Here is a 210,341-nt window from a genome sequence, read left to right as displayed (position 1 = left end):
GCGCCTTCTTTGCCTACTTTCTTGGCAAGACAAGAAAGTAGGTCGCCGCCCCGCAGGGGTGGTGAAACTGCAGTTGCCTTTGCCGTTGACTTACTTCAACGACACAACGACACAACGACACAACGACACTTACCGCAACGACATCCCCGAAGCCAAAATCACCGAAGCATACCTAGGCAAATCCCGAGCCAACGTAGCATCCAGCTCCTGCGCCGAAGACCCCACCACAACATACCCCGCATCCTCCAGCTGTCCCCGCGTAGCCGGCACATCAAGCACAGCCGCAACATCGCGGCTAATGCGATCCACCACATCAGCAGGCGTAGCCGCAGGCGCAAGCAGCCCCTGCCAGCTTTCCACCGCGAAACCCGCAGCACCTGCCTCCGCCATGGTCGGCACCTGTGGCAGCGCCTTCGAGCGATAGGGCGTGGTCACCGCCAGCGCAGTCAGCCGGCCGGAGCGCACGTAATCGGTCACCGCCGCGAGCGTGATCAGTGTTGCGTCGATATGCCCGCCAAGCAGGTCCACCGTGGCGGGCGCGCCCCCGGCGTAGGGAATGTAGTTGACCTTGATGCCGGTCTGGCGCGATAGCATTTCATGGGCCACGTGGGCAATGCCGCCATTGCCCGGCAGGCCAAGCGTGACCTCGCCGGGCTTCTTGCGTGCCAGCGCGATGTAGTCCTGCAGGTTGCGCACGCCAAGATCTGGCCTGGCGACCAGGATCTGCGGATTCACCACCGCCTTGCTGACACCGCGAAACGCGCGGCTCGCATCGTACGGCAGCGTCTTGAACAGCGAGGCGTTCAGCGTCACGCCTTCGCCACCCAGCAGCAAGGTGTAGCCGTCTGGCTTGGCCCGCGCCACCTGCGCGGCACCCAGGGTGCCGCTGGCGCCCACCACGTTTTCCACCACCACGGGCTGGTCCCATTTCTCGCTGAGCTTGAGCGCCAGCGTACGCGCGAGCTTGTCGGCGCTGCCGCCGGGCGCCACCGGCACCACGATGCGCACGGGACGCGCGGGGAAGGCCTGCGGGGCCTGCGTGGCATAGCTGTGAAAGGGTACGCCAGCGATGGCCGCCGCCGCAGCGGCGACGGGCAGGCAGAGAAGGGAGCGGAACAGGGTGCGACGTTGCATGACGGTAATGCCTGAGGCGAATCGAGCGCAAAGCTTAGAAAGCGTGGCCCCTGCGGCCAACGAATCTTTCCGCGCATGGATATGCGGCCGCGCTGTGCTGCCACGGGAAACGGAATGCGCATAACGATTGGCTCTTTTATTCGTTCCGTGCCCGGCGGCGCTTGCGTACAGTTTGTCGGCTGCATTGCACTAACCACGACTTAGCCAACAAGAACTCGAACACACCATGACCCGCACTCTTTCGCTGCGCTCCCCGCGTCCTCTCGCCTTCGCTGCCGCCTTGCTGGCCGGCACTTTCTTTGCCGGCGCCGCGCAGGCCGACGCCACGCTCGACAAGATCCGCCAGCGCGGCAAGATCGTGGTCGGCATCATGCTGTCCGGCAGCGCTTTCGGCTCGATCGATCCCGCCACGCAAAAGCCCGTCGGCTTCAATGCGGACCTCGCGCAGGACCTGGCCAGGCAGCTCAATGTGGAGCTGGAAACGGTGCAGGTGCAGCCGTCCAATCGCGTGCAGTTCCTGCAGCAGGGCAAAGTCGACGTGCTGATCGCGGCGATGGAATACAACGCCGAGCGCGGTGAGCAGCTGGGCCACGTGCCTACGCCTTACTACCGTGTGGGCGGTGCGGTGATCGTGCCCAAGCAAAGCGATATCCGCCGCTGGGAAGACTTGAAGGGCAAGACGGTGTGCATCTCGCAGGGCAGCAGCTATACGCGCCCGGTGCAGGTGGAATACGGCGCCATCCCGAAGGGCTTCAAGGGCTCGGCGGAATCGCTGCTGGCGCTGCGCGGTGACAACTGCGCCGGCGCCGTGCACGACAACACGCTGCTGCAGCCTCTGGTGCGGGGCAACCCGGAATGGCAGAACTACCGCATCGTGCTGCCTGAACTTAATCCCGCGCCGACCGTGATCTGGACCCGCAAGGGCGAGCAGGACACCATTTCTGCGGTGGACCGCATCGTGCAGAACTGGCATCGCAGCGGCTGGCTGGTTGCCACCGAAAAGAAGGCCGGCATTCTGCCGCCGTCGCCGGCGCTGACCGAGCTGCATGACAAGTTCAAGGGCGCCCGTTCCTGATGGAAGCAGCGATTGCCTGGTGGATCGATGCGGCGCACCGCATCGGCCTGAACTACGCGTTCCTCGCCGATGCCTATGACCGCGCCTCCTTCGTGCATGGCGCCTGGGTAACCATCCAGCTGGTACTTTGCACCCTTGCCGGCAGCCTGGTCGCCGGAGTGGGAATGGCGGCGGCGCTGACCTCGCGCAACGCGCTGCTGGCCGGTGCCACGCGCGCGTTTGTGGAAATCACCCGCAACACGCCAACCCTGGTACAGCTCTACTGCGCCTTCCTGGTTCTCAACATGCTGATCACCCATGCCTTGCAGGACGCGCAGCGGACCAATCCGCTTACGCCGTTCCTGTGGGTGGTGGTGGTGCTGTCGCTGCACAAGGGCGTGTTTCATGCCGAAGCCTTGCGCGCTGGCATCGAGGCGGTGCCCAAGGTCACGCTGGAGGCGGCGGCGTCGCTCGGCTTTGATCGCCGTACTTTGCTCTGGCGCGTGCAGTTGCCGCTGGCGGTGCGCTTTGCCCTGCCTGCCCTGGTCAACAATTCCGTGGAGCTGGTCAAGGCCACGGCGGTGGCGTCCGCGATTGCGGTGGGCGATATCACCTACGCCTCCATCATGATCTGGACCCAGCGCGACAACGTGCTGGAACTGATGGTGCTGTTGCTGTTGTTCTTCGGCCTGCTGACCTGGGTGGTCAGCCAGGCGGGCAACTGGCTGGAACTTCGACTAAGGATGCCCGGCTATGGCGAGCGCTGATTCCACTTTTCTCTCCGCGCCCGCAACGTCGCGCGCCGGTCGTTATGCGGGGCTGCTGTGGCTCCTGCCGCTGGTGGCGGTGGCGCTCGCGGCGACCCGCCATCCGGACCTGGCCCGCGCGCTGGCCAGCGCCTGGCAATGGTCGCCGGCGCTGGTGCGCGGCTTCCTGGTCAATATCGGCGTGAGCCTGCTGGCGATCCTGCTGGGCACAGCCGGCGGGCTGCTGGTCGGCGCCTTGCGCTTGTCGCCGGTGGCGCTGCTGTCGCGCCCGGCGCATCTATACGTGCAGGTGTTCCGCAATGCGCCCTGGCTGGTGCTGATCTACTTCTCCACCTACGTCTTCCCGTTCGAGGTGAATATCGGCAGCCATATCGTGCCGTTCCCCGACTGGTTCAAGGTGGTGGTGGGGCTGGCGCTGCCGGCCAGCGCCAATGTGGCCGAGGTGCTGCGCGGCGCGGTGCAGTCGATCCCGCTCACGCAGTGGGAGGCGGCCAGCTCAATGGCGTTCTCGCGCTGGCAGATCCTGCGGCTGATCATCGTTGCGCAATGCGTGCGCCGCATGCTGCCGCCGTGGATGAACCTGTACGCCACGCTCACCATGGGCACCGCGCTGGCCTCGCTGGTGGGCGTGCACGATCTGCTCGATACCGCGCAGATCGCCAGCAATACCGTCAACCAGACCGCCTTTACCGTGCTGATCTATTTCACCGTGCTGGCGATGTTCTTTGCCTGGTGCTACCCGATTTCGCGCTTCACCCGTTTCCTGGAACAAAAATATGCTGTTGCCTGAACATAACGGCGGACCCGTGTTGTCCGTGGTCCCCGAGGCTGCCGCGCCGTTGGTTGCGCTCAAGGACGTGCACCTTGCCTTTGGCGGCAACCCGGTGCTCAAGGGCATCGACCTGGAAGTGCGGCGCGGGCAGGCGGTGTCCATCATCGGCCCGTCCGGCTCGGGCAAGTCCACCATCCTGCGGTGCCTTACCGGCCTGCTGGAGCCGCAGCAGGGCACGGTGACGGTCGGCGGCGTTGCAGTGCGCGAGTTGCGCAGCGAGGCCGAGCGCATTGCGCTGCGTAAGCGTGTGGGCTTTGTCTTCCAGCAGTACAACCTGTTTCCGCACCTGACCGTGCTGCAGAACCTCACCATCGCGCCGTTGTGCGTGCTGGGGCGCGGCCGCGCCCAGGCGGAGGCCACGGCCATCGCGTTGCTGCGCAAGGTGCGCCTGGCCGACAAGGCCGGCGCGTATCCGGGCGAACTCTCCGGCGGCCAGCAGCAGCGCGTCGCGATTGCCCGCGCGCTGGCCATGGAGCCCGAGCTGATCCTGTTCGACGAGGTGACCTCCGCGCTGGACCCGGAGACGGTGGGCGAGGTGCTGACCGTGATCGGCGACCTGGTCGAGGAGGGGCTGACCTGCCTGCTGGTGACACATGAGATGCGCTTTGCCGAAGAAATCAGCGACGAGGTCTACTTCACCGAAGGCGGGCGCATTGTCGAGCATGGCCCGGCCAGCCGCATTTTCAGCGCGCCGCGCAGCGAGCGCACGCGCGCCTTTCTCAACCGCTCGCTCGGCGCGGCCCCGCGTGCGCAGGCCGATCCCTTCGTCTTCTCCTTCGACAAGCTGCGCTTCGCTGTCTGAGCGCGGCGCAAGCCACCATCCCAATCCAGGAACCATGAGCCATCATCGCGATACCCAACTGATCCACGCCGGCACGCCGCCCTTTGTCCAGGGCCACGGCCCGGTCAATGTGCCGGTGGTGCGCACCAGCACCGTGCGCTTCGAGAACTCGGACGCCTATGACGATATCCGGGCCCGCCATGCGCGCGGCGAGCGTGTCAGCTCCTATGGCCGGCAGGGCATGGATACGCACCGCGCGCTGGAAGACGCGATTGCCGCGCTCGAAGGCGGCAACCGCACCTTCCTGGCGCCCTCGGGGCTGGCTGCGATCTCGCTGACGTTCCTCGCGCTGCTGTCGCCGGGTGACCATGCGCTGGTGGTGGACAGCGTCTACGCGCCGGTACGCAGGCTGGAGCAAACGCTGCTGCGCCGCCTGGGCATCGAGGTCAGCTACTTCTCTCCCAGCCAGGACGATCTGGACGCGCTGATCCGCCCCAACACGCGGCTGCTCTACCTGGAGTCGCCCAGCTCTCTGCTCTACGAGGTGCTGGACCTGCCGCGCCTTGCGCAGATCGCGCACCGCCATGGCGTGGTGGTGGCCACCGACAATACGTGGGCTTCCGGCCATGTGCTGCAGCCGCTGGCGCTCGGCGTGGATGTATCGATCCTGGCATCGACCAAGTACATCAGCGGCCATTCCGACCTGATGCAGGGCGCGGTGGTGGTCAAGGACGAGGGGCTGGCGCGCCGCATTGCCGATGCCTACGATGGCTTCGGCCTGGCCATCAGCGCGGACGATGCCTACCTGGCGCTGCGCGGCATCCGCACGCTGGCCGTGCGGCTGGCCCAGCACCAGCGCAATGCCTTGGCGGTGGCACAGTTCCTGCAAGCGCATGAGGCGGTAGGGCGGGTGTTCTATCCGGCCTTGCCCTCGGACCCCGGACACGCGCTGTGGCTGCGGGATTTCTCGGGCGCCAACGGGCTGGTCTCGTTCGCGCTGCCCACCGCCGATGTGGCGGCGGCGCGCAAGCTGGTGGATTCGCTGAGCCTGTTCGGGCTGGGGGCTTCGTGGGGCGGCTATGAAAGCCTGGTGCAGGTGGCAGCGCCGGAGCGCCTGGCGGAACACTCGTACTGGCGTGGCGCCGAGCCGGTGATCCGCCTGCATATCGGCCTGGAAGCGCCGGAGGATCTGATCGCCGACCTGGCGCAGGGACTGGCAGCGACGGTGCAGGCATCCGTGCCGCAACGGCGCGCGGCGGCCTGAGTCTGCGCGATTTGCGGCCATTCGCGAGAGGGCGAGGCCGCTAAAAAAAGAAGCGGGACGGGAATTCGCCCGCTTCGCAAAAAAGCCAGTGTCATCGTTGCGCTGGCTTTCAGTACCCGCTTGCGTGGCAACACCGCATGGCCCGTCGGACCGCGCGGTGTCGCCTCTCGATACCGGCCGCTGGCAGTGCCACGGCCGTCAAGGCTCAGATCGCCCAGCCGCCGCCGTAGAAAACGGCCAGCGCCAGCGCGATGCCCACGGTGCCCACATTCAGCTTGCGGTATTCACCGGCCACGATGCGGCCGATCACCAAGGTGCAGAAGCCCAGCATGATGCCCGTGACGATATTGCAGGTCAGCACGATAAAGACCGCGCAGACCAGGCCGGCCATGGCGTCGACCATATCGTCCATATGCAGCTTGCTGACGCTGCTGAGCATCAGCAGGCCCACATACATCAGGGCAGGTGCCGTCGCGTACGAAGGCACCAGCCCGGCCAGCGGCGAGAAGAAGATCACTGCCAGGAAGAGCAGGCCGACTACCACCGCGGCCAGGCCGGTCTTTGCGCCAGCGGCCACGCCAACGCTCGATTCGATGTAGGCCGCAGCGGGCGCGCCACCGAAGAAGGCCGAGAAGATCGAGCTGAGCGAGTCCGTGGTCAGGGCACGGCCGCCGTTGGGGATCTGGCCCTTCGCATCGAGCTGGCCGGCCTGGCCCGCGACGGCGCGGATGGTGCCGGTGGCGTCGAACACGGCCGTCATCACCAGTGCCAGCACGCTAGGCAGCACCGTCAGCGACAGCGCGCCCTTGATGTCCATCGCACCGATCAAGGAGGCATGGCCCGGCGCGCTCAGCGCGGGTAGCGCGAACACGCCAGTGAACTTGACGGCGGGATCAAAGGCCAGGCCCAGCGCGGAGATGGCGACGATCACCAGCAAGATGCCGCCCGGCACGCGGCGCCGTTCCAGCCCGAAGATGGCGGCCAGGCCGAGGATCGACATGACGACCGGGAAGGCGGTGATCTTGCCCAGTGTGACCGGCAGGCCCGCGCCAGGGTTCTTGATCACCAGCCCCACGTCGTTGGATGCGATCAGCAGCAGGAACAAGCCAATGCCGATGCCCGTGCCGTGCGCCACGCCGGCCGGCAGGTTGCGCAGGATCCAGGAGCGCACGCCGGTCACGGAAATGGCGGTGAAGACCACGCCCATCAGGAAGATCGCGCCAAGCGCAACGGCTGGGGAGAGCCCCTGCCCAAGCACCAGCCCGAAGGCGGTGAAAGCGGTCAGCGAGATCGCGCAGCCGATGGCGATGGGCAGCTTGGCCCACACGCCCATCAACAAGGAGCCGAACGCCGCGGTCAGGCAGGTTGCGACGAACACGGCGCTGCCATCGAAGCCGGCCTTGCCGAGCATGCCCGGCACGACGAACACAGAGTAGACCATGGCCATGAAGGTGGTGGCGCCGGCCAATGCCTCGCGGCGCCCGGTGCTGCCGCGCTCGCTGATCTGGAAGTAGCGGTCGAGGAAGCCCTTGGCTTCCATGGATGCGATGGCGTCGATGGCCTTGGCCTCGATCGCGTCGGTGCCGGGGGCGGTGGCACGGCCGGGGAACGGCTGTTCAAGCATGGCGGAGTGTCTCCTTTGTGGTGCGCTGGGGCGGCGGCTACGTCGCTCATACCCAGGCTGTCTCGCTTTTTCGTTGTCGTTGCCGAGGCCGTCATGCGGGCCGCTGCGCACAAGGTCTGTGTCGCATTCGGCACTGCATGCAGCCCGGTACGCCGCTGTCGGCCGCTTGCTCGCCACTCCGTGCTGGCGCTGCCGGTCCGACATGGCGCAAGACTAAGGGAGGGGCAGCATTCGTTCATAACGGCCGGAACATGGCTGACATTGGGAATTGAATATGAGTGGCCGGTTGCGCTGGCGGCTGGCGGGGCGTTCGGAAAAGCGCGGATTGTGGCTGGACGCGGGCAGGAAGGCAACTACCAATGCGGCGATTGTGCGAATGCCGCCCAAATTGTCATGACTGCCGGGACATTGGGTAAGGGGTGGGGTGGCGGGCGCGGCAACTAGACGTACTCGTCTCTTCGCCCCTACACTGCATGGCCGCTCCGGCACATCGAGCGCCTCCACCTAGCCAAGCCATGCACGCCATGCAAGTGACCTTCCGTTGCGATCCGCTGCTGCAGGACAACCTCCCGCGCCCGCAGCCTGCCCAGCAGGCGCTGCCGGACTGGGTGCGGGCGATGCGTCCCAAGGCGTTCTCGCCCCTGCACGGCAGGGACATCCGCACCATCAAGCAATGCCCGCCGTTCATCGATGCCATGACCCATGGCTTTGTGATTCTGCTGCCATGCGACGTGCGCGTGGAGCGGGGCGTGTTCTCGTGGGATTGGGACTTGCCTGAGCCGGGCATCGACGGCCATCCGCGCGCGCCGCTGAGCTTTCACGTGCCGGAGCAACTGGGCGGCACGCCACTGCACTCGGATGCCGTCGCCCTGAAATTCAACAGTTTCTGGACCATCGAGCTGCCGCCCGGGTGGTCGCTGCTGGCGATGCATCCGGCCAACCGCTGGGATCTGCCGTTCCGCACGCTGAGCGGCCTGGTCGATGCGGACCGTTTCCACGACGTGGGCATCAATTTCCCGGCGCTATGGACCGACGCGGAGTTCGACGGCGTCCTGCCCAAAGGCACGCCTGTCGCGCAGTGCTGCCCGGTGCCGCGTGCGGAGCTTGAGCTGTCTTTCGGCACGATCGACGCCGAGGGCGCCGGGCGCTACGAGAAGCTGGCGGCGGAGGTGCTGACCACGCCCGGCGTGTACCGCAAGCGCTTTCGCGCGCCGCGCGCGCGGGGCGGTCAGTCCTGAGGGCAGCCCGGGCTGCCGAGGCTGGCCAGCAAGGCACGCAAGGCGCCGAGGTCGGCCCATAGACGGCCGTGCGGTCCCGCGCACAGCGCCTGCGCGATGCGGCCGAAGGTCTCCGGCGCAACGCGGTAGGCGTGGGCATAGGCGGCCAGGGCCGCATCCGGCTGGCCGTCTGCCTGCAGCACGATGCCAAGGTTGACCGCCGCCGGCGCAGCGTCCGGCTGGCAGGCCAGGGCGCTGCGCAAGGCGGCCTGCGCGCCGCGCAGGTCACGCCGGTCTTGCCGCACCAGCCCAAGCTGGATCCAGCCGTCGTAGTCATGCGGATGCGCGCCGACGAGGGCTTCCAGCGTGGCTTGCGCGGCGCTCAGGTCGCCGAGTTCTTGCTGCGCGATGGCCAGGTTCAGGCGCGCCTCCCGGCTGCGCGGCTCCAGCGCGACGGCACTGGCAAAGGCGCTGGCGGCCTCGGCCTTGCGCCCGAGCGCATGCAGCACTTTGCCCCGCTGGAACTGCGCGCGCGCGATATTGCCGTCCAGCGCCAGGGCGCGGTCCAGCGCCGCCAGCGCGGCTTGCAGCTCGCCGCCTCTGCGCATCGCTTCCGCCAGTTCGATCCACGCCGGCGCAAAACCCGGTGCCCGCTGGATCAGCAGGCCCAGTTCCGCCACGGCGTCCGCCGCTCCGCTCTGCAACCTGGCGACGCAGGCGAGATAGCTCGGCTCCAGGGCATTGCCGCTGAGTGCGCAGGCGCGCAGCAGGGGCGGCAGCGCCTCTGCCGGCGCGCCATCGGCCAGCGCCGCCCGGCCGGCGATCAGCAGCGAGGGCAGGTGATCCGGCCGCAGCGAGAGTCCCTGCGCGATATGGCGCCGCGCCAGCGTGGCATCGCCACGCTGCAGGGCAATCTGCGCGCTCAACTGGCACACGGCGGGATGCGCCGGATAGCGGCCGATGAGCGCGGCCGCATAGCTGGCGGCGGCATCGATGTTGCCCTGGTTCAGATTCGTGATGGCCGCCGTCAGCCCGGCCTCCAGCTCAATGGCCAACTCAACTGCCAGCGCGGCTTCGGGCGCGCTCGGGTCCGTACTCGGCTTGGTCATGGCAAGCGGCGTGGTTGCGGTGGCGCCAGCTTAACCGGTCTGGCCGGCACGCGGCGTGCTTATGCCTGCTTCATTCGCCGCTATCCAGCGCTATCCAACGCCATCCAACGCCATTCAACGTCAGTCAATGTTGGCATGCTGGCCAAACTCCTCCAGCAGGCTTGCGCGATGCTCGTCCAGCCTGGGCGAGCGCCGGAAGCGGCTCGCGCCTGCCTGGCTGCCGATCTTGATCGGGTTGCCGGCCAGGGTGATCGGGCGGTCCTCGCCGATGCTGGCTTGCAGCAGCATGCCGCGCGCTTGCACATGTGGGTCCTGCACGATGTCGGCCACGCTTTGCAGCGGGCCGTGCGGCACGCCGGCGCCTTCCAGCGTGGCCGACCAGGTGGCGCTGTCCGCATCAGCCAGGCGCGCTTCCATGCAAGTCTTGAGTTCGGCGTGGTGCTGGTTGCGCGCCACCACGGTGGCAAAGCGCGGGTCGGCAGCTAGCTCCGGCAGGCCGAGCGCGGCGCAGAGTTTCTGGAACAGGGTGTCGTTGCCCGCTGCAATCACGATGAAGCCGTCAGCGGTCTTGAACATGTCGAACGGGGTGATGGAGGGATGGCGCGTGCCCAGCGGCGCGGGCACGGCGCCGGTGGCGGAGTGGCGCGCGATGGCGTTTTCCAGCAGCGCGACCTGGCAATCGAGCATGCCGATATCGACGCGTTCGCCAAGCCCTGTGCGGCTGCGCTTGAGCAGCGCGGACTGAATGCCAATGGCGGCATACAGTCCCGCGCCAAGGTCGCCGATGGACACGCCGACCCGCACCGGGTCGCCGCCGGTCTGGCCGGTCACACTCATCAGGCCGCCCATTGCCTGCACCACCATGTCGTAGGCGGGCCGGTCGCGGTAGGGGCCGGTCTGGCCGAAGCCCGAGATCGAGGCATAGACCAGGCGAGGGTTGGCGGCGTGCAAGGCTTCCCATGTAAAGCCGAGCTTTTCCATGACGCCGGCGCGGAAGTTTTCCACCAGCACATCGGCGCCGGCGATCATCGCCGCCAGGACTTCACGGTCGCGCGGGGATTTCAGGTCGAGCGCGATGGATTCCTTATTGCGGTTGACCGAGGCGAAGTACGCCGACTCGCCATCCACGAACGGGCCTACATGCCGGGAGTCGTCACCGCCTGCGGGGTTCTCAATCTTGATCACGCGCGCGCCGAGGTCGGCCAGCATCATGGTGCAGTAGGGACCAGCCAGCACACGGGTCAGGTCCACCACGGTAAAGCCCGCGAGCGGGAGGTTTGCGGCATTGCGAATCATGGAAATCCTTTTGGGCCGGGAGGCCCGGGGTGCATCGAACGAGTGCGGGAATGGCGTGCGGCTCAGTCGATCCTGGCGCCGCTGCTCAAAGTCAGGTCTGCCACGGTCTTGCCTTCGCGCTGCGCGAACTGCCGGAACTCCGCGGGCGATGCGGACGGCGAGACTTCCTCGCCGCGGCTGGCCAGCCTGGCCCGCAATTCCGGTTTGGCCAGTGCCTTGGCGGAAGCGGCGAAGAGTTTCTCGATCACGGCGGGCGGTGTTTGCGCCGGGGCAAACAGGCCGTACCAGTTGGTCACGTCGTAGCCTTTGACGCCGGCTTCGGCGATGGTCGGATAGTTCGGCAGCACGGATGAGCGCTTGGCGGAGGTGACGGCTATGCCGACCACCTTGCCGGTATCGATCATGGCCTGCACGGAAGCCGGCGTGGCAAAGGTGAACTGCGCATCGCCGGCGGCCACCGCCTGCGCGGACGGCGCGCCGCCCTTGTAGGGCACGTGGGTAAGCTGGACGTCGGCCAGCTTGGTGAACTGCACGCCGGCCAGGTGCGTGATCACGCCGTTGCCGGAGGACGAGTAATTGAGCGCGCCGGGGTGCTGGCGGGCTTTCGCCAGCAGGTTGGCCACGCTGGTGATGCCGGATTCCTTGTTGGCCGCCAGCAGCAGCGGCGAGACGGTCAGCCGCGTGATGGGCGCAAAGTCCGTGGGCTCGTAGCGGATGTTCTTGTAGAGCACCTTGTCGCCGCCCATCAGGCTGGCCGAGGCGATATACAGGGTGTAGCCATCGGCCGGCGCCTTGGCCACGGTCTCGGCGGCAATGGTGGTGCCCGCGCCAGGCTTGTTGTCGACGATAACCGGCTGCCCGAGTTCCTTGGAGAGCGCGTCGCCGTACAGCCGCGCCACGTTGTCGGCGCCGCCGCCAGCGGGAAAGCCGATCACCACGCGGATCGGCTTGATTGGGAAAGCGTCCGCCGCCAGCGCGGGGCCGGCCAGAGCGGATGTGGACGCTAGCAGGAACAGCAGGGTTGGGTGCCGCTTGATCATCGTTGTCTCCGGGTTTTGTTTTTTGCTTTCTGTGTTCTGTGTTCTGCTTTCCGCGGCGCGCCTACCTGCCGGTGAATACCGCGGCGCGTTTCTCGCGCCAGGCGGCTGCGCCCTCGCACAAATCCGCCGACGCCCCGGCCCGCGCGATCTCGCGTTCCAGCGCGGCCGTGTCCAGCGCGCCGCGCGCGATCTGGTTCAGTGCCTGCTTCATGCCCAGCAGGGCGATGGGCGCCATGCCGGCGAGCGTGGCGCTGAGCGCGTCGACGCGATGCGCCAGGGTGTCGGCCGCGACGATCTCGGTCAGGAAGCCCACCTTGAGCATTTCATCCGCATCGAGCCGGTCAGCCGTCAGGAAGAGGCGCTTGGCGGTGTCCACGCCCAGCCGGCTGACATAGCGCTCCAGCCCGCCCCGGTAGAAATGCAGGCCGAGCCTGGCCGCTGGCATGAACATGTCGCAGTGGGGCACGCCCACGCGGAAGTCGCAGGCCAGGCACAGATCCGTGGCGCCGCCATAGACGCCGCCGTTGACCGCCGCGATGGTGACCGGGCGAGCGGCTTCGATCAGGTCGATCATCTCGCCGAAGGCCGGCGCCCCCGCCTCGTCGGCGTTGGCCAGCGCGCCGATGTCGTAGCCGCTGCAGAAATACTTGCCGGTACCGGTGAAGCGCAGAACCAAAACACTCTCCATCGCATTGATGGAGTTGATATGCTCGCGAAGTACCAGCAAATCACGCGGACTAAGCCGATTCGCCACTTTGGGACGTTCAAAGGTGATGGTTGCAACGCTTCTGTCGATGCTGAGCCGGGGTTCGCCGTGTATTTGCATATAAGATTGATGTTTAGATATATTGAGGTCGATTCTAGATATGCCAAAGGAAGCATCAAATCGAGGTTTACCCGTGCAGTCACTCCAGGACCGGATCCGGGAGGCGATTGAGGAAGAGATTCACGCCGGCAAGCTCAAGCCCGGATCGCAGCTGGACGAGCGCGCGCTGGCCGAGCAATTCGACAGTTCGCGCACGCCGGTGCGGGAGGCATTGCTGATGCTGGCGGCGCAAGGCCTGGTGACGATCGTGCCGCGCGCGGGGATCTTCGTGCACAAGCCAACCGTGGCCGAACTGGTGGCAATGTTCGAGACGCTGGCTGAGATGGAGGGCGTGGTGGCCCGGCTGGCAACGCAGCGCATCAGCGAGGCGGGCAGGGCGGCGCTGTCGTCGGCGTTCGAGCATGGCCGGGCCTTTGTGGAGGCGGCCGATACGCCGGGCTATGTGGATGCCAACCGTGATTTCCACGAAGTGCTCTATCAGGCTACGGCCAACCCTTATCTGGCCGAGCAGATTCGCATGCTGCGGCGGCGGCTGGCGATCTACTGGCGCCATCGCGAACTCATCAACCCCGCTCGCGTGCCGAGTTCCTTCCAGGAGCATGGCGTGATCGTGGCGGCGGTACTGGCGGGCGATGCGGACGCAGCGGCTGACGCGATGCGCGCGCATCTTTCGGCGGGTGGCAAGGCCGTCGCCGATCTGGTGTTGCTGGCGCAGGACGCTTATGACGAGCCGGCCGCCACCGCGGGAGGGCGCTGAGCCAACCGCGCCGCGCCGAACGCGCTGGCGCGGCAACTGGTAGCATCGCAGACGGCTTGTCTGGCACCTGCGGGCGCCCGGCAACATCTGGTCAAGGAGGCGGCGGCGCTGCCTCCGCTTCTCAACGCTGTTTTCCCGAGTCTCCCGCTTCGTGTCCGCCGAACCCTATTTCTACGAGCCCGCCAACGGGCATGGCCTGCCGCATGATCCCTTCAACGCCATCGTCGGGCCGCGCCCGATCGGCTGGATTTCGTCGCGCGGTGGCGATGGGATCATCAACCTCGCGCCCTATAGCTTCTTCAACGCCTTCAACTACACGCCGCCCATCGTGGGTTTTTCCAGCATTGGCTACAAGGACAGCGTGCGCAATATCGAGCAGACCCGCGAGTTCTGCTGGAACCTGGCCACGCGGCCGCTGGCCGACGCCATGAACGCGAGCTGCGCGGCCGTGCCGCCGGAGGTCGACGAGTTCGAGCTGGCAGGGCTCACGCCGGTAGCGTCGCGCCTGGTCGCGGTGCCGCGGGTGGCGCAAAGCCCGGTCTCGTTCGAATGCAAGCTCACCCAGCTGATCCAGCTCGAAGGTTTCGACGGCAATAAGGTGCCGACCTGGCTGGTGTTGGGCGAGGTGGTTGGCGTGCACGTGGACAAGGCGCTGTTGAAGGACGGCATCTATGACACTGCCGCAGCCCGGCCGATCCTGCGCGGCGGCGGCCCGGCCGACTACTTCGAGATCGGGCCCGAGGCGCTGTTCCGCATGCGGCGCCCGCGCTGAGCACTTCCTCGGCGCTGATGGCGGATTCCAGGCCGGCTGATCGCCGGCTTTTTCACGCCTGCAGATTCGCCTTGACAGACAGACCTGTCTACCAAAATAATGTAGACAGGTCTGTATCATTTTGGGTTCGCCGAATAGGCTACAGGCCGCCTTTTTCAATTCACTGCTGTCGCAGCCAGGAGAAGTCGATGTCGTCCAACCCCGAAATCCGTCCGCCCGTGCCCCCGTTCACCCGTGAAACCGCCATCCAGAAAGTTCGCGGCGCCGAAGACGGCTGGAACAGCCGCGACCCTGAGCGTGTGGCCCTCGCCTACACCGTCGACAGCGCGTGGCGCAACCGCGCGGAGTTCGTAAACGGGCGCGAGGCCATCGTCGGCTTCCTGGCGCGAAAGTGGCAGAAGGAACTGGACTACCGCCTGATCAAGGAACTGTGGGCTTTCGACGGCAACCGCATCGCGGTACGGTTTGCGTACGAGTGGCATGACGATTCGGGCAACTGGTATCGCTCCTACGGCAACGAGAACTGGGAGTTCAACGAAGCTGGCCTGATGCAGCGGCGTTTTGCGTGCATCAACGATGCGCCGATCAAGGCGTCCGAGCGCAAATTCTTCTGGCCCCTGGGGCGCCGGCCGGACGACCACGCCAGCCTGAGCGATCTCGGCCTTTAAAGGCCATTTAAAAAAGCCAAAAAGACTCTGGCGTCGTTGCGCGGCCTTGGCCGATCCACTTGTACGGTCTGCGGCCGCGCGCCTGGCCAGAGCCGCTTCGCTTCATGTTGAAACAACCCCTTAGTCCGCATAGGCCGATCAGGGATAATCGCCTCACTTTCGTGCCACTTTTCGCAGCAAGGAACACTTCAGCCATGGCCACGCCTTCCGCCCGCGAGCGCATCCTGGATACCGCCGCCCGCCTGTTCTACCAGGACGGGCTGCGCGCGACCGGCATCGACAAGATCATTGCCGAGTCCGGCGTGGCCAAGATGTCCCTGTACCGGCATTTCGCCTCAAAGAACGAGTTGATCGCGGCCTTCCTCGACCGGCGCCACGAGAGCTGGATGCGCTGGTTCGAGCAGGACGTGGAAGCGCGCTTTGCCGCCAGCCCCGGCCTGGAGGTCATCGCGCACGCGCTGGCCGACTGGTTTTCCGACGAGGATTTTCGCGGTTGCGCGTTTATCAATGCGGTGGCGGAGGCGGGCGCCTCCGGCGAGGGCACTCAGGTGGCGCAATCCGTGGCGCACAAGGCGGAACTGGCGGCCTTTATCGGTTCGCTGGCCAGGCGCCTTGGCCTGCCGGAGCCCGATGCCATTGCCGAAGAGGCGATGCTCTGCGTGGAGGGCATGATCGTGCGGTACCAGATGACGGCCGATCCGGGCGTGGTCGACGCAGGACGGCGGTTGCTGCGCCGGTTGCAGCAAGTGCGTTGAAGGCGGGGCGTAAAGCCCATTTCGGGGCGGCAGTTACAGCGGCGCGGGCTGTGTCTGGGGTGCCTGCGCTGGCTGCGTTGACTGCGCTGGCGCGGCGGGCTTCTTGTCGTTCGTGCCGCTGTAGGCGAAATACTTGGCCTTGGCGCCCTTGGCCCAATACGCCAGGGTGAACTGCTTGCTGTCGCGCGCGTAGAGCATCTCGAGGCTGCCGTTGGCTGCTTCCCACTCGGCGTAGCCGTTCTCGGCACTGGGCTCGGTCTTGCGTTTGGACTCGTAGCGGGCGTCGAGCTTCTTGCTGACGTCATCCAGCGCGGACCGATCGAACGTCAGTGTGACGAGCGCCACCGTGTCGCCCGCGTCGCAGTTCACGATCGCGCGGGTCAGGCCCGGCAGATTGAAACGGTCAAGGTGTTTGAGCTCCACCGTGTCCCCGCCGGCCCACGGCGTGGTGCCTGTCTTGACGCGATTCGGGCCGGGTGTCATCCGCGCGCACTTGGTTTTGCCAAGCTCAAGGCCGAGGGGGGCCGCATCCTTGCCGGGCGGTTGTGCGTGGGCGGCGATCGACGCGAACAGGAGGGCGGCGAGGAGGGGGCGCTTCTTCATCATGGTTTTGGCGAGATTCGAGATCTCGAAACGAACATGAGCGCGATTTTAAGGCCTGCCGCCGCGAGGACATGCACTTTCGCGTTTCGCCCCAGTGTGTTGAGCAAGATTTGACGCCGCCGTTTGTGTTTCGCATGGCGCATAGCGCGTTCCGGGCGCGCGATTCGCGGCCGGAACGCGTAGCGTGCAGCGGCGTTGACGCGTCATGCGCCGTAGTAGAAGGCGCTGCGCACGGCGTCGATCCGCGGTTGCAGGCTGGCCTGAGCCTGCGGTGGCATGCTTGCCGCGTCCCCCTTGGCTGCGGCGGCATCTTGCGCGGCCACCTTGGCTTCGGCCGCTTGAATGTCCTGGGGATAGGTCGCGTCGTCGCCGTGGCCCGGCTGGTAGCCGGCTTGCTCCAGCCGGATCAGGTCGGCGCGGACTTCGGCACGGGTGAGTGGCGCCTGCTCGCTTTGGGCGAAGGACAGAGCCGGCGCTGCCAGGGCGCAGGACAGCAAGACTGTGCGAACGATTGCTTTCATGGTGCGTTACCTCTTTCAGTTGGAAGGGCCCGGTGTGGCTGGGGCCGCTGCGCTTTCATCGAGATGATGAAAGGCTGTGACCAGTATTGGTTTGGCACGGTGACCTCGGCCTTACCATCTCATTACAATCCCGTCATGCACCGCTGATGCTGCCAATGCCGCTATGCCGCTATGCCGCTATGCCGCTATGCCGCTATGCCGCTATGGCGCCACGGCAGTCCGTTGCCAGCCGCCGCCCAGTGCCTTGACCAGCATCACACTCGCGATCAACTGGCGTCGGTGCACCAGCTCGGCAGCCCGTTCGCTGGCAAGCGCGGTGCTCTCCAGCACGCTGACATCCAGGTAGGCCACCGCGCCCTTGCGGTAGCGGTCCAGCCCCAGCGCCAGAGCGCGCTCGGACGCTTCGGTGGCGGCTTGCTGGCTGGTGGCCTCTTCCTGCAGCGCATGCAGCGCGGCAAAGTTGTCTTCTACCTCCTGGAAGCCGCGCAGCACGCTTGCGCGATAGTCGGCGGCACTGGCGTCGAACTGGGCGCGCGCGCTGTCGGCCACCGCCTGGCGGCGGCCACCGTCGAACAGCGTGGCGGCCAGTGCGGGGCCGATCGCCCAGAAGCGGCTCGGCGCGGTCAGCCAGCTGGCCAGGCTGGTGCTCTCCAGCCCGCCACCGACGGCGAGCAGCAGGCTCGGGAAAAACGCGGCGCGGGCTACGCCGATCTGCGCATTGGCGGCTGCCACGCGGCGTTCGGCGGCGGCAATGTCGGGGCGGCGCTCCAGGAGCTGCGAGGGCAAGGCGGCCGGCATGGCCGGCAGGGTGGGCAGCACGGCAGTATCGGCCAGTGGCGGCAGCGAGAAGCGCGCTACGGGCTCGCCCAGGAGCGTGGCGATGGCATGCTCCAGCTGCGTGCGGTTCAGGCGCAGGTCGGCTAGCTGCGCCTTGGTGCTTTCGAGCTGCGCCTTGGCTTGCGCCACATCGCCTTCGGTGGCGATGCCGCCACGGTAGCGGTTGTCGGCCAGTTGCAGGACCGTGCCGTAGGCGTCGACGGTGCGCCTGAGCAGATCGATCTCCCGGTCGGCCGAACGCAGGCCGAAGTAGTCGGCGGCCAGTTCGGCCTGCAGGCCGAGGCGCACCGCCGCCACGTCGTCCGCACTGGCCTGGGCGCGCGCCTCGGCGGCATCCACGCCATTGCCGATGCGTCCCCACAGGTCGGGTTCCCAGGAGGCGGTGAGCCCTAGCAGGTGGTCGGGCTCGGTCTTGCCGGCCAGCGAGCGGCCAACCACATTGGCCGAGGTATGGCTGCTGCTGGTGCTCAGCCCGGCGTTGATGGTGGGAAAGTAAGCCGCATGCGCGGCCCGGGCCTGGGCACGGGCGTCTTCCAGCAGGGCCACGGCCTTGCGCAGCGTCTGGCTGGAAACGTCGATGCGGGCTTCGAGCGCGTTGAGCGGCGCGTCGGCATACACGTGCCACCAGTCCGGCGCGATGCCCGCCGGGCCGCCCGGATGCGCCGCGCTGGCGCCGGCTTCCTTGTACGCGGCGGGCGTGTCGACAGTGGGTGGCTGGTAGGCCGGCGCGGTGGCGCAGCCTGTGAGCAGCGCTGCCAGCGCCAACGAGGCGAGCGACGCCGCCAGGCGGCGTGGCCGGGCTGCAGGCACGCGGGTTTGATGAGAACGCTTGGGAGTTTGCATGGCGGGCCTACTTAGCCTGGCTGGCCGTGGTTGCCGGCTGGATGGCCGGCGTATTGGGCGTATCGGGCGCATCCGCCGCCACCCGGACCCGATCGCCCGCCAGCAGGCCGTCTCCGGGGTTGACCACCACCTGTTCGCCGCCCTGCAAGCCCTCCGTGATCTCCACATGCGAGCCAAAGTCTCGGCCCAGCGTCACCAGCCGGATCGCCAGCATGCCGTTCGCGCCCACCACAGCCACGCAGGTGCCTTGCGGGCGGAACATCAACGTGTTGGCCGGCAGGGTCAGGCCGGCCCTTGCTTGCGGCGCGCTCAGGTGGACCTCGGCATAGGCGCCGGGCAGGATCCGTCCACCCGCGTTGTCCACGTCCAGCTCCACGCGCAGGCTGCGCGTGACGTTGTCGATGGCGCCGGCATTGCGCGCCACGGCAGCGGCAAAGTGCTGGCCGGGGAACTGCGGCAGTGTGAGCCACGCCTGCATCTGCGGGCCGACCATGCCGCTTGCATCCTGCGGCACCTGCACATACACACGCAGCCGCGTGCCGGCGGAGAGATGGAACAATTCCCGGCCGGGTCCGCCGGCGCTGCCGGCATCGATCAGCGCGCCGGTGTCCACGTTGCGCGCGGTCACCACGCCGTCAAAGGGCGCGCGGATCTGCGTGTATGAGGCGAGTTGCGCCAGCCGTGCCGTGTTGGAGCGGGCGGAGGCCAGCGTGGCGGCCTTGGCCTGCATGTCGGCCACCTTCTGGTCGGTGTCCTGCTGCGCCACCGAGCGGGATTTGAGCAGGTCTTGCCAGCGCTCGGCGGTGCTTTTGGCCAGCGCGTAGTTGGCCGCGGCGATGGCTTCGTCGGCGTGCGCTTGCCGCAGCTGGTCGCTGACCTCGGGCGCGTCGATCTCTGCCAGCAACTGGCCTTGCTTGACCGGGGTGCCGATGTCGGCGTACCAACGGCGCAGGTAGCCGTTGACGCGCGCATAGACCGGTGCGTCCTGGAAGGCGCGCACGTCGCCCGGCAAGGTCAGTTCCTGCAGCGCTGGCGCGCTGGCAGGCCGCACCGTCGAGACGGTGGTGGCCAGGGCTTCGGCGGTGCGCGCGGCCAGCGTGGCATGGGCATGCAGCCTGGGGAGGATGCCGGTGGCCAGCGCGCCGCCAAGCACTGCCAATACCAGCAAGCCCAGCAAGCTGGCTCGCAGGCGGCGCGTGCGCGCGGGTGCCATGCCTGGGGCGGCGGCGACGTCGCTGGATGGGGACATGGGGGGAGCAGGGAGAGTCATGCCGGGCCTTTCTGGTCGAGACCGAGAGCGGGATGCAAATCAGGGACAGGGATGGGGGCCGGCGCACGAGCGGCAAGCCACCGGTGCAGCAGCGCGAACAGGGTGGGCACCAGCACCAGCGTGGCGACGGTGCCGCAGGCTAGCCCGCCGATCACGGCGCGGCCGAGCGGGGCGTTCTGCGCGCCGGCATCGCCCGCGCCAAGCGCCATCGGGATCATGCCGATCAGCATGGCCAGCGCGGTCATCACCACCGGACGGAAGCGCCCGATGCCGGCCTGCAGCGCCGCCTCGAGGGGCGCCACGCCCGCCGCGCGCAGTTCGCGCGCCAGGCTGACCACCAGGATGCTGTTGGCGGTGGCGATGCCGATGCACATGATGGCGCCGGTCAGTGCCGGCACGCTGATGGTGGTGCGCGTGACAAACAGCATCCACGCCATGCCCGCCAGCGCGCCTGGCAGGCCGCCGATGATGGCCAGCGGATCAAGCCAGGACTGGAAGTTCACCACCATCAGCAGATACACCAGCACCACCGCAATCGCCAGGCCGCCAAGCAGCCCGGCGAAAGAGGCGTGCATGGTCTGCACCTGCCCACGCACCACCAGCTCGGAGCCGGGCGGCAGCGTCTTGCGCGCGGCATCGACGATGCGGCCGATGTCGCCCGCCACCGCGCCAAGATCGCGCCCGCGCACCGAGCCGAAGATGTCGATCACCGGCTGCACGTTGTAGTGTGACACCACGCCTTGCTGGCTGGACCGCACCACGTTGCCGAGCGACCCGAGCAGGTCGCCGCCGCTGGCGGAGCCTGGCGAGGCGGCGCCAAGTCCCATCGGAATGTTGGACAGCGACTGCAGCGAGCCCATGGCGGACTGCGGCACCGACACCATCAGCGGATAGCTCACGCCGTTGCGCGGATTGAGCCAGAAGTTGGGTGAGGTCTGGCCGCTGCCGGAGAGTGAGATCAGCAGGTTCTGCGCCACCTCGCGTTGCGACAGCCCGGCCTGCAGCGCGCGGGTGCGGTCCACATTCACCGTCAGCGCGGGCTGGTCGTCCGGTTGCTGGATATGCACATCGGCCAGCCCCGGCACCGCGCGCAACTGGCCAACCAGTTTCTGCGCCACCGCGCGATTGGCTGCCAGCTGATTGCCCACCACCTGGATATCGATTGGCGCCGGCAGCCCGAAATTCAGGATCTGGCTGACGATGTCGGCCGGCAGGAAGGAGAAGCTCACGCCCGGGAATGCCTTGGGCAGCAGGGCGCCCAGCTGGTCGACATAGCCCGCCGTGGCGCCATGGCCCGGCTTCAGCGACACCAGGATCTCGGCGTCGGCGGTGCCGATCGGCAGCGCGGAGTCATAGGTCAGGTTGATGCCGCTGACAGGCAGGCCGATGTTGTCGATGATGCCGGCCACCTGGTCCGGGCCGATGGCCGCGCGGATGCGGTTCTCCACCGCATCGGCGATGCGCGCCGTTTCCTCGATGCGGGTCCCCGTGCGCGCGCGCATGTGCAGGCGGATCTCGCCACTGTCCACGCTGGGGAAGAAGTCCTGCCCCAGGAAGGGCACCAGCGCCATCGAGGCGGCACAGCAGGCCAGGAAGGCGGCGGCCAGCCGCCTGGGGTGGCGCAGTGCTGCAGCGAGGGTCGCGGCGTAGCGCGTGCGCACGCCTTCGAACCCGTGTTCAAAGCGCGCCTGCAGCCGCGCGCAGGCGCGACGCAGGCGGCCGGTTCCGTGCGTCTGCGCCGCGTCGTTGTGCTCGTCGTTGCGTTCGCCACGCAGCAGGTAATGCGCCAGCGTGGGAATCAGCGTGCGCGAGAAGAAGTAGGACGCCGCCATGGCGAACACCACGGCCTCGGCCATCGGCACGAACAGGTAGCGCGCCACGCCGGTGAGCAGGAACATCGGCAGGAACACGATGCAGATCGACAGCGTGGATACCAGCGTGGGCACGGCGATCTGCGCCGAGCCTTCCAGGATCGCATGCTCCAGCGGCTTGCCCAGCTCGCGGTGGTGGGTGATGTTCTCGATGGCCACGGTGGCGTCGTCCACCAGCACGCCCACCGCCAGCGCCAGCCCGCCCAGCGTCATGATATTGAGCGTCTCGCCGAGCGCGCTGAGCGCCATCAGCGCGGCCAGCACCGAGAGCGGGATCGAGATCGCGATGATCAGCGTGGCGCGCCAGCTGCCCAGGAACAGCAAGATCATCGCGGCGGTCAGGCAGGCGGCGATCAGCGCTTCGTGCAACACGCCGTGGATGGCGGAGGTAACAAAGACCGACTGGTCCGACACCGGCTGCACCCGCAGCGAAGACGGCAGCCCGGCCATGATGCGCGGCAGCATGGCCTTGACCTGGGCGATGATGGACAGCGTGGAGGTGTTGCCGCTCTTCTCGATCTCCAGCAGCGCGGCGCGCTTGCCGTCGCGGCGCACCACGTTGGTCTGCGGCGCGTAGCCGTCGCGCACCTGGGCCACGTCGCGCACATAGACCGTGCCGCCGGGGCCGCTCTTGACCGGCAGGTTGTTGAGGCCGGCCACAGTGGCGGTGCTGCCGTTCAGGTCGACCCGGTATTCGAGCGCGCCGATCTTGGCGGTGCCACCGGGCAGCACCAGGTTTTGCGCATTGATGGCGTTGACCACGTCCAGTGGCGCCAGGCCGCGTGCCTGCAGCGCGCGCGTATCGAGATCCACCATCACCTGGCGCACCTTGCCGCCGTAAGGCAGCGGCACCGACGCGCCCTGCACGGTAGCTAGCTGCGTGCGGATGAAATTATTGCCCAGGTCGTAAAGCTGCTGCTCCGGCAGTTGGTCGCTGGCCAGCGCCAGCCGTAGGATCGGCACGGTGGAGGCACTGTAGCTCAGGATCAGCGGCGGCGTGGTGCCCGGCGGCATGTTGCGCAGCATCGATTGCGCGCCCGACGAGGTCTCGGCAATCGCGCGGTTGATGTCGGCGCCGGGGTGGAAGAAGATCTTGATCACCGCCACGCCGGCGAGCGATTGCGACTCGATATGCTCGATATCGTCCACGCTGTTGGTCAGCGAGCGCTCGTAGCCGGTGACGATGCGCCGCGCCATATCCTCGGCGGACAGGCCGTTGTAGGTCCACACCACGCTGACCACCGGGATGTCGATGGCCGGAAAAATGTCGGTAGGCGTGCGCAGCAGCACCAGCGGGGCAGCAAGCAGCAAGCACAACGCCAGCACCACAAAGGTGTAGGGGCGGCTCAGCGCGAGCCTGACAATCCACATGGTGTGCACTCCGGGATGAGGGGTGGGGGCCGCGACGACCGCTTTGTTGCGGCGTCAGCGGTGTGCGATGGCCGCATTCTAGGAAGCCAGGGGAGCCGGTAATGCTGTCGAATCGATTACAGATTTGTCATTCAGGAGCGCCACGCCAACGGCTATCATCCGAGCATGCAAGGCGCCCGAAGCGCGCCCTGCCGGTACAGGCCAGGCGAGGACGGACATGAGAATTCTGGTGGTGGAGGATGAGCCCAAGACGGGCGAGTACCTGCGCAAGGGGCTGACCGAATCGTCCTTCGTGGTCGACCTGGCGGTGACCGGCGCCGATGGCCTGCACCAGGCGCTGGAGGTGGTGTACGACCTGGTCATCCTTGATGTGATGCTGCCTGGCATGAACGGCTGGGACGTGCTCAAGCAACTGCGCGAGCACAAGGACACGCCGGTGCTGTTCCTGACCGCGCGCGATGAAGTGGAGGACCGCGTGCGCGGGCTGGAGCTGGGCGGCGACGACTATCTGGCCAAGCCCTTCGCCTTTGTCGAGCTGCTGGCGCGGGTGCGCACCTTGCTGCGGCGCGGCCCGGTGCGCGAGGCCGACCGCATCGAGATCGAAGACCTGGAGATCGACCTGATCCGCCACCGCGTGACGCGCGCCGGCCGGCGCATCGAGCTGACGCCGCGTGAATTCTCCCTGCTGCATTTCCTGGCGCGCCGTCACACCGAGGTGCTGAGCCGTACCCAGATCGCCTCCCATGTCTGGGACATGAACTTCGATAGCGATACCAATGTGGTGGATGTGGCGGTGCGCCGCCTGCGCGCCAAGATGGACGACGATTTCCAGCCCAAGCTGATCCACACCGTGCGTGGCATGGGCTATGTGCTGGAGCGCCGGGAACCCTGATGCGCAGGCTCTCGCTCACTGCCCGCCTGGCGCTAGCCTTTGGCCTGGTGGCCGCGATCGTGTTCGGCGGCGCGGGCGCCTACCTCTACCGCGCGCTGGCCATGCAGGTGATAGAGCGCGACGACGCGGAACTGCTGCGCAAGGTGGCGCGCGCGCGGGCCGAGCTGATGGAGCAGGGCGCCCGGCCCGACAGCGACTGGCGGGAAGTGGCCGGCGTGGTGTCGGGCAACGATGAGTTTGCGCTGGTGGTGCGCGCCGCTGGTGGCGCCGTGTTGCTTGCGGCCAATGCCGGCGAAGGGCCGCCCGCCTTGCAGCCGGTGGCGCCGGATGCGCAGCTCGGGCCCGAAGCGATCCGTGCCTGGACCACGCGGCAGGGCTACCCGGTGCACGGCGTGCAGGCGCAGGTCCCAGTCGGTCCAGGTACTGCTGGCACTGGCGCCGTCACGCAGACGCTGGCCTTCACGCTCTACCAGACCGCCATCTCCCGCACCACGTTGCTGCGCGCATACCGCGCGAAACTGCTGTTGACGGGCCTGCTGGGCACGCTGGCCGTGGCCGGGCTTGGCTACCTGGTGCTGCGCGCCGGCATGGCGCCGCTGCGGCGCATTGCCGCCGGGGCATCGTCGGTCACGGTGCGCCGGCTCGAGCTGCCGATCGACCCGGCGCGGCTGCCGCCCGAACTGGCGGAACTGGCTGCGGCCCTGCAACAGATGATGGACCGGTTGCGGGATGGGTTCGAACGCTTGTCCCAGTTTTCCGCGGACCTGGCGCACGACTTCCGCACACCCATCGGCAACCTGCTCGGGCAGAGCCAGGTCGCGCTGTCTAGCGAGCGCAGCGCCGACGAATACCAGGCGCTGCTGGCGTCCAATATCGAGGAATATGAACGCCTGGCCCGCATGATCGAGAACATGCTGTTCCTTGCGCGGGCCGAGAACGCCCGCGTGGCGGTCAACCCGGTGCGCCTGGACCTGGCGCGCGAACTGGGCGCGCTGTCCGACTATTTCGAGGGGCTGGCGGAGGCGAGCGGCGTGGCGATCGCGGTGGATGGCGGGGGCGCCGTGCTGGCCGATCCGCTACTGCTGCGGCGCGCGGTCAGCAACCTGGTGGCCAATGCCATCCGCTACACACCCGCCGGGCAGACGGTGGTGATGGCGGCGCGCACGGGCCCCGCAGGTAGCCGTATCGAAGTGCGCAATCCTGGGGCCGGCATCGCGCCGGAACACCTGCCAAAGCTGTTCGATCGCTTCTTTCGCGGCGATCCTGCCCGCGCCAACTCGGGAGAGTCGGCGGGCATCGGCCTGGCCATCGTGAAGTCCATCATGGACTTGCACCATGGGCACGTTGAGGTGGAGTCCGAAGTCGGGGGAACCACAGTCTTCAGGTTGCTGTTTCCGCCGAGCTTGGCGGATCCCGCGTCTTAGGGGGCCGCTGCCGGCGTTACTGACGCAGCGACGTGAGCAGCCGGATGCCGAGCAGCGCCATCACCCCGCCGGCCGCGCGATCCAGCCACAGCTTGAAGCGCAGGTAGAAGGCACGCGGCCTGGCGGAGGAGAGCGCGATCGCCACGATCGCGTACCAGCCAGTCTCGATGGCAAAGACCATCAGCGGCAGCGCCAGCAGCAGCGAAGGCGGCACCTGGGCGGGCAACAGCGCGGCAAACACGCTGGCGTAGACCACCGCCGTCTTGGGGTTGCTCAGCTGCGTGGCGAAGCCGCTCAGCAGGACACGGCCGCGCCCCGTGGCGGGCGTTCCACCGCCTTCTGCTTTGCCGGCCGCCATCGCCAGGGGCGCGCTGGCGCCGCGCCAGATGCGCACGCCCAGATACACCAGGTAGATGCCGCCGCCCACCTTCATCGCCATGTACAGCCAGGGCACTGCCGTCAGCAAGAGCTTGAGCCCGAGCAGCGCGGCCGCCGCAAACACCACGCCGCCCAGCCCCATGCCCAGCGCCATGTAGAGCGCATCGGCGCGGGAGCGGGCAATGGCGGCGCGGGCCACCATGACAAAGCTCGGGCCGGGGCTGACCGCGCCGAGCGCCAGCGCGCCGCCAATGGCCAATGTGGATGTGAGTGCGTCCATGGGATTGTCTCGTCAGGAAGGAGGGGATCCGCTGCGGGCCAGCATGAGGCCGTTGCGCGTGGCGAAATGGTAGCAGCAAGACGCACGCGCCGCCGGCTTCGGCAGGCCCCGCTCAGTTCGCCCCGAATCCCGCCCCGCTCAGTGCCGCAATCGTCTGCGCCAGCTCCTCGCGCAGTGTCGCCACGAGTTGCGCTGCCGGCAGGGCGCGCGCCAGCGGCGCGGCTTGCCCGGCCCATTGCGCGGCGTAGTCCGCGTTGCCGCGCGCCTTGGCCGCCGCATGCAGGGCCTTGCCGGCGTCGTAGGTGATGGGGTAATCGGGGATCGCCGGGCGGTCCGCTGCCTCGCCCAGTTCCGTCAGCCGGTTGACGAAGCCGCGCGCGGCCCGGCCGGAAATGGAGCGGGTCAGCGTGGTGCTGGCAGGCCGGTCCGCCAGCAGGGCGGCGCGGTAGGGCGCGTCGGCCACGGTCTCCGGGCAGGCCACGAAGGCGGTGCCGAGCTGCGCGGCCTGCGCGCCCAGCGCCAGGGCCGCCGCAATGCCGGCGCCGTCCATGATGCCGCCGGTGGCGATCACGGGCAGGGCGGTATGGCGGACCAGCAGCCGTACCAGCGCCAGGGTGCCGAGGCCTTCGTCATGCCCTTCGGGCTTGAACGTGCCGCGGTGGCCGCCGGCTTCCACGCCTTGGGCAACGATGGCATCGACGCCGGCAGCGGCGATCTGCCGCGCTTCGTCCAGGCTGGTGGCCGTGGCCATCAGGAAGATGCCGGCGGCGTGCAGCGCGTCGATCCAGGCCTGCGCCGGCAAGCCGAAATGGAAGCTCACTACCGCGGGCCGCTCCTCCAGCAGCATCGCGAACATGGCGTCGTCGGCGACAAAGCTGGTGTAGATCTCGCGCAGGCTGGCGGGCGGCGTGGCGCCGAATTCGGCGAAGCTCGGCGCCAGGTAGGCCAGCCATTGCGCCTCGCGCGCGGGGTTGGCGACGGCGGGCGCATGGCAGAACAGGTTGATGTTGAAGGGCTTTTCCGTCAGCGCACGGGTTTCGCGGATGGTCTTGCGGGCGCCCTCGGCGTCCATGGCGCCGACGCCGAGCGAGCCCAGGCCGCCGGCATTCGACACTGCCGCGGCAAGCGCCGGTGTGCTGACGCCTGCCATTGGTGCCTGGATGATCGGGGTGGCAAGGCCGAGCCGGGAGAGCAGCGTGCGTGGTTGCGTGGCGTGGATGGGGTCGGTCATGACGGGCTCCTCGTTTCTTCGGTAATGGGTGGATCTTGTGGGGGTGGATTCTGTGGGGTGGGTTCCGTGCCGCGCGCCGGGCATGCGCTGGCCTTCACAGGAAGCAGAAGACGGCAGATGCCAGCAGCGCGGCAGCGGCGGCGGCAAGCGGCCCGCTGAAGCTATGGCTGTGCGCCATCAGCGCATCGGATACCAGCGGGCCGGCGATCTGGCCTACGCCATAGGCGGCGGTCATGATGGCAAGCAGGTTGAATGTCACGCGGTGGGCCGCGCGTTTCGCGGCGGGCATGGCGATGGTCACGGTGCCAACGAAGGTGCCGCCCACCAGCAGCGCGCTAGCCAGGTAGGCCACGGCCGAGTGGCTGAGCGCGGGCAGGATCACGCCCACTGCCTGCACCAGCAGGTTGAGCGCGAGCGCACGCCGCGTGCCAAGGCGCTCGTGCAGCGCATGCCAGAGAAAACACGAAGGTGCCGCGCCAAGCCCGAACGCGGCCCAGATATGGATCGGGTCGATGTGGCCGAGCGCGTCGCGCACAAAGAGCGGCAGGTAAGTTGCCGTGACAATGTAGCCGAACCCCGCCAGCCCGTAGCTGGCCACCAGCGGCCACGGACCAGGGCCGTTGGCATTGGCCTCGTCCGTGGCACTGGCACTGGTAGCGGCATGCGGCTGGGGTGCCGGCACGCGGCCCGCAAGATAAGGCCATGCGAGCAAGCTCAGCACGGCGGCGCCACCGCCGATGGCCAGCCACAGCAAAGGACTGTGCCAACCGGCCAGGTTGCCGGCGGCAATGAGCTCGGCGGACAGCAGGATGCCGGCACCGACGCCCGAGAACAACAGCGGCGCGCCATGCGGATGCCCTACCACCTGGAACAGCCACACGGACGCGCAGATCAGCGCGATGGCGCTGAGCACGCCCGCCAGGAAGCGCACGCCGATAAAGAACCAGGGCGCGGCCGGCACGGCCAGCGCCAGCAGGCACAGGGCCGTGCCGAAGAGCGCGATGCGGCAAAAGCGCGGCGCAACGCGCTGCGGCATGCGGCTGACCGCGAGGGCGCCCACGAGATAGCCTGCATAGTTGGCGGATGCGGTCAGCGAGCCGGCACTGACGCTCAGCAGGCCGTCGCGCACCATCAGCGGATACATGCCGGTAAATGCAAAGCGCCCGAAGCCCATGCCCACCGCCAGCACCAGCGCGGCGGCCAGTGAGGGCATCCATGGCGCCATGGTCTTGCCGAAGGATTGCGGCGCGGCTGTGACGGTCCGGATCCTAGCCATGCTGCAGCTCCTGGAGAAACGCCGCGTATGCCGACGTGGCAAAACCCGAACGGCGCACCAGCAAGGTGTGCGCGACTCGCACGGGCACGGTTTGCAGGCTTGCGGCATCGGGGTGCAGCGCCAGCAGCGACCTCGGCAGGATGGCCACGGCCGAGCCCGCCGTCACGCAGGCGAGGATCGCGTGGTAAGACGCCAGTTCCAGCACGTTCAGCGCCAGCCGTGGGCCTTCGCCGCTGGCGAGCCAGTCCTCGGCACACAGGCGGTACGTGCAGCCGCGCGAGAACGTGGCCAGGCTGCGCAGCTTGATGTCCTGCGGCGTGCGCACTGGCGGATGGCTGTGCGGCAGCACCAGCAGCAGTTCTTCAGAGAACAGGAACGTGCCTTCCAGGCCGGGGCCGAGTACGTCCATGTCTAGCGTGTCCGGCGCGCCCTCGGAGGGATGGGCCACCACGGCGCAGTCGATGCGATGCGCCAGCAGTGCGTCGATCAAGGCTTGCGTGGTGCCGGTCTGGATCTCGATCCGCACGTCCGGCCATTTGCCGTGATAGCGCGCCAGCGGGCGGGGCAGCCGGCTGGCGGCCGAGCTTTCCATGCTGCCCACGCGCAGCGTGCCCGAGGGCGCATCGCTGCGCATGGATTGGCGGGCCTCTTCGGCCAGCGCCAGCAGCCGCTCGGTATAGCCCAGGAAGCGCTGTCCTTGCGGCGTCAGGGTCATGCGCTTGCTGTCGCGCAGGAACAGGGCGACGCCGAGCTCCTCTTCGAGCTGCTTGACGCGCGTGGTGACATTCGACTGCACGCGGTCCAGGGTCTTGGCCGCCCGCGTGATGCTTTCTTCAAGCGCAACGGCTCGGAAAATCTCAAGTTCGGCCAGGTCCACGGCAATCCTTTGATTGAAATAGGTTCTTAAAAAGAGAACAAATTTCAATTAACTATCATAGATAGGGAATGATAAGTCAAGAAAGCCATGATGGCAGCGGGGTGAGGCGAAGCGGGAAGCATATTCCGGCGAGCAATGCCCCGGCCCTCCGTGTACCCAAGGCGCGGGACTAATGCGGATCCTGGTATTGCGAGGGTTGGGGTTGCGCGGGTTGCTGCTGCGAATGCCGTTGCGCCGGTGCTGGCCGCGCCAGGAGCGCACGGATCGACGCAAGGTAGCGGTCGCCAACCTCCCGGCTGTCCCGGTTCGACTGGGCGCGCAGGGTGCGGCGGGCCGGTGGCGTGATGTTCAGGCTGCGGCAGATCGTTGACAGGTAGGGCTTGCGGTCTCCCGCCAGCCGCTGTGCCGCGGCTTGTACCGCCGCGTCGCCTACGCGTTCGCGCAACCAGGCCAGGACCTGCCTGTCGTATTCGTTCTGTACCCGGACCAAGTGTTCCATGATCGGCTCCCGTAGATACTGTTCATCCATACAGTTACTGTGAATATATACAGTAATCTGGTTTTTTCAAGGATGAATGCCGAGGACCAGATACGGGCCACCGTCCAGGGGGCTACAGGACCATGCAGGCGGCAGCGCTGGCGCCGGCGCGTTGCGCCAGGCAGGCGGGCCCGGCGGGCGGCATTTCCAGGTGGCAGCGCTGGCTCACAGGCAGGTTATCTTCCGGGGGCTTGCCGGCTGGGGGCGCGTCATGCCGCGGCGGGTGGTTGTCGCGCAGGGCCGGATGGTGCTTTTCCACCCAGCGCGCCGCTCTCCAGAGCGCGAAGATGCAGGCAACCGCATAACTGCAGTAGATGAGGATCAGCATAAGCACCTTGCTTCGCGCCCGCTTGGGGGCGAGTAGTTCAAGAAAGTGCGAGTATGCGCAAGATCACTCTCGATGCGGTATCACTCGATTGGGGGGAGCCCGGTGGTTGCGCGGGCCGTAAGGCCAGGCGGGTGGCCGATCTGGCGGAAATGCCGCAGTGGGAAGAGAGACAATTGTTTGCAGTTCAGGCCTGATCTTCGCCTGGCGTATCGGCGCGGTACTCAAGCAGGTCGCCCGGTTGGCATTTCAGCGCCTCGCAGATTTTCTCCAGCGTATCGAAACGGATGCCCTTGACCTTGCCGGATTTCAGCAAGGAGAGATTGGGCTCGGTGATGCCGATGTACTGGGCGAGCTCGCGCGATTTCATCTTGCGCTCAGCAAGCAGGACGTCAAGCCGGACGAGGATAGTCATAGGGTCAGGGTGCCTCAAACGCAAACGCAAACTCAAACTCAAACAAAGCTCTCATTCTCCAGCGCGACGCGCGCGGCCTCGACCATCGCCCAGGCGATGGCCAGCAGCAAGCCGCCCAGCAAGCCCAGCATCACGTCGCCGAAGGTGATGATCACCACCATGTAGGGGCCGTTGGCAACCGTGCTGGCCAGGGTCATGGCCAGCAGTGTCTTGGTGAGCGGAACCACCAAGCTGAACGCCGTCACCACCAGCGCCACGCGGCGCAGGCGCACGCCCGTCTCCAGGGTAAGGACCGCGCCGCCCGCCAGGGCCGCGAATAGCCTGTGCGCTTGCATCAGTCCACTGACCAGCAAAGCCGTGGCCACGCTCGTGATGGCCAACCCGAGCAGCCGGTACGGCATCGACACCAGCAACTGCCCGCCTGGCGCAGGCCCGGCCAGGAACGCGCGCAGGTTCCGGTCCAGCTCCGCATCGGGGAGCAAGAACCAGAAGGCGAACAGGGCCGCCGTCACCACGACGGCGCAGCACAGTGTCAGCCACTGCATGCGGCGCGCGATGACGCTAACGCGCGTTAGCGCGCCATCAGCGGGCAAGGGAAGGGAAAGGGGGGTCGGCATGCCGGTCTCCTGAAGGGATTGCGCATGGCAAAAAATTACTGTAAAACAGCAATGTGTTATCGTTTTACAGTAATTTATATTCGTCGGAGATTAAATTATATGCGTTTTATAGCCTTCCCTGGCCGCCTCTTTCCCATCGCGCCTGCTGCCATGTTGGTGCTTTTGTCGGTTGTGCCTGCGCATGCCGCAGCCGAGGAACTTGCCGCCAACTATTGGTACGTCGGCGGCGACCTCAATATTGCCCGCGACAAAGTCAGTACGAGCACGCCCGGCTGGGCGGGCGGATCGTCCAACAACGTTGGACTTGGCTTGCGGGGCGGCTATCAGTTTTCGCCCTATGTGTCGGTCGAAGGCTCGCTAGCCAGCCTTGGCCGTGTCGTGGCCAAAAATGGCAACGCCAACGACAAATTCGACGTGAACGCCTTGTCCGTCAACGTAGTGGGCCACCTGCCCCTGACCGAGCGTTTTTCGCTGCTGGGCATTGCCGGGGTCAACTATATGCATGGCCGGCGCTCGGGCGATCTCGAATCGAGCAACAAGTCGCAGGGGCTCATCAGCCTGGGGGTGGGCGCGTCCTATGCGGTCACGCAGAACTGGCGCTTGCGGATGCAGTACATGAATTACGGCAAGCTCAGTTGGAAGGGCAACGATGCTTCGGTCAAGAGCCAGGCCGTATCACTTGGCGTGGACTACCTGTTCCGCTGAGGCAGGCGCACGGGCCCGCGGCGCTACCAATACTTCAACACTTCAATACTTCAATACTTCAATACTTCAATGGCTATGACCATCAGGACAATCGCAGGCGTTGCATGGACCGCCGCAAGCTGCGCGCTGGCCGGCTGTGCGCCAACGCAGCTTTCCAGCCCGGCCGCATCGGCGGTCAGGATCACCCACAACGAGCCTGCCGCGGGATGCACCTATCTTGGCGACGTGACCGGCAGCCAGGGCGATTTTGTGCGGGGCGCCATCACGGCCAATGCGGATCTGGAAACCGGTGCACGCAACGACATCAAGAACAAGGCGGCGGCAATGGGCGGCAATCTGGTGTACCTGCTCACCCAGCGCGCAGGGCAGACCGGCGGCAAGGATCGCCTGGAGCAAACCAATGTGACCCTGTCGGGCAACGTGTATCGCTGCGCGTCCCCAGGCGCGCGCTAGCGCGCCGAACAGGGATCAGGCCAGCTTCTGCTTGAGGATGTCCTGCGCGGATACCGGCTGGCGGCCCCGCTTGCGCCGGTAGTTGCCGTCCGCGTCCATTTCCCAGGTGTCGCGGTTGTCCTTCAGGTAGACCTTCAGCCCCTCATCGATCACGCGATCCTTGAGGGCTTTGTCCAGCACGGGGAAGCACACCTCGATGCGCCGGAAGAAGTCGCGGTCCATCCAGTCGGCGCTCGATAGCCGCACGTCTTCGGCCTTGTCGTTGTAGAAGTAGAAGATCCGCGCATGCTCCAGGAACTGGCCAAGCACGGAGCGCACCCGGATATTCTCGGACAGGCCCGCAATGCCAGGGCGCAATGCGCAGGCCCCGCGCACGATCAGCTCGATCCGCGCGCCATCGCAGGATGCCTGGTACAGGGCCTGGATAAGCTTGGGCTCCAGCAAGGCGTTCATCTTGGCGATGATCAATCCCTTGCGGCCAGCCTTGGCGTGCTTGCCTTCGCGGCGGATGGCATCGAGCAGCGCCGCGTGCATGGTGAACGGCGATTGCCAGAAGTGCGCCAGCGTGCCGGGGTGGCCGAGTCCGGTCAGCTGGGAGAACACGTTGGCCACATCATCGACGAGCGCTTCCTTGCAGGTAAACAGGCCGAAGTCCGTGAAGCTCCTGGCCGTCTGCGAGTGATAGTTGCCGGTGCCGATATGGGCGTAGCGCCTGAGCTTTTTCCCTTCGCGGCGTACCACCAAGGCCATCTTGGCGTGGGCCTTGTAGCCAACCACGCCGTACACCACGTGCGCGCCCGCTTCTTCAAGCTGGGCTGCCCAGTTGATATTGGCCTGCTCATCGAAGCGGGCGAGCAACTCCACCACCACGCTGACTTCCTTGCCTCTGCGCGCGGCGCCGATCAGCGCCTCCAGCAGGGCCGAGTCGTTGCCGGCGCGGTACACCGTCTGCTTGATGGCCATCACATCCGGATCTTCCGCGGCCTGGCGGATGAAATCCACCACGGGCGAAAACGACTGGTACGGATGGTGCAGCAGGATATCGCCGTCGCGGATGGCGCGGAACATGTCGGGCTGGTCCTGCAGCGCCTTGGGCAGGCCGGGGCGGCATGGCGGGTACTTCAGGTCATCGCGGTCCACGCTGTCAGGAACCGGCAGCAAGCGCACCAGGTTGACCGGGCCATTCACCGAAAACACCTCGGCATCTTCCAGGCCGAACTGGTTTTGCAGGAAGCGGGTCATCTCCTCGGAGCAGTTGTCCGCGACCTCGAGCCGCACCGCATCGCCAAAATGCCGCTGCGGCAGCTCGCCCTGCAGCGCATCGCGCAGGTTCTTGATTTCTTCCTCGTCGACGAACAGTTCGCTGTTGCGGGTGACGCGGAACTGATAGCAGCCGCGCACGCGCATGCCGGGAAACAGCTCGCAGACGTGGGCATGCAGGATGGACGACAGGAACACGAAGCCGTGTTCGCAGCCGGAAATCTCCTTGGGCAGCAGGATCACGCGGGGCAGGGCCCGGGGCGCCTGCACGATGGCCGCGTTCGCCTCCCGGCCAAAGGCATCCTTGCCTTCGAGCTCCACGGCGAAGTTCAGGCTCTTGTTGAGCACACGTGGAAACGGGTGCGCCGGGTCCAGGCCGATGGGGGTGAGCACCGGCATCAGCTCGCGGAAGAAATAGCTGCGGATCCACTCGCCTTGTTCCTGCGTCCAGTGCGGACGGCGCAGGAAGCGGATTCCCTCGCGGTCCAGTTCCGGAACCAGCACTTCGTTGAACAGGCGGTACTGTTCCGCGACCAGCTTGTGCGTGCGGGCGCTGACAAGCGCGTAGATCTGCCGCACGTCCAGTCCATCCGGGCCGGTGGTCGCCGGCGCCTGCAGCTTGATCTTCTCCTTCAGGCCGGCAACGCGGATCTCGAAGAACTCGTCCAGGTTGCTGCTGAAGATGCAGAGGAAGCGCAATCGCTCCAACAACGGAATGTCGTGGTTCTCGGCCTGGGCAAGCACGCGCCGGTGGAACTCCAGCTGGCTGGCCTCACGGTTCAGGAAGAGCTGCCGTGCGTTGGCGCCGAGGTTTGTGCTGGCACTGGCGAGGAAGTCCGACGGGGCGCCGTGAACGTCACTCGGTGCCAGGGGGAGGGAAGGGGCGATCTCAAGTGGAGCTGCCGAGCCTTCTTCCATGATTCGCTTCAATCCTTCTCTGGGAATGGATCATCGTGCACCGATGACCTGTTGGAAAGATAGTACCGCGCGCCGCGCCGCTTGAGGAGTGGGCGCGGTGCACGTTTCCCGATCTGAGGCAGGGCCGTGTGGCTGGCGGGCCACGGACAGATGCCGGGGAGGGGCGTCCGGTCGTGGCTGCCTTGCGGGAAAACCCTGCTGTGAGTGAGGCACTGCCCCCGGCCCTGCAGTCAATGGGAATTGCAGCTACCCTGTCGCGCAGTGATGGACTGACACCGAGAAAACACAATGCAAAAGACGCTGAAAATCGATTTTGTCTCCGACGTCGCGTGCCCGTGGTGCGCCGTAGGCCTGAGTTCGCTGCAGCAGGCGCTGGCGCGGCTTGGCGATGCCGTTTCGGCAGACATCACGCTTCGCCCATTTGAACTCAATCCGGACATGGGGCCAGGAGGCGAGTCGATCCAGGATTACATGGCACGCAAGTATGGCCGCACCGAGGAGGAAATCGTGCAGAGCCAGGCCATGATCCGCCAGCGTGGCGCCGACGTCGGATTTGAGTTTGGCTCTCGGACCCGCGTATACAACACGTTCGACGCGCATCGGCTATTGCATTGGGCAAACCTGGAAGGGCGCCAACTGCCGTTGAAGATGGCGCTGTTCCGTGCGTATTTCACGGAGTCCAAGGATTCCAGCAATCATGAGGTCCTCGTCGAGGCCGCGGCTGCAGCCGGCCTGGACGCCGACAAGGCACGCAAGGTGCTATCGGGCGACGCGTATGCGGCGGAAGTCCGTGAGATGGAGAAGCACTATCAGGACATGGGCATCCGTTCCGTGCCTTCGATCATCTTCAATGACCAATACCTGGTGAGCGGCGGGCAGCCGGTGGAGGCGTTCGAGAATGCCATTCGGGAGGTGCTGGCAAAAGGCTGAAGGGGCGCATGACTATCCTGGCGCCTGCGCTAAGCACCGCAGCCATGGACGCCCCGCGCACGGGGTATCGGCGCGTCGCGCGGGCTGAGGAGATCGAGGCTTGCTTCCTGCAAAGCGTTGCCTTTCTGCATACGTACTATCACCTAATGCTGCGTTGCGTCATTTCCTTTGCTATGATTAGGGAAAACCCGATAAGGGTTATCCCTGAAAGGAAGAAAGCCATGGACACGCAAAGCGACATCAAGATGACCGACCAAATGGAACGCGATCTGATCGAGCGCGAACTTGGTCCCCGCAGCCCCAGCCTGGTGGCAGACGTGAAGCGCGCCATCTTCGCCGTCCAGCATATGCTGAGCCGCCTGCAGAACCAGGCGCGCAAGGCAAAGATCGTCTACGCGAACGGCTGATCGTTCAGGTAGCGGCATCGCATCGCGGGAGGTGTCTCCCGCACAGCAAGACCGGCCTATACGCCGCTCCGCCGGAGCGCAGCGTGGGCCGGTTTTTTTTATGGGTGTCTCGCGGGCCGGAACCGCGGCATATTCGCCGCGGGACGTTGCGCCCGCGCATTGCATTTGCGGCGCATCCGATAGCTCCGGTGCTCATCCCCCCGTTGGGCGATTGACGTCTTCCAGCGAGACGATTCCCCTTCCCTCCATCACCCAGCGCGTCGGCGGTTTCCCAAACTGCACCCCAAACCACCGCGTGAACGCGCTCACCTCTGAGAATCCAAGCAGATCCGCCGTACGCGATATCGACTGCTGCTGGCTCTGCAGATAGCGCTCGGCCAGTTCGCGCCGCACCTGATTGACCAGGCCCGAGAATGTTTCCCCGCGCTGCTCCAATTGGCGCTGCAGAGTCCTCGGGCTGACACCTAGGTTCTGCGCAACCTGTTCCACCGCACTGCGGCCGCGCGGCAGTAGCAGGTGAATTGCCCGTCGTACGTCGGCCGCTAGGGAGTGCTCCTTCGAGGGCGATTGAATGTCAAGTAATTCCCTGGCGTATCTGGCCAGGCTGGCATCCGCCAGGGGGTTCACGCGATCCAGATCCTGGCTCGACAAGACCAGGCCATCGAATTCGCAGCCAAATTCGACCTGCTGGCCGAACAGGCGACGATGCACCCGCAGGTCTGCAGGGGCCGCATGCGAAAAGTGCACGCAGCGGGGTTTCCATTGGGCGCCAAGTATGGCGCGGATCAGGCAAAGCACCGCGCCTACGGTCAGCTCCATGGCCTGCCGGCCGGGTTGCTGCCTGCCGGTCAGCAACGTCACTCGCAAGACCGCGATATTCGCATGCTCGGTGAACTGCGTCGCGACAGAGTCGCTGAGCAGGTGGCGATAACGCTCGACCTCTGCCAGTGCATCCCGCAGTGTGGGCTGATGCTGCAGCGTCAGGCTGACCGGGCCGAAGTCGGAGAGCCGCCACGATTCGCCCATGAGCAGTCCGAGCGAATGGCATGCAGTGATCCGCGCGGATGTCTCTAGAACCTCCGCAAGCCGGAATTCGGGGATGCGCAGGTCGGGCGTGTGCAGGCATTCCCGGTCCAGACCGACATGGGAAACCATCTGCACCGGGTCGATACCCGCGGCGCGAGCGATCCCGGAGTACTTCGTGAGGGAGGCGCTGCGAACCAGGACCGTCATAGGAGGCTCTTTCTGAAGAGGGATAGTCAGGTTGATCGAAGGCCTGCGCAATCTACTGATGAAGCCACCGTCGCCTTGCTGCCAGTGTCGGTCATGCACTGCATACGCCGCCGGCGCGGCGTCTGCGTGCAGTGAATCAAGCCGGGAATCGACTGTCATGGATGGTCAACTTCTGGCGTGGCTTGTCAAAGGTCCTGCGCATGCGAGAGCCGACAATCAACCCAGGCTACCGAATGATAGTGGCGGCAGCAATAGACGACAACAGGAGACGGAATTGGCAAAAGCCGCTCGCATGTACGAGGTGGGGGGCCAGAGGTCCTCCGATACCCAATGGCACTGACCCTGTGCCGCAGCCCAACGGCATCGGGATCCATCAGCGCCATGCGCTGCAGGATGCGGTCCAGGCGCATCGGGACCTGGAGCCGCGCAAGACCACCGGCTCGTCAATCTTTGTAGTGTAAAGGGAGCTTTCCATGCACGTAGAACCTATTACCTGCACCATTGGTGCCGAAATCGGCGGCGTCAACCTGGCCGATGCAGCGCGCGATAGCGCGTTGCTTGCCGAGATCAAGGCGCTGCTGCTCAAGCACAAGGTGCTGTTTCTGCGGGACCAGGATATCAGCCGGGCCGATCACGTGGCCTTCGCACGCCGTTTTGGCGACCTGGAGGACCACCCCGTCGCTGGCAGCGACCCGGATCATCCCGGCCTGGTACAGATCTATCGCAGCGACAAGCGCGAGAACTACGAGAACAGCTACCACACCGACGGCAGCTGGCGCGAAACCCCGCCGATGGGCTGTGTCCTGCGTTGCATCGAATGCCCGCCGGTCGGCGGCGACACCATCTGGGTGAACATGGCCGCGGCCTACGAGAACCTGCCCGAGGAAATCAAGGAGCGCATTGCCGGCCTGCGCGCCAAGCATGGCATCGAACATTCATTCGGGGCGGCGATGAGCCCGGAAAATCGCGCCAAGCTTGCCGCGCAGTACCCCATGGTCGAACATCCCGTGGTGCGCACGCATCCGGAGACCGGCGAGAAGGTGCTCTACGTCTGCGGCTTCTCCACGCATTTCGCAAACTTCCATACGCCAGAGAACGTGCGCTACGGACAGGACAAGACCCCGGGCGCGAGCCATCTGCTGAACTACTTGATCAGCCAGGCGGCGATCCCCGAATACCAGGTGCGATTCCGCTGGCAGCCTAATAGCGTGGCCATTTGGGACAACCGCTGCACCCAGCACTACGCGGTACAGGACTACTGGCCGGCCCCACGCAAGATGGAGCGTGCAGCCATCATCGGAGACAAGCCGTTCTGAGGCGCGCCAGCCGCCGCCAAGCCTTGCCCCACCTTTATCAATGGAGACATGCCGTGAACTACCTCGATGGATCCCTGTTCCCCGAAAACCAGCAGCCGTTGATCATCACTGCGGCGCCCTACGCACCGGGGTGGCTGCCGTCCGATTTCCCGGAAGACATCCCCGTGACGATGGAAGACCAGATCCAGAAGGCCGTGGATTGCTACAACGCCGGCGCGACTGTGCTGCACCTGCATGTGCGCGAGCTTGACGGCAAAGGCTCGAAACGTCTGTCCAAGTTCAACGAGCTGATCGCCGGGGTGCGCAACGCTGTGCCGGAGATGATCATCCAGGTGGGCGGGTCGATCAGCTTCGCACCCGAAAACGAGGGGGCCGCCGCCAAGTGGCTGTCCGACGACACCCGCCACATGCTGGCCGAACTTGATCCCGTTCCGGACCAGGTGACCGTCACGGTGAACACGTCTCAGATGAACGTGACGGAGCATGCGGAACTTGCGGATTTCAAGGGTACCTCGCGTGAGAACCCTGCGATCTTCGACGCGTACAAGGAAATGACGGTTCCCGCCCAGCCCGGCTGGGTCGAAGAGCACATCCGCCGCCTTACCGCAGCCGGCATCCAGAGTGCCTTCCAGTGTTACAACATCAATAGCTTCGAGTCCGTGGAGCGGTTGATTCGACGTGGCGTCTACAAGGGCCCGCTGGTCATGAACTGGGTGGCAATCAGCGGCGGTATGGATGCACCCAGCATCTTTAATTTCGCCAATATTGTTCGTGCCGTCCCGGATGGTGCGGTGCTTACCGTTGAAAGCTCTGTGCGCAACGTGCTTCCTGTCAACATGATGGGCGTTGCCTTGGGCTTGCATGTGCGCTGCGGGACCGAGGACTGCCTCTGGAACCAGTCGCGCACGGCCAAGATGAGCACGGTGAAGCAGATTGAGCAGCTGGTGCGCATCGCTGGCGAATTCGGCCGCAAAGTGGCAACGGCCCAGGAAGCGCGCGAAATCCAGAAGATCGGCGTGTTCTATGACACGGTCGAGGAGACGCTGGCTGCCAATGGTTTCGCGCCGAACCGCAATGGCGGCAATCAAGGCTTCCTGCGCAAGGCCGCCTGACTCAGGCCGGTTGGAACTGACCGGCAGGTGAGGGAGTCCGCCGCTTGCGCGGCGCGGTGCCAAGGGGCACGCCTGCATGTCAAGACAGACAATCTCATTGCGGTTATTTTGTTTATGTCGACAATAAAAAACATGACTGCTATGATCGTGCCGAAGATAGCCTGGGCAGGTAGAGATGGCTCGTCGCGCAGCTGGCCTCGGTGAGGCCGACAGCACTTGGCAGGCTGGATAGTAGTCAAAAAAATGGGGGAGACGATGTCATTACTAAAAAAGCTGCTAGCAGCTGCGTTGTGCGCCGAGACAATCATTGCCCTATGCGCGCCAGGCCCGGTCCAGGCACAGGAAGCCTGGCCGGCGCGCCCGATTCAAATGATCGTGCCGTCGTCTGCCGGATCGGGAACCGATGCGCTGGCTCGGGTCATGGCGCAGCGCCTTTCCGAATCGCTGAAGCAGGCCGTGGTCGTGGAGAACCGGCCGGGTGGCAGCGGGGTGATCGGGACCAACGCCGTCCTCAAGGCGGCGCCGGATGGCTACACGATTCTCTACACAACGGCGTCCAACATGGTGGTTGCGCCGGCAGTCATCAAGTCCATTTCCCAGGAGGCACGAAAGAGCCTCATGCCGATCGCACAGACAGCGGTGGGTGGGGTGTTGCTGCTGGTGAGCCCGGATCTGCCGGTCTACGACTTGCCTGGGCTTATCGAGTTCGTGAAGGCGAATCCGGATAAGTACAGCTATGGCAGCTGGGGCACCGGCTCGTCCGCGCACTTGACGATGGAGTGGTTGAAGAAGCAGACCGGCATGAAGACCGAACACGTTGCATATCGGACCTCCAGTCAACTGCTTACCGAGCTTTCCTCGGGTGTGCTAAAGATCGGCTGGACCGATCCCAGCGTGGCGGTTCCGTTCCTGCGTTCGGGGAAGGTGCGCGGCATTGCCATTGTGGGCAACGTGCGGTCTCCCCAGCTTGCCAACGTCAAGACGATGGGTGAACAGGGCTACAAGTTTGGCACGGTGGGATGGTTCGGCATGTTCGCGCCGGCGGGAACTAGTCCGGTGATCGTGAAGCGGCTGGCGGATGAGGTCAACAAGGTACAGGCGTTGCCGGAGATCGCGGCCCTGATGAAGAGGCAGAACTTCGAGCCGCCGCCGGTAAAGTCCTCCGCGCAGTTGGGCGAAATTGTCCGGGACGATCTGCAAGTCTGGACGAAAATCGCCAACGACGCAGGGATCAAGCTTGAAGAATAGGATACGGCTCCCGCCGGGGGGGCTAAGGAACGATTGCGTGAATTGCTCTGAACGCTCGGGTGCGGTCCCTGCCTCTACATCGTCGCAAACTCTGCGCGTTGACTTCTACCTTGACCTGATATGCCCCTGGTGCTGGATCGGGTTGCGTAATCTGCGTTCAGCATGGGCAAGCTTTCGACAGCAGCATCCCGGATTGGCGCTGGAGACGATATGGCATGCCAATGCTCTGCTGCCGCAGATTCCTGCGCAAGGCATTCCGTACCAGGCATTCTATGAGGCACGGCTCGGCGGCCAACGGGCTGTGGCGATGCGCCGCGCACAGATCTGCGCTGTGGCTGAATCGGTCGACTTATCATTGAACTTCGAGAGCATTGAGACCTTTCCGAATTCGGCGCTGGCATGTGCCTTGGTCAATGCGGCCCAGTCCAATTTGGTGCCGGAGGCCATGTACCAGTTGGTAGAGTCCATCTATCGCGCATTCTTCTCTCAAGGGCAAGACATCGGTTCAACGCAGACCCTGCAGGCCCTGGCTCAAGCGTCTGGGTTCAACTGGGATGCCAGGGCATCCTCTGCGCCCCAGTCCTCAATGGGGGCCGAGCATACAGGAGGGGTTCCTCATCTCGTCTTCAATGCACAGTGGCCGGTTACTGGCGCGGTTCCAGCAAGCGAGTTGGTTCGCATCATGAAGCAAGCCGTGGTGGCCAAGCGTTTGAACAGCGAGTGCGAATCCAATGCCTGATCCCGAATGGATTCTGGTCGGGCCTGCGGAGTCACTGGCTCCAGGCGCACGCAAATTGGTCTTCTTGCAAGACGGTCAATCGGCAATCGTGTTCAACCTTGGCGGCCAGTTCTTTGCCATGGAGAACAGTTGCCCGCATGCGGGAGCTTCCATGGCGGGAGGCTCGTGTGTTGAGCAAGTCATCAGTTGCCCTTCACACGGCTTGCGATTTGACATTCGCAACGGCCAGTGCATTTCGTCTTCGAGCTTGCGTATCCGCACCTATGAGGTCGTTGCGACGGACAAGCAACTCTGGCTACGTACGCCAGAACTCAATCAATGAGATTTCCCTAAAGCAGGCGGACATTAACCTGCGTCAAGAGAAGGAATGAAGATGACCAATGGGTTCGATACGGAGTTCTTCGCCGAGCGCTTCGGCCTGCGCGGCCTGACGGCAATCGTCACCGGCGCTGGCTCGGGACTTGGGCGGCAAGCGGCAAGGACGCTGGCAGCAACCGGCGCGCATATCGCCCTGCTGGGCAGGCGCCCGGAGCCTCTGCAGGAAACTGCGAATCTGATCGCACAAGCCGGCGGTACAGCGCGGGCTTTTCCCGTCGATGTCGCCGATCAGGAAGGCGTGCGCCTTGCCTTGGATGACATCCTGCAATGCATGCCGCCGCTATGGGCACTTGTGAACAATGCGGGCGTCGGCGGGCGCGCGGCGCTGCTCGATGTGGACGAGACGATGTTCGACCGGGTATTCGACGTGAACACGAAGGCCGCGTTGCTGATGTCCACCGCCTTCGCACGCCGGCTCATCGACCGGCAACTGCCAGGCCGCATCATCAATATATGCTCTCTCGCCGCGCTGACGCACCCGCGGCACCTCGGCATCTACGGCGCCAGCAAGGCCGCGCTGGAGCATCTGACCCGCACGATGGCGCATGAATGGGCGAGCCACGGTATCAACGTCAACGCCATCAATCCCGGCTACATCGAGACTGACATCAACCGCGCCATGTTCCAGAGCCCCGCAGGCAGGAAGATCGTTGAGGGCCTGCCTCGCCAGCGCCTCGGCACGCCCGAGGCGCTCGATGGCGCGCTGCTGATGCTTGCTTCGCCGGCCGGCTCATTCATGAGTGGCTCGACGCTGGTCGTGGATGATGGGCAGCGCTTCAGCATGGGCTAAGTCCAGCCTCTCCTGCCATTTCGTGGCGCTGCAACCGAAACGGTCGCTGAACCCATCTGGAGAAGGCGCTGAGCGAGGTCTGCGCGGCCGCCGCCTCGTCCGGTGCTCCTGCGTCAGCCTATTGTCATAAAAAGGCAAGTTCAAGGCGTGCAAGGTAAAGCGGGAAGTGGCGCCAGGCCAGATGATTCACTCGTCGCGAAGGACACTCTGACATCACCGGTTAAAGGAGATGCTCGCCTGCGCACCGCCGTGGCGAAGATGGCGCTGTAAATAGGGTTCCAAAGCTCTCTCATCTAGTTCGACATACTCAATATTCACATTTCAACTTGGATATCCATCATCATGAACTTCCTTGACGGCCACCTGTACCCCGAGAACCAGCAGCCCCTGATCATCACGGCCGCTCCCTATGCGCCGGGCTGGATTCCCTCCGACTTCCCGGAAGATATCCCTGTCACGATGGAGGAGCAGATCCAGAAGGCGGTGGATTGTTACGAAGCCGGTGCCACCGTGCTGCACCTGCATGTGCGCGAACCCGATGGCAGGGGCAGCAAGCGCCTTTCCATGTTCAATGAGCTGATCGCCGGGGTGCGCAAGGCCGTGCCCGAGATGGTCATCCAGGTGGGTGGCTCGATCAGCTTTGCGCCCGAGGACGATGGCTCGGCGGCCAAATGGCTCTCCGACGACACGCGGCATATGCTGGCCGAACTCGATCCGAAGCCCGACCAGGTGACGGTGACTGTCAACACCACGCAGATGAATGTGACAGAGCATGCTGGCCTGGATGACTTCAAAGGGGTTTCGCGGGGATTCCCGCACCTCTATTCAACCTACAAGGACATGATCGTGCCCTCGAACCCCAGCTGGGTCGAGGAGCACATCCGACGCCTGACAGCCGCTGGAATCCAAAGTGAGTTTCAGTGCTACAACATCAACAGCTTTGAAACGATTGAACGCATGATTCGCCGCGGCGTCTACAAGGGGCCACTGGTGATGAACTGGGTGGCTATCAGCGGCGGCATGGATCAAGCAAACATCTACAACCTGGCCAATTTCCTGCGTGCAGCGCCCGACGGCGCGGTGATCACTGTGGAGAGTTCGGTGCTCAATGTGCTGCCCGTGAATATGATCGGCATTGCCTTGGGCCTGCATGTGCGGTGCGGCATCGAGGATGTACTCTGGAACCAGACCCGCACGGGAAAGGCCACCTCTGTCGAGCAGATCAAGCAACTGGTGCGTATCGCCGGCGAATTTGGTCGCCCCATCGCGACGGCGAAACAGGCACGAGAGATCATGCAGATCGGGGTCTTCTACGACACGGCGGAAGAGACGCTCCAGGCCAATGGCTTCGCACCCAATCGCAACGGTGGCAACCAGGGATTCCTGCGCAAGCCGGCCTAAGGCCTCTGGGGGAGTTGACATCATATGCTGTATGAGTCGTCCGGCATTTCCTGGGGGGCGGACTAAGGCTGAAGGTGCAGTTTCCCCCATCGATCGGACGGCTTTGATATTCATCTAGCCTATTTGATACAGAACAGGAGACAACATGGCGAAAGTCGTTAAATTCTACGAAACGGGCGGCCCCGAGGTCCTTCGTTTTGAAGACGCTGAGGTTGGCGAACCTGGACCGGGAGAGGTCCGCGTTCGCCACGTGGCCGTGGGCCTGAATTTTGCCGACACCTACTTCCGCGGTGGCACCTACCAGGTTCCGCTGCCCAGCGGCCTCGGCAACGAGGCGGCCGGCGTGGTCGAGGCAGTCGGTGCCGGTGTGACCCAGCTGGCGGTCGGCGACCGTGTGACCTACACGGGCTTTGTCAACACGCTGGGCGCCTACAGCACTGAGCGATTGATTTCTGCCGCACTCCTGATCAAGCTGCCGGATGCCATCAGTTGCGAAGCCGCGGCGGCCATGACCATGCGGGGCTTGTCCGCCTCCTACCTGGTGCGCAGGATCTACCCCTTCGTGGCGGGCGAGGCCGTGCTGCTGCATGCCGCGGCAGGTGGTGTTGGCCTGATCGTTTCGCAATGGGCCAAATTGCTCGGGCTGACGGTGATCGGCACGGTGTCGACCGATGCCAAGGCTGAGGTCGCGCGCGCTCACGGCTGTGATCACACGATCAACTACAGCCATGAGGATGTCGCCAAGCGCGTGCGGGAACTGACGGGCGGAGTGGGGGTGTCCGTGGTCTTCGACAGCGTCGGCAAGGCCACCTTCATGTCCTCGCTGGATTCACTCAAGCGCCGCGGCCTGATGGTCTGCGTTGGTACCGCCTCCGGCACAATTCCGCCATTCGATCCGCAAATCCTGGCCCGCAAGGGCTCGCTCTACCTGACCCGCCCGGGCCTGGCCGACTACATCGCCGATCCGGCCGAAAAGGCGGAGCTGGTCGACGAGCTATTTGGCCACGTGGCAGCAGGGCGCATCCGCATCGAGATCAATCAGCGCTATGCCTTGGAGGACGCCGTGCAGGCACATCGGGACCTGGAGGCTCGAAAGACCACGGGCTCGTCCATTTTCGTGATTTGAGGCTTTCCCCTCCTGGGGAGCTCGAGCCGTCAGGCTGCCTCGGCCTGCAGAACGTAATCTAGTGATCTAGTGATCTGGCAGTCGGGTCAGGGTGTTCAGGACCCGCTGCCGGTAGCGCTCCTCGTTGTACGCGATGTCGGGATCCGCATATTCCACGCCGTAGCGCTGTGCGTCGTACAAGAGCGCCGCCATCTCGCGAACGGTGGCGGCAGCGGTGTTGGTGATTGCCTCGGCGTCGCCCACGATGTGAATCCCGCCACCACCCAGAATGCAGGCACGGTTTCCGCTCATCCGCCTGCGACCTCCCCCCTTCCGATCCGAATGACGCCGCCTGGCTTGAGCCTGCCGGTTTGGGCACGCATGCTTATGCCCGGGCACATGACGCCATGCAGCCATGCAGCAATGCAGCCATGCAGCCATGCATGGTCTGCATTGCTGCATGGCCACGAGGACCATGCGTTTGGCGATGCGGGCTACATGGAAGTGGGGAAACGCGACACAAACCGGTCGGCTTTGTGGCCCTGGACGATGACGGTATTGTTCACGTCTGCGATGGTCTTCGCGCCAAGCATGGCCATGTTTCGATCGACCTCATCGCGCAACAGCGTGATAGCGTGGCGTACGCCCTCGGCTCCCCCAACGGCTGCAGCGTAAATAAAAGGTCGCCCCAGGAAGACAAAGCGGGCTCCTAGCGCCAACGCTTTCAGAACATCACCACCGCGCCGGATACCGCTGTCCATCATGACGGTTGTCTTGTGCGCGACTGCCTCACAAATCTCCGGCAATACAGCAAACGGTTCCACGGCACCGTCCAGTTGGCGCCCACCGTGATTCGAGACAATGATGCCGTCTGCGCCCAAGGCGACAGCGCGTTCGGCGTCGGACGTATGCAAAATGCCCTTTATGATCAGGTTGCCGCGCCATCTTTGCCGGATTCGCTCGATATCCGTCCAACTCAGGTGATCGCGCCCCGTCGTATCGCGAATGGCGGAGGCCGACAAGATCGGTGCGCCGCGAGACGCAAAGGAATTCTCAAAATGAGGCATCCCGCTCGAAATGAGCGTTCTGGCGAACGTCCCGGCCAGCCAATGCGGCCGAGATATCCCATCGAACGCCAAGCGCAGAGATGGTCGCAAAGGCAAGGAGAAGCCAGTACGGACGTTATTCTCCCGGTTGGCCCAAACGGGAATATCAACCGTGAGGACAAGCGTAGCGAACCCGGCCGCTTCAATCCGCTCAATCAGGGCGTCCCTGCGTGCGGCGTCACCCGGCAGGTATGCCTGAAACCAGGTGCCTGGCGCGGCTGCGTGAACGTCTTCCATCGGAATCAGGGACGTGCCGCTCATGATTGCCGGTATCCGCTCTTCCCACGCTGTTTGCGCGAGAACCACATCGCCGCGGTAAGCGGCAATCGCACTGATACCAACGGGCGCCACGCCAAAGGGAGACGCGTAACGTTGCCCAAAGATCTCAGTCGCCTGCGATCTTGCCGACACGTCGACAAGGACTTTGGGACGAAACTTGACCTCGTCGAATGCCGTCCTGTTCGCGGCAAGCGACTTTCCATCCTCCGCGGCGCCGGCAATATAGCCAAAGATCGGGCGCGGAAGCTCCCTCTTTGCCGCGACTTCAAAATCGGCCAGCGAGAGAATCGGTCGCAGTCGTCGATGAATTTGACTATTGGCTCCATATGCCGGCTTGGCGGGCATTCCAGCGCTCGCAACGGCCTGGCTATCTGCAAATTCTGTTTGATGTGTCATGTTGATTTGAAGCGTCTATCAGGCCCAACCGCTGTCACTATCAGCCACGCCGGATCACATTGATGATTAGGCGAACGTGCCTCGCTGGCGCATCAGCTCACGGAACAGCGCCGAATTCTTCTCGAACGGCGCGCGGCCGTGGAGGTAGAAGTAGTTGTTCAGGACAACCAGGTCGCCGACGGGCAGTGAAACTTCCTTTGTTCCCGGCGAAGCTTCCATGGACGTCGACAGGTCGTTGAGAAATGCGGCCTCCTCGCGATTGCGAGGCTGTACAAACTGATCGATGAAGGACATCGACAGCCCAAACGCATTCTGGAAGAAGAGCGGCCGTTCGACCCTATCGCTGACATTCTTGGACCCCGGTGCCTTGTAGAGGAAAGGCTGCGTCCCGAGGCGGTGACTGACAAACCGGTCACGCTCTTGCCAATCGTCCAGATGCAAGAATCGCGACTCGCCGCCACTTGCATTCTGTTCTGCAAACTTCATCATCAACAGCCAGTCCGTCGCTTCGGTAACGAAGGTGCCATCGGTGTGCATCGTGAAGAGTCGATAGGCCTGGCGCAGATAGGAGTCGCTATCGTCCGTGTGCCTGACCACGAAGCGAGCATAGTAGGTGCCCGACATCGCATCGTGGTTGCCGGGGCCCAAGAGGTGCCCAATGGCAGTACCGAAGCGAACGAAATCGTCGGCGTCCGTCGTCAGTCCCTGGAGGCCTACCGTAAAGCCACCGTGCTGCCGGTCCTTCACAATGCTGTTGATGGTTGTCGCGAAGTCTTCGCCGACATGCTTCGCGAGTACATCCGCGAGCCCGTAGCGCATGAAGGGAACATACTCGAGGTTCTGGACATCGACCTTGCGTATGTCATGCAAGAACCCAAGAAGGGCATTGCGCTCAACGGTCACATGCAGGAGGCGATGGTGATCTGGGTGGGCAGAAAACTGGAAGCGGGACTCGTCATTGCTGGCAAGCACGGCAGCAGGAAGCGGGGCATTCATCGATGGTTCTCCGGGGTGTTGTATGGCGCTATTTCATCTGGATTCTTTGATATGATCCAGATAGGGGGCAGTAATCTTTGTTCCGAAATTGAGATTAAAACGATGATTGACGTTCGCCAGTTGCAGAGCTTCCTCGCCGTGGCAGAAGAGCTTCACTTTGCGAAGGCGGCAGATCGCCTGGGTGTCGCACAATCAGGGCTTAGCACCCAGATCCAACGCCTTGAACAAGATTTGGGCGTCACGCTCCTGAACCGCAACAAAAGGAAGCCGGTGTCACTTACCGACGCGGGGCGCCTGTTCCATGCCGAGGCGGTCGCTGCGTTGCGGTACATTGAGCGAGCCGACCAGGTGGGACGCCTGGCTGCCCGAGGGCTGGCTGGCGTCATCCGGCTCGGCTATGTGGCATCTGGCGTAAGCAGCGGCCTTTTGTCCACGATGCTGAGCGAGTTCCGGAAGTCACACGAGATGGTCCGGATTGAAGTCGTGCCAATGGAAACGCCAAGGCAACTCGAAGCGCTCAGCGATGGCCAGATTGATGTGGGAATTGTCAGGCCCAGACGACTCTATCCGGCTGGCGTGATCACGAAAGTCCTGCAGACTGAACGTCTACTGGCTGCAATGACAGGAAGCCATCCACTTGCAAGGCGAGGGACCGTTTCAGCGCGCGCGCTAGCAGATCAATCCTTCATCGTCCCGCAGTTTGCAGACGAGGAAGGATTCGGGGATGCGCTATCCGCCCTGGGCAAAGCCGGAGGGTTCACGCCTCATCTGGAATATCGCGTCCAGGATTTTATCTCCGCAATCTGCCTCGCGTCCGCGGGATACGGAGTGGCCATCGTGCCTGAGTCAATGCAGAATTTCTCCCAGCCAGGCATCTTCTACGCACAGATCGCCGACTTCAAGTTCTCAGTGCACCTCGCGCTGGCGTATAGGCGTCGGGAAATATCCCCGGCGGTACGAGCCTTTGTACAACTTGGAACTGAGGCTCTCAATGGCCGTGCATCGTAGACTCGGCAGCGCGCTCAGCCGCGTCGCGCTTCCGCGACGTAGCACCATCTGCCAATGAGGAACACGGTGAAGGGCAGAATTGCCGCGAACGGTAGCCAGCGCAAGGCAACTTGAAGACCAACCGCATCCGCTACCATGCCGGTGATAAAGGGGCCTGCTGCGAGGCCCAGTATGTTGTTGAACAGCGTCAGAGTGGCAAATGCCGAGCCGTGAATGGCTGGCGGCGTGGCCCCGGCAATGATCGCGCTACATGTGCCGAACGAGCTGGCAAGGAAGAACACCCCGGGCGCAAGGAGCGCGAGTTGCAGATTGCCCTGTGGCAAACGGAACGCGATCGCCAGCAGAACGCCTAACACGAGGCAATAGCCAATGGCCATGTTCCACCTTTTGAGCGACGAACCCCCGCTGATCCGATCGGTCATCACACCGCATATGAGTTGGCCCAGGCCGCTGACAAGGACCAGGCCTGCCGCCAATGTGGCTGCTTCGCTGACAGGCATGCCCCAGTAGCGATTCAGGTAGCTGGGCAGCCACACGAACAGAGTGCCTTGAACGAAGATCTGCAGGGCGCAACCGAGGTAGGCACAAAAGACGGAACGGGACGGAAACAGGCCAGAGAAAAACGCGCGCGGTGTTAGTTTCACATGCCCGAGGACCGGAGTTCCGTTTGCATTGTCCGGTTGCGTACTCGCGAGTTTTTTCTCGGTGACCACGAAGTAATAAATGATCACCAGCACAAAACCAACGATCGCCATCAGACCCATTGACCATCGCCATCCAAAGTGCGTCGCAATGATCCCGGAAAGCGAAACACCGAGCACGGACCCAAAGGCAGCGGCAGACGTGAAGCCGCCGGCAATGGTAGACCGCATATGCCTTGGGAAGACGCTCACGAGCATAGCGAATCCGACACTTCCATAGGCAGCCTCGCCGACGCCAACGAACAAGCGCGCAACGAACATCTCGTGATAGGTGCTGGCAATGGCGCACCCGAGCGTGGCAACACTCCACACCGCCACCATCAGTGCAATGCTTTTGACGCGCCCCCAGCGGTCCGCGATGATGGAGAACGGGAGGGTCAGCACGCCGACCATCAACGGCACCACGCTGCTAATCGAGCCGAGCTGTGTATCGGAAATCTGCCACTGCGCTTTCAATAGTGGAAACAAGGCATTGATCGCCTGCCGCGACATGTAGTCAGACAGTAACAAGCAAAACATCAATGCAAAGACCACCCACGCGTAGGGTCGGGCACCAGTGGTAGCCGCAGCCGGCCCAGCCGGCATCGCGTTACTCGTAGACATGTTCAATTTCTGTCTCCTTATGACTTCTTGCATCGGATCATCTAGCCTGGCGCTACTTCCCGCTTTACCTTGCACGCCTTGAACTTGGCTATTTATGACAGTCATCCGCAGGCGCAGGGGAGCCGTGGCCGGGGCCAGCCTGCACGCTCTGGAGATCTGAGCAGGGTTTTCCCTTTGCTTGCGCGAGTTGGTAATAACTTGTCGTGAATGGTCAAGCCGGTTGGCCCGGTGCGATCCGAGAATAGACGAACAAGCCTTTCTAAACACGCAAAGCACCGCAATCGAAATCAAAAGGGGTAGACATGAAGAAGCAGGCCAATCACTTGGGGTGGCGCGGTTGCGCCTTGGTAATCGGTGTTGGTGTCGCCGGGGGCATGTCCGTGGCCCAGGCCCAGGAGGCTTGGCCCAGCAAGCCGATCCGTCTGGTGGTGGCGGGGCCTGCCGGCGGCAGTGCCGACGCCTTGGCCCGGCTGCTGGCGCAAGGCCTGCAGCAAAAATTGAGCAAGCCCGTCATCGTAGAAAACAAGGCTGGTGCCGCCGGTGCGCTGGCGATCAGCGATTTGCAGTCCAACGGCAAGGATGGCTATACCTTCCTGGTTATCCAGGGCGGTGTCGTGAGCGAGGCGCCGTTGGCCTACAAGGTCCATTACAAGCCTTTTACGGACCTGAAGCCCCTGGCCCAGATCAGTCGCACGGGGCTGGTGCTGGTTGCCAACAAGGATGTGCCCATCTCCAACCTGAAGCAGTTGGTGGACTACGGCAAATCGCAGAAGGACGGTCTCGTTTTCGCGTCCTATGCTACGGGATTGAAGGGCCACACCTCGGGCATCCTGCTCGGGCAGCTCACGCATGTGCCAATGCGGCATGTGGGCTACAAAGGCTCGCCCCCGGCGTTGAACGACCTGATGGGTGGTCATGTGCCCCTGATGTTCGATGGGGTGACTACCTCGTTGCCGCTGATCAAAGCGGGAAAGATCAAGGCGATTGCCTTGAACTATCCGACCCGGATTGCCGAATTGCCGGATGTGCCGACTTTCAAGGAGCTCGGTTACCCGCAACTGGCGCAAGCAGGGTGGTTCGCAGTGTGGTCCCGCCCGGACGTCGCTCCGGCAATCCAGGAGAAAATCCGCGAGATAACACTGGCGTATTTCAAGCAACCCGCGGTGCAGAACCACGTCAAGGACATGGGGATGGAGCAGGGGGGCGCCGCTACGTCGGAAGAGTTGATGGCGGACCTGAAGCAGGCATACCAGCAACAGGCCGCGCTGCTGAAGTCCATTAACTACCAGCCGGATTAATAAGCGATTATTCTGCGCAAACTCGCCATTGCAGTCCGAATGGCCTTCGCGCAGTCGTTGGCCAGTGTATGCGGCATCGTCGATCTGGCTCGTCCGTCAGTTACGGATACGGATCGCGGTCGTCGAGTCTGGCTGATCGTTTATAGCGGGCGCCGCCATCTTCAAATCCCGCGGGCCCGCTCTTTTTTTCCCGGCCGGCGGCATTCCGCCGCCGGTTCGGTCACGAGAGTTCGCGAATGAACGCTTTGGCTTGCGGCCACTCGCCATAGCCTGAAGCGGGATTCAGATGCCCGACCTCGCCGAGTTCGACAAAGCGGCTGCCCCACGCCTTCGCCAGGCCACGGGCGCGATCGAGGCGCGTCAGGGGATCGTTGCTGCTCGCCGCAACGATGCTCGGAAACGGCAATGTGCCGCGAGGGATCGGCAGCCAGCCGTGGTCGCTCAGCGTGCCGAGCGTCGGATAGCCTGCCGGCATGGAAGTTTCGAGGTCCGCTGGCGCCGCGAGCAGTGCGCCAAGGATCTCCCGTGTGGCGCCTCGGGCGGCCCAATGGGCGACCATCATCGCGCCTGCGCTGTGCGCCACGATGATCACCGGCCCCTCGATGGTGGCCAAAGCGCGATCGATCGCGTCGACGCGAGCAGCGCAACTCAGCTTGTCTTGCTCAAGCGGAGCGACGCTGACGACGCGAGGCAGGGTCGCCGCCAGCAGGGTTTGCCAGTGTTCCGGCACATGGTCACGCAGGCCAGGGACGATCAGAACGGTCGGTGCCGTAGAGGTCATGTCGATCTTTCAGTAAGGTGCGTCACCGATGATGGCGGTACGCTCCATCTTTCGGTGGCACGGTGGATAATCCATCACTGCGTAGTGCTGGGTTGAACGGTTGTCCCAGAACGCAACGCTGTTCTTCTTCCAACGAAAACGCACTTGGTATTCGGGGATGTTGGCCTGGCTGACCAGGTAGCTAAGCAAATTGCCGGCACCCGGCGCCTTGTCAAGCCCGAAGCGCGCGTTGGCCGGCACATTGAAATTTGTGAAGTGCGTCGTAAAGCTCCCATTGACGAACAGCACTTTCTCTCCGGTTTCGGGATGGATGCGCACAACCGGGTGTTCGGCGTCCGGGTACTGAGCCTTCAGTGCAAGACGCTTTTCGATCGGCATCGCGGCACCGAAGCTCGCCTCGATGCTGTGGCGCGCGCGCAATGAGGCGATCTTCGTCTTGATATCCTCGGGCAACTGGTTGTAAGCCTCGACCATGTTGACCCACATCGTGTCACCGCCCACTGGCGGGCATTCGACGCAGCGCAGCACGCAGCCCATCGGAGGCTTTTCGCGCCAGGTGGCATCGGTATGCCAGGAATTCTCGTTGCGCTCGGGGGGGCTGTCCGGGGTCTTATAGATCTGAACCAGTCCTGGGTAATCGGGATGGCTGCCTACCACTGGATGGTCCTCCAGCTCACCGAAGCGGCGCGCAAAGGCCACGTGCTGCGCGCGCGTGATGTCCTGGTCGCGGAAGAACACCACGCGATGTTTCAGGAGCAGCGCCCGAATCTCCGCCATCTGTTGGTCGTCCTCGGCAGCCGCGCCCAGGTTGACGTTGCTGAGTTCCGCACCGATCGTGCAGGTGATGGGCTCGACCCGGATCGAGTTGCCTAGAGAGCTTGCGCGGACCACTGCGGGTGCCGCCTTGAGGTGTTGAATCATGAGCGTGTCTCCGATTGTCGGTTAGGCCGATCGATCCTTGCGAGTCTGGATGTCGCGGGTATCTCCCGCTTGACAGTACATGACAGGCATTTATCATTCCATGTCAATGTCCTACTCAGTACTCTAATGTCTTCACTTGTCCGCGCCGCGGCCCTCACCAACTACAACGAGGTCGCTAGAGCCGCTGGACTGGACCCGGTGCGGATGCTCTTTGACGCGGGGTTGAGTCCGAGCGTACTGAGCGAGCCGGACATCATGATTCCCGTCGAACGTGTCGGAAGGCTGCTTCAGGCGTCCGCAACCATGTCAGGCAACGAGAGTTTCGGACTGTGCATGGCTGAGTCGCGCCTATTGTCCAATCTTGGGGCGGTAGGATTGCTGATCCGCGACCAGGCGACCCTGCGTGAGTCGCTTCACATGCTGATGCGCTATCAAGCGTCGCTCAACAGTGCGCTGTCGCTGGCGATCGAGGAGTGCGATGGACTGGTCATTATTCGCGAGGTGGTAGTGGCTGGCAGCGCACATCAACCCACGCGTCAAAGGGTTGAGCTGGCGCTTGGCGTCATGGTGCGGTTGATACGTCAGCTCCACAAGCCCGACTGGGAGCCGCGGCGTGTTTGCTTTGAGCACCCCGCGCCGCGCGATCTGAGTATCCACCGGCGGTTTTTTGGCCCTTGCGTCGAATTCAACTATGACTTCAATTGCATTATCTGCGCAAAGGCCGATCTCGATGCACGCAACCCGTCCGCGGATCCGGCCATGGGGCGCTACGCGCAGCGGCTGATAGACGCGTCTGCCATGTCGCAGCAGGCGACAATGCTTGAGGATGTGCGGCGCATGATCCTGCTGCTGTTGCCCAGCGGGCGCTGCAGCATCGAACAGGTTGCGGAGCATCTGGGCGTGGTGTGCCGCACGGTCCAGCGCCGGCTGGCGGAACAGGGGCAGAGCTTCTCGTCGATCGTTAACGACGTCCGTACGGAACTCGCCATACGCCATGTCACCGAGAGCGATCGTCCGTTGACGGAGGTGGCGACCCTGCTTGGTTTTTCCGCGCCGAGCGGATTCTCGCGCTGGTATCACGTGCAATTTGGCTGCAGCCCCAAGGAGAGCAGGGCGGCACGTGGCACATTGCGCCGGCAGACGGCACCGACCTGAGCATAACCCTGGCAGAGCGTAAGCCGCGTCAGGCCATGTCTTGTATTGACGCTCTCTTTTCCGGATTCCGCAGGGCTTCCGTCTGGCCAGCCGCGCGGCGCGCGGCGCGTGGCGAATAGGCGTTCGAGCAACCTTCAGTGACCCCACAGGCTCTGCGGAACCCTCAGTGGAACCAGTGCGGGCTAGCGCTTATATTGTCGACAAAAATAAAATACCGTATCATGGGGACGGCACGCCTTTCCTGGAGCGCCATCGGAAAGCGCCGCGCATGCTTGGATGCCAGGGTGACAAGCTTCCATGTTCTGCGGGCCGTGCGCGCAGAACATGGGCGAGGGGAGATATCACAATGAAAGACGATCAGCCAGCCGGTAATGGCCCGTACCTCCATCGGATGGGCGGGGCGATCTGCATGGGATTCTGCTGGCTCGCCGAGCGGCTGTCCTATGCCACGGCAGCGATGCTGTTGACCGATCTGATTGCGTGGGAACATGACGGGTACGTCGTGCGCAAATACCTGAACATCGATGCGCTTCCCGGAGCCGACGAGTAGGCGCGGTATCGGAATACGCGAGCGACGGCGGGCGTCAAGCGCCTCCTTGCTGGCTCCGCTTCCCCTGTCTCTGCCCTGGCGTGCGGCCCCCTGTTTCTGCGGCGGCCCGATGTACCGGGGGCCCGTAGCGAGCCTGCAAGGACGTCGTCCTGCGCAGGCCCTTGTCGTTTTGGGAACGCGCGGCTGCCAGGATCAATGGTCCCGTTGGCTCGGGCGGTATCCGCAATCTGCCCGATTCGCCACGTAGGGTAAGATCTCGGGCGCTGCAAGCGGTGCAGTGCCGACCAAGGGCAGCACCCGACCCGTTCCCCAATCATCGGAAGGACTTACCACTCATGGGCAGGCTCAAGACTACCAACACGCCGGAATTGCAGTCGCTGCTTGCACCGCAAACACCGCAGAATCCGGTCACGCTGGCTGTCGAGCAGGCGCTTATGCATGGACGCGACTGGTCGGCATCCGTAGCTGACCAGATTGCGGTACGGCTGGCGGGCCTGATTACGATCGACGTGATCCACGCAGGCCAGCGCTTGCTGGAGAAAGACATCAGCGAGGTCCTGGCGGTCAGCCGCGCTCCTGTGCGCGAGGCCTTGCGCATTCTGGAGCGGGAGCGCTTGATTGAGTTCCGTCCCCGGCGCGGCGCCATCGTCACCGAGCCCAATGCCCAGGACCTGCGGGATATCTACGTCGTGCGGGACGCGCTGTTCGAGATCCTGCTCAGGCAGTTGATGGAAGAGCGTGCGGACGCGCTGGAAGCGTTGTTCGAGCAATTCATTCCGCAGTTCAGCAAGGCAGCCGAGGAATCGGTAGACGCCTATATCAGCGTGACCTTCCTGGCAAACATGGCCATGGCAGATCTGTCCAGCAACCGGCTGGTAGGGGAGGTGCTGAACTCTATCTCGCTGCGGGTCCTGCGCTATGTGCGGCTGGGGCTCGCAGCCCATCCCGGCTCGCTGGAGAATTCCTTCAAGACCTGGCGTGCTCTGCAGCGCGCTGTAATCAAGCGGGACATCGAAGCGGTCTTGCAGACCGCGCACAAGCGCATCGGAAATTCCCGCGAAGCTGCCGTCCGTGCCCTGTCATCCGGCGTCCAGAAAGGCAAGGGCGGCGCTGCCGGCCGCAGCGCTGTGCCGGCGTAGGCCTTCCAAGCGCGCGCGGGCAAGACTGCCCGCCATCGCTCTCCAGTTATCCTCTCTATCAGCAGGCTGCCAGCGAAGATCGCGATATCTGCTCGCAAGTATGGCTCCCGCGAGGCTGCGGCTGTGCCAACGGGAGAAATCAGCGCGGGTTAGCAGAGTCTCAAGCGCCGCTGTGTGTTGAACGGGGCTTTACCCGAATCGAATTCCTCAGAACGGCACGGGCTCCTCGGCGCCGGCAAGACCGGCTGCTTATTCACCTGCTGCGCACGCGGGAGAACGAGCCAAAGCACCTGCCGATGCGCGCCACCTCAGGGCAATCCCCCAATGAATAAGCATAGCAGTGACCGCGGGGTCGCCTCAGAGCCGCGCGAAGGCCAACTGCGCGCGCTTGCGGCGTTCAACGCATTTCATTCAATGTTATTTATGTCGACAAGAAAGATTTCTGGCTGATATCATTGCCTGCACCCGAGGCCGGAATAGGGCATTGATCGGTAAGGAACGCTACTGAAGCGCGCTGGCTGTGATCGAACGTTTCATGATGCGGATCGAACAAGATGACCCGCGCGGAGATTCTCTGGTGGCGATGGCCGGCCTATGGACAGCCGGGCTGGACACGAACGCTTCGTTCGCTGTGATCGCGGCAGCGAATGTGACGTTCGATCTAGTGGATCTAGTACGCGACCCCACTCCCATAGCGTTGCCGTAGTTGCGGTGCCACGGGTCAACGAGGACGCCAGGGGCGCAGAAATAAACCAAAGGAGAAGAGACAATGGGATCATTCAGCAAGCGGAGCAAGTTTCATGGTGCACTCATCGCTGCGGGCGCAATCTGCACCGGCGGCGCATACGCACAGAGCAGCGTGACGCTTTATGGCGTGGCGGATATGAACGTCGAATTTGCTAGCCATGTTGGCGCGGTGCCCAGTGCAGCCAACAAGTTCAATGCGGGCCCGTCAAACAATGTCTACCGAATGGACTCAGGCGGCCTGTCTGGATCGCGTTGGGGCTTGCGTGGCGTGGAAGATCTCGGCAACGGGCTGAATTCCATTTTTGTCTTGGAGAGCGGCTTTAACCTGGATGCCGGCACGTCGCAGCAGGGCGGCCGCCTGTTCGGTCGCCAAGCCTATGTGGGCATGCAAAGCTCGCAGTTTGGCCAACTGACTTTTGGCCGTCAGTACACGTCGATGTTCGAAGGCCTGGCAAACTTTGTACCCGCAGCCTTTGCCACGCAGTATGAACCGATCGTGATGCTGACAGGCGCGAACTTCCGCGAGGACAACACCATCAAGTACACAGGTCGGTTCGGCCCGGTCACCGCACTGGCACACTGGTCCTTCGGTACCGGCCTGGCGTTGCCGACGACGGTGGCCAATGGCCCGCTTCTAGGCGGCAACGGTGAAGTCCCTGGCCAGTTCCGTCGCGATACCGCCTATGGTGCGGCTTTGACCTACATTGCCGGCCCTGTCGGCGTGGCTGTTGCTTACGACCAGTTCAATCCCACCGTTTCGAACCCCTTGAATGCTGCTGTCCTCGGGAGTGGAAGCTTCAAGAAGGCGACGATCGCGGGAAGCTATGCGTTTGGCCAGGCAAAGATCATGGGCGGCTACCGCTGGGGCCAGAACAGGGACCAGAATGGCAGCCTGCTTGAACGCGACGACCTCTACTGGATCGGCGCCAACTACCAGGTGACGCCGGCGCTTGGCCTGACGCTCGAATACAACTATGACCACGTCAAGCGCTTTTTCGCGAACACGTCGACCCCGAACCCATGGCAAGTTGCTTTCATCGCCGACTACGCCCTCTCCAAGCGGACTGATGTCTACTTGACCACGGCATATGCAAAGAACGCGGGCCTGGGTTTGGATTCCGCGATGATCGCCTACGCGAACAGCCTTTCCCTTGGCAATAGCTACACGCTTGCCAGCGGCCAAAGCAATATGCTCGGTGTCGCCGCAGGCATTCGCCACAAGTTCTGAGAGCCTGTTTGAGAATTCGCTGCAGATGTGTTCTGAAGGTGGGATGTCGAAAGAAGAACATCGAGAGCGGCAAGCAAGCACGGTGGGCAAGACGAAACGATGCCCAAGCGATCTGGCAGACGTGCAGCCCCGGCGTCTGCCAGATCAGCCCAGCGGGGTGTGCACACAGAGGAGACCGGAATCTCCCAATAACGTCCGGTCAGGCCAAGTTGAAGGGCAACTGCCGCTGGGGCTTGCCGGTGAGGCGTGCAATGGCGTTGGCAAACGCTGGTGCGAGCGGCGGCAGGCCCGGTTCGCCCATGCCGGTGGGTGGGTCGGCGCTGGGCACGATGTGGACATCGAATGCGGGGGTATCCGTGATGCGCGCCACGGTGAAGTCGCCGAAATTGCTTTGCTCGACGATGCCGTCCTTTAGCGTGATGGCCGAGCCTGCCATGCACATGGACAGAGCCATGACCGCCGCACCTTGCACCTGCGCCTCCACCGTCCGAGGATTCACTACCAGGTTGCAATGCACGCCAGCGGTAACGCGGTGCAGCACCGGACGGCCATCCCGCACCGCAGCCTCCACGACGTAAGCCACCACTGAGTCGAAGGACTCGTGAACAGCGACACCCCAGGCGCGGCCCGAAGGCAATTGCTTCTTGCCGTAGCCGCTCTTGTCCACCGCCAGTTGCAATGCGGCGCGGTGCCGCGGATTCTTGTCACCGAACAGGCCCATGCGGTACGCCACCGGATCCTGTTTGGTGGCGCGCGCAATCTCGTCCAGCAAGGTTTCCATGACGTATGCGGTATGGGTGGAACCCACGCTGCGCCACCACAGAACCGGTACGTTTAGCTTGGGGTGGTGAACAGTCAGGCGCATCGGTAGCGGGTAGGGAGCACGCATACCCTCCGTGGCCGTGGCGTCGATGCCGTTCTTTATCTGGAATTCCCCGAACACAGTCCCGGTCGTGATGGATTGACCAACGATGACGTGGTCCCAGGCCAGCACCTTGCCGCGCTCATCGAAGCCGATGCGCGCGCGGTGCAGGTGCATGGGGCGGTAGTAGCCGCCTTTTATGTCGTCCTCGCGGCTCCAGAGCGTGCGCACCGGCGCGTTCATGCCGGCGGCGCGAGCGGCCTTCGCGACCTCGCAGGCCTCGACCACATAGTCGCTGGTGCCCACGAAACGCCGGCCAAAGCCGCCCCCCGCCATTTGCACATGGATCTTCACCTGCTCGGGCTTGAGATCCAGCGCACGCGCGGCGGCGATACCGTCGAGACCCGGGCACTGGGTGCCGACCCACAGTTCGGCATGCCCGTCAGACAGTTGGACGGTGCAGTTCAGCGGCTCCATCGGTGCGTGGGCCAGGTAGGGGAACACGAACTCGGCTTCGAGCTGGTGCGCAGCGGTGGCCAGGGATGCCATGTCGGCGTCGAACTGGCGCGGCCCGGGACGACGGGCCAGGTCGCGGTACTGGGCCAGCAACCGTTCGCTGTCCACCTTTTCCACCGCGCCCGTATCCCACTGCAACTTCAGTGCGTCGCGCCCCTGCTTGGCAGGCCAGTAGCCGTCGGCCACCACCGCAATGCCTTCGCCGCCGCGGTCCAGCGGCACGCGCAGCACGGCCCTCACCCCTTTGACGGCGCGCGCGGCGCTATCGTCCATCGTGTTCAGCCGGGCGCCGAACACTGGCGGATGCGCCACCACAGCGGTGAGCTGACCAGGGAGATGCACGTCAATGCCGAAGTCCTGACGCCCACTGCTCTTGGCGCGCGCGTCGAGGCGTGTCGTGGGGCGCCCAATAATGCGGAAGTCCTGCGGGTTCTTGAGGGTGACGTTCTCGGGCACGGGCAGGGCCATGGCGGCCTCGGCCAGCTCGCCGTAGGTCAGCTTCCTGCTGCCCGGGCCCAGCACAGCCCCGGCCCGGGTACGCAGCGTCGACACGTCCATGTTCCAGTGTGCTGCCGCGGCAGAAAGCAACATCGCGCGGGCACGCGCACCGAGTTCTCGGTACTGCGTGAAGCTGTTCTTGACCGAATGGGAGCCACCGGTAAGGTGAATGCCGAATAGCGGGTCGACGAAGGCCGCGTCGTTCGAGCCGTGCCGGCTACGCACCAGGTTCCAGTCGGCGTCCAACTCCTCGGCGAGAATCATCGGCAATGCGGTCTGTACGCCTTGGCCGAACTCAAGCCGGTTGATGGTCACCATGACTTCGCCATTTGGGGAAATCTGCACGAAGGCCAAGGGCTGCTGCGTCGGCTTCAGGGCATTCGTAGCGTGGCCGTTTCCGGTAGCTTGTCCTATCGCCAGATGCGGGAAGGCACCGAGCGCCAGGCCGGCAGTGCCCGTCAGTTTCAGGAAGCTACGGCGCGACAGCCTGGCGGCGTTGTCGGCGTGGTCTCGCTCCAGCATATGCAGAAGGGCGCGCGGCATTTCGCTGTAGTCAAAATTGGGCAACATGGCGGCTCCTTCAGGCGACGGACTTGGCGGCATCGGCCACCGCGGCGCGGATGCGGGCGTAGGTGCCACATCGGCAGATATTGCCCGCCATGGCGGCATCGATCTCGGCGGCGGTTGGTTGCTTGCCGCGAGGTAGCGATTTCAGAAAGGCGATAGCGCTCATGATCTGCCCGCTCTGGCAGTAACCGCACTGCGCCACGTCGTGCTTGACCCACGCCGCATGCACAGCGGTTCCGAGCCGGTCGCTGCCATCGGTGGCGGCCTCGATGGTGCCAATCTTCTTGCCCTCAGCGGCTGAGATCGGCGTGATGCACGAGCGGATGGCTTGCCCGTCCAGATGCACGGTGCAAGCGCCGCACAACGCGGCACCGCAGCCGAACTTCGTGCCGGTCATGCCAAGTGTGTCGCGTAGGGCCCATAGAATGGGCGTGCCGGGATCGGCGTCTACCGTGTGCTCACGGCCGTTGACGTTGAGTTTGCTCATGCTGGTTCGATTCTCCGTAGACTTTCATTCGCGCGAGCCTGCCGATCTCAGTTGGCCCAGTTCTGCAACCAGAAGGCGTAGGGTGTGGGCAGCACCGACGCCGCATTCTCGAGCTTGAGATCGCGCGCCGCATGGAAAGGCCAATGCGGATTCGCCAGCAGGGTACGCGCTAAGAAGACGAGGTCCAGTTGCCCCTCACGAACAAAGGTGTCGGCCTCTTGCGCGCTGGTGATCTGCCAGCTCGTTGCAACTGGCAGACTGGTTTGCGCGCGAATCCGTTGTGCGTAGGGCACCAAGAAATTGGGCCCCCATGGCACTTGTTCTTCCGAGGTCGACAGGGCAAGTCCCGCGTCGACGAGATCCAGGCCGGCATCCTTGAGCCACTTCAGGACCTGAACGGAATCCGTGAGCGTTTCGTCTTCGCGGCCGTCAAATTCCACAACACCCAGGCGCGCAGTTAGCGGAAGGTTTTCCGGCCATACCTTCCTCACTGCGGCCACTGTCTCGATCAGAAAGCGGGCGCGATTCTCCAGCGAGCCGCCGTAGTGGTCGTCCCGCGCATTGGAGTGAGTGGACAGGAAGTTCTGCCCGAGAAAGCCATGGGCAAAATGAAGTTCCAGCCACTGGAATCCAGCCTGCAGGGCGCGGCGTGCGACATCTACGAAGTGCTGCTGCGTGTGTTGGATGTCCTCAACGCGCATCTCGCGTGGCGTATGCGCACTGGCGGGCATGTAGGGCAACGCGCTTGGCGCCACCGGTTGCCAGGCTCGCGGGTCCTTCTCGTTCAGCGGTGCACCGCCCTCCCAGGGCGGAGTGCAGCCGGCTTTGCGACCGGCGTGGCCAATCTGGATACCCGCTACGGCGCCGCCGGCCTTGATGGCCTTGGCCGCAGATGCTAGGCCTGCAATGTGAGAATCACCCCACAGGCCCACATCGCCAGGCGTGATCCGTCCCTCCGGCGACACGGCCGTGGCTTCAACGATGACGAGTCCAGCGCCGCCGCGGGCCAGCGTCGCATAGTGACTTTGGTGCCAGTCGTTGAGGTGCCCATCCTCAGCCATGTACTGGCACATGGGGGAGGCGACGATACGATTACGAAGGGTGACGCCCTTCAAGGTGTAGGGCGAGAAAAGGGACGGCATCTGGAAAGCTCCGGGTAAGCATCAACGGGAGCCAGTCTGAGGGATCAGGCGTCGAAACCGTTTGCCAGATTCGCGCCACTTTTTGCACAATCCGACGAATAGCGCGCCATCAGGGTAGGTTGGCTTCAGCCCGGTGCTAGACTCCGAACAGCAAACCGAGGGCCGAAAAGGACGATGAACGCGAGCGACAGCAAGAGTATTCCCGTCAAGGCTGCGGGCATTGATGCCCTCGTGGAGGCAATCAGCCGGGTTGCCCAAAGCGATGGCGACTACTCCACTGCAATTTCAGGCTTGACTCTCCACCGCAGGAGTGCCGCCGCAGAACCCATGCCGTGCATCTACGGGTTCGGCCTGGGTGTTGTCGCTCAGGGCGGCAAGCAGGTCATGCTCGGTGATGACGTATTCAACTATGGTCCCGGGCAATCCATGTTGACCACTATCGACCTGCCGGTCGTGTCAAATGTGACCATAGCTACGCCGGCCGCTCCGTTTCTTGGCCTGATGCTGGCCATGGATCCGCGCGCCATCGTGCAACTGGCGGCCGAGATGGAATTGGCGCAGCCCCCGAAGGAGAGTTCGGACCGGGCAATTTCATTCAGTGACCTTGAGGCGCACGTTCTGGATGCGTTGATCCGCCTCGTTCGATTGCTCGATGAGCCAAAGCTGATACCCCAAGTCTCCTTGTTGATTCAACGGGAGATCGCCGTACGCCTGCTGGCGGGAGGCAATGGCCCGGCACTTCGAAAGCTGGTAGCGACAGGTTCACCGAGTCAACAGATCGCCAGGGCGGTGGCCTGGCTCAAGTTGAATTTCGCTCAGACTCTGCACGTCGACAAGCTTGCGGCGACTGCGCACATGAGCCCATCTACGTTTCGGCAGCACTTTCGCGCCATCACTGGCACGAGCCCGCTCCAGTACCAGAAGCAATTGCGTCTCCAGCAGGCGCGTCAGCTCATGTTCAGCCAAAACCTCGACGCGGGAAGTGCAAGCCTGCAAGTTGGGTATGAAAGTGCATCACAGTTCAGTCGAGAATATGCACGCCTTTTCGGCGCCCCTCCATTGCGTGATATTCAGCGGCTGCGCATTGGGTGAAAAGCAAACGCAGTCGTCTTGGCATGGGGGCCCATTTGGTAGGCCCACGAGCGATTGGAAAATCGCTTTTCATGGCGCGTTGGCGAATGACCGTGCGGTCGTCTCTAAAGCTAGTCTTCGCTGCGGAGCAAATGACCGAGAATGGTTGCGCGGTTCGGTGCTCGCAATGGTTGGATCGGGCAATTGCAGTCGTCGCAGCCAAGAAGCCCCCCTGGGTTCACCAATAATGATTGCTGAAGCCGAAGCGAGAGGAGCTGGCGCGAGAGCCCGCTCTTCTCATCTTTCATTCACCCCTCAGAAGATATGCTTCACGCCAAACATGGCGCCGAGTTGATTGCCGCCCGGCGCCGGATTCGACCCCGTCGCCCCCGAACTGACCGACAAGGCCAGGCTCCCCCGGTTGTCGATGAAGCCAGCCGTTGCGTACACGGAGGTCCGCTTGGAGAACGCGTACGTTCCGCGCGCCGCGTATAGCCAGGCCTTATTGGCGCTGCTGTGGTAGCGCAGGTGGAAAACCTCACCGTCGACACTGAATGCCGGTGTCACGGCGTACGAGATGCCGCCGTACCAGAGATCGCTGAGGGGCGTGGAAGTACTGCCATTGTTGTCGCGCCGGATCCAGCCTCCGCCCAGCTTGGCCACGCCGATATTGGCGTAGCCGTTGACCGACAGGCGATCGTCTTTCAGCCCGCTGCTGGTAAGACCTGCGAACGCCCCTGGCGCGCCACGTAGCGAATCATAGGCCACGCCTGCGCCCCATGCTTTTGCATCGTACTTCAGCAGCGCCGACCACTCTCTGCAAGCGAGGTGATCGGCGGGATTCTCGCCGGCGCAGTTGGTGCCGGCCGGTCCTGGCCCAGCATTGGCGCCGTCTCGCCCGAAACTGTAGGTTGCGCCAAGTGTCACGCCTCCAAACGTGCCCTTGTATGAGACGGCGTTGTCCGCGCGAGCATTCGGCAGGTAGCTGTCCAGAGACGAGGAGCCGAACGTGTTCGGTCCCAGCATGTCGGCGTCGAGCGTCGACCAGAACAGCATGGTGTACTGCCGCCCAAGTGCTACTTGGCCCCACGCTCCGGTAAGGCCCACCCAAGCCTGACGCCCAAACAGCCTGCCGCCCTGGTTCGACACACCTGAGTCTGGCGCAAAGCCTGATTCGAGCGCGAACGCGGCCTTAAGGCCGCTGCCGAGATCTTCGGTACCGCGCATGCCCCATCGCGAGGGCACCGTGCCGGACAGATTGTCCATGCGCGCCACGCTGCTGTTGCCTGCGCCTATGTGATTCACGTACTCGATGCCAGTGTCGACCACGCCGTATAGCGTCACATTTTGCGCTTTGACGGCGCAAGGCACTGCAAAGGCCACGCTGGCCGCCAGAATGCTGAATTTCATGTCTCCTCCATTCTTGTTCTAGTTTATTTAGGCACGCAGTGACCCAGGCCGGCGCGGTGGCCGACCAGTGTGTTACTGCGTCATTGCTTACTCAGTGAAGTGTCAAGCAGCGTGTTCGCGCTTGGCCGCGGCCTGCCGGCGAAGCAGGAGTGCGGCCAGGGCCGCGACTGCTGTTGGCGCGGCCATCCAGGCGACCATGGCCAGATAGCTCCACCCTTGTGACAGGAGGAACCCGCCAATCAAGGGCCCCAGCACCGTTCCGACGCGCCCCACGCCAAGAGCCCATCCCACCGCGGTAACGCGAATGCGCGTCGGATAGAGTTCCGTTACGACCCCGTTCATCAGGAGTTGCGAGCCGACCAGGCCGGCACCTGTCAGGAAGGTTGCGATCATGAGCAACTGGCTGTTGCCACCGCTTGCCGCGACGACGATGATTCCGAACACGGCGGCCGCGTATGACGCAGCGATCAGCGACAAAGGGTGGAAACGACGAACGGACGCACTTAGCAAGGCGCCGCCCACTACCCCGCCCAGGTTCAGGAGCGCAGTGGTAACGATGGAAAGCGACACGCTCATCCCCCGTTGCTTGAGGAGCGTCGGAAGCCAGGCCGTCATCGTGAACACAACCAACAGCGTGCAGAAGTAGGCGAGCCAAACCAGAAGCGTGGTCCGGCGGTGGTCGCTCCGGAACAGCTCGGATACGCTTGGGGGAGTTACTACGCCGGAGGTCGGCTCTTGCGTGATGGTCTTTTGCGACATGGCGCCGAAGCTCGGAGACTCGGGGAGCCGCAGAAGCAGACCCAGGGCCACCAGCAGCGGTAATCCGCCACCAAGGTAGAAAACGACTTGCCAGCCAAACTTCCCGATCAGCGCGGCGCTGACGAAGCCGCCAACCACGGCCCCGAGCGGATAGCCCGAAAACATGATGGTCACCATACGCGCCCTGGCTGTGGGTGACGACACCTCCGAGGTCAGGGCAATCAGATTCGGCATGGCTCCGCCCAGCCCGATGCCGGTCAGGAAGCGCAGCACCAGCACCTGCTCGATGGAGCCGGCGTAGGCCGTCGCCAGGGCGAAGCCGCCAAATACGATAGTCGACCCAATGATCACGGGCCTTCGGCCAATCTTGTCGGCATAGGGTCCGACGAAGAGTGTGCCGACGGTCAGCCCCAGCAAGCCAGCCGCGAACACCAGGCCGAAAGATGCCGCAGGAATGCGCCAGGCCTCTGCGAGCACGGGGGCGACATAGGCGATGGCCTGCGTATCAAATCCATCCAGCAGTGCAACGAGGGCGCACCAGAAGGCAACCTCACCGGGAACTGCGCGCGTGGCCACTCGCGTCCCCGCCAACGAAGTACTTGTACGATCCATGGTTCTATCCAGGTAAAGGGCCGATGGCGGCATCAAGCCGGTTGCAGGCAGGCATAGTTGCCAGCGTGGAAGGCGAGGGGATTCGCATCGCAGTAGGTGTAGCGCTGCACGAGGCCGTAGAAGATCACGTGATCGCCCACGACCTGGTGGGAGATGCGCTTGCATTCGAACGTCGCCAGCGCTCCCTTGAGCGTGGGCAGGCTCCCGATTCCGCTATCGAATGCGTCCTCGATTTCCGTGAACTTGTCCATTTGGGGCCGGCAGAAGTGGCGGGAGATATCGATCTGATCGGCATGCAGCACGTTGATGCAGAAGTGTTCTGCGGTAATAAACGTGGCAAGGCTGCCAGCGCCCCGACGCAAGCTCCACAGGACGATAGGCGGCTCCAGCGAAACGGAGCTGAACGAATTCGCGGTCAGGCCCTCGCGCTTGCCGTCGGATCCCATGGTTGTGATCAGGCATACCCCGGTAGCAAAGCGCCCCAATGCGTTGCGCAGATCGCGCGGATCGAAGTCCGGCGCTGCTAGTTTGCCGTTCGGCAGATCGCCCGGCGAAGTGGCCCATGCACTTTCCCAGCTCATGATAGTCTCCTCAGAGTTTGTTCCCGAAACGGTGGTGCCGCTCAGGCTTACATGCATGTGCATGCTAAAATTCACTTCGCACCGACACTGCGACGCTGTATGGACAGCCACCGACCCGCCAGCATGAAGCCGACCAAAAAAAGTACTCAGTCCGTTGCTCGAGAAGCGAAGCCGAAATCCCGGGGCATCGAGCCTGCTATTGCTGCCGTTCCGGAGGGATTCGACCTAGAGCAATCGGTGCCGTATCTCCTCAATCGTGCTGGTGTAGGCATTGGCGTAGCCTTCTCGAAGTACCTGCGGCAGTTCGACATTACGTTGCCCGGTTACCGCGTACTCGCCTCACTCTCGCACCGCGACGAGCAGGCCATTGTTGAGCTCGCGGAGCACACCAGCATCGACGTCTCCACGCTGTCGCGCCTGATCACTTCGCTCGAGGAGAAGGGCCTGGTTGCCCGCCGCCGCGACACTGCGGATGCGCGTTCGATCAAAATTCAACTGCTTGCCCCGGGTGCCCAGCTCGCTTCCCAGACCATCCCGCTTGGCGCCTTGTTCGAAAGGGTGGTCATCGCTGGCTTCAGCGCGGAGGAAGTTAAGGTGCTCAAGCAGATGCTAGTACGCATGTATTCCAACCTTTCGCCGCTTGCCGGCTAGCATCTATATATTTGCGTTTGCAAGTTAATTAAGAGTATAGATTCTCGCGCCTGCTCTGAGCAGAATTCTTGCCTCGGGGTTTTTCCTAAGGGGGAATCCCCTATGTTGGCGCCAAATTCCAGCTTTCCCTGGTGCTGATGCGGCGCAACGCCGCATTCACTTTCTGGAAAAGCACTCGAACTAGGGTAACTCCTTACGTCAAAATATTTGCGTTTGCAAATAACTGGACGTAGATTTCAGGCAGGCAACGACGCCATGTCCCGAAACGAGTGCAGCGATGAACGATTCCCCCAACCTCACCCAGGCCTCCCGCGTGGATACGGCAGGCGCCCCAGGCAGGCACTCGCCAGTGGCGAGTGCGCCCGAGCTCTCCAGGTTGATGGAGCGCGCCAGGGAGATCTCTGAAGGCTTCCTGAGGCCGCATGCCCAGCGGACTGAAGAGGCACGGCGCGTCTCCGAAGAGGCCACGGCGCTCTTTCGCGACGCAGGCTTCTTCCGGCTCATGCAGCCTGCGCGCTTCGGCGGCTACGAGTACGGTTTCTCGGCATTCGTGGACATCATCAGCGAGCTCGGGCGAGGCTGCCCCTCGTCGGCCTGGGGCTGCTCGTTGGGCAGCGTCCACCAGTGGCTTCTCGGCACTTTTCCGGCTCAGGCTCAGGAGGACGTCTGGGGTACCAATCCGGATGCTATCGTGTGCGGCTCCTATGCCCCGACGGTAAAGGCCGAGCGCGTTCAGGACGGCTACGTCGTCGCGGGCAGATGGCACTGGGCTTCGAATATCGACAATTCCCAGTGGGCGTTGATCGGCGTGCAGTTCGCGCCGGACGACGAGACACCGGTGCCACATGCTGGGTTCCTGCTCGTCCCGCGTGAGCAATGGACAATCCATGACGACTGGTTCACGGCCGGCCAGGCGGGCACCGGCTCCAAGGCTGTCGACATCAAGGTCCCCACGCTGGTGCCGGCTCATCGGAAGCTGACATTCGCTCAAGCCTCATCTAACCTGCCGCCCGGCGCGGTGATGAACACCAATCCGCTTTACCGCATCCCTTTCTTGTCGGCGCTGCCGGTGTGTCTGGTGTCGCCGATACTGGGCGCGGCGCAAGGCGCTATCGATGCCTTCCTTGCCGCCGCGGGCTCGCGCGTCACGCGTGGCGCGGTGGCGGGAGGAGGCAGCCGCCTTGCAGAGTTTTTCCCGGTCCAGTCTCGGGTCGCAGAAGCATCGGCGATGATTGATGCCGCCCGCCTGCTGATCTATCGCGACGTGGCCGAAGTAGAGCGACTTGCCCTGGCTGGCCAGGAAATCGACGTCGATACACGTATCCGCAACCGACTTGACCATGCCTTCGCCGCGCGGCTCGCTCGCGATTCGATCAATGCCATTTTCGACAACACGGGCGGCAACGGCCTGGCGCTGTCGCAGCCGATCCAGCGCCTCTGGCGTGACGGCAATGCCATCGCCAAGCACATCAGCCTGAATTGGGATGCGGTGTCTTCAATGGCCGGCCAGCATTTGCTTGGCCTGGAGGCCAAGGGGCAGTACTGAGCCGCATCGACGACGCCTCCCTCACGTTCACCGGACCTATCCCGGGACCTTAGATTCGACAATAAGGAACACCATGCAAGGAAAGATTGGACTGGAAGAGCATTTCGCCATTCCCGAGACGCTCAACGACTCCGCCGGCTTCGTCCCTGGCGACTATTGGAAGGAATTGAGCCGGCGGCTGCTCGACATCCAGGATGACCGCCTGCGGCAGATGGACGAGAACGGCATGGAGATGATGCTGTTGTCCCTGAATGCGCCAGCGATTCAGGCGATCCCCGATCGCAAGAAGGCGTGCGAGCTGGCAGTCCGTGCCAACGATTTTCTGGCGGAGCAGGTGGCGCGGCGTCCAGACCGGTTCCAGGGGCTGGCGGCACTGCCACTGCAGGATCCGGACTTCGCCACGACGGAGCTCACGCGCTGCATCCGGGATTTGGGCATGCGCGGGGCGCTGGTCAACGGCTTCTCGCAGATCGATTCACCCGAGAACGTCGTCTACTACGACGCGCCGCAATACGCGTCGTTCTGGGCTGCCGTGGAAAAACTGGATGTTCCGTTTTACCTGCATCCGCGCAACCCGATCGCATCATGGGCCCAGATCTACGAAGGTCACCCCTGGCTGCTGGGTCCGACGTGGGCATTCGGGCAGGAGACCGCGGTCCACGCCTTGCGCCTGATGGCTTCCGGTCTGTTCGACCGGCATCCCGCGTTGCAGATCGTCCTCGGCCACCTGGGCGAGGGACTGCCGTACAGCCTGTGGCGCATGGACAACCGCAATGCCTGGGTCGACACCCCCAAGTCTTATCCCGCGCAGGAGAGCTTCCGCCACTATTTCCAACGGAACTTCCATCTGACCACATCCGGCAATTTCCACAACCAGACGCTGATCGATGCCATTCTGGAGGTCGGCGCGGACCGCATCCTGTTCTCGACCGACTGGCCATTCGAGAACGTCGATCATGCCGCGAAGTGGTTTGACCACGCGAGTATCAGCGAGGCGGATCGCGAGAAGATCGGCCGCGGCAATGCCATCAAGCTGTTCAAACTGAAGTAGCCGGTGGGCGTCCGCCGCTGCGGACGCCACGACACCTTCATCGGGATCATGGTGACAATGAAAGACATCGACGAAGTCAGCATCACCCAGGCCGTGCTCGCAGCCAGCCGGTCGGGGAATCCGCGCCTGGTCAAGATTATGGAGAGTCTGGTCAAGCACCTCCACGAATTTGCCCGTGAAGTGGAGTTGACGGAAGCGGAGTGGCATCAAGGGATCCGCTTCCTGACCGAAACTGGCCAGATGTGCGACGACAAGCGCCAGGAGTTCATCCTGCTCTCCGACACACTGGGTCTCTCCACGCTGGTGACTGCATTGAACAACCGCATACCGCCTGGCTGCACCGAGGCCACGGTATTCGGCCCGTTCTACGTGGAAGACTCGCCCGTCGTGGAGAACGGCGGGGATATCGCCAATGGAGCCCGTGGCATCCCGTGCTTCGTTTCCGGGACCGTCAGGGGACTCGGCGGCGAACCGGTCGCCGGTGCGGAAGTGGCAGTCTGGCAATCCGATGACGAAGGCTTCTACGATGTCCAGCGTGCCGGGCTCGATCACCTTCAGGGCAGGGGCAGGGTCCGCACGGATGCCACGGGTGCTTTCCATTTCCGCTCGATCCTGGCCGTGCCTTATCCGATTCCCTATGACGGTCCTGTAGGCCGCATGCTGCAGGCTCTGGAGCGTCATCCGTGGCGGCCGGCGCACCTGCACTTCAAGATCGAAGCCGAAAGCTATGAGCGGCTGATCACACATATCTTCCGCAGCGATGGCCCGTATCTCGACTCAGATGCCGTGTTCGGTGTCCGTTCGACCCTAGTCTCCAACTGGATCTCGCACCCGGCCGGCATCGCCCCCGACGGGTCTGAACTGGATCAACCCTACTACACCTTGCACCATGACTTTGTCCTCAACCGATGCTAATTCCCGTCACAGTGATTCCACCTTTCAGGAGCCGCGCATGATCCGTCATATAGTCATGTGGAAGGTCGCGGCCGGCAGCGACGCCGAACGCCAGGCCGCCTGCGAACTGGTGAGGCGCCAGTTCGAGAGCCTGGCCGGCCGCGTTCCCGGGCTGCTGCAAATCGAGGTTGGCGTGGACATCAGCCGTATCGACTACGCCGCTGATGTCGTGCTGCTGTCCGATTTCGAGTCTGTGTCCGCGTTGCGCGCCTATGCCGATCACCCCGCCCATACCGCAGTGCGCGACGCACTGGAGGGTGTCCGTATTTGGCGACAGCAGGTGGACTACGCCGTTCCCAACTGAAAGGAAGCGAGCCGGCCATCACCGAGATGGTCACCAAGGTACATCAATGGTTCGGCAGAATGGGCACGCTAATCGGCACGTCCCTTGCGTATCGTGACGAATAGCTCCAATGGGGTTACGTCGGAACAGCGCCGATCTGTTGAAGCAAGGAAAGCAGATCGGGTTGCCCGCGCTCTTCGACAAATTGCCCACCAGACAACCGGTAGAAGTTCGTCGCTTGAACTTCAATTTTCTTGCCTGTGGGAGGAATGTTGAAGAAGGTGCCCTGGTGCGTACCACGCATCGTGAATCGAGCTGCCACTTTCTCACCTTCAGCGACCAACTCTTCCAGCGTCCATTGAATATCCGGAAATCCACCGCGCATCATGCCTATGATCTCAAGATAGCCGGCCGGACCCACCACGGGCTCTGGCCGACCCGGAACATGGAATATTGCGTCAGGAGAAATGAGCTCTTTGGCGAGTTGCTCGCTGGCGGTGTTAATGAAGTCCACAAAGCGGGACATGATTAGTTTGTTTGTTTCTACCGTCATAATATGCTCGGCCTCTCAAAAAAAGTATGGGCAACTCATGTGCCGAGTGCCTTCAGAATCGCGCTCCGCACTATGTCTTCCTGTCCGTGAAGCGTGATGGACACACTGTACGGCAGCAAACAAGACGCGATAAATTGGTAAAGCGCTGATTTACTGCAAACGAGATATTTCTAATGGACCGTCTTGCTGCCATGCAGATCTTTGTCAAGACCGTCGAGGCCGGCTCGTTCTCGGCGGCAGCAGACGCTCTGCGGACCTCCCCCCAACTGGTTGGCAAGCATGTCCAGATGCTGGAGCAGCACCTGGGCGTTCGATTGCTTCGCCGCACGACCCGGCGCCATAGCCTGACGGAAATCGGCAGGACGTTTTACGAGCGGGCCAGAATCATTCTTGCCGAGGTGGAAGCCGCCGAATCACTTGTCGCCGAGACCCGCGCCACACCGCGCGGTCGACTCAAAGTCAACGCGCCGGTCACTTTTGGAATCCATGCCTTAACGCCATCACTGACCGACTACCTAGCGGCCCACCCGGACGTCACTGTGGACCTCACGCTCGCGAACCGCACGGTTGACCTGATTGATGAGGGCTACGACGCCGTGTTCCGGGTGGGCGAATTGGCCGATAGCAGCCTGATGGCCCGCACCTTGCGGCCTTATCAACTCGTACTATGTGCGGCGCCGACTTATCTCACTAATTGTCCGGCGCTGAATCACCCGATGGATCTGCAGCAACATCAATGCCTCGGCTTCTCCCATACCTCTCTACGAACACATTGGGATTTTTGTAGTGCCGATGGCCGCGTCACCGTGCCGGTGACCGGACGGCTGATGGCAGACAGCGGTGAAGCCCTGCGCATGGCTGCGGTGGCTGGGCAGGGCATCCTGCTGCAGCCGCTTGAACTGGTGGAGGCTGATCTGGCTGCCCGCCGGCTTGTGCGCCTATTACCGGACTACGAACCGCCAACCCGTCCGCTCCATATCCTCTACGCCCCGGACCGCCGAATGACGCCGAAGCTGCGCAGCTTTCTGGATTTCGCGGTAAAGGTGTTCGGATAGACGGCTGGAGCGAAAGCACGCCAATTCTGCATACGATCAAACTGCGTCGGGTGGGTTGGCCCATGGGTCTGGATTCGTGAACCAGGTTTGGCGAGAGGCGCCATTCAGGGCCGCGGGCAGCGGTTTCGACGGCGCACGATGAACAGTTCGCTTCTCTTAAGAGGCGGCGGCAGGGCAGCATACAGCCATGCCCACTTTGGCGGCCTCATCACGACGAAACTCTCGTCCTGGCTTGTAGCCCACCTGTCTGGTTCAATGTGGCCCTGTAAAGCTGGGCTATCCACGGTTTCCTGCCACGGTTTGCGCTCAACCCTGTCAGATCGGAAGAGCACAGTTCTGTCGTCCAGTGGTGCAGGTCAATCCGCTCAATTGCGGACCAGCACAGCACGCCTGCAATTCGGCGGAGTTAAGCCAAAAGCAGGCGTGCATCCGAATCAGATAACGCGCATTTGACCCGGCGCCACTCAGGGCGGTAACAGCGCGGCGCGAGCGGCGGCGAGAACCTCGCGATTCAAACCTTCGAGCAACCCTGACGCCGCGCGTGCGTGTTGCCAGTGAAGCGGTACATCAAGCTGGGTGTTCGGCACCAACTCGACGAGTGAACCGTCCTCAAGATGAGGGGCGATCAGTGCCTCAGGATGCAAGCCCCAGCCCATGCCAGCCAACGCCGCTGTCACAAAGGCGTGGGACGAAGGCAACGTGTGCCGGGGAAGCTCCACGTGCCGATGGCACAAACGCCGCACCCACCGCGCCTGCAACTCATCTTTGGTGTTGAACATTAGGCTGGGCGCCTGCGCCAGGCTGCCGGCGCCCACGCCATCGCCGAAATGGCGCTGGATGAAAGCCGGGCTGGCGGCCGCCAGGTAGCGCATGGAGCCCAGCGGACGACTGTTGCAGCCAGCGGCAGGACGGGCTGTGGCTGTTACGGCGGCCAGCACTGCGCCGCTACGCAACCACTCCGTGGTGTGGTCCTGGTCGTCCACCGCCAACTCCATCAACACGGGACTTTCTGCCGCGAAGGTGGCGATGGCCGGCGCGACCCAGGTGGCCAGGCTGTCGGCATTCACCGCAATGGGCAGCGCTACCCGTGCCATGCCCTCCGGGGCAAGCGCCGGTAGCGCCCCTTGCAACTCCTGCTCGAGCAGCCGCACACGGTCAATGTGCTGGCAAAGCCGGCGGCCCGTCTCCGTGGCCCGGCAGGGCTGATCGCGCACCACCAGCGCGCAGCCTACGCGCTCTTCCAGCAGCCGAACGCGCTGCGAAATTGCCGATGGCGTTACATGGAGAGCGCGGGCTGCACGCTCGAAGCTACCCTCCCGAACCACGGCAGCCAGCGCGGATAGAGCGGAGTAATCCAGCATAAGTTAAGTTCGGCTAAATAGAATGAAGAAAAGGTAGTTTGTCTTCATTCGCTAGTGCAGGCAAGCTAGATGTATGAATACTTCTCTTGCCTTATCCGTTTCCCTCCAAGGCCTGGCCCTGAGCCTGGGGCTCATCGTTGCCATCGGCGCACAGAATGCATTCGTACTGCGCCAGGGGCTGCGTCGTGAGCATGTGGGCAGCGTGGTGCTGTTGTGCGCCATGGCGGACGCATTGCTGATTGCAGCGGGTGTCATGGGCATGGCCCAGGCATTGGGGGAGCGCCCCGGCCTCGCGCGTGTCCTAGCACTGGCCGGTGCCGTCTTCCTGGCGGTATATGGATGGCAGGCGCTGCGCCGCGCGCGGCATGCTCATCCATTGAAAGCATCCGACGGTGGGAAGGGGCTTAGCAGGGGTGCCGCGTTGGCTCAGGCGGCAGCGTTCACGCTGCTCAATCCTCATGTTTATCTGGATACGGTGCTGCTGGTGGGCAGCATCGGTGCCCAGCAACCGGCAGCGCTGCGAGGCTGGTTCGTGGCGGGCGCCAGTTTTGCCAGCCTATTCTGGTTCGGGCTTCTGGGCTTTGGCGCGCGCTGGCTGGCGCCGTGGTTCGCCCGGCCGAGGGCCTGGCAGGTGCTGGATGGTCTCATCGGTACGACCATGTTCGTCCTGTCCGCTCTGCTGGTGCAGCACGTACTCCACGGATTGTGAGGTGCTTTCAGGTGCGTCGAATAGGTAACGGCCCTGGCTGCAGCGGTTGAGAGGGGCTTGGCCGCCGTTGGCGGGGCGTCACAGAGCGCAATATCAGGCAGGCTATGGGGCACGTAGCAAGTTGTGTCGGAGAGAGCTAAATCGCAATAGCGATCAAAAAAGGCATACAAAAGCGCATATAAGTTCATTGTTGAGCATAGTACGTCGCTTTTTCTGCTAGCCAAGAGTGGCTTGAGCAACATCTCATGGTTGCGTTTTTCAGCATTCGCTGCGGTGCGCGGTACGTACTATCACCTAATGCTGCTGTGCGTCATTTCTTTTGCTACAATTAGGGAAAACCCGATGAGGGTTATCCCTGAAAGGAAGAAAGCCATGAACACCCAATCCGACATCAAGATGACCGACCAACTCGAGCGTGAACTGATCGAACGCGAACTTGGTCCCCGCAGCCCGGCCTTCGTCGACGACGTGAAGAGCGCCATCGCCGCTGTGCAATCCGTGCTGGGCCGCCTTCAGAACCAGGCTCGCAAGGCAAAGATCGTTTTCGCGAACGGCTGATCGCCCGAGCACCGACATCAAGAATCAAGAGTGAATGCTGCCGTAGTGCGTCGTAGTTAACTGTTGTTGTTTGTTGTTGATGTATGTAGTCTTGGTTTGACGGCTTTCATGCTGCCCGTCGCGGCGATGCGCTAACGCATCTGTCCTGGCGAAGGATGGCAGATGCCATGTCAAACCGGCGCGGATCTGTTTCGCGCGGCAAAACCGGCCAACGCGTCGCTCCGAGGAGCGCAGCGCCTTTTGGCCGGTTTTTTTATTGGCGCTAGCTCCGTTGCTCACTTTTGTGAGATCGCCTCACAAGCCTTGCGAGTCATTTTCCTTTTGCGGGCGCACCGGATCGCGCTATCTTGAAGGCCCCCTGTGCTTTCTCCCGGTCTTCCCGTGCCCACCATCTCCCCCCGCTTGCTGCTCTGCCTGATGATTACCTACTTGGTATGGGGCACGACCTATCTCGCCATCCGTTTCACCTTGGAGAGCTTTCCGCCGTTCCTGATGATGGGTTCGCGTTTTCTCTGCGCCGGCGTGTTGCTGGCGCTGTGGTTGCGCTATCGCGGCGCCGCCATGCCGACCTTGCGCCAGTTGCGCAATTGCGGTGTGCTGGCCGGTTTCCTGCTGGTCGGCGGAATGGGGCTGACGGCGGTGGCGGAGCAGACCATCTCGTCCGGGGCGACTACTGTGATGATTGGTGCGATGCCGATCTTTGGCTTGTTCTGGGGAATTTGCTTTGGCGCGCGGCCGCGCTGGTACGAAGTGCTGGCCATTGCGCTGGGCAGCGCGGGCATCCTGGTGCTGACCGGCGGCGCGGAGTTTCGCGCGAGTGCCACGGGCGTCATGGCTTTGCTGGTGGCTATCGGCAGTTGGTCGTTTGGTTCGCAGATCGCCAGGCGCCTGGATTTGCCGCAAGGTGCGGTGGCGTTTGCCGCCGAGATGCTGCTGGGCGGGGCGATCTTGCTGGTCCTGTCCGTTGCGTTCGGCGAGCCCTGGCCGCGGACGGTCAGCAGCCAGGCGTGGTGGGCGTGGGTCTACCTGGTGGTGGCTGGGTCGCTGGTGGCGTTTTCTGCCTATATGTACCTGGTGGCAAACGTATCGCCGACGGTTTCCTCAAGCTATGTCTACGTGAACCCGCCGGTGGCGCTGGCGGTGGGCGCGTGGCTGGGCAGCGAGCAGATCGCGCCGCAGACGTTCGGTGCGGTGGCGTTGATCCTGGGGGCGCTGGCGGTGCTTAGCCTGGGGACGTGGCGCGGGGCGCGGGCGATTGCGGCCACCTGAGTGAAGATTGCTGCCCGCATGCCAGGACTCAGGCCTCAGGCCTCGGATTGTTCCTCGATCCACATCGATAGCCGCGCCTTGTACGCCTGCTGGATGTGCCGGCGCGTGATTTGCTCGGCTAGCGCGGGATCGCGTTGCTCCAGGGCTTCCACAAGTGCAATGTGCTCTTCGTAGGAGACCCGGGCGCGTCCCGGTAGCGCCAGCGTGGTGCGCCCCAGCAGTGCCATCGACTCGTGCAGCGAGCGCAAGGTCTTGAGCAGGTAGCGGTTGTGCGCGCAGCGGTGCAGCGTTTCGTGGAAGAGCCGGTTGTTGGCGGCGAGCTTGTCGGGCTGGTCGGTTATAGCCAGGTCGCGCTGGACGATGTCGCGCAGCAGCGAGATTTCCACATCGGTAGCGTGGCGCGCGGCCAGCGCGGCGGCGGTGCCTTCCAGCACCTCGCGCATGACATAGAGCTCGCTCACCATGCTGGCGTCGAGCTGGGTCACCATCATGCCCCGGTTAGGCTCGTTGACGACCAGGCCTTCGGATTCCAGCCGCGACAGCGCTTCGCGCACCGGCGTGCGCGACAGCCCCAGCGAGGCGGCTAGCTCCACTTCGCGCAGGCGGGTACCGGAGGGCAGCTGCCCGGCCTGGATCGCATTGCGCAGGTGCTGGTAGGCCCGCTCGGCACGGGGCAGCGAGGCGTCGGGGCCGGTGCCGGCCGCGCCGGCTGGATCTGCGGAAATCATTAGGCGGGTGGGATCCCGTGGTGATTGTTCGTTGTTGTGCATTGTTGTGCGTTGATCTGCGTCGCACATGATACCCGCTCCAGGCTTGGCAACATCACGCCTGCGCTATGTCGGTTACCGGCCGCGTGGGCGGCAATCGAGGTGGCGTCCGCTGCCTGCCGGGCATCCGGTTCCACGCGGTACAGGCGCTCAGTGGGCGGATCTTGACAGCGCGCGGCATGGCGCGGGAAGTTCGTAAAGCGGTTGATGGAAGTGTCTGATGTGCCATTTTGTGATCGGCGTGTGCTGACTTGGGCATGCGGCAGGTCCAGGGCGGCGGTAGATTGAGGTTGTGTTCGGTCTTTGTGGAATATAGTATGTGATATATCAAAACATACGCCCATAAAACCACCGGGAGACGACATCATGAAAGTGTGTATCTATGGCGCCGGCGCAATCGGCGGCTATCTCGGCGTCCAGCTGGCATTGGCGGGCGCCGAGGTCAGCCTGGTCGCACGTGGCCCCCATCTGGCCGCCATGCGCGCCAACGGCCTGCGGCTGCTGAGCGAGGGCGAGGAGAGGGTGGCCAAGGTCAATTGCACTGATGACCCGGCCACGCTGGGGCCGCAGGACTATGTCTTCATCACCCTGAAAGCGCATTCCGTGCCGGGCGTGGTGGACCTGATGCAGCCGTTGCTTGGTCCCAGGACAGCGGTGGTGACGGGTGTCAACGGCATCCCTTACTGGTATTTCCATCAGCACGGCGGTCCGCTCGCGGGCACCAGGCTGGAAAGCGTCGACCCGGGCGGGCGCCAGTGGCGTGGCCTGGGGCCGGAGCGGGCGATCGGCTGTGTGCTCTATCCCGCCGCCGAGATCGCGGCGCCCGGCGTGATCCGCCATGTCTACGGCAAGAAATTCCCGCTGGGCGAGCCCGACGGCAGCAACTCGGCGCGCGTGAGCCACCTGAGCGAAATGATGGTGGCCGGCGGACTGGAAGCGCCCATCCGCGACAATATCCGCGACGAGATCTGGCTCAAGCTGTGGGGCAACCTGTGCTTCAACCCGATCAGCGCGCTCACGCATGCCACGCTGGATATCATCACAGCCGATCCGGCCACCCGTGGACTATCGCGCGCAATGATGCTGGAAGCGCAAGCGATTGCGGAACGGTTTGGCGTGCGGTTCCGGGTAGATGTGGAGCGCCGCATCGACGGCGCCGGCGCGGTTGGGGCACACAAGACTTCCATGCTGCAGGACCTGGAGGCAGGGCGGGCCATGGAGATCGACCCCTTGCTGACGGTGGTGCAGGAAATGGGCCGGTTGGTGGGGCAGCCCACACCGATGGTGGACGCGGTGCTGGGCCTGATCAAGCAGCGTGAACGGATGGCGCAGGTGGCTTGAGCGCGGGTGCCGGGCCGGCCGGGACGAAATGGTGGCGCCGGCCGGTTTCGGCGGCGCACCATGTGATATACCATATACGCAAAACCGCCACCCTGGCAGCCGATTTATATCAATTGTGCATTTTCCTATGCATTCAGCTCATGCAATGGCTGCTTTTGGTAAGCTAAGCGGGAAGCCGCAGGCGACTGTCCCGTTCGCCGCGGCGCTGGTTTCAACAAGAGCCCATTCATGTCTGCGCAAACTCAATCCGCGGTCCAGCCTGCTGCACTGACCCTGTCCCTCCAACCCATCAACGCCGGTGCCAGCCTGCGCGACCAGGCGTACGCCATGCTGCGCCAGGCCATTGCCGACGCCGACATCTATCAGTCGACCGAGGAAATCCGGCTGGACGAGCGAGTCCTGAGCGAGGCGCTGGGCGTGAGCCGCACCCCGATCCGCGAGGCCATGACGCTGCTGGAGCAGGAAGGGTTCCTGCGCACGGTGCCGCGCCGCGGCATCTACATCATGCGCAAGACCAAGCGCGAAATCGTCGAGATGATCCAGGTGTGGGCCGCGCTCGAGAGCATGGCCGCGCGCCTGGCCACGCTGAACGCCAGCGACCAGGAGATCGCGCAACTGCGCCATATGTTCGATAGCTTCCGCGATGCCACGCCGGCTGAGCATATCGAGGAATACTCCGACGCGAACATCGCCTTCCACCAGGCGATCGTGCAGTTGTCGAAGTCGCAGATCATCATGGATTCGATCAAGAACATCTTTATCCATGTGCGCGCCATCCGGAAGATGACGATCTCGCAAAGCGATCGCGCTTCGCGCTCCATCGTCGATCACCTGCGCATCATCGAGGCGCTGGAAAAACGCGACACCGAACTGGCCGAGAAGCTGGTGCGCCAGCATTCGCTGGATCTGGCGGATTATGTCGAGAAGAACTGCGACTTCCTGGATTGAAGGCTGAAATCAGAGGCGCCCGCCTCTGGCACTCTGGCAATCAAGAACGGCGGACATTGTCCGCCGTTCTCGTTCTATATCCGGCAGCCACCCGCTACACCTCCATCGCCTCCACCATCGCCTCCACCATCGTCTTGCCCAGCTCGGCCGGCGAGCGCGCGATGCGGATCCCGGCAGCGCGCATGGCGTCGATCTTGGCCTCGGCCGTACCCATGCCGCCCGAGATGATCGCGCCAGCATGTCCCATGCGCCGTCCCGGCGGGGCAGTCGTGCCGGCAATAAAGCCCACCACGGGTTTGACGCGCCCGCCGCTGCGCGCGTCCTGCAGGAACTGTGCCGCTTCTTCTTCCGCCGAGCCGCCGATCTCGCCGATCATGATGATGCCTTCGGTATCGTCGTCGGCCAGGAACATCTCCAGGCAATCGATGAAGCTGGTGCCATTGACCGGATCGCCGCCAATGCCGATGCAGGTGCTTTGCCCGAGCCCCGCGGCGGTGGTTTGCGCCACGGCCTCATAGGTGAGGGTGCCGGAGCGGGACACCACGCCGATCTTGCCAGGACGGTGGATATGGCCTGGCATGATGCCGATCTTGCACTGGCCCGGCGTGATCACGCCCGGGCAGTTGGGTCCGACCAGGCGGCTGCCCGAGGCGCAGAGCGCGCGCTTGACCCGCACCATGTCGATCACCGGGATGCCTTCGGTAATGCACACGATCAGGCCGATACCGGCATCCACGGCTTCCAGGATGGCATCGGCGGCGAAGGGTGGTGGCACGTAGATGACCGAGGCGTCGGCGCCGGTGCGCGCTACCGCCGCGGCCACGGTGTCGAACACCGGCAGCCCCAGATGCGTCTCGCCCCCCTTGCCGGGCGTCACCCCGCCGACCATGCACGTGCCATAGGCCACCGCTTGCTCGGAGTGAAAGGTGCCTTGCGCGCCGGTAAAGCCCTGGCAGATCACCTTGGTGTCTTGATGGATCAGTACGGCCATGTCAATGCCCTCCCAGTATCTGGACGTGACCTTGCGCGGCCTTCACCGCCTTGACCACTTTTTCGGCGGCGTCGGCAAGATGATCGGCCGACAGGATCGGCAGGCCCGAGTCGCGCAGGATGGCCTTGCCGAGTTCCACGTTGGTGCCTTCGAGCCGGACCACCAGCGGCACCGTGAGGTCGATCTCGCGCGCGGCGGCCACCACCCCTTCGGCGATCACGTCGCAGCGCATGATGCCGCCGAAGATGTTCACCAGGATGCCTTTGACCTTGGGGTCGTCCAGGATCAGGCGGAAGGCCGCCGTCACGCGCTCCTTGGTGGCGCCGCCACCCACGTCGAGGAAGTTGGCCGGCTCGCCGCCGTAGAGCTGGATGATGTCCATGGTGGCCATCGCCAGCCCGGCACCGTTGACCATGCAGCCGATGCTGCCATCGAGCTTGACGTAATTCAGCCCGTGGCGGGCGGCTGCCGCCTCGGCGGGATCTTCCTCGGTCTCGTCGCGCAGGGATTCGATATCCGGATGGCGGTACAGCGCGTTATCGTCAAAATTGAACTTGGCGTCGAGCGCGATCACGCCGCCCGCGCGCGTGACGACCAGCGGGTTGATTTCCACGACCGACGCGTCCAGTTCGGTAAAGGCGCGATAGGCGGACAAGATGAAGCGCGAGGCGGCGCTCACCTGCTTGCCGACGAGCCCCAGCCCAAAGGCCAGGCGGCGCGCATGGAAGGGCTGGATGCCGCTGGCCGGGTCGATCGCAACCTTCAGGATCTTCTCCGGCGTGCGGGCCGCCACTTCCTCGATCTCCATGCCGCCTTCGGTCGAGGCCATCAGCGTGATGCGGGAGGTGGCGCGGTCGATCAGCATGCCCAGGTAAAGCTCGCGGGCAATCTCGCAGCCTTCCTCCACATATAGGCGCTTTACCTCGCGTCCGGCCTCTCCGGTCTGCTTGGTGACGAGCACTTTGCCGAGCATCTGCTCGGCCTGCGCACGCACCGCGTCGACGGACTTCACCACGCGTACGCCGCCCTTGCCGTCGGGGTCGCCGGCAAAGCGGCCGGCGCCGCGGCCGCCGGCATGGATCTGGGACTTCACCACCCATGTGGATCCGCCGATCTTGCGTGCCGCGCTAGCGGCTTCCTCGGGGGTAAAGGCGACCGCGCCGCGTGGCACGGCCACGTCGAAGCGCCTGAGCAATTCCTTGGCCTGATATTCGTGAATGTTCACAGTCTCCTCGCTCTTGGTAATGCGCGTGCCGGCGAGCCGCAGAACCGGGTGGTCCGGCAGGATGCGCTGTAAAATATGGTATGTAATATATCAAAGATAAACAAGGCCGTTTTCCCTGAAGAGGCCGTATGAAGCCGTGAGCAGATCCAACCCGTGAGGAATCGGAATGAATGTGCTCGGACTCAGCAATTTCGCTTATCCATTGTCATTTTTGGGCTGAATTGCTGCATCGCGTCGTTGAAACACTTCTCCCGATACCGAAATTTTCCTTGAGATTCGTTGATATATCACATACCGTATGTCATCAAGATCCGGCGAAAAGGATCGATAGCGTCGCAGGGCCAGGTGACATGCAGGGCAGGCATCGGCCAGGCAGCCAAGCAGCAAAGGGCGAAAGGATGTCGTGACAACGGGCCAGGTCCGCGTCACAGCCTGTCGCAACCCAGTCAACGAGGAGACCAAGACATGTCTGCAGTCGCACCCACGCGGCCTGAATCCACCACGGCCGAAGACACCCTGAAGCAGAAAACCCGCGATGCCGGCGTGATTTCCGGCGGCCACCTGGTAGCGCGGGCCCTGAAGAACGAAGGCGTCGACACCATCTTCACGCTGTGTGGCGGCCACATCATCGACATTTACGACGGCTGCGTGGACGAGGGCATCCGCATCATCGACGTGCGCCATGAGCAGGTTGCCGCGCACGCGGCGGACGGCTACGCCCGCCAGACCGGCAAGCTGGGCTGTGTGGTGACCACAGCCGGCCCTGGCTGCACCAATGCCGTGACCGGCGTGGCGACGGCTTTCCGCTCGGAAAGCCCGATCATCCATATCGGCGGACAGGGCGCGCTGTCCCAGCACAAGATGGGCTCGCTGCAAGACCTGCCGCACGTGGACATGATGTCGGCCATCACCAAGTTTGCTGCCACCATCCCCAGCACCGAGCGGGTGGCGGACATGATCTCGATGGCGGCGCGCGAATGCTTCAACGGCGCACCCGGCCCGGCCTACCTGGAAATCCCGCGTGACGTGCTCGACCGCGAAGTCGATGTATCGCGCGCGGTGATTCCGCGCCCCGGCCACTATCGCGCCTCCACCCGATCCATCGGCGACCCGAGGGATATCGAGCGCCTGGCCGACATCCTGGTCAATGCCGAGCGTCCGGCCATCCTCTACGGCCAGCAGGTCTGGACCGCGCGCGGTCATGAAGAGGCCATCGCGCTGCTCAAGGGCCTGGATATTCCCGGCTATTTCAACGGCGCCAGCCGCGGCCTGCTGCCGCCGGGCGATCCGCATCACTTCGACCGCACCCGTACGCAAGCTTTCGCCAACGCCGACGTGCTGATCATCGTGGGCACGCCGTTCGACTTCCGCATGGGCTACGGCAAGCGCATCAGCAAGGAGCTGACGCTGGTGCAGATCGATATGGACTACCGCACGGTCGGCAAGAACCGTGAGATCGATCTTGGCCTGGTGGGCGACCCCGGTGCCATCCTCGGCGCGGTGCTGCAGGCTGCCAGCGGGCGCATCAAGCACGACAAGCGCCAGGCGCGCCAGAAATGGATGGGCCAGCTGACCGAAGCCGAGGCCGTGGCGGCCGAGAAGCTGATGCCGCTGTTCCGCTCGGAAAACACGCCGATCCATCCGTACCGCGTGGCCTATGAACTGAATGAGTTCCTGTCGGACGACACGGTCTACATCGGCGACGGCGGCGACGTGGTGACCATCTCCGCGCAAGCGGTGCGCCCGCGCCGTCCCGGGCAGTGGATGGACCCGGGTGCGCTGGGCTCGCTGGGCGTCGGCACCGGTTTTGCCATCGCCGCTGGCCTGGCCAACCCCAACAAGGAAATCCTCTGCTACTACGGCGACGGCTCCTTCGGCATGACGGCGTTCGACATGGAAACCGCCAACCGTTTCGGCGTGCCCTATCTGGCGGTGATCGGCAACAACTCCGCCATGAACCAGATCCGCTACGGCCAGCTCGCCAAGTACGGCGAGGCGCGCGGCAACGTGGGCAACCTGCTGTCGGACGTGCCGTTCTCCAGGTTCGCCGAAATGCTCGGCGGCTATGGCGAGGAAGTGCGCGACCCGGGCAAGATCGCCGGCGCGCTGCAGCGCGGGCGCGAGGCGGTGCAGCGCACCGGAAAGTCGGCCGTGATCAATATCTGGGTGGATCCGCGCGAGTACGCGCCGGGCACCAAGAACCAGACCATGTACAAGTAACCCCGGTGCGAGGAGACAAGACCATGAACAAGGCACTCGAAGGTGTGCGGATCCTGGACATGACCCATGTGCAGGCCGGCCCTTCGGCCACCCAGCTGATGGCATGGCTGGGGGCCGATGTGATCAAGGTGGAGTTGCCGGGGCGCGGCGACATCACGCGCAGCCAGCTGCGCGACGTGCCCAACGCCGACAGCCTCTACTTCACGATGCTCAACTCCAACAAGCGCAGCCTGACGCTCAATATGAAGACGCCGGAAGGCAAGGCGCTGCTGGAGGACCTGGTGCAGCGCTGCGACGTGCTGGTGGAGAACTTCGGCCCCGGCGTGCTGGACCGCGCGGGCTTCGACTGGGACCGCCTGCGCACGCTCAACCCGCGGCTGATCTACGCGTCGATCAAGGGCTTCGGCCCGGGGCCGTATGCGGATTGCAAGGCGTATGAGAACGTGGCCCAGTGCATGGGCGGCTCGGCCAGCACCACGGGTTCCAGCGAGGGCCCTCCCACTGTCACCGGCGCGCAGATCGGCGATTCCGGCACGGGCATCCACTGCGTGGTGGGCATCCTTGCCGCGCTGCTGCATCGCGAGCATTCCGGGCGCGGGCAGCGGGTGGAAGTGGCGATGCAGGATTCCGTGCTCAACCTGTGCCGGGTCAAGCTGCGCGACCAGCAGCGCCTGGCCGCCGGCCCGATGCGCGAATATCCCAGCCAGGCGTTCGACGACTTCGTGCCGCGCGCCGGCAATGCCTCGGGCGGTGGCCAGCCCGGCGCTGCGCTGCGCTGTGCCCCGGGCGGGGCCAACGACTACGTCTACGTGATCGTCCAGCCGCAAGGCTGGGAGCCGCTGATGCGCCTGTGCGGCAGGGAAGACCTGATCACGCATGCGCAGTTCGCGACGCCGGAAGCCCGCCTCAAATGCCTGGAAGAGTGCTTCTCCATCATCGAGAAATGGACGCGCACGCGCACCAAGTTCGAGGTGATGGAGGCGCTCAACGAGGTCGACGTGCCATGCGGCCCGATCCTGTCGATGAAAGACCTGATCGAGGACAAGTCGATGTACGAGCGCGGCTACCTGGTGGAGCTGGATCATCCGGAGCGCGGCCAGTACGTGCAGCTGGGATGCCCGATTACCCTGTCGGCGTCGCCGGTGGAGGTGGAGCGTTCGCCGCTGCTGGGCGAGCATACCGAGGAAATCCTCGACTGGCTGGGGCGCACGCCTTCGCAGATCGCCGCCTTGCGCGCCGCCGGGGCGGTCTGACGCCCCGGGCGTCTCTGCATTAATTCAAGCACCTCCCGAACTGAGTTCACAAGCCGCCCGCCCTCGCGTTTCACGCGAGGGCGAGGGCCGGTTCATCCCTACGCAATCCATGAACAGATGGAGACCTGACATGGCACACAATAAGGACGCGGTGCGGAAGATCCTCGCCGCCGTGAAGGAAGAAGGCCGCAACGCACTGACGGCGCCCGAGGGCAAGCTGGTGTGCGACGCCTATGGCATCCCGGTGCCGGGCGAGGGCGTGGCGAAGTCACCCACCGGTGCGGTCGAGCTGGCGGACAAGATGGGCTACCCGGTGGTGCTCAAGATCGTGTCGCCCGACATCCTGCACAAGACCGAGGCGGGTGGGGTACTGGTGGGCCTGAAGAACGCGGCGGATGTGGAGAGCGGTTACCTGAGCATCATCGAGAACGCGAAGAAGTACGACGCCAAGGCCAATATCGTCGGCGTGCAGGTGCAGCAAATGATCGCCGGCGGGCAGGAGGTGATCATCGGCGCGGTCACCGATCCGTCGTTCGGCAAGCTGGTGGCATTCGGCCTCGGCGGCGTGCTGGTGGAAGTGCTCAAGGACATCACCTTCCGCATGGCGCCGGCCAGCCAGGAGGATGCGCTGTCAATGCTCGATGGTATCGCCGCCGCCGATGTGCTCAAGGGCGTGCGCGGCGCCGATCCGGCCGATCGCGAGGCGCTGGCCGGCATGATCCAGCGGGTCTCCGAACTGGTGAGCGATTTCCCGGAAATCTCGGAGCTTGACCTCAACCCGGTGTTTGCCAGCAAGGACGGCGCCATCGCCGCGGACGTGCGCATCGTGGTGGATTTCGCGCCGCAGCCGGCGCGCTATCGCCCCAGCCAGGAGGCTATCGTCAGACAGATGAACCGCATCATGCGTCCCGATTCGGTAGCCGTGGTCGGCGCCTCGAACGAGGACGGCAAGATCGGCAACTCGGTGATGAAGAACCTGATCAACGGCGGCTACCAGGGCAAGATCTACCCGATCCATCCCAAGGGCGGCGAGATCATGGGCATGACCGCCTACAAGAGCGTGCTCGATGTGCCGGGCGAGGTGGATGTGGCGGTCTTCGCCATTCCCGCCAAGCTGGTGGCCGGGGCGCTGGAAGAGGTGGGCAAGAAGCACATTCCGGGTGCGGTGCTGATTCCCTCCGGGTTTGCCGAGACCGGCAACGTGCAAGGGCAGGAGGAGATCGTCGCCATCGCGCGCAAGCACGATATCCGCTTGATGGGGCCGAATATCTACGGCTTCTACTACACGCCCAAGAACCTGTGCGCGACCTTCTGCACGCCGTATGACGTCAAGGGCAAGGCCGCGCTGTCGTCGCAGTCCGGTGGCATCGGCATGGCCATCATCGGCTTCTCGCGCTCGGCCAAGATGGGCGTGTCGGCCATCGTCGGGCTGGGCAACAAGTCGGATATCGATGAAGACGATCTGCTGACGTTCTTCGAGCAGGACGACAACACCGAGATCATCGCCCAGCACTGCGAGGATCTGAAGGACGGCCGCGCCTTCGCCGAAGCGGCGAAACGGGTCTCGAAGAAAAAGCCGGTGGTCGTGCTCAAGGCCGGGCGCACAAGCATGGGCGCACGCGCCGCCAGTTCGCACACGGGTGCGCTGGCGGGCAACGACAAGATCTACGAGGACGTGTTCAGGCAGTGCGGCGTGATCCGCGCGCGCTCGCTGCGCGATCTGCTGGAGTTCGCGCGCGGCATTCCCAAGCTGCCCACGCCCAAGGGTGAGAACGTGGTGATCATCACCGGCGCCGGCGGCTCGGGCGTGTTGCTGTCGGACGCTTGCGTGGACAACAACCTGTCGCTGATGACCATGCCGGACGATCTCGACGCGGCATTCCGCAAGTTCATCCCGCCCTTTGGCGCGGCGGGCAATCCGGTGGATATCACCGGCGGCGAGCCGCCCACCACATACAAGAACACCTTGCGCCTGGGCATGGAGGACCCGCGTATCCACGCCATCATCCTGGGCTACTGGCACACCATCATCACGCCGCCGATGGTGTTTGCCAAGCTGGTGGTGGAGGTGAAGGAGGAGATGGCAGCGCGCGGCATCGACAAGCCGATCGTGGCTTCGCTGGCGGGCGACGTGCAGGTGGAGGAGGCTGCCGAATACCTGTACGAGCACGGCGTGCCGTCTTACGCGTACTCGACCGAGATCCCGGTCGCGGTGCTGGGGGCCAAGTACAAGTGGGCCCGCGGCGCCGGCAAGATCTGATCGGTGCGCCATGCGGTAAAACCGGCCCGCCATGCACGCATGCGCGGGCCAGTTTCTTGACAATGCGGCACAGGCGCGGACACGGGCGTGTGCCGTTCTCGCCTAAGGAGCTTGCGATGCAAACGTGGATTCGCTTCCAGACCGGTGACGGCGAGGTCGGCTTTGGCCGGATCGAGGGCGATCATGTCATCGAGTACGATGGCCCGGGCCACGCGCGGCCGGAGCCCACCGGCGCGACCTTGCCGCACGAGGGACTGCGGTTGCTGAGCCCGTGCGAGCCGGGCAAGATCGTGGCGCTGTGGAACAACTTCCATGCGCTGGCGCGCAAGCTGGAAAAGCCGGTGCCGGCGCATCCGCTATTCCTGATCAAGCCGGCGAGTTCGCTGGCGGGGCCAGGGGATGCCATCCTGCGGCCCCGCAGCTACAGCGGCAAGGTCGTCTACGAGGGCGAGCTTGGCATCGTGATCGGCCGCCGATGCCGCAACGTGGCGCCGGACGATGCCGCGGCGCATATCTTCGGCTACACCGTGGTCAACGACGTCACCGCAGCCGAGCTGATCGCGGAGGACCCGAATTTCCCGCAGTGGTGCCGTGCCAAGGGCTTCGACACCTTCGGCTGCCTGGGCCCCGTGATCGTCACGGAATTCGACTGGCGCGCCACCAGCGTGGTGACGCGGCTCGACGGCGCGCAGCGGCAGAACTATCCGCTGTCTGACCTGATCTTCTCGCCCGAGCAACAGGTCAGCCTGATCTCGCAGGATCTCACGCTGATGCCTGGCGATGTGATCGCCTGCGGCACGTCGGTCGGCGTCGGCTCGATGAAGGATGGCGCCGTGGTGGAGGTCACGATCGAGGGCATTGGATCGCTGGTCAACCACATGCGCGGATAGTCGATAGTCCGGGCGCTGGCATCCAGCAAGGAACAAGGCAAGCGCCGGTTCTCGCCGGTTCTCGCCGGTGCTCGCCCTGTTGATCCGTGTCAGAGCGGCAGCGTCATCAGCAGGGTGAGGGCGGACGTATCGCGCAGGCCAATCCGCGCCATCGCGCGGCGCAGGGCAGCCGTGGCGGCACCGCAGGCCTCGCCAGCGCGATTGGTGAAGTTCAGCCGTGCCAGCACGCGGGTGGCAAAGCGCAGCGTGATCGGGACCTGCTTGCGGCAGAACGCCACCTTGCGCACATAGCCATCGACCTCCCAGAACCAGGTCGTGTTGGCAGGGAAATAGCCGATGTCGCCGGCCCGCAGCACATGCATGCGCCCGGTGGCGCTGGTGACCCTGACCTGGCCTTCCAGAATCAGCACGGTCTCCTCCCAGCCGTAGTACCACTCGAACGTGCCACCCGTGCATTCCCACACATTGGTGGATGCCAGGCCGTCGATCGCGCGGGAATGCTGCGCGGCGCGCGATTGCGGGGCCCCGGTACGGATCCAGGTGGGTTCGATCGGGCAATGCTGCATCGGCAAGTCGCCGGTGCTGGCGAAAGCCCCTTCGCGCTGCTGCGCGAGCGTGCCGGCTGGCGCGTCGGCGCCGAACATCGTCTGTGACCCCATGGCTGCCTCCTTGTTTTTGATTGGTAGGCAGACATTAGCGAGCCTGGCATCCCTGAAATGTGCGGTGACGCACTTTCGGCGCAATTTTGGTGCATGGCGCAGGCCCGCCGGGGAAAAAGACGTCGTTGCTCAGTTGGCCTTAAGCGCCTTCGCACGCAGGTAGTCGGCCTTCTTGTCGAGGATCAGCCGGCTGAGGAAGCCGGCATCGTAGGCCTTGAGCAGGTGCGCGTGATACTGCTCGATATAGCGCGCGATGCGGCTGTGCTCGCATTCGATGCCACATAGCCAGGCGTACATCTCGCTGTCCCAGCGAAAGCGCAGGCCAAGCTCGGTGAACGCGGCGTTGTAGGCGGCGAGTTGCGATTCGTCGACCCCGCGCGGTGCGCTGGCAGCGGTGTCGGCATGGGAACTGGTGCGGGTTTCGAACTGGACCTGGTTCATGATCGGACTCCTCGGGCTCTCAGTGAAAGGTTGGGCCTGAAAAGATTGGGCCTGAGACGAGGATAGGTTTGCCGATCAATTAACGATAATTAAAGTTTGACTGAATAACCATAACTTATCGTTTATGTTTTATCAGGTTGTCCACGCCGGTGATGCGCTGGATCAGGGTGGCGCCTTCTTCCATCAGGAAATGCTTGAAGGCCAGCGCCACCGGTGGGAGGCGCTTGTTCTTGCGATGCACCACGTACCAGTTGAGCATGACCGGGAAGCCCTCGATATCGAGCACGGCGAGATTGCCCGTCTGCAGTTCCAGCCCGACGGTGTGTGCCGACAGGAACGCGATGCCCATGTTGGCGATGACGGCCTGCTTGATGGTCTCGGTGCTCTTGATCTCCATGGCAATGCGCAGGTTGGACAAGCGCCCGGCAAAGCCTTCCTGCATGGAGTTCCAGGTGTCGGAGCCTTTCTCGCGCGCGACGAAGGCTTCGTCGGCCAGCGCCGCCAGCGGGATGTTGCGCTCGCCCACCAGCCGGTGGTTGGGCGCGGCAACAATGACGTAAGGGTGGGGCGCGAAGGATTCGCTGACGGTGTCCATGCCTTCGGGGGGGCGTACCATCACCGCCAGGTCGGTCAGGTTGCCCGCAAGCTGGTGCAGCAATTCCTCGCGATTGTGCACTGCGAGGTTGAGCGTCACGCCGTCATGGCGCTGCATGAATTCCGCGAGCAGACGCGGGAAGAAGTAATCGCCGGCACTGATCACGGCCACATTGAGCCGTCCGCCGGAGATGCCCTTGAGCTGCGACATCGCGTCTTCCGCTTCGCGGAATTGCTGCATGATGCTGCGGCTGTAGTGCAGCATCTCGATGCCGGCCGGGGTCAGGTAGATCTTCTTGCCAAGTTGCTCGAACAGCGGCAGGCCGACATGGCCCTCGAGCTGGCGCACCTGTGTCGAGACGGCGGGCTGCGTCAGGTGTAGCTCCTCCGCCGCGCGGGAGAAGCTCAGGTGCCGGGCGACCGTCTCGAAAACCTTCAGCTGGCGCAGCGTGGCGTTCTTCATGCACTCGTCCGTCCCATGTATAGAGGATCGTGAATGATCATAATAAAAAACTTTATGCCGTGCCGAACTTAGTTTGAACTAGCATCAGTCCACGGATGCACGTGCCGCAATGTCAGGCGCGCTCAATCAAGTAGTGACCAAGGGCTCCCCTTCCAGAGAAGCCTACCCGTCGGGCCACAGAGCGCGACACGCACTATGCAGGAGACACGACATGGCGCACGACAATTCGGCGGCATTGGCCGCAAGCCGTCTGGGCTGGCTTCACAACCGCTGGTTCCAGCTGGCGATCGGTGTGGTTTGCATGGGGCTGGTAGCCAATCTGCAATACGGCTGGACATTATTCGTGACCCCGATGAATGCCAAGCACCACTGGGGCGAGTCCGCCATCCAGGTCGCTTTTTCCATTTTCATCGTGACCGAGACCTGGCTGGTTCCGCTTGAAGGCTGGTTGGTCGACAAGATCGGTCCGCGCCCGGTAGTGGCATGCGGCGCGGTGTGCGCGGGGCTGGCCTGGGTCATCAATGCGTACGCGACCAGCCTGCCGCAGCTCTACCTGGCGGCGGTGATCGCCGGCATCGGCGCCGGCGGCGTGTATGGCACCTGCGTTGGCAATGCGCTCAAGTGGTTTCCGGACAAGCGCGGCCTGGCGGCCGGGCTGACCGCCGCCGGTTTCGGCGCGGGCTCGGCGCTGACCGTGATCCCTATCGCCAACATGATCCAGCGCTCGGGCTACGAGCAAGCCTTTATCACCTTCGGCATCCTGCAAGGCGCTTGCATCCTGCTGATGGCCTTGCTGCTGGTCAAGCCGCGTCCGCCTGTGGGCGCCGTGGCGGCCAAGGCGGTACTGACCAATCCCATCGAGTTCACGCCGGGCCGGATGGTGAAGACGCCAGTCTTCTGGGTTATCTACGCCTCGTTCGTGGCGGTCGCGGCGGGCGGCATCATGGCCACTGCGCAACTGGGTCCGATTGCACGGGACTTCGGCTTCGCGTCGATGCCGGTGACGATGCTGGGGTTCACGCTGCCGCTGCTCACCATGACGCTGTCGATCGACAACCTGTGCAATGGTTTCACGCGGCCGCTGTGCGGCTTTATCTCGGACCGCATCGGTCGGGAAAACACCATGTTCTTTATCTTCATTGGCGAGGGACTGTCGCTGCTCGGGCTGATGGAGTTCGGGCATAACCCTTATCTGTTCATGACGTTCGCGGCGCTGACGTTTCTGTTCTGGGGCGAGATTTTCTCGATCTTTCCCGCGCTGTGCGCCGATACCTTCGGCAGCAAGTTCGCCGCGGCCAATGCCGGCACGCTGTACACGGCCAAGGGCACGGCGGCGATGCTGGTGCCACTGGCCTCGATCCTGTCGGCGCGTGGCGGGTGGGATGCCGTCTTTACGGTGGCGGCGATCGTGACCATCGCGGCTGGTTTGTCCGCCAAGTTCGTGCTGGCCCCGATGCGACGACGGTTTATCACCGGGCATGCCGAGCCCCTGGTGCCGGCGACCGATCCCGCGGCGTACCTGGCGGGGCTCTCTGCCCGCGAGAGCGACTGAATCACCAGCCGGGCCCGGACTCGCTTGACGCAAATCCGGGCCCGGCGTCTATCACGATGCGCAGCGCGCTGCGGGGCATGGCAAAGCTGCTCTCCGCGCCCAATGCCCAATGCATGCAGGAGGGGTGATCATGAATATTTCGCTTCCCCAGCTCAAGGCCTTCGCGGCTGTCGCGCGACAGAAGAGCTTTACCCGCGCCGCGGCTGAGCTCGGGCTGACGCAGTCCGCCATCAGCCGCAGCGTGCGCGAGCTGGAGGACGAGATCGACCAGCGGCTGTTTGACCGCACCACGCGCCAGGTCGAGCTCACCGACGCCGGCGAGCACCTGTCGCAGCGCATCTGCCACCTGATCGAGGAAGTCGAGCAGACGCTGCGCGAGAGCCAGGGCGCGGCCAGGCCGTGCCAGGGCGCGGTGCAGATCGCGTCCGATCCGGTGCTGTCGTCGATGTCGCTGCCGGGCTGGCTCGCGGGTTGCCGTGCGGCCTGGCCGGGCATCGGCATCAGCCTGAAAGACCGCTCGCATGAGGCGGTGCTGCAGTGCGTGCGCAGCGGCGAGGTGGACTTCGGTATCGCTACGAACCCGCAATCCGGGGACGATCTCTACTGCGAGGGCCTGTGCGTCGATCCGTTCCATGCCGTGTTGCCATCGCAGCATCCGCTGGCCACGCGCGAGACGGTAGGGTGGGGCGACCTGAACGATGCCAATGTGCTGATGCTGGACCAGCACTCGGGCATCCAGCCGGCCGTAGAGCAGGCCTTTGGCGTGTATCACGTGCGCGCCGGCTCGCTGCAGGTGCTTGGCCACTTCGCCGCGATCTTCGGCATGGTGGCGCTGGGGCTGGGCATCGGCATCGTGCCATCGCGCGCCCAGGCGGCCGGGCTGGGCCCCGCCGCCGTCATGCGGCCATTGCGGCCACAGGTCACGTCCTCGGTGATGCTGGTACGGCGCAAGAGCCGGTCGCTCAAGCCCAATGCTGCTGCCATCTGGGACGCGCTGCGAGGCATGGAGCCGGACCAGACGTTGCTGGCGCGCGTAGGGTAGGGGAATGGCGTTGCGAACGACTGTTGCGTCAGCGCCCAAAATCTCATGATATATTACATACAGGATATTTACACATAGTGCGCCGCAGCATATAATGAAAACTCCTACTCACCATCCCTACCGGAGTTTTCTGATGGACAGCGCACTTCTTCTCGGTCTTGCCTTTGGTCTGATTGCCCTCGGCGTTGGTGTTACCTTCCTGATTGCTACCCGTGTGCCGACCCCTGTGCTCGCCCGTGCCCAGGAACATGGCCGCTTTGCCGGCCTTGGCGCCTCGCAGGAAACCGCCGGCATTGGCCGCGCCAGCCCGGCTCCGTCTGGCGTGAGCGCGCAACCCAACCTGGCCCGCGCCTGATGCTCGCGTGGTGCGATTGGCGGGCCGCATGGCCGCCAATCGCTGCCGCTGCGCTGGAATAGGGGCCATCCCCCGCCAGATTCCCTTGGTTTGATTGCTGGGTTCGCTTGCGCCAAGCCTTCCCAGGCACCTTTTTGCTGTTCTGCGGATCGCAAGTTCCTTGTTCGCTCCCTCCGCTCTTCTGTCCTGAAGGGCCAGACATTTAGTACATTGATGCCCCAGTCTGCCTGACTTAATCTAGGGACTTTCCCGAGGATCGTCTTTGAGGCGCTGCGCCGGCCGGTTCCCCGGACCCATTTGTACTGGCAGATAGCCGCTTGTCCACGTGCGCCATTAATGAAGCGGGACGCCCTAAGTCCTTGATCCATCAGCAAGCCGGCTTGCACTGCTCGCCCGCTTTGATGCGCGTGGCGCACGAGTAACCTTCGTGCCGCTTTCCGGTGCATTGCCATCGCCATTTCCGGGCAGTTTCATGGTCCGCCAAGTGGGCTAAAAGCGTCTTGACTATATTGATATATCACATACTGTATAGCAATGAAACGACGGCAGTATCTGGGATGCAGCACAAGCGGTGCCGTCCCAAAAGAGGTGTCCGAAGACGCCCTTTCCACATAAGGCGGCCCCGCCCGCCATAAGGAGACACCATGGAACATCAGCAAAACGCGCCCGAGTCACGCTTTGCCTCACCCTGGGTTCAACTCGCCTTTGGCGTGATCTGCATGGCGATGATCGCCAACATGCAATATGGCTGGACACTGTTCGTTAACCCGATTGACGACAAGTACCACTGGGGCCGCACGGCGATCCAGGTGGCGTTCACCATCTTCGTCGTTACGGAAACCTGGCTGGTGCCGATCGAGGGTTACCTCGTGGACAAGTACGGCCCGCGTCCGGTCGTGGTGGGTGGCGGCCTGCTGTGCGCGATTGCCTGGGCCTTGAACTCCGTGGCCTCGTCTCTGCCGATGCTCTACTTCGCGGCAGCCTTGGGTGGGGTGGGGGCGGGCGCGGTGTATGGCACCTGCGTGGGCAATGCGTTGAAGTGGTTCCCAAACCGGCGCGGGCTGGCGGCAGGCATCACCGCCGCCGGCTTTGGCGCGGGCTCGGCGCTGACCGTGGTGCCGATTGCCAACATGATCAAGACCAGCGGCTACGAGGCCACGTTCTTGTGGTTCGGCCTGGGCCAGGGCCTGATCGTCTTCTTCCTGGGCATGGCGCTCTATCCCCCTTCGGCCAAGGTGCTGAACCAGGTCACGTCCGCGGTCAAGACGGCTGCCTACAACGCCTCGCCGCGCCAGGTCCTGTCCTCGCCGATCTTCTGGGTGATGTACGCCATGTTCGTGATGATGGCGGCCGGCGGCCTGATGGCGACCGCCCAGCTGGGCCCGATCGCCAAGGATTTCGGCCTCGATGGCGTGCCGGTATCGCTGCTCGGCCTGACGTTGCCCGCGCTGACTTTCGCCCTCACCATCGACCGCGTGCTCAATGGGCTGACGCGTCCCTTCTTTGGCTGGATCTCGGACAACATCGGCCGGGAGAACACGATGTTCCTGGCCTTTGCGATCGAGGCGGTGGGCATTCTGCTGCTGGCTAAGTACGGGCAGGATCCTATCGCTTTCGTGGTGCTGACCGGTGTCGTGTTCTTCGCCTGGGGGGAGATCTACAGCCTGTTCCCGGCAACCTGCGGCGACACCTTCGGGCCCAGGTTCGCCGCCACCAATGCTGGCCTGTTGTATACCGCCAAGGGCACGGCTGCGCTGCTGGTGCCGTTCTCCAGCGTCATCACCGCCGCCACCGGCGACTGGCACGCGGTCTTCATGCTCGCCTCGGGCATGGCGGCGCTGTCCGCCTTCCTGGCGCTGTTCGTGCTCAAGCCAATGCGCGAAGCCCACGCCAAGAAGTATGTGCATGCCAGTACCACGCCGCCGATGGGATATCGCGCGGTGCCGGAGGACCTGACCTGACGGGCTTGCCGGCGTGGATCGGCGCGGTCAATGCGCCGCGGGAATAGGGATATGATCGAAGGCGAAAGCAAAAACGAAACCCCTCCCGCGACTCCCGCTGCATGTTGCGAGGCGCGTGCAGTGCAAGATAAGACCAGAGCGGCGGGCAAGCACTTGTAGCGCGTGCCCCGTTCCATCCGGCCCCCCCAAGAGACAGCTTTTCGAGAATGCCATGAACCAGGTCGTCATTCCCATCGCGGTCCAGGATATCGGCAAGGCGCGCAAGCGCCGCCAGCCAAAGGGGCGGCAGCCTGACCCGGCAGCCTTGGCCGAAGTCCAGGCCGTCCTGGGCGACGTACCGCGCCGGCGCGACCTTCTGATCGAGCACCTGCATGCCATCAATGACCACTTCGGCCAGTTGGCGATCCCGCACCTGGTGGCGCTGGCGCAGGAGATGGGATTGTCGATGGTGGAGGTCTATGAAGTCGCCACTTTCTACCATCATTTCGATGTCGTGCGCGAGGGTGAGGACGGCGCCATCCGGCCCCCGGCCGCGGTGACGGTGCGCGTGTGCGAAGGCATCGCCTGCGAGCTGGGCGGGGCGCGCGACCTGCTCGCCCGGCTGCCGGCCCTGCTGGGCAGCGAAGTCAAGGTGGTGGCAGCGCCCTGCATCGGCCGCTGCGAGCGCGCGCCCGCCGCGCTGGTCGGGCAGAACCCGGTGGATCTTGCGAGCGCGCAGACCATTGTGGACACGGTTGCCGCACGCGCCGTGCATCACGCGCCCGAAGCCCATCTGGGCTATGACGACTATCGCGCGCAAGGCGGGTATCAGTTGCTCCGCGCAGTGGCCTCGGGTGAGCGTGATTCCGAATCCTTGCTGCGCACGATGGAGGATTCCGGCTTGCGCGGGCTGGGTGGCGCGGGTTTCCCCACCGGGCGCAAATGGCGGATCGTGATGGCCGAGCCGGCGCCGCGCCTGATGGCAGTCAACCTGGATGAGGGCGAGCCCGGTACCTTCAAGGATCGCGTCTACCTGGAGCGCGATCCGCATCGCTTCCTCGAAGGCATGCTGATCGCCGCCGCGGTGACCCAGGTCGGCGCGATCTACATCTACCTGCGCGACGAATACGCAGGCTGCCGTGCCGTGCTTGGCGAAGCGCTGCGCCGCCTGCAGGCCGACCCACCGATCCCGGGCATGCCGGAGATCCAGTTGCGGCGTGGCGCCGGCGCGTATATCTGCGGCGAAGAGTCCGCCATGATCGAATCGATCGAAGGCAAGCGCGGCATGCCCAGGCTGCGCCCGCCCTATGTGGCGCAGGTCGGCTTGTTCGGCCGGCCCACGCTGGAGCATAACTTCGAGACCCTTTACTGGGTCCGCGAGATCCTTGAAAAAGGCGCGGGCTGGTTCGCCGCGCAGGGACGCCATGGCCGGCACGGGCTGCGCTCGTTCTCGGTGTCGGGGCGCGTGAAGCTGCCCGGCGTGCACGTGGCGCCGGCGGGGATCACCGCGAGTGAGCTGATCGAGGAATACTGCGGCGGCATGCAGGACGGCCATCGCTTCTACGGCTACCTGCCGGGTGGCGCCTCGGGTGGCATCCTGCCGGCGTCCCTGGGCGATATTCCGCTGGATTTCGATACGCTGCAGCCCCACGGTTGCTTTATCGGATCGGCCGCCATCGTGGTGTTTTCCGAGCAGGACAGCGCGGTGGCCGTGGCGCGCAACCTGATGCACTTCTTCAAGCATGAGTCCTGTGGGCAATGCACACCATGCCGCGTGGGCACGGCCAAGGCGCTGGACGTGATCGCGCAGCCGGCATGGGACCTGGCCGCGCTGGCGGACTTGTCTGCGGTGATGCGGGATGCGTCGATCTGCGGGCTGGGGCAGGCCGCGCCCAACCCGGTGGATTGCGTGATCAAGTACTTTCCCCAGGAGCTGGCCTGAGCCGCGAGGACGATATGAGTGCACTGACCCGCGCCGAGCGCGCGCAAGTGGAGGCCTCCTCGGATACCACGGTGACGTTCCGCCTGAATGGCCGGGACGTGTGCGCCGGGCCGGGCGAGAGCTTGCTCAAGGTGGCGCAGCGCGAGGGGTTCGACATCCCGCACCTGTGCTACAAGGACGGCCTGGACACCGCCGGCAACTGCCGCGCCTGCATGGTGGAGATCAAGGGCGAGCGCGTGCTGGCGCCGTCGTGCTGCCGCTACCCTGCGCAGGGGATGGAGGTGCAGACCGCCTCCGAGCGCGCGCTGCGCGCGCAGCGCATGGTGCTGGCGCTGCTGCAGTCCGATATGCCTGAGGCGCGTTACACGCGCAACAATGAGCTGGACCAGTGGTCCGCCCGGCTGGACGTCGGCAAGCCGCGCTTTGCGCCGCGCGCCGCCGTGCCAGCCGATTTGTCCCATCCGGCCATCGCCGTCAATCTCGATGCCTGCATCCAGTGCACCCGCTGCGTGCGCGCTTGCCGCGAGGAGCAGGTCAACGATGTGATCGGGCTGGCCTTTCGCGGCGACCAGGCCGCGATCGTGTTCGACATGGGCGACCCGATGGGCGCCTCCACCTGCGTCGCCTGCGGCGAGTGCGTGCAGGCCTGCCCGACCGGCGCGCTGATGCCGGCCCGCGACGCCGCGTTGCCGGTGCCGGATCGCCAGGTGGAGTCGGTCTGCCCGTACTGCGGGGTGGGCTGCCAGCTCACCTACAACGTCAAGGACAACCGCATCCTGTTTGTCGAAGGGCGTTTTGGGCCGGCCAACCAGATGCGCCTGTGCGTGAAGGGCCGCTATGGCTTCGATTACGCCCAGCATCCGCACCGGCTGACGGTACCGCTGGTGCGGCGCGAAGGCGCCCCCAAGCGTGGCGATTTCGTGATGGATCCCGCGCGCGTGATGGACGTGTTCCGCGAAGCCAGCTGGGATGAGGCCCTCGCGCTTGCGGGCACCAGCCTGTCGGCCATCCGCGACACGTACGGCAAGCGCGCGCTGGCCGGCTTTGGCTCCGCCAAGGGGAGCAATGAAGAGGCCTACCTGTTTCAAAAGCTCGTGCGCACCGGCTTCGGCAGCAATAACGTGGACCATTGCACGCGGCTTTGCCACGCGTCGTCGGTGGCGGCGCTGCTCGAAGGCATCGGTTCGGGCGCGGTTTCCAACCCGGTGATGGATGTGGCACGCGCGCAGGTGGTGATCGTGATCGGCGCCAATCCAACGGTGAACCATCCGGTGGCGGCAACCTGGATCAAGAACGCGGTAAAAAATGGCACCAAGCTGATCGTGGCCGATCCACGCCGCTCCGACCTGGCGCGCTTCGCCCATCGCTTCCTGCAGTTCGAGCCCGATACCGATGTGGCGCTGCTCAACGCCATGATGCATGTGATCGTGGCCGAAGGACTGGTCGATCAGGATTTCATCGCCAGGCGCACCATCGGCTATGAGGAACTGCAGCGCAATGTGGCGGCCTACAGCCCGGAGCTGATGGCGCCGGTTTGCGGCATCGATGCCGACACCATCCGCTATGTGGCCCGGCTATATGCCAGTTCCAAAGCCTCGATGATCCTTTGGGGCATGGGGATCTCCCAGCATATCCACGGCACCGACAATGCCCGCTGCCTGATCGCCCTGGCGCTGATGACGGGGCAGATCGGCCGGCCGGGCACGGGGCTGCACCCACTGCGCGGCCAGAACAATGTGCAGGGCGCCTCCGACGCCGGACTGATCCCGATGATGTATCCGGACTACCATCGTGTCGACGATCCCGAGGCTGTTGCGCGCTTCGAGTCGTTGTGGGGCATGCCGCTGGATCGCCAGCCGGGGCTGACCGTGGTCGAAGTGATGCAGGCCATCGAGCGGGGCGAAGTGCGCGGGATGTACATCATGGGCGAGAACCCGGCCATGTCGGATCCCGATGCCCAGCACGCGCGCGAGGCGCTGGCGGCGCTGGACCACCTGGTGGTGCAGGATATCTTCCTGACGGAGACCGCCTACCTCGCCGATGTGGTGCTGCCGGCGTCGGCGTTCCCTGAGAAGACGGGCACCTTTACCAACACTGACCGCACGGTGCAGCTTGGCCGCCAGGCGATCGATCCGCCCGGGCAAGCGCGGCAGGACCTGTGGATTATCCAGCAGATGGCCGCCAGGCTGGGGCTGGACTGGTCGTACGCGAGCGTGGCCGACGTGTTCGACGAGATGCGCCATGCCATGCCCAGCATCGGCGGCATTACCTGGGAGCGCTTGCAGCGGGAGGACGCGGTGACCTATCCTTGCCGCGCTGAGGGCGACCCGGGGGAGCCGGTCATCTTTACGGACGCGTTTCCGACGGCTTCGGGCCGGGCCCGATTCGTCCCGGCCGACATCATTCCCGCGGCCGAGCGGCCCGACCAGGAGTACCCGGTCGTGCTCATCACCGGCCGGCAGCTCGAGCACTGGCATACCGGCAGCATGACCCGGCGCGCGGGCGTGCTGGATGCCATCGAACCGGAGCCGGTGGCGCTGGTGCATCCGCTCGACCTTGCCGCCATCGGTGGCCAGCCGGGCGACGTGGTGACGCTCGCATCGCGCCGGGGCCAGGTATCGCTGTTTGCCCGGGTGGACGACGGCACGCCGCGCGGCGCGGTGTTCGTGCCGTTCTGCTACTACGAGGCCGCCATCAACAAGCTGACGAACGCGGCGCTGGACCCCTTTGGCAAGATCCCGGAATTCAAGTACTGCGCGATCCGCATCACGCTGGGTGGCGAGGTGCCGCGGCAGTCTAGTTTTGGGGGCGGACAGATCCTTGCGGCTGGCAGCAAACAAGGAGACGGCTAGATTTTCCGGGAAATCGGGAAATTGATTGTTGGATTTTCCGGCTAATCAATGCACGGCAGTGGGGCTACGCTGTGGCCATGGCGCAATCCCGTGCCGCAGAACCTGCTTGATTGACTTGGTGGAACCCGCAATGAAAGCCGTTGGCCTGACCCGTTACCTGCCGATCGACGACCCGCAATCCCTGGTCGACGTGGACATCGCCACCCCCGTGCCCGAAGGCCGCGACCTGCTGGTCAAGGTGGCGGCCATCTCGGTCAATCCCGTGGATGCCAAGGTGCGCGCGCCCAAGGATAAGGTCGAGCCTGTCACGCGCGTGCTCGGATGGGATGCAGCTGGCACAGTGGCCGCGGTGGGCCCGGATGTCACCCTGTTCAAGGTGGGCGACCCGGTTTTCTACGCTGGCAGCATTACCCGGCCTGGCGCCAATAGCGAGTTCCACCTGGTGGATGAGCGCATTGTCGGCCATAAGCCTGCATTGCTCGATTTCGCCCAGGCCGCCGCGTTGCCGCTGACCGCCATTACGGCGTGGGAAGCCTTGTTCGATCGCCTGGGCGTCTCGCCGCAGGGCAAGCATGCCGGGCGCTCCGTGCTGGTTATCGGCGGAGCAGGGGGCGTGGGTTCCATCGGCATCCAGCTGGCCAAGACGCTGGCGGGGCTGACGGTCATCGCCACCGCGTCGCGGCCGGAGTCCGCTGCCTGGTGCCGCGAGCTGGGCGCTGACCACACCATCGATCACCGTGGCGACATGCCGGCCCAGTTGCGCAAGCTCGGCTTTGCCGAGGTCGACTACATCCTGTGTTTTAACGACACGGACCGCCACTTTGCTGCCATGGCGACCGTGATTGCGCCGCAAGGCAAGATCTGCTCGATCGTGGAGAACAGCGGCCCGCTGGCCGTGGGCGACCTGAAGAGCAAGAGCGCCACCTTTGTGTGGGAGTTCATGTTCACCCGCTCGATGTTCGGCACGCCGGACATGATCGAGCAGTATCTCTTGCTCAACGAGGTGGCACGGCTGGTCGATGCCGGCCGGCTGCGGACCACGCTGGGCGAGAACCTCGGGCGGATCGATGCGGCCAACCTGCGCCGCGCCCATGCCATGCTGGAGAGCGGGCGGACCATCGGCAAGCTGGTGCTGGAAGGGTTCTGACGCAGGGTTCTGACAGGTCTCCAAGGAGGAGGCCGGCTGGCGAGGTGCCAGCCGGTCTTCTTTTTTCGTTTAATCAGCAATTAACCGCCAAGCTCGGACCCACACCGCCAGCGGCGATTATGTGGCATGCCACATAATCGCTGCCGCAAGCAGGGTTTGGGAGTGATTCAGGCATCGGCCTGGGCCTGCATCCTGCGAGTTGCCTCGGCAAGCCCGGGCGCGTCCGCGGCGCCGCGGATGAACGATACCGCCCGTGCGATGACCTGTGCGTCGTGCAGGACACGGCGATGGCCCAGTCCGTCCGTGGCCATCAACTGCGCGCCAGGCCATGCACCGGCAATGGCAGCGCCGCTCTCCCAGCCCACTTCCTTGTCTTGCCGGTCGTGGATCACCAGCGTGGGCGGCACCGGGCGGGCGCGCCCGATGGCCGGGACGTTGAAGGCAGACCACGGCATGCCCAGCCAGCGCTCGCTGTTGCGCTGCATGCGGGCCAGTGCGCCGGGCCCAATGCCGAGCCGCCAGGCCAATGCCGCGGCGGCAGTGTGCATGTCGGCCGGCGGGCCGATCATCACGGCAGCCTGCAGATGCAAGCCTTCGCGCACGGCCAGCGCCAGCGCGGCGCTGCCGAGCGAATGCGCAATCACCGCGTGGACCGGGCCGGCGTGCCACGCCGTGGCCAACAGCGAATGTGACATTTCCACAACAGAAGTCTGGCCCGCGCCGCGTGCACCCGCGTCGGAGCCGCCGTGCGAGAGCGCGTCAAAGGCGACCACGCGCATGCCAGCCGCCAGCAGCGGTGCAACCAGCGGTTGCCACTGGGCGGCATGGCCACCCCAGCCGTGGGCCAGCAAGACGGTCGGCCCGGTATTGCCCCATCGATAGACGCGCACGCGCCGGCTCGCTCCCTGGCCGGTCACGAGCGCCCAGTCCGCGCGCGCACGGTCAAGCAGTTCACGGCCAGCGCCATCCGGGCCGTTGCCATGGGGCGGACGGAACCATGCGTGCTCGAGCGCGCGCGCTACGCCGGCCGGATAAAGCAGCTCGGCCAATTGCCAGCCAAGGCGCCCCAAGCGCATTGGCGCCCCGGATATCGGCGCGGCCTGGCGGGTTTTGGTGGATGAGTAAATCGCTTGCGTCACGGCGGTCACCTCTAGCGAAGACTTCTGGCATTCCTGGCCGGGGCATCGGGGAGAGGCGATACCCCTCCGGTAAGACCGACCAGTCGTGCTATTTTTTATTTCAAAAAAAGACGACATCCTGCCGTCTTGAAATTTATCCCGATCTGTCTTGCGGGAGGCGCCTCGCGCAGGTGCCTCCTCGTCCTTGGCTACTTGCGCACGGGCTGCGCAAGCTCGGCCCGGCGGAGCAATGCCTCGAACGCCCGGCGGGCCATGGTCTCGGCGTCTTCGCGGCCCAGCAGCTTGTAAGACTGTTGAAAGGACATGCCGATGCCGACCATCTCGAAGGCGAACTGCCGCGCGTCTTGTGCCGGCGAAAGATCGCCTTCCTCGATCGCGTCGGTCACGGCCCTGGCGATAAGGCTATGCCAGTCTTTCAGCGATTGCACCACCTGATCCCTAACGGCACCGGGGCGGTCGCGGTATTCCTGGCCTAGCGCCATGAACAGGCAGCGGCCTTTATTGACGGATCCACCGAGCCAGAGCATGTACCCTTCGAAGAGAGCTTGCACCCGACGCGTGCCGCGCGGCAGGCGCATGGCCGGCCTGAAGACGACGTCCGAAAAGCGCTCCAGGGCGAGCGCCAAAACTGCTTGCTGCAAGGCTTCTTTTGACTTGAAGTGCGCATAGAGCCCGCTCTTGGACATGCTGGTGTCGGCGGCCAATGTGGCGAGCGACAACTGCTCGAACCCGATCTGGGCGGCGGTGTCCAGGGCCTGCTCGATGATGGCTGCGCGGGTAAGTTGTCCTTTCTGCATGTCGAAAGAATAGCACGACCGGTCGTATTGTCAACTTCGCGCTTGTGCGTTTTCGTCAACCTATTTCACTGCCGCCCGTTATGTCACCACGGAGGCAGATAATTGTGCTGTATCGGACCTATTGACAGGCTAGGATTAGCCTGCGCAGGGTGCCAACAAGAAATCTGCACAAAGTGTTGCCCTGATTACATACGGAACGCTTTGCGTGCTCTATACTCGAATGCACGTCCGCGCACTTTTTTTTCATTGGTGACTGGAGACCGACATGAACAGTACAGCCGTGCCTAGAGGCGCTAGCGAACCGTTCCGGCAACTGCGGGCGTTGCGCCGAGCGCGAAAGCTCAAGCAGGAAGACGTCGCCCGTAAGGCCGGGATCTCCCGGGAAGCTTACTTGCGGGCAGAATCGGGTCAGGCCGACCCCCGCATGTCGACTTTCCTAGCGGCTTGCGAGGCGCTTGGCCTGGAAGTGGTGCTGGCACCCCAGCATCTTGCTGCCGACGTCAACGCGTTTATTGCCAGCCGCAATGGCGGCGTCACGGCCGCTTCCATGGCCGGGCAGGCGCCTGCCGCAACGCCTACCGCCGCAAGCCCTGCACCGGCCACCCCGGTCAGCACAGGCTTCGCGTCGAGCCCGGGCGAAGGTCACAAGCCAGCCTGAGCACTCGCGCTGGTTCCGGCCGGGTCTGCGGCCGGATTGGCGCGCGCTTGTCATACCAGCAGCGGGCACGCCCCCACGTGCCTGCTGCTGGGGTTTTGCCTGCTTTACATGGATGGCCGGATGCCGCGCCTGGCGGCATCCGTCTGTCTTTGACGACCTCGGCCCCGCGCCGAGGCCGGGTCGTGCGTTTGCCTGTCGAGCCTGTCGCTTTCTCCCTGTCGTACTTGTTTCTCTTCTCCGCCTGACATTGCTCGGGCTGCCTGCGCTTGTGCGCCGTCTGGCGTCACGTCTTTGTCTCACCCTGTCCTTCGCGCCTAACCTACAAACGTGGTGTCCGCCGGTTTTCGCCGTCCGCGGAGAAATAAGGGCCGATACTGGTTTGACACGTCCGAGGCCTGCGATTACGATATAGTAAATCAATTACGGATTGTGAAATTCACGATCCGGCGTTCGAAAGACACCGCCAGTGTGATCACTCGTCCACTATGCCCGCTGCGGCAGTGGCCTGAGTAGGGAGACAAGCCAATGCCGCTGAGTGCCGAACCCAACCTTGCCCGTCCGGACGACTTCTACGAGGCGCTGATCGACATGCATCGCGATCTCTCCGACGCGCAGAGCCAGGCCGCCAACGCGCAACTGATCCTGCTGCTGGCCAATCACATCGGCGATCTTGCTGTTCTGCAGGAAGCCATGGAGCTAGCCCGCGCGGGCGTGCTCGATTCATCGAAAGCGAAATCGCAAGCGTAAGAGGAAGACCCAAGATATGACGCAGACGCCATTGAACCTTGTGAACGTGAAAGGGCAGGCGCCCGACCACGGCACGCCCGGCTACCAATCCGGTTTTGCCAACGAGTTCGCCACCGAGGCACTGCCCGGTGCGTTGCCGGTGGGGCAGAACTCGCCCCAGCGCGCGCCGTATGGGCTGTATGCCGAGCAGATTTCCGGTACGGCGTTTACCGCGCCGCGCGCGCACAACCGGCGCAGCTGGTGCTATCGCATTCGCCCGGCGGCGATGCATGAGCCGTTCACGCGGGTCGAGCAGTCGCGCATCGTCAGTCATTTCGATGCGGTGCCGCCATCGCCCAACCAGATGCGCTGGAGCCCGCCGGCGATGGCCAAGGAGCCCACCGACTTTGTCGACGGCATCATCACCATGGCCGGCAACGGCGGCCCGGAGGCCATGTCGGGTTGCGGGATCCATCTGTACCTGGCCAACCGCTCGATGACGGATCGCTTCTTCTACAATGCAGACGGCGAGATGCTGATCGTGCCGCAGCAGGGCAGGCTGCGCCTGGCGACCGAGATGGGCCTGCTGGACGTCGAGCCGCAGGAGATTGTGGTGATCCCGCGCGGCGTGCGTTTTCGCGTGGAGCTGCCGGATGGCGAGGCGCGCGGCTATATCTGCGAAAACTATGGCGCCTTGTTCCGCCTGCCCGACCTGGGCGTCATCGGCTCCAATGGCCTGGCCAATCCGCGCGACTTCCTCACGCCGCATGCTTGGTATGAGGATCGTGAGGGCGATTTCGAGCTGGTGGCGAAGTTCCAGGGCAACCTGTGGCGCGCCGCGATCGGGCACTCGCCGCTGGATGTGGTGGCCTGGCATGGCAATTACGCGCCGTACAAGTACGACCTGCGCCGCTTCAACACCATTGGCTCGATCAGCTTCGATCACCCGGACCCCTCGATCTTCCTGGTGCTGCAAAGCCCGTCCGACACCCCGGGCGTGGACAGCATCGATTTCGTCATCTTTGGCCCGCGCTGGCTGGCGATGCAGAACACCTTCCGCCCGCCCTGGTTCCACCGCAACATCGCCAGTGAGTTCATGGGCCTGATCGAGGGTGTCTACGATGCCAAGGCCGATGGCTTCTCGCCTGGCGGCGCCAGCCTGCACAATTGCATGAGCGGCCACGGCCCGGATGCCGAGACGTTTGCCAAGGCCACCGCCGCGGATACCTCGCAGCCGCATCGCATCGGCGATACCATGGCGTTCATGTTCGAGACGCCGGCCGTGATCCGGCCGACGCCGTATGCAGCGGAGTCGGCGCAGTTGCAGGACGATTACTACAGGTGCTGGCAAGGCCTGAAGAAGCATTTCAACCCCAGCGAGCGCTGATCCTCAAGTCCCAAGACCGGTTTCACCCGGCCGACCATCATGAATCCAGGGTGCCCGCGCGGCGCATGTCGCCGGCACCCTTGTCATTGCCCTCCGGAGCCCCCGATGACCACTGTCCAGCAGAGTTGGATCGAATCCGCCAATGATGGCGTTACGCATTTCCCGCTGCAGAACCTGCCCTACGGCATCTTTTCCCCGAACGGGCAGGGCCCGCGCGTAGGCGTCGCCATCGGCGACTTCATTCTCGACCTGTCCGTGCTGGACGAGGCGGGCCTGCTGCCTGCCTCCGTCAAAGGCGTGTTTAGCGGCGCCACGCTCAACGCCTTCATCGCGCTCGGCAAGCCGGCATGGACTGAAACCCGCCAGCGCCTGACGTCCATGCTGGCGGCGGACGACACCACCTTGCATCCCAAGTCGGCCCTGCATGAGCAGGCCCTGGTGCCGATGGCCTGGGCTACCTTGCACCTGCCGGTGGACATCCCCGGCTACACCGATTTCTACTCCTCGCGCGAGCACGCCACCAACGTCGGCCGCATGTTCCGCGATCCGGACAATGCGCTGCTGCCCAACTGGCTGGAGATTCCCATCGGCTACAACGGCCGCGCCAGCTCTGTGGTGGTGAGCGGCACGGAACTGCGCCGCCCGAAGGGGCAGATCAAGCCGCCGAACGCGCCGCGCCCGGTCTTTACGGCTTGCCAGAAGCTCGACTACGAACTGGAAATGGCCTTCATCGTCGGCAAGCCGTCGACCCTGGGCGAGCCGGTCAGCACCGCTGCGGCCGCCGGACACATGTTCGGCATGGTGATCCTCAACGACTGGAGCGCGCGCGATATCCAGCAGTGGGAGTACGTGCCGCTGGGCCCATTCAACAGCAAGGGCTTTGGCACCTCGATCTCCCCATGGGTGGTCACCATGGACGCGCTCGAGCCGTTCCGCCGCGACAATCCGGTGCAATCGCCCGAGCCGCTGGCGTATCTGCAGCAGCCCGAGCGCAATGCCTATGACATCGCACTGGAAGTCTCGCTGCGCCCCGAAGGCGCGGAGCAAGCCACCACCGTCTGCCGCACCAACTTCAAGGCCATGTACTGGACCATGGTCCAGCAACTGGCGCACCACACCGTGTCCGGCTGCAATGTCCGTGTGGGCGACCTGATGGGCTCCGGCACCATCAGCGGCACCACGCCGGATTCCTATGGCAGCCTGCTGGAACTGACCCGTAACGGCGCCGAGCCCTTGACGCTGGCGGACGGCAGCAAGCGCGGTTTCCTAGAAGATGGCGACGAAGTGGTCATGGCCGGCTGGTGCCAGGGCGACGGCTATCGCGTCGGCTTTGGCGAGGTGGCAGGGAAGATCCTGCCCGCGCTGTAAGCCGCATCACGCTCGTTTTGCCACGGGCCCCCGCCGCGCTACGCCGGGCGGGGGATAACCCGCTCACACTCCCTCCCGCTCTCATCCCCCCGTTTCCCTCCCGGCCTTGACAGGCATGGCTACGCCACCGCATGGCCGGCAGGCGCGCGCCGTTACAATTGACAACCTTCTTAACCTTCTTGCATCCCCTGTTGCCGCGCCTTTGTGCGAGAATTCGGCCCTGACAAAAAGGGCGAGTCAAAGTTCGGCATTCCTGCCAAAAATGATGTTTTGATTGTCCCGCGGCTGATGCCGATGGGTCGCCTGGGGTCAGTTTTGCGGGTTTTCGGTCGTTAACACCTATTTAACACCGATTTAATACCGACTCGCTGACGGGCAACGTCATTTGCCAGCAGGCAGCCATGTCCGCCACGGCAGCGGCCCCGGAGTCAGTGCAAAAAAAGTATTCAAGTAGCAATCGAGCGGAAAATCAGGGCAAACAGGCGGTATCTGCCCACAAAATTCGGCAACGGGCGTGATTCGTGATGTGTGCGAAACGCCTGCGTGTCTGCTGGCGCCGGCGTGCATCACCCGCGGGCCGGCAGCGACCCGCCTTTTCATCCACCCTACGCGAACGGCACGGCAATGGAATTTGGTATTCGCGCATGGGCGGCATGTGCAGCACAACTAGAAACGCAGCAAGCCTGGCAGGCCTGGAGCCGCGCGCCCTGGCTGCCCAAAGGCGACGCATTGCCCACGCTGGCCGCCATGGCCCCGATGCTGCGCCGCAGGATCACCGCGCTGGGCCGCGCTGCCTTGCATCCCGCCTATGCCTGCCAGCCGGGCGTGGACGGCATTCCCGTCATCTTTGCATCGCGCCACGGTGACACCCTGCGCCCGCTGCAAATGCTTGGCGACCTTGCCGACGGCGAGCCCTTGTCGCCCACAGCCTTCGGCCTGTCCGTGCATAACGCCATCGGCGCGCTGTATTCGATCGACCGGGGCGATCCGGGCAACCTGCAAGCCCTGGCCGCGGGCCGCGATACGGTGGAAGCGGCGGTGGTGGAAGCGTGCGGTTTGCTGGCCGACGGCGCCCCGGAAGTCTTGCTGGTGCATTACGAGGCGCCGCTGCCCGAGGCCTATGCCGTCTTCGCGGACGAACCGGAGTGCCTGTTCGGGTGGGCGTGGCGGGTCGGCATGCCGCAGGCGGGGCAACCGGTGCTCAGCCTTGAGGTGGTGGGGGAGACCCTGCCGGCCGGCGCCGGCGTGACGCTGCCGCATGGGCTGGAGGTGCTGCGCTTCATGCTGTCCGGCGACGCCGAGTTGCGCCACGCCGGCGAGCGTGCCGGCTGGAGGTGGCAACGACATGGTTGAGCGCCTGGACCGGGCCTGGCGCGTCTGCGCGACCGGGCTGTGCTTTTCCAGCTTCGGCGTCGGCGGGCTCGTGCTGCGGGTGCTGGTGTTCCCGTTGCTTGCCGTCTTGCTGTGGTCTTCGGCGCGCCGGCAGCGGGTCTGCAAGAACGTGGTGCATTACGCATTCCGGCTTTTCCTGTGGCTGATGCGCTCGGTCGGGGTGATCCGCTACGAGGTGCTGCATCCTGAGCGGCTGCGCCGCCAGGGCTTGCTGATCGTGGCCAACCATCCGTCGCTGATCGATGTCGTCTTTCTGATCGCGCTGACGCGCCAGGCCGATTGCGTGGTGCGCTCCGGCCTGGCCCGCAACCCGTTTACCCGTGGCCCGGTGCGCGCCACCGGTTACGTCTGCAATGACTCCGGCGCGGGCATGGTGGATGACTGCATTGCCTCGCTGCGCACGGGCAATAATCTCGTCATCTTCCCCGAGGGCACGCGCACGCCGTTGCATGGCCCGCTGCGCCTGCAACGGGGTGCGGCCAATGTCGCGGTGCGCGGCGGCTTTGCGCTGACGCCTGTGGTGATCCGGTGCGAGCCGCCCACGCTCACCAAGGGTGAGAAGTGGTACCGCGTGCCGGCCCGCAGGCCTCGTTACATCATTGACGTGCGAGAGGATGTCAGTGTCGCCCAGATGGTGCCGTCCGGACTGGACGACGCGCTGGCGGTACGGCACCTGACCCAATCGCTATCCGAGTTTTTTTCCAGGGAGGTCCGCCGTGAAGGCGCTTGAGCAAGAAATCAAGGAACTGATCATTTCATCGTTGTCGCTGGAGGATATCGGCGTGGACGATATCGACGCCGACGCACCGTTGTTCATCGAAGGGCTGGGCCTGGATTCGATCGATGCGCTCGAACTCGGGCTGGCGCTGCAAAAGCGCTACGGCGTGACCATGAACGGCGACAAGGAAGACATGCGTGCGCGCTTTGCCAGCGTGACAGCGCTGGCCACGTTCGTCGCATCTCAGCGTGCTGGCCAGGCTTCTGCCTGAACCCGCCCGCGACACACCAAGGATCCACATACCACTTGCCAGGCCGGCAACCACGGCCGGTCATAGCCGAACAGGGGGAAGCCCATCATGACCCATGACGAAATCTTTGCGCGGGTGGCCGCGGTGCTCGAGGAAACCTTCGAGATCGACCCGGCCCGCATTCGTCCCGAAGCCCGTCTCTACGACGACCTGGACATCGACAGCATCGACGCGGTCGACCTGCTGGTGAAGCTCAAGCCGATGCTGAACAAGCCGATCAAGCCGGAGCAGTTCAAGGCCGTGCGCACCGTGCAGGACGTGGTGCAGGCGCTGGCCTTGCTGATCGACTCGCCCGCCACGGCCTGAGCGCGCATGCCCGTGCGCAAATTGCTGCTCGGCGTGTTGACGCTGTGCTATCCGGTGGCGATCTACTTTGGCCTGCAGCATTGGTCGCCGCGCGTGATGGCGCTGGCGCTGGTGGCACTGGCGCTGCTGCGCGCCCTGACCAGCCGCCAGGCCGGCTGGCGCCTGCTTGCCGTGGCCGCCGCCGTGCTGGCCGCGATCGTGGCCGCGTCCAATCACGCGCTGCCCCTCAAGCTGTATCCCGTGCTGGTCAATGCCGCGATGCTGGGCTTGTTCGGCTGGAGCCTGCGGCACCCGCCCAGCCTGGTGGAGCGGCTGGCGCGGCTGCGCGAGCCGGACTTGCCGCCGTCGGGCGTTGCGTACACGCGCCGCGTGACGCAAGCCTGGTGCGTGTTCTTCGTGTGCAACGGCACGGTAGCCGCACTGACCGCCGTGCTGGCCAGCGACCGCATCTGGGCGCTTTACAACGGCGGCATCGCCTACGGATTGATCGGCGCCATGTTCGCCGGCGAATGGCTGGTGCGCCAGCGTGTGATGGCAAGGGGGCGGCATGGCTGAGTGGCTGGGCGTAAGCGGGTTGATGGCGGCGCTGGCGCAGCGCTCGCACGTGGTCGCGCATGGCGCGGCCGGCGCGACCACCGCACCGGAGTTCGTGCGGCGCGTGGCCGCCTGGCGGCAAGCGTTTACCGCCGCGCCGGGCAAGTCCTGGGCGCTCTACATCGAATCGACCTCCGAGTTCGCGGCGGCGCTGTTCGGCGCCTGGCACGCGGGCAAGCACGTGGTGCTGCCCGGCGACACGCGCGCCGAAACGCTGGCGGCATTGCGCGAGCGCGCCGATGGCTGCGCCGGCGAGTTGCCCGATGGCCTGTGGCCGCAAGCATCGATCGAGCCGGCCAACGGCAGCATGGACTGGCCTGCGCTGGCGCCAAGCGACACGCTGGTGACGATGTTCACCTCGGGTTCCACCGGCGTGCCCGGCGCCATCGTCAAGCACCTGTCGCAGCTCGACGCGGAAGTGCAGGCGCTGCAGGCCGCGTTCGGCGCGGAGCTGCCGGCGCAGGTGAGGGTGCTGGCAACGGTGTCGCACCAGCATATCTACGGCCTGCTGTTCTGCGTGTTGTGGCCGCTAGCGGCGGCGCGCGCCATGCCGGCGGATCGTCTCGCGTTCCATGAGGAAATCGTGCGCGCTTGCGGTGATGCCCCGGCGCTGCTGGTCACCAGCCCGGCGCACCTGCGGCGCATGCCGCAAGCGCTCGACTGGTCTGCCGCCCGCGGCGTGCTGCGCGCCGTGTTCTCGTCCGGCGGGCCTTTGCCGCCGGAGGCCGCGACCGATGCGTTGCGCCATCTGGGACAAGCGCCCATCGAAGTGTTCGGGAGCTCGGAAACCGGCGGCATCGCCTGGCGGCAGCGTGCCCGCCACGAAGACCGCTGGACTCCGCTGCCGGGCGTGCAATGGCGCTTGCAGGACGGCTTCCTGGCGGTGCGCTCCGCGCACCTTCCGGACGACGGCTGGTTTCTGTGCGCGGACCATGTGCTGCCCGCCGCGGATGGCGGATTCACCCTGGCGGGCCGCGCCGACCGCATCGTCAAGATCGAGGAAAAGCGCGTATCGCTGACCCAGGTCGAGCAGGCGCTGGCCGCGTCGCCGCTGGTGCGGGAGGCGCGCGTGGTGCTGCTGGAGCTGGATGTCGGCACGCGCCTTGGCGCCGTGGTGGTGCCCAGCGAGAGCGGCGCGGCCATGCTGGCCGGGCAGGGCCGCGCGGCCCTGCTTGCCGCGCTGCGCGCCCGCCTTGCGGATGCCGTGGACGCGGTGGCCTTGCCGCGGCGCTGGAGCTTTGCCGAGGCGCTGCCCTGCAACGCGCAGGGCAAGACCACGCAAGCCATGCTGCGCGACGTGTTCCGCCGCGTGCTGCCGGCCGTGCGCTGGCAGGCCGCGGAGGATGCGCTGTCCGCCGCCGCCGAGCTGGAGGTCAGCGAGGACCTGGCCGTGTTCGACGGGCATTTCCCGGGTAGCCCCATCGTGCCGGGCGTGGCGCAGGTCGACTGGGTGATGGCGCTGGCGCCCGAGCGCCTGCCGGTGCCGCCGCGCGCGCGTTTTCGCCGGATCGAAATTCTGAAGTTCCAGGCCGTGATCACGCCCGGCACCCTGGTGCACATGACGCTGGCGTGGCAGCCCGAGCGCGGCGCGCTGGGCTTTCGCCTGAGCTCGGCGCGCGGCCCGCACGCCAGCGGGCGCATCATCTTTGGAGAGGCGGATGTTTAAGCCCGTGGCGCTCGTCCCGGTCTACGACCACGAACGTGCCATCGGCGCGATGGTGCAGGCCATTCTCGCGCACCCGTTGCCGTGCCTGCTGGTGGACGATGGCAGCAGCCCGGCCTGCGAGCGAGTGCTGCGCGAGCTTGCCGCAAGCCATGCCGATCGGGTCCAGCTGATCCGCCTGGCGCAGAACCAGGGCAAGGGCGGGGCCATCATGGCGGGCTTCGAGGAGGCCGCGCGCATGGGATTTACGCATGCGCTGCAGATTGATGCCGACGGGCAGCATGATGCCGGCTGCATCCCCCAGTTCCTGGCCCTGGCGCAGGCCAGCTCGCACGCCATGATCTGTGGCTGCCCGGTCTACGACGAATCGGTGCCGCGCGTGCGGCTGCTGGCGCGTTACCTGACCCACGTCTGGGTCTGGATCAACACGCTGTCGTTCGCCGTGCGCGATTCGATGTGCGGCCTGCGCGTCTATCCTCTCGCGCACGTCCTCCCGCTGGTGCGCCAGGTCAAGCTGGGCCGGCGCATGCAGTTCGATACCGAGGTGCTGGTGCACCTGGTCTGGCGCGGCGTGCGCATCGTCAACGTACCCACGCGCGTGACGTATCCCACCGACGGCGTTTCCCATTTCCAGGTCTGGCGCGACAACGTGCTGATCTCTTCCATGCATACACGGCTCTTCTTCGGCATGCTCAAGCGCTTGCCGGTACTGCTGTGGCGCAAGGTGCGGCCGGCATGAGCACGCCCCAAGCCACCCAAGGCACCCAAGCGACGCAACCCGGACGCATGGCCCGTCACTGGAGCCAGATCCGCGAATCCACTTGCGTATGGGGCGTGTGGAGCCTGTACTGGCTGTATCGCCTGTGCGGCCGCGTGCTGTTCCGCGCGGTGCTGTACCCGGTGGTGACCTACTACTGGCTTGCCAAGCCGCTGGCGCGCCATGCGTCGCTCGACTATCTGCGCCGCATCCAGGCCGCCACGGGCGCGGTCGGCCCGGCGGGCATGATGCCGGGGCTGCGCCATAGCCTGCGCCACCTGTTCTCGTTTGCCGACACGCTGCTGGACAAGCTGCTTGCCATTGGCGGCGGCTACCGCTACGGCGCGGTGCGGCGCGAAGGCGCCGAGGTGATGCTGGCGCAGATCGCCAGCGGGCAGGGCGGCATCATCGTGACCGCCCACATGGGCTGCCTGGAGCTGTGCCGGGTGCTGGCCAACCAGCGCGCCGGCCTGCGCCTGACGGTGCTGGTGCATACCGCGCACGCGGCGCAGTTCAACCGCATCCTGTCGCGGCTGGACCCGCGCTCCGGGCTGCAGCTGTTCCAGGTCGACGATATTTCGCCGGCCACCGCCTTGCTGCTGGCCGAGAAGGTCCGCGCGGGCGAGTTCGTGGCGATTGCGGGCGACCGGGTTCCGGTGCATGGCGGCCGCGCCGTGACGGTGCCGTTCCTGGGCGCGCCCGCGCGCTTTCCCGTGGGGCCTTATGTGCTGGCGGCGTTGCTGGAATGCCCGCTGTTCGCCATGGGCTGCGTGCGTTCGGGCAAGGGCCACCTGCTGCGTTTTACCGAACTGGCCCGCGAAGTGCGCCTGCCGCGCGCGCGGCGCGACGCGATCCTGACCGAGCATGCGGCCGGCTATGCGCAATGGCTTTCGCAACTGCTGGTGGAGTCGCCCTACGACTGGTTCAACTTTTACGATTTCTGGGGGCAGGGCGGCGCCGTGCCGGACGCGGCGCGCGCCAGCGCCGCGCCCATTGAAAGCTGACCTGAATCCGGATATCGCGATACCCAACCTTATGCCCCAAGCCTCCCAGGACTTCAGCTTTGAGATCACGCTCAGCGCGGCCTTCCACGACCTCGACCCGATGAACGTGGTCTGGCACGGCAACTACGTGCGCTATTTCGAGCAGGCGCGCTGCGCGCTGCTGGCGCGCTACCACTACGACTACCCCGCCATGCGGGACTCGGGCTATGCGTGGCCGGTGGTGGACATGCGCGTCAAGTATGTCGGGCCGCTTACCTATGGCCAGTCGTTCATCGTCCGCGCCACCATCGTCGAGTGGGAGAACCGGCTCAAGATCGAGTACGTGGTCCGCGATGCCGCCAGCGGCCGGCGCCTGACCAAGGGCTACACCATTCAGGTGGCGGTGGACATGGCCAATGGCGAGATGCAGTATGTCTGCCCGCCGGTCCTGCTGGCGTGCCTTGGCGTGCAAGACGGGGCGCAGCCGGATCGCCAGGCATGATGCGCCGCCGCCTGTTGCAGGCGCTTTGCTGCGCCGTGCTGGCTGGCCCGGGCCTCGCCGCCGCGGCCGCGCCGGATTTGCTGGCCTCGGTGGCTGCGCGCTTGTCCGATGCCCCGGTCATCCACGGACGCTTCGAGCAGATCCGCCGCCTGTCCGGCTTTGCCAATCCGCTGGTCTCACGCGGCGACTTCGTGCTCGCGCGCGAGCGTGGCGTGGTGTGGAGCACGCGTGAGCCGTTTGCGTCCAGCCTGCTGGTCACCCCGGACCGGCTGGTCATGCGCGGTGCCGATGGCCGCGTGCAGCAACAGTTGCAGGCAGACGCCCAGCCCGCCATGCGGGTCGTGGGCGAATCGGTGATTGCCGTGCTGCGCGGCGACCTGCGCGCGTTGTCCACACGTTTCGAGGTGGCCGGCGAGCTGGTTGGCAAGAGCGGCTGGACGCTGACGCTGACGCCGACCGATGCCGGCATGCGGCGCGTATTCACCCGCATCGAGCTGGCCGGGGATCGCTTTGTGCGCAACGTGCGCCTGGAAGAAGGCAGCGGCGACAGCACCACCGTCAAGATGATCGACCCGAGTGCGGCCGCCAAACTCGGTGCGGATGAGGAGAAGCGCTTTGAGTAAGGCGGCAAAGGTGGCTAAGGCCGCCGCGGCCACTGGCAAGCCCGCGCACGGGCTCAGCACCCTGGAGCGGGTGCTGGCCGTGGCGTGGCTGTTGCTGGTGATCGCGCTGACGGCGCACCAGTTGCAGTTCTGGCGCGCCTCGCGGCTCGACACCGATGTGATGGCCTTGCTGCCCACCAGCCAGCGCACCGCCACCGCCGACCGCGTGCTGCGCCGGCTGGCCGACGGCGTCTCGCGCGAGATCGTGGTGCTGGTCGGTGCGCCTGACTGGGCCCGCGCCCGTGCCGCCGCCGATCGCTTCAGCACGGCCGCGAAACCGCAGGCGAGCTTGCTGCAGCCAGTGGACCGCATCGCCAGTTTCGACCTTGACGCCGCGCTGGCCTTCTACCGGCCTTACCGCGACCGCCTGCTTACCGACAGCCAGCGCGCCATGCTGCGCCAGGCGGATCCCGATGTACTGTCCCAGCAGGCGCTGACCCGGCTCTACCAGCTTTCCACCGGCCCGCGCCTGACCGACTGGGCGGCTGACCCGATCGGGCTCTGGCAGGACTGGTGGCTGTCGCGCGCGGCCATCACGCGCGTGCATGAGCGTGATGGCCGCGCGGCGCTCAGCGCCGAGGGCAAGGAGTGGGTGCTGCTGACGTATCGCATCACCAAGCCTGCGTTCTCGGTAAGCGGCAATACGGACTACGGCGATGTGCTGCAGCTGGGCGAGCGCGCCGCCGCGCAGGGCGACGACGGCGTGCACGTGGTGGCCGCCGGCATTCCCTTGCACGCGGAAGCCGCCGCATCCCAGGCCAACCTGGAGATGAACGTGATCGGCTGGGGCTCGCTGGCGGCGGTCTTGCTGCTGGTCTGGCTGGCCTTCCGTTCGCTGCGCCCGATCATCTTGGTGGGGCTGTCGCTGCTGATCGGCACGGCTGCCGCGGTGTCCGCCACCGCGCTGGTGTTTGACCGCGTCCACCTGATCACCCTGGTGTTCGGGGCCAGCCTGGTGGGCGTGGCCGAGGACTTCGGCATTCACTATTTCGTGTCGCGGCAGGCCAGCCCTGGCCTGTCGCCGCCGCAGGTGATGCGCAGGCTGCTGCCGGGCATGGCGCTGGCGCTGTCGACCAGCGTGGTGGCCTACCTGGCGCTGGGCATCGCGCCGTTCCCGGGGCTGCGGCAAATGGCGCTGTTCTCGGCCGTGGGGCTGGTGGCGGCTTTTCTGACCGTGGTGTTCTGGTTCCCGCTGCTCGATCGCGGCCAGCTGCGCCAGACGCGCCTGTCGAGTTGGCTGACCGCCAGCCTGGCCCGCTGGCCGCGCGTGGGCATGGATCGCGCTTCGATGCTGCTGCTGGGCGCCCTGGCCTTGTTCATCGTGCCGGGGCTATGGCAGGTCAAGGTGGCGGATGACGTGCGCCAGCTGCAAAGCTCGCCGCCGGCGCTGATCGAGGCGCAGCGCACCGCCGGGCGCTTGCTGGGCACACCTAGCCCCGCCCAGTTCCTGCTGGTGCGCGGCGACTCGCCGGACCAGGTGCTGGCGCGCGAGGAAGCGGTCAAGGCGGCGCTGGCGGGCGTGGTGGCGCGCGGCGAGCTGGAGGGCTTCCTGGCCATCTCCGATTGGGTGCCATCGGCGTCCCGCCAGCATGCCGATGCCACGCTGACGGACGGCCTGGAGGCCGCCGTGCGCGAGCGCGTGGCGCGTGCGGTGGGCGGCACCGTGGGCGCGCCCAATGCCGCTGCGCCTGACCGCGTGCTGACGTTGCCGGCGTGGCTTGCGAGCCCGGTTTCCGAGACGTTGCGTCACCTCTGGCTGGATCGCGAGGGCCAGGGCTACGCCAGCGTCATGCTGCTGCGCGGGCTGGACAAGCCCACCACCATTGCGCTGATCGAGGCGGCGGCGGCCATGGTGCCGGGCGTCGAGTGGGTGGACCGCGTGGCCGACCTGTCCTCGCTGCTCAAGCATTACCGCGTGCTGATGACCTGGCTGCTGGGCGCCGGCGCGCTGGGCGTGGCGCTGTTGCTGGCATGGCGCTATGGCAGGGCCTCGTGGCGGGCGCTGGTGCCGACCTTGCTGGCGGGGGTATTCAGCGTGGCGCTGCTGGGCTGGCTGCATGTGCCGCTGCAGCTGTTCTCCGTGCTTGCGCTGGCGTTGCTGCTTGGCGTGGGCGTGGACTACGGCATCTTCCTGCTGGAGCATCCCGGCGATGGCGAGTCATGGACGGCGATCGTGCTTGGCGCGGCCAGCACGCTGCTGGCCTTTGGCCTGCTGGCGCTGTCGTCCACGCCGGCGCTGCATGCCTTTGGCATGACCATGCTGTCCGGCGTGGGGGCGGTATGGGTGCTGTCGCCATGGTTCCGGCCCCACGCGCCGCATGGGCATGCGCACTAGCTTCATGTTGAAGTCGCAGCAAGACAAATAGCAAGACAAATAAAACCAACAAGATCAACGAGTCAAACAGGGTTGCAAATGAATACCGAACAGGTGGATGTCCTTATCATCGGCGCCGGCCCGGCGGGCTCCGTGGCGGCGGGCCTTTTACGCAAGCGCGGCATTGATGTGCTGGTGATCGAGAAAGAGACCTTTCCGCGCTTCTCGATCGGGGAAAGCCTGCTGCCGCAGAGCATGGCCTACATCGAAGAGGCGGGCATGCTGCAGGCGGTGGTCGAAGCCGGCTTCCAGTACAAGAACGGCGCTGCCTTCGTGCGTGGCGACCGCTATACGGATTTCGATTTCCGCGACAAGTTCTCCGCCGGCTGGGGTACCACCTACCAGGTCCAGCGCGCGCGCTTCGACGACGTGCTGATCCGCGAGGCGCAGAAGCAGGGCGCCGAGGTCCGTTTCAAGCACCAGGTGAGCGCCGTCGACCTGGAGGGCGAGCAGCCTTGCGTCACCGTGCGCGACCCGGATGGCAAGGCGTACCAGGTGCGGGCGCGTTTCCTGCTGGATGCCTCGGGTTTCGGCCGCGTACTGCCGCGCCTGCTGGACCTGGAGTCGCCGTCGCACTTCCCCGTGCGCAGCGCCATCTTCACCCACGTGGAAGACCGCATCCCGCTGGGCACCTTCGATCGCAACAAGATCCGCGTCAGCGTGCATCCGGAGCATGTCGATGTCTGGTACTGGACCATTCCGTTCTCGGACGGCCGCTGCTCGCAGGGCGTGGTGGCGGAAAAGCGCTTCCTCGACCAGTACAAAGGGACCGAGACCGAGCGGCTGCGGGCGCTGGTGGGCGAGGAGCCCGGCCTTGCCAAGCTGCTGGCCAACGCCAACTGGGACACCCCGGCACGGCAGATTGCCGGTTACTCCGCCAACGTGAAATCGCTGTGGGGCAAGGGCTATGCGTTGCTGGGCAATGCGGGCGAATTCCTCGACCCGGTGTTCTCGTCCGGCGTCACCATTGCCTTCAAGTCCGCCAGCCTGGCCACGGCCTGCCTGGCGCGCCAGTTGAATGGCGAGACGGTGGACTGGCAGGCCGACTACGGCCGCCCGCTCAAGGACGGCGTGGATTGCTTCCGCACCTTTGTGGAAGCGTGGTACGAAGGCCGCTTCCAGAAGCTGATTTTCCATCCCGATGCCACGCCGGAAATCCGCCGCATGATTTCGGCCATCCTGGCGGGCTATGCCTGGGACCGCACCAACCCGTTCGTCACCGAGTCGCGGCGCCGCCTTGGCGTGCTGGAGCAGCTTTGCGAAGCCTGATCGCCAGGCATCCCTCCATTGGCGCCGTGCCGGCGCGGATGCTGCTGGGTGTTGCCGCGTGTGCCTTGCTGTTAGCGGGCTGCGCCGGCCCGGGAGCGGGGGCAGGTTCCGCTTCGCCGCCTGCCTCGCCCACCCTGCCCGCCGAGCAGCAGCCCGTGCCGTTGCTGCGCCTGCCGCCGGCATCGCTGGGCCGCGAGCTGGCGCTGCAGCAGCAGATCACCGTGGTGTACCGGACCCCGCGCGGGGAGGAGCGCCGCGAGATCCAGGCCTTGCTGGAAGCCGATGCCACCCACACGCGGCTGGCCGCGCTGGCCGGCGGGCAGGTGCTGGCGCGGCTCGACTGGGATGGGCAGGACCTGCGCGTGGTGCGCTCGCCCTGGGCGCCGGCCGAGCTGGTGCCGGAGCGTATCCTGAGTGAAATGCAGTTGTCGTTGTGGCCGGTCGAGGCGATTGCCGCGGCCTTGCCGGCGGGCTGGCGCCTGGAGGTCGAGGCCGGCCGGCGCGTGCTGCGCGCGGGTGGCGAGGTGGTGGCGCAGGTGCGCTATCCGGACCCGCAAACGATCGAGTTCGAGCAATACCGCGATGGCTATCGGCTGACCATCCGCACCCTGCCGCCGGCAGGGCAAGGAGGGACGAAATGAATGTCTTTATTAATGCACTGGGCATGACCTGCGCGCTGGGCGACGGCGCGGATGCGGTGCGCGCGGCGCTCTGGCGCGGCGACGCCCCGCAGGGCGGCGAGGTGACCGAGCTTTACAGCCCGGGCCGCCCGCTGCAGCTCGGCACGGTCAACGCCGCGCTCAGCCTGCCGGACGACACGCCACAGGTGCACCGTACCCGCAACAATGCGCTGCTGTATCACGCCGCGCTCCAGTTCATTGCGCAGGCGCAGGCCGCCATCGCCCGGGTTGGCCCGGCGCGGGTGGCGGTGGTGCTGGGCACCAGTACCTCCGGCATTGCCGAGGGCGGCGTGGCCGTGCGCGCGCGCGCTGCCACCGGCGCGTGGCCGGAGGGTTTCCACTACGGGCAGCAGGAGCTGGGTTCGCCGGCGCAGTTCCTGGCCGGCGTGCTGGGCGTGACTGGCGTGGCCTACACGCTGTCCACCGCCTGCTCGTCGAGCGCCAAGGCGCTAGGGGCTGCCGCGCGCCTGCTGCGCAGCGGCATGGCGGACGTGGTGATCGCGGGCGGCGCGGACACCCTGTGCTCCTTCACCGTCGCCGGCTTCAGTGCACTGGATTCCGTCTCGGCGTCGCGCTGCAACCCGCTGTCGGCCAACCGTTGCGGCATCAACCTGGGCGAAGGCGCCGGCTTGTTCCTGCTGTCCGCCGAGCCGGGGCCGGTGCGCCTGGCCGGCTGCGGCGAGACCTCCGACGCGCATCACATGTCGGCGCCGGACCCCAGCGGCGCCGGTGCCCGGGCCGCCATGCTGCAGGCGCTGGAGCGCGCCGGGCTTGCGCCTGCGGACATCGATTACCTTAACCTGCACGGCACCGCCACGCCGCAGAACGACGCCATGGAAGCGCTGGCATGCGCCGCGGTGTTCGGCGCCGATCTGCCGCTCAGCTCGACCAAGCCGATGACCGGGCACGCGCTCGGCGCGGCCGGTGCCATCGAGGCCGCGCTGATGTGGCTGACGCTGGTCGACAATCCGGACGGCCGCCTGCCCCCGCACTGGTGGGATGGCGTGCCCGATCCGGCCTTGCCGGCGCTGCGCGTGGTGGCCCCCGGCGAAACGCTGGGCCGCGCGCCGCGCTACGTGATGAGCAATTCCTTCGCTTTCGGCGGTAGCAACAGCGCCGTGATACTGGGAGCCGGCTGACCATGACCACGACGTCCCTTGCCGCGTTGCCGGCAATCGCCGAGGTGCTGCCGCACGCCGGCGGGATGCGCTTGCTGGATGAACTGTTGCGCGCCGATGAGGAACACGCGGCAGCGCGCACCACGGTGCGCGCCACCCAGCTGTTTGTCGATGAGTCCGGCATGCCGGGCTGGGTCGGCATCGAGTACATGGCGCAGACCATCGCCGCCTGGGCCGGCGCGCAGGACTGGCGTGCCGGGCGGGCGCCTGGCATCGGCTTCCTGCTCGGCTCACGGCGCTACGAATGCGATGTGCCGGCGTTCCCGGTGGGCAGCGTGCTGACCATACAAGTGCGCGCCGAGCTGGTCGGCGACAACGGGCTCGGCATGTTTGCCTGCTCGCTGTCGCTGGGCGAGCACGAAGTGGCGCGCGCCAACGTTTCCGTTTTCCAGCCTGCCGACGCGCAGGCTTTCTTGCAAGGACAACAACCATGACGAACCGAACCGTGCTCGTCACAGGGTCTTCGCGCGGCATTGGCCGCGCCATCGCGCTGCGCATGGCGCGCGAGGGCTACGATGTGGTGGTGCATTGCCGTGCCCGGCGCGATGAAGCCGAATCGGTGGCCGATGCGATCCGTGCCCTGGGCCGCACCGCGCGCGTGCTTTGTTTCGACGTCAGCCAGCGGGAACAGGCCGCGGCCGCGCTGCTGGCCGATATCGAAGCCCACGGTTGCTACTACGGCGTGGTCTGCAACGCGGGCATCGCGCGCGATGCGGCGTTCCCGGCCATGACCGGGGCAGAGTGGGACGAGGTGATCCACACCAACCTGGACGCCTTCTACAACGTGCTCAACCCGGTGGTGATGCCCATGGTGCAGCGGCGCAAGCCGGGCCGCATCGTCACGCTGTCCTCGGTGTCGGGGCTGGTGGGTAACCGGGGCCAGACCAACTACAGCGCGGCCAAGGCCGGCGTGATCGGCGCGACCAAGGCGCTGGCCATCGAGCTGGCCAAGCGCGCCATTACCGTCAATTGCGTGGCCCCTGGCCTGATCGATACGGAGATGGTGGAGGAACACGTGCTGGAGGAAGCCTTGCGCATGATCCCGGCACGCCGCACGGGTACCCCGGACGAGGTGGCCGCCACCGTGGCGTTCCTGATGTCCGCCGATGCGGGCTATATCACCCGGCAGGTGATTTCGGTCAACGGGGGGATGTTCGGATGAAGCGAGTCGTCATTACCGGAGCCGGCGCAGTCTGCTCGCTGGGCAACGACTGGGCGAGCGTGCGCGAGCGCCTGGCCAGCGGCCGCAACGCGGTCGTGCAGATGCCGGAGTGGGCCGTCTACAAGGGCCTCAACACGCAGCTTGCGGCACCTGTGCCGCCGTTCACGCTGCCGGCGCATTACACCCGCAAGGTCACGCGCGCCATGGGCCGCGTGGCGGTGATGTCGGTGCTGGCCAGCGAGGCCGCCTTGCGCGATGCGGGGCTGCTTGGCGATCCGCTGGTCGCGAGCGGCAAGCTTGGCATAGCCTACGGCTCGTCCACCGGCACGCCGTCGGCCGTGGCCGATTTTGGCCGCATGATGATGGATCGCACCACCGAGGACGTCAGCGCTACCACCTACATCCGCATGATGCCGCATACCACGGCGGTGAACATCGGCGTGTTCTTCGGCATTACCGGGCGCATCCTCACCACCTCCAGTGCCTGCACCTCGGGCAGCCAGGGCATCGGCTACGCTTACGAAACCATCCGCAGCGGCCGGCAGGTGGCCATGCTGGCGGGCGGCGCCGAGGAACTGGATCCCACCGAGGCCGCCGTGTTCGATACCCTGTTCGCCACCAGCACCTGCAACGATGCGCCGCATGGCACGCCGCGCCCGTTCGACAGCGAGCGCGACGGCCTGGTGCTGGGCGAGGGTGCCGGCACACTGGTGCTGGAGGAGCTGGAGCACGCGCTGGCGCGCGGCGCGCGCATCCTGGCCGAGATTGTCGGCTTTGGCACCAACAGCGACGGCGCCCACGTGACCCAGCCCAAGGCGGACACGATGGCGCAGGCCATGCGCCTGGCGCTGGAGGATGCCGGCCTGCCGGCCTCGGCGATCGGCTACGTCAATGCCCACGGCACTGCCACGGACCAGGGCGATATCGCCGAGTCCCATGCCACCCGCGAGGTGCTGGGTGACGCGGTGCCGGTGAGTTCGCTGAAAAGCTATATGGGCCATACGCTAGGCGCCTGCGGCGCGCTCGAGGCATGGATGACGGTCGAGATGATGCGCGACGGCTGGTTTGCGCCCACCATCAACCTGTCCAACCCAGACCCGCGCTGTGCCTGCCTTGACTACATCATGGGCGAGGGCAGGCGGCTCGACATCGATCATGCGATGAGCAACAATTTTGCCTTTGGCGGCATCAACACGTCGCTGGTGTTCCGCCGCTGGCGTTGATCTGCCAGTACTACCGCGCATTTTCCTCATCAATAAAATCAACAACACCAACAACACCAAGAAAGGAAGGTCAATGAAGCACGCTCTCTCCATCCTGGCCGCTACCGCCTCGGCCGCCATGCTGTTGTCCACGCCCGCCGCGGCGCGCGATACCAAGTACATGCTGCCGTTCCAGGAAGTGCTGGATATGCCGGAAGCCCAGGAAAAGCTCGATGGCTCGGTCAAGTTCTTCCTGGCGGGGCAGAAGAAGCCCAAGGTCCTTGAGACCAAGGAGAGCGATGTGTCCAACCGCAAGACCAACAGCTTCGGCAAGAGCGATGAAGACGCCTGCCGCTGGGCCGCGCTGTCCGCGCTGATCGCGTTCCAGGACAAGGCCAAGACGCTCGGCGCCAATGCCGTGGTCGACGTGGTGAGCTACTACAAGAAGGACTCGGTCGCCAGCCCGACCGAGTACGAATGCCATGCCGGCGCGGTGGTGGCCGGTGTGGCGCTCAAGGGCACGTACGCCAAGGTGGCGGGCAAGTAAGGCCGCGCGCCACGCCATGCCGGCCTCCCCGATCCACGTTCGCGTTGCGTCGGTAGCTGGCCTGGCGGGACAGGTTCCGCCCGCCAGGCAATGGCTGGGCGCGGACGAAGCGCGGCGCCTGGACGCCCTGCAGGCCGGCCAGCGCGCCGCCCAGTTCGTGGCTGGGCGCTGGATTGCGCGCCAATTGCTGGCGCAAGCTTACGGCGGCGGCTGGCAGGACTGGACGCTGAGCGCCGCGCCGGACAGCCCGCCGCAGGCCATTGGGCCTGTGTCCGCTTTTCTCTCCCTCTCCCATTCCGGCGACCACGTTGCCTGTGCCGTCGGGCTGGAACCGCTCGGCCTGGACATCGAGCGCGTGCTGCCGCGCAAGGGGCTGGACGCGCTGGTGCTCGCAGTCAGCAGCGAAGCCGAACGCGCCGCCTTGCCGGCATTGCGCCCGGGCGGCGATCCGGCGGCGCAACGCGAGGCCTTCTTCCAGCTCTGGACCTTGAAGGAAGCCTGGCTCAAGCGTGGCGGCGGGGGCTTGTTCCAGACCATGCTCGGGCAGGCGGTGGCGGTGTCGCCGGCGGCCAGCCTGGCCACCGCCAATGCTTGCAGCTGGCGCCACGGCGACGCTGTGCTGGCGATCCACGCCGCGCCCGCTATCTCGTTGTCGGATACCGTGCCTGCGGGCCTGCGCTACTGGTGCCTGGCGCCAGCGGCGGATGCGCCCTGAGCATCACGTCATCGAGGGCGCTATCCACGCCACTACCGGTACGTTCGGCCTGTGTCGGGGTAAGCCCGGATACCCGTCATTACCCCGCGGCGGGCAACACATCTCTTGGCAAGCCTTCGGTTAGACTTAGCCCTTGGTTTCGTCCTCCCGCCCATGCAGTCGGCTAATCGAGATACCAGTCTTGCAAGGAGAAGTCCCCCATGCATGCAGTTCCGTTGCTAGATAGCAGTGCCAACGATAGCGATAGCCCTACCGAAGTCCCGCTGCGCGACCTGCGCCGCGTCACCATTCATCCCGATCACTGGTATCCCCTGGCCTGGTCGCGCGAGGTCAAGCGCGGCAAGGCGCATGGCGTGCGCTTTGCCGGAGAGCCGATCGTGCTGGTGCGCACGGCGTCCGGCGCGGTGTTCGCGCTCGAGGATCGTTGCGCGCACCGGCAGGTGCCGCTGCACGCGGGCGTGGTCGAGGGCGAATCGATCCGTTGCTGCTATCACGGCTGGACCTATGATTGCACCGGCCGCTGCATCGACGTGCCTTACCTGGGCCGCGAGCGCTTGCCCAACGGCGTGCGCTCCTACCCCTGCCGCGAGGTGGAAGGGCTGATCTTCGTGTTCCCCGGCAGCGCGGTGCTGGCCGACGAAACCCCGTTGCCCAGCCTGGGCTCGGTGGCCAACAAGGCGTACAAGACGCGGCGTTTTGGCCGCGAGGTCAAATGCCATTACTCGTTCATGCACGAGAACCTGATGGACATGAACCATCAGTTCCTGCACCGGCGGCAGATGGGGCAGATGCGCGCCAGCTCGCTGGGCCGCCGGCGCGGCGACGGATGGGTCGAGGTGGACTACACCTTCGCTCGCGAGCAAGGCAAGCAGCCGGTGGGCGAAGCGCTGGTGTTCGGTGGCGGCAACAAGGGCAGCAAGGGCGGGCAAGGCGGCAAGGACGTGATGACGGTCCGCACCCTGTATCCCTACCAGACCCTGCAGATCCGCACTTCGGATGCCACGCTGGTGATGGACCTGTGGATCGTCTACGTGCCGCTCGACGCCGAGCAGCGCACCAACCGCACGTTCGGGCTGCTGTCGATCAAGAAGCCCGGCATTCCCGGCATACTGGATCTGGCCTGGCCGCTGCTGGTGTGGTTTACGGAGCGGATCTTCAAGGAGGACCGCTGGATTGTCGAGAGCGAGCAGGCGGCGCACGACGAGCAGGGCGCCGACTGGAACCAGGAGGTGTTCCCGGTCATCAACGAACTGCGCGACCTGCTGCGCGAATGCGGCATGCCGGAAGCGTCGGCCGGGAGTTGACGGCGGTTTGGCGGCGGTTTGGCGGCGAATTGACGACGAGCAGGCAGATGGCTATTGCGCGAACCGGCTGCGCTCGTCGCGCTCGAGCGCGGAGCAGGCCGTCCTGAGGATGGCCGAGAACCGCGTCAGCGCGGGCTCGATGCGGTACGCCGGCCCGGCAATGGAAATGCCGTAGCATTCTCCCGACAGCCGCACCGGCCAGGCCAGCGCGCCAACGTCGGGCAGCGACTCGCCCAGGTTGATGAAGCAGCCTTGCTCGGCGGACTTCTTCAGCTCGGCTTCCAGCTGCGCCGCGTTGGCTACCGTGCGTGGCGTGAAGCGCTCGAAGCTGAGCTGCGCGATCAGCGCGCTGCGCTCGTCCTCGGGCATGACGGACAGCAAGGCCTTGCCGATCGAGTTCGCATGGAGCTCTCGCCGCTCGCCTGCGGTGGCGATATAGCGGATCGCATGCGGGGATTCGAGCACGTCCAGGTACACCACCCACCGGCCTTCATGCAGCTTGCCGATCACCACGGTCTCGCCGGTGGCCGCACGCAGCTCGTTCATGGTGCCGTGCACCCGGTCCAGCACCGGGTCGTGCCGCGCGATCTGCTGCGCCATGGCCAGCAGGCGGCCCGTGGGGTAATAGCCTTGGCGGCGGCCGGTCTCGTACAGGTAACCCAGCGAAGTCAGGGTGCGGATCAGCGCCAGGCAGCTCGATGCCGGCACCGCCAGCAACCGGGCCAGCTCCGATAGCGACAGCGCGCGCCGCTCGCGCGCGAAGGTTTCGATGATCTCGAGCACGCGCAACGCCGTCTTCACGTTCATCGGCGGCGCTTTGTTGTCGTTGGCGGTCATGAGTGGGGCAGGCCCGGATTGGTCGGAAGAGAAGCACTTATCTTAGTCGATCGTTCCTGCCGAACACCCATTCCGGTGCACTAGAATATTTCTCAAGAAATATTTTGTTTGAATATTTATCTGTAGATTGTGTTTGTGACGGTATACCGGAGCATCGTGGTACGGAATCCGTTACAGGGTATGGCTCTGCTGGACATGGTTATTTTCATGGGGATAAAATAACTTTCACAAACATGAAAAACAGCCGGGTATCACAGCCGCCCTCATGGGGTCGCGGCGTAGCCGGCATGGAGACTGCAATGACCCCCTCGTCGTCCTCACCGATCTACTTTGTCCGTGCCGAAGACGTGCCCGGCTACCACCCGGCCAATCACGTCGGCACGCTGAACCGCCGCATCATCGGCCGCGAGAACGTCGGCGCCACCCAGCTAGAAGTCATTCACGGCACCATCGAGCGCGGCAAAGGTGCCTTGCCGCACGCGCATCCCGGCATCGAGCAGGTCTGCTATGTGCTGGAGGGCAGGGCGCGCGCCGAGGTGAACGGGCAATCGCGCGAGCTTGGCCCCGGCGATTGCTGCTTCTTCCCGGCCGAGGCCATGCATGTGTTCACGGTAATCAGCGACGAGCCCGTGAAACTGCTGGTGATCTACGCCCCGCCTTACGAGGAATCCCCGGAGCGCGTGATCCGTCCCGCCTGAGGACTGCTGCCGAGTTCTGCTGAACGCCGCAGAACGCTGCCATTTCGCCTGGGTGCCCGCACCCGATACCCGATACGACGTTTGTTGTTCAAGCCTGGTAGGAGATTCCGATGACACTGTCTTCCCGACGCCGTTTGCTCGTTTGCGCTGCCATCTGGAGCGCCATGCCCGCATTGGCGTGGAGCAGCACCTATCCCACCAAGCCGATCCGCATGGTGGTGCCTTTTGCGCCGGGCGGCGCCTCCGACGTGGTAGCGCGGCTGGTGTCGCAGAAGCTGGCGGAGGCCTTGAAGCAGCCGGTGGTGGTTGAGAACCGCCCCGGCGCCAATGGCATCATCGGCACCGATATGGTCGCGCGTGCCGCCCCCGACGGCTATACGCTGCTGCTCAACACCGCTGGCGCGCAGACGCTCAGCCCCGTGCTGTACAAGGCAGGTTACGAGCCACTGAAGAGCTTTGCGCCGATCAGCCTGATCAGCAGCATCGGCTTTGTGATGGTGGTCCACCCGTCGGTGCCGGCCAAGACCGTGCAGGAGTTCGTCGGGCTGGCCCGCGCCAAGAGCCGTCCGCTGAGCTTGTCGGCCGGCAGCAGCATGATCGAGCTGATCGGGGAGACATTCAAATCCACCGCCGGCACCCCGGACGTGGTCAGTGTGTCGTACCGGGGCACCGGCCCGCAGATGCAGGCCGTGGTGGCGGGCGAGGTCGACATGACCATCGATCCCTTCAACTCGATGGCGATGATCCGGGCCGGCAGGCTGCGCCCGCTGGCCGTGCTGTCGCCCAAGCGCTCGCCGGCCCTGCCCGATGTGCCGACCATGCAGGAGGCCGGGATCCAGGGCATGAACTTCAATTCCTGGGCCGGGCTGCTGGCGCCGGCAGGCACGCCGAAGGAAATCGTCACGCGTCTGAACCAGGAAATCGTGCGGATCGTCGCGATGCCGGATATCAGGGAACGCCTTGCCGCCATCGACTATGAAGCCGTCGGCAGCACGCCCGAGCAGTTTGCCACCATCATTGCCGACGACGCTGCGCGCTGGGCCAAGCTCGTCAAGGACACGAACTACAAAGAGAAGACCGCGCGGTGAGGCGGCATGGTGCCCGCGGGCATCGCAACGACAAAGCTGACAAAGCTGACAAGGCTAATCCACGACAACGAGATAGCTAGCCAAAAAACAGGAGACAAGACTATGCCAAGCCTCATCACGCTGCTGCGCGCCGCGCTGCCATTGCTGAGCCTCGCCGCGGCGCCGTTCGTGGCGGCGGCCGACGCTTATCCCAGCAAGCCGATCCGCATGGTGGTGCCGTTCGCTGCCGGCAGCGGCACCGACGCGGTGGCCCGCATCACCGCCAAGGAACTCGGCGACGCGCTCAAGACCAATGTGGTGGTGGACAACCGCCCCGGTGCAAATGGCGCGATTGCCGCCGAGATCGTCGCGCAGGCCGCACCGGACGGCTACACGCTGTTCATGACCACCAACACGACCCATTCGGCCAATCCTTCGCTGATGAAGAAGCTGCCGTATGACCCGATCCGCGACTTCACGCCGGTGGCGCGCATGGGCAACCTGCCGTTCATGCTGGTGGTCAACCCGAAATTGCCGGTCAAGACCGTGGCGGACCTGATCGCCTACGCGCGCACGCATCCGGGCATGTCTTACGCCAGCGGCAACAGCACCGGCATCGTGTCGGGCGCTACGCTCGGGCGCATGGCCGGGCTGGACCTGCTGCACGTGCCGTACAAGAGCACGCCGCCGGCCATGACCGATGTGATCGCGGGGCAGGTGCCGATGATGTTTGTCGACGTGGCGGCCGGCATTGCCAACGTGAAGGCGGGCAAGCTGCGGGCACTGGCGGTGACCACCGCGCAGCGCAGCCGGCTGCTGCCGGAGCTGCCGCCCCTGGCCGACACGCCTGAGCTCAAAGGCTTCGATATTACGTCCTGGAATGGCGTGTTCGCGCCAGCGAAGGCGCCCGCGGAGGTGGTCGAGCGGCTCAACCGCGAGCTGTCGCGCATCGCCGCGAGCAAGGAAGTCGCCCCGCGCTTCGAGGCGCTGGGCTTTGAGGCATTCGGGCAATCGCCCAAGCAGTTCTCCGGCTTCGTGGCCGGCGAGCTGGTCAAGTGGACCAAGCTGGTCAAGGACGCAGGCATCCAGCCGGAATGAGGTAGGCATGAACTTTGAAAGAACCCCCGAGCAGCGCGCCATCGTCGAAGCGGTGACGCAGCTATGCAGTGACTTCGGCGCCGACTACTGGTCGGGGCTGGACGACGAAGGCAAGTTTCCCCATGCCTTCCACCAGGCCATGGCGCAGGCGGGCTGGCTCGGCATCGCGATGCCGGAAGCGTACGGTGGCGCCGGCCTGGGCATTACCGAGGCGGCGCTGATCATGCAGACGGTGTCGGCGTCCGGCGCGGGTTTTTCCGGCGCGTCGGCCATCCATATGAATGTGTTTGGCCTCAACCCGGTGGTGGTGTTCGGCAACGACCGGCAGAAGGAGGCAGCGCTGGCGCCGCTGATCGCCGGGGCCGAGAAGGCCTGCTTCGCCGTGACGGAACCCGACGCCGGGCTGGACACCACCCATCTCAAGACCCAGGCCGTGCTGTCGGCGGATGGCGCCAGCTATCGCGTGGACGGCCGCAAGATCTGGATCTCCACCGCGCAGGTGGCCGACCGCATGCTGCTGCTGGCCCGCACCACGCCGCTGGACAAGGTGGCCAAGCCGACGCAGGGCCTGAGCCTGTTCTACACGGCGCTGGACCGCAAGCACATCGAGGTGCGCGAGATCCACAAGATGGGGCGCGCCGCGGTGGACTCGAACATGCTCTTTATCGACGGGCTGACGGTGCCGGTGGCCGACCGCATCGGGGAAGAAGGGCGCGGGTTCGAGTACATCCTGCATGGCCTCAACCCCGAGCGCATCCTGATTGCCGCCGAAGCCGTCGGCCTTGGCCGTGTCGCACTGGAAGCGGCAACGCGCTATGCCAAGGAGCGCACCGTGTTCGGGCGCCCGATTGGCCAGAACCAGGGCATCCAGCATCCGCTGGCGCAAGCGTGGATGGCGCTGGAGGCCGCCGACATGATGGTGTGGAAGGCGGCCTGGCTGTACGACAACGGCAAGCCCTGCGGGGCCGAGGCCAATACCGCCAAGTACCTCGCGGCGGAGGCCGCGCACCAGGCCTGCCAGACCGCGGTCCTGACGTTGGGCGGCATGGGCTATGCGCGTGAGTACCAGGTGGAGCGTTACCTGCGCGAGTCGTATATCCCGCGCATTGCCCCGGTCAGCGCGCAGCTCATCATGTGCCATATCGCCGAGCGCGTGCTGGGGTTGCCGAAGTCGTATTGAACTCGCTCTTGATGCATTGCCCGCCAATCCGTGCGGCGGCGCTGCCATTCTTTCAGCGATGAAAATAATAAAAAACACGCGCCGCATGAAGATGCGGCGCGTTTTTTTTATCTTAGGAAGTCAGCTTGCGCTACAGCCGGCCCATGACCACCAGGATCACGACGATCAGCACGACCAGGCCTAGGCCGCCGCTGGGGTAGTAGCCCCATCCCGTGCTGTACGGCCACGTGGGCAGTGCGCCGACCAGCAGCAGGATAAGAAGGATAAGCAGGATCGTACCGATGGCCATGATTGGCTCCTTGACGGGTGGATCAGCGCGAGGCGCGCGCTATCTCGTTCGTGTTTTGGTTCGCATTCTGGGTCGTCGCTGATCTCGTTGTTAACTGTTGTTAACTGTTGTTAACTGTTGTTTACTTGCCCAGTTCGTGACCGATGACGCCGCCTGCCACCGCACCGCCGATGGTGCCCGCGGTGCTGCCGTGCGACAGTTCATGACCCGCCACACCGCCAGCCACGGCGCCGGTAGCGGTACAACCGTTCAATCCGAACAGAAGCGCTGCGCTCGCGATGAGCGCGCTTGCCAGTCTCAACATAGTGGTCTCCTACGTGAATGATGCTGCTGACGGCGCTAACGGGCGCGCCTGCCATGCTTACAAGATAGCCGGGCACGCAGTCCGGCCCAGCGGGATGGCCTCTGATACGGATGTAGGAATTGGATGACGCCGCGAGCGCGGCGTCAGGAAAGGGGGCAACTGGGAAAAGGGCGGCAGAACGGCCGGCGGCGCGGGCAGCACACGTGCCCGGCAGCCATTCGGTCAGCGCAGGATCAACGCAGGCGCTTGATCAACGAGGAGGTATCGGCACGGCCGCAGCCGTCTTGCTGCAGGTCGGCGTAGAACTGGTCTACCACGGCGGTGACCGGCAGGCTGGCGCCGTTGCGGCGCGCCTCGTCCAGGCACAGGCCCAGATCCTTGCGCATCCAGTCCACCGCGAAGCCGAAATCGAACTTGTCTTCGATCATGGTGGGGCCGCGGTTTTCCAGCTGCCAGGAGCCGGCGGCGCCCTTGCTGATCACATCCAGCACTACCTTCATGTCCAGTCCCGCGCGCTCGCCAAAGGCGATGGCTTCGGACAGGCCCTGCAGCAGGCCGGCGATGCAGATCTGGTTGACCATCTTGGCCAGCTGGCCCGCGCCGGAGCCACCAATGCGGGTGACGGCGCGCCCATAGGCGCCCAGCACTGCCTCGACGCGACCGAACACGGCCTCGTCGGCGCCGCACATGATGGTCAGGATGCCCTTTTGCGCGCCGACTTCGCCGCCCGAGACGGGCGCGTCGACAAAGTGCAGGCCCTGCTCATTAGCCGCGGCATACAATTCGCGCGCCACATTGGCGCTGGCGGTGGTGTGGTCCACGAACACGCAGCCTGCCGGTGCGTTGCTGTAGGCGCCGTCCTTGCCAGTGAGGACCGAGCGCAGGTCATCGTCGTTGCCCACGCAGGAGCAGACCACTTCGGCGTCTTGCGCGGCCAGCGCCGGCGTGGCGGCCGACTTGCCGCCGAACGCGGCGACCCACTGCTCGGCTTTGGCAGCCGTGCGGTTGTAGACGGTGACCTGATGGCCCTTGGCGGCCAGATGGCCCGCCATGTGATAGCCCATGACACCCAGGCCGATAAATGCAACGCGCATGACTTGAATACTCCGAAGCCCGCGTTGGCGGCGGGCGAGTGGTTGGGCAGGTGGGCAGCCCACCGAAGCCGGGAATGCTGCCATTCTTGCACTGCAACGTCAACAAGCGTTGCCGCGGGAAATTGTTGCGCGCACGCGCATGTCGAGGGCGGCGAGGCGCTCAACAAGCCTCAGCGCACGCTGCGCTCGCTCACCGCTGCGCTTGCCCGGCCCACCGCCCGCCTGCCCGGCACGGCTGCCAGCAAGGCCTGCGTGTACGGATGGCGGGGCGCGCCGAACAGCGTGGCGGTATCCGCTTCTTCCACCACGCGCCCGTCCTTCATGACCGCCACCCGGTCGCAGACCTGGGCCGCCACGCGCAAATCGTGCGTGATCAGGATCAGCGACAAGCCGGTGCGCGCGCGCAGTTCGTCAAGCAGCGCCAGCACCTGTGCCTGCACGGAGACATCCAGCGCGGACACCGGCTCGTCCGCCACCAGCACGTCGGGCGACAGGGCCAGCGCCCGGGCCAGGCCGATGCGCTGGCGCTGGCCGCCGGAGAACTCGTGCGGATAACGGTCGAGCGCGCTGGGATCCAGCCCTACCAGTTCGAACAGCTCGGCGGCGCGAAGGCGTGCCCGCAGCGGATGTTCTCCGTGGATCAGCGGCCCCTGCGCGACCAGCTCGCCCACGCGGCGGCGCGGGTTGAGCGATCCAAACGGGTCCTGGAACACCATCTGGATGCGCCGGGCGCGCTGCCGGCGCTGGCCCGAGCCGCTGGCCAGCAGATCGGCGCCATCGAGCCGCAGGCTGCCGCGATCCGGGTCGAGCAGGCCCACGAGGCAACGCGCAAGCGTGCTCTTGCCGGAGCCGCTCTCGCCCACGATGCCAAGCGCGCCGCCGCGCGGCAGCGCGAGCGATACCTGGTCGAGCGCCTGCACCTGGCGCCGTCCCCGGCCGAGCCAGCCGCCGCCGCGGTAGGTTTTGCCGATGCCGTCGATGGCGAGCAGCGTGTCACCCGTCTGCACGCGCGGCGGCGGTGGCTCCAGCGCGGGCACGGCGGCCAGAAGCGCTTGGGTGTAGGGATGTTGCGGCCGCGCCAGGATCTCGGCGGCCGGCCCGGTCTCCACCACCTCGCCTTGGCGCATGACCGCGATGCGGTCGGCAATCTCCGCCACCACGCCGAAGTCGTGTGTGATGAACAGCACCGCCGTGCCCTTGCGTTGCTGCAATTCGCGGATCAGCCGCAGGATCTGGGCCTGGGTGGTGACGTCGAGCGCGGTGGTGGGCTCATCGGCAATCAGCAAGCTGGGCTCGAGCGCCAGCGCCATGGCAATCATGGCGCGCTGGCGCTGCCCGCCGGACAGCTCATGCGGATAGGCGCCAGCGGCGGCAAGCGGCTGCGGGATCTGCACGTCTTCCAGCAGGCTGCGCACCTTGCGCGCGACTTCCGCCTTGGGCAACCGGGTGTGGGTGCGGAACACCTCGCCGATCTGGTCGCCGATGGTGCGTAGCGGATTGAGCGCCGTCATCGGTTCCTGGAAGATCATGCCGATGCGGGCGCCGCGTATGCGCCGCAGATCCGCCTCGGACAGCGTCGTCAGCTCGCGGCCTTCAAACAGGATGCGCCCGGCGCTGCGGCGCACGCCATCGGGCAGCAGCCCAAGCACGGCGCCGGCGGTCATGGACTTGCCGGAGCCGCTTTCGCCAACCACGCACAGGATTTCGCCCGGCGCCAGCGCCAGCGAGACGCCATCCAGCGCGAGCGGGCGGTCGGCGCCGGCGGGCAAGGCGACGCTGAGCGCGTCGATACTGAGAAGGAAGGGCAACGGTCCGCTCATGCGCGTTTCAGCCTGGGGTTGAGTGCGTCGTTCAGGCCCTGTCCCACCAGCGATACAGCCAGCACGGTGAGCAGGATGGCGACGCCGGGAATGGCCGAGACATACCACTGCGAACGCAGCACGCTGCGCCCGCCTCCGATCAGGTTGCCCCATGAGGCCACGTTCGGGTCCGACAGGTTGAGAAAGGCCAGCGCGCTTTCCAGCAGGATGGCCAGCGCCATCACCACGCTGGCGTACACCACCACCGGCGGCAGCGCGTTAGGCAGGATCTCGCGAAAGATGATCTGCAGGTCGCGCACGCCCAGCGCGCGGCAGGAGTGGACGAAGTCGCGGTTGCGCAGGGTCAGGAACTCGGCGCGCGTCAGCCGCGCGGTGGCAGGCCAGGACACCACCCCGATGGCCAGCGTCACAGTGGTGATGCCGGAGCCGAACACCGACACCAGCACCAGCAGCAGCAAGAAGCTGGGCAGCGTCTGGAAGCCTTCGGTCAGCCGCATCAGCAGGTTGTCGGCCCAGCCGCCGTAGTAGCCCGCGAACGCGCCGGTCAGGATGCCGATGGACACAGCAATCAGCGTGGCCACGAAGCCGATCAGCAACGAGACGCGCGCGCCGTGAAAGATCTGGGCGGCGATGTCGCGCCCGGTCTGGTCGGTGCCTAGCCAGAAATGCGGATCCTCCAGCGGCCATTGCAACGGGCGGCCGGCAAGGGAAAGGGGATCGGCGGGAAACACGGCCGAGGCGCAGGCCGCCATGGCAATGACCGCCAGCAACACCAGCAGGCCGAAGGCCGCGGCCGGGTTGCGCAGGTAACGTCGGAGCAGCTTCATGCCTTGCGTTCGTGAAGGATGCGGGGGTCGAGCAGCGCATACAGCATGTCGACGATGAAATTGATGGCGATCACCAGCAGCGCGCTGACGAAGACGATGCCGAGCAGGGTGTTCAGGTCGCGCTGGACCACCGAGTCATAGGCCAGCCGGCCCAGCCCCGGCAGCGCGAACACGCTTTCGATCACCACCGAGCCCCCCAGCATGGTGCCGAACTGCAGCCCGGCCAGCGTGAGCAGCGGCAGCAGCGCGTTGCGCAGCACATGGCGCACCAGCACGGCATACTCGGACAGGCCCTTGGCGCGCGCGCTGCGCACGAAGTCCAGCGTGAGCACCTCCAGCATCGACGCGCGCATGATGCGCAGGTAGATAGCCAGGTAGATCAGCGCCAGGGTCACGGTGGGCAGTACCAGGTGCCAGGCGATGTCGGCCAGGCGTGCCAGGCCCGTGTAACCCGCGGCGACGTCCTGGTAGCCACCGGGCGGCAGCCACCCCAGGTGGATGGCGAACACCACGATGCCCATCAGCCCGAACCAGAACGACGGCGTGGCATAGAACACCAGCCCGAGCATGGACACCAGCGTATCCGGCCAGCGATCCACCCGATGCGCCGCAGCCACGCCCAGCGCAATGCCGCACACGGCGGCCAGCACCTGCGCGCAGCCCATCAGCAGCAGCGTGACGGGCAGGCGCTCCAGGATGACGGTGGCCACCGGTTTGCCATAGATGGCGGAGTAGCCCAGGTCCAGATGCACCAGACGCCACAGGTAGCGGCCAAGCTGCACCGTGGTGGAGGCGTCGAGCCCGTAGAACTGCCGCAGCTGGCCGATGACGGCGGCATCCGCTCCCCCCATTTCGGCGACCAGGGCATCGACGGTGTCTCCCGGGGCGAATTGCAGCAGCAGGAACAGGCCGCACAGGATCAGCAGCAGCGAGGGCAGGCTGGCTGCCAGCCTGCGCAGGGCAAGTGACAAGATGCGCATGGCCGGCTCAGGCCGACAGCCAGGTGTCGTACCAGCTGCTGGACGGCCAGCGCGGCGTGTTGTGGTCGTTGTGCACGCGCTTGCTGGTGATCGAGTAGAACTCGCGCTCGGTCACCATCCAGACCGGCAGCTCGTCGTTGACCTCCTTGACCCACTCGGCATAGAGCGCCTTGCGCTTGGCCGGGTTGATCTCCGAGCCGGCGTCGTCGATCAGCTTGTCGACCTTGGCGGACTGCCAGCCGTACTGGTTGGTCCAGGGCGCGCCCTTGGGGCTGCCGGAGCGGTACCAGACGGTAGTCGAGACAGCGGGGTCGCCGCGGTACTGGTGCCAGCCGGTGGCAAGGTCGAAATTCCAGTCGCGGTACACGGTCGACAACGCACCGGCGATGTCGAGTTGCTGCACGGTGACCTTGATGCCCACCTGCGCCAGCGACTGCTGCACGTAAGTGGCGAACAGTGGCACGTCCTCGCCGTTCTGGATCGGCACCAGCTTGAGCGTGAAGCGGTTGCCGTCGGCGCCACGCTTGAAGCCGGCTTCGTCGAGCAGGGCTTCGGCGCGCTTGCGGTCGAACGGGTAGGGCTGCTTGCCGCCCGGATAGAACGACGAGGTCGAGGGAATCGGGCCGGTGGCCGGCTTGGCGGTGCCGTACAGGAAGTTCTTGATGAAGAAGTCGACATCGATAGCGTGCGCGATGGCGCGGCGCACGCGCACGTCCGACAGCTCCTTGCGGCGCACGTTGAACTCCAGCGTGTTGTTGTAGGAGTTGGCCTCCAGCCCCTTGGTGGACACCTTGAAGCGCCCATCCTTCTTGAATCGCTCAAGATCCGCCAGGCCGACATGCGAATAGGTGGTCAGCTGCGCCTCGCCGGTTTCGAGCGCGGCAGCCGCGGCGGACTTGTCGGTGATGATGCGCCACACCACGCGGTCCAGGTACGGCGCGGTCTTGCGCCAATATGCGGCATTGCGCTCGGCGATCACGAACTGGCCCCGTTCGTACTGGGTGAAGCGGAACGGCCCCGTGCCAATCGGCGCGGTGTTGGCGGGGTTCTCCAGCACGTTGGTGCCTTCGAACTTGTGGCGCGGCACCACGTAGCCAAGGTCGCACAGCGCGCGCAGCAGCAGCTCGATCGGCATCGGGCGCGAATAGCGGAATACCGCGGTCTGTGCGTTGGGCGTATCGACGGCATCGAGGTACAGGTGCAGCGCGGTGCCGTAGTTCAGGTGCTTCTTCCACAGCGCCATCGCGTTGTACTGCACGTCGGCCGAGGTGAAGGGCTTGCCGTCATGCCAGGTCACGCCCTCGCGCAGCTTGAAGGTGATGGTCTTACCGTCCGGTGAGCTGCTCCAACTGGTGGCCAGCACGGGAGCGGGCTTGCCGCTGGCGTCCAAGTCCACCAGCGACTCGATGATCTTGCTGGACACCACGTAGACGCCAGTGGACGCGCGCAGCGCGGGGTTGAGGATGCGCTGCTCGCCGCCCAGCAGGACCGTCAGCACGCCGCCCTTGCGCGGCGTGTCGGCAGCCTGTGCCAGCAGCGTGCCCGGGAGGGAGGCGCCAGCGGCAAGGGCACCGGATTGAATCAGGAAGTCGCGTCGCGTCAGGGACATGGCAGGGGTTCCACAATAACCGAAGGAATGCAGGAAGCAGGGAGCACGAAGGCTGGACAGCCAGCGAGTGTAGGGGGCGCCGCTGCGCGAGGGAAACGCGCTTTTCGTCTATGCAAAGACGTTGGCTGCGCGGCGCGCTGCGCAGCCGGCGGGCGCGCGCGGCGCGCATATGCAAAGACGAAACGCGCAGTTGGGGATCGCGCCGTGCTCGCGTACGCTCGCCCATCGCTCGGTTATTCCAACGGAACCCCTCTCATGCCAAACCTGATCCCGCTGCTCGACCATGTCGTCGTCAATGTCCACGAAGGCCTGGACGACGCCGCCAGCCGCTATCGCCGCCTGGGTTTCCAACTGACGCCGCGCGGCCATCATTCGCTCGGGTCCAGCAACCACCTCGCGATCTTCGATACGGATTACCTGGAGCTGCTCGGCTTCGAAGCAGGCAAGGCGGTGACCGGCCGCGCGGACTTGCTGGCCGAGCCGGCTGGCCTGACCGGGCTCGTCTTCAAGAGCGCCGACTCCACCGGCCTGCACCGGGAGATCCTGGCGCGCGGGCTGGAAGTGGAAGGGCCGCCGCGTGAGTTCACGCGCCCGGTCGAGCTGCCCGGCGCCACCGGCGAAGCGCGCTTTCGCACGGTGCGGCTGGCCGCGCACCTGGTGCCAAACGGGCGCCTCTACTTCTGCCACCACTTCACGCCGGAACTGGTCTGGCGCGGGCACTGGCAGGCCCATCCCAACGGCGTGACCGGCGTGGCGCAATACGTGATCGCGGCCGCGGACCCGGCGCGCACCATCGGCCTGCTGTCGCGCTTGTTCGGCGCCGAGCACGTGGGCAGGGGTGCGCACGGCGAGCTGCTGCGCGCCGGCGGTGCGTCGGTGGTGGTGCTGACGCCGGAGGCGGCGGCGCGGCGCTTCGGCGCGAGCGTGCCACCGCTGATTGATGGCCGCGACCGCATGGTGGCGCTGGTGCTGCGCACCACAGCGCTGGCAACAGCGCGCGCCGCACTGGCGGCAGGCGAGATCCGCGGCGTCGAGGAGATTGACGGCCTGCTGGTGGTGCCGCCTGCCGAGGCGGCGGGCGTCACCCTTGCCTTTACTGAATAAGCGCGGACGGTATCCCGATGGATTTCACGGATTTCTACGCGCTGGACTACACCGGCGCCCGCGACAAGTTCCGCGCGGCGGCCGATGCCGTGGGCGCTGCGCTCAGCGTCTACCCGCACCCCCATGCAACCGGCCCGGCCGGCGAGCCGCTGGCCATTGACGTCGCGCACCTTGGCGACGCGCGCGCGCCGCGCCAGCTGGTACTGATCAGCGGCACCCACGGGCAGGAAGGCTACGCCGGCTCGGCGGCCCAGGTAGCGTGGCTGGCGAGCGGGCCGGCCAGCCGGTTGCCGGCAGGCCTGGGCGTGCTGCTGGTGCACGGGCTGAACCCCTACGGTTTTGCGCATGGCACCCGCACCACCGAGAACAATGTCGACCTGAACCGCAACTTTGCCGCTCACTTGTTCGATGCGACGCAGCCGGTGCCGGCCAACCCCGGCTATGCGGAACTGCACGCCGACCTGATCCCGCAGGCATGGAGCTGGGATAGCATTGCCGCCGCGGATGCAGCGGCGCGCGCCTACGGGGCCACGCACGGTGCCGATGCCCTGTTCGACACGCGCGCTCGTGGGCAGTACAGCCATCCGGATGGCCTGGTGTTTGGTGGCCACCACCGGGAGTGGTCAAACCTGACGCTGGAGGCGATCGTGCGGGAGCACCTGGCGAGCGCCGAGCGGATCGGGCTGATCGACTGGCATACCGGCATCGGCGAGTACGGCGAGCCGTTCTTCCTGTGCTTCAACCCGGACGGCAGCGAGCAGCAGGCCCGCGCGGCCAGCTGGTGGGGCGAGCAACGCGTGCTTGGCGTGCGTCCGCATGGCCTGGCGCGTCCCGCTTACACCGGCCTGGTGTTTCACGGCATCGAGCGCTTCCTTGGTGGGCGGCCGCTGGTGGGGGCGGTGGTCGAGTTCGGTACCCGGGGCGCCAATATGGGCCATGCCCTGCGGCTGGACCAGTGGCTGCGGTTCAAGGCCGAGCGTGGCACGGCGCGTTATGCGCACTTGCGTGCCGACATGCTCGACGCCTTCATCCCGGTGGCCCAGCCGTGGCGCGACGCCACGGTACGGCATGGCGTTGCCATCACCCAGCAGGCGGTGGACGGGCTGGCCGCCTGGTAGGTCCGGCGCGGCTGGCTATTCGAAAGATACCTGGCCGGAACCGGTCCGGCTGACGGCGCGCTGGTGCGGCTTGCCGGCAACGATGATGTCGCCAGAGCCCGTCAGCGCCACGCTGGCCGCATCCGACGCGTAGCCGAGGATGCGGCCCGAGCCGCTGACCTGCGCGTCAAGCCTCTGCGCGCGCAAGGCGCTGGCATCCACCTCGCCGGAGCCGGAGATCGCGGCGCGCACGCTGCCCACGGTACCCTCGGCAACGATTGAGCCGGAACCGGACAGGCGCAGGTCGATGGATGCTTCGTGCAGGCCGGACGCACGCAGGGTGCCGGCGCCGGGAATGCTGACCGCCTGGAGCGAGGGCCCGGTAATGGCCACCTTGAGCGGTGCCGCGAGCACGACTGGCGCGCTCAGGCCGATCGTCAGCCTGCCGTTGTCCAGGCTGGTGAGCACCAGCGGCAGGATGTCCGCGGGCCCGGTGATGGAAACGGAGTACGCGAGCGCAACCGAGAACACCACATCGGCCGGGGCATTGAGCTGCACGCTGGAGAACGCGCCAACCATGCGCTGCTCGGTCTTCTCGGGGCCGCCTCCCTTAATGGCGTCATGGGAAGCCACTACCTGGCCATTGACGATGACGACACTGCTCCCGGACGTGCCCGAGGCAGAAATGCCGCTCTGGTTGATAACCACGGTGCTTGACTGAGCCAGCGCCGTGCCGGCAAGGCAGGCGGATGCCAGCCAGGCAGCGCAAAGCAGGTTGATATGGGTCATGGCGATCCTTCGGGCTGGCGGGGCTCCTGGTGGAACGTGTACTTGTCCTTGCCGGCCCTCTTTGAATCATAGAGCGCTTCATCGGCTTTGATGAGCGCCTTGGTGAGCGTGTCGCCGCTGATCATGCGGGTGACGCCAATGCTGATGGTCACAGGGGGCTCCGATGGCGCATCCCGGATGCTGCGGCACAGCATGCCGATGCGGATTTCCGCCTCGGCGCGCGTCATCCCCTTGAGATAAATGCCGAATTCCTCTCCGCCCAGGCGCGCATACTGGCAGTCCCCCATCACCAGCTTGATCCCCGCGGCCACGTGCTTGAGCACTGCGTCGCCAATGTCGTGGCCGTAGCGGTCATTGACCGTCTTGAAGTCGTCGATGTCCACCATCGCCAGGTAGTGGTCTTGCTCCGCGGTGGCGCGCGGCACCAGGCTGCCAACGTTGAGCATGAAGGCCCGGCGGTTGGGAATCTCAGTCAGCGCGTCCACATAAGCCTGCTGCAGTAAGGTCTTCGCCATGACAAAGTTCTGCAGCTTCGCGCGCCGCAGCGTGATGAATGTGTACACCGTGATGCCGGTGAAATAGAGCGCGTAGCAGACGGCCAGGATGCCCTTGAGTTCCAGCAGGTCCTGCGCCGCCATCATGGGAAAGAGCAGGACCCAGGCCAGCGCGATGACGCCGAAAAACGCCCTGGGGCTCAGTGGCAGCGTGGAGGCGCAGAACAGCACGCTGGCCGCCACCAGCATGGACCAGATCGGACGGGTGTCGTCCGGCGTGCCGTCCAGCACCAGGCGGGCACCCACGCAGAAGGCCAGCACAAAGGCAAAGTTGAGGATCTGGAATTGTTGCGCGCGCCGCACGAAGGGCACGGCCGTGGTCAGCGCCGACAACAGGGCAAGGTGGAGGATCGAGTTGATCGTGAAACCCTGGCCTCCCTTGAAGCTGACCAGCAGATCGAACACGAGCCAGATCCCCACGCTGGCCGCGAAGGTCATGAGGCAAAAGCGCTGCAGCCTCTCGAATTCATGCTGGGCAAACTCCGCTTGCACCGGCGCCGGCACCGGCTTGTTCAGCAACTCTGACTCAACGGTGCGAAACATCATTCGACTTGCCTCTGGAAGGGTCGGATGGTGTGGGGCAGGGTAGTGCAATGAATCCAGCGGCAATCATACAAGGACTTGAAGTGTGCGGGCGCAGGTCGCAAGCGGGTTCACACGGGCGTTTGCACGCCCTGGCCGGGCACGGCGCGCAGCGCTCTTTTGTCGTCGCCGCCCTTGGTGGTGCGGCGCTCACACGCTTGCATGGAGGGGTTCCCTGTGTCGGGTCCCGATGCCTATGCTAGAGGTGGCGGTGGATCGCTTCGGCTGACGTGGCGGTTGACGCCGGAGTCGGGTATCCCGTGCAAAACAGCGCGGTGCCTGGCGCTCGCCAGTGCCGGAACATACGATCCGGCGCGGGCGGTTCGTACGATTCGAGCTGGCAGTCGAGTAGGAGGAAACATGAGAACGCTGGGCTTGCTGTTCGCCACCACGTTGGCGATGGCTTCGCCGCTGCACGCATACGCAGCGGGTTGCCAATACGACATGCAGTGCAAAGGGGAGCGGATCTGCCAGAAGGGCCAGTGCGTGTCTCCAGATGACGACGAACAGAGCGTCGACCAGCCCGCCAAGCCGCCAGTCTCTCGTATTGCTCCCGCGCCGACCCCCGCCGCCAGTCAGGTGCCTGCGTCCTCCCGCATGGCGAAGAGCGCGCCGCCGGCAACGCCCGTCCCGGGCGAGCCGCGCTTTTGCTGCACGGTAGCGGGCAGGCTCAAGCCATATAACAACGCCGCCTTCGATTCCGACACCATTGTCGGCGACGCCTGCCAGGGCATGACCAATTCGGGCAAGCCTGTGCCCGGCACCGCCTGCCAATGACCTAGCCAAGCGCGCTGTGCAAGCGCTGATTCAGACGCATCGGATCAGCGTTTTCTTGCTACGCGCGTAGGACGACGCAGCCGGGGAATCCCACTTCAGGCCGGTTGCCATTGAAACTTCGCCACACCAGTTCGCGCCACCCGCTCAAGGCGGGCACCGCAGTTGCTGCTGGCGGACGTGACCGGCAAGGGTCACCTGAGCCGGGTTTATTCGGCTGGCTTGGCCGGCTCCACGACTGGCTCCACAATCGGCTCCGCGACCGCCTCCACTACGTCGGCCGGTGCCGCCAGCAGCGCAGTCTTGCGCGGCGCGTTTTCGACGGTTGCTTCCGGCAGCAGCTTGCCGCCTGGCAGGTAGGCCGCGACCCATCCCGTCATCGCCGCGCCCATGGTGGGCAGCCCGCTGCCGTACTCCGGCAGGAAATCCCGGCCCATCAGGCACCATTGAAACGGATCCTGGCCGCCGATCGTGGCGAAATGGCGTTGGACGTTGTCGGAAAAATCGGCGTTCGCGCCAAACACGATCTCGATCAGGCTGTGGGTGTAGGCGGCAATGTGCTGCGCCATCACGTCGGCCAGCTCGGGCCGGAACGTGGTGAAGCTGAACGGTTGCGCGGCCGCCTCGCGCAAGTAGTCGGTGCCTTCGGCAATAAGCGTCTTTGCCGTTTGCAGGTTCAGCGCGCCGATCTTCTGCGCCACCTGCGCCCAGGGGCTTGCCAGGCCAAAATCGATGACGGGGTAAGGCAGAGGCGCCTCGACGTGTTCAGCGTGAGATAGGGTAGCCATGAGCGTCTCCGATAGATCATGACGAGGCAACGCGTCCGAAGGGATTTCGCCGGTGGCAATCGTCACTTGCTGCGCCGCAGCATTGCGCTAGTCATCATAGGCGCAATCGTCAGGGTGTCAAGGCGCGCGACGGCAGGCGCCCACCCCGTCACATCAGGGCGGGGCGGGCAACCTGCGTTCCGGGATCCGGCTGCGGGGCGGCTTACTCTGGCTTGACGCCCGCTTCCCGGATCACCGCGGTCCACTTCGCCAGCTCGGACTTGATGCGGGCCTGGGTCTGCGCTGGCGTGGTCCAGGTGGCGATGGCGCCCTGCTTGAGCAGGGAGGCCTTCACGTCGGGCTCGGCCAGGATCTTCTTGAGCTCGGCGTTGAGCCGGTCCACCACTGGTGCCGGGGTGCCGGCCGGGGTCACGATGCCGAACATGGAGTTGACCTCGAAGTCCTTCAGGCCCGCTTCATTGGCAGTTGGCACGTCGGGCAGCGCCGCTACGCGCTCGCTGGTGGTAACGGCCAGCGCGCGGATCTTGCCACCCTTCACGTAGGACTGCGCCGCCGGCACGGTCTCGACCATGCTGAGCACCTGCCCGCCGATCAGGTCGGTCATGGCGGGGCCGCTGCCTTTGTAAGGCACGTGCAGCATGTCCACGCCGGCCATGCGCTTGAACATCTCGCCGGCCAGATGCTGGGGCGAGCCGTTGCCGGCGGAGGCAAAGGTGATCGCGCCAGGGGTGGTTTTTGCCAGCGCGATCAACTGCGGCAGGCTGTTGGCCTTGACGCTGGGATTGACCACGAACACAAGCGGCACGGTACCCACGATGGCCACCGGCGCAAAGCTCTTCTCGATGTCGTAGGAGACGCGGTTCTTGTACAGCGCCGCGTTGATCGCGTGGCTGGTTAAAGCACCCATCAGCAGGGTATAGCCGTCGGCCGGCGACTTGGCGACCAGCTCCGCGCCGATATTGCCGGCGGCGCCGGCCCGGTTGTCGACCACGACCTGCTGGCCCAACGCGGTGGACAGGTGCTGCGCCAGGGTGCGGCCGATGACGTCGGTGGCGCCACCCGGCGGGTAGGGCACGACCAGGCGGATCGGCTTGGTGGGATAGTCGGCGGCAGCGGCCAGGCCAGGCAAGGCGGCTGTGCCTGCCAGCATGGCGCCCGCTAGCGCGCAGAGAATCAGATGGCGCCTGGGCGCGGAAACGCGCGTTCGCGCGTGGCGTCGAATGCCGGTCATAGGGGAATCTCCTGCGCCGGGTTGGTATGGATGGGAAGGCACAGCAAGGCTGTGCGGCGCGGGACGCCCGGCTCGTCGCTACGGCAGAGTGTAGGGGGCGTCGCTTGATAGAAGAATCAGAAGTTTTCTATCGACTGATCTGAATCTTCAATTAAAGGTGCAGGGCTGAATTTTCCATTGCGGCTGAGTGGCAAGGCCAGATATGATGCCTGCCTCGATTATCAATAATATTATTGGAGATGTGCATGGCCGGCTCCCACGATTCCCGCAAGGACCCTTCCGCTTCGGCACAGGCCGGCCAGGACCCCTTCGAGCCAGCGCAAGACGCCGAGAGCGGCTTGGGCAAGGGCCTGACCAACTATGGCGACAAAGGCTTCTCGCTGTTCCTGCGCAAGGCCTTTATCAAGGGCGCGGGCTATACCGACGACGCGTTGTCGCGCCCGGTGATCGGTATCGTCAACACCAACAGCAGCTACAACCCCTGCCACGGCAACGCGCCGCAACTGGTGGAAGCCGTCAAGCGCGGCGTCATGCTGGCGGGCGGCCTGCCGGTGGACTTTCCCACCATCTCCGTGCATGAGAGCTTCTCGGCGCCTACCAGCATGTACCTGCGCAACCTCATGTCGATGGACACCGAGGAAATGATCCGCGCGCAGCCCATGGACGCCGTGGTGCTGATCGGAGGCTGCGACAAGACCGTGCCCGCGCAGTTGATGGGCGCGGCCTCGGCCGGCGTGCCGGCGATCCAGCTGGTCACCGGCTCCATGCTCACCGGCTCGCATCGCGGCGAGCGCGTGGGCGCCTGCACCGATTGCCGCCGCTACTGGGGCCGCTACCGCGCCGAGGAGATCGATGCGCCCGAGATTGCTGACGTGAATAACCAACTGGTTGCCAGCGTGGGCACCTGCTCGGTGATGGGCACGGCCAGCACCATGGCCTGCCTGACCGAAGCGCTCGGCATGATGGTGGCCGGCGGTGCGTCGGCCCCGGCGGTCACCGCCGACCGCGTGCGGGTGGCCGAGCGCACTGGCACCACTGCCGTGGCCATGGCCCGCTGCGGCCTGACGCCGGACCGCATCCTCACCGGCCGCGCGATCGAGAACGCCATCCGCGTGTTGCTGGCTATCGGTGGATCCACCAACGGCATCGTGCACCTGACCGCCATCGCCGGGCGCCTGGGCATCGACATTGACCTGGCCGGGCTGGACCGCATGAGCCGCGAGACCCCCGTGCTGGTGGACCTGAAGCCCTCCGGCCAGCACTACATGGAAGACTTCCACGCGGCAGGCGGCATGCCCGCGCTGCTGCGCGAGCTGCGCCCGCTGCTGCACCTGGACACGCTGACGGTGTCGGGCCGCACGCTGGGCGAGGAGCTCGACGCCGCGCCCGCGCCGTTCGCGCAGGAGGTGATTCGCCCGTTCGACGCGCCGATCTATCCGGTGGGTGGCCTGGCCGTGCTGCGCGGAAACCTGGCTCCGGGCGGCGCCATCATCAAGCAATCCGCCGCCGATCCTGTGCTGATGGAGCATGAAGGACGCGCCGTGGTGTTCGAAGATGCCGAGGACATGGCGCTGCGCATCGACGACGACGCGCTGGACGTGAAAGCCGACGATATCCTGGTGCTCAAGCGCATCGGGCCGACCGGCGCGCCCGGCATGCCCGAGGCCGGCTATATGCCGATTCCCAGGAAGCTGGCGCGTGCCGGCGTGAAGGACATGGTGCGCATCTCGGACGGCCGGATGAGCGGGACCGCGGCTGGCACCATCGTGTTGCACGTGACGCCGGAAGCCGCCATCGGCGGCCCGCTGGCGCACGTGCGCAACGGCGACCGCATCCGCCTGTCGGTGGCGCGGCGCGAAATTTCCCTGCTGATCGACGACGCGGAACTGGCCCGCCGCGCGGCCGAACACGAAGTGGTGCGGCCTACCGCCGAGCGCGGCTATCGCAAGCTGTTCCTGGCCACGGTGACGCAGGCCGACCAGGGCGTGGACTTCGATTTCCTGCGTGCCGCGCGGACCAGCGAAACCGTGCCGCGCAAGTCCTGAGCGTCCTGTCATGGATCGACCAACCCGTGCAGGAACGCGCGCACAAGCGGCGCATAGCATGCAGGACGATACCGCCGGCGGTGCCCAAGCCATGCTGGCCGCCGCCGCGATCCTTGAGGAAGACATCGTCTTTGGCTTGCTAAGTCCGCGCGAGCGGCTGGTCGAAGACGACCTGATGGCGCGTTTCAACCTGAAGCGCCATGTGGTGCGCCAGCTGCTCGTCACGCTGGAAGGCATGGGCGTGGTCGAGCGCAAGCGCAACGTTGGCGCGGTGGTGCGCGCCTTTCCGGCGCGCGAGGTGATGGAGCTGTACGCACTGCGCGACGTGCTGGAAACGCACGCCGCCGGCCTGATCGCGCTGCCGGTGCCCGCGGTGCGGTTGCAGGCGCTGGTGGCCGTGCAGCAGGAGCACGACGTTGCGGTGGCCGCGGGCGATGCGCGTGCGGTGTTCCGCATCAACCAGCGCTTTCACCGGGAGTTGTTCGCCCTGGTCGACAATGCGGTGCTGCGGCAGGCCATCGAGGAATACGCGCGCCGCGCCCATCCGATCCGCTTTGGGTCGCTGGCTGCAGCGGGCTATCGCGAGCGTGCCAGACAGGAACACTGGGCCATGATCGAGGCCCTGCGCGAGGGCCGGCGCGAGGATCTTGTCGCGCTATGCCGTAGCCATCTGCTGCCCTCGCGCGACGCTTACCTCGCAGCAGAACGAGAGCGTGCCGGAGGGCCTGCTTAGTACATTAACATTACATTATTTGTCTCCCGGGCATGGTTAATGGAAATATTGGGGAAAATCAATACGCCAGTCGAGGGGAAACTTGAAATCCCTTTCCCAATCTTAACCGCGAGGGCTGGCATTTGCGCGTTGTGGCAGGAATATTAGCCAGCGGACCGTGCTAAAATCGGTCCCTTCTGAAGATTCTGAAGATTGTCGGCCTGCAAAAGAGATGTCAGCGCAACCGTGTAAGCCGCTTCCGGAGCGCTCGCCCAAAATAGGGCTAGGTGGTCTGATCCTGCTCCTGGCCCTGGGATCGGTCCTGCTGACCATGGCCAATGCGCTGTACTCCAGTTACCGCGTGCAGCGCGACCTGCTGATCCGGAATACGCTGGAAGCCAACCGTGTCTATGCGGCCAAGCTGGCTGAGTCCACGGGAGCCCATCTTGAAAGCACCATGCAGCAACTGGCATACAGCGCCAGTTTGCTAGCTGCGGCCATGGACAATCCGGCCCGTGTGAACGAGGAGGCCGAGCGCTTGCGCTTGCAGACCAGGAGCCTGAACTCGGTGGCCATCGTCCGCCAGGACGGCATGGTGCTATCCGTGTCGCCAGCGGCCTTGCGCCGGGCCGGACAGAGCGTGAGGTCCGATTGGGGGCACACGCTCCTGACCACCCGCACCCCGGCGATCAGCGAGCCCTTTACAACTTCCAGCGGGCGGCTGATTATCTTTATTTCCCATCCCATCATTAATGCGGAGGGGCGGCTGCTTGGTTATGTCGGGGGTACGATTTATCTGAATGCCAAGAACCTGCTGCATGAGATTCTCGATAGCCATTATTATCGGGATAGCTCTTATGTCTATGTGGTGGACCGTAAGGGCACCGTGATTTTTCACCCGGACGACACCCATGTTGGCAAGTCGATCTTCAAGAATTCGGTCGTGCTGGCGGTAACCAGCGGCGCAGCGGGCGCGCAGCAGATAATGAACCAGTACGGTGTCGAGATGCTTGCAGGCTATGCGCCGGTCGCGTCCACCGGGTGGGGCATCGTGGCGCAAAGATCCACGCAAGCCACGCTAGCCGATCTGAATGACCTGGTGCTGGTGACGTTCGGCAACAGCATTCCCATCCTGCTTCTGTCGCTGGTCTTTATCTTGTGGTTTTCCCGCTGGATCTCGCGGCCGCTGGGGCAGTTGGCCGATGATGCCCGGATGGGGACCACGCCCGACGGGATGGAGCGGATCGAGCGGATCCAGGCCAGGTATGTCGAAGCCGATCGTCTCAAGAAGGCGCTGCTGCGGGGCATGAGCCTGACCAGCAGCAAGCTGGACCGGCTCAACCATGAATCCATCACCGACGCACTGACGGGGCTGCGCAATCGGCGCGGGCTGGGCAATGCGCTCAGCCTGTACGCGCTTGGCGGGCAGTCCTTTGCCGTCATCACGCTCGACGTGGACCACTTCAAGTCGATCAATGACCGCTACGGGCACGATGTCGGTGACGAGGTGCTGGCGCATATCGCTAGCCTGATGCGGGCCGGCTCCCGGGGCGGCGACATGACATGCCGCAACGGCGGGGAGGAGTTCGTTATCTTGCTGCCCGGCACGACCGCGGACAATGCGTTCCTGATTGCGGAGCGTTTGCGCGAGGCTGTGGAAAAGACGCCTAACCCCACCGGTGGGGTCGTGACGGTTTCGCTTGGCGTCGCGCATTTTCCTTCTTCGGCGGAGGAGGTTGGCGAGGTGCTGAAAAAGTCGGATATCGCGCTCTATCAGGCCAAGCGCAACGGACGCAACAACACGGTCCGGTACCAGCCGGAACCGGCCGTCCAGGCGGATTCACCCTGATCGCGCTGGCAGCGCCGCCTGGCGCGATAACTTGCGCGAAGCACGGTGCCCCTCATTCGCGGGACGCAGACTCCGGAGCTGGCATCGGTTGCGCGGACAGCGCGCTGCGCAGTGGCGGACGCGCCAGGTTGGCCCGCCACGCGCGCTGGATCACTCGCGCTATCTGGTTGTAGGCTTGGCTGGAAATAACCTTCTCCTCGCGCATGGCCTCCAGCGAACGCTGGCCCTTGCGCAGGGCAAACAGCATCAGCAGGCGCTTCTCCAGCGCCACCGTGTAGCCGCCGAATTGCGCGCGCATCTCATCCAGGCCACCTCCGGCCGATTTGACGCGCTCCTCCAGCACGCCGTCCAGCAAGGTCGCCATGCGCGCGCCGAACACCGGCGTGAGCAGCGAGCGGTTGTACTGGCGCAGCCGCTCCAGCACCGTCTGGCGGCAGACCAGCAGCTCGAAGCGGTCGGCCAGCGCGTGGGCCAGCGGCCGGTCGATCGACAGGCGCTGGTGCAGGAAGAGCGCCACGCGGTAGCCGCGCTGGTAATCCAGGATATGCCGGGCGGCGCGGTTGTAGCCCAGGCGGCCATGCTCGCGCGCGGCGTCGATCATCAGCGTGGTGTTGCGCATCATGGCGTCGAGGTTGGCTACCGAGATCACACCGTCGCCGTACTCCGGGATCAGTTCGCGCTCGCGCGTGGCCAGCGTGACCAGGCCAATGGTGACGCGGTCGCGCTCGGATAGCGCGGCGTCGAAATCGAACTCCAGCGCGCCCAGCTCGATGTCGCGCCGGTAGCGCTGCGCCACCTCGCGCGCCGCCGCGGGAGGCAGGTCGAAGGTCTGCGCGATGTGGTTGAGCGTGGTTTCGACCTCCTCGGTGGAGAGCTGGATGGCCTGCTGCTGCAATGCCCGGTCCTGGGCGGTGAGCTGGTCCAGCCCGAGCCGGTGGATGAGCCCGCGCAGGGTGGTGCCGTTGAGCAGCAGGCTGACCAGCACGAATCCGGTGGCCAGGATGGCGATGAAGTGCCGTGCCTCGTACGGCAGCGCCTCGTTCTCGGCGATGCCCAGCGCCAGCACCAGCGTCACCGCGCCGCGCAGGCCGCCCCACGCAATGGCCAGCTTGTAGGCATTGCTGATCGGCGCGCTGACCTTCAGCCAGGAGAGCAGTGGCAGCAAGCCGAACAGCGTGAGCAGGCGCGCTCCCAGCGCGGCCACTACGAGTGCCAGCAGCAGCAAGCCGTGATGCACGCTCACCCCGGCCAGCAAGGACGGCACGCGCACCGCCGCCAGCAAGAACACGACGGCCCCCGTGATGCCGGCGTACTGCTCCCAGATCATGCGCATGTGGTTCCAGTTGCGCGGGCTCAGCCGGGTGGGCCCGAGCGCGCTCACCATCAGGCCGGCGCATACCACGGCCACCACCCCGGACACGCCGAGCAACTGGTCGGCGAGCAGGTAGAGCGGATAGGGCAGCGCCAGCGTCAGCGCGCCCTCGGCCATGGCCAGCCCGGCCAGGCGCGGCAGCAGGTCGGCCAGCAGGCGTCCGGCGATCGCGCCGCACACCACGCCGCCCACGAATGACCAGGCCAGTTCCCGCGCGCCAGCGGCCAGCGTGGCCTCGGCGCCATGGCCGGTCAGCATGGCCACCAGCACGCCGGCAATGGCAATGGCGGCGGCGTCGTTGAGCAGGCTCTCGCCTTCCACCAGCCGGATCAGCCGGCCGGGCGCGCCGACATCGCGGAAGATGGCGATCACGGCGGCCGGGTCGGTGGTGGCTACCACCGCGCCCAGCAGCAGGCACACCACCAGGCTGGCGCCGCTGACCAGCGTGGTGACCAGCCCGATCACGCCCGTGGCCACGATCACCGCGACGATGGCCAGCAGCAGGATCGGCGCGGCGTCCGGCAACATGCTGCGCACATCGGCGGTCAGCGCGGCGTGGAACAGCAAAGGCGGGAGGAAGATCCACAGATAGGCCTCGGGCGGGAGCGCCGGGTCGATCAGGGGATGGAGGAAATGCAAGGCGAACTGCGGGTAGGCGGCGTCGACGGCTACATAGCCCGCGCCGATAGCGATGCCGATGGCCGAGAGCAGCGTGGACTCAGGCAGTGCCAGCTTGGCGGCGGCGACCTGCACCACCGCCACGATGGCCAGCAGCGCGCCCGCCAGGATGAGCACGTCGACGACGATATTCAAGCGCGCCTCCGTTGCCGGGCGCGGGAGGGCCCGGGTTGCATTGTGTGTACTGTGGGCGACGACTGTGTCACTAAGGGATCCTTGCGCTTAGGTGGCTGCCGGCTCCGAACATACCGCGATATCGCGCGCGCTTTCAAGCCTTGTGCGCTTTGCCCACCGCTTTGCCCACCGCTTCTCGCGATCCCGTCCCCGCTCGCTCATGCCGGATCGGCAACACCGCCGTCGGCTTGGGCCAGGTGGGCGCGCAGCACGCCGACCAGCGCCGCCGCCGCGGGCGACAGGCTGCGGTTGCGTGCCGTCACCAGCCCGATCGAGCGCTCCGTCACCGGCGCGGTGAGCAAGCGCTCGACAATGCCGGCCTGGCGCACCGTGCCGGCCGCAATCTCAGGCAGCGCCGCCACGCCGAAGCCGCATTCGACCATGGCCGCGATGGTGGCCAGGTGCTCGGCCTCGAACACCGGCTGGAAGCGGATACGGTTCTGCAGGAAGGCCCATTCGGCGTACTGGCGCACGCTGCTGGGGTGCGTCATGGAAACATGGCCGGCGTCCACCGTATCGGCCCAGCGCACCGGCCCCTTGCCGTGGGCCAGCGGGTGCTCGCTGGGAATCAGCAACACGAAGCGGTCGGACATCATGGGGTCGTAGTGCAGGTCCGCCTGCTGCGGGTCGGCCGCGGTCAGCGCGAAATCCACCTCGCCCGCACGCACCAGGTCGAAGGCCGGGCCGGAGAGCGTATCGAAGACCTTGAGCGTGACCTTGGGATGCTCCCGCCGGTAGGCCATCAGCACGCGCGGCAGCAGGCGGGCGGCCAGCGAGGGCAGGGCGGCCACCGCAACATGGCCGCGCTCGGCGCTGGCAATGCCGCTCACGGCGTCGATGGCGTCCCGGAAGGCGGCCTGCAGGATCGCAGCCTGCTGCATGAAGACTTCGCCTGCCGCGGTCAGCCGCACGGTGCGGGTGGTGCGATCGAACAGCCGCACGCCGAGGGATTCCTCGATGCGCAGGATCTGGGTGGACAGCGCCGATTGTGACAGGTGCAACTGCCCCGCTGCCTGGCGGAAGTTCAGGGTGCGGCCAAGCACCAGGGTGGTCTCGACATCGCGCATCGACAGATTGATTTTCACGGCATGGACGGCGGATTGATCTTGATTGTCGATCATTCTATCCAGAAAATCTGATTCATCAATCAAAGCGGCTTGTCTACACTCATGGTCAATCCCGCTGAACCCGGGCCATGACGTGGCGCAGGCGATGTTTTCGCCATATTTTCATGGCAAACACGGGTTCAGCCGCCCAACGACAACACCAGACAGTTCAAAGGAACGCCATGCCCGACGCCGCCCACTTTTCGCTAGCCGCACCTGGCACCGCACACGCCGTGGTGGTAGGCGGCGGCACCATGGGCGCCGACGTGGCCGTGGTGCTCACCCGTGCGCACTGCCGCACCACCGTCGTGGAGCCGGATGCGCCGCGCGCGCAGGCAGTCGCCGCAAGGGTAGCCGCCAATCTCGCCGCGATTGGCCCTGCGGCCGAGGTCGGCCTGGCGGGATTGACGGTAGCCGCAGGGCTCGACACGGTCGACTGGAGCACGGTCGACCTGGTGATCGAGTGCATCCCCGAGCGGCTCGACATCAAGCGTGCGCTGTTCGCCGACCTGGCCCAGCGTGCGCGCCCGGATGCCATCCTCGCCAGCAATAGCTCGAGTTTCCCGATCAGCGCCATCGGCGCGGGCCTGCCCACCCGCGAGCGCATGCTCGGCCTGCATTTCTTCATGCCCGCGCACCTGGTGCCGCTGGTGGAGGTGGTGCTGGGCGAGGGCAGCGCCGAGGCCGGCGCCGACGCCTTGATCGCTTTCATGCGGCGTTGCGGCATGGTGCCGGTCAAGGTGAAGAAGGACTTGCCGGGTTTCCTCGCCAACCGCCTGCAGCACGCGCTGTCGCGCGAAGCCTTCGACCTGATCGACCGCGGCATCGCCTCGCCCGAGGATGTGGATGCGGCGGTCCGCTTTGGCTTCGGCTTTCGTTTCCTGGCCGCCGGGCCGGTCATGCAGCGCGACCACGCTGGCATCGACGTGCATGCGGCGGCCGGGGCTACCATGTATCCCACGTTCAACAACGCGGCGGAGCCGGCCCGGTGCCTGACCGAGCGCGCGGCGGACGGCCGCCACGGCATGAAGAGCGGTGAAGGCTTTTACCAGTGGACGCCGCAGACCATCGCCGCGGAACGTGAGCGCTATGATCGGCTGCTGCGCGCGGGGCTCGACCTGATCGCGCCCGAGCTGCCCAAGATCGAACCCTGAACCTCGCCAGATCCACCAGATTTACTAAATCGATTAGATCGACCAGGTCGACCAGAGCGCACTATGAGTGAACACACCTTGCTGGCGGATTCGCCGCTGATCATTACCGTCGCGCCCAACGGCGCCTACAAGACCGCCAAGGACCACCAGGCCGTGCCGCTGACCGCGGCGGCACTGGCGGCGGACGCGCGGGCCTGCCTGGAAGCCGGCGCGGCCATGATGCACATGCACGTGCGCCAGCCCGACGGCCGTCATTCGCTGGATCCACAGATTTATCGCGAAGCGCTTGCCGTGGTGAAGAAAGAAGTGGGCGATGCGTTGCTGGTCCAGGTGACCAGCGAAGCCGCCGGCATCTACCGCGCGGCCGAGCAGATCGCCATGGTGCGCGAGCTGCGCCCGGAGGCAGTTTCCATCGGGCTGCGCGAGATCGCCGTACCGGACATTGCCGAGGCCGAGCTGGCCGATTTCCTGGCCTGGCTGGCACGCGAGCGGGTGATGACGCAGATCATCCTGTACGACGCAGCCGACGTGGCGCGCTGGCAAGCGCTGCGCGCGCGCGGGCTGGTGCCGCCGGGTGCGTGGTCGGTGCTGTTTGTGCTGGGCCGGTATTCGGCGGGGCAGGTATCGTCGCCGCGCGACCTGCTGCCGTTCCTGCAGGTCTATGACGGCGCGCTGCCGTGGGCAATCTGCGCCTTCGGGCGCGAGGAGAATGCCTGCGTGACCACGGCCGCTGCGTTTGGCGGGCACGTGCGGGTGGGCTTCGAGAACAACCTGAAGCTGCGCGACGGCAGCACCGCGCCAGGCAACGCGGCACTTGTCGGGCAGGCGGCCGAAGGCGCGCGCACGCTTGGGCGCCCGCTAGCTTCGGCCAACGAAGCCAGGCAAATCTACAGCGAGATCCGCTGATCGGCGGCGCTCGGCGCCGATGCTTATGCGCCGTCGCTGAACGAGTCGCGGGTGCCGTTGCGCGCGCCGTCGGTGAACGGGTCCCGCGTGCCGCTGCGTGCGCCGTCGGTGAACGGGTCGCGCGGGCCGAGCTTGTTGGCGCCCTGGGTGTAAATGTCTCGCGCCTGGCCGGTGGCCGCGCCATCGAGATACGGGTCCACGCTGCGCGGGGCGGCGCTGGCGAGGCTGGCGACACCGCCAAGGGTGGCGGCCAGCGCAGTGGCGAGCAGGGCTTGCTTGAGTGTACGCATTGTTTTTCTCCGAGGATTCGAGGGGCGGGCAATCTCTTTCGATCGACCGTACTGGCAGTCTAAGAAACAGGCACCCACGACAACATGACCGGCACATGACAATGCTGTCATGCGGCGGGCGTTGCCTCGGCGGCACTCCTTGTCCGCCGCCACGTGATTTCCACAAGTTCCAACGCCTTCGAAGTTCGCGCAATTTCTCCCCGTTGCGCCCCAACTTTTGCCAACTGGCGTGACTCGCTAATCCTGGCGGGTAGCAACTTGGCTCGGCACGCCCAAACTGTGTCGAAAATGTGCCAAAAATCTCATAAGTTCTTAGTGATTGGCGAAAACGCGCAATCAAGCTATGCTTGCCCGATTGTCGGGCGTGCAGCACACCATCCGCGCGTCAAAGGCGGCTGCAGGGAGGCTGGGCAACGGGTCCGGCATGGCCAGTGGCCGCGGGCGCGGATACCATGGCCGAAAATGACGACCGAAGATGACATTAGGCCTGAAAAGGTCGTGAAACATGACGCTTTACCAGATCAAACCGAAGTTCCAGGCCCTTCTGCGGCCATTGGTGAAGCGCCTCGCCGCGCGCGGCGTCACCGCCAACCAGGTCACGCTGGCGGCGGCTGGCGGGTCACTGGTGGTGGGGGCGCTGGTGGCCGCGCTGGCCTGGCTGCCGGGCGTCTTCCTGCTGATGCCGCTATGGCTGTTCGTGCGCATGGCGCTCAACGCCATCGACGGCATGCTGGCCCGCGAGCACGGGCAGCAGAGCTTGCTGGGCGCCTATCTCAACGAACTTGGGGACATCGTCTCCGATATTGCGCTGATCCTGCCGTTCGCCCTCGTTGCGCCGTTTGGCGCTGGCGAGATCATGGTGTTCGCGCTGCTGGCCGTCATCGTCGAGTGCGCTGGCCTGATCGGGCCGCTGGCCGGTGCCAGCCGCCGCTACGATGGCCCCCTGGGCAAGAGCGATCGGGCCCTGGTACTTGGCGCGCTGGGCTTATGGGCCGGCCTCGGGCTGAGCCTGGCGCATGCCGCTCACTGGCTGTGGGTGCTGTTGTCGCTGCTGTCGTTGCTGACCATCGCCAACCGGGTGCGCCGCGGCGTGGCCGAGGGCGAGCAGGCACGCCAGGCCCGTGCCCAGGCAGCCCCGCACGCCAAATCGTCTTCCCAACCCGTGGAGTGATACTACGTGGATAGTCAAACCGGCCGTACCGCTATTGAGTCACAGTTCGAAACCCACGATGGCCAGTCGCTGTTCTATCGCCACTGGCCTGCGGCGCCTGCCACAGGCCAGGCGCCGCAGGGCGCCGTTGTGCTGTTTCACCGCGGGCACGAGCATTCGGGCCGCATCGCCCACCTGGTGGACGAACTGGGCTTGCCCGGCCACGCCTTCTTCGCCTGGGACGCGCGTGGCCATGGCCGTTCGCCGGGCGAGCGCGGCTATAGCCCCAGCCTGGCCACGTCGGTGCGCGATATCCAGACGTTCATCGACCACATCGCCACCGAGCACGGCATTCCGGTAGAGCGCATTGCCGTGGTCGCGCAGAGCGTTGGCGCTGTCCTGGCGTCAACGTGGGTGCACGACTACGCGCCGCGGATCCGCGCCCTTGTGCTGGCTTCGCCGGCGTTCAAGGTCAAGCTCTACGTGCCGCTGGCGCGGCCGGGCCTCAAGCTCATGCACAAGCTGCGGGGCAAGTTCTTCGTCAACAGCTACGTCAAGGCCAGGTTTCTCACGCACGATCCCGACCGGGTCGCCAGTTACCAGCAAGATCCGCTGATTACGCGCCCGATTGCCGTCAATATCCTGCTGGATCTCTACGAGACGGCTGATCGCATCGTGGCCGATGCGGCCGCCATCACCGTGCCCACGCAGTTGCTGATCTCCGGCGCGGACTGGGTGGTGCATCGCGGCCCGCAGGATGCGTTCTATGAGCGGCTGGGCTCCAGCGTCAAGGAGCGCATCGTGCTGGACGGCTTCTACCACGACACCTTGGGCGAGCGCGACCGCGCGCAGGCCGTGGCGGCGGCGCGGCGCTTTATCGTGCGCGAATTCGAGACGCCATCGGCGCCGGTCTCCTTGCTGAACGCCGATCGCGGCGGCGCCTTCAAGGATGAGTCCGACCGGCTGGCGCAGCCGCTGTCCGCGGCCAGCCCGGCAGGCATTTACTGGGGCCTCACGCGCGCCGGCCTGAAGTTCGGCGGCCTGCTGTCCGACGGGGTGCGGCTCGGGCACAAGACCGGTTTCGATTCTGGCTCCACGCTCGACTACGTCTACTGCAACAAGGCGCAGGGGCGGTTTGGCGTCGGCTCGATGGTCGACCGCAACTACCTGGACGCGATTGGCTGGCGGGGCATCCGCCAGCGCAAGGTGAACATCGAGGAGCTGCTTGGCGTTGCCATCGGCAGCCTGCGCGCCGCCGGCGTGCCGGTGCGCATCGTCGATATCGCCGCGGGCCATGGCCGCTACGTGCTGGAGGCGCTGGCAGCCAAGGGCATCAACGGAGCGGCCGCGCAACAGGTGCAGAGCATCCTGCTGCGCGACTACAGCGATATCAACGTGCAACAGGGCCGCGCGCTGATCCGCAGCAAGGGCCTGTCCGATATTGCCCGCTTCGAGAAGGGCGACGCCTTCGACGGCGACGATCTCGCCGCGCTCGATCCGGCCCCCACGCTGGCCATCGTCTCAGGCCTGTATGAGCTGTTCGGCGACAACGGCATGGTGTCTCGTTCGCTTGGCGGCCTGTCGCGGGCGGTGGCGCCGGGCGGCTACCTGGTCTATACCGGGCAGCCCTGGCATCCGCAGCTCGAGTTCATTGCGCGGGCGCTCACCAGCCATCGCGCAGGCTCGGCCTGGGTGATGCGGCGCCGCTCGCAAGCGGAGATGGATGAACTGGTCCGGCAAGCCGGCTTCGAGAAGATCGCGCAGCGCATCGACCCGTGGGGCATCTTCACAGTCAGCCTGGCGCGCAGGGTCGCGTGATGCTGCGCCAGCAGGCCGAAGACGGGGCCGCGGACATGGCCGCAGGGGAGCCGGGCGCTGCCGAGGCTCGCCCCTGGGGCCTTGCCCTGGTCCTGCTGGCCGGCATGGGCGCCTTGTTTTTCTCGTCCTATGGGCTGGCCAACTGGCTGGCGAGCCAGCGTGCCGACGTCCCGTTCTTCTATTTTGAATGGGAGCGGCATATTCCCTTTGTGCCCTGGAGCATCGTGCCGTACTGGTCGATCGACCTGCTCTACGGCCTGTCCTTTTTCCTCTGGCGCACGCGTGCCGACCTGCTCGTCCATGCCAAGCGCTTGCTGGCGGCGCAACTGATCTCGGTTGCCTGCTTCATTGCCTTTCCGCTGCGATTCGCCTTTGATCGCCCGCAGGCCGACGGCGTGCCCGGCCACCTCTTCACGTTGCTGGGCGGCTTCGACAAGCCGTTCAACCAGGCGCCGTCACTGCACATCAGCCTGCTGGTGATCCTGTGGGTGGCCTATGCCGTGCACGCGCGCGGGGCCTGGCGCTGGCTGCTGCACGGCTGGTTCGCGCTGATCGGTGTGTCGGTGCTGACCACGTACCAGCACCATGTCATCGACGTGCCCACCGGCTGGCTGGTGGGCTGGTTCTGCGTTTTCCTGTTTCCCTTCGGGATGGGGCAGGGCAATGCGGTGCCCGCTGCCCGCGTGCGAACGCGGCAACTGGCCGGGCGCTACGCAGTGGGCGCACTGTCCGTCGGGGCGGTAGCGCTGGCGTTGTTGCCCGCCTCGGCCCTGGCCGCCTTGCTGCTGGGCTGGCTGGCCCTGTCGCTGGCTTGCGTCGCGGCGATCTACCGGCAGGGCGTTCCGGCCATGTTCCAGAAGCGGCACGACGGCACCATGCCGATGGCCGCGCGCTGGGTGCTGGCGCCCTACCTGCTGGGCGCGCTGGCCAACTCACGCTGGTGGACGCGCCGCCAGCCCGGCGCCAGCCAGATCGTGCCCGGCCTCTGGGTCGGCCGCTTCCCCGGCGGCGCCGAATTGCGCCGCCTCGGGGCCGATGCCGTGCTCGACCTGACCGCCGAGTTGCCGCGGCTGGCGGATGCCGCCTGGTACCGCTGCGTGCCGGTGCTGGACCTGACGGTGCCCGCGCCGGCGCAACTGGACGAAGCGGTGGCCGTGCTTGAATCATGGCATCGCGATGGCCGCAAGGTGCTTGTATGCTGCGCGCTTGGTTATTCGCGCAGCGCGCTGGTGGCCGCCGCCTGGCTCGCGGGCCACGCCGGCGCGCGCGATGCCGGGCAGGCGCTGGCCCTGCTGCGCAAGGGGCGCCCGGCCGTGGTGCTGGGCCCGGATAGCGTGGCGGCGCTGTCGCAATTCATCCGCCGCCGGCAGGCGGCCGCACAGTCTTCTGGGGGAGCAGGCCATGTCCGTTCCGATGCATGACGACCATCACCTGGATGCTGCCGCCGGGCACTGGATGGCGCAGGCTGCGGTGGGTGGCCTCGATGGCGCCGGCCGCGTGCTCTGGGCCGGGTTGGTGCTGGCACTCATCAATCTGCTGCTGGCCGGTACCTTGTCGCCGGCGGGGCAGGTCTATCTGGTGCTTGGCATCGTGGCGGCGTTGCTCGGCGCTGTCCAGCTGTGGCTGCTGATCCGCGTGGCAATCGACCGCCGCTTGTTTGCGGCGCTTGCCGAGGCCTTGCGCATCGCCGATCCAGTCTCGACGCTGGCCTCGCTGGACCAGGCGCTGGGGCTGCTCGGATGGGCGGGTCCCGAGGCCGGCGGGCGATCCCTGGTGCAGCGCGCTCGCGGCGCTTTGCGCTTTCTCCACTGGGCCGCGGGACTCGCTGCCCTGCAATTGCTGGTGGCCTTGCTGCTACTGCTGCTGAGATAACACACGATGTGGATTTCCAGACTGGTGGCGCGCGCCATCATCCTGTTCGCGCGCTTGCTGACCGGTATGCAGGCGCGTTGGAACGGCTGCATGCCCGCCGCGGCGCAGCGTATCTATTTTGCCAATCACAGCAGCCACGGCGACTTCGTGCTGATCTGGGGCTGCCTGCCGCCGGAGCTGCGCTCGCTCACGCGGCCCGTGGCCGGCGCGGATTACTGGAACAAGTCGGCGTTGCGCCGCTTTATCGGCAAGGATGTATTCAACGCGCTGCTGATCGATCGCACCCGCAGCGAGCCGGGCAGCGATCCCGTGGCCCTGATGCAGCAGGCGGTGCGCAAAGGCGACTCGCTGATCCTGTTTCCCGAGGGCACGCGCAATACCACCGACGAACGGCTCCTGCCCTTCAAGAGCGGCATCTACCACCTGGCGAAGGTTTGCACACAGATCGAGTTCGTGCCCGTGTGGATCGACAACCTCAACCGCGTGATGCCCAAGGGCGAGATCGTGCCGGTGCCGCTGCTGTGCACCGTGACTTTCGGCAAGCCGCTGACCCTGGGCGCGGAAGAAGCCAAGGATGATTTCCTGGCGCGCTGCCGGGACGGCCTGCTGACGCTGGCGCCCGCGCTGGACTAAGAACCCATGACCTTTCCTCACCTGACCATGATGCATGAGACCTGGCTGCTGTTTGGCGGCGTGCTGGGCGTACTCGTGCTGGCTTCCACGGTGACCGCGCTGCTGCGCTGGCGCGTGGCCGGGGGCGGCCCGCACGCGGTCATCGACAACCTTGCCGCGCGCGTATCGGCATGGTGGTGGATGATCGGCGTGCTAGGGGTAGCGTTCGTGATGGGGCGCACCGCCATCATCGTGTTGTTCTACCTGCTGTCGTTCTTCGCCTTGCGCGAGTTCATCACCATCACCACCACGCGGCGGGGGGACCATCGCGCCATCGTCGCCGCCTTCTTCGTCTTCCTGCCGTTGCAATACGTGCTGGTGTACACCGGCTGGTATGGGTTGTTTTCCATCTTAATCCCGGTCTACGCTTTCCTGATCCTGCCCATACTTTCAGCGCTGTCTGCGGAGACCACGCGCTTTCTCGAGCGTTGCGCGGGGGTGCAGTGGGCGGTGATGATCTGCGTGTTCTGCGTATCGCATGTGCCGGCGTTGCTGACCTTGCCGATTCCGGGCTTCGAGGATCGCAACCTGCTGTTGATCGCATTCCTGGTGATCGTGGTGCAGGGCAGCGACGTGCTGCAGTACGTGTGGGGCAAGCTGCTAGGCAAGACCAAGATCGCGCCGCTGCTGTCGCCGTCCAAGACCGTGGAAGGCTTTGTCGGCGGCGTGGCCAGCGCCACCGCGCTGGGCGCCTCGCTTTGGTGGATCACGCCATACGGCTCACCCTGGAAGGCGGGGCTGATCGCGCTGGTGATCGCCTTGATGGGCTTCCTGGGCGGGCTGGTGATGTCGGCCATCAAGCGCGACCGCAACATCAAGGACTGGGGCCAGATGATCCAGGGCCACGGCGGTATGCTGGACAGGCTGGATTCGGTGGTGTTCGCCGCGCCGATCTTCTTTCACATCACGCGGTACTGGTGGGTGCCCTGAGCGGGTCCATCGCCTTCGTCCTCATTTTTCTTTGAATTTTGCCGGCCCAGCCCGCGTGTTGGCCCGGCACGTTGTTTGTCATCATGTCTAGCAAGCGCATCGAGCATATCGTCATTGTCGGTTTTGGCTGCATCGGCCAGGCCATCCTGCCCTTGCTGGCGCAGGCGCACCCGGAAGCGGCGGTTACGGTTGTCGACCGGGCCATGGACGCCCACCGCCTGGCGCTGGCCCGGCAATACCGGGCCACGCCGCTGCATGCCACGGTAGCGCCGGACAACTTTGCGCGGGTGCTGAGTCCGCTGCTGGGGGCGCAAACCTGCCTGCTTAACCTGGCGCCCGCCGTGTGCAGCCGCGACCTGATCGCGCTGGCGCAGGCACACCATGCGCTCTACCTGGATAGCGGCATCGAACCATGGGACTACGAAGACGGCGCTGCCTCATCCCATCTGAGCAACTACGCTCTGCGCAGCGAGATGCTGGCATTTGCCCGCGGCCGCGAGCGGATGTCCACCGCGCTGGTTGCTCATGGCGCCAATCCCGGGCTGGTCTCGCTACTGGTCAAGGCGGCCTTGCTGAAACTCGCGCGGCACGCCGGCGTGCCGGACACCCCACCGCAGGACCAGGCTGGCTGGGCCCGGCTCGCGCGCCGGCTCGACGTGCGCGTGATCCAGGTGGCGGAGCACGACAGCCAGTGCGCCCCGGGCTATCCGGCGCACGGCGAATTCGCCAATACCTGGTCGGCCGACGGCTTCATCACGGAATGCCTGCAGGACGCCGAACTGGGCTGGGGCAGCCACGAGCCCGCGCTGCCTGCCGGTGGCCGGCGCCATGGCTACGGCAGCGATGCGGCGATCGTGCTGGACCGGCCCGGGCACCGCACCCGTGTGCGCTCCTGGTCCGCGCTGCACGGTCCGTTCGATGCCTACCTGATCACGCACAACGAATCGATCTCGATTGCCGAGTATTTCAGCTGTGCCACGCCCGGCGAGCCGCATTACCGGCCCACGGCCTACTACGCCTACCGTCCCGCCCGCGCCACGATGGCATCCATGCAGTGGCTGGGCGAGCGCGACGCCAGCCGCATTGCCAGCCACCGCATCCTCAAGGACGAGATCGTCGATGGCGTGGATGAGCTTGGCGTGCTGCTGATGAGCGGGCGCCATGGTGCGGTGTGGCACGGCTCGCAGCTCGACATCCACCGGGCACGCGCGCTGGCGCCGCACAACTCCGCCACCAGCCTGCAGGTGGCCTCCAGCATCGTCGCCGGGATGCGCTGGGCGCAGGCCAATCCGGCGCGCGGTGTGACCGAGTCCGATGCCATGGATCACCACGCGGTGCTGGAGCACGCAGCCGGCTGGTGGGCGCCTCTCGTCACGCGCTTCACCGACTGGACGCCCAGGCCGGGCCGTCGCTCGCTGGCCTTCGACGAATTCCTCATTACCGCATCCGCGCCGGCGCCAACGCCGAGCGCCGCGGAGATCGCCCTGCCATGAAACGCATTGCCCAGACCCCGCGTGCCGACTGGCCGCAGCAGCTTGAGCGCATCGGTTTTCACTTCCACTCGCTCGACGAGCAAAACCTGCCGCGCCAGGTGGATCGCAACACGTTCTTCTACTGGCGCGAAGACGTCGCCTACGAGTTCGAGGCGCATGAGATCGAGGCGCTGTATGCCGCCGCGCTCGATCTGAACCAGCGCTGCCTGGAAGCCGTGCAGCACGTGATTGACCACAACCTGTTTGCGCGGCTCGCCATTGCCCCGGATTTTGCCGAGTTGATCCGCACCTCCTGGGACCGCGACGAGCCGACGCTGTTCGGCCGCTTCGACATGACCATGGATGCGCTTGGCGTACCCAAGATGTACGAGTTCAACGCCGATACGCCCACCTCGCTGATCGAATCGAGCCTGGCGCAATGGTTCTGGAAGGAGGCGGTGCGCCCGGATGCCGACCAGTTCAACGGCCTGCATGAAGCGCTGGTGTCGCGCTGGCAATGGCTGCGCCGCCACTATCGCGACGCCAAGGTCCTGCATTTTGCCTGCATGTTTGACAGCCAGGAGGATGTCTGCAATGTCGAGTACCTGATGGACACGGCGCTGCAGGCAGGGTGGTCGGTCAAGCTCACCGACCTGGAGCAGGTTGGCTCCGATGGGCGCGGCGGCTTCTACGACGGCGACGACCAGCCGATGGAGCTGGTCTTCAAGCTCTACCCGTGGGAATGGATGGCCACTTCCGACTATCGCACGGAGCTGGCGGGCAGTGCGGTGCGATGGGTGGAGCCACCCTGGAAGGCCGTGCTCTCCAACAAGGCCATCCTGCCGATCCTGTGGGACCTGTTCCCCGGCCATCCGAATCTGCTCGAGGCCTCGTTTCGCGAAGCCACCTTTGCCGGGCGCTCTTACGCCAGGAAGCCGTTCCTGTCGCGCGAGGGCGAGAGCGTGGCGCTGGTGACCCCGCAGGGGCGTTTCGAGAATCCCGGCGAGTACGGCGAGGAAGGCTTCATCTACCAGGCTTACGCGAGCGCGCAGCGCTTTGACGATCGCTACACCACGCTCGGCGTATGGCTGGTCGACGACGTGCCCAGTGGCCTGTGCGTGCGCGAGGAACTGGGACCGATCGCCAAGAACACCAGCTTCTTCGTCCCGCATTATTTTCAGCACGGCTAATCCGAAGAAAGGAGAAACGCAGCGCAATGGCCAAGAAGAAAGGCAAGAAGGGCGGCCAGCCGTCAAAGTACGGCAGCTCCTACCAGCCGCGGGCAAGCGGCTCCAGCCAGTCCGCATGGTCAGGCCAGCCCGCGCTCCGGCGCAAGTCCCGCTCGCCGGCGCTGTGGCTGATCGGCGCTTGCGCGCTGGCGGCCGGCGTGGCGGTGATTGGCTCATGCAGCGACGATGGCGATGATGAAGCCGTAACCGTGCGGCGCGCAAGCTATGCCTCGCAAGCCGATTGCGTGGCCGACTGGAATGCGCCCGAGGATTGCGAGGGCGTGCCGCTCGACAACATCTACGCCTCCAGCCTGGCGGATACGGGTGGTAGCGACGGCAGCAGCGCCGGCACGAGCAGCGGTGGCCATGGCGGCGGCTACTACGGCGGATATCACGGCGGATATCACGGCGGCATGGCCCGCTGGTACGGCCCGTACTACACCGAGTCCGGCACCGTCTACCACCCAGACGGCACGCAGACCCGGCGCGACATGTCGAGCGGCAATTCGCGGCCCATGGGTGTCTATGACAGCAACGGCAACCTGACCCGCGTGAGCCAGGCGCCGGGCACGCCGCATGCGACGATGGTCGAGGAGGCCACGCTGAGCCGCGGCAGTCTCGGGCGTGGCGCGAGCGGCGGCATGTCGATGCGCGCGGCCGCTGTCAGCCGGGCGCCTGCCGTGTCCTCGCGCGGCGGCTTTACCAGCCGCTTTGGCGGGTCTGGGCGCTCCGGCGGCGGCTAAGGCCGCATCGCACCCTTTCAGATCCGCTCCAAATCCGGTCCAACCCAACCAGGAATCCACATGACATTGCCCCTACAACCGGTCTACGCCTACCTGATCTATATTCTCTCGAGCTTCGCCATGCTGGGGCTGTTTCTGCTCGTATACACGCGGATCACGCCGCACCGCGAGTTCGAACTGATACGCCAGGGCAATGTGGCGGCGGCCTTGTCGCTGGGCGGCGCGGTGCTAGGGTTTTCGCTGACGCTCTCGGCCAGCATCCAGCACAATGCCGCCTTCTCGATGTTCGTGCTGTGGGGCTTTGGCGCCTTCGTGGTGCAGGTGCTGGCCTATGTGCTGGTGGCGCGGGCGCTGCGCGGCGTCAGCGAGGAAATCACCGCGGATAATCGCGGCATGGGTGCGCTGATGGGGGTGGTATCGCTGGCGGCCGGCATTGTCAATGCCGCCTGCCTGGCCTAGTGTCGCCGCTGCTTTGGCATGCGGGCGGGCGCCGAGAGACGGAGTGTGCACCTTGCGGTGCGTTGGCGGGATCGGAGGGAGTGCCAGGGGCCGCGCGGCAACTGGCATTAACGCTTAGGAAATGTCTGCGCCAGCAAAGACGCAAGACCCTGTAAAATCTTGCCTCACAGGCGGCTTGACCCGCTGGATTGCCCCCCCTTCCTCCGCTTTGCCGGCCATCTGTCCGGCGGCAAAGTCAATTACGAAAGTCATGTCAGAGTCTGATGAAGCCAAACTAGCCGCGGCGACGTGGGTCCGTGAGCAGATGGATCGCCACGGCCTCACGCTCGACGATTTACTCGAAGCGGGCTGTTTCGCTGTCCCCCCGGCTCCGCCGGCACCGGCTCAGGCAGTGCCAAGGGCCACGCTGGCCGTTGCGCCCCCGGCTGCTGCGCCGGCGGCAGCCCCCGACCCGGAAAAGCCAGCCCGGGCGCTTTACCGCAACGCCATGGGCCAGAGTTGGGACGGTACCGGCGAGCGTCCGGAGTGGCTACAGCGGGCAGTCAACGCGGGGCAGACGGTCGATTTCTTCCGGGTCGGATAAACGTCGGAAAAACATCCTCTTACTTCCCTGGCGGCTGCACCACCAGCGCGGTTACCGTCAGCGCGCCGTTGGCCCGGATCACGCTGAACCTCACCTGGTCGCCTTCCTTGACCTGACCCAGCAGGGCCGGGTCTTGCACGCGGAAGATCATCGTCATGGCGCCCATATCCAGGTTGGTGATGGGGCCATGCTTGATGGTCAGCTTGCCAGCCGCGGCATCTACCTTGCGGATTTCCCCATCGGTCATTGGCACAGCCTCGGCTTGCGCCGCGCTGGCCGGGGCGAGAGCATTGCCGGCATTGGTGGCGGCCTGGGCCGGCAAGGTGGCGAAGGCTGCCAGTAGCGGCAGCAGCGCGAGCAGGTTCTTGCTGGGGTTCATTTGCATTCCTTCCTGGTTGGCTGGTATTGCATACAGGGCGCGGCGTCGCCGCGCCGCGAAATCGCTTAGCGCACGCTGACCTTGCCGCGCATGCCGGCGTCATAGTGGCCGGGCTGCAGGCAGGCAAAGTCCACCCGGCCACTGCGCGTAAAGCGCCACACCATGTCGCCGCGCTGGCTGGCTTCGAGCGTGACGGCGTTCGGGTCGGCGTGTTCCATCTCGGGCATCTTCAGCATCTCGGCGTAGTGCGCCTTCAGGTCGGCTTCGGTGCCGAGCACCATCTCATGCCGTAGCTTGCCTTCGTTGCGCACCACGAAGCGGACGGTCTCGCCAGCTTTGACCTGGATATCGGCCGGGCTGAAGCGCATGTTGTCGGTCATGCTGACCTGGATAGTGCGGCTCACGCTGGCCGCGTCGCCAGGCTCGCCAATAGCGCTGGCGGCGCTGGCGGCCTCGCCGGCATGATGGCCGCCGTGGTTGCCGGCGGCGAAGGCACCGGCGCACGGGACGGCGAGGGCAACGGCACTGGCCACCGCCATCCAGGCGGTAGCGGCACGGGATTTCCTGTTTCGCATGTTGTCTTTCCTTTTTCTGGCTGGCGTGGTCATTGGCTGGCGCCTGGCGTGCCGGCGTATTCGAAGGCAACCGTGCCTTTGGGATGGCGATACCAGCCGGGGTCGCGGTAGTCGTTGCGGCCAAGTCCGGCGCGCACCTTGAGCACCGTGAACATGCCGCCCATTTCGATCGGCCCGAATGGTCCCTGTCCTGTCATCATCGGCAAGGTGTTGTCCGGCAACGGCATCTCCATGCCGCCCATGTCCGCCATGCCTGCCTCGCCCATCGCCATGTACTCCGGTACCAGCGCGTTCATCCGCTTGGCCAGGTCCTTTTGCTTGACGCCGATCATGGTCGGCAGCTGATGGCCCATCGCGTTCATGGTGTGGTGGGACTTGTGGCAGTGGAAGGCCCAGTCGCCGGGGTTGTCGGCGATGAATTCGATGGCGCGCATCTGTCCCACCGCCACGTCGGTGGTCACCTCCGGCCAGCGCGCGGACGGGGGCACCCAGCCACCGTCCGTGCCGCTCACCTCGAAGCGGTGCCCGTGCAGGTGGATCGGGTGGTTGGTCATGGTCAGGTTGCCAAAGCGTATCCGCACGCGATCGCCCAGGCGTACCGGCAGGCTGTCGATGCCCGGGAACACGCGGCTGTTCCAAGTCCACATATTGAAATCCGTCATCTCGGCCACGCGCGGCGTGTAGGAGCCGGGGTCGATGTCGTAGGCCGAGATCAGGAACACAAAATCGCGATCGACCCGCATCTGCGCCGGGTCTTTCGGATGCACCACAAGGAAACCCATCATGCCCATTGCCATCTGCACCATCTCGTCGGAATGCGGGTGGTACATGAAGGTGCCGGCGTGCTTCATCTCGAACTCGTAGACAAAGGTCTTGCCGGGCGGGATATGCGGCTGTGAGAGGCCGCCGACACCGTCCATGCCCGCCGGCAGGATGATGCCGTGCCAGTGCACGGTGGTGTGCTCCGGCAGCTTGTTGGTGACGAAAATCCGCACCTTGTCGCCTTCCACGCACTCGATGGTGGGGCCGGGGCTCTGGCCGTTGTAGCCCCACAGGTGCGCCTTCATGCCGGGCGCGAACTCGCGCTCGACGGGCTCCGCCACCAGGTGGAACTCCTTCCAGCCTTGGCGCATGCGCCAGGGCAGGGTCCAGCCGTTGAGGGTCACTACCGGGTTGTACGGGCGGCCAGTGGCAGGCGCCAGCGGCGGCTGGGTGGCGGGGCTGGCTTGCAGCGCGGCCTCGGGCAGCACCGCGGCGCCGGCGCGCGTCACCAGCGCCGCGCCGAGCATGGTGGCGCCGGAGCCATGCAGGAATTGTCTTCGGGTAACCATGGTCATTGTCCTTTGGGCGTGGCGGGCGAGGCCGGGGTGGGGGATGCAGGCGCAGGCAATGCGCTGCCGTCCGGCAGCCGTCCGCCGAGCGCGCCTTGCAGCTCGGTTTCGGCCACCCAGTATTCGCGCAGCGCATCGAGATAGCCGTTGACGGCGCCGACCTGCTCGCGCGCGTCGGCCAGCAGCTCGAACACGCTGACCAGCATGCCGTTGTAGCGCAGCATGCCTTCGTCGGAGATGCGCTTGCGCAGCGGCACTACCTCGTCGCGGTAATGCCGGGCGATGTCGTAGCGCGCCTGATAGCTGGCGTAGGTCTCGCGCACTTCCGAGCGGGCATTGATGGCACGCTCGGCGAGCCGGCTGGCGGCCTGCATGTAGACCGCTTCGGCACGCGCCACGCGGGCGCCGCCCCAGTCAAACAGCGGGATCTCGATATCGATGCCGTAGCCGGTCTCGCGCGGCTTGCCGGTTTCCGAGTTGTGCAGGTAGCTCACGTCCAGCACGCTGATAAAGCGCGTAGCGCGGGTCAGTCCAAGCGAGCGCGCCAGGCTATCCAGTTGCAGCTTGCCGGCTTGCAGGTCGAGGCGGCTGGCAATGGCATAGCCCTCCAGGTCCGCCATGGCGGGACGCCCCTTCGGCAAGTCCGGCAGGCGTTCGGGGAGCCGGTATTGCGCGCCGGTGCCCCACAGGCCAAGCCGGCGCGTGAGCTGCTCGCGCGCGGCCAGTGCCTGCTGCCGGGTGCGGGCCAGCTGGGTCGCGGCCTCGGCGTAAAAGGCCTGCTCACGCGCGTGATCGAGCGCGCTGACGTTGCCTGCACGCGCCAGGTCGCGGGCGAACAGCGCGCCTGTTTCGGCGGCGTTCTTGACCTGCTCCGCATAGCGCGCCGATTGCTCCGCGGCCACCGCGTTGACGAAGGCCTTGCGCGTTTCCAGCGCCTGGCGCAGCAAAGTGTCGGCCACGGCGAGCCGGGTTTGGGTAAAGCGGTCCTGCTCGATGCGGGCCGCCAGCGGAAGCACCAGCAGGTTCATCAGGCCGACAGAGATGGCGCGGTCGATCTTGAGGTCGTCGCCCTGGCGCGTGCGGCTGAAGGAGAATCCCGGATTGGGCAGGCGCGTTGCCTGGACATACTCGGCCTCGGAAATGCCCAGGTCCGCAAAGGCCGCCTGCAGGCCGGCATTGTTGAGCAGCGCGATCTGCACGGCGCTGTCGGCGTCGAGCGGCTGCGCCAGCAAGGCCTGGGTGCGCTCGTAGACGGCGGCGCGGTCCTGGTCGGAGCGGACCCAGATGGCCTCCTTGCCGAGGCGCTCGCGCGCGGCGGTGGCCGCGGTGCCGAAGCCACCATCGGCGGTAAATCCGGCGCAGCCGGCCAGCAGCAGGGCACAGGCCGCCGCGGCCAGTCCCGGCCGGATTGGCAATGGGAAAGACATGTGGCCTCCTTAGTGGTGGTGGCCGTGGCCGGCGGCAGCGGGCTTGGCCGCTGGTGTCGACGCGGGCATGGACATGGGCGCATTGGCGCCCGTTGCGTCCTTGCCCGCCATCGGCGTGACCTGCGCGTTGGACTCGCGCCATGTGGCGATGGCTTGCGCCTGGAATGGCACGTAGCCCGCCAGCACGTTCGGTGCCGGCAGCGGCGGCACGGATGCGCGCGGATCGAGTGGATCGGCGGCGGGTGCGCTGGACTGGGCCGACGACAAGGTCGGCCCGAGCACCAGGCAAGCCGCCGCAAGAATGCGGACGAAATGCATGACAACCTCAGTGTTCGTGGGATGCGCGAATGACGGCGCGGGGTAAGACGAACGGGGGGCGAGCGTGCGCTGGACGCACCTCGGGTGTCAGCAGCGTGCGGCGGGCGGGCGGTCGGAGGGGGCGGGGAGGAAGCCGGCGTAGGCGGCCAGGGCGGCTACCGGTGCGGCGTGGCCATGGCTGGCCAGGGCGAGCTCAGGCAGGATGGTGGGCATGATGGCCCCGAGCGCGCAGGCCGAGCAGGCGCTGCAGGCGCCACTGGCGCCATGGCTGGCGTGGTGATCCTGATGGTCTTGATGGGCTGGCTGGCCAGTCATGCCGGTCATGCCAGATTCACTGACCATCTCGTCCCGCTGCTGGGCCGGGTCCGCCGCGTCATGGCAATGCGCGCCGGCATGGCTGCCAAGGGCGGTTTCCGCCTGCGACTTCATGGCCGCATGGCGTAACATCATCGATTCCACGGCCGGCGAATCGGCCGGCAGTACGACGGATGGCACCTGCGCCGAAGGCCACGATTGCACAGATTGCGCCGCGCTGCAGACCATCATGACTGCCGCCGCGACACCCTGTGCGGGCAGCGCGATCATGGCAAGGCATAACAGGAAGTAGCTAAGGACGCGTTTCATCGGGGCAGGGGAATGAGCAGCCGATATTGTACCTGCATCGAAAGGTGCGGTAGCGTGACGCCAACATGACAATGCTGACATCTTCGGCTGCGGCGGTGCTTCCTCGTATAGCGTGTCGGTCTAGCGGGGTCGGCTGATGGCCCGGAGTGAATAACTATGCGCATATTGATTGTCGAAGACGAGCCCAAGGCAGGTGACTACCTGCGCAAGGGCCTGAGCGAATCCGGTTTCGTGGTGGACCTGGCGCGCGATGGCGTGGACGGCCTGGCCCACGCACGCGGGCAGGAGTACGACCTCATCGTGCTGGATGTGATGCTGCCGGGCATGGATGGCTGGCAGGTGCTCCAGGAACTGCGGCGCGAGCGCGATACGCCGGTCCTGTTCCTCACCGCGCGCGACGAGCTTTCCGACCGGCTCAAGGGCCTGGAGCTAGGCGCGGACGACTACATGGTCAAGCCCTTCGCCTTCGCCGAGCTGGTTATGCGCATCCGCACCATCCTGCGGCGCGGCCCGCTGCGTGAAAGCGAGCTGATCGAAGTAGCGGACCTGCAGATCGATACCGTCAAGCGCCGCGTCACGCGCGACGGCCAGAAGCTGGAACTGACCTCCAAGGAGTTCGCGCTGCTGCAACTGCTGGCGCGCCGCAGCGGCGAAGTGCTGTCGCGTTCGCTGATTGCCTCCCACGTCTGGGACATGAATTTCGACAGCAACACCAATGTGGTCGATGTCTCCATCCGCCGGCTGCGTGCCAAGGTCGATGACCCATTTCCCGCCAAGCTGATCCACACGCGCCGGGGCATGGGCTACGTGCTGGAAGAGGAAGCCCGGTGAGCCGGTCCATGTCAGGGGCCGCCGCTTGATCCGCGCCGTACTCCGCCTGCCGGCATCGCTCACGGCACGGCTGGCGCTGGCCTACGGCGCTGCCACTGTGGCCATCCTGGTGGCCGTCGGCACCTACCTGGCGAGCGCGCTTGCCGCCCAGTTGCAGGATCGCGACGAGAGCGAACTGGTCAGCGAAGTGCTGCTGGTGCGCCATCTGCTGCGCGAGGTGGGCTCGGAGGCGGAGATTCGCGCCGACACGCATCGCTTCGCCGATCTCGCGCTGGGCCATGAAGGATTGATCCTGCTGGTGCGCGGCAGCGGCGGCGAGCCGCTGGTCACCCTGAACCCACGCCATGAGCCGGTGCCGGCATTGCCGGTGCTGCCGGCGGCCACACCGCCCGACAAATCCCAGCTGCATACTTGGTATCCCCGCAATGGCGTCGCCTCGCGCGGCATCTCCGCGCTCGGGCAGTTGGGGGATTCCGAGCGCGCGGTCGAGATCGTGGTGCTGCGTGATGCCGGGTATCGCGTGGCGCTGATGAAGGCCTACCAGACGCAGATGCTGTGGGCAACGCTATGCGGCGCGGCGGTCGCGGCGGGGCTGGGATACCTGCTGGCCAGGCGCGGCCTGCGCCCGCTCAGGCGCATGGCGCAGGACGCTTCCGCCGTCACCATGAGCCGGCTCGCCACGCGGCTCGATGCCGGCCAGGCGCCCACCGAGGTGCGCGCGCTTGTCGCCGCGCTGAACGACATGCTGGCACGGCTGGAAGACGGCTTCCATCGGCTCTCCGAATTCTCTGCCGACCTGGCGCACGATTTTCGTACGCCCATCAGCAACCTGATCGGCCAGACCCAGGTCACGCTGGGCCATAGCCGCCCGGTGCAGGAGTACGAGAACCTGCTGGAATCCAACCTGGAAGAATACGAGCGGCTGGCCCGCATGATCGAGAACATGCTGTTCCTTGCGCGCGCGGATCATGCCCAGGTGGCCATGAAGGTGCGAGAGCTGGACGCGCGCGCGGAGCTGGACAAGGTTGCCGAGTACTACGAAGCCGTGGCGGCGGACCGCGACATCAAGGTGCAACTTGCAGGCCAGGGCGCCGTGCGCGCTGACCAGACGCTGCTGCGCCGCGCGGTGACCAACCTCGTCGACAACGCCTTGCGGCACGCGCCCGCGGGCAGCGCCGTGGACATCCGGGTCGTGGCGGACACCGCCGCTACCCGGATCCAGGTGAGCAACGGGGGCACCGGCATTGCCGCCGAGGCGCTGCCGCATGTGTTCGGGCGTTTTTACCGAGGCGATCCCGCGCGCAGCAATTCGGCGGGTTCGACCGGGCTTGGGCTGGCCATCGTGGATACGATCATGCGGCTGCATGGGGGCAGCGTGAGCATGCGCAGCCGGCCCGGCGAGACGGTGGCGGAGCTGAAGTTTCCGATGCAACATGCCCGGTCCGCGGCAGACCCGGCGGGTAGAGGTTAAGAGCCCGCTTGCTGCCACGCATTGCCACACATGTGAACGCGTCACCATGCCATGGCGCAGCGGTGCTTGATGGCAGGAGCGGCGTGCCACTCCTGCTGCCGCCAGGATTAGCCGTTGGGCAATGCCGGTGGCACCGGCAAGCTGCCAGCCAGGCGTTCGCTGCCTGCGTCATCTTCCACGCCAGCCTCATCCTTGTCGCGCCGATGCGCCAGCCGGTACAGCACCGGCAGCACCAGCAGGGTCAGCGCGGTGGAAGACAGGATGCCACCTATCACCACCGTGGCGAGCGGACGCTGTACCTCGGCCCCGGTCCCGGTGGCAATCGCCATCGGGATAAAGCCCAGCGATGCCACCAGCGCGGTCATCAGCACGGGACGCAGCCGGGTCAGCGCGCCGGTATGGATGGCATCATCGAGCGGCTTGCCTTCTTCGCGCAGGCTGCGGATGAAGGACAGCATCACCAGTCCGTTGAGCACCGCCACGCCGGACAATGCGATAAAGCCCACCGCCGCCGAGATCGACAGCGGAATGCCCCGCAGCCACAGCGCCAGGATGCCGCCAGTGAGCGCAAAGGGGATGCCGGTGAAGACCAGCAGGCCATCGCGCACATTGCCGAACATGGCAAACAGCAGCACGAACACCATCAGCAGCGCCACGGGCACCACGATCTGCAGCCGCGTGGCGGCCGATTGCAACTGCTCGAAGGTGCCACCCCAGGTGACCCAATAGCCCGCCGGGACCTTGACCTGACGATCCAGCGACGCCATCGCCTCGGGCACGAAGGTACCCACGTCGCGCCCGCGCACATTGGCGCTGACCACGATGCGGCGCTTGCCGTTCTCGCGCGAGACCTGGTTGGGGCCCGGGGCCAGCGTTAGTGTGGCCACTTCGCCCAGCGGGATATAGCTGGCGGCTGCCGTATTTCCCTTCGGCAAGGGAATCGGCAGCCGGCGCAGCGCCTCCACATCGCCACGGATGCCTTCCGGCAGGCGTACGCCGATATTGAAGCGGCGGTCGCCCTGGAAGAAGATGCCGGCGTCCTTGCCGCCCACGGCAATGGCCACGGTGTCCTGCACGTCGATCATGTTGAGGCCGTAGCGGGCCGCGCGGGCGCGGTCCACGTCCACCGTCAGCATTGGCAGGCCGCTGGTCTGCTCGACCTTGACCTCGGTTGCGCCGGGCACGGCCCGCAGCACGGTGGCGACCTTTTGCGCGGTGTCCTCCAGCACGGCGTTGTCGTCACCGAAGATCTTCACGGCCACGTCGCTGCGCACCCCGGAGATCAGCTCGTTGAAGCGCAGCTGGATCGGCTGCGAGAACTCGTACTTGTTGCCGGGGATGGTTGCCAGTTCGGCCTCCATTTCCGCCAGCAGCTGCTCGCGCGTCTTGGACGGATCGGGCCACTTCGCCCGAGGCCTGAGCATGATGTAGCCATCCGAGGCGTTGGGCGGCATCGGGTCCGAGGCGATCTCGGCAGTGCCGGTGCGAGCGAAGACGCGCTCGATTTCGGGGAATTTTTCCTTGAGGCGCGTCTCGATCTGCTGCTGCATGGCGAGCGACTGGGTGAGGCTGGTGCCGGGAATGCGCAGCGCCTGCACGGCGAAATCCCCTTCGTTCAGATTGGGGATGAACTCGCTGCCCAGCCGCGTCGCCACCAGGCCGCTCAACAGCACCGCCACCGCGGCAAGGGTCAGCACCACCGGTGTGTTGGCGATGGTCTTGCCGAGCATGGGCGCGTAGGCGCGCTTGGCCCACAGCATCAGGCGGTTTTCCTTCTCGGCCACCTTGTCGCCGATAAACAGCGCCACGGCCGCCGGCACGAAGGTGACCGACAGGATCATCGCGCCGATCAGCGCCAGCACCACGGTCATCGCCATGGGGTGGAACATCTTGCCCTCCACGCCGGTCAGCGCAAAGATCGGGATGTACACGATCATGATGATGAGCTGGCCGAAGATCAGCGGGCGGCGTGCCTCGCGGGAGGCAGCAAAGACTTCGTGGAAGCGTTCGCTGCGGGTGAGCGGGCGGCCGTGCTGTTGCTGGGCATGGGCGAGGCGCCGCACGCAGTTCTCCACGATCACCACGGCGCCGTCGATGATGATGCCGAAGTCCAGTGCGCCCAGGCTCATCAGGTTGGCGCTGATCTTGTAGGTCACCATGCCGGTGAAGGTAAACAGCATGGACAGCGGGATGACCAGCGCGGTGATGATGGCGGCGCGCAGGTTGCCGAGGAACAGGAAGAGAATCACGATCACCAGGATCGCGCCCTCGACCAGGTTCTTCTTGACGGTGGCGATGGCGCGGTCCACCAGCACGGTGCGGTCGTACACGGTGACGGCCTTGACGCCGGCGGGCAGCGAGCGGTTGATGGCGGCCATGCGCTGGTCCACCGCTTGCGACACGGCACGGCTGTTCTCGCCGATCAGCATGAAGACGGTGCCCAGCACCACTTCGCGCCCGTTGTCGGTGGCCGCGCCGGTGCGCAGTTCGCGGCCGATGCCCACGTCCGCCAGGTCGCGGATGCGGATGGGCTGGCCCTGCGCGCTGCCCACGATGATCTCGCGGATATCGTCGACGGACCTGACCTGCCCCGGCGCGCGCACCAGGTATTGCTCGCCGCGCCGCTCGATATAGCCGGCGCCCACGTTGGCGTTGTTCTTCTCCAGCGCCACCACCACGTCCTGCAGGCTCAGGCCGTAGGAGGCCATCCGTTCCGGGCTGGGCGCCACCAGGTACTCCTTGGCGAAGCCGCCGATGGAGTTGATCTCGGTGACGCCGGGCACCGTGCGCAGCTGCGGCTTGATGACCCAGTCCTGGATCTCGCGCAGGTCGGTAGGCGTGTAGGGCGTGCCATCGGCCTTCCTGGCGCCGTCCTCGACTTCCACCGTCCACAGGTAGATCTCGCCGAGCCCGGTGGAGATCGGGCCCATCTGTGGCGCAACGCCTGTGGGCAGGTTCTGCGCGGCTTCCTGGATACGCTGGTTGACCAGCTGGCGCGCGAAGTAGATATCGGTGCCGTCCTTGAAGATCACTGTCACCTGCGACAAGCCATAGCGCGACAGCGAGCGGGTTTGCTCCAGGCCCGGCAGGCCGGACATCGCGGTCTCGATCGGGTAGGTAACGCGCTGCTCGGTTTCCAGCGGCGAATAGCCTGGCGCGGAGGTGTTGACCTGTACCTGCACGTTGGTGATGTCGGGCACGGCGTCGATGGGCAGCCGGCTGTAGTTGTAGATGCCGAGCGCCGCCATGGCGACCACCGCCAGCAGCACCAGCCACCGCTGCTCGATGGCAAAGCGGATCAGTCTTTCAAACATGAGGGATTCTCCGCTTAGTGGCTATGTTCGGCGCCGGCCTTGCCAAGCTCGGCCTTGATCACGAAGCTGTTGCCTGCCACGTATTGCGTGCCGGCTTTCAGGCCTTCGGTGATCTCCACCAGCTTGCCGTCGCTGCGGCCGGTCTTGACCGGCTGCGCCTGGAAGCCGCCTGGAACGACAGCGAATACCACCTGCTGATCGCCGTTGCTTTGCAGGGCTTCGGCCTCGATCGCCACCGGCACCTCGGCGCTGGAGTCGGTCACGCCCACGGTGACGAACAGGCCGGGACGCCAGGCCGTCTTGGGGTTGGGCAGCGTGACGCGGGCGGTGGCGGTGCGCGTTTGCTGGCCCAGCAGCGAGCCGACATACGAGACCGTGCCTTCTGCCTTGCCGTCGAAGGCGGTGGAGGCGATCTTCACCTTCTCGCCAACCCGCACGCGATCCAGGTCTTTGGGCGCGATCACGAACTCGGCCCATACCGTGCTGAGGTCGGAGATGACGAACACGTTGGCGTCGGCCGCCACAGCTTCGCCCAGCGCCAGGTGCTTTTCGACCACGGTGCCGTCGAAGGGCGCGCGCAGCTCGAAACGGTTGAGCGACCTGGCGCTGCCTGCGTTGCCGCTGGCACCGATGGCGGTTAGCTTTTGCATGGCGTTTTGCGTGGCGATGCGGGCTTCCTGCAGCGCGGTGCGCGCGGCCAGGTAGTCCTGCTCGGCGGAGATCTTGTCCTCCCACAGCTTCTTCTCGCGCTGGAAGGTGGATTCGGCCAGCTCCAGGCGTTTTTGCGCGGCCAGCAGTTCGCTGCGCTGGTCGGACAGCGCGGTGCTAGCCAGCACCGCCAGCAAATCGCCTTTCTTCACCTGTTGCCCCAGGTTGGCGGACACGCCTTCCACCACGCCGGCTACGCGCGGCACCACGTGGGCCGTGCGGTCCTCGTTGAAGCGGATCTCGCCGGGGAAGGATGCCGTGCCCTCGATGTGCGCTGGTCCTGCCGTGCGCAGCGTGAGCCCGGCCGCCTGGACCTGCGCCGGGGTCATCTCGATGTGGCCTTCTTTTTCTTGCGTGTCGTGGTGCTCCCCGTCGGTGTGCCGGGCGGCGTCGCCGTGCGCCGCGCTGGCCGGCCCGCCGTGATGCTCGCCGTCGCCGTGGGCCGCGTCTTCGCTATGCGCGCCTGCTGCGTGGGCAGCTTCGGTCGTGGCGTCGGCGCTGCCGCGCCCAGTGAAGATCAATCCCGCGGCTGCGATGGCGCCGCCCGCCAGGATGATGGCGATGCTCGTTTTTTGCTTGTTGCTGATTGCCATGATGGAATTCCTTTGGTGCTAGCGGCCAAGAATGCGGTCGATGGTGGTGGCTGCCTGATAGGCATTGGCGACCACGCCGAGATAGCGGATGCGCGCCTGGAACCAGGTGCGCTGCGCATCGAGCACGTCGAGGAAGTTGAATTTGCCGGCTTCGAAGCCGCGCGTGGCGGCCTCATAGGCCTGCTGGGCGGCCGGTAGCACGGTGCCCTTTAGCGAGTCGGCCGAGCTCCGCGATACGCTCAGTTGGCGCGTGGCCTGCTGCAGCGCACTGGCGAGCCGCACCTGCGTGGCGCGGTACTCGTCGGCCGCTTTGTCGGCCTGGCGCAGCGCGGTGTAGAGATTGCCCTGGTTGCGGTCGAACAGCGGCAGCGGCAGCGACACGCCCAGCACGGGCATGGTGCCGCGGTCCGAGCCGTTGTCGCGCTTGCTGCCCAGGCTGACGGTCAGGTCGGGGTACTGGCGGCTGCGCTCCACGCCGATGATGGCCTGCCTGCGTTCCAGTTCCAGCCGCTGGCTTGCCAGTTCCGGCGCGCTGTCCAGCGCTTGGGCGAGGCTGGCGCCGTCGGGCCGCGCGGGCAGGGTGTCCAGGTTGCCGGCGGCTTCCTGGAAGCGGGCTTCGCTGCTGCCCCAAAGGCCGGCCAGGGACTGGCGTGCCATCGCGAGTGCCGCCTCGGCGTCGGCGACCTCGAGTTCCGCATTGGCCTGCTCCACGCGCGCCTTGCTCTCTTCTAGTGGCGCGATCTTGCCGGCGGCTACGCGGCGGATTGCCGCCTGTGCGCCCTTGGCGGCGATCTCGGCCGAGCCACGCGCCAGCTTGACGCGCTCCTGCGCGATGACCACCGCGAAGAAGCCGCCAACCACGGCCGCGCGCAGGTCGGTGCGCGTTGCGCCCAGTTGCGATTGGGCCAGCTCGCGCGCCTTCTGCGCGGCGCCGATGCGCGCGGCGCGCTTGCCGCCGAGCTCGATCGGCAGGTTGACTTGGGCCGTGGTGGTGCGGGTGTCGCGGCGGTTGTCCTCGAGGAGCACCGCGACTTCCGGGTTGGGGATGGTGCGGGCCTGCATGATGCCGCCGTCGGCGGCATCGAGCTCATGGCTGGCGGCCGAGAGCGTGAAGTTGCGCCCGGCCGCGAGGGCGAGCGCATCGTCCAGCGTGAGCGTGCCGACGGGCTCGGGGATCTGTTGCGCCGCTTGCGCGGCGGGCAATGGGGTCGTCGCCGCGTTCTGGGCGAACGCGGCAGGGCTGAGCAAAGCTGCCGCCAGCCCGAGCGGCATCACAAGTGTTCTCATCGAATTTCACCGGGAAGAAGCCAGGGAAGTTCGGCGAGACGAGAGTCTGGAGGTAAAGGGAGTCGTCTCGCCGTTTAGGCGGCGAGCGGCCACTGCGGGCGGTCGGGGGTGGCGCCGGGCGCAGACAGGTAGGACGCGGCTAGCGCCCGGTAGCTGATGGCTACGCCGTGGTGCGAGGCGCTCGTGGCCATGTCCGGCAAGACCAGTTGGGCGCTGGCAAAGTGGCACACGGCGCAGTCCAGGTCGGGCAGCTTGATGTTGTCCTTGCCGCTCTTGCTGTCGCTGCTGTCGTTGCTGCCGTGCTGGCTGAGCTTGCCCTGATGGGCGTGGCTATGGTGGCCAAAATGCCAGTTGGCGATGGCCGTGGCGGTGTCGTTGCCCTGCTGCGTGCTTTCGTGATTGCAATACGCCGCAGCCCCGGCCCAGGCGAACTGGAGGGGCAGCATGATGGCGAAAAGCAGGATCAGGAAACGGCGCACGCGGCGGATTATATAGGCAGCAAGCATGACCCTTGCGCGACTATGGCTTAAACCGTGGCGCAAAGGTGACCTCAGGTGCCCGCACCGGCCGATGTGCAGACAGCACTTGACCCTGTAGTCGCTTCAGGGTCTTAAATGGGCGGTAAGCAAAAACAAGCAGGGAAAACCGCCATGCCTAGCGCAACGCCAGACCAAGCTTCGCTCCGTGCCCCATCTTGCTGCGGTCATGGGCATTCTGATGCACACGAACACACGCATAAGCACGATCAAGCACACCAGCACAACCATGGCCACGATCACGATCGCGGCCACCAGCGCGACCACGATCACGGCCACCAGCACGCTCAGGCGGGCGGCGCCGCTTGCTGTGGCAGCGCCAGCGTGGCGCCGCCGATTGCCGTAGCCGTTCCTGTCGGCGCCGCCGCGGCCAGCTATCGCATCGACGCGATGGATTGCCCCACGGAAGAGACCCTGATCCGCAACAAGCTGGGCAGCATGGCGGGCGTGGCCGCGCTGCAGTTCAACCTGATGCAGCGCGTGCTGACGGTGCACCATACGCTGGACTCTCTGGAGCCGGTGGTGCGGGCCATCGAGAGCCTCGGCATGAAGGCCGAGCCGCTGTCGGAGCAGGCCGCGGCGCTGCCGCCGCAAGCCGCCAGGCCGTGGTGGCCGCTGGCGTTCGCCGGCGTGGCCGCGCTCGGCGCGGAGGCTGTGCAGTGGCTGCAAGTGCCCGGCCAGGAATGGCTGGCGCCCCTGCTGGCGTTGGTGGCTGTGGCAATAGCCGGGCTGGGCGTCTACAAGAAGGGCTGGATTGCGCTGTCCAATGGCAACCTGAACATCAACGCATTGATGAGCATCGCTGTCACTGGCGCCATGCTGATCCGGCAGTGGCCGGAAGCGGCCATGGTGATGGTGCTGTTCGCGCTGGCCGAGCGCATCGAGGCGGCGTCGCTGGACCGTGCCCGCAATGCCGTGCGCGGCCTGATGGCAATGGCGCCGGAGCAGGCCACGGTGCAGCAGCCCGACGGCAGCTGGCTGCCCGTGGAGGCTAGCGCGGTGGCCATCGGCGCCTTGGTGCGCCTGCGCCCTGGCGAACGTGTAGCGCTCGACGGGCGGGTGCTGCGTGGCCAGTCCACGCTGGACCAGGCACCGATCACCGGCGAGAGCGTGCCGGTCGACAAGACCGTCGGCGATGCACTTTTCGCCGGCACCATCAACCAAGCTGGCGAACTGGAGTACGAAGTCACCGCGCCGGCCAGCGGCTCCACGCTGGCGCGCATCATCCACGCGGTGGAGGCGGCGCAGGGCAGCCGCGCGCCCACGCAGCGCTTTGTCGACCGCTTTGCCCGCATCTACACGCCGCTGGTGTTCCTTGGCGCGGTGCTGGTGGCCGTGGTGCCGCCGCTGGTGATGGACGGCGACTGGAGCGCATGGATCTACAAGGCGCTGGTGCTGCTGGTGATTGCCTGCCCGTGCGCGCTGGTGATCTCCACGCCGGTAACGATCGTCAGCGGCCTTGCGGCCGCGGCGCGGCGCGGCATCCTGATCAAGGGGGGCGTCTACCTGGAGCAGGGCAAGGATCTGAAATGGCTGGCGCTGGACAAGACCGGCACCATCACCCACGGCAAGCCGGCCCAGACCGATTTCCAGCCCCTGGGCGCAACCGCCGCGGCAGGTGCGGCGGCGAGCGATGCGGCGCGCCTGATGGCGGCCAGCCTGGCTGCCCGGTCCGACCATCCGGTGTCGATGGCCGTGGCCAATGCCGCGCGTGCGCATGGCATCGTGCCGCTGGAAGTGCAGGACTTTGCGGCGCTGCCCGGGTACGGGGTCAGCGGCAGCGTGAACGGGCGCAGCTACTATCTGGGGAACCATCGCCTGATCCACGACCGCGGGCTGTGCTCGCCGGAGCTGGAGGCTACGCTGGAAGCGCTGGAGCGGCAGGGAAAGACGGTTGTGCTGCTGGGCGCGGATCACGGCGTCGAGGCGCTGTTCGGCGTGGCGGATACGGTCAAGGACAGTAGCCGCGAGGCGGTGGCTGAGCTGCACGCGCTGGGCGTCAGGACGCTGATGCTGTCGGGCGACAACCCGCATACCGCGCAAGCGATCGCAGCGCAGGTGCAGATCGACGAGGCACGCGGCAATCAGTTGCCGCAGGACAAGGCGGACGCCATCGCTGCGCTGAGCGTGAAGGGGGCAGAAGGGGCGCCGGGTAATGGTAGCAATGGTAGCAAGCGCGTCGTGGTGGGCATGGTGGGTGACGGCGTCAATGATGCGCCCGCGCTGGCCCGTGCCGATATCGGCTTCGCCATGGGCGCAGCCGGGACCGATACGGCGATCGAGACCGCCGACGTGGCGCTGATGGATGACGACCTGCGCAAGATCCCCGCCTTTATCCGGCTGTCGCGGCAGACTTCGACGATCCTGAAGCAGAACATTGCCCTGGCGCTTGGCATCAAGGCGATTTTCCTGGCCCTCACGGTCATGGGCCTGGGCACCATGTGGATGGCGGTGTTCGCCGATATGGGGGCGAGCTTGCTGGTGGTCTTCAACGGCCTGAGGCTGGCGGGGAGGGACCGTAGCTGAACGTTGTCGAGGGTCCGCCGGGGCCTTCGCCAACGGGCCGAAGCGAGGCTGAGGCACACGCGCACGCAAGCGGTGCACGCATGAACGCATCGTCAATGGCCGGTTGCCGGCCGTTGACGATCGTTGATGGTACTGACTGTGTTTTGATGCGGGCGGGCGCGGGCAACATGCCGTCCCGGCCAGATGCCTACGGCTGCAGGATCAGCTCGCCGCTTCTTCCCTCGATCGCGCCCCACGTCACCGGCAGTTGCGGCAGGGCGCTGCGATCGATATGCCGGTAGAGCGTGGCCATCGACACCAGTTCATGCCCCTGCGCGCGCCAGCCATCCAGCAGGCGGTTGAACACCGGCGCAAGCTTGCCGCCCTCGAGTTCGGTGTGCAGGGTGAACACGTGGTCGCGCCCGTCTTCGCTCAGACGCAGCACGGCGTGGTGGACGTTGTCTTCCGTCATGTCGCCCACGCCGATCAGTTCGTCCAGCGTCGGCAGCGTGGTCGGCATCTGCACGTGGCGGCATGCCACACCATCGACCGTGGGGATATACGGACCGGTGCCGCGGCCATCGGACGCGTACACCATGCCCCAGTCGTCGATCTGGCGGAAGGCCTCATCGTTCATTTGCCAACCGGCCGCGCCATGGGTGGGCGGTGCTTCGCCGAATATCTCGACGAAGCGGTCGAATGCACTTTGCATCTGGCGCCGGGTCCAGGCCGCATCGCGCTCGCGCACGTTGTCCTGCCAGTAGACGTGGTCCCAGGTGTGGATGCCGCACTCGTGCCCCGCCGCACGCGCCGCGCGCATCTCGGCCGCGCCCTTGCGGCCGATATCGGGGCCGGGCAGCAGCACGCCGTACATCAGCGTGCGCAAGCCATAGTTCGACACCACCGAGGTACGCGACACCTTCTTCAGGAAGCCGGGACGGAACACGCGCCGCAGTGCCCAGCCGGTATGGTCGGGGCCAAGGCTGAACAGAAAGGTGGCCTCGGCCCGCACGCGGGCCAGCATGGCGAGCAGCGCCGGCACGCCTTCGCGGGTGCCGCGCAGCGTGTCGACGTCGACCTTCAGGGCGATACGGGCCATCGGGTGCGTGCGCTCAGTTGGCCGAATCGACCAGGGTACGCGCCTCGATCACCTTGCTGCGGTAAGCCTCGAAGATGGCGCGCAGCGCGTCTTCCATGCTGACCTCGGGCTTCCAGCCGAGCTCTTCCACGGTGTTGTCGATCTTCGGCACGCGGTTCTGCACGTCCTGGTAGCCCTTGCCGTAGAAGTCGCCCGAGGAGGTTTCCACGATCTGGGTCTTCTTGGCTTCTTCCGCGTACTCGGCGTAGTCGCCGGCCATCTTCAGCATCATCTCGGCCAGCTCGCGCACGGAGTGGATGTTGCGCGGGTTGCCGATGTTGTAGATCTTGCCGGTGGCGATGCCGTTCGGGTTCTCGATGATGCGCATCAGGGCGCTGATGCCGTCGGTGACATCGGCAAAGGCACGCTTTTGCGCGCCGCCGTCCACCAGCTTGATCGGCTCGCCGCGCACGATGTGGCCGAGGAACTGGGTGACCACGCGCGAGGAGCCTTCCTTCGATTCGAAGATCGAGTCCAGGCCGGCACCGATCCAGTTGAACGGGCGGAACAGGGTGTAGTTCAGGCCTTGCTCCATGCCGTAGGCGTGGATCACGCGGTCCATCAGCTGCTTGGAGCAGGCATAGATCCAGCGCGGCTTGTTGATCGGGCCGCAGATCAGCTCGGACGTCTCGGGATCGAACTCGTCGTCATGGCACATGCCGTACACCTCGGAGGTGGACGGGAACACCAGGTGCTTGCCGTACTTCACGGCGGCGCGCACGATCGGCAGGTTGGCTTCGAAGTCGAGTTCGAACACGCGCAGCGGCTGGCGCACGTAGGTGGCGGGCGTGGCGATGGCCACCAGCGGCAGCACCACGTCGCACTTGCGGATGTTGTACTCGATCCACTCCTTGTTGATGGTGATGTCACCTTCAAAGAAGTGCATGCGCGGATGGTCGATCAGGTCGCCAAGGCGATCGCTGGACATGTCCATGCCGTAGACTTCCCACGACGTGGTTTCGAGAATGCGGCGCGTCAGGTGGTGGCCGATGAAGCCGTTGACGCCAAGAATCAGGACCTTTTTCATCGGTTTTCCTCTTTGGACAATGCGGTAAGAAATGTGGAAAGCGCGGCAGCCGAGACGGGCGCGGGTTGGGCGCCATCGTCCAGCAGTTCGCGTACAAGGATCAGGCCGCCATCGCCGCACACGCCGACGATCTGCCCGTCGATCACGTGCAAGCCCGGGCGGGCGGCGCTGGTGGACTGCAATGGGGCTGCTCCGGCTGCGCTGCCGGCATGCGGCAGGCGCGCCTGCGCCACCACGAAGCGGCGCGAGCCGACATCGGTGAAGGCGCCGGGATAGGGCGGTGCGACTGCGCGGATCAGGTTGTAGACCTGCGCGGCCGGCTGCTGCCAGTCGATGCGGCCGTCCTCCGGCTTGCGCCCGGAGAAGTAGCTGCCTTCGGCAAGGCGGTTGGGCAGCGGCGTGATGTTGCCGGCCATCATGGCGGGCAGGGCGCGCCATAGCGTTTGCTCGGCGGCCACGGTCACTTTCTCGAAGACCTCGCCGGCGGTGTCATCGGGCAGGATCGGCACTGACGTCTGGTCGACGATGAAGCCGGCATCCGGCTTGGCTTCCATCGCATGCAGCGTGGCGCCGGTCTCGCTTTCTCCGTGCAGCACCGCCCAGTTCACCGGCACGCGGCCGCGATACTTGGGCAGCAGCGAGCCGTGCATATTGAACGCGCCTTGCGGCGCCAGCGCCAGCACTGCCGCGGGAATCATCGCGCGGTAGTAGAAGGAGAAGATCACGTCGGGGCGCGCCGCGGCCACTGCGGCAGCCAGCGCCGGATCGGCCGGGTCTTCGCCGTAGGTGACGGGCAAGCCGAGTTCGGCTGCGGTATCGGCAACGCGGCGGAACCAGATGTTCTCATCCGGGCGGTCGCGGTGCGTGACGACCAGCGCCACTTCCACGCCACGCGCGTGCAGCACGCGCAGGCAGCGGTCGCCGACGTTGTGATAAGCGAAGACTACTGCGCGCACGGGACCTCCGTCGCCTTTTGCTGTTCCGGCGTGCCTTCCAGCACCGCCTGGATGCGGTAGCGCGGACGGTTGCGCACTTCCTGGTAGATGCGGCCGATGTACTCGCCCAGCAGGCCGATGCCGAACAGCATGATGCCAACCAGGAAGAAGTTGAAGGCGAGCAGGGTGAACACACCCTGCACTTCCGCGCCAAGCACGAAGCGCCGAACCAGCAGCACCGCCACCAGGCCCGCCGATGCCAGCGACAGCAAGGTGCCGATGGCGGAGAACCACTGCAGCGGCACGATGGAGAAGCCGGTTACCAGGTCGAAGTTCAGCCGGATGAGCTGGAACAGCGAATACTTGGATTCGCCGGCGTGGCGTTCCTCGTGCTCGACCACGATCTCCACCGGATTGGAGGAGAAGGTATAGGCCAGCGCGGGGATAAAGGTATTGACCTCACGGCAGGCATTGATGGTGTCGACGACATTGCGGTCGTAGGCACGCAGCATGCAGCCCTGGTCGGTCATCTTGATGCGCGTGATGCGCTCGCGCAGCCGGTTCATGGCGCGGGACGCAATGCGGCGGAACGCCGTGTCGTTGCGCTCGCGGCGGATGGTGCCAACGTAGTCATGACCTTCGCGCATGGTTGCCACCAGCCGCGGGATTTCCTCCGGCGGGTTTTGCAGGTCGGCATCCAGCGTGATCACGATCTGGCCGCGGGTGTGCTCGAAGCCGGCCAGGATGGCCATATGCTGGCCAAAGTTACCGTTGAACAGCACGACGCGCGTGGTGTCCGGGCGCTTGTGAAACTGGCTGGCCAGGATCTGTGCCGAACGGTCGCGACTGCCGTCGTTGACGAAGATGATCTCGTAGTTGCAGCCGAGCCCGTCCATCGCCGGGTAGAGCCGGTCGAACAGAGCTTGCAGGCCATCTTCCTCGTTATAGACGGGAATGACGACGGAGACTTCGACAGGGCTCATTTGAAGAGGCGTTTGCATGTTTCACTAAGAGTTGCGCATACCCGCTCCACGTCGGCGGCTTGCATGGCGGGGAACATCGGCAGCGTGACGATGCCCCGTCCGATGCGCTCGGCGTGCGGCAGCATGCCTTCGCGCCAGCCCAGGGAGCGGTAATAAGAAAACAGGTGCACGGCGGGATAGTGCACGCCGGTGCCGACGCCTTGCTCGCGCATGGCCTCCATCACCGCGGTGCGCCCGCCTTCGATGCGTTCGGCCGGCAGCACCACCTGGAACATATGCCAGTTGGTGGTGGCTAGCTCGCCGTCACGCGGCAGCGGCAGCTCGATGCCGAGTTCGGCCAGGCCGCTGCCGGCGGCGCAGCGGTAGTACGCCTCGGCCAGTTCGGCGCGGCGTGCCGTGATGGCGTCAAGTTGCACCAGTTGCGACAGGCCGATGGCGGCGTTGACATCGGTCAGGTTGAATTTGCCGCCGGGCTCTTCCACGTCCATCCCGTCCATGCCGGTACGGATCACGCCTTGCAGGCGCAGGCGTTCGGCACGTTCGGCTTCTTCGGGCGAGTTCATCACCAGGCAGCCGCCTTCGACGCTGGTGATGTTCTTGTTGGCCTGGAAGCTGAAGCTGACCAGGTCGCCGAAGGCGCCGATGCGCTGGCCGCGCCAGCGCGAGTCGATGGCCTGCGCGGCATCCTCGATCACGCGCAGGTTGTGCTTCTTCGCGATGGCGTAGAGGCGGTCCATATCCACCGGCAGGCCCGACAGGTAGACCGGCATGATGGCGCGGGTACGGGGCGTGATGGCGGCTTCCACGGCATCGAGATCGATATTGCGCGTGCGCGGATCGATGTCGACGAAGACGGGCTTGGCGCCCACCGTGATCACGACATTGGCAGTGGCAACCCAGGTGATCGGGGTGGTGATGACTTCGTCGCCGGGGCCGATATTGGCCACGCGCAGCGCGATTTCCATCGTCGCTGAGCCATTGGCGAAGGTGCGCACCGGGCGGCCCCCGAACAGCTCGGACAGGGCGGCCTCGAAGGCGTGCATCTTGGGGCCGGAGGTGATCCAGCCCGAGGCCAGCACCTTGCCCACCTCGGCGATGGCAGCGGCGTCAATATTCGGCTTGACGAAGGGCAGGAAGGCTTGCGCAGCGGAAGCGGTCATGGCAATCAGGCTCTTGTGTCTTGTGTCTTGTGTCTTGTGGCGATGGTGCGATGGTGCGGTGATCAGGAACGCGCGATGAGAAACACGCCAGCGAGGATCAGCAGGATGCCCGCTACGCGCAGGGGGCCGATCATTTCACCGAACAGCCACCAGGCTGCCAGGGCGTTCACGACGTAACCGAGCGACAGCATCGGGTAAGCGATTGATACATCGACCCGCGACAGCCCGACGATCCACACGCCGACGCTGACTACGTACAGTGTCAGGCCAGCCAGTACCGGCCACTGCGTCAGCACGCGAAACGCCGTGGCAAACAGCGTTGCGCGCTCGATGGTGATTGCGCCCACGGCGTTGGTGCCGGCTTTGAGCAGCAACTGCGCGCACGCATTAAGCAGCACGCCGGTGAAGATAAAAGCGAAGGTAGAGAGCGTCATGGCGCGCGGTTCGGTTCTTGCTGCGGGGCCGCCGGCGCCTGGCCGGGAGGCGGGAAGTTGGTGACCGCGACGCGGCGCTTGTCTTGCCCGATCTTGTACATCGGCACCTTGCGCTCTTGCAGCATCTTGTAGGTGGCAGCCGACATGATGCCCACGGCGTGCTGACCATCCTGCCATTTTGCAATAAAGGCATCCAGCGTGGGGAGCCATTTCTGCGGCTCCTGCTTGGTGCCGAACTCCAGTTCGTCCGGCCATTCCACCATGATGGTGGTGCGGCGCAGGTAGTACGGCAGCGTGTGGTCCAGCATGCGCACGCCATAGATCGGCATGTCATCCGTCAGCACGGCGTTGATGGCGGGCACCATGTCCACGCCCGAAGTCTGCCGTCCCATGACCTCGTGGCCCAGCAGCGCCACCGTGAAGCTGGTGAACAAGCCGAGCGAGTAAACGGTGATGCTGACCATCAGGCCCTTGCTCGCCAGCAGCTTGCGCGCGAGGAACACGGCGCCGAGCATCAGCACGAAGGCGGCGCCGACCCAGACCGCGAACAAGCGGTACAGCTCGTTGGGCGTGTTGTCGGAATTCAGCGTGGCCACCACCGGGCTGGCCAGCAAGCCGATTGCCGCAATGACCAGCATGCCGTTGAGCTGCCGCTTCCAGCTGCGCTCATCGATGTGCTGCAGCGCCACGGCTGCCAGCATGCCAAGCGCCGGGAAGATCGGCACGATGTAGCCGGGCAGCTTCGAGCCGGACAGGCTGAAGAAGACAAAGATGGCAATGGCCCACACGGCCAGCAACAGCGCCGGCTGGAATGGCCGTGCCGGGGCCACGCGTGCCGCCGCGCCCTCGCCACGGACCACTTGCCACATGCGCGGCGCCAGGCCCAGCCAGGGGATGAAGCCCGCCACCAGCAACGGCACGAAGTACCACAGCGGGCCTTTGCGCGAGTGTACCGTCGAGGTATAGCGCTGCCAGTGCTCGTGGATAAAGAAGAAATTCAGGAATTCGGGGTTGCGCTCAGACACCAGCCAGAACCAGGGCACCGTGACGATCAGCATCAGCGCGATGCCGGTGATCAGGTGCAGGCGGCGCCACAGGCCGAAGTCGCGCGAGATCAGGGTGTAGATGACCAGCACGAGACCGGGCAGGGCAATGCCTACCAGCCCCTTGGTCAGGATCGCCACGCCCATCGCTATCCAGCAGGCCCACATCCAGTAGCGCCGGGCGGCCGGCGTCGCAGCCGGGTGCTGCGCGAGCAGCATGAAGGCCAGCACGCAGGCCATGGCGCCGGACAGCGTCATGTCCAGCGAGTTGAAGTGCGAGGCCACGCTCCACATCGGCGCGGCGGCCAGCACCAGCCCGGTCAGGAAGGCGGCCCGGAAGCCATACCAGCGGTGGGCGGCGAGCATCGAGACCACAAGGCCGACCATGCCGGACAGCGCCACGCACAGCCGGGCCTGCCAGTCGCCTACGCCGAACACAGTGTAGGACAGCGCCGTCACCCACATATGGAAAGGCGGCTTCTCGAAGTACTTGAGTGCGTTGTAGCGGATGGTTACCCAGTCGCCGGTAGAGAACATCTCGCGCGCGATCTCGGCATAGCGGCCTTCATCGGAGCGCAGCAGGTGGCGAGCGTCGAGCGTGCCGAACCAGACCAGGAGAATAAACAGGCAAACCAGGACGATGGTGGTCGTGGGCAAGCCGGCAGATTGCGAAACACCTTGTGCGGTGCTTCGCGAGGTGTCTCGCGAGGTCACGGAACTACGCATACGTCTCCTGGAAAGGGATCGGGTGACCGCCCTGGCTTGCGCACATGACGACCGGTTCTCGGGCTTGCGGGGTGTGGCGATCCGCGCGCTGGCGGACCGGGTGGCTTGTCCCGCCTGCTGCCACACAATCATTGCATTGGCTCGCGATGGCGCGGCCACTTGCATGATGATTAAAGCTTGGTAATACCGCCTTGGCACCGCTAAACAGGCGGCGTCAGGCTGTTGCCGCAGCGTGCGGCCGGGCTGCTTGACGGTTTCGGGCTGCCTGCGCAGCCGGCGAAAACATCACAACGCAGCAGCGACTGCTTTGGTAGACAAAAAATGAAGGCAAGCGATCGTGCCCGTTGCCATGCGCCTTCTGCTTTGTCCGTCTTTCTAGCCGTTACCCCATGGCCAACCGTGGTTGCCAAGTGGCGCGGCGCGCAATGTTAGCACGACCGCCGCAACCCGCCGTCGCGCGCGGGGTCGGCGCACGCGGGACGGCCCGGGTAGCACGCGCGGCTTAGCTGGAAAGTGTATTAATCGGCATGTTTCTGGCGCGACGCAAGCGCAGCGAGACGCCGATCAGCAGAATGCCGCAAACCACCGCCCAGGCTCCGATCATCCACAGCACCGCCAGCGCGCCGGCAAGGGGTTGCCACAGCAGCAGGAAAGCGAACACGATGCTCACCAGCCCGGCCAGGATCAGCCACCATTCATTGGGAATGTCCTTGCGCAGGCGGATTGCCGCGACAATTTGCAGCACCCCTGTGGCAAGCGTCCAGGCGGCGATATATAACAGCAGGGAAAACGCCGTGACCACGGGGCTGAACCAGGTCAGCAAGCCCACGCCCAGGCCAAGCAGGCCTTGCAGTGCAAGGATGCCGCGGTCGCTAGCCTCGCGCTGGCTGCCCGAGATGGCCATCAGCAGCGCGCTGACGCCGTCGGCGGCGGCAAAGGCGCCAAACAAGAGCACAAGTGCAGCCAGTGTGGCAATAGGTGCGAAAAACGCACAAATCCCGAAAAGAACGGCGAGAATGCCGCGCAAGGCCACGACCCACCAAAGCTTGGCGTAATACTGAAGCATAGGAACTCCCTGGCAAGCTGCCCGCATGGGCCGGCAGCGACGGTGACCGACTAAGATTGCCGACACGCGCGGGCAAAAAAGCGCTAGTTTCTAGCCAGCGCGAGCTACAACGTCTGGCTGGCCTTGCGTGTGGGACACCGGGTCGGAACGAGCGGGGGCGCGAAATCATTCTAGACAGGATTCATGTGAGGACAAAGGCGCAACGGTTTAGGGCTGCTTCCATTGCCAGCGCAGTGCTGCTGGCCGTGGGCGGCCTTGCGCCTGCTCAGACAGTGGCGGTGGCCGCTGCCACGCCTGAGCAGGCGCCGGCGCGGGCGCTCGCCCCGCTGTGCGACGCGCCATGGTTCCGCTCCGGCTCGCGGGTGCAGATGGAAGGCGATGGCGCCATGCCCATGTCGATCACCATGACCTTGCGCCGGGCGACCAAGAACCAGACTGGATGCCGGGCGCAGCTCGAGGTGCGCTCCAAGTCGGCGCTGTCTGCCCTGATGGGGCCGCCGGTCATCATGGACCAGGTCCACATGGTCAATATCGACCGCCGCTCCGACTCTGCCAAGAGCAGTATCGAGAGCGAGCATGCCGTCATCAATGCACAAGGGCGCTATGCCCGCATGTACGGCGAAGCCGCCTTCAGGGGCCAGGGCGTGTTCAGCTACGCGGGCATGGATATCCACGAGGGCGGCACCCTGGAGGGCGAGGCGTTCGAGTCCAGCGTCTCGCTGCAGATCTATCCGGTGGGCGCGGACGAGGTCGTGGGAAGCATGCGGGCGCTATATGCCTCGATCAGCGTCGGATCCCGCCACGTGGGCAAGCGCCAGATGATCGATACCGTGCTGGGCCGCAAGGAGTGCATGCCGATCACCTACGAGAAGCGGACTTCGCTGGGGCCGCTGATGGTGGGGGAGGAGGTGGTGCAGGTGGAGCCCACGCTGATGCACGTAACCGACTGGTATTGCCCCGCCGAGGCATTCGTGCTGCGCACCGAGATTCGCCAGCAGGACAAGGTGCAACGGATCGACGTCACGGGGATGGATCTGGATACGACTTCGCCCTGACGCTTTCCCCGCCTGCTAAAGCGGATTCTCCGGCAGCACACAGCAGAAAGCCCGCCAGTTTGAATTGGCGGGCTTTCTGCTGTCAGGGCGCCGGGTACCAGCGCGGCGCCCCTTACCGATCAGTTCGCGGCTGCGGCCGATGCGGCGGGCTTCTTGCTCTTGCTCTTCTTGCTCTTCTTGGTCGACTTCTTGGCCGGCGGCGCGGAGGCGTCGGTCAGGTCCGTGCGGGTGCTCTTGTTCGCGCCCTGGGAATACGGGTCGAACTTGTCACCGGACTTGGCACCCTGGCTATATGGGTCGAACTTATCGCCCGACTTGGCGCCCTGGCTATACGGGTCGAATTGCTTCTTCCCGGTCGATTGCGCCTGGGCAGCCACGGAGACGGCGCCAATGCACAGCGCGATGGCTGTCGCGACGAACTTGTTCATGTTTTCTCCTGGTAAATGCCGCCTTCCGGCGGTTCGAATACACGGAAACTGACGGCTAAGGCCGCCACGCCGATTGCGTGGGATACCGTTGCCGCGTTGTCCGCTGGTCCCCAGTGTCGCCAACATTTCGCCTGGCTGTCAACATACGCTGTATTGTGAAATGCACGCTTTGTATCGTCCTATGGAAAGCCGCTATTGCCTTTATCGCCAAGACTTGCTTGACGCTTGACGATCTATGTGCCTAATCGCACACTTTCCGTTTGCGTTAGGTGAGAAAAAGCCCCCGCAGGCCTGATGGCCTGCGGGGGCTTTGATTTTGGCGGATCGCCGGGCTTCGAAGGCCGTTATTCGGTCGCGACATCCGAAGGATGCTTCCACGCATCCCGGACTTCCGGACTCGGTGCCAGCGCAAGGTTGATGCTGCGGGCGCCGATTGGCTGCTGGAACCATTGCTTTTGCAGGGCGATCACCTGCGGGCCGGCGAATACCGATGCCAGGGTCTGGTCCACCAGTTGCTTCCACTCCGGATCGGCCTTGGACATCATCAGCGCATTCTGCTCGATCGACAGAGCGGGACCCACGATCACGAACTGCGAAGGGTCCTTGGCGCGGGCGCGCAGTCCCGACAGCAGTACATCGTCCATCACGAATGCCTGCGCACGTCCGGATTCGAGCAGCAGGAAGGATTCGCCATGGTCCTTCGCGTAGATGTCATGGAAACCATACCGGCCCTTCAGGCGGCGCACATGGCGATCGCCCGTGGAGCCGGCGCTGGTCACCACGTTCTTGCCGCGCAGGTCCTCGAAGGATTTGATGCCCGAATCCGCGCGCACCAGCATGCGGACCGTGGAAATGTAATGCGAGACGCTGAAGGCGACCTGCTTCTGGCGCTCCAGGGAGTTCGTGTTGGGCGCGCAGTCGAGATCGACCAGGCCATTGACCACGGCGGGGATCCGGTTCTGCGGGGTGAGCGGCATCCAGCGCACCTTGATCGTTTTCAGCCCGAGCTTCACGCGCGCGGCCTCCGCGGCGCGCAGGCACAGGTCCACCGCGTAGCCTGCGGGCTCGCCCTTGTCGTTGGCGAAGGAAAAGGGCAGCGCCGATTCACGGTAGCCCAGCACGATGGTGCCGGTGTTGCGGATCTTGTCCAGCACCGGGCTTTGAGCCTGGGCGGCGTGTGGGGCGGAAATCGAGAGGGCGGCGGCAGCGACGAACGCTAGCTTTGCCAGCAGGCGGGAGGCACGGAACGTGCCGGCACTGGCGAATGTGGCAAACGAGAACATATGTCGAATATTTCAAAAATGGCGAGGCTACGCCCGTGGCCCGCTTCGGCAAAGTACATCTTTGTCATAAGCAAATATCGGCCCGGAGAGCCGCCTGGGCAAAGGCGCCCGGTCGGAAAGCGCACTACGCCGGCGGGTGGCGCCGAGCGCGCGGCCGCGCAGGCAGTCACAAAAATTCACGGTGGCTGGGTTGCGGTTTGATTGATGTGCGCGGTACGCTACCGGGTTCGCTGCATCTGTGACGTGCAGTGATCACGATCGTGAAGGGAATCATGAAGATTTCGCGCAAGAGAATCGCGCTTGGCACCGCCGCGCTGGCGATTGCCGCTGGTGTGGCCGTGCAAATGGTCTGGCACCCGTTCGGAAGCGCCTGGAAGGGGCAGCCCCGCCAGCTTGAACTCGATTTCAGCCGCCCCGATGCGCTGGTCGACAGCGAAAGCCTGTCCAGCCTGCCGCGCGATATGCTCCGCGTGCCGCTGCTGCGCGATGTGCTCACCGAAGATTTCGTCAATTATTACGAAGACAACGAAGGCCGCCTGTCTGCCTCGGGCGCGTTGCGTCGCATTGCCTTCGAGCACGACCTGGACTGGGGCGATGCGTTGCTCAAGCGCGTGTTCGACGAACCGGGCCGGCTCATGGCCTGGCGCGGCGCCGATGGCACCTTGCGCTACTGGGCGTTGTCGATGGAGCGCAACGGGCTGGCCAAGGTGCTGCAGGCACTTGGCACGATCGCCCCGGCTGACACGCAGCTGAGCCGTGCCGGTGAGGTCGGCGGCACGCCGCTGTATGCGTTGCGGATCGGCCCGGCGCGCAGCCTGCTGCTGGCGGGCAAGGGCGATCGCCTGGTAGTGCTGTCGGAAGCCGGCATGCTGCTGGACGCGGAAGGCAAGCCCATCGGCGCCCGCGCCAAGGCGGTGGCCGCCTGGCTGTCCGACGATGCCGGCGCGCGCGAGACCCCGCTGCAATCGTTCGCGCTCGACGCCGCCAAGGGCCCGCTCAAGGGCCATCGCGTGCTGGTTGGCGCGAATTACCTCTCGTTTGGCTACCAGGCATTCTTCCCGGGCATCGAAGCGCTGCGTTTCGATTTTGCCGGCGCCGACTCTAAGTCCGACTCTAAGTCCGATTCCAAATCCGATTCCAAGGCCGGCGCCGATGATGCCGCCTGGCACAGCGCGGTGCTGGTCGATGGCGCGCGCCTGCCGGGCAAGTGGAACACGGCCGAACTCTGGAAGGCCTTGCCGGCCGACCCCGCGGCGTGCGCCACGCTGCCGGTGGACTGGCAGGCCGCAGGCAAGATGCTGCAGAAGGTCAGCGGCGGCAAGGATGAACTGGCTGCGCAGGTGGCCCAGGCCTTCGACGGGCCGGCTGCCGTGTGCTTGTATAGCAAGTCGGCGCTGGTGGCGCCGTTGTTCATGGCCCGGGTCAAGTCGTCCGATGCCGCTACCGCGCTGCGTCCGGTGCTGGCGAGCCTGTTCGAGCAAGTGATCGGCGCCTATGAACCCAATGCCGGCGCAGAAAAGGGCGCCTATGCGCGCCTGCCGGTGCAGAGCCGCCAGGGCGCGGGCGGCGCGGTGTTGTGGTCGCGCGCGGTCAGCTCGCCCTACGGCACGCGTGAGGGCAAGGGGGCGCCGTTCGCGGCGCAGCTTTCGGCGGGCGCCTATTTCCCCGTGACGCTGGCACTGGCTGGCAACACGGTGCTGTTTTCGCCTGACGGCGCGTTGGTGGATGACGCGCTGGCGGTGCAGGGCAAGCGCTTCCCCGCGGTGGCCGACACCATGCAGCGCGGCCAGCAGGCTCGTACCGTGCTCAGTTTCACCCCGTCGACGCTGGCGCCGCTGGTGCGGCGCGAAGCCACCAAGGCGTTGCCCGCGGACCAGGAAGCCCTGTTCCTGAACGCGGCGCGCGCTCACCTGTTCCCTAAGCTGAAGACCCTTGCGGCCTACCCGGCGGTCTCGCTTGTGCTGCCCGATAGCTTGCCTTCGGGGCGTGCGTGGGTGTCGGTGACCTGGCAGCAGGCAGGCACGCCGCCGCGCGGCGTGCTGGCCGCGGCCCCGTCGATAGCGCCGATAGCACCGGCACCGCAAGAGGCCGCGCAGTGATAGCTGTGAGCCGAGGCCGCCGCTCGATGCTGGCGGCGCTTGCCTTGCCCCTGGCCGGCGGCGGTCGGGCCTGGGCCTTGTCGGGCCTGGCGTCGGACACGCCAGACGCGGATGCGCTCGATGCCGCGCAATCCGCGGCGTTTCGTGCCTGGTTCGTGCGCATCGTCGGCGAGCAGCTGCGCCAAGGCCCGACCCCACGCTGGTACCAGCGCGATTGTGCGGGCCTGGTGCGCTTTGCCGTGGGCGAGGCGCTCAAGGTGCATGACGCGCGCTGGCTGCGCGCCAACGGCATGCAAGGCAGCGCCTCGGCCCGCCAGTTGCCGCCGGAGCTTAGCCTGAGCCCGAGCCAGCGCACGCTTGGCCAGCGCTGGACCCGCGCCGACGGCAGCACCGGGGCTTATGCCTCCGCCCTGGCCCTGGTGCAGGGCAATAGCCGCTTTGTCGCCAGGAACGTCAACCTGGCGCAGCCTGGCGACCTGCTTTTCTACGACCAGGGTGATGAACAGCACCTGATGATCTGGATGGGCCAGTACCTGGCCTATCACACCGGCACCGTGACCCGTACCGATAACGGCCTGCGTGCCGTCACCCTTTCCCGCTTGATGCAATGGAACGATTCGCGCTGGCAGCCGCAGGACGGCAATCCCAATTTCATCGGCGTATTCCGTTTCGCCTTTTTGTCGAGGTAAAGACGATGCTTGTCGTCATGACGCGCGCAAGCGCGCTTCTGCGTTCCTCCATCCCCCGCATGCTGCTGGCGCTTGCCTTGCTGGCAGGCACCCAGGCGGCAGGCGCCGCCGAGCGGCCGAGCGTCACGCTCGACACGGTGCCGTCAAGCGGCTATAGCGCCTTCCAAGGGCAGCCGTTCTTCCTGCTGTCGGACGCCAGCTACGGCAGCGACCAGACGGCGCAGGTGCGCCTGGAAGCCCCGGGCCGCGAATACAAGAGCGAGCTGCAGCGCTACGGCGGCGCCGACATCCTCGTGTACCGGGTCGCCGATCCGATCGCCTTCTTGAAGGCACAAAAGAACCTGCACCGGATCGACGTCAAGGCGAACTACCGCGGCGAAGGGCTGGCCAATACCTTGTCCTACCTGTGGGATAGCTGGTACAAGCAGGCGCGCCGCGCATGGCAACGCGTGCTGTCGTTCGCGACCCGCAGCAAGGCGGTGGAGGACGCGCCGCAGTTCAGCATGGGTGACCAGATTGCCCAGCCGACCCGCTTCGAGAACAACCCGCAGTACGAGCCGCTCAAGGGCTATGACGTGGTCGAGCGCTTCCGCTACCCGATCTGGGACGCCAAGGAAATCGCGCCGCCCAAGGACGTCAAGCTGGAAGGCAGCAGCAGCGAATTCCTGCCGCGAGACGCGGGCAACGTGATGGTGCCGCTGGGCAAGCTCAAGCCGGGCCTGTACATCGTCGAAGGCATCATCGGCACCTACCGCGCCCATACCTTGCTGTTTGTGTCCGATACCGTGGCCATTACCAAGAGCACCGGCAACGGTATGCTGGTCTGGGCCGCGCAGCGCAAGAGCGGCCGCCCGGTTGCCGGCGCCAGCCTGGCCTGGACCGATGGTCTCGGCGTGCTCCAAAGCGCCACCACTGGCGCTGACGGTGCGGCAGATCTGGCCCACGCCAGCCCGGAGCGCAGCTACCTGCTGGGCGTGGATCCGGCCGGCGGCGCGTTTATCTCGGAAAACTTCTACTACGACAGCGAGATCTACAACACCAAGCTGTACGCCTTCACCGACCGGCCGCTGTACCGTCCCGGCGACGAAGTCCGGGTCAAGTTCATTGGCCGCAATTTCCGCAATGCCACCGAATCCGGCCCCGCTGCGCCCGGTGATATCAAGCTGGAGGTGCTGGACCCCAACGGCGCGCCGCTGGCCTCGGTCGCTACCGCGCTGGCCGCTGACAACGGCGCCGACGCGCGCTTCACGCTGCCCGCCAATGCCCTGGCCGGCGGCTATACGCTGCGCTTCGACTACGGTGGCAACACCTACGGCGGCGCCTTCCGCGTGGCCGAGTACATCAAGCCGCATTTCGACGTGAATCTTGCGTTGGACAAGGCCGACTATGCCACCGGCGAGGCGGTCAAGGGCAAGATCCAGCTGCGCTATCCCGACGGCAAGCCGGTCAAGGACGCCAAGCTGTCCGTCAGCCTGCGCGCGCAGCAGGTGACGATGGTGGAGGGCGAGCTGCAATATGCCGGCCTGTTCCCGGTCAAGCTGGAGCAGCAGGAACTGACCACCGACGGCAGTGGCAATGCCGCGCTGGTGCTGCCTGCCGCCAAGGATCCGAGCCGTTACGTGGTGACGGTGTTCGCCAACGACGGCGCGGCCTATCGGGTCAAGGTCACGCGCGAACTGCTGATCGCGCGTGGCGCCACGCCATACAAGCTGACAGCGCCGGCCAACTTCACCAACCCGGGCCAGAGCGTGACCTTCCAGTTGCAGGCGCTGGCCGCAGGCGGGCAGGCCTCGGCGCAGGCGCCGGCCAAGTGGGAACTGGTGCGCCTGGAGTCCCGCACCCGCAGCGAAGGCGCGCTGAGCCCCGCCGCCAACGGCACTGTGTCGTTCCCGGTCAAGTTCGACCAGCCGGGCTCGTACACGCTCTCCGTCAAGGACGGCGCAGGCAATCTGCTGGCCGCCGCCAGCCACTGGGTGGCCGGCGAGGGCCTGCAGACCGTGCCGGGCAATATCGAGATCGTGTTCGACCGGGACCGCTACCGCATCGGCGACACGGCCGAAGCGCTGGTGACGTTCCCGCTCGCCGTCGAGGATGCCTTGCTGACGCTCGAGCGCGACCGGGTGGAGCGGCGCGGCCTGCTGTCCAAGGGTGGCGACTGGCTGTCGCTGGAGAAGGTCACCGACAAGCAATGGCGGGCGCGGATCAAGGTGGGTAACGATTTCAGCCCCAATATGACGTTCTCCGTGCTGTACGTGAAGGACGGCGACTACGTGTTCCAGAACGCCGGCATTGCCGTGGTACAGCCCACGATCGAGCTGGTGGTCAAGAGCGACAAGCCTGTCTATGCCCCCGGCGAGACCGTCACGCTGGACCTCACCAGCGCCTTCAATGGCAAGCCCGTGCCGGCGAATCTCACCGTCAGCGTGGTGGACGAGATGGTCTACGTGCTGCAGCCTGAAATCGCCCCGAGCATCGTCGACTTCTTCTACCATCCGCGCCGCAACAGCGTGCGCACCACTTCCAGCCTGAACTTCATCGGCTACGACCTCGCCGTGTCGGGCCAGCCCGGCGCCGGTGGCCCTGAGCGAGGCCGCTATAACGAGCGTGGCGTGAAGGTGCTGGAGCGCCCACGCCGGGACGAGAAAGACACTGCCGCGTGGGAGGCCAACCTGCGTACCAGCGCAGACGGCCGCGCGCGCATGAGCTTCACCATGCCTGACTCCCTGACCCGCTGGCGCATCACGGTGCGAGCGATGTCTGCCGACGGCATGGTAGGGCAGCGCACCGCCAGCATCCGGTCCGACAAGGGCCTGTATCTCAAATGGACCGGGCCGCAACGCTACCGCGCCGAGGACGCGCCGCGCATCGACATGGTGGCCTTTAACCAGGGTGAGCAGGAGGTGGCCGCGGACCTCGTGGTGATCGGCGCCGGCCTGAACATCAACCAGAGCGTGACGCTCAAGCGTGGCGCTAACTACGTGCGCCTGCCGGTTGCGCAGGGCGCTCTGCAGGGTGGCGTGGTCAATGCGGAGATCAAGCTGCAGGGCAAAGTGCTGGACCGCCTGCAGACCACGCTCACGGTCGAGCCCACCGGCTGGCTCTCGCAGCGCGAGCTGACGCTGCCGCTGGCAGGTGCCAATGCCGCGTTCAAGCTGCCGGCGGACGCACAGGACGTGCGCCTGCGCTTCGTCGACGGCGCCGCCAGCCAGTTTGCCCGCGTGGCGGACGACTTGCTGGCTTATCCGTACGGCTGCACCGAGCAGACCGCCAGCCGGCTGATTCCGCTGGCATTGGCCCAGCGTAGCCTGGCCGCCACCGCCGCGGACACGGGCGGCGGCACCCAGGGCATCGACGCGCTGCTGCGCACCCAGCGCCAGCGCCTGGCGCTGCTGGCTGGGGTCAATGGCCAGTTTGGGTGGTGGGGCGATACGGTGGGCAATAGCGCGCTGCTGACGGCGTATGCCTATTACGCCGACTGGCTGGCAACGCGCGCCGTCGGCATCAGCCTGCCGCCCGATCACTGGAAGCGCACGCTGGAAGCTTACAAGCAGGCCATGAAGGAGCCGCTGCTGCACCGTGCGCTCGCGCTGTGGTTCATCAACGAGATGGGCTTGCCGGTGGCCACGCAGCTCGGTGGCGTGGCCGGCGAGCTCGCTCGCCCCGGCGCCGACGCGCCTGGCGCGGCCGTGGGCGAAAGCCTGGTGTTTGCCGCACCGGATTCGCCGCAAGGCCGCCGCGTGGCGACCGTGCTGGCCGCGCAGCTCTACAAGCAGATCGGCCAGCCGATGCCGGAAGGCCTGGCCAGCGCCGCCGAGGCCGCGCGTCTGACGTTGGCGAGCGATCCTTCGCCGCTGGTGCAGAGCCTGCTGCTGATGGCGGGCAAGGGCGCGGCCACTTCCGACGTGCAGGCGCTGCTGGCCCGCGCCGGCGCTGCCTCACCGACGATTGACCGGGCCGTGACGCTGGTGTGGCTCAACAAGGCCCTTGGCGGCGGGCTGGGCCGCGGGCTGGCCGGCGAGGGCGATCCCGCGCTGCGCGTGCCGCAGGGCAACTGGAAGGCTACGCGCAGCCCGCTCGGCCTGCCGGAATGGCGCTGGAGCGGGGCGCAATTGCCTGAGACGCTCGCGCTTACCGTGCCGCAGAACATGGATGCGGCTTCGCAGTCGTTCAACACCAATGCCGTGGTGTCCTACCGCAGCCGTGCCCAGGAAGCCTCGCGCCTGCCGATCGGCATCGAGCGCAAGCTTTATCGCCTGGTGCCCACGAGCGATGGCGCAGCGAAGGACGGCAAGCCAGCCGAAGCCGCCGCGGCGGCTTCGGCCGGCCTGAGCTTCTCGGCCAAGCCGGTCAAGCCGGGCGACAAGCTCGACAGCAACACGCTCTACGTCGATGAAATCGTGCTGAGCCCGCGCCAGGGCACCTATCGCTACGGGCTGGTCGAAGCACCGCTGCCGCCCGGCGGCGAGGTCGAGGGCACGACGTGGGGCCTGCGGATCGACGGCTTGCCCGATCCAGACAATAAGGTCACCGGCCTGCAGCCGTTCCAGCGCGCCGTGACATACGAGATGGGCATGCTGTCGTATCACCAGCCGGTAGTCTCGCTAGAGCGCCCGGTGGTGCTGCGCCAGCTGGTGCGCTTTTCGCTGCCAGGCAAGTTCAACCTGCCCCCGGTGCGCTACTTCCGCATGTACCAGCCAGATGCCAAGGCCCTGCAAGGCGACGGCAAGACGGCGGGTTTCCCCTTGACGGTGGAGTGAGGCGGGCATGAACGGCGCAGCGCGCATGGCCGCCGGCCGTGCCTGGTGGCGACGGCTTGCGGTGCTGGCCGCCGTGGGTGCGGCGTGCGCCGGGCCCGTGCTGGCTGCCACGCTCGCGCCCGCCGAGCCCCTGCGCTTCGCGCGGCTCGCGGGAGCGGACGCGCAATTGTTCGGCCTCGACGGCAACGCCGCCGCGCCCGCTGCCACGCCATTGCCTGCCAGCTTGCAGACCCCATTGGGCAGCGTGTGGAAGCTGTTCGTCTATGGCTACCTGGTCGGCCGCGACAAGCCATCCAATGACTACACCTGCCGTGGCGGTGACCCGGAGGAGGTTTACTGCTGCACGCCCGGCCAGAGCATCGACCGCGAGCGTGCGCTGATTCAATCCTGCGGACGCTATTTCGAGCCGCGGCGGCTGGGTTTGTCCGCTGCCGACTGGCGCCGTTTCTGGAAGGAGGCAGGCGCACCCGCGTGGCTGCAGGACATGCGGGCGATGCAGCCCGCTCGCAACGTGGCTGTTGCCGATCTGCTCGCCGGGCTGCATGCCGTGCCCCCCGCCGCGCAACAGGCAGCCGCCGCGACGCTGGTATCGGTACTGACGGTGGGGCGCGGCGAAGGCACGCTGGCCAACTATGGCAGCCTGCTGCGCGCCAAGACGTGGACCATGCCGGACCCGGCGCGGCCGGGCGCATCCATCGGCGGCGCGGCCGGCTGGCTTGCCGATGGCAGCCCGGTCTGGCTGGGCGGCCCCGGCGCCAGTGCCAATGTGCTGCGCCGTGCGGCGCCCCGCCTGCAGCCGTTGCTGGCCACCGTGCCGGTGCCTGATGATGGCGCCTGCGTGCTGGTCGATATGTTCGAGCGCTATGCGCTGCGCGATCTGCAAGCCGCCGGTACCGGCAATGGCACCGGCGCAAGTCGCCAGGCCGTGGCGGATGGCCCGCTCAACGGCACCTATCGCGCCGAGTTTGCCAATGGCAACACCCTGCGCGTGGAGAGCCGTGGCGAACTGATGCTGCTGCGCAAGCCCGGCGCCGCGCCGCGCGTAGTGGGCCGTTTCGGTCTCAATGACTACGTGGCGCGGGTGGTCGAGCGCGAGGGCGACACCACCGAGCCCGAGGCCGCCCGCGCCCTGGCGGTGGCCGCGCGCAGCTACCTGATCCAGCAAGCCACGCGTGAGCAAGGCTGCTTTCATATTGCAGATAGCAGCCGCACCCAGCGTGTGCTGCCACGTGCACCTACCGCCGCGGCGCGGCGTGCCGCTGATGTGACCGATGCGCTAGTGCTGTCCGGCGTGGCCGTGCGTTATCACCACGACGCGAGCAGCCAGGGGCGCATGGCCTGGCTGGAGGCCCGGCGCGCGGCCGGGCAGGGGCAGGCGTTCGATGCCATCCTGGCCCGCTGGTGGCCTCAGGCCACGCTTACCTCGTTCCAGAGCCCAGTGGCCGGCGATTGCCTGGCGGTGGCCAATGCGCGGCAGTGGCTGGCGCAGCGCGCGCCGCACTGGGAGCGCCGGCTGGCGGCGGAGCCGGGCTATGAGACGCCGCCGCTGCCCGCCGTGTGCGAAGTGCGCGAAGGCCGCCCTTATGCCGACGCGCGCCGCAACCGGCTCTATATCCACCGGCTGGCCAGCGAGGACGACCGCATTGCGCTGGCTCATGAATATCTCCATCTTGCATTTGCCCGCCACCCGCGCGGGCAGGACGAAGGCTTTGTCGAAGCCATGGCACGCAAGCTGGTACGTACGCAAAACCCATCATGAATCTCACCCGTAATCTGTCCTGCAACTGGCGCCACGGCGTGCTGGCCCTGGCCTGTGCCGCGGCGCCGCTGGTGGCCGCGGCCGAGCCGGTTGCCGATCTGGACGGCCCGGTGGGCGGCTGGCGCCACGGCGGCTTGTCCAACGAGCTCGAGCGCTATACCGCCGCTTATCCCAAGCCGCCGGTGGACCGGGGCACGCAGAAGTACCGCACGCTGATCGAGGGGCGCCTGCGCAAGGTCGGCAAGGAGGGCCGCAAGCCGCCCACGCTGGTGGTCAACGGCACGGCCATGCCGCTGTATGCCGACGAGCAGGGGCGCTTCGCGCGGCCGTGGGCGTTTGGCCGGGGCTCCAACAGTGTGGAGATCGTGTCCGCTGATGGCGCCTCGCGCCAGCGCTTGCAGTTCTACGAGGCCGACGCGACCAAGATCCAGGCCAAGCTGCGCGCGGTGTTGACCTGGGACGATCCCAAGGCCGAGGTCGACCTGCATGTGATTTCACCTGACGGTGGCCATGCCTTCTTTGCCAGGCCCTTGCTGCCGGAAGGGGGCGGCCTGGACGTGGATAGCGTGGACGGTGCGGGGCCGGAGATTTTCTCGAGCGCGGCGCCGCGTCCCGGGGTGTGGTTGTTCTATGTGAACTACTGGGGCAATTTCAACGCCGACGGCTACAACTTCGAGAAAGGCAAGAACGATCGCGACCTGATTACCGCCAAGCTCACGCTGATCTACAACGAGAACACGCTCAATGAAAAGCGTGAGACGCTCGTGGTGCCGCTGCGCAAGCTGGGCGAACTGGCGCTGATGAAGTCGGTGCGCTTCTGATCCGACACATCGATCAGGCACACTGATAGCCAGACCGACGCCTAGCCAGAAAGCAGTCGCAAAGAACGCAGGAAGGAACCGTGGATATGCAGCACTCGCCGAAACTAGCCTTGATCAGCCTGACCCTGCCGGCATTGTTGCTGGCCGGCGCCGCGCGAGCCGACGATGCCATCGAGTTCACCACGCCGCGCAATGGCTGGCGCAACTCGGCCGGTGATGCTTCGGCCTATACGCAGGAAGTGCATTACCCGGCGGTGGCGGTCTCCACGCGAGCCGGGCAAGCCGCCAGCGCCATGATTGCCGGGCGCATCCGCGCGGCGCCGAAGTCCGAGGCGGATGCCGCGAGCGCCGCGTCTAGCCCCGCACCCGGCGGGCGCGGGCGGCGCGGTGGCGGCTCGGTTGCCACCCTGGTGGTCAACGGCGTGGCGATGCCGCAGCGGGTTGAGGAGGATGGCCGCTTCTCACGGCCCTACGCCTTCTCGGGCGGCAGCAACAGCGTGGAGATCCGCAGTGCGCAGGGCGCCAGCAAGCGCGTGCAGTTCTACGACGGCTACCAGGGCAAGACCCGTCCGCGCCTGCGCGTGGTGCTGTCCTGGGACAGCGATCAGACCGACCTGGACCTGCATGTGGTGGCGCCCGACGGCCAGCACACCTTCTATGCGAATCGCGTGGCCAGCAACGGCGGCGCGCTCGATGTCGACGTCACCACCGGCTATGGCCCGGAGATCTATTCGATTGCCGCGCCGCCACCCGGCACCTACCTGGTCTATGTGAACTACTACGGCAGCGGCGCCGGTCCCGAAGCCATTACCGTGGCGCAAGTAGCGCTGATCACCGATGAAAACACGCCCAACGAAAAGCAGCAGGTGTTCCGCGTGCCGATGCGCAAGCCCGGCGAACTGACGCTGATCAAGTCCTTCGTCATGAAGTGAGCACCGCGCCGAAACTCTCCAGCACCCCAGCGTCCCGGCACCTCCGGGATCACCCCGGCAGCCCAATCTCCCACAATCCCCATGCAGCAGCAGAAGATCCTGTTCCTCAGTGTTTCCGCCGGCGCCGGCCACATGCGCGCCGCTGAAGCACTGCGTCTTACCGCCGAAGCCGAATTCCCCGGCGTGCAGACGCTTCACCTGGACGTGATGGAATACGTCCCGGCCACGTTTCGCAAGCTCTACACCGACTTCTACATCAAGCTGGTAAACAGCTATCCGGCCCTCTGGGGCATGCTGTACCAGCACACTTCCGAGGCCGACCCGGCAGCGCCGATGCAAAAGCTGCGGCGCGCCGCCGAGCGGCTGAGCACGCGCGCGCTGCGCCGTGCGATCGACGAGTTCGCCCCGGATGCCATCGTCTGCACGCACTTCCTGCCCGCCGAGATCCTGATGCATGAGGTGCACCGGCAGCGGCTGGCGGTGCCCGTGTGGGTGCAGGTGACGGACTTTGATCTGCACGGCATGTGGGTGATTCCCCATATGACGGGTTACTTTGCCGCCAGCGAGGAAATCGCGTTTCGCATGCGGGCCAGCCGGATCGAGGCTGGCCGCATCCATACCACAGGGATTCCGGTGGTGCCGGCGTTTTCCCATCCGCAGGATCGCCAGGCCTGCGCACAGCATTTCGGGCTCGATCCGGCAAGGCGCACCATCATGCTGATGGGGGGTGGGGCAGGCCTTGGCGGCCTTGATGAAGTGGCCGGCGCGCTGATGCGGCTGGAGCACGATTTCCAGCTGATCGTGCTTGCCGGGCGCAACGAGACCGCGCTGGCGCGGCTCAAGACCCTCGCCGCCGCACACTCCGGGCGGCTCTTTCCCTTCGGCTTTACCAATGAGGTGGAGCGTCTGATGGCGTGCTCCGATCTGGTCATCACCAAGCCCGGCGGCCTGACCACGTCCGAATGCCTGGCGATGGGCGTGCCGATGGTGGTCAATGCGCCGATTCCCGGGCAGGAAGAGCGCAATGCCGATTACCTGCTGGAGCAAGGCGCTGCGCTCAAGGCGGTCGACCTGGTATCGCTCGAATACCGGGTGCGCCTCTTGCTGGCGGAGCCGGCGCGGCTCGACCAGATGCGTGCGCGGGCTAGCGCGCTGGGGCAACCGGCGGCGGCGCGCCGCGTGCTGGAAACCGTGCTCGAGCAATTGGCGCGGTGCGGCCAGCTAGCCGGCCACGGCGGCGCGGCGGCGACGGCGGCGCGTTGAGATGCGCGCGCTGAACCTGTCTTCTTCCACCCGGCACGCGGGCCAGTCCTATCCGTCGCGCCATCCGATGGTGCTGGTGCTGACCGTGGCGTGGACCCTGCTGCTGGCCTATTTCTTCGCTAACGTGGAGATCCAGATCGAGGGCGCCGCGGGCTGGGCGGCCAACCTGCCCACCTGGCGCATCGAGCATCACTGGCTGCTGGATATTTTCTGGGGCGGGCGCCCGATGACGGGGTATCACGCGTGGGTATTCCCCTGCGTGGCGCTGTTCTTCCATTTTTCACTGGTGTTCGGCGGGCGCTGGAACTGGCGCGCCGAGGCGCGCGTGATCGCCTGCATCATGGTGTTCTGGATCAGCGAGGATTTTCTCTGGTTCGTGCTGAACCCGGCATTCGGGCTGGCGCGCTTTGCGCCGAGTTTCGTGCCCTGGCACATCCACTGGTGGGCCGGCGCGCCTACCGATTATTGGGTTTCGCTGGGCGTGGCGGCGGCGTTGCTCTGGCTGTCATGCAGGGGGCCGGTGGGGAATCGTTACAGTTTTTAGGCAAATGCAGTCAATATGCTGTTTGGTGCATATGTTGCGGCGCAATGTGTGACCAATACAACGCTTCTCGCCATTTTGCGGCGGTGCATCGTGGCCCGTTTTGGCGCCATCCTGTTTCCTGGGAGTAGAATCCGGCCCTTGTGTACTTTGTAGCATTCTTATAACAAATGAGCCCCCGTCCTTCGCGCATGGCGTGCATTGACGCTCTCAAGGCGATCAGTTCACAGCTGATCGTGCTGCACCATCTTGCCTTCTATGGCCCCATGTCCGATGCGGCCCACGTGCTGGCGCCCGGTCTGCTCGACTGGTTTTCGCAGTACGCGCGCATCGCCGTGCAGGTGTTCCTCGTCATCAGCGGCTTCCTGGCGGCGCGCAGCGTGGCGCCCGGCGGGCATTTGATGGTGCCGCGCCCCTTGCAGGCAATCTGGCGCCGATATCAGAAGCTGGTGGTGCCCTATACCGCGGCTATCTTGATTGCCATTGCCGGTGCCGCCATCGCGCGCACCTGGATGCATCACGACTCCATTCCCGGCGCCCCCGGCCTGCACCAGTTCCTGGCGCATGTGCTGCTGCTGCACAACGTGCTGGACTTCGATGCCTTGTCTGCCGGCGTCTGGTATGTGGCCATCGACCTGCAGTTGTTCGCCTTGCTGATGGTGGCGTTGTGGGCAGCCCGCCGCTGCGAGCAATGGTTTGACGTGGGCGGCAGCCCGATGGGCCCGCTGGCGGTGGCCGGGCTGGTGCTGGCTTCACTGTTCTGGTTCAACCGTGATGCCACATGGGATATCTGGGCGATTTACTTCTTCGGCGCCTACGGCTTGGGCACGCTGGCCTTCTGGGCATCCGAGCCTGAGCGTTCGCCGGTGGCACTGCTGGTGTTGTGCACCGTGGTGCTGGCAGCGCTGGTCGTGGATTTCCGGCTGCGCATCGCGGTGGCGCTGGCCATCGCGCTCCTGCTCGGCACGGCGCGCCGTGGCGGTTGGCTTGAGCACTGGCCGCAGGCCCAGTTCCTGGCATTTTTCGGGCGTATTTCCTACTCGGTGTTCCTGGTGCATTTCCCGATTTGCCTGGTGGTGAATGCCCTGGTCTTCCATCTGGCTCCGCACCAGCCCCTCCTCAATGCGCTCGGCATGGTGCTGGCCTGGCTGCTCAGCAACGCCGCGGGGGCATTGTTCCATCGCTACGTGGAGAGCGGTGCGCCGTTGCGCGCATTGCGCCTGGCGCTGTGGCCCGCTGCCCACGAGCCGGTCCAGCGGCAGGAGGCGGGGCAGCAACGGTCAACCTGACCGACCGATAGCCCCGATAGTCCCGATAGCGCTTTCGGTTTATCCGAAGGCATAGCCAGCGGCACCCGGCCCCAGCGGCCCGGTGCCGCTTTTGCATGGTGCCTATGCACCAGGACTGGTGCTGGCCGCGGCGCTTGCGCACAGGCACGGTGCGCAAGCGGCATCGTGCGGCGTGCAACACAAGGTAAAAACGAGCATTGGGATATGGCACGAAGGTTGCCTACTATGGAATCGTAAACCTGACCGTTTGGTCAGGATTCTTGTTCCGAGGCTGCCATGTCCGATCATATTGTCCTGACCTCGCACGCGCGCCGCGACAAGCCGGCCGAGCCAATCCACTGGGGGGCCGCCACGGCAGCGGAGCGCGGCCCCGTGATCGCAAGCCTGACCAATCCGGCTCAGCGCAATGTGATCGGCACCCATTCCGGCGCATACGCGGTTTACCGCGCGCTGGCGGTGGCCTCCGGCAAGCTGCAGCGAGACCACCGCGCTGATCTCACCGATACCTCGCCGGCCGAGGTCATCGGGCCTCACCCGCAGTGGAGCGATCCGGACAAGATCGTCTCGATGGATCCCTGGGGCCACCTGGTTTCCAGCGCCTTCGGCGACCGGATCGCCGCGGGCATCGACATCCGTCCCTCGATCGCCATTACGCGTGCCCACATCAATATGCCGGAACTGATGGGCGCCATTGCGGCCGGCCGGCTCACACCCGACGGGCAGATCCTTCATGCCAATGGCGACGTGCGGGTCACCAAAGCCGCGATCGATCCGGTCTGGTACCTGCCGGGGCTGGCGCGCCGCTTCGAGATCAAGGAGAGCATGCTGCGCCGCAGCCTGTTCGAGCAGACCAGCGGCATGTTTCCGGAACTGGTCACGCGCCCCGACCTGAAAGTGTTCCTGCCGCCGATCGGCGGCATGACCCTGTACTTCTTCGGCGATGTCAGCCAGCTTGGCAAGCCCGAGACCAAGGTGGCCTGCCGCGTGCACGACGAGTGCAACGGCTCGGACGTGTTCGGCTCCGACATATGTACCTGCCGGCCGTACCTGGCCCACGGCATCGAGGTGTGCATCGAGATGGCGCAGCAGGGCGGTGTGGGGCTGGTGGTCTATAACCGGAAGGAAGGCCGGGCGCTGGGCGAGGTGACCAAGTTCCTGGTCTACAACGCCCGCAAGCGCCAGGTTGGCGGCGACCGGGCCGAGACTTATTTCGCACGCACGGAATGTATCGCCGGCGTGCAGGACATGCGCTTCCAGGAACTCATGCCCGACGTGTTCCACTGGCTCGGCATCAGGCGTATCGACCGCTGGGCTTCGATGAGCAATATGAAGCACGGGGCGCTGACCGCTCAGGGTATCGAGGTGGTCGAGCAGGTCGCGATTCCCGATGCACTGATCCCGGCCGATGCCCGCGTGGAAATCGACGCCAAGGTGGCGGCTGGCTACTTCACGAGCTATACCCCGCCCGACGCGGAAGAACTTGCGCTGGCCAAGGGTAGAGGACTGCACGAATGAACGAGATACCCGAAGCGGGTGGCGTGCGCGGCGCCGCGAATCCCTTCATCAACGGCGAGGATGATGCCGGTGGCTGGGCCAGTCCCGTGCCGCCGGGCCATCCGGCCGCCGCGTTGCTCACCGGCCAGGCGGTACGCACGCGCTGCGCTGCCGTGACGGATCATGTGGCAGCCGGCGCGTCCGAGCTGTTTACCTGGCATCCGGAGCGGATCCCGGCAGTGGCCGATTACGTGGCGGCCACCATCCGCCAGCGCTATCCCGACCTCAACGTGCCGTACCACAGCCGCTGGCGTCATTTCGAGAGCGGCGGCCCTGGCGAGAAGCTGGACCGCTGGCAGATCCTGTGCGAACGCGGCGGGCTCTCCGGCGAGGCCGACCGTGAGGAGCGCGCCCGCATCGGCATCGACCTGGTGATTCCCAGCGTATTGCTGGATGCCGGCGCAGGCCCGGACTGGCGCTATCGCGATCCTGCCAGCGACCTGTCGCTGACGCGCTCCGAAGGGCTCGGCGTGGCCAGCTTCGACCTGTTCGCGCGCGGCGGCTTCTCCGCCCAGCCGGGGCAGCCGCTGCGCTCCGATGCCGAGCGCCTGATGCGTATCGATGCGTCTTCCATCGCAACCGCGTTCCAGGTGGCCCAGCACAACCCGCTGGTGGGCCTGGATGGACGCGCCGGGCTGTTGCGCCGTCTTGGCGAGGTGGCGCAAGCCACGCCAGCGGTCTTTGGTTCGCCGGCGCGGCTGGGCAACCTGTTCGACTACATCAAGGCGCATGCCAGCTCTGGGCGGATCGAGGCCGGCTTCGTGCTTACCACGCTGCTGGTGGCGCTGGGGCCGGTATGGCCCGGGCGCGTGAGCCTGGAAGGCGTGTCGCTGGGCGACTGCTGGCACCACCCGGCCTGTACTGATGGCCTGGTGCCTTTTCACAAGCTGACCCAGTGGCTCACCTACTCGCTGCTGGAACCGCTGGAAGATGCCGGCCTGACCGTGACCGGGCTAGAGGTCCTGACGGGCTTGCCCGAATACCGCAACGGCGGGCTGCTGTTCGATTTCGAGCTGATGGTGCCGCGCGACCCTGGCTTCACTGCCGTGGCGCACACGGTGGATGAGCCGGTTATCGTGGAATGGCGCGCGCTCACGGTGACGGGACTCGACCTCGTGGCCGCGTCCGTGCGCGAGGCGCTCGGGTTGTCGGCAGAGTCGTTCCCGCTGGCCCGCGTGCTGGAGGGCGGCACCTGGGCCGCGGGGCGGCGCATTGCCGCCAAGCGCAGGCCAGGTGGCCCGCCACCTTTCGCCATCAACAGCGACGGCACGGTGTTCTAGCGGGTTTGCCAGACCCGCGCCACAGCAAACAGCAAACAGCAAACAGCAAACAGCAAACAGCAAACAGCAAACAGCAAACAGCAAACAGCAAACAGCAAACAGCAAA

The 210,341-nt window shown here is 65.5% G+C and carries 192 protein-coding genes and 2 pseudogenes; 116 read left to right on the top strand and 78 right to left on the bottom strand.

Annotation, left to right across the window (positions count from 1 at the left end; genetic code table 11):
- Positions 1–129: 129 nt before the first annotated feature.
- Positions 130–1,134: a tripartite tricarboxylate transporter substrate binding protein gene (locus AC1RQK_RS20285; protein ID WP_492373177.1), complete on the bottom strand. Its 1,005-nt coding sequence runs from the start codon at positions 1,132–1,134 to the stop codon at positions 130–132.
- A gap of 226 nt (positions 1,135–1,360) precedes the next feature.
- Here AC1RQK_RS20285 and AC1RQK_RS20280 point away from each other — a divergent pair, with 226 nt between their 5' ends.
- Genes AC1RQK_RS20280 through metC form a run of 5 tightly spaced genes read left to right on the top strand, consistent with a single transcriptional unit; the run spans position 1,361 to position 5,832 of the window.
- Positions 1,361–2,209: a transporter substrate-binding domain-containing protein gene (locus tag AC1RQK_RS20280; RefSeq protein WP_492810749.1), complete on the top strand. Its 849-nt coding sequence runs from the start codon at positions 1,361–1,363 to the stop codon at positions 2,207–2,209.
- Positions 2,209–2,955, top strand: a complete 747-nt coding sequence (locus AC1RQK_RS20275) for an amino acid ABC transporter permease (protein WP_492373175.1) — start codon at positions 2,209–2,211, stop codon at positions 2,953–2,955. Before AC1RQK_RS20280 ends, AC1RQK_RS20275 begins: the two co-directional genes overlap by 1 nt.
- On the top strand, positions 2,942–3,745 hold the full coding sequence (locus AC1RQK_RS20270) for an amino acid ABC transporter permease (RefSeq protein WP_492810747.1): 804 nt from the start codon (positions 2,942–2,944) through the stop codon (positions 3,743–3,745). Before AC1RQK_RS20275 ends, AC1RQK_RS20270 begins: the two co-directional genes overlap by 14 nt.
- Positions 3,732–4,589: an amino acid ABC transporter ATP-binding protein gene (locus tag AC1RQK_RS20265; RefSeq protein WP_492810745.1), complete on the top strand. Its 858-nt coding sequence runs from the start codon at positions 3,732–3,734 to the stop codon at positions 4,587–4,589. The genes AC1RQK_RS20270 and AC1RQK_RS20265 overlap by 14 nt, the downstream gene beginning before the upstream one ends.
- A gap of 34 nt (positions 4,590–4,623) precedes the next feature.
- Entirely contained in the window at positions 4,624–5,832 is a 1,209-nt protein-coding gene (gene metC / locus AC1RQK_RS20260) for a cystathionine beta-lyase (protein ID WP_492373173.1), read from the top strand.
- A 205-nt stretch (positions 5,833–6,037) separates the two neighbouring features.
- Here the strand turns inward: metC and AC1RQK_RS20255 are convergent, their stop codons facing one another.
- Entirely contained in the window at positions 6,038–7,456 is a 1,419-nt protein-coding gene (locus tag AC1RQK_RS20255) for an NCS2 family permease (RefSeq protein WP_492810742.1), read from the bottom strand.
- 524 nt (positions 7,457–7,980) lie between these two features.
- Here AC1RQK_RS20255 and AC1RQK_RS20250 point away from each other — a divergent pair.
- Positions 7,981–8,694, top strand: a complete 714-nt coding sequence (locus AC1RQK_RS20250) for a hypothetical protein (RefSeq protein ID WP_492810740.1) — start codon at positions 7,981–7,983, stop codon at positions 8,692–8,694.
- Here the strand turns inward: AC1RQK_RS20250 and AC1RQK_RS20245 are convergent.
- From AC1RQK_RS20245 to AC1RQK_RS20230, 4 genes are all read right to left on the bottom strand, one after another.
- Entirely contained in the window at positions 8,685–9,782 is a 1,098-nt protein-coding gene (locus AC1RQK_RS20245; protein WP_492810738.1) for a tetratricopeptide repeat protein, read from the bottom strand. The genes AC1RQK_RS20250 and AC1RQK_RS20245 overlap by 10 nt on opposite strands.
- A gap of 120 nt (positions 9,783–9,902) precedes the next feature.
- The gene (locus AC1RQK_RS20240; protein WP_492373171.1) at positions 9,903–11,078 is read right to left on the bottom strand and encodes a CaiB/BaiF CoA transferase family protein; all 1,176 of its coding nucleotides are present in this window, start codon (positions 11,076–11,078) and stop codon (positions 9,903–9,905) included.
- Positions 11,079–11,140: 62 nt separating this feature from the next.
- Positions 11,141–12,118 (bottom strand): Bug family tripartite tricarboxylate transporter substrate binding protein, encoded by a 978-nt coding sequence (locus AC1RQK_RS20235; protein WP_492810735.1) that lies wholly within the window; start codon positions 12,116–12,118, stop codon positions 11,141–11,143.
- 61 nt (positions 12,119–12,179) lie between these two features.
- Positions 12,180–12,944 carry an enoyl-CoA hydratase/isomerase family protein gene (locus tag AC1RQK_RS20230; protein WP_492810733.1) on the bottom strand — a complete coding sequence of 255 codons (765 nt, stop codon included), beginning with the start codon at positions 12,942–12,944 and terminating at the stop codon, positions 12,180–12,182.
- A gap of 73 nt (positions 12,945–13,017) precedes the next feature.
- On the opposite strand from AC1RQK_RS20230, the gene AC1RQK_RS20225 reads away from it, so the two are divergent.
- The 4 genes from AC1RQK_RS20225 to AC1RQK_RS20210 all read left to right on the top strand — a co-directional run bounded on the left by AC1RQK_RS20225 (position 13,018) and on the right by AC1RQK_RS20210 (position 15,896).
- A complete protein-coding gene (locus AC1RQK_RS20225; RefSeq protein ID WP_492810731.1) occupies positions 13,018–13,701 on the top strand; it encodes a GntR family transcriptional regulator in 684 nt (227 codons plus the stop codon).
- A 151-nt stretch (positions 13,702–13,852) separates the two neighbouring features.
- A complete protein-coding gene (locus AC1RQK_RS20220; protein ID WP_492373167.1) occupies positions 13,853–14,473 on the top strand; it encodes a flavin reductase family protein in 621 nt (206 codons plus the stop codon).
- A 188-nt stretch (positions 14,474–14,661) separates the two neighbouring features.
- A complete protein-coding gene (locus AC1RQK_RS20215; RefSeq protein WP_174425015.1) occupies positions 14,662–15,141 on the top strand; it encodes a nuclear transport factor 2 family protein in 480 nt (159 codons plus the stop codon).
- Positions 15,142–15,335: 194 nt separating this feature from the next.
- Positions 15,336–15,896, top strand: coding sequence for a TetR/AcrR family transcriptional regulator (locus tag AC1RQK_RS20210; protein WP_492810728.1), 561 nt, complete (start codon positions 15,336–15,338; stop codon positions 15,894–15,896).
- A 33-nt stretch (positions 15,897–15,929) separates the two neighbouring features.
- Here AC1RQK_RS20210 and AC1RQK_RS20205 read toward each other — a convergent pair whose 3' ends face one another.
- The 5 genes from AC1RQK_RS20205 to AC1RQK_RS20185 all read right to left on the bottom strand — a co-directional run bounded on the left by AC1RQK_RS20205 (position 15,930) and on the right by AC1RQK_RS20185 (position 23,212).
- The gene (locus AC1RQK_RS20205) at positions 15,930–16,499 is read right to left on the bottom strand and encodes a hypothetical protein (RefSeq protein ID WP_492810768.1); all 570 of its coding nucleotides are present in this window, start codon (positions 16,497–16,499) and stop codon (positions 15,930–15,932) included.
- 203 nt (positions 16,500–16,702) lie between these two features.
- Positions 16,703–17,020 (bottom strand): DUF4148 domain-containing protein, encoded by a 318-nt coding sequence (locus tag AC1RQK_RS20200; protein WP_492810726.1) that lies wholly within the window; start codon positions 17,018–17,020, stop codon positions 16,703–16,705.
- A gap of 201 nt (positions 17,021–17,221) precedes the next feature.
- Entirely contained in the window at positions 17,222–18,700 is a 1,479-nt protein-coding gene (locus AC1RQK_RS20195) for an efflux transporter outer membrane subunit (protein WP_492810724.1), read from the bottom strand.
- 7 nt (positions 18,701–18,707) lie between these two features.
- The gene (locus tag AC1RQK_RS20190; protein ID WP_492810722.1) at positions 18,708–19,970 is read right to left on the bottom strand and encodes an efflux RND transporter periplasmic adaptor subunit; all 1,263 of its coding nucleotides are present in this window, start codon (positions 19,968–19,970) and stop codon (positions 18,708–18,710) included.
- The gene (locus AC1RQK_RS20185; protein ID WP_492810720.1) at positions 19,967–23,212 is read right to left on the bottom strand and encodes an efflux RND transporter permease subunit; all 3,246 of its coding nucleotides are present in this window, start codon (positions 23,210–23,212) and stop codon (positions 19,967–19,969) included. The genes AC1RQK_RS20190 and AC1RQK_RS20185 overlap by 4 nt, the downstream gene beginning before the upstream one ends.
- Positions 23,213–23,429: 217 nt before the next feature.
- Here AC1RQK_RS20185 and AC1RQK_RS20180 point away from each other — a divergent pair, with 217 nt between their 5' ends.
- Positions 23,430–24,104: a heavy metal response regulator transcription factor gene (locus AC1RQK_RS20180; RefSeq protein ID WP_150991420.1), complete on the top strand. Its 675-nt coding sequence runs from the start codon at positions 23,430–23,432 to the stop codon at positions 24,102–24,104.
- Positions 24,104–25,528 (top strand): heavy metal sensor histidine kinase, encoded by a 1,425-nt coding sequence (locus AC1RQK_RS20175; RefSeq protein WP_492373161.1) that lies wholly within the window; start codon positions 24,104–24,106, stop codon positions 25,526–25,528. The genes AC1RQK_RS20180 and AC1RQK_RS20175 overlap by 1 nt, the downstream gene beginning before the upstream one ends.
- Before the next feature lie 16 nt (positions 25,529–25,544).
- Here the strand turns inward: AC1RQK_RS20175 and AC1RQK_RS20170 are convergent, their stop codons facing one another.
- From AC1RQK_RS20170 to AC1RQK_RS20135, 8 genes are all read right to left on the bottom strand, one after another.
- Positions 25,545–26,186 (bottom strand): LysE family translocator, encoded by a 642-nt coding sequence (locus tag AC1RQK_RS20170; RefSeq protein WP_492810717.1) that lies wholly within the window; start codon positions 26,184–26,186, stop codon positions 25,545–25,547.
- Positions 26,187–26,298: 112 nt separating this feature from the next.
- Positions 26,299–27,417, bottom strand: a complete 1,119-nt coding sequence (locus AC1RQK_RS20165) for an NAD(P)H-dependent flavin oxidoreductase (RefSeq protein WP_492810715.1) — start codon at positions 27,415–27,417, stop codon at positions 26,299–26,301.
- Between the two features lie 94 nt (positions 27,418–27,511).
- Positions 27,512–28,693 (bottom strand): YbfB/YjiJ family MFS transporter, encoded by a 1,182-nt coding sequence (locus AC1RQK_RS20160; protein WP_492810713.1) that lies wholly within the window; start codon positions 28,691–28,693, stop codon positions 27,512–27,514.
- On the bottom strand, positions 28,686–29,570 hold the full coding sequence (locus tag AC1RQK_RS20155) for a LysR substrate-binding domain-containing protein (protein WP_492373157.1): 885 nt from the start codon (positions 29,568–29,570) through the stop codon (positions 28,686–28,688). The genes AC1RQK_RS20160 and AC1RQK_RS20155 overlap by 8 nt, the downstream gene beginning before the upstream one ends.
- A gap of 169 nt (positions 29,571–29,739) precedes the next feature.
- Positions 29,740–30,069 (bottom strand): CppA family protein, encoded by a 330-nt coding sequence (locus AC1RQK_RS20150; protein WP_492810711.1) that lies wholly within the window; start codon positions 30,067–30,069, stop codon positions 29,740–29,742.
- 112 nt (positions 30,070–30,181) lie between these two features.
- On the bottom strand, positions 30,182–30,436 hold the full coding sequence (locus tag AC1RQK_RS20145) for a hypothetical protein (RefSeq protein ID WP_492373156.1): 255 nt from the start codon (positions 30,434–30,436) through the stop codon (positions 30,182–30,184).
- A 184-nt stretch (positions 30,437–30,620) separates the two neighbouring features.
- Positions 30,621–30,848 (bottom strand): helix-turn-helix domain-containing protein, encoded by a 228-nt coding sequence (locus AC1RQK_RS20140; protein ID WP_150991403.1) that lies wholly within the window; start codon positions 30,846–30,848, stop codon positions 30,621–30,623.
- A 38-nt stretch (positions 30,849–30,886) separates the two neighbouring features.
- On the bottom strand, positions 30,887–31,465 hold the full coding sequence (locus AC1RQK_RS20135) for a hypothetical protein (protein WP_492373155.1): 579 nt from the start codon (positions 31,463–31,465) through the stop codon (positions 30,887–30,889).
- 24 nt (positions 31,466–31,489) lie between these two features.
- Between AC1RQK_RS20135 and AC1RQK_RS20130 the strand changes: the two genes are divergently transcribed.
- Positions 31,490–32,170 carry a porin family protein gene (locus AC1RQK_RS20130; RefSeq protein WP_492810708.1) on the top strand — a complete coding sequence of 227 codons (681 nt, stop codon included), beginning with the start codon at positions 31,490–31,492 and terminating at the stop codon, positions 32,168–32,170.
- A gap of 75 nt (positions 32,171–32,245) precedes the next feature.
- Positions 32,246–32,623 carry a DUF4156 domain-containing protein gene (locus AC1RQK_RS20125; protein WP_492373153.1) on the top strand — a complete coding sequence of 126 codons (378 nt, stop codon included), beginning with the start codon at positions 32,246–32,248 and terminating at the stop codon, positions 32,621–32,623.
- A gap of 15 nt (positions 32,624–32,638) precedes the next feature.
- Here the strand turns inward: AC1RQK_RS20125 and ppk1 are convergent, their stop codons facing one another.
- Entirely contained in the window at positions 32,639–34,801 is a 2,163-nt protein-coding gene (gene ppk1, locus AC1RQK_RS20120; protein ID WP_492810706.1) for a polyphosphate kinase 1, read from the bottom strand.
- A 288-nt stretch (positions 34,802–35,089) separates the two neighbouring features.
- Between ppk1 and AC1RQK_RS20115 the strand changes: the two genes are divergently transcribed.
- Together AC1RQK_RS20115 and AC1RQK_RS20110 are read left to right on the top strand one after the other, a co-directional pair.
- Entirely contained in the window at positions 35,090–35,731 is a 642-nt protein-coding gene (locus tag AC1RQK_RS20115; RefSeq protein ID WP_492373151.1) for a DsbA family oxidoreductase, read from the top strand.
- Between the two features lie 221 nt (positions 35,732–35,952).
- Complete coding sequence (locus tag AC1RQK_RS20110; RefSeq protein ID WP_492810766.1) at positions 35,953–36,138, top strand: hypothetical protein; 186 nt, start codon at positions 35,953–35,955, stop codon at positions 36,136–36,138.
- Positions 36,139–36,330: 192 nt separating this feature from the next.
- On the opposite strand, the gene AC1RQK_RS20105 is transcribed toward AC1RQK_RS20110, so the two are convergent.
- On the bottom strand, positions 36,331–37,371 hold the full coding sequence (locus AC1RQK_RS20105) for an AraC family transcriptional regulator (protein WP_492810764.1): 1,041 nt from the start codon (positions 37,369–37,371) through the stop codon (positions 36,331–36,333).
- Positions 37,372–37,733: 362 nt separating this feature from the next.
- Between AC1RQK_RS20105 and AC1RQK_RS20100 the strand changes: the two are divergent.
- The 9 genes and pseudogenes from AC1RQK_RS20100 to AC1RQK_RS20060 form a co-directional block, all read left to right on the top strand.
- Positions 37,734–37,832, top strand: a pseudogene (locus tag AC1RQK_RS20100) (quinone oxidoreductase); the annotation flags it as partial.
- Between the two features lie 12 nt (positions 37,833–37,844).
- Positions 37,845–38,687, top strand: a complete 843-nt coding sequence (locus AC1RQK_RS20095) for a TauD/TfdA dioxygenase family protein (protein WP_492810704.1) — start codon at positions 37,845–37,847, stop codon at positions 38,685–38,687.
- 53 nt (positions 38,688–38,740) lie between these two features.
- Complete coding sequence (locus tag AC1RQK_RS20090; RefSeq protein WP_492373149.1) at positions 38,741–39,799, top strand: beta-keto acid cleavage family enzyme; 1,059 nt, start codon at positions 38,741–38,743, stop codon at positions 39,797–39,799.
- Between the two features lie 255 nt (positions 39,800–40,054).
- Entirely contained in the window at positions 40,055–41,047 is a 993-nt protein-coding gene (locus tag AC1RQK_RS20085; RefSeq protein WP_492810762.1) for a Bug family tripartite tricarboxylate transporter substrate binding protein, read from the top strand.
- A 37-nt stretch (positions 41,048–41,084) separates the two neighbouring features.
- On the top strand, positions 41,085–41,786 hold the full coding sequence (locus AC1RQK_RS20080) for a DsbA family oxidoreductase (RefSeq protein WP_492810702.1): 702 nt from the start codon (positions 41,085–41,087) through the stop codon (positions 41,784–41,786).
- Entirely contained in the window at positions 41,779–42,108 is a 330-nt protein-coding gene (locus AC1RQK_RS20075; RefSeq protein ID WP_492810700.1) for a Rieske (2Fe-2S) protein, read from the top strand. The genes AC1RQK_RS20080 and AC1RQK_RS20075 overlap by 8 nt, the downstream gene beginning before the upstream one ends.
- A gap of 45 nt (positions 42,109–42,153) precedes the next feature.
- Complete coding sequence (locus AC1RQK_RS20070) at positions 42,154–42,954, top strand: SDR family NAD(P)-dependent oxidoreductase (RefSeq protein ID WP_492810698.1); 801 nt, start codon at positions 42,154–42,156, stop codon at positions 42,952–42,954.
- Positions 42,955–43,296: 342 nt separating this feature from the next.
- The gene (locus AC1RQK_RS20065) at positions 43,297–44,355 is read left to right on the top strand and encodes a beta-keto acid cleavage family enzyme (RefSeq protein ID WP_492373145.1); all 1,059 of its coding nucleotides are present in this window, start codon (positions 43,297–43,299) and stop codon (positions 44,353–44,355) included.
- 145 nt (positions 44,356–44,500) lie between these two features.
- Positions 44,501–45,481: a quinone oxidoreductase family protein gene (locus tag AC1RQK_RS20060; protein ID WP_006156180.1), complete on the top strand. Its 981-nt coding sequence runs from the start codon at positions 44,501–44,503 to the stop codon at positions 45,479–45,481.
- A gap of 66 nt (positions 45,482–45,547) precedes the next feature.
- Here the strand turns inward: AC1RQK_RS20060 and AC1RQK_RS20055 are convergent, their stop codons facing one another.
- The 3 genes and pseudogenes from AC1RQK_RS20055 to glaH all read right to left on the bottom strand — a co-directional run bounded on the left by AC1RQK_RS20055 (position 45,548) and on the right by glaH (position 48,213).
- Positions 45,548–45,772: a hypothetical protein gene (locus AC1RQK_RS20055; protein ID WP_492810770.1), complete on the bottom strand. Its 225-nt coding sequence runs from the start codon at positions 45,770–45,772 to the stop codon at positions 45,548–45,550.
- Between the two features lie 236 nt (positions 45,773–46,008).
- Positions 46,009–47,190 (bottom strand): annotated as a pseudogene (locus tag AC1RQK_RS20050) (alpha-hydroxy acid oxidase); the annotation flags it as partial.
- Positions 47,191–47,307: 117 nt separating this feature from the next.
- Positions 47,308–48,213 (bottom strand): glutarate dioxygenase GlaH, encoded by a 906-nt coding sequence (gene glaH, locus AC1RQK_RS20045; protein WP_492810760.1) that lies wholly within the window; start codon positions 48,211–48,213, stop codon positions 47,308–47,310.
- On the opposite strand from glaH, the gene AC1RQK_RS20040 reads away from it, so the two are divergent.
- Positions 48,106–49,245, top strand: a complete 1,140-nt coding sequence (locus AC1RQK_RS20040) for a LysR family transcriptional regulator (RefSeq protein ID WP_492810695.1) — start codon at positions 48,106–48,108, stop codon at positions 49,243–49,245. The genes glaH and AC1RQK_RS20040 overlap by 108 nt on opposite strands.
- A gap of 14 nt (positions 49,246–49,259) precedes the next feature.
- Here AC1RQK_RS20040 and AC1RQK_RS20035 read toward each other — a convergent pair whose 3' ends face one another.
- Positions 49,260–50,549 (bottom strand): MFS transporter, encoded by a 1,290-nt coding sequence (locus AC1RQK_RS20035; RefSeq protein WP_492810758.1) that lies wholly within the window; start codon positions 50,547–50,549, stop codon positions 49,260–49,262.
- A gap of 302 nt (positions 50,550–50,851) precedes the next feature.
- Between AC1RQK_RS20035 and AC1RQK_RS20030 the strand changes: the two genes are divergently transcribed.
- Positions 50,852–51,847 carry a Bug family tripartite tricarboxylate transporter substrate binding protein gene (locus AC1RQK_RS20030; RefSeq protein WP_416052905.1) on the top strand — a complete coding sequence of 332 codons (996 nt, stop codon included), beginning with the start codon at positions 50,852–50,854 and terminating at the stop codon, positions 51,845–51,847.
- A 220-nt stretch (positions 51,848–52,067) separates the two neighbouring features.
- Here AC1RQK_RS20030 and AC1RQK_RS20025 read toward each other — a convergent pair whose 3' ends face one another.
- Positions 52,068–52,628, bottom strand: coding sequence for an RBBP9/YdeN family alpha/beta hydrolase (locus tag AC1RQK_RS20025; RefSeq protein ID WP_492373140.1), 561 nt, complete (start codon positions 52,626–52,628; stop codon positions 52,068–52,070).
- A 9-nt stretch (positions 52,629–52,637) separates the two neighbouring features.
- Positions 52,638–53,549: a TauD/TfdA dioxygenase family protein gene (locus tag AC1RQK_RS20020; protein ID WP_492810692.1), complete on the bottom strand. Its 912-nt coding sequence runs from the start codon at positions 53,547–53,549 to the stop codon at positions 52,638–52,640.
- 126 nt (positions 53,550–53,675) lie between these two features.
- On the opposite strand from AC1RQK_RS20020, the gene AC1RQK_RS20015 reads away from it, so the two are divergent.
- The 4 genes from AC1RQK_RS20015 to AC1RQK_RS20000 all read left to right on the top strand — a co-directional run bounded on the left by AC1RQK_RS20015 (position 53,676) and on the right by AC1RQK_RS20000 (position 58,368).
- On the top strand, positions 53,676–54,704 hold the full coding sequence (locus AC1RQK_RS20015) for an AraC family transcriptional regulator (RefSeq protein WP_492810690.1): 1,029 nt from the start codon (positions 53,676–53,678) through the stop codon (positions 54,702–54,704).
- Positions 54,705–55,050: 346 nt separating this feature from the next.
- Positions 55,051–55,254 carry a hypothetical protein gene (locus tag AC1RQK_RS20010; RefSeq protein ID WP_492373137.1) on the top strand — a complete coding sequence of 68 codons (204 nt, stop codon included), beginning with the start codon at positions 55,051–55,053 and terminating at the stop codon, positions 55,252–55,254.
- A gap of 335 nt (positions 55,255–55,589) precedes the next feature.
- Positions 55,590–56,393 (top strand): GntR family transcriptional regulator, encoded by an 804-nt coding sequence (locus AC1RQK_RS20005; protein WP_492373136.1) that lies wholly within the window; start codon positions 55,590–55,592, stop codon positions 56,391–56,393.
- A gap of 769 nt (positions 56,394–57,162) precedes the next feature.
- A complete protein-coding gene (locus AC1RQK_RS20000; RefSeq protein WP_492373135.1) occupies positions 57,163–58,368 on the top strand; it encodes a porin in 1,206 nt (401 codons plus the stop codon).
- Between the two features lie 199 nt (positions 58,369–58,567).
- On the opposite strand, the gene AC1RQK_RS19995 is transcribed toward AC1RQK_RS20000, so the two are convergent.
- The 3 genes from AC1RQK_RS19995 to AC1RQK_RS19985 are packed head-to-tail and all read right to left on the bottom strand — an operon-like array spanning position 58,568 to position 62,440.
- Complete coding sequence (locus AC1RQK_RS19995; RefSeq protein ID WP_492810687.1) at positions 58,568–60,814, bottom strand: xanthine dehydrogenase family protein molybdopterin-binding subunit; 2,247 nt, start codon at positions 60,812–60,814, stop codon at positions 58,568–58,570.
- Between the two features lie 10 nt (positions 60,815–60,824).
- A complete protein-coding gene (locus AC1RQK_RS19990; RefSeq protein ID WP_492373133.1) occupies positions 60,825–61,298 on the bottom strand; it encodes a (2Fe-2S)-binding protein in 474 nt (157 codons plus the stop codon).
- Positions 61,299–61,345: 47 nt separating this feature from the next.
- Positions 61,346–62,440, bottom strand: a complete 1,095-nt coding sequence (locus tag AC1RQK_RS19985) for an NADH:flavin oxidoreductase/NADH oxidase (protein WP_492810685.1) — start codon at positions 62,438–62,440, stop codon at positions 61,346–61,348.
- Positions 62,441–62,614: 174 nt separating this feature from the next.
- Between AC1RQK_RS19985 and AC1RQK_RS19980 the strand changes: the two genes are divergently transcribed.
- Entirely contained in the window at positions 62,615–63,532 is a 918-nt protein-coding gene (locus AC1RQK_RS19980) for an AraC family transcriptional regulator (RefSeq protein ID WP_492810683.1), read from the top strand.
- Positions 63,533–63,826: 294 nt separating this feature from the next.
- Here the strand turns inward: AC1RQK_RS19980 and AC1RQK_RS19975 are convergent, their stop codons facing one another.
- The 3 genes from AC1RQK_RS19975 to AC1RQK_RS19965 form a co-directional block, all read right to left on the bottom strand.
- Positions 63,827–64,921, bottom strand: a complete 1,095-nt coding sequence (locus AC1RQK_RS19975; RefSeq protein ID WP_492373130.1) for a porin — start codon at positions 64,919–64,921, stop codon at positions 63,827–63,829.
- A gap of 102 nt (positions 64,922–65,023) precedes the next feature.
- Entirely contained in the window at positions 65,024–66,292 is a 1,269-nt protein-coding gene (locus tag AC1RQK_RS19970; RefSeq protein WP_458766184.1) for an MFS transporter, read from the bottom strand.
- Positions 66,293–66,324: 32 nt separating this feature from the next.
- Complete coding sequence (locus AC1RQK_RS19965) at positions 66,325–66,936, bottom strand: flavin reductase family protein (RefSeq protein ID WP_458766182.1); 612 nt, start codon at positions 66,934–66,936, stop codon at positions 66,325–66,327.
- 60 nt (positions 66,937–66,996) lie between these two features.
- Here AC1RQK_RS19965 and AC1RQK_RS19960 point away from each other — a divergent pair, with 60 nt between their 5' ends.
- The 5 genes from AC1RQK_RS19960 (at position 66,997) to AC1RQK_RS19940 (ending at position 71,379) form a co-directional block, all read left to right on the top strand.
- A complete protein-coding gene (locus AC1RQK_RS19960; RefSeq protein ID WP_492810679.1) occupies positions 66,997–67,524 on the top strand; it encodes a MarR family winged helix-turn-helix transcriptional regulator in 528 nt (175 codons plus the stop codon).
- A gap of 277 nt (positions 67,525–67,801) precedes the next feature.
- Entirely contained in the window at positions 67,802–69,070 is a 1,269-nt protein-coding gene (locus AC1RQK_RS19955; RefSeq protein ID WP_492810677.1) for an acyl-CoA dehydrogenase family protein, read from the top strand.
- A 73-nt stretch (positions 69,071–69,143) separates the two neighbouring features.
- Positions 69,144–70,121 carry an amidohydrolase family protein gene (locus AC1RQK_RS19950; RefSeq protein WP_492373126.1) on the top strand — a complete coding sequence of 326 codons (978 nt, stop codon included), beginning with the start codon at positions 69,144–69,146 and terminating at the stop codon, positions 70,119–70,121.
- Positions 70,122–70,178: 57 nt separating this feature from the next.
- The gene (locus AC1RQK_RS19945; RefSeq protein WP_492810675.1) at positions 70,179–71,036 is read left to right on the top strand and encodes an intradiol ring-cleavage dioxygenase; all 858 of its coding nucleotides are present in this window, start codon (positions 70,179–70,181) and stop codon (positions 71,034–71,036) included.
- A gap of 37 nt (positions 71,037–71,073) precedes the next feature.
- Entirely contained in the window at positions 71,074–71,379 is a 306-nt protein-coding gene (locus tag AC1RQK_RS19940) for a Dabb family protein (protein ID WP_492373125.1), read from the top strand.
- A gap of 115 nt (positions 71,380–71,494) precedes the next feature.
- Here the strand turns inward: AC1RQK_RS19940 and AC1RQK_RS19935 are convergent, their stop codons facing one another.
- Complete coding sequence (locus AC1RQK_RS19935) at positions 71,495–71,884, bottom strand: ester cyclase (protein WP_492373124.1); 390 nt, start codon at positions 71,882–71,884, stop codon at positions 71,495–71,497.
- Between the two features lie 200 nt (positions 71,885–72,084).
- On the opposite strand from AC1RQK_RS19935, the gene AC1RQK_RS19930 reads away from it, so the two are divergent.
- Entirely contained in the window at positions 72,085–72,966 is an 882-nt protein-coding gene (locus tag AC1RQK_RS19930) for a LysR family transcriptional regulator (RefSeq protein WP_492373123.1), read from the top strand.
- Between the two features lie 464 nt (positions 72,967–73,430).
- Here AC1RQK_RS19930 and AC1RQK_RS19925 read toward each other — a convergent pair whose 3' ends face one another.
- Positions 73,431–74,327 (bottom strand): LysR family transcriptional regulator ArgP, encoded by an 897-nt coding sequence (locus AC1RQK_RS19925; protein WP_492373122.1) that lies wholly within the window; start codon positions 74,325–74,327, stop codon positions 73,431–73,433.
- Positions 74,328–74,400: 73 nt separating this feature from the next.
- On the opposite strand from AC1RQK_RS19925, the gene AC1RQK_RS19920 reads away from it, so the two are divergent.
- From AC1RQK_RS19920 to yedA, 3 genes are all read left to right on the top strand, one after another.
- Positions 74,401–75,036, top strand: coding sequence for a LysE/ArgO family amino acid transporter (locus AC1RQK_RS19920; protein ID WP_492373121.1), 636 nt, complete (start codon positions 74,401–74,403; stop codon positions 75,034–75,036).
- 372 nt (positions 75,037–75,408) lie between these two features.
- Positions 75,409–75,594 carry a hypothetical protein gene (locus AC1RQK_RS19915; RefSeq protein WP_150986638.1) on the top strand — a complete coding sequence of 62 codons (186 nt, stop codon included), beginning with the start codon at positions 75,409–75,411 and terminating at the stop codon, positions 75,592–75,594.
- Between the two features lie 390 nt (positions 75,595–75,984).
- The gene (yedA, locus tag AC1RQK_RS19910; RefSeq protein WP_492373178.1) at positions 75,985–76,863 is read left to right on the top strand and encodes a drug/metabolite exporter YedA; all 879 of its coding nucleotides are present in this window, start codon (positions 75,985–75,987) and stop codon (positions 76,861–76,863) included.
- A 35-nt stretch (positions 76,864–76,898) separates the two neighbouring features.
- Here yedA and AC1RQK_RS19905 read toward each other — a convergent pair whose 3' ends face one another.
- On the bottom strand, positions 76,899–77,591 hold the full coding sequence (locus AC1RQK_RS19905; protein WP_492373119.1) for a GntR family transcriptional regulator: 693 nt from the start codon (positions 77,589–77,591) through the stop codon (positions 76,899–76,901).
- 405 nt (positions 77,592–77,996) lie between these two features.
- Between AC1RQK_RS19905 and AC1RQK_RS19900 the strand changes: the two genes are divergently transcribed.
- Both AC1RQK_RS19900 and AC1RQK_RS19895 read left to right on the top strand, forming a co-directional pair.
- Entirely contained in the window at positions 77,997–78,971 is a 975-nt protein-coding gene (locus AC1RQK_RS19900; RefSeq protein WP_492373118.1) for a 2-dehydropantoate 2-reductase, read from the top strand.
- Between the two features lie 228 nt (positions 78,972–79,199).
- Positions 79,200–79,919, top strand: coding sequence for a GntR family transcriptional regulator (locus AC1RQK_RS19895; RefSeq protein ID WP_183034614.1), 720 nt, complete (start codon positions 79,200–79,202; stop codon positions 79,917–79,919).
- Positions 79,920–80,013: 94 nt separating this feature from the next.
- Here AC1RQK_RS19895 and sucD read toward each other — a convergent pair whose 3' ends face one another.
- Together sucD and sucC are read right to left on the bottom strand one after the other, a co-directional pair.
- Positions 80,014–80,910 carry a succinate--CoA ligase subunit alpha gene (gene sucD, locus AC1RQK_RS19890; RefSeq protein ID WP_492810669.1) on the bottom strand — a complete coding sequence of 299 codons (897 nt, stop codon included), beginning with the start codon at positions 80,908–80,910 and terminating at the stop codon, positions 80,014–80,016.
- A 1-nt stretch (position 80,911) separates the two neighbouring features.
- Entirely contained in the window at positions 80,912–82,135 is a 1,224-nt protein-coding gene (gene sucC / locus AC1RQK_RS19885; RefSeq protein ID WP_492373116.1) for an ADP-forming succinate--CoA ligase subunit beta, read from the bottom strand.
- A gap of 465 nt (positions 82,136–82,600) precedes the next feature.
- Between sucC and AC1RQK_RS19880 the strand changes: the two genes are divergently transcribed.
- From AC1RQK_RS19880 to AC1RQK_RS19865, 4 genes are all read left to right on the top strand, one after another.
- Complete coding sequence (locus AC1RQK_RS19880) at positions 82,601–84,355, top strand: thiamine pyrophosphate-binding protein (RefSeq protein ID WP_492810667.1); 1,755 nt, start codon at positions 82,601–82,603, stop codon at positions 84,353–84,355.
- Between the two features lie 23 nt (positions 84,356–84,378).
- The gene (gene frc, locus AC1RQK_RS19875) at positions 84,379–85,608 is read left to right on the top strand and encodes a formyl-CoA transferase (protein ID WP_492810665.1); all 1,230 of its coding nucleotides are present in this window, start codon (positions 84,379–84,381) and stop codon (positions 85,606–85,608) included.
- 130 nt (positions 85,609–85,738) lie between these two features.
- Positions 85,739–87,868: an acetate--CoA ligase family protein gene (locus AC1RQK_RS19870; protein ID WP_492810663.1), complete on the top strand. Its 2,130-nt coding sequence runs from the start codon at positions 85,739–85,741 to the stop codon at positions 87,866–87,868.
- 116 nt (positions 87,869–87,984) lie between these two features.
- Entirely contained in the window at positions 87,985–88,758 is a 774-nt protein-coding gene (locus tag AC1RQK_RS19865) for a fumarylacetoacetate hydrolase family protein (RefSeq protein WP_492810661.1), read from the top strand.
- Positions 88,759–88,847: 89 nt separating this feature from the next.
- Here the strand turns inward: AC1RQK_RS19865 and AC1RQK_RS19860 are convergent, their stop codons facing one another.
- The 3 genes from AC1RQK_RS19860 to AC1RQK_RS19850 form a co-directional block, all read right to left on the bottom strand.
- On the bottom strand, positions 88,848–89,417 hold the full coding sequence (locus tag AC1RQK_RS19860) for a cupin domain-containing protein (protein ID WP_492810659.1): 570 nt from the start codon (positions 89,415–89,417) through the stop codon (positions 88,848–88,850).
- Between the two features lie 129 nt (positions 89,418–89,546).
- The gene (locus tag AC1RQK_RS19855; RefSeq protein WP_043355743.1) at positions 89,547–89,858 is read right to left on the bottom strand and encodes a hypothetical protein; all 312 of its coding nucleotides are present in this window, start codon (positions 89,856–89,858) and stop codon (positions 89,547–89,549) included.
- Positions 89,859–89,973: 115 nt separating this feature from the next.
- Entirely contained in the window at positions 89,974–90,915 is a 942-nt protein-coding gene (locus AC1RQK_RS19850) for a LysR family transcriptional regulator (RefSeq protein ID WP_441637573.1), read from the bottom strand.
- Positions 90,916–91,126: 211 nt separating this feature from the next.
- Here AC1RQK_RS19850 and oxlT (AC1RQK_RS19845) point away from each other — a divergent pair, with 211 nt between their 5' ends.
- The 7 genes from oxlT (AC1RQK_RS19845) to AC1RQK_RS19815 all read left to right on the top strand — a co-directional run bounded on the left by oxlT (AC1RQK_RS19845) (position 91,127) and on the right by AC1RQK_RS19815 (position 101,745).
- Positions 91,127–92,467, top strand: coding sequence for an oxalate/formate MFS antiporter (oxlT, locus tag AC1RQK_RS19845; RefSeq protein ID WP_492373110.1), 1,341 nt, complete (start codon positions 91,127–91,129; stop codon positions 92,465–92,467).
- A 130-nt stretch (positions 92,468–92,597) separates the two neighbouring features.
- Positions 92,598–93,509, top strand: coding sequence for a LysR family transcriptional regulator (locus AC1RQK_RS19840; RefSeq protein WP_492373109.1), 912 nt, complete (start codon positions 92,598–92,600; stop codon positions 93,507–93,509).
- A gap of 133 nt (positions 93,510–93,642) precedes the next feature.
- Entirely contained in the window at positions 93,643–93,864 is a 222-nt protein-coding gene (locus AC1RQK_RS19835) for a hypothetical protein (RefSeq protein ID WP_492373108.1), read from the top strand.
- 644 nt (positions 93,865–94,508) lie between these two features.
- Positions 94,509–95,825: an oxalate/formate MFS antiporter gene (gene oxlT / locus AC1RQK_RS19830; protein WP_492810655.1), complete on the top strand. Its 1,317-nt coding sequence runs from the start codon at positions 94,509–94,511 to the stop codon at positions 95,823–95,825.
- A gap of 211 nt (positions 95,826–96,036) precedes the next feature.
- Positions 96,037–97,746, top strand: coding sequence for an NADH-ubiquinone oxidoreductase-F iron-sulfur binding region domain-containing protein (locus AC1RQK_RS19825; protein WP_492810653.1), 1,710 nt, complete (start codon positions 96,037–96,039; stop codon positions 97,744–97,746).
- 14 nt (positions 97,747–97,760) lie between these two features.
- Positions 97,761–100,598 carry a formate dehydrogenase subunit alpha gene (gene fdhF / locus AC1RQK_RS19820; protein ID WP_492810651.1) on the top strand — a complete coding sequence of 946 codons (2,838 nt, stop codon included), beginning with the start codon at positions 97,761–97,763 and terminating at the stop codon, positions 100,596–100,598.
- A 130-nt stretch (positions 100,599–100,728) separates the two neighbouring features.
- Entirely contained in the window at positions 100,729–101,745 is a 1,017-nt protein-coding gene (locus tag AC1RQK_RS19815) for a zinc-binding alcohol dehydrogenase family protein (protein ID WP_492373682.1), read from the top strand.
- Positions 101,746–101,912: 167 nt separating this feature from the next.
- Here the strand turns inward: AC1RQK_RS19815 and AC1RQK_RS19810 are convergent, their stop codons facing one another.
- Both AC1RQK_RS19810 and AC1RQK_RS19805 read right to left on the bottom strand, forming a co-directional pair.
- A complete protein-coding gene (locus tag AC1RQK_RS19810; RefSeq protein ID WP_492810649.1) occupies positions 101,913–102,884 on the bottom strand; it encodes an alpha/beta fold hydrolase in 972 nt (323 codons plus the stop codon).
- A gap of 188 nt (positions 102,885–103,072) precedes the next feature.
- Complete coding sequence (locus AC1RQK_RS19805) at positions 103,073–103,603, bottom strand: TetR/AcrR family transcriptional regulator (RefSeq protein ID WP_492810647.1); 531 nt, start codon at positions 103,601–103,603, stop codon at positions 103,073–103,075.
- Between the two features lie 343 nt (positions 103,604–103,946).
- Here AC1RQK_RS19805 and AC1RQK_RS19800 point away from each other — a divergent pair, with 343 nt between their 5' ends.
- From AC1RQK_RS19800 to AC1RQK_RS19685, 24 genes are all read left to right on the top strand, one after another.
- A complete protein-coding gene (locus AC1RQK_RS19800; protein ID WP_150986631.1) occupies positions 103,947–104,339 on the top strand; it encodes a helix-turn-helix domain-containing protein in 393 nt (130 codons plus the stop codon).
- 525 nt (positions 104,340–104,864) lie between these two features.
- On the top strand, positions 104,865–105,086 hold the full coding sequence (locus AC1RQK_RS19795) for a DUF2783 domain-containing protein (RefSeq protein WP_492810645.1): 222 nt from the start codon (positions 104,865–104,867) through the stop codon (positions 105,084–105,086).
- Positions 105,087–105,102: 16 nt separating this feature from the next.
- On the top strand, positions 105,103–106,452 hold the full coding sequence (gene hmgA / locus AC1RQK_RS19790) for a homogentisate 1,2-dioxygenase (protein ID WP_492373679.1): 1,350 nt from the start codon (positions 105,103–105,105) through the stop codon (positions 106,450–106,452).
- Between the two features lie 105 nt (positions 106,453–106,557).
- Positions 106,558–107,820 (top strand): fumarylacetoacetase, encoded by a 1,263-nt coding sequence (gene fahA, locus AC1RQK_RS19785; protein ID WP_492373678.1) that lies wholly within the window; start codon positions 106,558–106,560, stop codon positions 107,818–107,820.
- A 624-nt stretch (positions 107,821–108,444) separates the two neighbouring features.
- Positions 108,445–109,173 carry a beta-ketoacyl synthase chain length factor gene (locus tag AC1RQK_RS19780; protein ID WP_492373677.1) on the top strand — a complete coding sequence of 243 codons (729 nt, stop codon included), beginning with the start codon at positions 108,445–108,447 and terminating at the stop codon, positions 109,171–109,173.
- Entirely contained in the window at positions 109,166–109,942 is a 777-nt protein-coding gene (locus tag AC1RQK_RS19775) for a lysophospholipid acyltransferase family protein (RefSeq protein ID WP_492373676.1), read from the top strand. The genes AC1RQK_RS19780 and AC1RQK_RS19775 overlap by 8 nt, the downstream gene beginning before the upstream one ends.
- Positions 109,929–110,201 (top strand): phosphopantetheine-binding protein, encoded by a 273-nt coding sequence (locus tag AC1RQK_RS19770; RefSeq protein ID WP_150986626.1) that lies wholly within the window; start codon positions 109,929–109,931, stop codon positions 110,199–110,201. Before AC1RQK_RS19775 ends, AC1RQK_RS19770 begins: the two co-directional genes overlap by 14 nt.
- A gap of 87 nt (positions 110,202–110,288) precedes the next feature.
- A complete protein-coding gene (locus AC1RQK_RS19765) occupies positions 110,289–110,546 on the top strand; it encodes an acyl carrier protein (RefSeq protein ID WP_043355719.1) in 258 nt (85 codons plus the stop codon).
- A gap of 6 nt (positions 110,547–110,552) precedes the next feature.
- Positions 110,553–111,101, top strand: coding sequence for a COG4648 family protein (locus tag AC1RQK_RS19760; RefSeq protein WP_043355718.1), 549 nt, complete (start codon positions 110,553–110,555; stop codon positions 111,099–111,101).
- A complete protein-coding gene (locus AC1RQK_RS19755; RefSeq protein WP_492810641.1) occupies positions 111,094–112,806 on the top strand; it encodes an ApeI family dehydratase in 1,713 nt (570 codons plus the stop codon). Before AC1RQK_RS19760 ends, AC1RQK_RS19755 begins: the two co-directional genes overlap by 8 nt.
- Positions 112,799–113,542 carry a glycosyltransferase family 2 protein gene (locus AC1RQK_RS19750; RefSeq protein WP_492810639.1) on the top strand — a complete coding sequence of 248 codons (744 nt, stop codon included), beginning with the start codon at positions 112,799–112,801 and terminating at the stop codon, positions 113,540–113,542. The genes AC1RQK_RS19755 and AC1RQK_RS19750 overlap by 8 nt, the downstream gene beginning before the upstream one ends.
- Complete coding sequence (locus tag AC1RQK_RS19745) at positions 113,539–114,564, top strand: lysophospholipid acyltransferase family protein (RefSeq protein ID WP_492810637.1); 1,026 nt, start codon at positions 113,539–113,541, stop codon at positions 114,562–114,564. Before AC1RQK_RS19750 ends, AC1RQK_RS19745 begins: the two co-directional genes overlap by 4 nt.
- 31 nt (positions 114,565–114,595) lie before the next feature.
- Positions 114,596–115,045: an acyl-CoA thioesterase gene (locus AC1RQK_RS19740; protein WP_492810635.1), complete on the top strand. Its 450-nt coding sequence runs from the start codon at positions 114,596–114,598 to the stop codon at positions 115,043–115,045.
- Positions 115,042–115,668 carry a LolA family protein gene (locus AC1RQK_RS19735; RefSeq protein WP_492373672.1) on the top strand — a complete coding sequence of 209 codons (627 nt, stop codon included), beginning with the start codon at positions 115,042–115,044 and terminating at the stop codon, positions 115,666–115,668. Before AC1RQK_RS19740 ends, AC1RQK_RS19735 begins: the two co-directional genes overlap by 4 nt.
- Positions 115,661–118,042 (top strand): MMPL family transporter, encoded by a 2,382-nt coding sequence (locus AC1RQK_RS19730; RefSeq protein ID WP_492373671.1) that lies wholly within the window; start codon positions 115,661–115,663, stop codon positions 118,040–118,042. The genes AC1RQK_RS19735 and AC1RQK_RS19730 overlap by 8 nt, the downstream gene beginning before the upstream one ends.
- 78 nt (positions 118,043–118,120) lie before the next feature.
- The gene (locus tag AC1RQK_RS19725; RefSeq protein ID WP_492810632.1) at positions 118,121–119,350 is read left to right on the top strand and encodes an NAD(P)/FAD-dependent oxidoreductase; all 1,230 of its coding nucleotides are present in this window, start codon (positions 118,121–118,123) and stop codon (positions 119,348–119,350) included.
- Entirely contained in the window at positions 119,338–119,991 is a 654-nt protein-coding gene (locus tag AC1RQK_RS19720) for a DUF3261 domain-containing protein (RefSeq protein ID WP_492373669.1), read from the top strand. Before AC1RQK_RS19725 ends, AC1RQK_RS19720 begins: the two co-directional genes overlap by 13 nt.
- Entirely contained in the window at positions 119,988–121,169 is a 1,182-nt protein-coding gene (locus tag AC1RQK_RS19715; protein WP_492373668.1) for a beta-ketoacyl-ACP synthase, read from the top strand. The genes AC1RQK_RS19720 and AC1RQK_RS19715 overlap by 4 nt, the downstream gene beginning before the upstream one ends.
- A gap of 2 nt (positions 121,170–121,171) precedes the next feature.
- On the top strand, positions 121,172–121,642 hold the full coding sequence (locus tag AC1RQK_RS19710; RefSeq protein WP_492373667.1) for a hotdog family protein: 471 nt from the start codon (positions 121,172–121,174) through the stop codon (positions 121,640–121,642).
- Positions 121,639–122,370, top strand: coding sequence for a 3-oxoacyl-ACP reductase FabG (gene fabG / locus AC1RQK_RS19705; protein WP_492373666.1), 732 nt, complete (start codon positions 121,639–121,641; stop codon positions 122,368–122,370). Before AC1RQK_RS19710 ends, fabG begins: the two co-directional genes overlap by 4 nt.
- Positions 122,367–123,593, top strand: coding sequence for a beta-ketoacyl-ACP synthase (locus tag AC1RQK_RS19700; RefSeq protein ID WP_492373665.1), 1,227 nt, complete (start codon positions 122,367–122,369; stop codon positions 123,591–123,593). The genes fabG and AC1RQK_RS19700 overlap by 4 nt, the downstream gene beginning before the upstream one ends.
- 73 nt (positions 123,594–123,666) lie before the next feature.
- A complete protein-coding gene (locus AC1RQK_RS19695) occupies positions 123,667–124,119 on the top strand; it encodes an excinuclease ATPase subunit (RefSeq protein WP_174427567.1) in 453 nt (150 codons plus the stop codon).
- A gap of 16 nt (positions 124,120–124,135) precedes the next feature.
- Positions 124,136–124,834, top strand: a complete 699-nt coding sequence (locus AC1RQK_RS19690) for a 4'-phosphopantetheinyl transferase family protein (RefSeq protein WP_492373664.1) — start codon at positions 124,136–124,138, stop codon at positions 124,832–124,834.
- Between the two features lie 200 nt (positions 124,835–125,034).
- Positions 125,035–126,138, top strand: coding sequence for a Rieske 2Fe-2S domain-containing protein (locus AC1RQK_RS19685; protein ID WP_459376378.1), 1,104 nt, complete (start codon positions 125,035–125,037; stop codon positions 126,136–126,138).
- Between the two features lie 51 nt (positions 126,139–126,189).
- Here the strand turns inward: AC1RQK_RS19685 and AC1RQK_RS19680 are convergent, their stop codons facing one another.
- Positions 126,190–126,945, bottom strand: a complete 756-nt coding sequence (locus tag AC1RQK_RS19680; protein WP_492373689.1) for an IclR family transcriptional regulator — start codon at positions 126,943–126,945, stop codon at positions 126,190–126,192.
- Between the two features lie 329 nt (positions 126,946–127,274).
- On the opposite strand from AC1RQK_RS19680, the gene AC1RQK_RS19675 reads away from it, so the two are divergent.
- The 4 genes from AC1RQK_RS19675 to AC1RQK_RS19660 all read left to right on the top strand — a co-directional run bounded on the left by AC1RQK_RS19675 (position 127,275) and on the right by AC1RQK_RS19660 (position 131,018).
- On the top strand, positions 127,275–127,673 hold the full coding sequence (locus AC1RQK_RS19675; RefSeq protein WP_043355682.1) for a cupin domain-containing protein: 399 nt from the start codon (positions 127,275–127,277) through the stop codon (positions 127,671–127,673).
- A gap of 110 nt (positions 127,674–127,783) precedes the next feature.
- Positions 127,784–128,761 carry a Bug family tripartite tricarboxylate transporter substrate binding protein gene (locus tag AC1RQK_RS19670; RefSeq protein WP_492373662.1) on the top strand — a complete coding sequence of 326 codons (978 nt, stop codon included), beginning with the start codon at positions 127,784–127,786 and terminating at the stop codon, positions 128,759–128,761.
- Positions 128,762–128,863: 102 nt separating this feature from the next.
- The gene (locus AC1RQK_RS19665) at positions 128,864–129,838 is read left to right on the top strand and encodes a Bug family tripartite tricarboxylate transporter substrate binding protein (protein WP_492373661.1); all 975 of its coding nucleotides are present in this window, start codon (positions 128,864–128,866) and stop codon (positions 129,836–129,838) included.
- A 7-nt stretch (positions 129,839–129,845) separates the two neighbouring features.
- Positions 129,846–131,018, top strand: coding sequence for an acyl-CoA dehydrogenase family protein (locus AC1RQK_RS19660; protein ID WP_492810625.1), 1,173 nt, complete (start codon positions 129,846–129,848; stop codon positions 131,016–131,018).
- Positions 131,019–131,148: 130 nt separating this feature from the next.
- Here the strand turns inward: AC1RQK_RS19660 and AC1RQK_RS19655 are convergent, their stop codons facing one another.
- The 7 genes from AC1RQK_RS19655 to AC1RQK_RS19625 all read right to left on the bottom strand — a co-directional run bounded on the left by AC1RQK_RS19655 (position 131,149) and on the right by AC1RQK_RS19625 (position 137,941).
- Positions 131,149–131,307, bottom strand: a complete 159-nt coding sequence (locus AC1RQK_RS19655; protein WP_150986605.1) for a DUF3309 family protein — start codon at positions 131,305–131,307, stop codon at positions 131,149–131,151.
- Positions 131,308–131,428: 121 nt separating this feature from the next.
- Positions 131,429–131,611: a glycine zipper 2TM domain-containing protein gene (locus AC1RQK_RS19650; protein ID WP_150986604.1), complete on the bottom strand. Its 183-nt coding sequence runs from the start codon at positions 131,609–131,611 to the stop codon at positions 131,429–131,431.
- Between the two features lie 233 nt (positions 131,612–131,844).
- Positions 131,845–132,789, bottom strand: coding sequence for an NAD(P)-dependent oxidoreductase (locus AC1RQK_RS19645; protein WP_492373659.1), 945 nt, complete (start codon positions 132,787–132,789; stop codon positions 131,845–131,847).
- An 86-nt stretch (positions 132,790–132,875) separates the two neighbouring features.
- Complete coding sequence (locus AC1RQK_RS19640; RefSeq protein WP_492810622.1) at positions 132,876–134,525, bottom strand: ABC transporter ATP-binding protein; 1,650 nt, start codon at positions 134,523–134,525, stop codon at positions 132,876–132,878.
- Positions 134,522–135,352, bottom strand: coding sequence for an ABC transporter permease (locus tag AC1RQK_RS19635; RefSeq protein ID WP_492373657.1), 831 nt, complete (start codon positions 135,350–135,352; stop codon positions 134,522–134,524). Before AC1RQK_RS19635 ends, AC1RQK_RS19640 begins: the two co-directional genes overlap by 4 nt.
- On the bottom strand, positions 135,349–136,332 hold the full coding sequence (locus AC1RQK_RS19630; RefSeq protein WP_492373656.1) for an ABC transporter permease: 984 nt from the start codon (positions 136,330–136,332) through the stop codon (positions 135,349–135,351). The genes AC1RQK_RS19635 and AC1RQK_RS19630 overlap by 4 nt, the downstream gene beginning before the upstream one ends.
- Before the next feature lie 7 nt (positions 136,333–136,339).
- Entirely contained in the window at positions 136,340–137,941 is a 1,602-nt protein-coding gene (locus AC1RQK_RS19625; RefSeq protein WP_309403549.1) for an ABC transporter substrate-binding protein, read from the bottom strand.
- A gap of 255 nt (positions 137,942–138,196) precedes the next feature.
- Here AC1RQK_RS19625 and AC1RQK_RS19620 point away from each other — a divergent pair, with 255 nt between their 5' ends.
- On the top strand, positions 138,197–139,045 hold the full coding sequence (locus AC1RQK_RS19620; RefSeq protein ID WP_492810619.1) for a VOC family protein: 849 nt from the start codon (positions 138,197–138,199) through the stop codon (positions 139,043–139,045).
- Positions 139,046–139,062: 17 nt separating this feature from the next.
- A complete protein-coding gene (locus tag AC1RQK_RS19615) occupies positions 139,063–140,163 on the top strand; it encodes a M14 family metallopeptidase (protein WP_492373654.1) in 1,101 nt (366 codons plus the stop codon).
- 15 nt (positions 140,164–140,178) lie between these two features.
- Here the strand turns inward: AC1RQK_RS19615 and AC1RQK_RS19610 are convergent, their stop codons facing one another.
- Together AC1RQK_RS19610 and AC1RQK_RS19605 are read right to left on the bottom strand one after the other, a co-directional pair.
- Complete coding sequence (locus tag AC1RQK_RS19610) at positions 140,179–140,931, bottom strand: GIN domain-containing protein (RefSeq protein ID WP_492373653.1); 753 nt, start codon at positions 140,929–140,931, stop codon at positions 140,179–140,181.
- A complete protein-coding gene (locus AC1RQK_RS19605; protein ID WP_492373652.1) occupies positions 140,928–142,031 on the bottom strand; it encodes a GGDEF domain-containing protein in 1,104 nt (367 codons plus the stop codon). The genes AC1RQK_RS19610 and AC1RQK_RS19605 overlap by 4 nt, the downstream gene beginning before the upstream one ends.
- A 396-nt stretch (positions 142,032–142,427) precedes the next feature.
- Here AC1RQK_RS19605 and AC1RQK_RS19600 point away from each other — a divergent pair, with 396 nt between their 5' ends.
- Positions 142,428–142,844: a hypothetical protein gene (locus AC1RQK_RS19600; protein WP_492373651.1), complete on the top strand. Its 417-nt coding sequence runs from the start codon at positions 142,428–142,430 to the stop codon at positions 142,842–142,844.
- 206 nt (positions 142,845–143,050) lie between these two features.
- Here AC1RQK_RS19600 and AC1RQK_RS19595 read toward each other — a convergent pair whose 3' ends face one another.
- Positions 143,051–143,629 (bottom strand): phasin family protein, encoded by a 579-nt coding sequence (locus tag AC1RQK_RS19595; protein ID WP_492810616.1) that lies wholly within the window; start codon positions 143,627–143,629, stop codon positions 143,051–143,053.
- Between the two features lie 202 nt (positions 143,630–143,831).
- Positions 143,832–144,860, bottom strand: a complete 1,029-nt coding sequence (locus AC1RQK_RS19590; protein ID WP_492810614.1) for a Bug family tripartite tricarboxylate transporter substrate binding protein — start codon at positions 144,858–144,860, stop codon at positions 143,832–143,834.
- Positions 144,861–145,105: 245 nt separating this feature from the next.
- Between AC1RQK_RS19590 and AC1RQK_RS19585 the strand changes: the two genes are divergently transcribed.
- The 3 genes from AC1RQK_RS19585 to AC1RQK_RS19575 all read left to right on the top strand — a co-directional run bounded on the left by AC1RQK_RS19585 (position 145,106) and on the right by AC1RQK_RS19575 (position 149,466).
- Positions 145,106–146,905, top strand: coding sequence for an IlvD/Edd family dehydratase (locus AC1RQK_RS19585; protein ID WP_492373648.1), 1,800 nt, complete (start codon positions 145,106–145,108; stop codon positions 146,903–146,905).
- Between the two features lie 58 nt (positions 146,906–146,963).
- The gene (locus AC1RQK_RS19580; protein WP_492373647.1) at positions 146,964–147,638 is read left to right on the top strand and encodes a GntR family transcriptional regulator; all 675 of its coding nucleotides are present in this window, start codon (positions 146,964–146,966) and stop codon (positions 147,636–147,638) included.
- Between the two features lie 256 nt (positions 147,639–147,894).
- Positions 147,895–149,466 (top strand): sensor domain-containing diguanylate cyclase, encoded by a 1,572-nt coding sequence (locus AC1RQK_RS19575; protein ID WP_492373688.1) that lies wholly within the window; start codon positions 147,895–147,897, stop codon positions 149,464–149,466.
- 52 nt (positions 149,467–149,518) lie between these two features.
- Here the strand turns inward: AC1RQK_RS19575 and AC1RQK_RS19570 are convergent, their stop codons facing one another.
- Together AC1RQK_RS19570 and AC1RQK_RS19565 are read right to left on the bottom strand one after the other, a co-directional pair.
- Positions 149,519–151,651, bottom strand: coding sequence for a cation:proton antiporter (locus tag AC1RQK_RS19570; RefSeq protein ID WP_492810611.1), 2,133 nt, complete (start codon positions 151,649–151,651; stop codon positions 149,519–149,521).
- A 197-nt stretch (positions 151,652–151,848) separates the two neighbouring features.
- Complete coding sequence (locus AC1RQK_RS19565) at positions 151,849–152,775, bottom strand: LysR family transcriptional regulator (RefSeq protein ID WP_492373687.1); 927 nt, start codon at positions 152,773–152,775, stop codon at positions 151,849–151,851.
- 203 nt (positions 152,776–152,978) lie between these two features.
- Here AC1RQK_RS19565 and AC1RQK_RS19560 point away from each other — a divergent pair, with 203 nt between their 5' ends.
- Together AC1RQK_RS19560 and AC1RQK_RS19555 are read left to right on the top strand one after the other, a co-directional pair.
- Entirely contained in the window at positions 152,979–153,950 is a 972-nt protein-coding gene (locus tag AC1RQK_RS19560; protein ID WP_492373645.1) for a 3-hydroxyacyl-CoA dehydrogenase family protein, read from the top strand.
- A gap of 63 nt (positions 153,951–154,013) precedes the next feature.
- Positions 154,014–154,856 (top strand): beta-keto acid cleavage family enzyme, encoded by an 843-nt coding sequence (locus AC1RQK_RS19555; protein ID WP_150986591.1) that lies wholly within the window; start codon positions 154,014–154,016, stop codon positions 154,854–154,856.
- Positions 154,857–154,879: 23 nt separating this feature from the next.
- Here AC1RQK_RS19555 and AC1RQK_RS19550 read toward each other — a convergent pair whose 3' ends face one another.
- Positions 154,880–155,146: a hypothetical protein gene (locus AC1RQK_RS19550; RefSeq protein ID WP_253929871.1), complete on the bottom strand. Its 267-nt coding sequence runs from the start codon at positions 155,144–155,146 to the stop codon at positions 154,880–154,882.
- Between the two features lie 505 nt (positions 155,147–155,651).
- Between AC1RQK_RS19550 and AC1RQK_RS19545 the strand changes: the two genes are divergently transcribed.
- From AC1RQK_RS19545 to AC1RQK_RS19495, 11 genes are all read left to right on the top strand, one after another.
- Positions 155,652–156,317: a CDP-alcohol phosphatidyltransferase family protein gene (locus tag AC1RQK_RS19545; protein WP_492373644.1), complete on the top strand. Its 666-nt coding sequence runs from the start codon at positions 155,652–155,654 to the stop codon at positions 156,315–156,317.
- Positions 156,318–156,323: 6 nt separating this feature from the next.
- Complete coding sequence (locus AC1RQK_RS19540) at positions 156,324–158,114, top strand: bifunctional alpha/beta hydrolase/class I SAM-dependent methyltransferase (RefSeq protein ID WP_492373643.1); 1,791 nt, start codon at positions 156,324–156,326, stop codon at positions 158,112–158,114.
- Positions 158,114–159,535 (top strand): phosphatase PAP2/dual specificity phosphatase family protein, encoded by a 1,422-nt coding sequence (locus AC1RQK_RS19535; protein WP_492810755.1) that lies wholly within the window; start codon positions 158,114–158,116, stop codon positions 159,533–159,535. Before AC1RQK_RS19540 ends, AC1RQK_RS19535 begins: the two co-directional genes overlap by 1 nt.
- On the top strand, positions 159,516–159,986 hold the full coding sequence (locus AC1RQK_RS19530; protein ID WP_492373642.1) for a hypothetical protein: 471 nt from the start codon (positions 159,516–159,518) through the stop codon (positions 159,984–159,986). The genes AC1RQK_RS19535 and AC1RQK_RS19530 overlap by 20 nt, the downstream gene beginning before the upstream one ends.
- Positions 159,987–159,992: 6 nt before the next feature.
- Positions 159,993–160,619, top strand: coding sequence for a lysophospholipid acyltransferase family protein (locus AC1RQK_RS19525; protein ID WP_492810607.1), 627 nt, complete (start codon positions 159,993–159,995; stop codon positions 160,617–160,619).
- Between the two features lie 6 nt (positions 160,620–160,625).
- On the top strand, positions 160,626–161,588 hold the full coding sequence (locus AC1RQK_RS19520; RefSeq protein ID WP_492810605.1) for a phosphatidate cytidylyltransferase: 963 nt from the start codon (positions 160,626–160,628) through the stop codon (positions 161,586–161,588).
- Between the two features lie 83 nt (positions 161,589–161,671).
- Complete coding sequence (locus tag AC1RQK_RS19515) at positions 161,672–163,081, top strand: saccharopine dehydrogenase NADP-binding domain-containing protein (protein WP_492810603.1); 1,410 nt, start codon at positions 161,672–161,674, stop codon at positions 163,079–163,081.
- Positions 163,078–164,250, top strand: coding sequence for a glutathionylspermidine synthase family protein (locus AC1RQK_RS19510; RefSeq protein ID WP_492810601.1), 1,173 nt, complete (start codon positions 163,078–163,080; stop codon positions 164,248–164,250). Before AC1RQK_RS19515 ends, AC1RQK_RS19510 begins: the two co-directional genes overlap by 4 nt.
- Positions 164,251–164,276: 26 nt before the next feature.
- On the top strand, positions 164,277–165,032 hold the full coding sequence (locus AC1RQK_RS19505) for a hypothetical protein (RefSeq protein WP_492810599.1): 756 nt from the start codon (positions 164,277–164,279) through the stop codon (positions 165,030–165,032).
- A gap of 60 nt (positions 165,033–165,092) precedes the next feature.
- Positions 165,093–165,491, top strand: a complete 399-nt coding sequence (locus AC1RQK_RS19500; protein ID WP_441637696.1) for a DUF350 domain-containing protein — start codon at positions 165,093–165,095, stop codon at positions 165,489–165,491.
- Positions 165,492–165,741: 250 nt separating this feature from the next.
- Positions 165,742–166,074, top strand: a complete 333-nt coding sequence (locus tag AC1RQK_RS19495; RefSeq protein ID WP_492373637.1) for an H-NS family nucleoid-associated regulatory protein — start codon at positions 165,742–165,744, stop codon at positions 166,072–166,074.
- A gap of 19 nt (positions 166,075–166,093) precedes the next feature.
- Here the strand turns inward: AC1RQK_RS19495 and AC1RQK_RS19490 are convergent, their stop codons facing one another.
- The 6 genes from AC1RQK_RS19490 to AC1RQK_RS19465 all read right to left on the bottom strand — a co-directional run bounded on the left by AC1RQK_RS19490 (position 166,094) and on the right by AC1RQK_RS19465 (position 170,728).
- Positions 166,094–166,453, bottom strand: a complete 360-nt coding sequence (locus AC1RQK_RS19490; protein WP_492373636.1) for a copper-binding protein — start codon at positions 166,451–166,453, stop codon at positions 166,094–166,096.
- A gap of 65 nt (positions 166,454–166,518) precedes the next feature.
- Positions 166,519–167,028 (bottom strand): cupredoxin domain-containing protein, encoded by a 510-nt coding sequence (locus AC1RQK_RS19485; protein ID WP_492810596.1) that lies wholly within the window; start codon positions 167,026–167,028, stop codon positions 166,519–166,521.
- A 29-nt stretch (positions 167,029–167,057) separates the two neighbouring features.
- Positions 167,058–168,359, bottom strand: coding sequence for a multicopper oxidase family protein (locus tag AC1RQK_RS19480; RefSeq protein WP_183034553.1), 1,302 nt, complete (start codon positions 168,357–168,359; stop codon positions 167,058–167,060).
- Positions 168,360–168,361: 2 nt separating this feature from the next.
- A complete protein-coding gene (locus AC1RQK_RS19475) occupies positions 168,362–169,786 on the bottom strand; it encodes a TolC family protein (protein ID WP_492810594.1) in 1,425 nt (474 codons plus the stop codon).
- 9 nt (positions 169,787–169,795) lie between these two features.
- Positions 169,796–170,104 (bottom strand): hypothetical protein, encoded by a 309-nt coding sequence (locus AC1RQK_RS19470; RefSeq protein ID WP_492810592.1) that lies wholly within the window; start codon positions 170,102–170,104, stop codon positions 169,796–169,798.
- Positions 170,105–170,191: 87 nt separating this feature from the next.
- The gene (locus tag AC1RQK_RS19465; RefSeq protein ID WP_492810591.1) at positions 170,192–170,728 is read right to left on the bottom strand and encodes a hypothetical protein; all 537 of its coding nucleotides are present in this window, start codon (positions 170,726–170,728) and stop codon (positions 170,192–170,194) included.
- A 156-nt stretch (positions 170,729–170,884) separates the two neighbouring features.
- On the opposite strand from AC1RQK_RS19465, the gene AC1RQK_RS19460 reads away from it, so the two are divergent.
- A complete protein-coding gene (locus tag AC1RQK_RS19460; protein WP_492374689.1) occupies positions 170,885–171,559 on the top strand; it encodes a heavy metal response regulator transcription factor in 675 nt (224 codons plus the stop codon).
- A gap of 25 nt (positions 171,560–171,584) precedes the next feature.
- The gene (locus AC1RQK_RS19455) at positions 171,585–173,030 is read left to right on the top strand and encodes a heavy metal sensor histidine kinase (RefSeq protein WP_492374690.1); all 1,446 of its coding nucleotides are present in this window, start codon (positions 171,585–171,587) and stop codon (positions 173,028–173,030) included.
- 107 nt (positions 173,031–173,137) lie between these two features.
- Here the strand turns inward: AC1RQK_RS19455 and AC1RQK_RS19450 are convergent, their stop codons facing one another.
- From AC1RQK_RS19450 to czcI, 4 genes are all read right to left on the bottom strand, one after another.
- On the bottom strand, positions 173,138–176,344 hold the full coding sequence (locus tag AC1RQK_RS19450; RefSeq protein ID WP_492810588.1) for a CusA/CzcA family heavy metal efflux RND transporter: 3,207 nt from the start codon (positions 176,342–176,344) through the stop codon (positions 173,138–173,140).
- Positions 176,345–176,358: 14 nt separating this feature from the next.
- The gene (locus AC1RQK_RS19445; RefSeq protein WP_492374692.1) at positions 176,359–177,645 is read right to left on the bottom strand and encodes an efflux RND transporter periplasmic adaptor subunit; all 1,287 of its coding nucleotides are present in this window, start codon (positions 177,643–177,645) and stop codon (positions 176,359–176,361) included.
- 18 nt (positions 177,646–177,663) lie between these two features.
- Positions 177,664–178,932 (bottom strand): TolC family protein, encoded by a 1,269-nt coding sequence (locus AC1RQK_RS19440; RefSeq protein WP_492810586.1) that lies wholly within the window; start codon positions 178,930–178,932, stop codon positions 177,664–177,666.
- A gap of 74 nt (positions 178,933–179,006) precedes the next feature.
- Positions 179,007–179,438 (bottom strand): cation efflux protein, CzcI family, encoded by a 432-nt coding sequence (czcI, locus tag AC1RQK_RS19435; protein ID WP_492810584.1) that lies wholly within the window; start codon positions 179,436–179,438, stop codon positions 179,007–179,009.
- A gap of 144 nt (positions 179,439–179,582) precedes the next feature.
- On the opposite strand from czcI, the gene AC1RQK_RS19430 reads away from it, so the two are divergent.
- A complete protein-coding gene (locus AC1RQK_RS19430; RefSeq protein ID WP_492810582.1) occupies positions 179,583–181,994 on the top strand; it encodes a heavy metal translocating P-type ATPase in 2,412 nt (803 codons plus the stop codon).
- A 187-nt stretch (positions 181,995–182,181) separates the two neighbouring features.
- Here AC1RQK_RS19430 and AC1RQK_RS19425 read toward each other — a convergent pair whose 3' ends face one another.
- The 8 genes from AC1RQK_RS19425 to AC1RQK_RS19390 form a co-directional block, all read right to left on the bottom strand.
- Complete coding sequence (locus AC1RQK_RS19425) at positions 182,182–183,072, bottom strand: polysaccharide deacetylase family protein (RefSeq protein ID WP_492374696.1); 891 nt, start codon at positions 183,070–183,072, stop codon at positions 182,182–182,184.
- A 13-nt stretch (positions 183,073–183,085) separates the two neighbouring features.
- A complete protein-coding gene (locus AC1RQK_RS19420; RefSeq protein ID WP_052495092.1) occupies positions 183,086–184,138 on the bottom strand; it encodes a bifunctional UDP-4-keto-pentose/UDP-xylose synthase in 1,053 nt (350 codons plus the stop codon).
- Complete coding sequence (locus AC1RQK_RS19415) at positions 184,135–185,094, bottom strand: formyltransferase (protein ID WP_492374697.1); 960 nt, start codon at positions 185,092–185,094, stop codon at positions 184,135–184,137. Before AC1RQK_RS19415 ends, AC1RQK_RS19420 begins: the two co-directional genes overlap by 4 nt.
- Positions 185,082–186,074: a glycosyltransferase gene (locus AC1RQK_RS19410; protein WP_459376337.1), complete on the bottom strand. Its 993-nt coding sequence runs from the start codon at positions 186,072–186,074 to the stop codon at positions 185,082–185,084. The genes AC1RQK_RS19415 and AC1RQK_RS19410 overlap by 13 nt, the downstream gene beginning before the upstream one ends.
- The gene (locus AC1RQK_RS19405) at positions 186,053–187,216 is read right to left on the bottom strand and encodes a DegT/DnrJ/EryC1/StrS family aminotransferase (protein ID WP_492810578.1); all 1,164 of its coding nucleotides are present in this window, start codon (positions 187,214–187,216) and stop codon (positions 186,053–186,055) included. The genes AC1RQK_RS19410 and AC1RQK_RS19405 overlap by 22 nt, the downstream gene beginning before the upstream one ends.
- Positions 187,217–187,278: 62 nt before the next feature.
- Entirely contained in the window at positions 187,279–187,650 is a 372-nt protein-coding gene (locus tag AC1RQK_RS19400; RefSeq protein WP_043355625.1) for a DMT family transporter, read from the bottom strand.
- Positions 187,647–189,419 carry a glycosyltransferase family 39 protein gene (locus tag AC1RQK_RS19395; protein WP_492374699.1) on the bottom strand — a complete coding sequence of 591 codons (1,773 nt, stop codon included), beginning with the start codon at positions 189,417–189,419 and terminating at the stop codon, positions 187,647–187,649. Before AC1RQK_RS19395 ends, AC1RQK_RS19400 begins: the two co-directional genes overlap by 4 nt.
- A gap of 502 nt (positions 189,420–189,921) precedes the next feature.
- A complete protein-coding gene (locus AC1RQK_RS19390; protein ID WP_492810575.1) occupies positions 189,922–190,485 on the bottom strand; it encodes an HdeD family acid-resistance protein in 564 nt (187 codons plus the stop codon).
- 233 nt (positions 190,486–190,718) lie between these two features.
- Here AC1RQK_RS19390 and AC1RQK_RS19385 point away from each other — a divergent pair, with 233 nt between their 5' ends.
- Positions 190,719–191,540, top strand: a complete 822-nt coding sequence (locus AC1RQK_RS19385) for a hypothetical protein (RefSeq protein ID WP_492810753.1) — start codon at positions 190,719–190,721, stop codon at positions 191,538–191,540.
- 119 nt (positions 191,541–191,659) lie between these two features.
- Here the strand turns inward: AC1RQK_RS19385 and AC1RQK_RS19380 are convergent, their stop codons facing one another.
- Both AC1RQK_RS19380 and AC1RQK_RS19375 read right to left on the bottom strand, forming a co-directional pair.
- Positions 191,660–191,968, bottom strand: a complete 309-nt coding sequence (locus AC1RQK_RS19380; protein ID WP_043355619.1) for a hypothetical protein — start codon at positions 191,966–191,968, stop codon at positions 191,660–191,662.
- Positions 191,969–192,312: 344 nt separating this feature from the next.
- Complete coding sequence (locus AC1RQK_RS19375) at positions 192,313–193,251, bottom strand: amino acid ABC transporter substrate-binding protein (protein WP_492810573.1); 939 nt, start codon at positions 193,249–193,251, stop codon at positions 192,313–192,315.
- A gap of 272 nt (positions 193,252–193,523) precedes the next feature.
- Here AC1RQK_RS19375 and AC1RQK_RS19370 point away from each other — a divergent pair, with 272 nt between their 5' ends.
- The 11 genes from AC1RQK_RS19370 to AC1RQK_RS19320 all read left to right on the top strand — a co-directional run bounded on the left by AC1RQK_RS19370 (position 193,524) and on the right by AC1RQK_RS19320 (position 210,235).
- Entirely contained in the window at positions 193,524–195,350 is a 1,827-nt protein-coding gene (locus AC1RQK_RS19370) for a DUF2138 family protein (RefSeq protein ID WP_492810571.1), read from the top strand.
- Between the two features lie 26 nt (positions 195,351–195,376).
- Entirely contained in the window at positions 195,377–196,039 is a 663-nt protein-coding gene (locus AC1RQK_RS19365; RefSeq protein WP_492374713.1) for a DUF1175 domain-containing protein, read from the top strand.
- Between the two features lie 5 nt (positions 196,040–196,044).
- Positions 196,045–200,796, top strand: a complete 4,752-nt coding sequence (locus AC1RQK_RS19360) for an alpha-2-macroglobulin family protein (protein ID WP_492810569.1) — start codon at positions 196,045–196,047, stop codon at positions 200,794–200,796.
- Between the two features lie 7 nt (positions 200,797–200,803).
- Positions 200,804–202,555, top strand: a complete 1,752-nt coding sequence (locus AC1RQK_RS19355) for a DUF2300 domain-containing protein (protein ID WP_492810567.1) — start codon at positions 200,804–200,806, stop codon at positions 202,553–202,555.
- On the top strand, positions 202,552–203,376 hold the full coding sequence (locus tag AC1RQK_RS19350) for a YfaP family protein (protein WP_492810565.1): 825 nt from the start codon (positions 202,552–202,554) through the stop codon (positions 203,374–203,376). Before AC1RQK_RS19355 ends, AC1RQK_RS19350 begins: the two co-directional genes overlap by 4 nt.
- Positions 203,377–203,462: 86 nt before the next feature.
- Positions 203,463–204,308 (top strand): YfaP family protein, encoded by an 846-nt coding sequence (locus AC1RQK_RS19345; RefSeq protein WP_183037100.1) that lies wholly within the window; start codon positions 203,463–203,465, stop codon positions 204,306–204,308.
- A gap of 81 nt (positions 204,309–204,389) precedes the next feature.
- Positions 204,390–205,571 (top strand): MGDG synthase family glycosyltransferase, encoded by a 1,182-nt coding sequence (locus tag AC1RQK_RS19340; protein WP_492810563.1) that lies wholly within the window; start codon positions 204,390–204,392, stop codon positions 205,569–205,571.
- 67 nt (positions 205,572–205,638) lie between these two features.
- The gene (locus AC1RQK_RS19335) at positions 205,639–206,115 is read left to right on the top strand and encodes a hypothetical protein (RefSeq protein WP_183037099.1); all 477 of its coding nucleotides are present in this window, start codon (positions 205,639–205,641) and stop codon (positions 206,113–206,115) included.
- Positions 206,116–206,282: 167 nt separating this feature from the next.
- The gene (locus tag AC1RQK_RS19330; RefSeq protein WP_492374706.1) at positions 206,283–207,401 is read left to right on the top strand and encodes an acyltransferase family protein; all 1,119 of its coding nucleotides are present in this window, start codon (positions 206,283–206,285) and stop codon (positions 207,399–207,401) included.
- Between the two features lie 276 nt (positions 207,402–207,677).
- Positions 207,678–208,916 carry a GTP cyclohydrolase II gene (locus AC1RQK_RS19325; protein ID WP_492810561.1) on the top strand — a complete coding sequence of 413 codons (1,239 nt, stop codon included), beginning with the start codon at positions 207,678–207,680 and terminating at the stop codon, positions 208,914–208,916.
- Complete coding sequence (locus tag AC1RQK_RS19320; protein WP_492374707.1) at positions 208,913–210,235, top strand: URC4/urg3 family protein; 1,323 nt, start codon at positions 208,913–208,915, stop codon at positions 210,233–210,235. The genes AC1RQK_RS19325 and AC1RQK_RS19320 overlap by 4 nt, the downstream gene beginning before the upstream one ends.
- The last annotated feature ends 106 nt before the right edge of the window (positions 210,236–210,341 follow it).

Source organism: Cupriavidus sp. GW822-FHT02D05, assembly GCF_058802485.1.
Note: the sequence above shows the minus strand (reverse complement) of the source record. Positions and strands in the feature narration are given on the sequence as shown.

Excerpts from the sequence above, each read along its gene's own strand:
- AC1RQK_RS20285 (WP_492373177.1), bottom strand. The coding sequence starts at position 1,134 with ATGCAACGTCGCACCCTGTTCCGCTCCCTTCTCTGCCTGCCCGTCGCC.
- AC1RQK_RS20280 (WP_492810749.1), top strand. The coding sequence starts at position 1,361 with ATGACCCGCACTCTTTCGCTGCGCTCCCCGCGTCCTCTCGCCTTCGCT.
- AC1RQK_RS20275 (WP_492373175.1), top strand. The coding sequence starts at position 2,209 with ATGGAAGCAGCGATTGCCTGGTGGATCGATGCGGCGCACCGCATCGGC.
- AC1RQK_RS20270 (WP_492810747.1), top strand. The coding sequence starts at position 2,942 with ATGGCGAGCGCTGATTCCACTTTTCTCTCCGCGCCCGCAACGTCGCGC.
- AC1RQK_RS20265 (WP_492810745.1), top strand. The coding sequence starts at position 3,732 with ATGCTGTTGCCTGAACATAACGGCGGACCCGTGTTGTCCGTGGTCCCC.
- metC (WP_492373173.1), top strand. The coding sequence starts at position 4,624 with ATGAGCCATCATCGCGATACCCAACTGATCCACGCCGGCACGCCGCCC.
- AC1RQK_RS20255 (WP_492810742.1), bottom strand. The coding sequence starts at position 7,456 with ATGCTTGAACAGCCGTTCCCCGGCCGTGCCACCGCCCCCGGCACCGAC.
- AC1RQK_RS20250 (WP_492810740.1), top strand. The coding sequence starts at position 7,981 with ATGCAAGTGACCTTCCGTTGCGATCCGCTGCTGCAGGACAACCTCCCG.
- AC1RQK_RS20245 (WP_492810738.1), bottom strand. The coding sequence starts at position 9,782 with ATGACCAAGCCGAGTACGGACCCGAGCGCGCCCGAAGCCGCGCTGGCA.
- AC1RQK_RS20240 (WP_492373171.1), bottom strand. The coding sequence starts at position 11,078 with ATGATTCGCAATGCCGCAAACCTCCCGCTCGCGGGCTTTACCGTGGTG.
- AC1RQK_RS20235 (WP_492810735.1), bottom strand. The coding sequence starts at position 12,118 with ATGATCAAGCGGCACCCAACCCTGCTGTTCCTGCTAGCGTCCACATCC.
- AC1RQK_RS20230 (WP_492810733.1), bottom strand. The coding sequence starts at position 12,944 with ATGCAAATACACGGCGAACCCCGGCTCAGCATCGACAGAAGCGTTGCA.
- AC1RQK_RS20215 (WP_174425015.1), top strand. The coding sequence starts at position 14,662 with ATGTCGTCCAACCCCGAAATCCGTCCGCCCGTGCCCCCGTTCACCCGT.
- AC1RQK_RS20210 (WP_492810728.1), top strand. The coding sequence starts at position 15,336 with ATGGCCACGCCTTCCGCCCGCGAGCGCATCCTGGATACCGCCGCCCGC.
- AC1RQK_RS20205 (WP_492810768.1), bottom strand. The coding sequence starts at position 16,499 with ATGAAGAAGCGCCCCCTCCTCGCCGCCCTCCTGTTCGCGTCGATCGCC.
- AC1RQK_RS20200 (WP_492810726.1), bottom strand. The coding sequence starts at position 17,020 with ATGAAAGCAATCGTTCGCACAGTCTTGCTGTCCTGCGCCCTGGCAGCG.
- AC1RQK_RS20195 (WP_492810724.1), bottom strand. The coding sequence starts at position 18,700 with ATGCAAACTCCCAAGCGTTCTCATCAAACCCGCGTGCCTGCAGCCCGG.
- AC1RQK_RS20190 (WP_492810722.1), bottom strand. The coding sequence starts at position 19,970 with ATGACTCTCCCTGCTCCCCCCATGTCCCCATCCAGCGACGTCGCCGCC.
- AC1RQK_RS20185 (WP_492810720.1), bottom strand. The coding sequence starts at position 23,212 with ATGTGGATTGTCAGGCTCGCGCTGAGCCGCCCCTACACCTTTGTGGTG.
- AC1RQK_RS20180 (WP_150991420.1), top strand. The coding sequence starts at position 23,430 with ATGAGAATTCTGGTGGTGGAGGATGAGCCCAAGACGGGCGAGTACCTG.
- AC1RQK_RS20175 (WP_492373161.1), top strand. The coding sequence starts at position 24,104 with ATGCGCAGGCTCTCGCTCACTGCCCGCCTGGCGCTAGCCTTTGGCCTG.
- AC1RQK_RS20170 (WP_492810717.1), bottom strand. The coding sequence starts at position 26,186 with ATGGACGCACTCACATCCACATTGGCCATTGGCGGCGCGCTGGCGCTC.
- AC1RQK_RS20165 (WP_492810715.1), bottom strand. The coding sequence starts at position 27,417 with ATGACCGACCCCATCCACGCCACGCAACCACGCACGCTGCTCTCCCGG.
- AC1RQK_RS20160 (WP_492810713.1), bottom strand. The coding sequence starts at position 28,693 with ATGGCTAGGATCCGGACCGTCACAGCCGCGCCGCAATCCTTCGGCAAG.
- AC1RQK_RS20150 (WP_492810711.1), bottom strand. The coding sequence starts at position 30,069 with ATGGAACACTTGGTCCGGGTACAGAACGAATACGACAGGCAGGTCCTG.
- AC1RQK_RS20145 (WP_492373156.1), bottom strand. The coding sequence starts at position 30,436 with ATGCTGATCCTCATCTACTGCAGTTATGCGGTTGCCTGCATCTTCGCG.
- AC1RQK_RS20140 (WP_150991403.1), bottom strand. The coding sequence starts at position 30,848 with ATGACTATCCTCGTCCGGCTTGACGTCCTGCTTGCTGAGCGCAAGATG.
- AC1RQK_RS20135 (WP_492373155.1), bottom strand. The coding sequence starts at position 31,465 with ATGCCGACCCCCCTTTCCCTTCCCTTGCCCGCTGATGGCGCGCTAACG.
- AC1RQK_RS20130 (WP_492810708.1), top strand. The coding sequence starts at position 31,490 with ATGGCAAAAAATTACTGTAAAACAGCAATGTGTTATCGTTTTACAGTA.
- AC1RQK_RS20125 (WP_492373153.1), top strand. The coding sequence starts at position 32,246 with ATGACCATCAGGACAATCGCAGGCGTTGCATGGACCGCCGCAAGCTGC.
- ppk1 (WP_492810706.1), bottom strand. The coding sequence starts at position 34,801 with ATGGAAGAAGGCTCGGCAGCTCCACTTGAGATCGCCCCTTCCCTCCCC.
- AC1RQK_RS20115 (WP_492373151.1), top strand. The coding sequence starts at position 35,090 with ATGCAAAAGACGCTGAAAATCGATTTTGTCTCCGACGTCGCGTGCCCG.
- AC1RQK_RS20110 (WP_492810766.1), top strand. The coding sequence starts at position 35,953 with ATGGACACGCAAAGCGACATCAAGATGACCGACCAAATGGAACGCGAT.
- AC1RQK_RS20105 (WP_492810764.1), bottom strand. The coding sequence starts at position 37,371 with ATGACGGTCCTGGTTCGCAGCGCCTCCCTCACGAAGTACTCCGGGATC.
- AC1RQK_RS20095 (WP_492810704.1), top strand. The coding sequence starts at position 37,845 with ATGCACGTAGAACCTATTACCTGCACCATTGGTGCCGAAATCGGCGGC.
- AC1RQK_RS20085 (WP_492810762.1), top strand. The coding sequence starts at position 40,055 with ATGTCATTACTAAAAAAGCTGCTAGCAGCTGCGTTGTGCGCCGAGACA.
- AC1RQK_RS20075 (WP_492810700.1), top strand. The coding sequence starts at position 41,779 with ATGCCTGATCCCGAATGGATTCTGGTCGGGCCTGCGGAGTCACTGGCT.
- AC1RQK_RS20070 (WP_492810698.1), top strand. The coding sequence starts at position 42,154 with ATGAAGATGACCAATGGGTTCGATACGGAGTTCTTCGCCGAGCGCTTC.
- AC1RQK_RS20065 (WP_492373145.1), top strand. The coding sequence starts at position 43,297 with ATGAACTTCCTTGACGGCCACCTGTACCCCGAGAACCAGCAGCCCCTG.
- AC1RQK_RS20060 (WP_006156180.1), top strand. The coding sequence starts at position 44,501 with ATGGCGAAAGTCGTTAAATTCTACGAAACGGGCGGCCCCGAGGTCCTT.
- AC1RQK_RS20055 (WP_492810770.1), bottom strand. The coding sequence starts at position 45,772 with ATGAGCGGAAACCGTGCCTGCATTCTGGGTGGTGGCGGGATTCACATC.
- AC1RQK_RS20040 (WP_492810695.1), top strand. The coding sequence starts at position 48,106 with ATGCAAGAACCCAAGAAGGGCATTGCGCTCAACGGTCACATGCAGGAG.
- AC1RQK_RS20035 (WP_492810758.1), bottom strand. The coding sequence starts at position 50,549 with ATGTCTACGAGTAACGCGATGCCGGCTGGGCCGGCTGCGGCTACCACT.
- AC1RQK_RS20030 (WP_416052905.1), top strand. The coding sequence starts at position 50,852 with ATGAAGAAGCAGGCCAATCACTTGGGGTGGCGCGGTTGCGCCTTGGTA.
- AC1RQK_RS20025 (WP_492373140.1), bottom strand. The coding sequence starts at position 52,628 with ATGACCTCTACGGCACCGACCGTTCTGATCGTCCCTGGCCTGCGTGAC.
- AC1RQK_RS20020 (WP_492810692.1), bottom strand. The coding sequence starts at position 53,549 with ATGATTCAACACCTCAAGGCGGCACCCGCAGTGGTCCGCGCAAGCTCT.
- AC1RQK_RS20015 (WP_492810690.1), top strand. The coding sequence starts at position 53,676 with ATGTCTTCACTTGTCCGCGCCGCGGCCCTCACCAACTACAACGAGGTC.
- AC1RQK_RS20010 (WP_492373137.1), top strand. The coding sequence starts at position 55,051 with ATGAAAGACGATCAGCCAGCCGGTAATGGCCCGTACCTCCATCGGATG.
- AC1RQK_RS20005 (WP_492373136.1), top strand. The coding sequence starts at position 55,590 with ATGGGCAGGCTCAAGACTACCAACACGCCGGAATTGCAGTCGCTGCTT.
- AC1RQK_RS20000 (WP_492373135.1), top strand. The coding sequence starts at position 57,163 with ATGGGATCATTCAGCAAGCGGAGCAAGTTTCATGGTGCACTCATCGCT.
- AC1RQK_RS19995 (WP_492810687.1), bottom strand. The coding sequence starts at position 60,814 with ATGTTGCCCAATTTTGACTACAGCGAAATGCCGCGCGCCCTTCTGCAT.
- AC1RQK_RS19990 (WP_492373133.1), bottom strand. The coding sequence starts at position 61,298 with ATGAGCAAACTCAACGTCAACGGCCGTGAGCACACGGTAGACGCCGAT.
- AC1RQK_RS19985 (WP_492810685.1), bottom strand. The coding sequence starts at position 62,440 with ATGCCGTCCCTTTTCTCGCCCTACACCTTGAAGGGCGTCACCCTTCGT.
- AC1RQK_RS19980 (WP_492810683.1), top strand. The coding sequence starts at position 62,615 with ATGAACGCGAGCGACAGCAAGAGTATTCCCGTCAAGGCTGCGGGCATT.
- AC1RQK_RS19975 (WP_492373130.1), bottom strand. The coding sequence starts at position 64,921 with ATGAAATTCAGCATTCTGGCGGCCAGCGTGGCCTTTGCAGTGCCTTGC.
- AC1RQK_RS19970 (WP_458766184.1), bottom strand. The coding sequence starts at position 66,292 with ATGGATCGTACAAGTACTTCGTTGGCGGGGACGCGAGTGGCCACGCGC.
- AC1RQK_RS19965 (WP_458766182.1), bottom strand. The coding sequence starts at position 66,936 with ATGCACATGCATGTAAGCCTGAGCGGCACCACCGTTTCGGGAACAAAC.
- AC1RQK_RS19960 (WP_492810679.1), top strand. The coding sequence starts at position 66,997 with ATGAAGCCGACCAAAAAAAGTACTCAGTCCGTTGCTCGAGAAGCGAAG.
- AC1RQK_RS19955 (WP_492810677.1), top strand. The coding sequence starts at position 67,802 with ATGAACGATTCCCCCAACCTCACCCAGGCCTCCCGCGTGGATACGGCA.
- AC1RQK_RS19950 (WP_492373126.1), top strand. The coding sequence starts at position 69,144 with ATGCAAGGAAAGATTGGACTGGAAGAGCATTTCGCCATTCCCGAGACG.
- AC1RQK_RS19945 (WP_492810675.1), top strand. The coding sequence starts at position 70,179 with ATGAAAGACATCGACGAAGTCAGCATCACCCAGGCCGTGCTCGCAGCC.
- AC1RQK_RS19940 (WP_492373125.1), top strand. The coding sequence starts at position 71,074 with ATGATCCGTCATATAGTCATGTGGAAGGTCGCGGCCGGCAGCGACGCC.
- AC1RQK_RS19935 (WP_492373124.1), bottom strand. The coding sequence starts at position 71,884 with ATGTCCCGCTTTGTGGACTTCATTAACACCGCCAGCGAGCAACTCGCC.
- AC1RQK_RS19930 (WP_492373123.1), top strand. The coding sequence starts at position 72,085 with ATGGACCGTCTTGCTGCCATGCAGATCTTTGTCAAGACCGTCGAGGCC.
- AC1RQK_RS19925 (WP_492373122.1), bottom strand. The coding sequence starts at position 74,327 with ATGCTGGATTACTCCGCTCTATCCGCGCTGGCTGCCGTGGTTCGGGAG.
- AC1RQK_RS19920 (WP_492373121.1), top strand. The coding sequence starts at position 74,401 with ATGAATACTTCTCTTGCCTTATCCGTTTCCCTCCAAGGCCTGGCCCTG.
- AC1RQK_RS19915 (WP_150986638.1), top strand. The coding sequence starts at position 75,409 with ATGAACACCCAATCCGACATCAAGATGACCGACCAACTCGAGCGTGAA.
- AC1RQK_RS19905 (WP_492373119.1), bottom strand. The coding sequence starts at position 77,591 with ATGATTTCCGCAGATCCAGCCGGCGCGGCCGGCACCGGCCCCGACGCC.
- AC1RQK_RS19900 (WP_492373118.1), top strand. The coding sequence starts at position 77,997 with ATGAAAGTGTGTATCTATGGCGCCGGCGCAATCGGCGGCTATCTCGGC.
- AC1RQK_RS19895 (WP_183034614.1), top strand. The coding sequence starts at position 79,200 with ATGTCTGCGCAAACTCAATCCGCGGTCCAGCCTGCTGCACTGACCCTG.
- sucD (WP_492810669.1), bottom strand. The coding sequence starts at position 80,910 with ATGGCCGTACTGATCCATCAAGACACCAAGGTGATCTGCCAGGGCTTT.
- AC1RQK_RS19880 (WP_492810667.1), top strand. The coding sequence starts at position 82,601 with ATGTCTGCAGTCGCACCCACGCGGCCTGAATCCACCACGGCCGAAGAC.
- frc (WP_492810665.1), top strand. The coding sequence starts at position 84,379 with ATGAACAAGGCACTCGAAGGTGTGCGGATCCTGGACATGACCCATGTG.
- AC1RQK_RS19870 (WP_492810663.1), top strand. The coding sequence starts at position 85,739 with ATGGCACACAATAAGGACGCGGTGCGGAAGATCCTCGCCGCCGTGAAG.
- AC1RQK_RS19865 (WP_492810661.1), top strand. The coding sequence starts at position 87,985 with ATGCAAACGTGGATTCGCTTCCAGACCGGTGACGGCGAGGTCGGCTTT.
- AC1RQK_RS19860 (WP_492810659.1), bottom strand. The coding sequence starts at position 89,417 with ATGGGGTCACAGACGATGTTCGGCGCCGACGCGCCAGCCGGCACGCTC.
- AC1RQK_RS19855 (WP_043355743.1), bottom strand. The coding sequence starts at position 89,858 with ATGAACCAGGTCCAGTTCGAAACCCGCACCAGTTCCCATGCCGACACC.
- AC1RQK_RS19850 (WP_441637573.1), bottom strand. The coding sequence starts at position 90,915 with ATGAAGAACGCCACGCTGCGCCAGCTGAAGGTTTTCGAGACGGTCGCC.
- oxlT (WP_492373110.1), top strand. The coding sequence starts at position 91,127 with ATGGCGCACGACAATTCGGCGGCATTGGCCGCAAGCCGTCTGGGCTGG.
- AC1RQK_RS19840 (WP_492373109.1), top strand. The coding sequence starts at position 92,598 with ATGAATATTTCGCTTCCCCAGCTCAAGGCCTTCGCGGCTGTCGCGCGA.
- AC1RQK_RS19835 (WP_492373108.1), top strand. The coding sequence starts at position 93,643 with ATGGACAGCGCACTTCTTCTCGGTCTTGCCTTTGGTCTGATTGCCCTC.
- oxlT (WP_492810655.1), top strand. The coding sequence starts at position 94,509 with ATGGAACATCAGCAAAACGCGCCCGAGTCACGCTTTGCCTCACCCTGG.
- AC1RQK_RS19825 (WP_492810653.1), top strand. The coding sequence starts at position 96,037 with ATGAACCAGGTCGTCATTCCCATCGCGGTCCAGGATATCGGCAAGGCG.
- fdhF (WP_492810651.1), top strand. The coding sequence starts at position 97,761 with ATGAGTGCACTGACCCGCGCCGAGCGCGCGCAAGTGGAGGCCTCCTCG.
- AC1RQK_RS19815 (WP_492373682.1), top strand. The coding sequence starts at position 100,729 with ATGAAAGCCGTTGGCCTGACCCGTTACCTGCCGATCGACGACCCGCAA.
- AC1RQK_RS19800 (WP_150986631.1), top strand. The coding sequence starts at position 103,947 with ATGAACAGTACAGCCGTGCCTAGAGGCGCTAGCGAACCGTTCCGGCAA.
- AC1RQK_RS19795 (WP_492810645.1), top strand. The coding sequence starts at position 104,865 with ATGCCGCTGAGTGCCGAACCCAACCTTGCCCGTCCGGACGACTTCTAC.
- hmgA (WP_492373679.1), top strand. The coding sequence starts at position 105,103 with ATGACGCAGACGCCATTGAACCTTGTGAACGTGAAAGGGCAGGCGCCC.
- fahA (WP_492373678.1), top strand. The coding sequence starts at position 106,558 with ATGACCACTGTCCAGCAGAGTTGGATCGAATCCGCCAATGATGGCGTT.
- AC1RQK_RS19780 (WP_492373677.1), top strand. The coding sequence starts at position 108,445 with ATGGAATTTGGTATTCGCGCATGGGCGGCATGTGCAGCACAACTAGAA.
- AC1RQK_RS19775 (WP_492373676.1), top strand. The coding sequence starts at position 109,166 with ATGGTTGAGCGCCTGGACCGGGCCTGGCGCGTCTGCGCGACCGGGCTG.
- AC1RQK_RS19765 (WP_043355719.1), top strand. The coding sequence starts at position 110,289 with ATGACCCATGACGAAATCTTTGCGCGGGTGGCCGCGGTGCTCGAGGAA.
- AC1RQK_RS19760 (WP_043355718.1), top strand. The coding sequence starts at position 110,553 with ATGCCCGTGCGCAAATTGCTGCTCGGCGTGTTGACGCTGTGCTATCCG.
- AC1RQK_RS19755 (WP_492810641.1), top strand. The coding sequence starts at position 111,094 with ATGGCTGAGTGGCTGGGCGTAAGCGGGTTGATGGCGGCGCTGGCGCAG.
- AC1RQK_RS19750 (WP_492810639.1), top strand. The coding sequence starts at position 112,799 with ATGTTTAAGCCCGTGGCGCTCGTCCCGGTCTACGACCACGAACGTGCC.
- AC1RQK_RS19745 (WP_492810637.1), top strand. The coding sequence starts at position 113,539 with ATGAGCACGCCCCAAGCCACCCAAGGCACCCAAGCGACGCAACCCGGA.
- AC1RQK_RS19740 (WP_492810635.1), top strand. The coding sequence starts at position 114,596 with ATGCCCCAAGCCTCCCAGGACTTCAGCTTTGAGATCACGCTCAGCGCG.
- AC1RQK_RS19735 (WP_492373672.1), top strand. The coding sequence starts at position 115,042 with ATGATGCGCCGCCGCCTGTTGCAGGCGCTTTGCTGCGCCGTGCTGGCT.
- AC1RQK_RS19725 (WP_492810632.1), top strand. The coding sequence starts at position 118,121 with ATGAATACCGAACAGGTGGATGTCCTTATCATCGGCGCCGGCCCGGCG.
- AC1RQK_RS19715 (WP_492373668.1), top strand. The coding sequence starts at position 119,988 with ATGAATGTCTTTATTAATGCACTGGGCATGACCTGCGCGCTGGGCGAC.
- AC1RQK_RS19710 (WP_492373667.1), top strand. The coding sequence starts at position 121,172 with ATGACCACGACGTCCCTTGCCGCGTTGCCGGCAATCGCCGAGGTGCTG.
- fabG (WP_492373666.1), top strand. The coding sequence starts at position 121,639 with ATGACGAACCGAACCGTGCTCGTCACAGGGTCTTCGCGCGGCATTGGC.
- AC1RQK_RS19700 (WP_492373665.1), top strand. The coding sequence starts at position 122,367 with ATGAAGCGAGTCGTCATTACCGGAGCCGGCGCAGTCTGCTCGCTGGGC.
- AC1RQK_RS19695 (WP_174427567.1), top strand. The coding sequence starts at position 123,667 with ATGAAGCACGCTCTCTCCATCCTGGCCGCTACCGCCTCGGCCGCCATG.
- AC1RQK_RS19690 (WP_492373664.1), top strand. The coding sequence starts at position 124,136 with ATGCCGGCCTCCCCGATCCACGTTCGCGTTGCGTCGGTAGCTGGCCTG.
- AC1RQK_RS19685 (WP_459376378.1), top strand. The coding sequence starts at position 125,035 with ATGCATGCAGTTCCGTTGCTAGATAGCAGTGCCAACGATAGCGATAGC.
- AC1RQK_RS19680 (WP_492373689.1), bottom strand. The coding sequence starts at position 126,945 with ATGAACGTGAAGACGGCGTTGCGCGTGCTCGAGATCATCGAAACCTTC.
- AC1RQK_RS19675 (WP_043355682.1), top strand. The coding sequence starts at position 127,275 with ATGACCCCCTCGTCGTCCTCACCGATCTACTTTGTCCGTGCCGAAGAC.
- AC1RQK_RS19670 (WP_492373662.1), top strand. The coding sequence starts at position 127,784 with ATGACACTGTCTTCCCGACGCCGTTTGCTCGTTTGCGCTGCCATCTGG.
- AC1RQK_RS19665 (WP_492373661.1), top strand. The coding sequence starts at position 128,864 with ATGCCAAGCCTCATCACGCTGCTGCGCGCCGCGCTGCCATTGCTGAGC.
- AC1RQK_RS19660 (WP_492810625.1), top strand. The coding sequence starts at position 129,846 with ATGAACTTTGAAAGAACCCCCGAGCAGCGCGCCATCGTCGAAGCGGTG.
- AC1RQK_RS19655 (WP_150986605.1), bottom strand. The coding sequence starts at position 131,307 with ATGGCCATCGGTACGATCCTGCTTATCCTTCTTATCCTGCTGCTGGTC.
- AC1RQK_RS19650 (WP_150986604.1), bottom strand. The coding sequence starts at position 131,611 with ATGTTGAGACTGGCAAGCGCGCTCATCGCGAGCGCAGCGCTTCTGTTC.
- AC1RQK_RS19645 (WP_492373659.1), bottom strand. The coding sequence starts at position 132,789 with ATGGCAGCATTCCCGGCTTCGGTGGGCTGCCCACCTGCCCAACCACTC.
- AC1RQK_RS19640 (WP_492810622.1), bottom strand. The coding sequence starts at position 134,525 with ATGAGCGGACCGTTGCCCTTCCTTCTCAGTATCGACGCGCTCAGCGTC.
- AC1RQK_RS19635 (WP_492373657.1), bottom strand. The coding sequence starts at position 135,352 with ATGAAGCTGCTCCGACGTTACCTGCGCAACCCGGCCGCGGCCTTCGGC.
- AC1RQK_RS19630 (WP_492373656.1), bottom strand. The coding sequence starts at position 136,332 with ATGCGCATCTTGTCACTTGCCCTGCGCAGGCTGGCAGCCAGCCTGCCC.
- AC1RQK_RS19625 (WP_309403549.1), bottom strand. The coding sequence starts at position 137,941 with ATGTCCCTGACGCGACGCGACTTCCTGATTCAATCCGGTGCCCTTGCC.
- AC1RQK_RS19620 (WP_492810619.1), top strand. The coding sequence starts at position 138,197 with ATGCCAAACCTGATCCCGCTGCTCGACCATGTCGTCGTCAATGTCCAC.
- AC1RQK_RS19615 (WP_492373654.1), top strand. The coding sequence starts at position 139,063 with ATGGATTTCACGGATTTCTACGCGCTGGACTACACCGGCGCCCGCGAC.
- AC1RQK_RS19610 (WP_492373653.1), bottom strand. The coding sequence starts at position 140,931 with ATGACCCATATCAACCTGCTTTGCGCTGCCTGGCTGGCATCCGCCTGC.
- AC1RQK_RS19605 (WP_492373652.1), bottom strand. The coding sequence starts at position 142,031 with ATGATGTTTCGCACCGTTGAGTCAGAGTTGCTGAACAAGCCGGTGCCG.
- AC1RQK_RS19600 (WP_492373651.1), top strand. The coding sequence starts at position 142,428 with ATGAGAACGCTGGGCTTGCTGTTCGCCACCACGTTGGCGATGGCTTCG.
- AC1RQK_RS19595 (WP_492810616.1), bottom strand. The coding sequence starts at position 143,629 with ATGGCTACCCTATCTCACGCTGAACACGTCGAGGCGCCTCTGCCTTAC.
- AC1RQK_RS19590 (WP_492810614.1), bottom strand. The coding sequence starts at position 144,860 with ATGACCGGCATTCGACGCCACGCGCGAACGCGCGTTTCCGCGCCCAGG.
- AC1RQK_RS19585 (WP_492373648.1), top strand. The coding sequence starts at position 145,106 with ATGGCCGGCTCCCACGATTCCCGCAAGGACCCTTCCGCTTCGGCACAG.
- AC1RQK_RS19580 (WP_492373647.1), top strand. The coding sequence starts at position 146,964 with ATGCAGGACGATACCGCCGGCGGTGCCCAAGCCATGCTGGCCGCCGCC.
- AC1RQK_RS19560 (WP_492373645.1), top strand. The coding sequence starts at position 152,979 with ATGCCCGACGCCGCCCACTTTTCGCTAGCCGCACCTGGCACCGCACAC.
- AC1RQK_RS19555 (WP_150986591.1), top strand. The coding sequence starts at position 154,014 with ATGAGTGAACACACCTTGCTGGCGGATTCGCCGCTGATCATTACCGTC.
- AC1RQK_RS19550 (WP_253929871.1), bottom strand. The coding sequence starts at position 155,146 with ATGCGTACACTCAAGCAAGCCCTGCTCGCCACTGCGCTGGCCGCCACC.
- AC1RQK_RS19545 (WP_492373644.1), top strand. The coding sequence starts at position 155,652 with ATGACGCTTTACCAGATCAAACCGAAGTTCCAGGCCCTTCTGCGGCCA.
- AC1RQK_RS19535 (WP_492810755.1), top strand. The coding sequence starts at position 158,114 with ATGCTGCGCCAGCAGGCCGAAGACGGGGCCGCGGACATGGCCGCAGGG.
- AC1RQK_RS19530 (WP_492373642.1), top strand. The coding sequence starts at position 159,516 with ATGTCCGTTCCGATGCATGACGACCATCACCTGGATGCTGCCGCCGGG.
- AC1RQK_RS19525 (WP_492810607.1), top strand. The coding sequence starts at position 159,993 with ATGTGGATTTCCAGACTGGTGGCGCGCGCCATCATCCTGTTCGCGCGC.
- AC1RQK_RS19520 (WP_492810605.1), top strand. The coding sequence starts at position 160,626 with ATGACCTTTCCTCACCTGACCATGATGCATGAGACCTGGCTGCTGTTT.
- AC1RQK_RS19515 (WP_492810603.1), top strand. The coding sequence starts at position 161,672 with ATGTCTAGCAAGCGCATCGAGCATATCGTCATTGTCGGTTTTGGCTGC.
- AC1RQK_RS19510 (WP_492810601.1), top strand. The coding sequence starts at position 163,078 with ATGAAACGCATTGCCCAGACCCCGCGTGCCGACTGGCCGCAGCAGCTT.
- AC1RQK_RS19505 (WP_492810599.1), top strand. The coding sequence starts at position 164,277 with ATGGCCAAGAAGAAAGGCAAGAAGGGCGGCCAGCCGTCAAAGTACGGC.
- AC1RQK_RS19500 (WP_441637696.1), top strand. The coding sequence starts at position 165,093 with ATGACATTGCCCCTACAACCGGTCTACGCCTACCTGATCTATATTCTC.
- AC1RQK_RS19495 (WP_492373637.1), top strand. The coding sequence starts at position 165,742 with ATGTCAGAGTCTGATGAAGCCAAACTAGCCGCGGCGACGTGGGTCCGT.
- AC1RQK_RS19490 (WP_492373636.1), bottom strand. The coding sequence starts at position 166,453 with ATGAACCCCAGCAAGAACCTGCTCGCGCTGCTGCCGCTACTGGCAGCC.
- AC1RQK_RS19485 (WP_492810596.1), bottom strand. The coding sequence starts at position 167,028 with ATGCGAAACAGGAAATCCCGTGCCGCTACCGCCTGGATGGCGGTGGCC.
- AC1RQK_RS19480 (WP_183034553.1), bottom strand. The coding sequence starts at position 168,359 with ATGGTTACCCGAAGACAATTCCTGCATGGCTCCGGCGCCACCATGCTC.
- AC1RQK_RS19475 (WP_492810594.1), bottom strand. The coding sequence starts at position 169,786 with ATGTCTTTCCCATTGCCAATCCGGCCGGGACTGGCCGCGGCGGCCTGT.
- AC1RQK_RS19470 (WP_492810592.1), bottom strand. The coding sequence starts at position 170,104 with ATGCATTTCGTCCGCATTCTTGCGGCGGCTTGCCTGGTGCTCGGGCCG.
- AC1RQK_RS19465 (WP_492810591.1), bottom strand. The coding sequence starts at position 170,728 with ATGAAACGCGTCCTTAGCTACTTCCTGTTATGCCTTGCCATGATCGCG.
- AC1RQK_RS19460 (WP_492374689.1), top strand. The coding sequence starts at position 170,885 with ATGCGCATATTGATTGTCGAAGACGAGCCCAAGGCAGGTGACTACCTG.
- AC1RQK_RS19450 (WP_492810588.1), bottom strand. The coding sequence starts at position 176,344 with ATGTTTGAAAGACTGATCCGCTTTGCCATCGAGCAGCGGTGGCTGGTG.
- AC1RQK_RS19445 (WP_492374692.1), bottom strand. The coding sequence starts at position 177,645 with ATGGCAATCAGCAACAAGCAAAAAACGAGCATCGCCATCATCCTGGCG.
- AC1RQK_RS19440 (WP_492810586.1), bottom strand. The coding sequence starts at position 178,932 with ATGAGAACACTTGTGATGCCGCTCGGGCTGGCGGCAGCTTTGCTCAGC.
- czcI (WP_492810584.1), bottom strand. The coding sequence starts at position 179,438 with ATGCTTGCTGCCTATATAATCCGCCGCGTGCGCCGTTTCCTGATCCTG.
- AC1RQK_RS19430 (WP_492810582.1), top strand. The coding sequence starts at position 179,583 with ATGCCTAGCGCAACGCCAGACCAAGCTTCGCTCCGTGCCCCATCTTGC.
- AC1RQK_RS19425 (WP_492374696.1), bottom strand. The coding sequence starts at position 183,072 with ATGGCCCGTATCGCCCTGAAGGTCGACGTCGACACGCTGCGCGGCACC.
- AC1RQK_RS19420 (WP_052495092.1), bottom strand. The coding sequence starts at position 184,138 with ATGAAAAAGGTCCTGATTCTTGGCGTCAACGGCTTCATCGGCCACCAC.
- AC1RQK_RS19410 (WP_459376337.1), bottom strand. The coding sequence starts at position 186,074 with ATGCAAACGCCTCTTCAAATGAGCCCTGTCGAAGTCTCCGTCGTCATT.
- AC1RQK_RS19405 (WP_492810578.1), bottom strand. The coding sequence starts at position 187,216 with ATGACCGCTTCCGCTGCGCAAGCCTTCCTGCCCTTCGTCAAGCCGAAT.
- AC1RQK_RS19400 (WP_043355625.1), bottom strand. The coding sequence starts at position 187,650 with ATGACGCTCTCTACCTTCGCTTTTATCTTCACCGGCGTGCTGCTTAAT.
- AC1RQK_RS19395 (WP_492374699.1), bottom strand. The coding sequence starts at position 189,419 with ATGCGTAGTTCCGTGACCTCGCGAGACACCTCGCGAAGCACCGCACAA.
- AC1RQK_RS19390 (WP_492810575.1), bottom strand. The coding sequence starts at position 190,485 with ATGCTTCAGTATTACGCCAAGCTTTGGTGGGTCGTGGCCTTGCGCGGC.
- AC1RQK_RS19380 (WP_043355619.1), bottom strand. The coding sequence starts at position 191,968 with ATGAACAAGTTCGTCGCGACAGCCATCGCGCTGTGCATTGGCGCCGTC.
- AC1RQK_RS19375 (WP_492810573.1), bottom strand. The coding sequence starts at position 193,251 with ATGTTCTCGTTTGCCACATTCGCCAGTGCCGGCACGTTCCGTGCCTCC.
- AC1RQK_RS19370 (WP_492810571.1), top strand. The coding sequence starts at position 193,524 with ATGAAGATTTCGCGCAAGAGAATCGCGCTTGGCACCGCCGCGCTGGCG.
- AC1RQK_RS19365 (WP_492374713.1), top strand. The coding sequence starts at position 195,377 with ATGCTGGCGGCGCTTGCCTTGCCCCTGGCCGGCGGCGGTCGGGCCTGG.
- AC1RQK_RS19360 (WP_492810569.1), top strand. The coding sequence starts at position 196,045 with ATGCTTGTCGTCATGACGCGCGCAAGCGCGCTTCTGCGTTCCTCCATC.
- AC1RQK_RS19355 (WP_492810567.1), top strand. The coding sequence starts at position 200,804 with ATGAACGGCGCAGCGCGCATGGCCGCCGGCCGTGCCTGGTGGCGACGG.
- AC1RQK_RS19350 (WP_492810565.1), top strand. The coding sequence starts at position 202,552 with ATGAATCTCACCCGTAATCTGTCCTGCAACTGGCGCCACGGCGTGCTG.
- AC1RQK_RS19345 (WP_183037100.1), top strand. The coding sequence starts at position 203,463 with ATGCAGCACTCGCCGAAACTAGCCTTGATCAGCCTGACCCTGCCGGCA.
- AC1RQK_RS19340 (WP_492810563.1), top strand. The coding sequence starts at position 204,390 with ATGCAGCAGCAGAAGATCCTGTTCCTCAGTGTTTCCGCCGGCGCCGGC.
- AC1RQK_RS19335 (WP_183037099.1), top strand. The coding sequence starts at position 205,639 with ATGGTGCTGGTGCTGACCGTGGCGTGGACCCTGCTGCTGGCCTATTTC.
- AC1RQK_RS19330 (WP_492374706.1), top strand. The coding sequence starts at position 206,283 with ATGAGCCCCCGTCCTTCGCGCATGGCGTGCATTGACGCTCTCAAGGCG.
- AC1RQK_RS19325 (WP_492810561.1), top strand. The coding sequence starts at position 207,678 with ATGTCCGATCATATTGTCCTGACCTCGCACGCGCGCCGCGACAAGCCG.
- AC1RQK_RS19320 (WP_492374707.1), top strand. The coding sequence starts at position 208,913 with ATGAACGAGATACCCGAAGCGGGTGGCGTGCGCGGCGCCGCGAATCCC.